Here is a 230,686-nt window from a genome sequence, read left to right as displayed (position 1 = left end):
CAAGTTGTCATCAGTATGGATGACTCAGCAAGGCTCGTGTCAGCAATCGAGCAGCTGCCGCCCAAATACAAGGATGTCATTATCGTTTTCCATTTTGGCGAAATGTCTCTGGAGGAAACAGGTGTTATTTTAAACCTTCCGATTAACACAGTAAAGACAAGATTGAGAAGGGCAAGACAAATGCTAGGGATATCTTTACAGGGGGGAGAGGAACCATATGGATCCGATTCGTAAGGCAATGGGGGAAGTATACGGAGAAGGGCATTTTTCTAAACATAGGAAACAGGAGATTATGAAAGCCGCCAGAAGAATAAGAGGCAGGAAAAGGCCGTTTGCTGTAGCTATCGCAGTGACAATAATGGCGGTAATCTTGCTGTCTTCTTTAGTACAACCGTCTAATCAACATATTTCCGTCAGTACAGAGAAGGCACCTGAAACAGTAGAGACGGCGTATATGGAAAGATTTGCGGCTGCTATGGTGATGGACGATGAAAAAGCGATTATGGCGTATTTATCTGAGAGTGACTGGCTGCTGCAGCGAGCAATTGAAAGCGGGGAAAGCGCCTTTTATCGTTCTCCTGAGCTGACACCAAGGGAGCGGCGGGATCTATCAGCACTTCTGTATTACATGTATTTATGGAGAATAGAAGTGCAAGGAGCGGAGCCCCCTATTCCTAACATAACAAGCTTTGATGAGATCCGCAGGCAATCTGCTTCGCTTGTACAGACCTATGAAGAATTTTTTCCTGATAAGCCCTTTATCTCCAGCAATCAAGAACAAAGCTGGCTTTTAAATACCTATTTTGGCTCGATGTCGAAACACAATCAATCAGTTTTAATATGGATTATCATCGGATTCGGTGCTCTCTTTATTCTCAATGTACGGATGAAAAGCAATTGGTTCTTCAAGGCAATTCCGCTGCTGATTATTCTAATGTGTGTAGTACCTTTTTTAATGCCAGCTGCGGAAAAATACGCATATGATGAAACCTCTATCATAGCTGCTGTACTAGAGGAAGAAGAACTTGAAGGGCCACGTCTAACAGATGCAGCTACCTTCGGAAATCATCGTTATGCATTAATTACGACGGCAGAAGGGTTAAATTATTTTGCTCATTTCCTGAAAAACGAGAATGGCTATGTCTTATGGGACGTGAAGACAGGTAAAGAACATGTTATGGATGCTTTACAATCTCAGTGGAGACGTCAAGTCATTGCTGTTCATGAAGGACATGCAATTGCCGCAATTAATCTGGTAGGGGAATATGAGAATGAAGGTACGGTCATACCGGTGGAAATAGAAGAGGGGAAACCAGCTATTCGCGCCATCATAAAGCCGGAAAACTTCAATTCTTTTCATTACGAGTACTATAATAGCGAAGGAGAAAAGGTATATTAAGAAGAGACTGGAGCATAAGTACAAACCGCAAGAAAATTCGCATCAATGTCCAATAAGAATTTGATGTTCTCGAAAATGATTGAAGTGTAGGGTCGAGTGCATCTGCCGCTAAGCTTTCGATGCAGAGTAAAGCTTCCTGCAGGAATAGCACGATGGCTGATATTAGAGGCTCGCGCTATGCCCGAGGAAGGTGCACTCGTAACCGAAACTAATTTTTATCATACCAAAAAACACCATTTTTCCATTCGAGAAAAATGGTGTTTTTAAGTTTTGTCCCAGCCTCTTTTCAGATATAGCTATAGGATGTCTAGCAGCTGGCCCCAGCGCTCATGCCGGCAATGCGCCCTGTCACAAGAGCAGAAGTGATATTATAACCGCCTGTATAACCGTGGATATCAAGTATTTCTCCGCAGAAGTACAGGCCATCTTTCATTTTGGAAGCCATCGTTTTCGGGTCGATTTCCTTTACTGATACACCTCCACCTGTCACGAATGCTTTTTCAATAGACTGTGTCCCGTGCACCTCCATTGTAAAACTAACTAATTCTCGTGCGAATGCACGAAGCTTTTCCTGGGAAAGCTCGATGCCTGTCAAGGAGGCGTCAATTCCGGCACGATCTAATAGGAAGAGCAGCCAGCGTTCCGGAACAAGGGATTTCCAAAGATTCTTTACAGCTTTTTTAGGCTCTGCTTTAATTGATTTATTCAGCATTTGCAGGCACGTCTCTTCATTGTGATCGATGAGTGATTGAATACGTACTTGGACGGGAGCGCCATTTTTCTTTTTTTCCTTCACAATAAACTGGCTGCAGCGTAAAATAGCAGGGCCGCTCAAGCCAAAGTGTGTAAACAACATGTCCATTTGATGGGTAATGATCGGCTTGCCTTTTTTGTTCAACACAGATACAGCAACATCTCGTAGTGCTAGTCCCTGTAACTCTCGTGATTGAATAAAGGGCTCCTTTGAAGTAACGGGCACCTCTGTAGGATATAATTCTGTGACCGTATGGCCGGCACGTTCAGCCCAAGGATAACCGTCGCCTGTGGAACCAGTCTGTGGTACAGCTTTTCCACCCACTGCTACTACGACAGCCTTTGCCCGTATTTCCGAACCATCTTCTAAACGAACACCATAGATTTTTTCTTCATCCATCAAGATTTTCGTAACAGGGGTATGAAGACGTACTTCTACCTTTAATCGTTTCATTTCCTGAATCAAGGCATCTACAACATCCTGCGCTCGGTTTGATACTGGAAACATGCGGCCGTGATCTTCTTCTTTTAGTTTCACGCCGAGTCCTTCGAAGAAAGAAATGATATCTTCGTTATTATAGATGGTGAACGGGCTATATAAGAAGCGTCCATTTCCAGGGATGTGCTTAACGATTTCTTCAACTGGCAGGCGGTTCGTGACATTACATCTGCCTCCACCTGAAATCGCTAATTTTTTTCCGACTTTTCCGCCCTTTTCCAGAAGCATTACTTTTTTATTTTGCTCGGCAGCAGCTATGGCGGCCATTAAACCAGATGGTCCTCCGCCGATTACAATTACATCTATCATAAATATGACTCACTTTCTTTGTCGATTTGTGTAATTATTATTATACACGAATAGAAGAAATGAATTGAGTAAATGTGTTCATACATGTAAACTAACAGGTGGATTGTTTTTTACAAAATGGTATCTCCATATAGATTGGAAGGGTTTTATGTCCTCATTGATGAAAGGCACGGCGATTTTAACAATCGGCCTATTTTTATCTAAAGTATTGGGCCTTATTTATATTTTTCCGTTTTACGCTATTGTAGGAGAGGAAAATATAGGGCTGTACCAATATGCGTATATTCCATATAACATTATGCTATCGATTGCTATTTCGGGGTTGCCGCTTGCGGTATCGAAATTTGTTTCAAAGTACAATGCATTGGGTGATTATGAGACAGGAAGAAGACTGCTTCGTTCCAGTACGAAGTTAATGATTCTAAGCGGAATCGGCGGATTCCTATTGTTAAATCTTTTATCATCTCCAATTGCCCATATCGTTATTAATGATGATGAGCAAATATATAGTGTTGGAGAAGTTGCAGACGTTATCCAGTGGGTAAGCTTTGCCTTACTTGTCGTTCCATTTATGAGTTTAGTCCGAGGTTTTTTTCAAGGGTACGGACATTATATGCCTACCTCCGTTTCCCAGCTCGTTGAACAGATTGCACGCATTATCATCCTGCTTGGCGGTGCCTTTATCGTCATTGTCCTATTGGATGGTACACCAGCGGCAGCCATTAACTTTGCTGTCTTTGCGGCTTTCATTGGAGCTATAGCCAGCCTTTTTATACTGTTCCGTTTCTGGAAAAAACATAAGCTGGAATTTGATGAAAAACTAGCGGTGAGTACTACATCAGAGGAAAAAGTACCGCTATCGAGCTTATATAGAGAATTATTGAAATATTCGATTCCTATCGTTTTCGTGGGTCTAGCTAACCCTTTATTTCAGCTAGTTGATATGCTTACGTTTAACAGTGCAATGACGTCGATCGGTTTAGCAAAGGTGACGGATACATACTTCACGATGCTGAATTTCTTGACGCATAAAATTGTCATGATCCCCGTTATGTTGGCGACAGGCTTTTCAATGGCATTAATTCCGACAATTACAGAATATTATACGCTTGGAAAATTAGGCTCCCTGCGAAATGCAATGGATAAGACGTATCAGGTGCTATTGTTTATTACCGTTCCGGCTACCGTTGGAATTGTGATTTTAGCTCCTTATATCTACCATATTCTATATGAGCAAAGTGAGATGGGGACGCTTGTTCTTGCTCATTATGCTCCAATTGCGATATTGTTTGCATTATTTACAGTGACAGCAGCGCTTTTACAGGGGATTGATTACCAAAAATGGATTGTATTCAGTTTATTGACAGGTGTTCTAGTTAAGCTTGTTTTAAATATTCCTTTAATTAAATGGCTGGAAGTGGATGGTGCCATATTAGCAACGGGTCTTGGCTACGGGGCAACAATTATAATTAATATCGTCGTTATTCATAAAGCTCTAAATTATAAATCAGCCATGGTAAAACGCCGTATTTTGCTTATTTTTATTTTATCGGGCATTATGGCTGCAAGTGTTGCGGGTGTAACTGCTCTGCTGAATACATTCCTTGCAGATGACTCTAAAATGACGGCCCTTATTTACTGTATCGCGGGGGCAGGAGTTGGAGCAGCTATCTATGGCTTTATATCACTGCGGATAGGGCTTGCACAAAAATTACTTGGAGCAAAGGTAACAAAAATTGCAAATAAATTAGGGTTCAAATAGGAGGACGCGGTATGCGTTTAGATAAATTATTAGCAAATATGGGCTATGGTTCGCGGAAAGAAGTGAAACAGCTTTTAAAAGAGAAAGCTGTGACAATTGATGGGATCGTTGTAAAGGATGCTGCAATGAAGGTAGATCCCGACCAGCAGGATGTCTCGGTATATGGTGAGCGTGTCATCTATACCGAGTTCATTTACCTCATGATGAATAAGCCGCCAGGTGTCATCTCGGCAACAGAGGATCGTTATGATGAAACGGTTATAGACCTGCTCGATCCACTGGCACAACATTTCAAGCCGTTTCCTGTGGGACGCCTTGATAAGGATACGGAAGGTCTGTTGCTCATCACGAATGACGGCAACTTATCCCACAACCTTCTCTCCCCAAAAAAGCATGTGCCGAAAACGTACTATGCAACGGTAGAAGGTGTTGTAACAGAGGCAGATATCGCAGCGTTCCGTCAGGGTGTAGAATTAGATGACGGCTACGTAACGAAGCCGGGGGAATTGGTCATTTTAAAATCGGACGATGTGTCAGAAATTGAATTAACGATTCAGGAAGGGAAATTTCATCAGGTAAAAAGGATGTTTGAGGCTGTTGGTAAAAAGGTGACATATTTAAAACGTCTTTCCATGGGACCGCTTGTGCTTGATGAGATGCTTGAACTCGGTGATTACCGGGAGTTAACAGAAGAAGAGCTGGCTGCTTTAACAACACATAGAGAATCATAGCAAAAAGAATGCTCCCCGACGAAAGGAGCATTCTTTTCTTTATCTCATTGTTGTCTTTTCTTATGAAGTTAACTTTACTTTTTTATTCGTCGTTGTCCATTTGCCTCGACTCGGGCTCATTACCAAGTCATTAAAGGCTAACACATTCAAATCTCTTTGAATGGTGCGAGGAGTGATGTTGAACTCTTCGACTAAATCCTGTGTAGACACTTCTCCTTTAGTAAGAATGAACATGTACACGTCTTTAATACGATTAAGCATTCTGTCAGTAGTTGGTTTCATCATTAATGAACCACTCCTTCATCTTAGTTCTCATGGCAAAGACTAGCGGACGACAAGTTGCGTTTGGGTACGCAAAGGCTTTAGATTTCTGCCTTAGACAGCCCCTTTTCATATAGATTATTTCAGAACAAATATTCTGATATCATTATTATAGCGAAAAATCAATGAAATTTCTATATATAGTATGTAAAGATTAAGAATTTTCGTTTGACAACACAAGTCTACAACCGCTATTTAATAAGCCTAATGTTTTATACATATTAGAGGATAGAGGTTGTAATTTCGCTCAATAGGAGTAAAATAGCGATATTAGTAAGAGAGGTGTTCAAAATGGATTGGTACAAATTAGCGAAAAATAGAGAAGAAGAGCTGATTGGGGAACTGCGGGAACTACTGCAGATCGAAAGTGTTCTGGAGGAAGAAAAAGCAACGCCAGACGCACCATTTGGCCCTGGTCCTCTAGCCGCCCTGCAGTTTATGCTGGAAAAGGGCCGTGAGCAAAACATGACGGTAAAAAATATTGATAATATGGCCGGTCACATTGAAATGGGGCAGGGAGAAGAACTGCTTGGGATCTTATGTCATGTTGACGTAGTACCAGCAGGAGACCCTTCTACTTGGACGTATCCACCATTCAAAGGCGAAATCGTTGACGGCAAACTGTACGCACGTGGTGCCATTGATGATAAAGGCCCGACAATGGCTGCATGGCTTGCGATGAAGCTAGTGAAAGAGGCCGGTATTCAACTAAATAAACGAGTACGGCTGATTGTAGGTTCTGATGAAGAAAGCGGCTTCCGCTGTGTAGACCGTTATTTCGAAAAAGAGGAGATGCCGACAATCGGCTTTGCACCTGATGCTGATTTCCCGCTTATTAACGCTGAAAAGGGGATTGCTCATCTAGTCTTTTCCCAAAAACAAGCACCGGAAGAAGAAAATTTATTTTCTTTTACGGCAGGTAAACGTATTAATATGGTTCCTGAAACAGCAATTGCAGTACTTAACCGAGCATCTGAAAATATCGGTTTGAAATTTCAGAATTTTTTATCAGAAAATAATGCGGTAGGTACTTTAAATTTAGAAGGTGACCGCTATATAATAACTGTTAAAGGAAAATCAGCCCATGCCATGGAGCCCGAAAAAGGGTGTAATGCTGCAGTACTTTTGGCTAAGTTTTTAACAACAGAGCTGAAGGTTGGCGCAGGTGCGCAATTTGTACAGTTCGTTACGGATGTATTTTACGGAGACCATACAGGAAAAGCATTAGGCTTTAATTATTTTGATGCTATGTCTGGGGAAACGACATTAAACCCGGGGCTGGTATCTTTTGGAGAAAAAGGCGGCGTCATTGAAGTAAGCATGCGTTATTCTGTGACTTATCCTTTCGAAGAAAAGATGACGGACATCCAGCAGCTGATGACTACCAAGCCTTTTGTTCTTGATGTAGCAGGCGACTCCAAGCCGCATTACGTTCCGGAAGATGATGAACTGGTACAAACGCTGCTTTCTGTATACCAAAAGCATACAAAGGATTTTTCAAAAGTTCTATCAACAGGTGGAGGTACATATGCCCGAGTGATGAAAAAAGGCGTGGCATTCGGCATGTTGTATCCAGGTGAGCCAGATGTTGCACATCAGGCAGATGAATATGTTGTTATAGAAAATCTAATAAAGGCAGCTGCAATTTATGCAGAAGCAATTGTGAAATTAGCTAGCAAATAAATACGAAGAGAAAAGGATGAATACAGGTGGGCTATAGTTTATGGAATGACCGCATCGTAGCGGACAAAGAAGTTGCGGTAGACAAAGAAGATCGCGGCTATCAGTTTGGTGATGGCGTATATGAAGTTGTTAAGGTATATAATGGTCAGTTATTCACAATGGAAGAACACGTAGACCGTTTCTACGCGAGTGCAGAGAAAATTAAAATTACGATTCCATATACAAAGGATAAATTATATACATTGCTTCATCAGCTAGTAGAGGCAAACGAAATCAATACAGGTCATATTTATTTCCAAATTACGCGCGGTGCCTGCCCGCGTAATCACATCTTCCCTTGTGATGATGTGCAGCCAGTCCTAACAGGCAATGCAAAAGAGAACCCACGCCCAGTGGCTAACTTTGAAAATGGTGTGAGAGCAACATTTGTAGAGGATATTCGCTGGCTTCGCTGCGATATCAAGTCACTTAATCTATTAGGTGCGGTGCTTGCAAAACAGGAAGCTCATGAAAAAGGCTGCTATGAGGCAATCCTGCACCGTGGTGAAACAGTAACAGAAGGTTCCTCTTCGAATATTTATGGTGTAAAGGATGGCGTTTTATATACACATCCGGCTGATAACTTAATTTTGAATGGAATTACACGCCAAGTTATCATAAAATGTGCCGAGGAAATTGGTCTGCCAGTAAAAGAAGAGGCATTTACGAAAGAACAATTATTGGCGATGGATGAAGTAATCGTATCTTCTACTACTTCAGAAGTAACGCCAATCATCGATATTGACGGTCAGGAAATTAGCGGCGGCAAACCGGGTGAATGGACTCGCAAACTGCAAGCACAGTTCGATACGAAAATCCCACAATCAATCAATGCGTAATAAATAGGGGGCGGCTATGCTGGCTGCCCTTATTTTTTTCTGTAGTTATAGATTGAAAGTTTCTAATTTACATAGACAAGTGTAAATGATTCATATTATTTTCGTGCGAGCTTTGTTTTTCTAATGTACAATAAAGCTCAATAACAACTAGAAAAAAATGGAGAGTGTGTATATGGCTCAATTAGTGAAGCTTCAGGATTATATTTCACGCTATCAAATTGACCTGGCTCGTTATCCGACCCAATTTGTCCGCTTAAAGAAAAATCAATGGGAACGTGTCAAGCATCAATGGGAGACAGGAGAAGAAATACAACGCTGGGAACATATCGAGACAGAAGTAGCAGAGGAGACGATCGGAAAACCGCGCTTTTCCTTTTTAAAAAAGTTCCTGCCGAACCAGCGGCAGCAAGAAGAAGAGGAACAGGATGTAGAAACGGTAGATGTCTCCAACGAGCTGGACGAAGACTATATTCATGACGAAGAAACAATGCTTCATTTTGAACCAAACATCGTCTACAATCCAAAGACGCTGGAAGAATTAAAACGCATGTTTATTGATCAGTTTTTCCATTTTCAATTAAAATGGGCGAGCTCTACAGTCCGTGAGAAATCGTATGTAGATCCTAAGTTCATGAGGGACTCACTGTTACGTACAATGCTGCAGGGACTGCCGGACAGCTATCTTGTATTCTATTTGCCGATTTTACGAATAAAAAAGGCGCCAATTGAGCTGGATATTCTTATTTTAACACCGACAGACTGCTATATTGTGAAGGTGCTGGAAGAAGAAAACCATGCCGTGTATGTAGGAAGCGGCGAACGCTTCTGGACGAAAAAGATAGGGAAGAACGAGAAGAAGACGCTTAGTCCTATGATTGATTTAGCTCGAACAGAATCCATTGTGTCCCAGTTGTTCCAACAGGAAGGGATTGACATGCCGGTCCGAAAGGTGATTTTGTCACGTAACGGTTATATTGATTATCCTGGTTCTGTATACGGGGTTCAGTTTGTTGATAAGCGCAAGTTCTCTGAATGGATGCAGCAGCTGAAGCGCTCTGTTTCTCCAATGAAGCACATGCAAATTCGTGCTGCCCAGTCCATTTTGAAATCGGCAGAAACCACATCATTTAATCGTGATATTTGGAGTGTGGAGGAATCAAAAGAAAAGTGAGACTGGTGTTCATCATTAACGAGTTTGCGGGCAATGGAAGGGGCAGGCGCGTATGGCAGAGGTTAAGGGATAACCTGACAGTATCGTATGATATGCATGTAACAGGTTATCCTGAACATGCGTATAGGCTGGCCTATGAGCTGGCTGAAAAAGCAGCAAAAGAAAAGTGCAGTATTTTGCTTGTTGTAATAGGTGGAGACGGAACAATCCATGAAGTCATCAATGGGTGCGCAGGCAGTGAATATATCTTGCTTGGAAATATACCTGCCGGGTCCGGGAATGATTTTGCCCGTGGATTCCGAGCATTTTATCATGCATCAGAAATTGAAGCCTATCTGCAAAATTCCAGGATGCAATATGTAGATTTAGGGATGGCCGAATATACAGGTAAGCAGTTCTTTGTCAATAATTGTGGAGTGGGCTTTGATGCATTTGTTGGGCTGGAAGCAAATCGTTCAGAGATGAAAAAGCGTTTCAATCAAATCGGGGTTGGGAAACTTGCCTATGTATATTATGTCGTTTTGGGTTTGGCAAGGTTCAAACCTTTTTCCTTATCAGTCAATTGCGACGGGGATATCTATACGTTTGATAGGGTGTGGTTTGCTACTGTAAGTAATCAGCCTTACTTTGGAGGCGGTATGAAGATTTCCCCGAAATCCTCAATAAATGACGGAAAATTAGAAGCAACAATTGTACATAATTTATCACGAATAAAATTCCTTCTTATGTTCCTGAGTGTGTTTTTCGGGGCTCATACGCGAATAAATGGGGTCGAGCAGATAACGGGAGAATGCTTTACACTCCGCTATAACCGGACTTTGCCATGCCATGCAGACGGTGAAGACCTCTACAATCATACTTTACAGCTGCATGTAACAACAAAGAAGGCGGCATTGAAAATAGCAAAAATAGTGTCATCCTAAAGCAAATTAGAGAGAATTACGCTATAATGACGTATATATGTATTTTATAGAAATGAGGAACATGAAGTGAGATTAAGAAATAAACCTTGGGCTGCGGAGTATATAGAGGCACATCCAGATGTCATCATTCCAAACCCTGAGGATTATAAAGGCAAATGGCATGAAGTTTTCGGTAATGACAATCCTGTTCATATTGAAGTAGGCACAGGAAAAGGCCAATTCGTTTTAGGTATGGCGAAGCAAAATCCTGACATTAACTATATCGGAATTGAATTATTCGATAGTGTGATCGTATGTGCATTGGAGCGGGTTGTTGAAGCAGAAAAGCCAGCAAACTTACGCCTGTTAAAAGTAAATGGGGCGAAGTTACAGGAGTACTTTACAAAGGGCGATGTAAGTCGCGTATATTTGAATTTCTCGGATCCTTGGCCGAAAAAACGACATGCAAAACGTCGTTTGACGCATGAAGGTTTCCTGAAATTATATGAGTCGCTTTTAATCGAGAATGGAGAAATCCATTTCAAGACGGATAACCGCGGGCTTTTCGAGTATTCATTAGTGAGCATGAATCATTATGGCATGCGTCTAAACTATGTATCACTGGACCTGCATGCGGAAATGCCTGAAGATAACATTATGACGGAATATGAAGAAAAGTTTTCCGCGAAGGGGCAGCCGATCTATCGGCTGGAAAGTCAGTTTCTGACAAAACAAGAACTTTAAAAAGTTACTTTGTTATTTTATGTCGAAATCCTGATGCAGAACCAGTCAATCGGTTAAAATCGCAGCTTGATACTAACTGAAGAGTAGGGGGATTTTAGGATGGATGAACTTTTATTTCACAACATGAAACTTACGTGGCTCAACGGGGGTGTAACGGCTTTAGACGGAGGTGCCATGTTTGGCGTCGTACCAAAGGCGTTATGGTCACGTAAGTACCCAGTAAACGAAAAGAATCAGATTGAATTGGCATGTGAACCAATTTTGGTCCAGTATGAAGGCAAGAATTATTTAATCGATTCAGGTGTCGGCTTCGGCAAACTGAATGAAAAGCAGCTTCGTAATTTTGGTGTATCTGAAGAATCGACAATTTTTGAAAGCTTGAAAGAAGTTGGTCTTTCAGTTGAAGACATTGATGCTGTGCTGATGACTCATCTGCATTTTGACCATGCAGGCGGATTGACATATTGGGAGGGAGAACAGCTCGTGCCTACTTTCCCCAATGCTGATATCTACGTGACGCAGATTGAATGGGACGAAATGCGTAACCCGAATATCCGTTCACGCAACACATATTGGAAAGAAAACTGGGAGCCTGTACAGCATCTCGTAAAGCCTTTTGAGAACGAGTTAGAAGTGGCGCCTGGAATTAAAATGATTCATACAGGCGGTCATAGCGAGGGGCATGCTATCATTAAGCTAGAACAAAATGGTGAAGTACTTGTACACATGGCAGATATCATGCCTACACATGCCCATCAAAACCCGCTGTGGGTGCTTGCCTATGATGATTATCCGATGACAAGCGTATTTGCCAAAGAGCGTATCATGAAAGAAGCACTTGAAAACGGCTATAAATTCATTTTCTACCATGATGCTTATTATCGTATGGTTCAGTGGGATGCAAGCGGAAAGGAAATAGTCGACAGCGTGAAGCGCTCGAATGAGGCATTAATCCAATTTAGTTAAAAAAAAGCGTTCCCGTGAAGGGAGCGCTTTTTTAATAAGTCTGCCTTTGTGAAGCGGCAGGCAGTTTACATATTAGCTCACTAATTGTAAGTCCACAACAGCGCCAGTTCTTGCATCTGCTGCAAATTCATATGTTTCCATTTCGCCATTATTTAGACGGGAAATGCCCCCACGGTAAACAGGGACTTCTGTAAAGCCATTTGAAAAGTTTTCGATCTTCATATAGATCCAGGAGCCGTCGATTGGCGAATCCTTTTTAAAGTCCGCTTTAATATTTTCTAAGATTTCGTTTGCGGATTTGTAAGGTGACACTTTTTCTGTTACTTCTTTAATGATGACTGCTGCAGCCAATCCTGTTACTACACCCAACATAAAATCACGTAATTTCATCGTAAGTCCCTCCTTTATTTCTCTTATTTACTTTATCATACATAAAAAAACTTGTAAAAAGTGAGGGGCGTTCCTCAACTTCCTTACTTAACAATAAAGAATCTTTTTCGAAATACGAAATATTCTGGAATCATGCTATAATAAAAAAGCCATATTACCAATAAGGAGTTGGGGATTGATGAATCAAGAGACATTGCAGTTATTTCAAACGCTGACAGAGCTACCGGGAGCACCCGGCAATGAACGAGCAGTACGTAATTTTATGCGCACAGAGCTGGAAAAGTATTCAGATGAAATTATTCAGGATAATTTAGGCGGTATTTTTGGAGTCCGCTATGCAGAGGATGAAAATGCACCGAAAATTTTAGTGGCAGGGCATATGGATGAAGTAGCATTTATGGTTACTTCTATTACAGAAAATGGGATGCTTCGATTCCAGACACTAGGCGGCTGGTGGAACCAAGTAATGCTTGCTCAACGTGTTACTGTGTATGCAGGGGAAAGGGAAATTCCGGGGGTAATTGCTTCTATTCCTCCGCACCTTTTAACAGATGCAGAGCGTTCAAAACCAATGGATATTAAAAACATGCTGATTGATATTGGAGCAGATGATAAAGAAGACGCAATGAAGATGGGTGTTCGACCAGGGCATTCCGTTATTCCGGTCTGTCCATTCACACCAATGGCTAATCCAAAGAAAATTATGGCGAAAGCCTGGGATAACCGTTATGGATGCGGACTTGCCATTGAACTGCTAAAGGAATTAAAGGATGAAAAAGTAGCAAGTCATCTTTATTCGGGAGCAAATGTAATGGAGGAGGTAGGCCTTCGAGGGGCACAAGTTTCTGCCAATATGATTCAGCCGGATTTATTTTTTGCACTAGACGCTTCTCCGGCAAATGATACATCTGGAGATAAAAATCAATTTGGGCAGTTAGGAAAAGGGCCGCTCCTGCGTATTTTTGACCGAACGATGGTGACACATCGAGGTATGCGCGAGTTCATCCTGGATACAGCGGAATCGAGTAATATCCCGTATCAATATTTTGTTTCCCCTGGAGGAACAGATGCAGGACGTGTTCATACAGCAAACGATGGTATTCCTTCAGCGGTAATTGGCATCTGCTCACGTTATATTCATACAGCTGCTTCTATTATCCATATAGATGATTATGCAGCAGCAAAAGAATTGCTCGTGAAGCTGGTACAAACTGCGGATAAATCTACAATTGATTCAATCCGCGCTAACGTATAAGTAGGTAAAGGTGCTCAATAAGGGCACCTTTTTCTATTTCACACGTCCTATAAAAGGTGATATAATTTAAAATTGGATAAAATTTATTTTTTTTGCAGCATTCTATTATCTTATTGAGTGCGGTATGAAAGAGTATGTAGGTGCCTTATGAGCAGAGTATACGGCCTGGAGAAAGAAAGTAAAACTTTTGGATGTAATGATGCTGAGGCGTAATGGATGGGAGTTGAATATATTGCTGATTGCAATAGGAACAAAAAACAAAGCAAAAACCGCAGCGGTAGAAGAAGTCGCTAAAAAATACTTTGAAAATATAGACGTTGAATATATTAGCGTACCTTCCGGTGTATCGGATCAGCCATTTTCCGATGCAGAAACACGCCAGGGAGCCATCAATCGTGCTGTCAATGCGAGAAAAGCAACAAATGCGGATTTAAGCTTTGGGCTTGAGGGCGGCGTTTATGAATTGGATGGAGAAATTTACTGCTGCAACTGGGGGGCTGTTGCTATTAAGGATGGTCCGGTTATTTCAAGTTCCGGCGCATCCTTTGTTTTACCGGAAGAAATAGCTGGGCAGCTTCATGCTGGAAAAGAGCTTGGACCTGTCATGGATATATTTACAGAAACAAAGGATATTCGCCAGCACTCGGGAGCGATCGGCATCTTTACAGATGGATTGGTAGACCGTAAGGAAATGTTTGAACATATCGTGACATTGCTGATAGGACAAGTACGCTATCAGATGAAACAATAAAGTAAATACTATATCAAGGTATCCAAGAGCACCTCAAATGAACTATCCCTCCCCTGTACAGGAGATAGTTAGAAAAGTTCCTGCGGGTGCTGTAAGAAAGACTAGAAAGAAAGTGAGGAAATGACATGAATCGGAAATGGATTCATTTAGTCCTGATGGCAGTAGTAGCAATTATGCTGGCAGGATGCGGCAAAACAATTGAAGAGCAGATTACAGAGGGAGTTGCATCAGCAGCTACTACATTTGAATCGAAAGCACCAGCCCCAACAACAGAAATCGGCAAAATTAATGTATATGTACCACCAGCCTATAAAGTAGAAGAAGGGGCAAATGAAATGAACTACATCTTCACAAAGGGGAGAGACTCGTTTATTTTATTTGTCAACACGATAGAAGCGGAAGATAGCCGTCTGCATTATGACAATCTTGTAAATGATACAAGTTTAAATATTGTAGAAAAAGAGACGTTTGAATTTGAAGAGGCATTTGGATTCACGGCAGTGATTGAACACGGAGAAAAAGATTATGAGCTGATCGTATCCAGTGGCGGTGTCAAGATGACAACGATGGCCGAAGGGAAGAAAATTGACGAGAAATTGGCTGAAATGATGGAAATTGTACGATCAGTACAAGTGCAAAAATAATACAAGACGGCAGTTTTTTGATACAATACTTTTAAACACAACGGTTCACAGTAGTGAACCGTTATTTCTATGTAAGGAAGTGATCTCAATGAAATCACCACAGCTAGTAGAAGAGCTGAAAAAAAGACTCGGAGAAGACCGGTTTGATTGGACATTTGATAAAGAAAAGGACAAAGTGCGTCTTGAACATAAGACACTAGAACGAGGAATGGATATTTCATTACCTGAAATTCTGGCAAAATATACACAGAAAAAAGAAGCAGCGATTGAAGAGGTCGTCTACACAATCGAGCAGACATTCCAAGCGATGGAGCGTGAACAGCAGGAAGGGTTTGGCGGTCTCGCTCAGGTTTATCCTATCATCCGCTCCACTTCTTTCGCACAGACTTCTAAAGAGGGGCACACGTTTGTAACGACAGACCATACTGCGGAAACACGTATTTTTTATGCGTTAGATCTAGGTACGACATACCGCTTGATCGATGAGTCTATGCTGCCGAAATTAAATGTAACAGCAGAGCAGGTACGAGAAGCGGCACGTTTCTCCGTAAAAAAGCTGCCAACAGAATATAAGAAGGATGAAGTAGCAGGCAGCATCTTCTATTTTATCAATCATAATGACGGCTATGATGCAAGCCGTATTTTGAACGAGGGTTTCCTGAAAGAGATGAGTGCTAAAATTGAGGGCGATATGACTGTATCTGTACCTCATCAGGATGTGCTGATTATAGGTGATATTCGCTCAGAAGTAGGTTATGATGTATTAGCACAGCTTACGATGCATTATTTTGCAGTAGGTACTGTGCCGATCACGTCGCTGTCCTTTGTATATGAGGACGGAGAGCTTGAACCAATTTTTATCTTAGCGAAAAACAAAGTGTCAAAGGAGCAAGAAAAAAAATGAACTTAGCGTATAACAGAGAGCATGTTGGAGATGTATTATTAGTCCAGTTATCAAATGAAGCAATCGAAAAAACAGTTGTAGAGAAAGAAGGAGACTTTGCCCTGCTGAAAGAAGAAGCAACAGGCGAAGTGAAAGGGTTCAATCTATTTAATGCAAGCAAATATGTGAAACTTGATGTACAAGGAAATGTCGAAGTAACGCCTGAATTAGTAGAGCAGTTAACAGCGGCATTGAATGAAAATAATGTAGAACTAACGTTGAATGTAGACTTTTCTCCAAAGTTCGTGATTGGACAAGTAGAAGAAAAAGAAAAGCATCCAAACGCAGATAAATTAAGTATTTGTAAAGTAAACGTCGGCAGCGAGACATTACAAATTGTTTGTGGTGCTCCGAATGTCGAGGCCGGTCAAAAAGTAGTAGTAGCAAAAATCGGGGCAGTAATGCCTTCAGGATTGTTAATTAAAGAAGGAAATTTACGTGGGGTTGATTCATTCGGAATGCTTTGCTCAGCTCGTGAATTAGCTATTCCGGATGCTCCGCAGGAAAAGGGAATTCTTGTACTGGAAGATAACGCTGAAGTAGGTGCAGCCTTCCAGGTTCCAGCACAATAACAAGGTCAAACCAGCAGGAGAACTTTACCTCCATGCTGGTTTTTTTAATATCTCCAAGGTATGATATTCTTCTGATTACAAAATTTGTTTAAATTATATGTGAATTGGATTAAGCAATACTATGTATTTTTTCGTAAACGCAGTTTTTATGAGGTGTGAACGTGAAATTTATTTTATAATAAAAGAGCTATGCCTTTAAGTAGAAAGAAGTGATACGAAATGAACTGGTTTAAAAAGAAAATTAATGAATTATTTCATAATGATAATGAACAATATGATGAATATGAAGAATACGTAGAAGAAGATTTTGAGGAGTATCAGGAAGAGCAGCCAAAGGAGAAAAAATCTTCCTTCCGCTTTCCATTAATTGCAGATGAGGAAATTATTCCCCATGCACCAAAGCAGACCCATAAAACACAGGCTGCACATACATCATCATCCGGTGAGGAAAAGCCGCTTGAGCTACCAAAGCATTTACAGCACGCCAACTCCAAAGTATATGATGTAGAGGTTCAAGGTATCCGGGACCTACTGGAACGTAGACAGCAGCGTACGGGCCATTCGAATGTGATTCGCAGCCAGCCGAGAGGGGCCCGAAAGCTTTCGATAAAGAAAGAGGAGAGAGCGCTTGCCACAAAGAAAGAAAAGCGGGAGCTGCCACCGAAAAAACCTATACTGGATGAAAAAGAGGTCAATCGGGAATTTATAAATCCATTAGAAAATCGTAAGCGTTTTGTTCCGACGGAAGTTCCATCCCCGGTTCATGGTTTTCAAAAACCAAAGCTGATTGAACAGCTCATGGCAGAAAAACAGGCGGAAACAGGAGAAACTGCAGAAGAAAGAACTATAATGCCTGTTGAAATGAATATGGCGGAAATGGATCAGCCATTGCATATTAGAGAATTTAGTGAATTCTTCAGCAATGAAGAGGAGCAGAACGAAAAACTATCTGCAACAGCAGATTTGTACGTGGAAGAAATTGCAGAGAAAGAGCCAGTTGAAGCCGCAGCGGCGATGCTGGATGAGCCATATACAAAAACAATTGATTTAACAATAGAAGGAATAGAAGAAAATGAAAAGCCAGTCGAAGTAGATCCGGCTCTTTATGAGGAAAACGATTCCTTGATTGTCATTGAAACAGTAGAGGAAGCTGTAAATCAAGTATCAGAAGAAAAAATGGTCCATGGGTCAATCCCTGAAGCTAAAAAACAAGAGCCGCAAGAGTCCTCTGATGCATTATCAGATGTACAAGTAAAGCATGTTAAGATCGAAAACTCTACAATTCATATCGGTCAATTAAATGTAGAGCAAGCACAGCAAAATGAATTTGTACAAGTCAAACCGGAAGAGCCAAAGCCCGCTTCAGCGGGGAGCCGCCTTCCTTTCAATGTACTCATGCTAAACTCAGATAAGAAAAAAATGCTTGCAAAAGAAATTTTGCAAGAGCAGCTGCGAAAAAAAAGGCAAGAAGAACAAGAAACAAAAAACGAGACGTCTGAACCATTCCGAGAAGACGTTCACTCGGAGCAAGATACTGTATTGTCTATCCCGGCTAACGATATGGACAAGGCAATCGCTATGGAGTCAGCTTCTAATGCAGTAGCCGTTTTGGAAAGAGAAGAGACAGCTGCTGAAGTGGAGCATATTGTAGAATTAACTGAAAAAGAAGAGTCTGCAAGTATGCAATTGGTTGAGGAACAAGAAGAGGTAAGTCAAAACACACCAAAACCGTTACCGATTGTTCTTTTAGAAGAAGAGGAAGCAGAAAATACTAGAAGTGTACTGCCGCAGGGTGATGAAGTGGAACGTCTGCTGCACGCTGCAGCAGAAGAGCAAGAGGCTGAAGATAAACCTATGCAGGTACCTCCTGTAAACCTTCCAGGCCATGAGATAGAACAACAGACAGCAGCGACGGTGGAAGTGCAAGAAGAGCAGACAGAGCTGAAATTTAGCCGTCATTATGAAAAACCACCGTTATCATTCCTAGCACCTCCTGAAGAAAAAACAGAGGATTGGGCATGGATGGATGAGCAGGGAGAACGGCTAATCATGGCTCTTTCTTATTTCCATATTGACGCAGAAATCGTATCTATTGTCCAGGGACCGGCTGTTACTCAATTTGAAATTACAGTGGCCCATGGTACAAAAGTGAGCAAGGTACGCGGCTTGGCAGATGATATCAAGCTGGCCCTTGCAGCAAGGGATATTCGGATTGATGCGCCGATACCTGGTAAGCATTCCATCGGGATAGAAATCCCAAATCGTGTAGCACGTGCTGTGCGTTTATCGGAAGTGACGGATAGTGATGGATTCCAGGAATCTGAATCGCCGCTTGAGGCGGCGCTAGGTCTTGATTTAACAGGACAGCCAGTTACAATCGACCTTCGGAAAATGCCGCATGGTTTGATAGCGGGAGCGACAGGTTCAGGAAAGTCAGTATGTATCAATTCAATTCTTGTCAGCCTTCTTTACAAAGCAGATCCGCATGAGCTAAAGCTGATGCTTATTGATCCGAAAATGGTAGAGCTGGCGCCATTCAATCATATTCCGCACCTTGTCAGCCCAGTTATTACAGATGTAAAAGCTGCGACTGCTGCACTGAAGTGGGCCGTTGAGGAAATGGAAAGACGCTATCAGCTTTTCATGCACGCAGGAGTAAGAGATATTACACGTTTCAATCAGCAGGCAGAAAAGGCTGGGCAGTACGCACAAAAGATGCCATATATTTTAATTGTCATTGATGAATTAGCAGATCTTATGATGATGTCACCTGCTGATGTAGAGGAGGCTATCTGCCGTATTGCCCAAAAGGCGCGTGCATGCGGTATCCATCTGATTGTAGCGACACAGCGGCCATCTGTTGATGTCATAACGGGCTTGATTAAGTCGAATATCCCGACGCGTATTGCGTTTGCGGTATCATCTGCTGTCGATTCGCGTACAATTTTAGATATGCAGGGTGCAGAAAGATTACTTGGACGGGGAGATATGCTTTACTTAGGCAATGGTATGCCGGCACCGGTCCGTTTGCAGGGAACGTTTGTGACTGATGATGAAATCGAGGATATTATCGCTTATGTACGCGACCAGGGTGAGCCGGAATACATGTTTGAGCATGATGAGTTATTAAAAAAAGCGGAAGTTGTGGAGGAGCAGGATGAATTATTTGAAGAAGTATGCCGTTATGTGTTCGAGCAAGGCACGGCTTCGACTTCATCTATCCAGCGTCGATATAAAATCGGTTACAACCGGGCAGCAAGACTTGTCGATATGTTAGAGCGGCACGGTTTCGTCTCTGAACAGAAGGGCAGCAAGCCGCGAGATGTATTTATTACGGAATCCGATATTATTTCGATGTTTGAATAGGGGGATTCAGAAAAGTTAGAAAAGTCCCTCAAGTAGCGTTCCTCTTAAGAAATGCTATAATAGAACAGTCATTTTAATAAACAGGAAATAAAAAAATTCAATCGGGGCAAGGTGTGTAGATTTATACGTTTCGGGGTATTGAATAGACGGCTAGTCGGCAGGGCTGATTCTTCGTTTGGTCAACTATCACTTGAACAGGCGTAGATTTCTCCACTTACTTCCCTAATATTTAACGGGAGCATTAGACTCCTAGGAGGTTTCAACATGACACTTTACCATTTTACAGGTATTAAAGGCTCAGGTATGAGTCCATTGGCACAGATTTTATTTGATGCTGGAGAGCAGGTCCAGGGTTCTGATGTGGAGACATATTATTTCACTGAACAGCCGTTGCGTGAGCGAAATATAACAATTAAACCATTTGATGAAAATAATATTAAACCAGGCATGACAGTAATTGCGGGGAATGCTTTTCCAGATGACCATCCGGAATTAGTGAAGGCACGTGAACTAGGTGTCGAAGTCATCCGCTATCATAAGTTTTTAGGGGATTACATTGGCAAATATACATCAATCGCTATCACAGGAGCGCATGGAAAAACATCAACAACGGGCTTGATGAGCCATATTATCGGCGGCCATATGCCTACCTCCTTCCTAATTGGGGACGGTACGGGTTCAGGAAAAAAGGATGCCTCTTATTTTGTGATGGAGGCGTGCGAATATCGCCGTCATTTCCTAGCGTATCATCCTGATTATGCGGTAATGACAAATATCGATTTTGACCATCCGGATTATTTTAAAAATATCGAGGATGTGTACAATGCATTTGAAGAGCTTGCTCTTCAAGTGAAGAAAGCAATTATTGCTTGCGGTGATGATGAGTATTTGCAGCGTATTCAAGCAAATGTTCCTGTAGTTTACTACGGTTTAGGAGCAGAAAACGACTTTGCTGCGCGTAATGTAGTGAAGACGACTGAAGGAACGGAATTTGAAGTGTATGTACGCAATGAGTTCTACCACAAATTTTTCATCCCGCTGTATGGTGATCATGCGGTGTTGAATTCGCTTGCAGTTATTTCGTTATGTCATTATGAAGGAATTCCAGCAGAGCTTGTACAAGAGCGTTTAAAGACGTATGGCGGCGTAAAAAGACGTTTTACTGAAACAAGAATTGGGAACAATGTATTGGTAGATGACTATGCACATCATCCAACAGAAATTTCGGCAACATTACAGGCAGCTCGTCAAAAGTATCCGGACAGAGAGATTGTTGCTGTTTTCCAACCGCATACATTCTCCCGTACACAGGCATTTCTGCAAAATTTTGCAGCTAGTCTTTCAAAGGCAGATGCAGTTTATTTATGCGATATTTTTGGTTCCGCACGCGAGAAGGCTGGTGAGCTGACGATCAATGATTTAGCGGCCCTAATTGAGGGAAGCGCAATCCTGAAAACAGATGCCATTGCTGCATTGCAGAAGCATAAAGACGCAGTATTCTTATTTATGGGCGCAGGCGACGTACATAAATTCCAGGATGCGTTTGAGCAGCTTTTACAAGGGTGAAACAAAATATAGATGTTGTGCATAACTGATCAAGCTGTTTGAAATGTCTCACAGTAAGGGAAGTATGTAACAAACAGCTTGAACAGCTTATTCTTTATTGGAGGATGAGCTGTTTTTTCATAAGGGATGCAGGATTTTTTTATATTTTGTCGAACATAAAAGATAACTATGTATAGGAGGTCTTCACATGGAAGTAGTATTGTATATCGCAGCTTTGGTTGCTGCAATCGGTTTTTTAGTGTTATGTATCAGCGTTGGTATGACACTATTCTCACTAAAGAATACTTTAAACAACATCGCATCAACAGTAGCCGGCATTGAAGGGCAAATGGAAGGAATTACACGTGAGACAACCACTCTTTTAACAAAAACAAATTCCTTAGCGGATGACATTTCACAAAAATCCGAGAAGTTAAATTCAGTAGTCCAAGCCGTTAAAGGAATCGGTGATTCTGTAAACGGATTAAATACTTCTGTACAACGTGTTACGTCAGCTGTATCTAAAGAAGTGGGACGTAATGAAGAAAAAATTGCACAGGTTGTGCAGTGGAGCAATGTCGCAATGGGGATTGCAGATAAGTGGAAACAGCGTAAAACAATTAATCAGGATATAACGGTAGTGGATACAATGCCTCCCGTTGAAGAAAAACAAAAATAAAAACAAAGAGGGTGTAAGGAATGACAAATAAAGGCACATCAAACAATTTACCGCAAGTATATTATGTGGATAGTAACAGAACGATTTACGGTGAAGAAGAAACTTTGAATATCAAGGATTTCGTAATTGGTGCATTAGTGGGAGGCATCGTTGGGGCAGCAGCTGGATTATTGCTGGCACCAAAAGCAGGTCGTGAACTACGTGGTGATGTAGCAACGCAAGCTGTCAATTTAAAGGACAAGAGTGTAGAGTTTTCTTCAACAGCAAAAGAGAAAACAACACAATTATCACAGCAATTGAAAGAGCAATCAACTCAATTAGTTGATAAGGTGAAATCAAAATCATCAAAAACACCAACAGTATTTGATGATGGCACTGTATCTTCGGAAGGGGAAGAGCCGCTTGATGAGATAGCTGTAGGAGGTATGACAGACGGGATAGAAGCAGCAGCTGTGAACCGTCATACAGAGGAAGGGTTATTAGAGGATGCCCTTGAAGGCAACGATATCTCAAACTCTGCACGTCCATCTTCAATTTAATTTTCTACTTGTGCTAAAAAGAAAGCTTCCGAACACAATGTTGCAGAGGCATAGGCGAACAAATAGAAGGCTGGTTTGATGAATCATCGTCAAACCAGCCTTTTTATTAGAGTTCAATATTTTGTTCAACGAGCTTAATTTCTAGCTGGTCACCGCCGAAAATTTCTGCATCAAAGCTCGAAGGTTCCCCGTTGCGCAGTATAGTAAAATGTCCCTTGAAATTAATTGGCAGCTGCCAATTTGAAAAGCGGAATACATCCTGATAAATCCATTTGCTTAGATCCTGAGTTTTAAAATGAATAGCTGCGCCATTTGGGACGGCGGCATCAGGCTGTGCTGGAGTACCGTTAACAAGTATCTCTCGCATGCTCTTCGAAAGTTCGACTTGCTCGTGCTGGAAGGAAACAACAATCCGATCCTCGAGGGTCATATTCAATGAATTTGCCACTTGCTGTGCAGTTGGCAGCGTTGCCTGCTTAAAGCCGATAGAGTCTTCATTCTGAACCGGATAATGCAGCTTAGCCGGTTTCCCGTTTAGCGTAAGTGTAGATGAATATTCAGGCAGCATTGTTGGTTTTCCATCTGCGTGTAGGATAAACGAACCGAACTTATCCAAGTATTCAATATTGTTAGTATAAAGGAACACATCTTCAATGGTTTCTGCTATCTCGAATGTAAGAATATCTCGATCCTCTAAGAGTTTATCCAATGAAGCGGGCTGCCCATTTACGAGGACTTTTGGTTCGATCTGATAAGATATACCTTGGATCGTTACCGCTAGAGTTGATACATTATCAATAATATCCCGCACAGTGGCAATAGCAGGTTCACCATCTTTCCCTTCTGCAAGCTCGATCCGGTCACCGTTTTTAATAACGGTCTTTGTAGAGGCAGGGGCTCCGTTTACGAAAATATTCGCCGGTTCGCCATGTCCTCCTGGAATGAAAATATCTTGCCCGTTCACAGTGATGGACAGGCCGTGCCCAGGCTTTCCATAAAGCTGTCTAGCACGGATATTTGCTGCCAGAAAGGCATCGGCTACCGTCATTTCCTTTAGCTCAAATAAACGAACAACCTGCTCATTTACCGTTAGTGACATATATTGAATAGGGGCTTTTTTTGCCGCTATAGCAATACCGATCGGTGTCACTAACTCAGGGGTAACAGGAATCGATTCTTCCCTCGTCAAATTTTGAATAGCATCAATACCACGGACTGCTACACGATTAGCAGGTAAATTCAAGACTTTACATAGCTCTTCTGGTAAGTTTGGAGTCAAACTGCCGCCGCCAACAAGCATTACAGCTTTCGGAGCTGCGTTATTGTTTAGCCGCAATATTTCTTCCCCGATAGCCTTTGCCAGGTTTTCGATTGCCGGCATGATGGCGGCAAGTACTTGTTCACGTGGATGAAATTCATCGAATCCTAAAATATCCTTAATAGCAATTTGCTCTGCTTCATGTAATTGTCGTTTTGCTATTTCAGCAACTGGAAAATCTAGAAGATAATGATCACTCAATGCCTCCGTAATCTCATCTCCGGCTGTGGGTACCATTCCATAGGCAATCACAGTGCTTTTATCCGTAATGGCGATATCGGATGTACCGGCCCCGATATCGACAAGCGCTACATTCAACCTGCGCATTGTGGGTGGGATAAGGACATTGATTGCCGCAATTGGCTCCAATGTCAGTGCCTCCATTTCCAAATCGGCTCTTTTTAGTGCAGCAAGCAGGGATTCTACGACAACGCGGGGTAGGAATGTTGCAATTACTTCCACTGTTGCCTCGTCACCTTGCTGGTCTACCAGACTACCAATTTCTTCGCCATCTAAACGATAGAAGAGAACGGAGTAGCCTACACAATAATAGTGGCTTGTTTTGCTATCTTCTTTCTGCTGCAAAAGCTGTGCCTGCGCCTGCTGAACGGCTTGCAGTTCAAGCCGGGCGATATCTTCTTCAGTGAAAATAGGCCGGTTTTTTATATTAATCGTCATGCTTGCCTGTTCTGTTTTCAATGCTCGTCCAGCCGCTGCTACATTTACTTTTTGAAGAGGACCATGTGCCTCTTCCAGTTCTGCCTTTATTTTGCTGATTAAATCTGCTACATATAGGACATTATGTATTTGACCATCTACCATTGCGCGTTCTTTATGTTCTTTTACTAAAATATCTGCTACGTGAAATCGGTCTTGTTCAGCCTCTAATATAATGCCGACAACTGAACGGGTACCAATATCTAGTGCAAAAAGTTTTTCTGACAATGTAACCGCTTCCTTCCCTATTATAATCCATATTACTTTAGTGAGTTGAAGCGCTAAATTAAAAAGACGTGACATTCTCACATTTGTTGATTATAATAGTGTTATTATTTTAAAATGTATCATACATTTCAGCGTTCTGAAAGAGCAGGGTACAGGGGAGAGGAGAACAAATATGAGTCATAACGAGTTAGAAGGTTTACGTAGTCGCATTGATGATTTAAACCTTGAAATTTTACGTTTAATTAATGAACGTGCAGAAGTAGTCAATGAAATCGGCAAGATTAAAGAAAAGCAGGGTGTGAACCGTTATGATCCTCTACGCGAACGCCACATGCTTGACCTGATTAAAAAACATAATACTGGTCCATTAAATCAAATGACAGTAGATTATATTTTCAAACAAATCTTCAAGACGGCGCTGAAGCAGTTAGAAGCAGAGAAGAAAAAAGAATTGCTTGTTTCGCGAAAGGAAAAGTCAGAAGATACTGTTATTAATGTAAATGGTGAACTAATTGGTACAGGGGCTCCGTCCTTTGTGTTCGGTCCATGTGCTGTTGAATCATACGAGCAGGTTGCTGCAGTAGCAGCTTCCATTCAAGAAAAAGGATTAAAGCTAATCCGTGGTGGAGCGTACAAGCCACGTACATCTCCATATGATTTCCAAGGTCTTGGCCTGGAAGGGTTGAAAATCTTAAAACAAGTCTCAAATGAATACGGACTTGGTGTTATTACGGAAATTGTTACACCAGCAGATTTAGATACAGCACTTGACTATATCGATGTAATTCAGATTGGTGCACGTAACATGCAAAACTTTGAACTGTTAAAAGCAGCAGGAGCTACAAATAAGCCTGTTCTCCTAAAACGTGGCTTGGCTGCAACAATTGATGAATTCATCCATGCAGCGGAGTATATCATGTCTAAAGGGAATGAAAATATCATTCTATGTGAACGCGGTATTCGTACGTATGAAAAGGCAACTCGCAATACGCTCGATATTTCAGCTGTCCCAATCCTGAAGCAGGAAACACATTTGCCGGTTATGGTAGATGTAACACATTCAACAGGACGTCGTGATTTACTATTGCCATGTGCAAAAGCGGCAATTGCTATCGGTGCAGATGGTGTCATGGCGGAGGTCCATCCGGATCCATCCATTGCCTTGTCTGACCAACAGCAGCAAATGGATATTCCAACATTTAATGCGTTCTATGAGGAAGTATTAAAATTCATGAAACAGTATGAAGTAAGAGCATAATATCAAGGCTCGTTTCGCTTAACAGCGGGGCGGGCTGTTATTTTTTCATAAAAACCTAGTGAAATACTTATTATTTAATCGAAAGCTTTCTTTTTATTGAAAATAGAAGGAAAATTATCGTATGATGGACATAAAAAGAGTTTTAAAGGGGGCAAATGCATTGACTGTTACTATTTATGATGTAGCACGGGAAGCAAATGTATCGATGGCAACTGTATCCCGTGTTGTGAACGGCAATCAAAATGTCAAACCGGCGACACGTAAAAAGGTGCTTGAAGTAATTGAGCGGCTGGAATACAGGCCAAATGCGGTAGCTCGTGGTTTGGCGAGTAAAAAAACAACGACAGTAGGGGTAATTATTCCCGACATTTCAAACAATTTATATGCAGAGTTAGCGCGTGGGATTGAAGATATCGCTACAATGTACCGCTATAACATCATTCTGGCAAATTCTGATCAAAACGAGGGGAAGGAACTGACACTTTTAGACACGATGCTTGGTAAACAAGTGGATGGAATCGTCATGATGACTGATAAAGTGACAGAAAAGATTCAGGCTTCGATGGATCATTCTCCTGTACCTATCGTTTTAGCAGGCTCAGTCGATGAATCAAACGAAATTGCCTCCGTTAATATCGATTACTTTAAAGCGGCATATGAAGCTGTCAAGGTGCTGATAGGTAATGGACACAAGAAAATTGCGTTTGTTTCGGGTCCAGATACGCATACAGTCAATCAATATAAACTAGATGCTTATAAAAAGGCATTAGAGGAAGAGGGACTTGGGGTAGATGAGTCACTGATTGTGTCCGAGGAGGATACATATGATAGCGGCATTTCAGCATATGAAGAGCTAAGCGCTCTAGAGGAAGGGCCTACTGCATTTTTTGCGGGAAGTGATGAATTAGCTATTGGTATTATTCATGGCGCACAGGATACAGGAAAACGTGTGCCGGATGATATTGAAGTGATTAGCTTTGAAAACTCAAAATTAGCCCGTATGGTAAGACCTCAACTATCAAGTGTTGTACTTCCATTATATGACATTGGAGCAGTTGCAATGCGTCTGCTTACAAAGCTGATGAATAAGGAAACGGTAGAGCAGCGGAGTGTTATTTTACCCCACCGCATAGAAATGCGTGATTCGGTCAAGCATTAACAGACGACTGCAATATGGTGAGTATCTATAGATTGTAATAAAATTTCTAATATTTAAAGGCTGCCGGTGAAGTCTCTTCAATCAGGCAGCCTTTTTAACGTATAAAGAAAAGTTTTTTTGTTAATAGTAGTAAAAATACAGCCCTTTCTGTTGTGATGAAAGGGCTGTGTCTATTTAACGATATGTGTGACTATTCAGTTCGGATATTATTTTACTAAAAGGCAGGAACAATCTACGTTTTTCATTACATAAGAACTAACACTGCCAAATACCATCTCCTGCATAGATGTTAATCCGCGGCAGCCGATAACGACTAGGTCTGCTTTGCTGTCATTTACAAATTTGGCGATTGTCTTTCCAGGTTCTCCATGCTCAATTATTACTTTATATGGAATGCCTGAAACTTTCAAAACTTCTTCTTCACGGGCAACTCTTTTACGGCTTTCTGCATTGAACTCATCCAATGTACCAGCTTCCAAAATTTTCGAGGCAATATGTTCGGTAGAGGCGATATATAAAACCTCGATTTGCGATCCTGCCGACGCAATTTTAATAGCGTCTTCCATGGCACGTAATGAGTTATCTGAACCATCTACTGCAACTATAATATGCTTGTACATAAAATCTACCTCCTATCCTGTGTATAACAAAATGGTACCATATTTATATATTGATAATGGACATAAAAGTGACCACTTTATGAATATCCAAAGTGGTCACCTTGTCAGCAGCTAGGAAATTTACTATATTATCTTTTTTCGTTGCGAATCATATGTAATGCCTTCGCGAGCATCTGAGCATTCTTCTCTTCAATTTCTGCTTTTCGAGGGATAGGCTCATATAAAGGGCTTGGATCCTCCCATGTTGGAATAAAAGGAACAGGAGCTTCAGGCTGCCAGCGATCAAGCCATTCCTGAGGAAGAGGCCCCATAGGATGCTGCTGATCTGTCATCTCCGTCCAGATATAAGACCAGGCGCGTGGTACAACCCGCCAAATGTCGTATCCGCCGCCGCCAACAGCAATCCAGCGGCCATCACAGTATTCATGTGCTAGTTTATGCGCCAGTTTTGGAATTTCCCTATAAATCTTCATTGTTCCATATAGATGTGTTAAAGGATCAAAGTAATGGGCATCTGCACCATTTTGTGTTAGAACCACATCGGGCTTGAAAAACTCGAATACTTCTCTCATAGAAGCTTCATAGATTTTTAGAAAACTATCATCTTCTGTAAACGCGTCGATCGGGAAGTTGAAGGAAGTCCCGTAGCCTTTTCCGTTTCCCCGCTCCGTAATATTACCCGTCCCCGGGAAAAGATAGCGTCCTGTTTCATGGATGGATAAGGTACAAACATTTGGATCATCATAAAAGGCCCACTGTACACCGTCTCCATGATGGGCATCGGTATCTACGTATAGAACACGAAGCCCATACTTTTCCTGCATATAGCGAATCGCGACGCTGCTGTCATTATAAATGCAAAAACCGGATGCCCGGCCTCGGAAACCATGATGCAGCCCGCCTCCTAGATTAAGAGCGTGGCGCGATTTCCCTTGGAGGACCTGATCAACCGCCTGTAATGTACCGCCTACGAGAAGGGCGCTTGCTTCGTGCATATTTGTAAATATTGGCGTATCTTCTGTGCCGATTCCATAAGATTCACCCTGCTGAGGTGTCAGTTCACCATGCCCTGCTTTTTTAACGATATCGATGTATTGCGGATCATGAGCTAGAGCGATTTCTTCATCAGTTGCCATTCGGGCTGGTACAATATCTTCCTCTGAGAGTGCACCAATTGTTTTTAGCAAATCCATCGTAAGTGTTAAGCGTTTATGATTAAATGGATGCGAATCTGAAAATTTATAGCCAAGCTGATCTGGTGAGTAAATAAAAACTGCATTTTTCATAGCTTGATCCCAGGAAGGTTTGGCCATAGTACGTCAAACCCTTCGTTTCGTAAGTCTTCAATAATTGCCAGCGGATTCATTACCTGCAGGCGAATACTTAAAATGCGGCTATTTTCATTTTCAGAATCAGGGTAGACAAGTACGCTAAGCACATTTACTTTATGCTGTTGGAAAATTCGTGTAATGTCATGCAGGATACCAGGCTTGTTTGTTACACGGATATCCAGTTTAGATGAAGGACGGTTGGCACCTGTCAGCTCGATATAACGATATAATACATCAGTCGTCGTCACAATTCCTGCCAGTTTCCCCTTTGATACAATCGGCAGGCAGCTGATTCTGTTTTCGTAAAGTGTAACAGCTACCTCCTCTACAAAATCAAGAGGATGGCCGATAATTGGGTTTCTGACCATGATCTGTTCAATAGGTGCATCATATATTGCGGAATTTGATTCCTCACGCAGGCAGGAAGGGAGCGCGTTTTTAAGGTCATGCCCAGTCACAATACCTACGACTTCAGTGTTTTCGTTAATAATCGGAAGATGCCGGACTTTCTTTTCGCGCATGAGACGTACCGCGTCACCTACAGTGGCGGTTGGCTCCAGTGTATATACATCAGTCTGCATAATTTCTTCAACAATCATATACCATTCCCCTTTGTATAAATGTTGTGAATAGACTTAATACTCTCTATCTATTTATTATAGAGGACATTCCTTATCATTCCCAATCAATTAGAGAAAAAAGTAGAATCAACCATTCTCTTTATATATGAAAAAGGATAGGTCATAGCGTTCCTAATACATAAAGCGATTTCTGAAGCGAAGTCTGTCGAACCGTTCCATAGTATCGCCGCCCACCCGTTTTCCGACACGTGCCATTAAACAATTGGCAGGGTGAGAAGTAATTTCCGGATCATCCGTTGCATAGTATTCAAAATTAACGACACTCATCATATTTTCCATCATCTTTCGGTAGTCCCATACATTCAAACCGGTCCCTTTTAAATCCCAATGCCAATAATATTCAGTTGTAATTACGAGATAATCTTCCATTGCATCGTCCATAAATGACACTTCTAATAATTTTTTCCCAACACCTGTCCCACGATAATCTGGAATGACTTCTATCGCCCCCAGCTCAATCATGTTGTCGATCCGATCCTCTGACCACCGTTCAAGTGGATCGGGATATAGATATGTAACATAACCGACGACAACCTCACCGCTCCGCACAATAATAATGCGGCCTTCATCAAGTTTCGCAATATTAACAAGTGCTTCATGCTGTTGTTTAGGGGGCCTGAAAGCTGTCAGGCGTTCGTGCAAGGTATAGGAGGCAAGCTGCTCGGACGGAATTGGGCCTTCCACAATCACCGCACCATGGCTTGTTTCCTTTTCCACGCTGTAAAATGTTTTTATATGCTCCATTTTCACACCACCAAATTATGATAAGACCATTATAACTTATTTTATGCAAAATAACGCTGCAATTTACGAAAAATATCTAACTAATAAAAATATTATAAATATTTTGCCAATTAACATTCCTATATTGTAAAATATAATTATGTTCTCGAAGAAAGGGGTAGTTTTCATGGGGATGAAAATGATAGAGAAACTAGCGGCAATTCCAGGGGATCATCGCTTAATAAGCTATGAGGAAACAGCTGCAACACATGATTGGAAGGAAACAGAGAAAGCTTTCAGCTGGTATGAAACAGGGAAAGTAAATATGGCGTACGAGGCAATCGATCGTCATACGGAAACATACCGCAAAAACAAGGTAGCACTTTACTACAATGACGGTGTCCGTAAAGAAGCTTATTCGTTTAATGAAATGAAGCTGCTGACAAACAAAGCTGCCAACGTGCTGAAAGAAGCTGCTGGCTTGAAGAAGGGAGATCGACTGTTTATCTTTATGCCGCGGTCACCAGAGCTGTATTTTTCGCTTCTAGGAGCTTTAAAAACGGGTGCAATCGTCGGTCCTTTATTTGAAGCATTCATGGAAGGAGCGGTATACGATCGGCTTGCTGATAGTGAAGCTTCAGCACTGGTGACAACACCAGCCTTGCTTTCACGCGTACCGGTAGAAAAACTGCCGCATTTAAAGACGATTTTCCTTGTAGGAGAAAATATTGAAGAAACCGATAAGGTTGTGGACTTTAATAAACAGATGACGACAGCATCGAATAAATTTGATATTGAGTGGGTTGATAAAGAAGACGGAATGGTTCTTCACTATACTTCCGGTTCTACTGGAGCGCCAAAAGGAGTGCTCCACGTTCATTATGCTATGGTGCAGCAATACCAGACAACACAGTGGGTACTGGATTTGAATGATCAGGATGTTTATTGGTGTACAGCCGACCCAGGATGGGTGACTGGAACGGCCTACGGGATTTTTGGTCCGTGGCTAAATGGTGCAACAAGCTTGATATTGGGCGGCCGCTTTAGCCCCCAGGCATGGTATAGCGCTATCCAGAATTACGGGGTAACGGTATGGTATAGTGCACCAACAGCATTCCGTATGCTTGCAGGGGCAGGTAAAGGTGTATTGGAACAGTATGACCTCTCATCACTTCGACATGTTTTATCGGTTGGGGAGCCGTTAAATCCGGAAGTGATCCGTTGGGGTATTGATGAGTTAGGACACCGTATTCATGATACATGGTGGATGACTGAGACGGGCGGTCATATGATCTGCAATTATCCAGGTATGGATATTAAGCCAGGCTCCATGGGGAAACCGATTCCAGGCGTCTATGCGACAATAGTAGATGATGACGGAAATGAAGTACCGCCATTTACAATGGGTAATTTGGCAATCAGAAAGGACTGGCCGAGTATGATGCGCCAAATCTGGAATAACCCAGAAAAATATGATTCTTACTTCTTGAAGGGAGAATGGTATGTATCGGGTGATTCGGCCTATATGGACGATGATGGTTATTTCTGGTTCCAGGGACGTGTAGATGATGTCATCATGACAGCCGGGGAGCGTGTTGGCCCGTTCGAAGTAGAGAGTAAATTGCTTGAGCACCCTGATATTGTAGAAGCTGGCGTCATTGGTAAGCCGGACCCGGTGCGTGGTGAGATTATCAAGGCATTTGTAGCACTTCGGGAAGGTGTAAAAGCTTCTGAGGAACTTGAGTCAGACATTAAGGAGTTTGTAAAACGCGGGCTTTCAGCACATGCAGCGCCTCGAGAAATTGAATTTAAGGATAAATTACCAAAGACACGAAGCGGTAAAATTATGCGCCGTGTATTAAAAGCCTGGGAACTTGACTTACCGACAGGCGACCTTTCAACAATGGAAGATTAATTATTCTAGACTAGATAAAAATATGTGAAGTAATGAGCAATAAATTATTGTAGAGTGTCTAATTTTTATACAAACATTTGTATAGAGGGACTCTTGTATAGAAGGGGTATTTCGAATATCAATCGAGATACTCCTTCTTTAATTAAAAATGAGCATAAAGTACATAGCATTAAAATATAATTTTCGGAATAGTATAAGTTTATATAAAAATACAGTTGACTAAATATTTATACATGACTATACTTATTTTTATCTTAGGAATTAAGAAAGTGAGAAATTCTTGAATCACAATAAATGGTGCCAGCCGCCGCTTATCGGAGTGCGCCTTTTAAATCGTGGGAGGAAGAAGATGAAAGTTGGAATTATCGGTGCCACTGGTTACGGTGGTTTGGAATTAATCCGTTTTTTATACACTCATAAAGAAGTAGAAAAGGTTGAATTATTTACATCATCTGAGGAAGGGGCTTTATTCTCTTCAAAGTTCCCTCATTTGGTAGATTTATATAATCAACCGTTGCAGAAAATAGACTACGATGTTTTAAGTCAATTTGATGTTGTATTTGCAAGTACACCATCGGGGGTTTCAAGCAACCTTTTCCCTCCATTGCTGGATCGCGGGCCGAAACTTATTGACCTATCAGGTGATTTTAGATTAAAGAATTTAGCGGGCTATGAAAAATGGTACAAAAAGACACCGGCCCCACAAGAAGTAGTGGATGCAAGTGTCTATGGGCTAACAGAATGGAATGAGAAGGCAATTCAGGAGGCGAAATTAATCGCGAACCCAGGATGCTACCCAACGGCTGTTTTATTATCTCTTCTTCCATTGATTAAAGAAAAGTGTATCGATCCGAGTTTCCTGGTCATTGACGCGAAAAGCGGTATATCGGGAGCAGGCAATAAGCCTTCTCAAACAACACATTATAGCGAAGCAAACGAATCCTTTTCCATCTATAAAATTAATGAACACCAGCATATCCCGGAAATTGAACAGGCAATCAGCATGTTTGCCGGGGTGGAAACGAACATTTCATTCAACACTCATCTTGTCCCGATGACAAGAGGTATTTTGGCGACATCCTATGCAAAGGTGCAGCCGGGTATTACGCAGGAACATCTTACAAACTGTTTAAAAGAAACCTATAAAAACGACCCATTTGTGCGAGTTATTGAGAATGCGTCATCAGTAGGAACAAATCGTGTGAAAGGCTCGAACTACTGTGATATGTTTGCCAAACTGGATGAGCGGACAGGGCGTGTGACAGTTGTAGGTGTAATCGATAATCTTGTAAAGGGTGCAGCAGGCCAGGCAATTCAAAATATGAATGTACAGATGAATTTACCGCAGACAACCGGTCTACAGGTTGTGCCGTTATTCATGTAAGGAGGGAACTTATGGCAACGATTGAAATGAAACAATTATCAAGCAAGAATATTGTGTCGCCAAAAGGCTTTACAGCTGCTGGTGTTCATTGTGGCATTAAACAGGAGAAAAAAGACTTGGCCATTTTGATAAGCGAAGTGCCTGCTTCAGTAGCAGGTGTTTTCACAACGAATACAGTTCAAGCAGCTCCGTTAAAAGTAACAAAGGAAGTCGTATATAATGTTGGAAAAATGCAGGCGATTATTGTAAACTCCGGGAATGCAAATGCATGTACAGGAAAGCAAGGAATAGCAGATGCCTATGAAATGCAGGCGTTAGCTGCTGAGAAGCTTGGAATTGAGCCGTTTCTTGTAGGAGTAGCCTCTACGGGTGTTATCGGTGAAATCATGAAAATGGACCCTGTGAAAAAAGGAATAGAGATGTTGGCTCCGAATATGGAGTCGCAGAGTGGTATTGACTTCGCACAAGCTATTTTAACAACAGATACAGTAATGAAAAATACCTCCTATGCCACAATAGTTGACGGCAGGGAAGTAATTATATCCGGGACGGCAAAGGGCTCCGGCATGATCGAGCCCAATATGGCAACGATGCTCGGTTTTATTACGACTGATGCTAATATTGAATCAGCAGAACTGCAAAAGGCGCTGTCTGAAATTACAAATGTAACATTCAATGCTATTACAGTAGATGGTGATACATCTACAAATGATATGGTTGTAGTCATGGCAAACGGCTTGGCAGGTAATAACCCATTATCACCGGCACATCCGGATTGGGAAAACTTTTATACAGCGCTGCGCCTTGTAGCGGAAGACCTCGCAAAATCAATTGCCCGGGATGGCGAAGGCGCAACAAAGCTAATAGAGGTTGAGGTAGAAGGATCGGTTTCTGATGAAGAAGCACGTAAAATTGCTAAAACGGTCGTAGGTTCTCCATTAGTTAAGACGGCTGTATTCGGCTGTGATGCTAACTGGGGTCGTATTATTGCCGCAGTAGGATACAGTGGTGCAACAGTAAATCCTGACAAAATTACGATTAAAATTGGCGGGGCAGTAATGGTGGAAAATGGTGAACCTATTTCATTCTCGGAAGAACAATTGATTGAAATTTTGAAGCAGCCGGAAGTTAAAATTTTCGTGTCACTAGGAGTAGGGGAAGGACACGGCTTTGCATGGGGGTGCGATTTAACATATGACTACGTCCAAATCAATGCATCATACCGATCGTAAGGTAGTAGTGAAACTTGGAGGAAGTACGCTGGAAGGCTTGAATGAAGCCTTCTTTCGTAATTTCAAGGCCCTCCAAGATGAAGGGTATAAAGTAATTATTACACATGGCGGCGGACCAGCCATCAACCGGGAATTGAAAAAAGAAAATATTGAGTCACATACGGTTAATGGGCTGCGTGTCACTAGTGAAGAAATGATAGATATTGTACAATCAACATTAATCGGTAAAGTTAACCCGGCACTTGTTCAACAATTAAATGCAGCAGGCATTACAGCAATTGGATTGAATGGCTTTGATGGAGCTCTATTAGAAAGTACATATTTAGATCAGAATCTATACGGTTTTGTCGGAGAGGTTGTGAAAGTAAATACACAGCTGCTCGAAGCATTAACAGCGGCAGGGATTGTACCGGTAGTCGCATGTATAGGTGCTACAAAGGAAGGCTTAGCACTAAATATCAATGGAGATACGGTGGCTAGTGAAATAGCTCTCGCAGTAAATGCAGAGAGTCTCTTGCTTGTGACAGATGTGGCAGGAATCCGTATTAAGGATGAATATCAAACAACCGTAACAGAAACAGATATTGCTAGCTGGATAGAAGAGGGGAACATTTACGGAGGCATGATTCCAAAGGTGCAGGGGGCAGTTGCATGCCTGCATGCGGGAATACCAACTGTACAAATTGTGAACGATGCATTGCAGGGGACAATAATTAAAAAAGAAGGGTAAGTGAAGAGAACGATGGGTGCATTATTTCAAAACTATGCAAGACGACCAATTGCCATTGTAGAGGGAAAAGGAACGGAAGTATTCGATTCGACTGGCAAGCGTTATTTAGATTTTACAAGCGGTATTGCCGTATGTGCTTTAGGTCATGCGCATCCTGTATTAGTGAAAGCAATTCAGGAGCAAAGCGAGAAATTATGGCATATTAGTAACCTGTTTCAAAGTCCCGGCCAAGAAAAGCTCGCAGAAACATTAGTAGAAGACCTTCACTTATCCCATGCATTCTTCTGTAATAGTGGAGCTGAAGCAAATGAAGCTGCGATAAAACTGGCACGAAAACATACTGGAAAACATAAAATTATCGTCTTCCAGCAGTCATTCCATGGACGTACATTTGGCGCAATGAGCGCCACAGGCCAGGATAAGGTCCGCAATGGATTCGGCCCCCTTGTAAGTGAGTTTGTTACTTTGCCGTTCAACGATGTTGAAGCTTTGAAGGCAGCAGTTGATGGAGAGACGGCGGCAATTATGCTTGAGCTGATTCAAGGGGAAGGCGGCGTAAATCCAGTAACTGATGAATTTGCGGCAGCAATCAGTGAAATTCATCAATCGACAGATGTGTTATTGATCGTAGACGAAGTACAGACTGGAGTTGGACGTACTGGTACACGTTTTGCATTCGAACAGACGGTATTAAAGCCGGATATCGTATCGATGGCGAAAGGGCTTGGAGGAGGATTCCCTATTGGTGGTATTTTAGGTACAGCGGAATTGTTCGACACATTCAGTGCTGGTACGCACGGTACTACTTTCGGAGGGAACCCGCTAGGAGTGGCAGTAGCGCAGGCAGTACTGGGAGAAGTATTCAACGATGAATTCCTGGAAACTGTAAAAGAAAAATCTGCCTACTTCGTCAACAAGCTGAAAGAGGAGTTACCACATGTAAAGGTAAATGGTAAAGGATTAATGCTTGGTGTAGGCTGGGGAGAAGAAGTAGCTCCTTATGTAGCGGCCTTAGACGAGGCAGGGCTGCTGACAGTTGCAGCAGGGCCACATGTAATCCGTCTGCTTCCACCGCTGACTGTCTCGAAAGAGGAAATTGATGAAGCTGTAAAAATTTTAAAATCAGTAATAGTTAAATAAGCAAAAGCGTCGGCCCTTTAAAGGGCCGACGCTTTCTTGTTTGTTTTAGGAGATATAAAAACGCCGGACAGTTGTAATCCTGTCCGGCATTTTTTAACCGTTCGTTTGTGGTGGTGTATTTCCATCCCCATTGTCACTATCGACATCAGAGTCGGTTGATTCACCCTCACCATTTCCATCCCCATTATCTGGGGTATTGCCGTTGTTTTCGCCATTTCCATTCGGATTTTCCCCGCTTGGATCTGTATAGTCAGGGACAGATGGTTCTGCCGGTTCAGGAGGTTCTGGTGCTTCCCCTGCTATTACATTTGATGCTCCAGATTCCAAACCGGTAATATCTACAGCTACTACCACGTAAGAAGTACCCGGCGTAACAGTAATACTGCGACCGCCTGAGCTGCGAACAGAAGTCACAAGTGAACGTGAGCCGCCTGTCACATTATATACCCGGTAACCTACTACATCATTTGAACCTGACTTTGACCAGCTTAACGTACTGCCGTTTAACGAAGCAGATACAGCAGCAGGTGGAGCACCGTCTGCATTAAATGCAGCTCCGCTTAAAGCTGTTGCACTTAACGAGGAGTTGTTTGGTAATAATTTAGAAGGATCACCGCCCAGACGTCCTAGCATACGTTTAGCAAAGTCAGCATTTAATCCAAATCCGCTTCCTGTAATGAATTCAGAAGGCGTAGAGGACAGGGCCCGATAGTACTTGCCGTCGATTTCAACAACTGGAGAGCCAGATGAGAAGCTATCATCAGCACCACCCGGTAAGAATGCCCGATTGAACAAATCAGAGCGTACAAGTCCTGCATTTGAACAAGCAGCAGACGGAGCCCGCCCTGAAATGCCGCAGAAGGAAGCATTCACGACACCAGCAGGTTTTTGGAACTGTTCCTGTGTACCGACAAGCTCTCTATTAACATCGTAGGCTGCGTTCATTAATGTTGCCCACATCATATTAACACGTGTACTTGGCTGGAAGTATGTGCTGTTGAATGTATTCAATGTTCGTTGTTTATCATAGCCCATCCATACACCAAGCGTCACATTAGGATTATAGCCAACAAGCCATACATCACGGTATTCTTGTGAAGTACCAGTTTTTCCGGCAAAATCTCCGGAGAATTTCAGCATACTCTTCGCGCGTGTACCCGTACCATATTCAAAAACATCCCGCATCATATCAGTAATCATATAAGATGTTTCTTCGCTAAATACAGGTGTTGCTTCCACTTTATGTTCATAAATAACATTGCCATCTAGATCGACAATTTTATCAATCATATAGGCATCGATGAACTGGCCGCTATTCGCAAAGGCAGCGTATGCGTTTGTATTTTCTTCAACTGTTGTACCATTTTCAAGACCACCGATGGAAGTGGCTAAGTTGACATAGTCTCCTTGCGTCAGACTGGAGAAGCCTAGCTTTTCAAGGAATGTAGCAGGCTTTTTATCAATGATAGAATCATACAGACGTAAGGCCGTCAAGTTTTGCGAGTGTGCTAGCGCCTCACGTGCTGGGATAATGCCTCTCTCTTCATTCTCGTTATAGTTAGAAGGTTTATAGCCGTCAGATTTTCGGGTGAATTTCACATCGACTACAGGGCTTCCGGCCCCAATAACTCCGTATTCTAGAGCTGGTCCGTATGCAAGTAACGGCTTCATCGTAGAACCATTGGAACGTTTCGCCTGCGTCGCATAGTTCCAGTCTTTAAGTTCGAAGTCACGGCCTCCAACAAAGCTTATAATTCGTCCAGTGGAATTCTCCATTAAGACACTGCCGACTTGAACAGGCATCTGAACTTCTACTTCTTCGCCTTCTTCGTTTGTCGTCATTTCTGTATACGTATGGCCGTAATACTTAAAGTTTCTCGCAGCTTCATTCATCTTGTCATACATTTCTTTATCGATTGTTGAATAGATTCTGTAGCCAGAAGAACGAATATCGCGGTCTGCTAAAATTAGATACTTATTTTTTAATTTATCTTCTTCATCAAGACGTTCTGGGTCAATGCCGTCTCGTTCAGCCAATATTTTTGCCATAATCTCTTTGGCGCGGCTTTCAATTTCGGCTGTAATCCAAGGGTACATCTCATTAGCCCGAGGTACAGGGTCACGGAAATCCTGTGTAATATCATAATTCATCGCTTCATTGTACTGAGCTTCTGTAATGTAACCGACTTCTTTCATTCGGTATAGCACAATCTTCATTCGGTCGATTCCTGGCTTAAGGCCTGCCTCGTCCTTTAGCTCACCTGTTTGTTTGAATGGTGTATATGTGAAAGGCGCCTGTGGAATCCCCGCAATATAGGCAGCTTGTGCTAAATTTAACTCTTCTGGTTTTACCCCGAATATCCCTTCAGCAGCAGTGGCAATTCCTGCAATATTATTACCTGATGAGTTACGGCCATAAGGGATGATGTTCAAATACGCTTCTAAAATCTCTTCCTTTGTCATGAAATGTTCGATGCGCATAGCGAGCAGAATTTCCTTTGCTTTCCGCTCATAAGAAACTTCATTTGTTAAAATCTGATTTTTAATCAACTGCTGCGTTAATGTCGAACCCCCTGTTTGTGTTGAAGAGTTCGTCATATCCTGCATAAGTCCGCGGAGGACCGCTTTTGGCACAATGCCATTATGCTCCCGGAAATATTCATCTTCTGTTGCTAATACCGCATTCACAACAAGCGGTGATACAGCAGAAAGAGAAGTTTCGCGGCGCTCTAAATCTGTGCGAAGCTTTCCTATGTAGATTTCATTCGCAAAATAGATTTCACTGGTTTCCTCATAATTAAATATTTCTTCGCGCATTTCAGCACTTGAACGCAGAGGCTCTTCTTTTATTAGTGAGGCAAAATAGCCTGCACCGACTGAGACAGCAAATATTCCTGCTGTCACTAAAAAGATAATGAATAATAAAGCTAAATTCCAAAAGACGCCACCAGTTATGCGCAAACGACGGCCCCATTCAGAATTAGCGAAAGTCTCAATTCGTTCATTTAATTGTTCGATCCATTCCTTCACTTAATCGACCTCCTAAATCTAAATTATTATAGCATATTTCCGAAATAGTGGCGCGATATATTGACAATGCCAAAAGATTGGGTAGAATAGTCTGTATAGTTTTCAAGCATTGAAGAGATTGCAGTAGTGTAACATGTTCCCTGTTGTAGAGAGCTGGCGGTTGGTGGAAGCTAGTCAAAGCATGTACATGAATTACGTTCTTGGAGTTTGAACGTGTCCGTCGCGTTAAGGCGGTTTGAGTGGAAGATAATTTCTTCAAGCCGGGTGGTACCGCGTTATGTATAAACGTCCCTGCATGCAAATTTGCGTGCAGGGCTTTTTTGGGTCCAGGAAAGTATATGATTTATGAATGCCAGCACAAGAAAAGGCAGCATACCAGCTTATTTTGGCCGATATGTGCCCTTCAAATCACTTGCTTAGATGAGAAGCCATTTTACAGTGTAAATAGAGTAAATATGCTCTCAGCTTATTTCATCTTTCTAAATAAATCTAACCAACCAAAGAAATACTACTAAACTATACCCGGTTATAAAGTCAATAAAACGTATAGTAGGAGGAGAAGAAATGACGAACGAATTATTACAAGACTTAGAATGGCGTGGACTTCTATATCAGCAAACAGATGCTGAAGGTATGGAAAAGCTGTTAAATGAAGAGAAAGTATCATTATATGTTGGAGTAGACCCTACTGCCGATTCCATGCATATCGGACATATCGTTCCATTATTGACATTGCGTCGTTTCCAGCAGGCAGGTCATACGCCTGTATTATTAGTTGGCGGTGCAACAGGAATGGTAGGAGATCCATCCGGCCGTTCTGAAGAGCGTCAGCTGCAAACAGTGGAGCAAATCGATAAAAACGTACAGGGCTTAAAGAAGCAATTAGAGCGTCTATTCGACTTTAACTCAGATTCTAACAATGCAGCTACGCTTGTGAACAACTACGATTGGATCGGGAAAATGAGTACGATTGAGTTCCTTCGTGATTATGGAAAGTTAATTAATGTTAACTACATGCTCGGAAAAGATACAATCGCTTCCCGACTTGATTCAGGGATTTCCTTCACAGAATTTGCCTATACAATCATCCAAGGAATTGACTTCAATCATTTATATGACAACCACAATGTACGTATTCAAGTAGGGGGGTCAGACCAGTGGGGCAATATTACGACAGGTCTTGAAGTGATCCGTAAAACGCACGATGAACATGCAAAAGCGTTTGGAATTACAATTCCGCTTGTTACAAAGGCTGACGGTACAAAATTCGGAAAAACTGCAGGCGGGGCAGTTTGGTTGGATGCTGAGAAGACATCTCCTTATGAATTCTATCAATTCTGGATCAATGCTGCGGATGCAGATGTTGTGAAATACTTGAAAATCTTCACTTTCTTATCACGTGCAGAAATTGAAGAGCTAGAGGTTTCAGTGCAGGAAGAGCCGCACTTGCGCAAGGCACAAAAAGCGCTTGCAGCTGAAATGACAAAGTTAATTCACGGGGAAGAGGGCCTGGCGACTGCAGAGCGTATTACAGCTGCTCTATTTTCAGGAGATTTAAAAGCATTATCTGTAGAGGAAATGAAAACAGCGTTTGCAGGTGTCCCTTCCGTTGAAGTGGTGAAGGAAGATAAAAATATCGTTGAATTAATTGTAGAAGCAGGCATTTCATCTTCTAAACGACAGGCACGTGAAGATGTAACAAACGGTGCGATTTCCATTAACGGTGAAAAAGTACAGGATTTAGAGTACATGGTTGATGGGAAAGACCGGTTAGAGGATGCATTCGCCATCATTCGTCGAGGCAAGAAAAAATATCATATGGTGAAGTTTAACTAACAGTAAGGGTGCAGGTGTTTTTAAGGAAACACCTTCACCCTTTTTTGCGTTATTATGGTAAAGAAGGAGTGGTAGAAAATGGCAGATAAAATTTTTGCATTCACGTTAGGGACAGTAGCGCTGTTATTTATAGGTGTACCGCTTGGATTACTCGCCCTCATAGGTCTCATGCCGGTATACAGCTATTTTATTTTCTCTTTAGTTGCCATACTATACGTCATCATCACAATGATCAGTTTTGGCTTCTTTAAGACGAAGAGGAGGAAGCAGATTACCAGTATAGTGGCATTGGGGATATTATCTGTAACAGGTATCCCTGTTGTAATGCAGCTGTACGAAGACAACATAGGAACTGTCGCGGCCGACATCAACATTCATGAATATGCACCATTTGTTGAAGGCAGTACGGTGACGATATTAGATGAAGAAGCGACACTGGCTTTGAAAGAGGATTTGCCGGTGTTAGATGGTGCAACAGCAATGTATCCGCTCTATTCGGCTTTTGTCCAGGCTGTCTATCCGGAAAATCCAGCATATTTTGAAGAGGAGGTAGTGATGGTAAGCACTACACCTTATGCCTATGAAAATTTATTTAATGGAAGAGCGGATATTATTTTTGCTGCTGCCCCATCAGAACAGCAGATGAAATGGGCTGAAAGCAAAGGAATTAAATTGGAGCTGACACCAATTGGCCGTGAAGCATTCGTCTTCTTTGTGAATAAGAAAAATCCAATTGACAGCCTAACGATCGAACAAATTCGTGCTATTTATTCCGGTAAAGTGACAAATTGGGCAGAAGTCGGAGGGGAAAGAGTTGATATTCGTGCCTTCCAACGCCCACAAGATAGCGGGTCCCAGACGGCCTTGCAAAATTTAATGGGGAATGTGCCGCTGATGGAGGCACCGACGGAGGATGTTGTATCTGGCATGGGCGGCATCATTAGTGAAGTAGCGGAATATAAAAATTATAAAAATGCCATTGGCTATACCTTCCGCTATTACTCTACAGAGATGGTAAAGAATAAGGAGATTAAGCTTCTGCCGATTGATGGAATTGTTCCTTCAACGGAGAATATCCGGAATGGGACATATCCTATTGCTTCAGAGTTTTATGCGGTTACGGCTGGTACAGACAATCCAAACGTCCAGAAGCTACTAGACTGGATTTTGTCACCACAAGGGCAAGCGCTTGTTGAAAAAGCAGGCTATGTATCAGTAAAGGAGTAAAAGTGCGTGAACGTTTACGCAGAAGAGAAATTATTAGTATAATAGTTTCATACATAGCTTTAGGAGGACAAATTTTGACTGCTCAACAACATCTATCAACCGAAGACCGTCTGCCAATTCTATCGATTGTGACAAATCCGCGTGAAACAATTCGCTATACGCTCAATCATAAGAGTTTTTCTTATGCACTCTATGTGGGAGCTATTGGAGGCTTTGCTAGTGGACTTACTTCCTTAGCAGGTACACCATATCAGCCGGAATTTGCACTTTGGGAGATGGTGTATTCTTCCTTCATTACTGGGATCTTGTACTTTATGATCACAAATTTGATTGTAGCGTTTTTGCTTTCAGCGGTTGGCTCTGTACTAAAAGGGAATGGGACATTTAAATCTTTGTTTCAGGCAATGTGTCTAACGATCATTCCATATATTTGGATTTTACCAATCATGCTTTTCTGGATGCAGCTATCACCTTCTACTTTCTTTATCATTGAGGGTGGGACAGGAACGTTAGGAGAGGCTGTTTTATCCTATGTCGGACTGTTTATTATATTACTAGCGACTATATGGACTTTCGTGTTGACGATTATTGCCATCTCAGAGACACATGGCTTTTCGAAGTGGAGAGCATTCTTCACATTCCTTCTTGCCAGTCTTGTTAGTGGTATTATCGGTGGAGCTGCGATAGTATTTTTACTATAAAACAGAGCCCGGGATTCCTCCTGGGCTCTGTTTTATTTCACTTACCAACCATTGTCTATAGAAAAAATGCATGAATGAATGGTATCTCGTCTGATAAAGAGATGCAGAGAGTATTGGTGTCATAATGGACTTAGATGGTATCACCTGCCGGGGTTTCATGCCGGTTTTATTGAAGAAGCCAAAAATTTTGCCGGATACGTTTACAGTTTTAGCTGCAAATGAATGGATAGAAGAGGTTGCTCAAATCTCTTCTATCCATTTTTGTATATACAGGTATAGAAAGTCTTTATTTTTCTTTTTAATAAAGCCTATCTTTCAATTATGTTTTACAGCAGTAAAAAGATCAGTTCCTTCTAGCAGGCAATGAAATAAAGGAATATTTGAAAGAAAGGGATAAAGAGTGAAATAGACATTTAACCAGTGACATAGAGATGTTCATGCATAAGATAGGTATATGCTCACCTACATGTAAGTGAGCGTTAGAACGATAAATATTCCTTTTTAATAGACTCTGGAGGTTAAAAATAAAGTTTATGAAAAAGTGAGGGAAGAATATGAGAATGAACTGGCAACTGAGATTGAAAAATCCTTATTTCTATATTGCGTTATTTATGTCTATTTTCACACCGATCGCAGTATATTTTGGTATTAATAATGAAGAACTGACATCTTGGGTAAAAGTACTAGAAGTAGCAAAAGAAGCAGTTCTAAATCCTTACTTGCTTGTTACGGTTATTATGTCTGTGGCCAGCTTTTTAATTGATCCCACTACTAAAGGAGTCGGTGATAGTGAGGAAGTTATGCAATATGACAGACCAAAGGGTGATCTTCAATGAGTGTAACCCAAACTATTAGAGACCTGTCTGAGCTGCTTCCTGTAGCGCAGCAAGCTTGCCGCCTGCTATTCCAGGAATGCTATAAGGCAGGTATTCAAAATATTTTCGTAACGGAGACCTATAGACCGCAGGCACGCCAAAACTATTTGTATGAGCAAGGAAGAACACGAAGTGGACCAATTGTAACCTGGACCAAAGCAAGCCGCCATACAAGCCGGTTGGCATGGGATATAGCATGCAGCAGCCCGGCTGACCTATATGACGCAGCGCTGCTAAGTAGGGTAGGTGCCATTGCACGAAAATTAGGCATTACATGGGGAGGGGACTGGGAAAATAATATTGACCGCCCCCATTTTGAAGTGAAAAATACATGGACGATACCAAATGGATATAAATTAGAGGGGCAGGTAATTGTGCCATCTAACAGTAAATTGAGAGTGCAGCTGATAGTAGAGGACAATACGGAGGAGGAAGGACTAATGGACAAAGGAGCCCTATTTAATCCAGGATCTTCAACATTACGGGAAAGCGCGGAAACTTACTTGGCACAGGCTGTAACAGAAGGGATAATCCAAGATTCTCATTTGAAGGATTTTCAAAATAACTTAATGACAGGAGATCGCTTATTCGGCTTGTTCTTAACAATTGAACAGCGGCGCAGCGCAAGAGATTCAAATACGCTTACTGTGACAGGTAAGGCTGAACTTGCTGCTTTATTTAAAAGGGCTTATGAACAGGGAGTTTTCAAAATTGACCATTCTGGTAACATCAATACAATGACAGATGGGGAGATTAATAGTCTCCTGGCTGCTTATGTAAACCGAAAAGTATAACAAAGTGTCTTTAGTGAAAAACAAAAAATCCTCATCTTGCCATATTGATGGTAAGGCTGATGGGGATTTTTGGCTGTTTTAAATATGGAGATATTTATTAAAGTGTGCAATGTTCAGCTTATAAATTACAGGGCTTGTTACTTACTGGATGAAATAATCATATGTATTTTTACAAAGCAAGACGAGAGTGACGATGATAAACAATTTCCGGACGAACCCGCTTCCTTTTCTTATAGCAAATTGTGAACCGACAACGGCGCCGGCAATTTGTGCGACCCCCATTATTAAGCCATAAGCAAATTGGACCTGTCCTAAATAAATAAACATCAGTAATGCAGCAATATTACTTCCAAAGTTGAGTAATTTGGCATTTCCAGCAGCTTTTAAGAAATCAAAGCCGAATAATAAAAAGGCAAAAATTAAAAATGAGCCGGTGCCTGGACCTAAAAATCCATCATAAAATCCGATCATAAAAATAATTAGAATAAATAGAGTGAGCTTAGCAGGTGTTAATTTTGTGACGGTTGAAATGCTTCCCCAATCTTTTTTATATAATGTATAAAGTAATACAGCAGCGAGCATGACAAGCATAAGGGGTTTTAATATAGCAGGATCTATTAATGTAACAACCCAAGCGCCTACCATAGCTCCTATGAATGTAAGGGGGAAAAATTTACCGATTTGCTTTAAATCAATTGTGCCGGAACGATAAAAGGAAATCGTTGATGTTAAGGAACCGAAAGTACCGGCAAGTTTGTTGGTAGCTACAGCAGCTGTCGGGCTAAGGCCTGTAAATAGAAGAGCTGGCAGCGAGATTAACCCTCCTCCTCCTACTACAGAATCAATAAATGCGGCTAAAAAACCAAATAAAATTAAAACAAAAATAATTTGAGGGTCTAATTCAAACGGCATAGCTATCCTTCTTTCTTGGTTACTACTATAATAGTAACTATAAAACCATATCATGTAAAGAACAGGAAGTGAAATTGATGGAAATTATCATGCAATTAAAGAAGCTAGGTTATACAGAATATGAATCAAAGGCATACATCGCCCTTGTACAACAACAACATGCCACAGCTTATCAAGTCAGTAAACATTCTGGAGTTCCGCGTGCACGTATATATGATACATTGGACTCTCTAGCTGAAAAAGGGCTTGTGATGAAAGAAGAGGTAGCAAATCAAATTACATATCGTCCAATTCCAATCGATATTTTTTTACAGAAAACAACAGATTCATGGCAGCAAAATATGTCTTTCCTTACTGCTGAACTGACAAAGTTAGAACAGCAGCAAAAGCAAGTAGAAAAAAAATTGCTAGTATTAAAAAATGAAGAGATGATAGTAAGTTATTGTCGTAAATTATTGAAAAAAGCAAAGAAACGTATCGTACTTTCCATGTGGGACTCGATGTATGAATTGTTGCGTGAAGATATTGAACAAGCAGCACAAGATGTCCGAATTCAAGGTATGACATTACATGTGAAAGCCCCATTAGAAACACTCGATCAGCATCGTTTAACCTATTTCACTGAGAATAAAAATTCGAAACAATGGTTTATTTTATCGGTAGATGGGGAGGAAATGGTTTATGGTGCTTCACTGGATGCAGAGCCGTCAGCTTTTTACACAGATGATGCTGCTCATATTTATTTACTAGAAGATTATATATGGCATGATGTTTTGGTGAACCGCTTAGTACAAAGGAATAACGATAATTTAGAAGATTGGGTAGCGGCAGAAAGAGCAAAATTTTTTAGTCAGATAAAAGAAGCGAAGGACCGAGAAAATTAATACCTGTTAGTAAAATGGATATTTAACTATTGAATGACACTGACTACCTGAATATAATAAAAAACCTCCAAGCTATTGAGAGCAATAGCTTGGAGGTTTTTGTTTGGAATCCCGTAACGATTAACGAGAGTAGAACTCTACGATTAATTGTTCGCTGATTTCAGCTGATAATTCAGAACGCTCTGGCAGACGTACGAAAGTACCTACTTTGTTGTCTGCATCAAATGAAAGGTATTCTGGTACGAAGTTGTTTACTTCGATTGCTTCACCTACAACAGAAAGGTTTTGAGATTTTTCACGAAGAGAAATCGTTTGACCTGGTTTCACTGAGTAAGATGGAATGTTAACGCGTTTGCCATCAACCATTACGTGGCCGTGGTTAACTAATTGACGAGCAGCACGACGAGTGCGAGCTAAACCTAAACGGTAAACTAGGTTGTCAAGGCGAGTTTCAAGAAGGATCATGAAGTTTTCACCGTGTAGACCTTGTAATTTACCAGCTTTGTTGTAAAGGTTTTTGAATTGACGCTCAGTCATACCATACATGTGACGAAGCTTTTGCTTCTCTTGTAATTGTAGACCGTACTCTGATAATTTTTTGCGTTGGTTCGGGCCGTGTTGACCTGGTGCGTAAGGGCGTTTTTCTAATTCTTTACCTGTGCCGCTTAGAGAAATACCAAGACGACGAGAAAGTTTCCAAGATGGACCTGTATAACGAGACATTCTAGTCTCCTCCTTCAAATTTGGTTTTTTTGTTGTATAAAACAAAAACCAGTTATACCCGAAACTCATCTGCATTTTATTTTCACGTATGTTCGCCTTAGCAGCCGATAAGGTTACTTATACACCATCCAACTTTTGGAGGAATAAAATACAAAACAAGGTTGTACAACTGCTGCGTTTATTTTACACAGAGGCTATTGTATCTTTTTTTAGAGAAGGCGTCAAGAAAGAAGTGAGTTTCTTACCTTATAAAGGGAATCACTGGAAGAAAAGAAGGTAGGACCATTGAAATTATTCGATTTTCAAGCTTCACAAGTCCTTTTTAGAAAAAAAATCCATAAATTTCATAGTCAAATAGACATAATCGGTGTATACTTAGGTATAAGTTAATAGTATTGATTCGTTAAGTTGAAAGAAAAGGTGATTTAATGAATGAACATCAACAGATGATAACGAATATTAAATCTGATATATTGAGCCTTTACGTTAATTCGATGGATAAGTGTATGATGCTTGATCAATATTTTGAGGTGCTTTCAGCAATATTGCATCGACACTTCAATATTCATCAATGCTGCGTTTTAGTATATGAAGCTGAGATGCTAAAGCCATTGACGATTGATACAGCAAAAGATGCAGGTATTCCATGGGCACTATTTGATACTTACTTTGCTTCCAAGAAAGTAACGGAGCTACCGTACTTCCTACATGAGCAAAAGCGTTATGGCGAAATGTCGCATATGATGCTGTTGAAAGTAGACAAAAAGCCGCCTTATGGAATTTTATTATTTAAAGCAACGGAAAAGTGGAGATCTTTTGTAAATGATGAATTTACTGAAGATTTAGTGAATGTTTTTGCGGGGCTAACGGCTATTACAAAGGAAGCGATCGATATTCGCTTAAAAGAAAATCAGTACCGTAAGCTATATAATATGACTGATCTATTTCATTCAACGATGGATATCGATAAAATACTGCAAAATGTTCTTGTTACGATCAAAGATAATTTCCCGGATTTAGGAGTCGAACTGATTTTATCAAATGATCAGGACCGGCAAACAACCATTAATATTAAACCTTTCGATTACTTATCAGAGCGTCCTTCTACAATTGAAGCTTTTGTGTCAGGGGAAGTGACTACGGAACTGGCTACAGATTTAGGATGTCGATTATTAAATGCGCCTATTAAGGGGAGACAGGCCATTTACGGAATCCTTCAAGTCAGCGCACCAACAACCTATGACTTTTCATTAGCTCAGAAGGATTTCATTCGTATGCTTGCACAGGCATCCGGCAATGCACTGGAAAATGCGAAGCTCTACCATCAGTCTCACCGGTTAATCAGTGATTTACAGCTTATTAATGAAACATCACATCGTTTGAATATGAAATTGGACATTCAGGAAATGCTGCTATTTTTGCAAAAGCAGCTGATGAAGTCATTCCAGCCGATGGAAATTTGTTTCTTGTTTAAGGATGAAAAAGGTCTGGAGATAACGGAAGCGAGTACACCACTTTTTTCTGCCCCTCAAGGACAAGTGTATATCGATTATGTACAAAAACATTTTGAAAATACACAGGACCCTCTGTTTATAGCGGATTTTAGCCGACTGATCGCTGAGAATGTAAAATATAAGTCCATCATGGCTATCCCTCTCATTATGGAGGAGCGTATCACTGGGTTTAGCATTGTCCTCCATCGGGATCCTTATTTTTTCTCTTTTGATAGCTTTAAACTGATGCAATCGCTCATTCACCATTCTTCATTGGCTATTTCTAATTCGATATTGCGTAATCAATTGCAGGATATGGTAGACCGCGATCATTTAACCAACTTATTCGCTCGCAGTTATTTAGATACTTTTGTAGAAAAATCATTAATAAATGATGACTCAGGTATGTTTATGCTGATTGATATAGACAACTTCAAGCGTGTAAATGATACGTATGGACATCAAGTTGGTGATGAGGTGCTGGTTCAAATTGGAACACAGCTTAAGAAGATGATTGGTACACGAGGGATTTGTGCAAGGTGGGGCGGTGAGGAATTGTCGGTATATGTACCGAATATTTTAAATCATGAAGCCCTCTATATGGCACAGCAAATCGTAGGAGCTATTCCGGAATCGACAAATCCTCACGTTACTATTTCTGCTGGTTTAATTACGTGGAATAAGGCTGCAAGACCGGACTTCCAATCTGTTTTCTTATATGCAGATACTGCCTTATACAATGCAAAAAATAATGGAAAAAACCAAGTTTGTATGTTCGATGAAACAATGCAGATGCAATTATAAAAGCTGTCCCTTAGGCCTTATACAGCCAGGGGACAGCTTTTGTTGTTACATATGTTTGAGAAGAACTGTAACAAATTGCTCTAGACCCTGTTTGTCTTCTTCTGAAAAACGATTTTTAATAGGGCTGTCAATATCAAGTACACCGATTACTTCATCGTTTTTGATTAGTGGAATGACAATTTCTGAGTTAGATGCTGCATCACAAGCAATATGTCCTGGAAAGGCGTGTACATCCTCTACAACAATTGTTTCTTTAGTTGCGGCAGCTGTTCCGCAAACTCCACGCCCTACAGGGATACGTACACATGCCGGTAATCCCTGGAACGGGCCAAGTACAAGCTCATCGTCCTTCATTAGGTAAAATCCAACCCAATTGATATCAGATAAAAATACATTTAATAGGGCAGATGCATTGCTCAAATGCGCAATTTGGTCTGTTTCTCCAGTTAAAAGTGCATCCAATTGTTTAGATAGCATAGTATATTGCTCGATAACCGAGCCTTCATATTGAATTTTTGTAAACATAGAAACCTCCAAAAGTTAATCTGTAAAGATTGTATCATAATATTGATGTAAATCCTTTACGGTATGTGCATCGGATCCAAAAGTATAGCGAAGACCAATCGATTTGGCATAGTCGAATAAGTGATATGCAGGATAAGGTTCCTGGCAAAATGGCTTACTTAACCCCGCGCTATTAAAATCGAGCTCATAATCGTGCTGCTTCATTAATCGCAAAATTTCTTTCACTTGCTCATCATCGTTAATCTGCTCATTATGTGCAAGCTGGAATTTATGGATAAGCGTCGGATGACCGATACGTTTTGGTTTGTATTCACCCAAATCAGTGAGGATGGAATCTTTTACCGTGGCATAATACAAATCATATAATGCCTGGATACCTCCTACTTTTTCAGCAAAACGTAAGTACTCTTCTTTAGAAAAATCGACGCAGCAGTACTCACCTTTATAGTAAAGGAAATGAACTGAAAGAATTGCATCATCCAACTGAGGGCCGTAAATTTGCAGGAAATTGGAAATTTCTTTCTCATAGCCGCTAATATAATCAATTTCTAAACCGATATTAATGTGTATCTTATTTTTGTAATGTAACTTTAATTGTTGGAGCTGTTTTATGTATTCCTGTAATTGTTCTACCTTCATACCGCTATCTTTATCAGGCGTCGTATCGTCAAATAAGATTGGAAGCGGCGCGTGTTCTGTAAAGGAAATATGGGTAAAGTGATGCTGGATTGCTTTTTCAATATATTCTTCAAATAAATCGGGGGTGCCGTGTGGACAAAAAGGTGTATGAATATGTCCATCTTTTTTCATAATGATCTGCCTCCTTTATTTCCTGATAATTAGTTTAAACAAAAACTTAAAAACATGATATTATTATAGATACATTAGCCAATTCAGACACTTTGGAATAGGGGGCTTACAATGATAAAGTATATCATCATTGTTGCAGTCGTTCTATTAGCATTATTAGCATACGGTCTATTCGTCCGACGAAAGCATAATGCCATAATAGCCCGGCTGGAAAAGGAAAAATTAGAGGTCCAGCATTATCCAATCTACGAAGAGCTTACGAAAGTAAAAACATTGAACATGAACGGTCAGACAGAGGAGCTTTTTGAAAATTGGCGTAATGCCTGGGTCGAGGTGACAGATGTTCATGTCATTAAAATCGATGCACTGCTTTTTGACGCGGAGGAATACATAGACCGATTCAAATTTAAAAAGGCAACAGAAATCGAACAGGAAATCGAAAAGAAAATCGAGGAATGTGAAAATACACGCCTCAAAATCTTGCTTGAATTGGAAGAACTGATAGGAAGCGAAGAAAAAAATCGTATTGAAATGGAACAGTTAAAGGAATATTATCGTTCGGCTCGAAAAACGGTTCTAGCTCATCAACATTCATTCGGATCGGCGCTTGGCCAGTTGGAGAAGCGTCTTGAAATGTTTACACCCAAGTTCGAGGAGTTTGATGTATTAACGGAGGAAGGCAACTACCTGCGGGCGCGTGAAATTGTTTTATCGCTGAATGCGGAAGCACAGGCGATTTTTGAGTTGTTAAGCGAGATTCCTACGTTACTATCGGAAGTCCAAACGAAAATTCCAACTGCTATCCACGAGTTAAGGAACGGGCAGCGCGAAATGGAAGAGCAGAAGTACTATTTGCGTCATTTAGAAATGACAGAATATCTAGAAGCTCTCGAAAAAGAATTGGAAATGTTGAAGCAGACAATTGCGGAACTCGACATTGAAAAGGTACGGCCGCGTATCGATCAGATCAATGAAGAAATTGATCAATTCTATGATCTGCTGGAAAAAGAAGTAGTAGCAAAAAGGTATGTAGATCTCCACTGCTTCCCTGTTCGTGAAAAGCTTGATAAGCTAACGGGCATCACCCGGGAAATAAACGATGAAGCAACGTATGTCCAGCGAACATACCGTTTGCCTGATAAGGAAGCAGAAATCCCTCGTAATTGCCTGAAACAGCTGGAAGTGCTGCATAAACGATATGATCTTCTATCAATGCGAGTCCAGGAGGAAAAATCAGCTTATTCAAGCTTGAAAGAAGAGCTTGAAGAAATTAGCGAAGAAATTGGACGGATTAATGAAGAGCAGGAGAGCTTTGCTCTACGTCTAAAAAATCTGCGCATTGATGAAAATACAGCACGCCGTCAACTTGATTCATTGAGCAAGCTTCTGCAGACAACAGAGCGCATGCTGACAAAAGCAAATATCCCAGGTATTCCTGAAGAAATGGATGCTCGTCTTGAGGAAGCAGAAGAACAGTTATTCATTGTAATGCAAAGTTTGCAGGAAACACCTCTCAATATGGAACAGGTGAACAGTAATTTAAATAATGCTCAAAAATGTATAGCAGATGTGAAAGCCCGCGCTGAAGAAATGGTAGAGAACGTGATTATGATCGAGCGTATCATTCAGTACGGCAATCGTTACAGAGCCTCTAACCCAGAGATGCATGCACAGCTGCTGGAGGCGGAAAAAGCCTTCCATCAATTCCGCTATATGAAAGCACTTGAAGACGCAGCAGCAGCGGTAGAGATGGTAGAGCCAGGTGCGATTAAAAAGATTGAAGTGCTTGTACAGGAAGATTTATCTGCAAAAATATAAGCATTACTAGTACCATCATGGACCATTTACAGTTATAATAGAAATATTGTAGAAGCCACCGCACATCCTGTGTTGGTGGTTTTGTTTTGAACAAGAACAGCAGCTTATTTTTTTGGTAGGTGTGCACCGCGAGAAATAAGGAGATCGGTTTTTCTCAAAGGTATACAGTAGAATAAGCTGTAATTCATATAATAAAGAAGGGCGAATGCAATGATTTATTTAGACAATAAATCAGCATACGCCCTCAAATGTTGATATATAAGGTTTTCAGGTGAGTCACATATCGGTAAGCGACCAAAAAGTGACCATTTATAAGATTTCATCAAATAAGTCGCTCGCTTTCTTTTTATCACGATCAGTTAAGTGACTATATACATTAAGTGTAGTTTTTATATCAGAGTGACCAAGTTGCTCTTGAATGATTTTAAAGTTAACGCCTTTGCTAACCATATAACTTGCATAGCTATGGCGTAAATCGTGAAATGTGATTTTAGGCAATTTGTATTTATTCACTAATCTTGTCCAAACAGTAGCCATTGATCGAGGATGATTTGGGTAACCTTCTTCATTTGTGAAAAGGAAATTAATAGGCTGACCATCATCATCTAACATAGGTTTCCAAGCTGGACCCATTTTTATTTTTTGTTTCTTTTGCTCTTTAGAATAACTTTCTAACTCTCGCATGAATGCAGCAGGTATATGCACGGTGCGAGTTTTTTTGTTTTTTGTTAATGCTAATATTAATTCCTTTTTTTCATCGTCAAAATACAATGCTTTATCGATTAAAATAGTGTTATTTTTAAAGTTCAAGTTCTCCAGTCGAATCCCACAGATTTCTCCTATTCTTAATCCGGCTAACACAGCCAATTTAATCTTTAATTTATGCACAACATTTATTTCTTCAATAACTCTAAATAAATATTTTAACTGTGGTTCATCATAGAATCCTTTTTTCTTTCTTTGGACCCTAGGAGATTTTATACCTTGCATAGGGTTTTCATTAATTAACTTCCATTCCATAGCTTTAGTGAAGATACTTTTTAACACCGTGTGTTTTCCACTGCTGGTACTGCCATTGCCATCATTTTCTTTCCACTTTTTAAAGCACTCCACAATATGAAAAGTTTTAATTTTCGATAGCTTATAACTCCCTAATTCATCAAGTATGCCGTGTTTTAAATGATATTTGTAAATGTCCCTTGTCTTAACAGCAAGGTCTACCTCTACATAATTTTCTAACCACTTAGCGACAAATTGTTCAAATGTAATAGTGTCGATGTTTTTTGTTACTTCCATATTTGCTACTTCGATTTCGAAATCAGTAAATGTTCTCGATTTGGGACATCTGCCAGAATATGCGCATCTTGCTACTCTAGAACTTGGTGATACTGTACAAGTTGTTGAGCCATTATTAGACATTAATATAAATTTACGCGTCTTATCGTATGAACGTGATCCATTTCAAAAGGTTACTTCGAGGATTCAGGTTGGTAGGGTCATCTTTGACTTCTTTAACTATGAACGAACTAAAGAAGCAGAAGAGGAAAAAGAAGCTCAAGAAGTAAAAACCAAAGTTAATATAAATAGCTTCGCATCTGTGGACGTCACACTGAGCACCGACACTGGTTCAGGGATGAATAAAGGAAATGTGTGGACGGAATGGACTACTGTTCCGTTTGCTTCTATTGTAACAATAAACTTTAGTCAAAAATACAGAACTATTCCTACAGTAAATGCACAGGTGTATGGTGGTATTGGCAATCCAAGCATCAATATGCTATCAACGAATGAAAATGGTGTTGAGCTATATACAGGTGTACAAATACAATGCAGCGGTACTGGCAGTCAAATATCAATGCATGCAATTGGGAGGACTTAATTCATGTCAAACTATCAAAGATTCCATCCTGATTTATTTACAACACTGTTCAATTATGAAGCAATTGGTGTAGTTACAAGCTTGGCAGACGACGCTTTACAAGTAACAGGACATTTTCGTACTATCGGCGATTATATAGGTTTAAGATTTAGTAGTGAAGATTTTTGGGCGCATGATTACGTAAAATAGAAAACAGATAAAAACTACACAGGTAGCACGTTTAAGTTTGTGCCATCGTTTGTCAACGCCGTACCTTATGATGACATTAAACACCAACCAGCTGCTATTATCCGTTACGGCAATGGTGATTCCCTCAAATACGTCACACTAGGTTTTTTTCGAAAAAAAGAAAAGGCATCAGATAGTTTCATTTTTGATGGTAAAAAAACACTATCAAAAAAATGGATAACCCCTAAACGTTATACAGTAAGTTGGGAAAAAACTGAGTATGAATACAGTTATGAGTGGGATGCAGAAAATGAAGTAACAATCGAAATTAAGACTCCAATTTATTTGAGTGGTACAGGTCAAGTAGGTATAGATTTTGATATGGATTTTGTGAAAGGTGAAGTCTACACTGCGGAAAGTGGCATTCCGTATGCTGCGACTGTCTACATTGACTATGAGTACAACGAAAGCGATGAATACACATTAGACTTTGATAAACTTTTTGAGGGCACACACATAGCTAACTTAGAGCCTTTAATGCCTAACGATATACACAGTATTACATTTCCATGTATACCAGAAGGCTTCAAATCTGACACACTTGAATGTACTGGTATAAGCACGCCATTTTCTATTACTTTTAGAGGTATGCGATCAACAGGCGGCGATCTAGGTAGCATACCGCCACCAATGCAAGCTAATCCATACCGAATAGCGGAGGGTTTTGATGATGAATACAACAAAAATCCAAAACGATTGATTGAAATGATGAAATTGCTTGGATATAGTGGCATGATTAATCTATATATCGGTGCTTCCCACTTTTATGATAAAAAAGGCTCTGCCGGTTTTATTAATCAAGGGCACACAACAATGTACCTTGACCCCGACGCAGGCATAAATACGGCATTTAAAACGTGGCTGCATAGCTATCTAAAACATATGAAATTAAATGGTTTTAATGAATTTGTTACATCTGTATCAATGGAATGCCTGCAAATGCCTGAAGAATGGAAACAGCGCATGAGTGATGGTTATCCAGGACAGACAGGATGGCAACCGCCTACATCCTTCTGCAGTCCAAATAATGATGATGTGAAAAAGTATATTGATAAAATCACCTGTGAAACACTTGATATTTCAGTAGAAGAGGGATTTCAGCCCATTTTACAGGTGGGCGAATCCTGGTATTGGTGGCAAGAGTTTGCGCCGGGGGATGTCAATAAGCCATTTCCTGGACGACCTCCTTGTTTCTATGATTCGGGCACAGTAGAACGATTTAAACGAGAAATGGGTTATGATTTGCCCGTTCACCCTACATCGGACATACCAATGACAGAACAAAATATTGAAGTGGCATTAAAGTTGCAACAGTATTTGGGCGAGTATACGGATTTCATGAGAACAATTGCGAATAAATATCCCAATTGTTTATTTACAACGTTATTCTTCCCTCCATCGGTCATCGATGTAGAGCGTGTGCCGGAGTTTTTAAGGATTGTAAACTTTCCAAAAGACTACTGGAAACGCCCTAACTTAGATTTTATACAAATAGAAGATTATGACTGGGTGACAAGAGAAGTCAAACAACATGAGGAAGTATTTACACAACCTTGGTATGATATGGATTATGACTATAGCCAGCAGCATTATTTTGCAGGCTTTGTATTGCTACATGAAAACGCTTGGAAAGAATGGCCCTTGATTGAAAGAGCAGCACAACAAGCATTAGGGAGAGGTTACGCTGAGGTATTTATTTGGGCAGGAACACAAATAAGGCGTGATAGTTGGGTGCCAAAATTAAACACATACGTATCAGATTGTGCATTATACTCAACCGTTAATATGCCAGTGGAAAATGAATAATCCTATGGGTTTGAGAACTCGCCTTCCACATATTGATTGTGGAGGGCTTTTATATTGCCAAAGGATTAAGGGGGAATGAGGATTCCAACGGAAGGAAGTGCATCAATGTATAAAACGATGGAGGAACATAAGGGTATCCTGGAAGATCATGAAGACCGACTGAAGAAATTAGAAGACCAGTCATTAAAGTTAGAAAATACAATCCTTACCGAAAATCGTGACACTCGTAACACTATGAAGGAACAAACAGAAAAGCTATTTAACATTGTAGAAAGCGCGATGGGTTACCAAACCAATAAATCTACACAGGACCATGAGTTGAAAATGCTTAAATGGAATACATTTTCGACGGTATTTTTAAAAGTCAGCGGTGGTTTAGGGGCTTTATTTTCAGCAGGTGGGTTGATTTATTATCTTATCACTAAATTTTTATAGGAGGAAATCACATGAACATCAATTGGAAAGTACGTTTACAACACAAACAATTCTGGGTGGCATTAATCGCCTTACTCATTGTGCTCGCTAATCAGGTAGCGGGCATTTTTCATGTCGATATTACAATTTACAATGAGCAGGTTAAAGCGATTACAGAGACAGTATTGAGCATCCTAGCGCTACTAGGTATTATCATTGATCCAACTACCGACGGAATTAGTGACAGCAATCGAGTCATGCGATATGACAAGCCTAGAAAGGATGACGGCAAATGGTAAGCATTACAGAAACATGTAGAGATTTATCGGAGCTAACGGCAGATGCACAATTAGCCTGCCGTCTTTTATTTCAGGAATGTGCCAAAGAAGGTATAGACGATATCTTTTTAACCGAAACATACCGACCACAAGGCAGACAAAACTATTTATATGAGCAGGGACGTACCCGGCTATTCGATGCTGCTGGAAAAAAGTTATCGAAAGTGACTTGGACAAAGTTGAGTAACCATACATCGCGCCGAGCATGGGATATCGCTGTAGCTCCACCAAAGCAATTGTATGACCTTAATACCCTAAAAAGAGTCGGCGCTATTGCCAAGAAGCTGGGAATCACTTGGGGAGGTTACTGGCCGGCGAGCCAATATGATGCACCTCATTTCGAAATCCCGGTGAATTGGAAAGCACCAGCTGGCTACAAATTAGAGGGGACTGTTTTTGTTCCTTCGAATAGTAAGCTACGTGTACAGCTTATTGTTAATGATAAAGGGCAGGCAGTGGTAGGTGTAAACGATGGCAAGCTTTACCGAGTCCAATCCGGTACATTTGCGACACAGGCGCAGGCTAATGCTGCAAAAGCGGCTCTTGGGAAACATAATATCGCAAATCCAGACTACGTCCGAGTAATGCAAGCAGGGGACAAATGGCGATTCATAACAGGAACGTATCAAACACAAGCAGTAGCAAACAATGCAATTTTAGCAATGAAACAGCGTAGCATTTTAACCTATGCTGAGCCAATACCTGCATAGCATAATAACAGCCCGTTACCTTAATTGGTAGCGGGCTTTTTGGTGTTTATATAATTACACAAAGGCAGAACGAGTTGTCAAGGCTCATTCTATAGGTTAACGGTTTGTTGTAATGAATCGTAATTATAGCAAAGAGAATAAGGATACTCTTATAATTTGCCATCTTCGTTCTAGTAAGCACCATATTTTCTATTATATGAGATAGCATAAAGAATCTTAAGAGAAGATGACTTTTTTCATTTATAATTCTTGAGGGGAGTTAAAAAACAAACGCCATACTCAGAGGAAAAAATTTTATTTGTCCTCTGACTTAAATAAAAAATCCAATTTAAGAATGGCTTTTATTACACAACCTTTAACCCACCATAAACACTACCGTCCACTGTGCAACCAACCATTGCTTCGAGCAAGGCATCTTTAATAGTCCATTGAGCCCATTGAATACCAATACCTGATTGAGATCTTAAACGTGAATAAACTTCAGCATATCGATATCCTTCTAAAACAACTGTTCTTGTTCTTGGCATTACTGTATCAGGTATAAGATTTAGAGTACCACCAGCAGCGTACCTTTTATAATTCCCATCTAGATTTTGTGATGCTACACTTGAACCATTATATTTAAAGCTTGCTTCTGCCCAAAGATCAAACATTTTAAGTCCTACAGCATTATAAGCTATACCAGTTGTTCTTTTGACTGGAGTAGTTTGTTGGGTATATAATGGTTGGATTGCCTGACTTTGCCCAACAGTTTTAAATTCTACTAAAGAAATATCGCCTGTCTTACCTAGATAAACATCAATATAATCTGAATCTGAGTTATCATGTTTAAAGGTGAAGACAGTCCCTAATTCGTTAGTTTCTTTTTGTGAATTAATAAAAACTCCTAAATTACCTTTACTTTCTTCATAAGCTTTATTATTTTCTTCTGTTAACTCTGGATATATATCTTGAATATCAAGTGAATTAGACTTCAACATAACTTCGGGAGCAGGATTTGCTTCATAATGTGAATCAATTAAATTTTGAATTTCCTCTAAAGTAACATTCTGATGTGATTTTAACTCATTAAATTTGTAATGTAATTCAGCGACAGAATTTTCTATATAGTTTTTAATATTTTTAATTTCATCCTCTTGATTTATAGTTGCAGCAGATATACTTTCAGAATAAAATGCAAATGATAAAATTAACGTTAATAAAAATAATATTTTTTTAGCAGTTTTCATAGTATAATTCTCCTTCTTCAGTTATACGAAATATTTTGGATTGCGATCATAATTAAAATGAAACAGCTAATTATAATACCAAGGCGAATGATTGAAATTAATGGACGTAGAGTCGGATCATATTTTTTAAAATATAATCGCAAGCTAATCAAAAATAAGCTTAGAGAAAGTAAAATTAAAAATAATGGGAAAAATAATATATTGTTGCTAAGTACCATACAAAAGAACAATAAAATCAAGATAATAGTGGATGGCAGTTGTATTTTTTTTATCGTAGTCTCAGTCAAAAAGATTTCCCTCCTTTTATGTCACCCAAGTAATATAAAATATACCAAATTTTTATAATACTATCTAGCTAATTTATTTGTTTTGATTACAAACTACTAGCCGTTTGCGACTTTATTACTTATTAGGCGAGCAAAGATGTCAACAAAGAGTAAACAAGACTTACAATGAATGTTTAGTACCTTTTTGTAATTGGTTAAATAAGCAGAATTGTCTTCGAACGCTCTATTTTGTAGGTAAACATAGTTAGTAGATATAGATGCTTTTGAAAATATGAGAATAAGTAATAGCCGCTTCATGAGGAGAGGAATAAAATAAATCAAGCATCTGCCTTATATTCATAATATGATAATATGCCATTACTAGGGGAACCAGCCCTTTCATCGGAAACAGCTAGCTTACTGTACATGAACAAAAGTATTTATTAGCTTATATAGGACTCATCTTATATAGAAGTAGTTAAAGTATAATAAATTATTTTTCTTTGAATTTTATGCCAAATTTAAATTTTGGACCCTATAGAAGGATTAACTTTGCCTCCCTCGAATTATGTCGGCAAGGAGGTGATGACAATTGTGTTTTATTTCGAATATTTAGTTCTGTCATGACTTCTTTAATGGATTTACCTGCTAAACGCATTTCAATCGCTTTCATTTTAACTTCATATGGATAGCTAACTCTTGTACCGATAGAAAAAACACCTCCAACTAGAATTTTAGGTATCTATACCCGAATTCTTGTTAAAGGTGTTTTTTAACTGTCCCAATCAATGGGGTCAGTTCTAACCAATCATTTAGCTCTTTTAATCTTTCCAAAACAAGCTCTTTACAAGAAATATATAATAATACCCACACGGAAAAGGAAGCTCATATGGAATATATGAATGAATGGCAAAGGATGCTTTACGATTTCATGTACTCGCTGCCACTCGCTGATCAATTGAAAGATGAACTACATAAATGCATAGTGGCTACAAAGATGAACGATGTACGCGATTTTGTGAACGCTAAAGACATTTTGACTAACATTTTCCGTGATATTGCGAACGGTACGTTAACAATTACAAGTACATTAAGAGCTATCTTTACTGGCGCTTATGGCAAGGATAAAGAGCGTATAAAACGTCCTGCTGCCACTTCTGCTATTGTGGAAGACAATGTGCAGAAAGAGCGCCCAGTACCGTTTTACGATTGGTTAATTGAACGTGAAAGTTCTTAGGAAATAAACGACTATACGCAAATAGAGAATGGGCTGGAATGGTAGGAGGATAAATATGACGCATTTTGAACATATGGAATCAATCGGCCAGATGAATATATTTGAGTTTTTAGAAGTACCACTGTCACTAGGTAGAAACAACGCGTTTATAACGGCTGATAAAGTGAGGATCCGTTTCTATATCGATGAGCTGTCTTATATAGAACACTGTCACCCACAGTTATTAGGGAGAGGTTCACGTATACCTTTATAAAAATTGCAATTACACGCTTACAATTATCCACTTTAAAGATAATCGATTTTTAGTCATCTGCATTGACGTTAGGGGAGGGTCATAGAGGAATTAAGAATACTGGTTTATAATTGGAATAAAGTATCGATTTTCTTTAACAAGGTGTGATATTTAAAATAAAGATTGTTTGTTTTAAAGCATTATTTTTCTTAAGGAGGTGTAATACATGCATGACCATATATGCTTGTAAGGTAGACAAATAATAAAAGTAAAATAGAGGATTGATTAAAAAGTTTAAGGAGATGAGTAGGGTAATGGAAAATTATGATTTAATTAATGTAAAAATCAATAAAGTATACGAAGCAGTGGAACATGTTGGATTTGATGTTGCTTTAAATTGGAAAGAGGAATTAAGCTATCCGTACTACGAAGGCTTTAATAATAGTGATATTTCTATTAGAAAGGGTTCTCTTTTTTCATTTCTAGGTATGTTGATAAATCATTATTATAGATCTTCACTAGCTTTTGGTCCGGAAAAAAATGAGGATAAGACTAATGGGGAAAAAAAAATTCATGATATAACCGTTTTTATAAGAAATTTCTTAGAAAACTACAATCATTTAAAAAGTGATTTTCCTATTACTGTATTTTTTGTGATTAAATTTCTTTACTTATTAGATAAGGAATTACCTTTTGAAGAAAGGTTTGAGGGTTTACTATATCCTGATAGTTTTGTTAATATTAGAGAGTATTTTTTCGAGACAGTAGATTTAGAAAAATATAAATATTATTCTGCTGTTAAGGAAGAATTAGGATTCCCCAAAAAATACTTTTAGAAGGAAAAGGTGATGAAAATCAAACGTTTATCCAATCGTATTAGTTTTATGGTTCTTTTAGCCATAGTTGTTTTATTATCTTCAAGTAAAGCACATGCTAGTTATCCTGATATGGGTATAGAAATTCAAGCAACACCAGAAGAAGTCCAAGCATTCGAGAGAGAGATAGATAATATGGGAATCCCTTCTTATGAAGAAATGGAAGAGATTTTACTAAGCCAAAAAAAAGAAGATCTTGAAAATATGCAGATTAGTACTTTTAATTACATATCTACGCCTTGGTCAGAAGTTCCTTACAATCAATTAAAGATGGTAATAAATGAACAATGTGGACCTTATACACAAGCTAGATATATTTTAGGTACCGACTTTAATACTATTCATGGAAGTAAAATTATGATGCCTTCAGGTAAAGGTTGGGAAAATTATGGGTATTGTCATATTTATAAGGGGCATATGCAAAATAATATCTTAGCTAAAAAGATGTACACTTTTAACGGGAAAAGCCAATTCCAAGCAGTATATAACCCTCATGCTACTATAGATATAATGAAAAATGTAGTCGATTATGATCGTTATTATGTCAGAGTAGACGATTATAAAATTTATAAACAAAGAGATAACGCTAGAGAGGGTCAGACTGTCAGAGTTGTTCTATATGATCCAAAAGGGTGGTCTACTAGAGAATTTGATCAATATGATTATATTGTAATAACGGCTTATCCTGTATTTTTCCCTAAATAATTTAAAGGTGAGACGATTCTTAAGTTATTGATAATCGTATGAATTAATTAAAAAGTAAAGTACATCACATGATAATAAGATGCCCGAAAAGTTAGAGTTGAAAACTAACTTTTTGGGTATTTTTTATATGCCAAAGTAGAATGAAGAATTTATAGTCTAACTTTATTGCAAGTCAACACAACTACACACGACAAAAAAATTACGCTCCATATTAAGTGCCAGACGAAACTAGATGCCGTTAATTATTGCATCGAGAGAGCTAGAAGAGAGCCTGCTGACGTTTATAGACGAAGATGAGATAAGCAGCATAGCCAAGGCCAGGAAGGTTACTGATAAAGAAACAATATCGATCAATGGGTGCATTAGTAACAATTAGAATTATGTATTCAGGTATCTACAGGCTGAGTTCAACCTAAATCAGCGGCAGCTGCTATACATTTTAATAGGTAGAATTGCTGGGAGAAGTGGTTTTGGAATGGAAAAGATCTCGCCATAAATGGAAAAGCCTTTAGTATCTTTTAACAATGAAGAAAATATTATTGTATATTGAATTAATTAGATATTGGAAAGATGATGTCGATTGGTATTAAGAAAAAATTGCTTTAAAGTGGATAGGTTACACTAAGTTGGACAGATAATATAAGGGCTTGTAAACTTAGACTATCAATTAAAGGGAGCGTGCTATTATGACACGTCGGGCGTCGAACATTTACACCCGAATTTAAACTGCAATTAGTGAAACTTTATGAAAACGGCAAGTCTCGTGCGGACATTGCCCGAGAATATGATATTACGCCTTCTGCGTTAGATCGCTGGATTAAAAATCATAAGGAAACAGGATCATTCACAGCGAAAGATAATCGAACAGAAGAAGAAAATGAACTTGCTCGATTACGCAAAGAAAACCAACGTTTACTAATGGAGAACGATATTTTAAAGCAAGCAGCGCTGATTATGGGACGAAAATAAATGTGATTCGTAATAATGCTCACAAATATTCGGTATCAGCAATGTGTGCCGTCCTCCACTTACCAAAAAGTACGTATTATTATCACGCTGATCTATCCAATAAGCGTGCACAAAAGACCGAAGATATAGCAATTTCTAAAGAAATCGCCCGTATTTTCAAAGAAAGCAGAAACAATTATGGTACACGTAAAATCAAAAAGGAATTAGCTAAATTGCCGAAGCCAATGCTGGTTTCACGTCGTCGAATTGGACGTCTCATGAAGGAACAAGGGCTTGTTTCGAACTATACAATCGCACAATTCAAGCTTCATCAATCAATGTGCAATGAAGCCCCTGTAAAAAATGAATTACAACGACAATTTAAACAAAAAGAGCCGTTGGCTGTTATTGTGAGTGATTTAACGTACGTCCGAGTCGGAACAAAATGGCATTATGTATGCTTATTTGTTGACCTTTTCAATCGTGAAATCATTGGCCATAGCGCTGGTGCAAGTAAGAGCGCAGAGCTTGTCTATCAGGCCTTATCAGGCATTAAAGGAAACTTGAACGACGTTCAATTATTTCATACAGATCGAGGGAAAGAGTTTGATAATCAACTAATTTCAGAAGCTCTTGGAGCCTTCGGAATCCAGCGGTCACTAAGTATGAAAGGCTGCCCTTATGACAATGCAGTGGCCGAAGCGATGTTTAAGGTATTTAAAACGGAATTCGCTAACGGAGCCCATTTCTCTTCCCTTGAACAGCTCGCTCTTGAACTTGGTGATTATGTTCATTGGTTCAATAACATTCGAATTCATGGAACACTGGGCTATTTAACACCTATGGAATTCAAGCAACAGCTCCTATAATTTTTGTCCAGTTTAGTGTTGACATTCCAAAGATTTTGGCCTGATTTAAAGAAAAGGACTTCTCTATTTAAAGAGAAATCCTTTTAAATGCTTACTTCCACTTATAATTAGAGAAAAATTGCTTGAAAAGTTTATTGTGATTCTAAATCCTTAGATTCTAACTGTAACTCGTCAATAGGTGTAATGCTAGTTGGTAACATAATAGGTCCCTTAGAACCGTAACTTTTAGTAGGGAACATAGTATATACAGACTTTAATCCCTGATAATTCTCCCACACAACCCTTACATCTTGGTTTAAAGTGGCTACGTAAGCTTCAGATACGTATCTGCCAGCATAACTAGGTTGAGCTGTTGAATCTCTAATAACTATTGCTGCTACGCTTGCCATCCCAGTTCGATCAAAAGCAAAAGAAAATTGAGACTTTTTTACACCATCTACATACCAACTATTAGCACCTGGATTGGCCATATGAAGGCGTTGAATATGACATGCTCCACGAAGTGAATTCCCGTTATACACAACAACCTTTTTATCATCGCTTTTACTACTATTGTTTACCGAACTATTGCAATAATCTGTAGCATTTGCTACTAAAGAAGATGATGCAAATAAAGCTAGACATAAAACTAATAATAATGGAATTTTTTTTAGTATGTTCATTAATCCTATTCCTCCTCCAAATTATGTATTATATTACAATAAATATAAATAAATGTAAATAACTAAATATCTTTATTTGTAATAATTAACAATTTATTTTAGTATAGAATGTGAGGGAGTGAAAAATAAATATATGAATAATTTTAAAGCATATTCTTTTTCAAGATTAATTGCACATTCAGAAATGGAGTTTTTTTTTATCCTTGGTCTAATTAATCCGGATGATTTTGATGAAAATTGGAATGGAACAGGACATACAGTTGTAGGCTATTTAGTAATGTATAAAAATCATAAATTAGGGAAGATAGAAAATATTGTTTATTTTTTATCTGATTACAAAAATGCTTTTTCCGATATTAAAAGATATACTCATCACTTCGCTGATTTAATGACTTCGGCAGAACTGTTATCTTATGATATAAAATTTATATTTAAAGAAACTGGAGTAAGAGGAGATTCAGTGGGATCACCGTATATAGATTTTGTGAAATCTATCGTTGGTAGTGATATCTCTAATATAGTCTTAAATGATATAAAAGTATAAAGCGTATTTATAGTTTATATTTAACAACTGTAAATTATGCTTAAGTATTACGTAAAATGGAAAAAGGAGATACGAACTAAATCATTAATATAAAAGACCACTCTATAATGGGTGGTCTTTTATATTTTCAGGTGACCAAAAAGCGACCAATTGGCGACTAATCTTGATTGCCAAGAAAAGTTTATGGTCATTCACGGCATATTGCGTTATGATAAATACCGTTAAATCAATGTTTTGAAAGAGTGAGACTCATAATGAAAGACAACATAATTTATTTAGACAATAGTGCGACAACAAAGCCGCATAAAGAAGTGCTGGATACATTTGTTCAAGTGAATGAGCTGTACTATGCAAATCCAGCTTCTATTCATGAAGCAGGTGTCACAGCCCATACGCTTCTAACACGGGCACGCGAACAAGTTGCGCAGATTTTAAATACAGAGTCAAAAGAAGTGATTTTTACGGCTGGTGGAACAGAGTCAAATAATTTTGCCGTTTTTGGCACAGCCCAAGTTAGCACTCATAAGGGAAAGCATATTCTAACAACCGAAATCGAGCATCCATCTGTTTTGGAAGCTGTAAAGCGGCTAGCTGAAGAGGGATTTGAAGTCGAGTACCTGGGCGTTGATTCACATGGTGTTATTTCTTTGGAGGAACTAAAACAAAAGGTTCGCAAGGATACCATTTTGGTCAGCATCATGCATGTAAATAATGAAATGGGCGCTATTCAGCCGATTAAAGAAGCAGCAAGCATTATTCATTCACAAAGCCGTGCGATGTTTCATGTGGATGCGGTGCAGAGCTTTGGCAAGCTGCCGATTTCGTTCGATGGGGAAGCAGGACCCGACATCCTAACAATTTCGGGTCATAAAATTCATGCATTAAAAGGTTCTGGCGTCATTGCTTTCCGGAAAGCTTTCAAAATCGCTCCGTATATTGTAGGCGGCGGTCAGGAATTCGGCCTGCGAAGCGGAACGGTAGCAGTACCACAAGCAGTCGCGTTTGCGAAAGCGGCAAGGCTTGCTGTAGAAAATATGGATATCCAGTATAAAAAATATGTAGTATGGCAGACAGAACTCCGCACATACCTACAACATTTCGGAAATGAGATTCATTTATTATCTACAGAATTAGGAGCACCATACATTTTATCGTTTAGTGTACGTGGGCTAAAAGGGGAAATTTTGATTAATGCCTTGCAAAAAGCGGGCGTGATTGTTTCCACATCGAGCGCATGTTCATCAAAGCAAACAAAAACAAGTCATGTTGTAGAGGCATTACAGGTGGAGCAGGTCTTTAAAAAAGGTGTGCTGCGTCTAAGTTTCGGCATGCAAACAACAGAAGCCGATATTGCTGCCTTTAAGGAAGTATTCGAGCAAGTGATGAAGCAATTAAAAGGAGAAGTAGTAGTATGATTTGGAAAGAGATTTTAATTCGTTATGGCGAGCTTTCAACGAAAGGCCGCAATAAAAATGATTTTATCAACCGTCTGCGAGAAAATGTACGTTATTCCTTCAACGATTTGATGCCCTTAAAAATTCGGGCCGAACGAGACCGGATGTTTATAGAGATAGAAAATGAAGAAAGAATGAATACATTGATGGAGCGCTTGCCTGAGGTGTTCGGCATTCAATCATTTAGCCCTGTCGCTTCATGTGGCAAAGATATGGATGAGATAAAAGCTTTAGCTATTCAAATCATGGAGCTTTATCAAAATCAGGACATTACATTCAAGGTAGAGGTTCGCCGTACAGATAAAAATTTCCCGCTTGATTCACATGCAATCCAGCGAGAAATTGGTGGGACGGTGCTTCGAAAATATCAAAATTTATCTGTGAAGGTGAAAAAACCGGATGTAGAATTACGTATTGAAGTGCGTTTAGATGCTGTTTATATGATGGCACAAGTCATTCCAGGTGCTGGCGGCATGCCGGTTGGTTCGAATGGCAAATCGCTGTTAATGCTATCAGGCGGAATCGACAGTCCAGTTGCCGGTTATTTGATGATGAAGCGGGGCGTACGTCTAGAGGCGATTCATTTTTACAGTCCTCCCTATACAAGCCAAAATTCATTGCAAAAAGTTAAAGATTTGGCAAATGAATTAACAAAATTCGGTGCGAAAATTCGTCTGCACATTATCCCGTTTACGGAATTGCAAGTATTAATAAAAGAAAGCGTTCCGGAAAATATGACGATGACAACGACTCGCCGTATGATGCTGCGCATCGCTGATAAAGTGCGGGAAGAAATCGGCGCATTAGCGATCGTTACGGGAGAAAGTTTAGGGCAAGTGGCTTCTCAAACACTTGAAAGTCTTACAGCCATTAATGCTGTCACAAGTACACCAATCCTTCGTCCGCTTGTTGCTTCGGATAAATTAGATATTATCGAAATTGCAGAGCGTATCGGTACGTACGAAACATCGATTCTGCCATATGAGGATTGCTGTACAATTTTTACACCAGCAAGTCCAAAAACAAAACCGAAACTAGAAAAGGTAATGCACTATGAAAGCTTTACGGAATTTGATGAATATATTGAACGCGCCGTAAAGAATCGAGAAGTGCATATCCTGCCTGAGAAAAAAGTACAGGAAGACAAATTTGCCGATTTACTATAAATTCCTGTTTGAAGAATAAATTACCGTAAAATATTTGTGTATGAAATTCTCCTCCTGGCACATTCTATATGCACAAGGAGGTGAAACACGATGTCAAACAACAATCGTAGCTCAAACAAACTTCGCGTACCAGGTGCGCAACAAGCTCTTGATCAAATGAAATATGAAATCGCTCAAGAGTTCGGCGTACAATTAGGAGCAGAAGCTTCTTCACGCGCTAACGGTTCAGTAGGTGGAGAGATCACAAAACGTCTTGTCCAAATGGCTGAATCTCAATTAAAAGGTACAAACCAATAATTAATTAAAACAACAGAGCTGTTGTATAAGCGTAAAGCTTATACAGCAGTTCTTTGTTTTGTAAAGAAACAAAAAAATAACACGGCTTGCTTCATTAAAAAATTCATCAATACCCCTTTATCTTTGGATAGTATAAACAGAAAAAAGTACTATAAGCAAAATATTTTTTCTAAATATATGGATTTTTTTGAAAAATCAAACACGTCAAAGTATAATATACTTTGTAAGGCAAAGGGGATAAGGGGGAGTTATTAATGAACCGAGAACAGTTATTAGCACCTGAAATGTATAACATTGTGGATGAAATTGAAAAGCATGCTGCACAGGGGGATAAAAAAGCATTGCTTATTCGTCATGAAAATGATGTCATCGAAGAAGTTACATACGCGGAGCTCATCAAAAAAGCAAGTCAGGTAGCAAACGTTTTTAAAAATGAAGGACTGCAAAAAGGAGACGTATTACTTGTTATGGTACCGCGTTCCCTGGAGGCATACGTAACATATATCGGGGCTTTAAAAGCAGGTCTTACAATCATTCCAAGTTCCGAATTGCTGCGAGCAAAGGATATCGACTATCGTATTGTTCATGCAGAGGCGAAAGGAATTGTAGCATACGAACAGTTTCTTGGGGAATTCGATGAGGTTGAGCAGCTGAATGGCCTGCAATTGTTTGTAGTAGGAAATGCTGTTGAGCCATGGAAGCCGTTATTAGAGAAAGCAAAAAATGAACCGACGACGTTTGATGGTGTACAAACGCAAGCAGAGGATACAGCTTTTCTTGCCTATACAAGCGGGACAACTGGAAACCCAAAAGGAGCTATCCATACACACGCATGGGGATATGCACATCTGCGTACGACTGCAAGCAGCTGGCTAGGTGTAGAAGACGGAGACATTGTATGGGCTACAGCAGCCCCTGGTTGGCAAAAGTGGATCTGGAGCCCGTTCTTAGCCTCGCTTGGCAGCGGTGCAACAGCATTTGTTTATAAAGGGAAATTCGATCCAGTGAAATATTTGGAACTGTTGCAGGAGCATAAGATTAATGTCCTGTGCTGTACACCGACAGAATATCGTTTAATGGCGAAAGCAGATAACTTGAGCAGCTATAATCTATCAGCTCTTCGAAGTGCTGTATCAGCGGGGGAGCCGCTGAACCGGGGAGTAATTGAAACGTTTATACATGAATTTGATGTCCAGGTACGTGATGGATATGGTCAGACGGAAAATACATTGCTTGTCGGTACACTAATGGGAATGGAGCCTCGTCCAGGTTCAATGGGGCAGCCTACTCCAGGGAATATTGTCGATATTATCGATGATGAAGGAAATGTCCTGCCTGCTGGGGAAATAGGAGATATTGCCGTCCATAAATCCTCACCTGCTTTGTTCCGTGGGTACTTGAAGGATCCAGAGCGCACAAGCATGCAATTCCGCGGAGAATGGTATATTACCGGGGATCGTGCACGCAAAGATGAAGAAGGATATTTCTGGTTTGAGGGACGAGGAGACGATATTATTATTTCTTCTGGATATACAATTGGGCCATTCGAGGTTGAAGATGCGCTGGTAAAGCACCCTGCCGTACAAGAATGTGCTGTTGTTGCGAGCCCGGACGAGATTCGAGGCAGCATAGTAAAAGCATTCGTTGTCCTGCGTGATCATACATTAAAAGATAGTCCAACAATCATTCAAGAGCTGCAGGATCATGTTAAAGAACTGACGGCGCCATATAAATATCCGCGTAAAATTGAATTTTTGGAAGAGTTGCCGAAAACGGTATCCGGTAAAATTCGTCGAGTGGAATTACGAAATGCTGAGTATAGCAAACAGCATAGTTAATAAATAGTAATGCCTTGTTTGAAAGCCGCATTGAAAGGGAAATCCTGCAATGCGGCTTTTTTAATGGTAAATAAATGGTAGTGCAGGGAGGTATGGAGCTCCAACAGAAAGGTGTTGGTCATGCTCAGTCGGCTGCTCGAGATCGCTTCGAAATTCTCTTCTCGTATTTGTCGTGCTTCGAGTCTTTCTCCAGCGTTGGTCACAGCTCAACAGGCATAGATGCATTTTTGTTTTTCTTGGAAATAGTATTTTTGAATTTCCGAAACATTTCAGGAACTGATTCGTATACACTATAGTAGGGAGGCGATTGAATGAATACAAAAAGATGGATTGCTCTAATCGCAGCAGCAGTCTTACTCGTATTTTCTTTAGGCTTGAATTCCATTATCGCGTTGTTTAAAACAGATTTTTTCTCAAGCTTTGAAAGTGCATTTGGAGAAACAGATACAACAGTATACGAACTGCCGCTTGAAGCAGGCGATCTTGATAGCCGAATTGCGCTGCTGACAGTAAAAGGAACAATCCTGGATACGGGCTCCAGCTCGATCTGGGAAGAGGTGGAATATGATCATCAAGGATTCTTGAGCCAGTTAGAGTCAATTAGGAATGATGAAACGGTTAAAGGAGTCGTATTGCATGTTGATTCTCCAGGGGGAGGCGTATTAGAATCAGCAGAAATCTATGAGAAGCTGATTCAAGTAAAGGAAGAGAGACAAATTCCGATTTATGTATCCATGGGTACATATGCTGCTTCGGGCGGTTATTATATTGCCGCGCCGGCAGATAAAATCTTTGCTCAAAAAGAGACGATTACTGGATCAATCGGTGTGATTATGCAAGCATTCAATTATGAAAAACTGGCTGAAAAGGTCGGAATTGAATTTGAAACAATCAAATCGGGGGCTCATAAGGATATGTTTGGCGGTGCCCGAGCTTCAACAGAAGAAGAAAAGGCAATGCTGCAGGAAATCATTAATGAGTCCTATGAGGATTTCGTGGACGTAGTAGAGCAAGGCCGTGGTATGACGGAAGCAGAAGTAAAACAGGTAGCTGATGGCCGCATTTTAGGTGGAACACAAGCAATGCGTGCTGGGCTCGTAGATGAAATCGGTGATGTCGAAGATACGGTAGCTGCATTACGCTCAGATTTTGATTTGAAAGATGCGGAGCTGTTTGAATATTCATCGGCAAATGATAGTCTGGGCAGCTTGCTTGGTATGAAAGTAAGTGCATTCTTTGGCCCATCGGAAGAAGAGAAATTGATGCAGAAGATTTTATCTACTAGCAATTCGCCGCGTATGATGTATCTCTACGGGGACTATTAAGAAAGGAGTGATTATGTATGTTTGAAAAAGAAGAAACTACGGTCATTCCTAAAGAGCGAATTGTAAAAGAAGTTGAAGTATATGAGGAGAAGGCGGCAGGCTTTTGGATACGCTTTTGGGCATTTTTGATTGATACCCTTGTTATTTCAGCGATTATTGGCATTGTAGTCAATCCGATCTTCCACTTAATGGATTGGAGCTTCGATGAGTCAGTATGGTATCGGCCAATCGTTATTCTGTCTGCAATAGTCTATTATGCATACTTTATTCTATTGACGAAACTTTGGAGCCAAACGGTCGGCAAAATGATCTTTGGCCTGCGGGTCAAAAAAGACAATGGCAAGCCAATGGATTGGTTATCTGTTCTCTTCAGGGAAGGTATTGGCCGATTTATCAGCAACACGTTTTTTAAATTACCATATTTAATTGTTGTGTTTACACCAAATCATAAAGCTATTCAGGACTTTGTAGCAGATACAACAGTAGTGCATGAAGAGGTATTTTCGAAGAAAAAGGTTTTAACACAGGAAATATCGGATACTAATATAGTATCGACACCTTCAATTTGACGATGAAGAGAGCGCCTGAAAATTTATTTTTAGGCGCTCTCTTTACGATGTGGGTGGTAGGGTATTTTACTGAATTAGAAAGCATGCTTCATTAATAGATATGTATCAAGAATAATAGAGCTGTCTAGAACGGACAGCATCTTTTCCTTTTCTATGAAGCGTTGGAAGTTGCATTCTTTCTGTTAAATCTAGTAAGATAAAATACATATAGTAAGGAGGCGTTTTCATTGGTTCAAACTACATTCAAACAAAGTCCGGTAACGTTAATCGGCAGTGAAGTAAAAGTAGGAGACACAGCACCTGATTTTAAAGTGCTGGCAAATGATCTATCAGAAGTAACATTGAAAGATTCAGCAGGGAAAATTCGCTTGTTCAGTGTTGTCCCTTCCTTGGACACAGGAGTATGTGATGCTCAAACAAGAAAATTCAATGAAGCTGCTGCTGAATTCGGCGATCAAGTAATCGTTTATACAGTATCGATGGATTTGCCATTTGCTCAAAAGCGCTGGTGCGGTGCTGCAGGTATCGACAATGTCGTAACTGTATCTGACCACCGTGATGGCTCTTTTGGTGAAGCATACGGTGTGCTCATTCAAGAACTACGCCTATTAACTCGTTCTGTATTTGTAGTAGACGCACAAGGAAAAGTAACATATGTTGAATATGTTCCAGAGGCGACTGATCATCCAGATTATGATGCAGCAATCGAAGCTGTAAAAGCATTGACTAAATAATATTCTTTTTCGTACTTTTATAGTAAAGTGTAAAAGGACAAACTCGGACTCACTCGACAGGGTGAGTTCTTTCATTTACGGAAAGTAATTTATTTTATAAAGTTGTGAAGGATGAGGCACATCTTCGTCATTGAGACAGAAATGTGTTTTTAGGAAAGGAAGTTTTGGATGGAAAAGTTTGAACAGATTTTTACGATTGTGAATGAGCAGGCGGAGAAATTCGAGAAACAGGATATGACGTATTTGGATGGGGTTCTTGCAACGCTTGAAGGAACCCTTGACGGGAAATTTACATGGCAGGTAGAGGGCGCTGCGAAAGAAGACATGCGTAAAGCAATCCAAATTGCCATTTTAAAGGGAATGCGGAAGAATACACAGCCTAACCATCAAATGACGCCGGATACATTAGGACTGCTTGTAAGCTATTTTGTAGAGCAGTTTTATGAGGAAGAACTGAAAAAAGGAGCGATTTCTGTAGCAGATTTAGCCGTTGGAACAGGCAACTTGATGTTTACTGTGATGAACGCACTTGAAGGAAAGGTAATGGCAACAGGTGTCGAAGTAGATGAGTTATTGATTCGTTTAGCTGCAGCCACAGCCGAGTTGATCGAGCAGCCGATTTCTTTGTATCGACAGGATTCTCTGGAAGCTCTCCTGGTAGATCCGGTTGATGCAGTTGTGTGTGACTTGCCGGTCGGCTATTACCCAAATGAAGAGGTAGCACTTGATTACGAATTATGTGCAGCTGAAGGGATGAGCTACTCACATCACCTATTTATCGAGCAATCATTGAAGCATACGAAAGAAGGCGGCTACCTGTTCTTCCTTATTCCAGCAACATTATTTGAATCTGAGCAGGCGAAAGAGCTGCATCAATTTATTAAAAAGCATGCATGGATTCAGGCCGTTATCCAGCTGCCAGAGGGAATGTTTACCTCACGTGCACATGAGAAGAGTATCCTGATCTTGCAAAAACAAGGGGTAGAACTGAAAGCCCCACGAGAAGTGCTGCTTGCTAAGGTGCCGAACATGGGCAATAAAGAGGCGTTAGCCATGTTCTTCGAAAAAGTACAGATGTGGAAAGAAAGTAAATAAGCGAGGACCGTCTCTTGAGAGGCGGTTTTTATTTTTCTCACCAGAGGCTTACCAATTTTATAATGGAGAGGTGAAGAGCAGGGTTGAATCCTTTGCAGAGTTCTGCCTATTCGCTAAAAAATAAGCCCCTTCAGCGAGTCACCTGATTTGGAAAAGATTCTTAAAGGAGAAATGAATCTAGGTTTATCACACTTTAACCAGAATGTGCCCTTAAAAATAATAAAATAGAATAATCAAAAAGAGCTTCCCGTAAAGAAGCTCTTTTTGGTTAAGCGTTTTTAATTTTAGTAGGAATTAAAAATCACTCGGGAGTACGGATGACAAGTACGTCACATTTAGCTGAGCGTACGATTGCTTCCGATACGGAACCGATTAGGAAACGTTCTACAGCATTAAGACCAGTAGCACCACAGACGATTAAGTCGGCATCTACAAGGTTTGATAAGTCTTTCGTAATAATGTTTTTTGGAGAACCGTATTCAATAATCACTTTTACGCTTTCAACACCTTCAGCTTCAGCTTCAGCTTTGTATCCATTTAATAACTCTTCAGCGTGTTGTTGAGCACGTTCAGCAATGGAACGGTCATATGCTTCAATTGCAGCAAATGAACGAGTATCGATTACATTCACCAAGTTTAAAGTACACCCTGTATTACGTTTGGCTACATCGATTGATTTACGAAATGCATATTCTGCCTCTTTAGAGCCGTCTACAGCAACTACAATGCTTTTATAATGGTTTGCCATCTTCCATTTCCTCCTTTATTTGTATATGCTGATTGTATCAAAAGCAGTAAATATAAAATAGCCAATAAGTAAAAAATGACAACTTGTTCACATGAATTCTGTAGTTTATGTGAATTTTTTGGCTTTTACTTGTATATTCCTTAATAGATAAACAATTAAACGAGAAAGAAAAAGAAATTGTTTTCAAAGTTCGGAATTATCCACTTACTAAATTTGTATAAAATGATACAATGGATTTGACAATTTAACTGTCATTCAACAGGGGAGGGCAAATGTATGAAAATTGGAGTTCCAAAGGAAATTAAAAACAATGAATACCGTGTAGCAATGACACCTGCTGGAGTCATGACGCTTACGGGTGTAGGACATGAAGTAGTCATCGAAGCAGGAGCGGGAGCAGGGTCTTCCTTTACAGATGAAGATTACAAGCGTGCTGGCGCAACGATTGTCAGTACAGCAGCGGAAGCTTGGGATGCTGATATGGTAATGAAGGTGAAGGAGCCTTTAGAAAGCGAATTTGCTTACTTCCGTGAAGGGCTTATTTTATTCACTTACTTGCACTTAGCTCCAGAGCCGCAGTTAACAAAGGCATTGCTTGAAAAGAAAGTAGTAGGCATCGCCTATGAAACTGTACAGTTAGCGAACCGCTCGTTGCCATTGCTGACACCGATGAGTGAAGTTGCAGGGAAAATGGCGACACAAATTGGTGCCCAATATTTAGAGAAACTTGAAGGCGGGAAAGGAATCCTGCTTGGCGGTGTACCTGGTGTACCACGAGCGAAAGTAACAGTTATCGGCGGAGGTATTGCTGGAACAAACGCTGCAAAAATTGCAGTAGGGATGGGTGCAGATGTTACAATTATCGATTTAAGTGCAGAACGACTTCGTCAGCTTGATGACCTTTTCGGTAACGATGTACAGACGTTAATGTCGAACCCATTCAATATTGCTGAAAGCGTGCGTACATCCGATCTTGTCATCGGTGCCGTATTGATTCCGGGAGCAAAAGCACCGAAGCTTGTTACGGAAGAAATGATTCAATCTATGCAGCCTGGCTCAGTTGTCGTGGATATCGCCATCGATCAAGGCGGTATTTTTGAAACAAGTGACCGTGTAACAACACATGATGATCCAGTATATGTAAGGCACGGGGTTGTTCATTATGCAGTAGCGAATATGCCGGGAGCTGTTCCGCGTACTTCCACGATTGCTTTAACAAATAATACAGTACCATATGCGCTTGAAATTGCTAATAAGGGCTTTATTCGTGCATGCACACAAAACCCGGCACTGCAGCTTGGATTAAACACAGTAGATGGAGAACTTGTATATGAAGCTGTTGCTGATGCGCAAGCATTGACTTATACACCAGCAATGGACGTTATCAATCGCTTGGCTGGATTATCCTAATGATCCGAATGGAAAATCTTCTCCTTTATCGAAACGGGAAAACAATTTTACGAGATGTTTCCTGGGAAGTGCAGGACGGAGAGCATTGGGCTATTCTTGGGCTCAATGGCAGTGGCAAGACGACGCTGCTGAAGGTGATCAATGGCTACCTTTGGCCAAATGAAGGGTCGGTACAAGTACTTGGAGAAACTTTCGGAAAAACCGATATCAGGGAAATCCGCAAATCGATTGGATGGGTCAGTGCAGCGATGGTTGAAGAGTTTGACCGTCGTGACCCTGCTATAGAGGTTGTTCTGAGCGGGAAATATGGTGCCATTCGTTTATTTGAGTCAGTCACCGAAGAGGAAATTGCAGAAGGTGTCCGCCTGATGATGCGTTTCGGAATCTCACACCTTGCGAACAGTGCATTTGAATACTTATCGCAGGGAGAACGGCAACGGGTACAAATCGCACGTGCTATGATGGCAAAGCCGAAACTGCTTATTTTAGATGAGCCGTGTACAGGATTGGATTTAGTGGAGCGAGAGCATTTACTGAATACGATTAGTGAGCTGGCGGAGGAAGGAAACGTAACTATCCTTTATGTTACCCATCATGTAGAGGAGGTCCTGCCTTGCTTCACTCACACATTATTGATGCGCGACGGTCAGGTTTTTGCACAAGGTGAAAGTGCTTTGCTCCTGAACGAAGACACCTTATCTTCATTTTTTAATCATGACATTGCAGTTCGGTTAGAAAAGGGGAGAGCCTGGGTAGCAGTGAAATAGCAGAGTAAATGGAAAAACGAGTGGAGGCTGTATGAGCTCTCCACTCGTTTTTTAGGTAAGGAATTATAAAATTGCAGAATATAGGAATGTTTAAGTATCTGCGCTGCCTCTTTATGGCCGCTTTACCTTTCACTATGTGTAATAAGCACACAGGAGGGGTGCTCCTAGGGCTCATTACAGCATAAAAGGTTGTCTTATCGATTGATAATCGTTAATTCTTTAGGGAATTTTGTTAGTATCTCGACACCGTCTTTTGTAACAACTACATCATCTTCAATCCGCACACCTGTTACATCTGATTTATAGATTCCCGGTTCGATTGTAAAGACCATTCCTTCTTCCATAAGCATTTCATTTACTCCTGTAATAGAAGGAAATTCATGAACAGAAATACCAAGTCCATGTCCTAGACGGTGTGGGAAATATTCGCCGTATCCTGCATCTGCGATGACATCACGTGCTATTTTGTCTAAATCCATCGCACGTACTCCTGGTTTCACTGCTGCGATGGCATCTTCATTGGCTTTTAAAACAGTATGATAGATGGCGCGCTGGGCATCGTTAACTTCTCCAAAGGCCACTGTTCGTGTAATGTCTGAGCAATATCCTTCGTAAATGACACCAAGGTCAAATAAAACCATATCTCCACGTTTGATTTTACGGTTGCCTGGTACGCCGTGCGGGGAAGCAGATTTTTCTCCTGCAAGTACCATTGTATCAAAGCTCATTGCATAGCCTTTTGCTTTTACAGCCGATTCAATTTCATTTAAAACTTCTAATTCAGTTTTACTTTCTGCAAGTGCATCACAGCCGACTTGTACAGCGTAATCTGCCAGTTCGGCTGCCTTGCGCATCTTGTCTAATTCCTCGTTAGATTTAATCACTCGCATTGCATTGATTTGGTCATCCAGGCGTTCGAATTTTGCATCGGGGTAGTGGGCAATCAGTTCCTCTAAACGTTCTACTGTTAAATGTGCTTTTTCAATTGCAAGAGATCTTACTGTTACACCGCGTTTTGCTACAGCTTGTGCCACTTTATCCCAGGCATTCTCCGTATCCAAATGGCCGATTGCCTCAAAAGACCAGCCTGCTGCTACGGCATCTGGTACTTCCATTTGCGGGCAGATTAAAAATGGCTCTGCTTCTTGAAATACCATAACACCAAGCAATCTTTCATGGGGTTCGCTCATGAAACCTGAGAAATAGAATACATTGTCAGGTGTTGTGATGAAGGCAGCTTCTATATGTTTCTCCTTTAAATAATCTTGTAGTTGTTGTAGTTTCATAAAAATAAAGCCTCCTAGCAATTATTTGTGAATTGCAATAAAAAGCATATCAGAAAAAAGGACTTTCTGCATTATTGTCGAAGTAAAGTGAGTGAGAAATAGTTTGAAGGAGGGTTTTGATGAAAATTTCGTATCATGGTCATTCTGTTGTGAAAATTGAAACAGAAGGAAAAACGATTTTAATTGACCCATTCATCAATGGAAACGATTTAACAGATTTAAAAGTAGAGGAGCAAAAACCGGATGTCATTTTATTGACGCACGGCCACAATGACCATGTGGGAGACACTGTGGAAATTGCAAAGGCAAGTGATGCCCTCGTGGTAGCCCCTAACGAATTGGCAGTTTATCTTGGCTGGCAAGGACTAAATACACACCCGATGCATATCGGGGGAGCGCGCCAATTTGATTTTGGTAAGGTGAAGTTCACACAAGCATTCCATGGATCATCTTATACAACTGCTGATAATGAAATTATTTATACAGGCATGCCGGCAGGAATTCTATTCACAGCAGAAGGAAAAACAATTTATCATGCTGGCGATACAGCGTTGTTTTCTGATATGAAGCTGATTGGCGAACGACACCCCGTTGATGTTTTGTTTATTCCAATCGGTGATAATTTTACAATGGGACCTGAAGATGCAGCGTATGCCGTGTCTTTGATTAAGCCGAAAATTGTGGTACCAGTTCATTATAATACGTTCCCGCCAATCGAAGTGGACCCACAGAAATTTGCTGATTTAGTCGAAGGAGCAGATGTCCAGATTCTACAAGCCGGGGAATTTGTTACATTCGAATAAGATTTTATCGTCCATCTTGCTCAAAAGCGCAGGGAAGGCCAACATACAGGCTTTTCCTGCGCTTTTTATCATAAGAAGAACAAGAAAAAGCAATCTTAAAGAAATTGAAGCGGCAACTCTAAATTTTCGTAACAAAATGTAGAAATATGGTACACTAATGGCAGGAATGAATGATGAGGAATAGGTGATATTGTGTCAACAAAACATGAAAAGATTTTGCAATATATTGAATCGTTACCGGTAGGGGATAAGATTTCGGTACGCCAGATTGCAAAGGAAATGCAAGTGAGTGAGGGAACGGCTTACCGTGCGATAAAGGAAGCGGAGAACCGAAGACTGGTAAGCTCTATTGAACGAGTTGGAACGATTCGTATTGAAAAGAAAAAAAAGGAGAACATCGAGCGTCTGACATTTGCGGAAATCGTCAATATCGTAGATGGACAAGTATTAGGCGGGAAAGATGGCCTACATAAAACGTTGACGAAATTCGTCATTGGTGCGATGAAGCTGGAAGATATGATGCGTTATACGGACGCAGGAAGTTTATTAATTGTAGGTAACCGTACGCAGGCACATGAGCATGCTTTGACGGCGGGAGCAGCGGTACTTATTACAGGTGGCTTTGATACGACCGATGAAAACAAGCGCCTGGCAGATAAGTTGGAATTGCCGATAATATCGACGAGCTATGATACGTTTTCAGTAGCTACTATGATAAATCGTGCCATTTATGACCAGTTGATCAAAAAGGATATTTTGTTAATTGAGGATATTTATATCCCAATTGAAAATACCGCAGTGCTGCGTAATGATCAGACAATTATGCATTTCCGAAAAAAAAATGCATCGACGACCCATGGTGCATTTCCTGTAGTGACAGCTCAGAATAAACTGGTTGGGATGGTTACTTCGAAGGATGTCATCGGTAGAGAGGATGACGAGGCGATTGAAAAGGTAATGACAAAAAATCCAATTGCTGCTTCCATGAAAACGAGCGTTGCTTCAGCAGGCCACCGTATGATCTGGGAAGGAATCGATCTTATTCCAGTAGTAAATGATGATGGTGTTTTAAAAGGAGTTATCAGCCGTCAAGATGTGCTGAAGGCAATTCAAACAGCACAGCGTCAGCCGCAGCATGGAGAAACAATTGATGATTTAGTAAAAAATGAAATGAAAGTAATGGGTGATGAGGAGGTTATGGTGGAATTTACCGTAACCCCGCAGATGACAAATCAGTTTGGGGCGCTCTCTTATGGGGCATTTACAACTTTGCTGGCAGAGGTAGGATCGTTTGCATTAAAACGCCGAAAGCGCGGTGATGCTGTAGCAGAGAACATGACGGTTTACTTCATTAAACCGGTTCAGATGGAAAGTGTGCTGACAGTAAAACCGCGGATTTTGGATATGAGCCGTAAATTCGTGAAAATGGATTTTGAAGTATTTAATGGCACGATTCTTGTAGGGAAGGCAATGATGATGTTCCAGCTATTAGAGCGATAAGTGGACAAACCCATTCTTATAGATGGCTGTGCCGCTGCTTCAGGGTAGAAAGCCTAGTTTTCTCAGCCAAATAAAAAAGAGGCGGCAAATAGCCGCCTCTTCTTTCAAAATTCCTGATTCAATCTATATTCCTCTTCAACAAATTGCCCTTCATGACGTGCACGCTTATAGTTATTAAATGCCAGTCCGGCGCCCATAATAACAAAGACAACAGCGACGCCATAGCCTACGAAGGTTGGATAGATAATCGTCACATTCAAGCCGAAGAAAATCATAAAAATGCCAAGAGCTGTACCAGCTTTTGCTGTATACCATTTTTTTCGGATTGGGAGTGTTGAACGGAACTGTTTCGTTTTATAATAGAAATAAGCAACGAAAGATAGGATAATACCTGCAACAAATAAATAATTTAATATACTCATAGTGAACCTCCAATTAAAAGCAAAGCTGCTATTATTGTAACGACTTTGTGGAAAAATTGCGAACGGAATTCACTGCATAGTAGGAGGAATCGTCTTGAAACGACAAATCATTGACACAATTGAGAAATATGATCATATCATTATTCATCGACATGTAAGACCCGATCCTGATGCATACGGATCACAGTTTGGACTATCGGAAGTGATTAAACATAATTATCCGGAAAAAGTCGTCCATACAGTCGGAGAGCATGATGAGTCGTTGACATTTTTGCGCACGCCCGACCGTATTGAAGATGAGGAATTTCAGCATGCGCTCGTCATTGTAACGGATACAGCAAACACAGAACGCATCGATGATCAGCGCTACACAAAAGGTGATTTTCTAATTAAAATCGACCATCACCCGAATGATGATCAATACGGGGATCTATTATGGGTAGACACAAACGCAAGCTCCTGTTCTGAAATGATCTATGACTTGTATGAAGAAGGAAGAGATTATAAAGGATGGTCGCTTTCGGATGAAGCAGCACGTCTATTATTTGCGGGGATTGTCGGAGATACGGGGCGTTTCTTGTTCCCAAGCGCTACATTGAAGACATTTGAAACGGCGGGTCATCTTATTCAATATAATTTTGATCGCAACGCTGTCTATGACGGCATGTATGAAATGGACCGCAAGCTGCTGAATTTACAGGGCTATATTTATCAAAACTTTGTAATTGACGAGCAGGGAGCAGCTTATATAAAAGTGACAAAGGACGTGCTGAAGGAGTTTGATGTGACCCCTTCGGAAACTTCATTACTTGTCGGATCACTTGGGAATGTTAAAGGAATCTGTGCATGGGTTTTCTTCATTGAAGAAGAAGGATCGATTCGCGTGCGCCTTCGTTCGAAGGGACCGATCATCAATCAGTTGGCTAAAAAATATAACGGCGGCGGCCATCCGCTGGCATCAGGCGCTTCTGTTACGACATGGGAACAGGCAGACGCTGTCATTTCCGATTTAGCAGAAATTTGCCGCAATCACCAATAATTTTCAAGGAGGGATGAAATGGTGGTACCAATTGTTTATCCACAAATACGGACAAGTGCCGATCTATTAAAGAGTACTATTCGTATGGAATCCCTCATTCCTTTTTTACAACAGCAAAAGGCAGAAGCTTGTGCAATCGTAAATTCTAAATTGTACGGGCTTTTGCCTTTTTGGCATGCAACAAAAGGGGCGGGGATTCATGCAGTCATTGGACTGTCAGTACGTGTTCAATTTACGGAGGAAATCGTGCTTCCGCTTGTCCTGTATGCAAAAAATAATGCGGGCTACAAAAGCTTATTGAAAATCAGCAGCTCCGTAGCCATTCGTTCGGATGAATTGCTTCCCTGGCGATGGCTTGCGGGGTACGCAAATGGATGTGCTGCGGTTATTCCGTCTCTGGATGATCAGGGAAGCTGGCTGCGCTTGGAGGCAGGAGAATTTGTAAGAGAGCTAAAGCAGCTGTTTCAATCTAACTTATATATGGGAATATCCCGCAAAAATCAGCCTTCTCGGGAAGAGCTGGTTGCTGTTCAGACAGCCCAGGAGTTAAACTGCAGCATAATTGTGCTTCATGAAAGTACATTCCTGCGGCCTGAGGATCATTTTGCTTATGAGGTGGCCCGTGCTATTGAGACCGGGGTAAAACTAGGTGAATCCTTACAGGGGAACAAAACGAAGCATCAATTTGTACCGACAGCAGAAGAGTTGACAACCCTTTTTGCAGACCGGGAAGAATGGCTGAATAATACAAGAGAGCTGCTGCTAAGTTGTCAGGTAGATTTAACTTTTGGACAGACATTTATGCCGAAATTTCCTGTAGAGGAAGAAAAGACGGCGGAACAGCTGCTTTATGAGCATGTTATATATGGTCTGAAGGAGCGTCTGCAGACAGCTGAAATTCCCTCTCCGTATGTAGAAAGACTGCAATATGAACTGCAGACAATCAATTCGATGGGGTATGCAGATTACTTTTTAATAGTAGAAGACTTCATGCGCTTTGCAAGAGAAGCTCAGATTCTTACAGGACCGGGAAGAGGTTCTTCTGCTAGTTCGCTTGTAGCCTATGCCCTGCAGATTACACAGGTAAATCCATTGCAGTATGATCTATTGTTTGAACGGTTTTTAAATCCAGAACGTGTTTCGTTACCAGATATTGATATTGATTTTGTCGATACAAGGCGTCAGGAAGTAATTGATTATGTAGCAAAGAAATACGGGAAGCAGCATGTAGCGCAAATTATCACGTTCGGTACATTATCAGCGAAGGCTGTAGCTCGTGATGTTGCTCGTATGTTTAATTTTGAAACCGAAACGCTGGAAATGATTTCGAAACTGATCCCTAATCGTCATGGGATTACGCTTACCCAGGCGTATGCTGATTCACAGGCGCTTCGAGATTGGATCGGGCAGCAGGAGATTCGTATGCAGTGGTTTACTACTGCCCAGGCATTAGAAGGTTTACCTCGGAATGCATCCACTCATGCAGCTGGAGTTGTCCTGAGTCCTGTTCCGCTCGTTGATGTGATTCCGATAGAAGAAGGGCATGAAGGTGTATATTTGACACAGTGGCCGATGCAAGAAGTGGAAAAGAGCGGCCTATTGAAGATGGACTTTTTAGGGCTTCGCAATTTGACGATTCTTGAGCAGATTTGTCGATCGATCTCTTATACACACGGGATTACGATTGATTTGAATCGTTTGCCGATGAATGATGAAAAAACTTTTCGGCTGCTTGCCGCTGGAGATACATCGGGCATCTTCCAGCTGGAGTCAGAAGGGATGCGGGGAGCGCTGCGTGAAATCAAGCCGACGCATTTCTTGGACATTGTCGCTGTAAATGCACTTTACAGGCCGGGTCCAATGGATTTCATCCCTATTTATGCAAGACGTAAGCATGGACTGGAGCCGGTAGAGATGCCTCATCCGATTCTTGAGCCAATTTTACGCGAGACTTATGGGGTCATTGTGTATCAGGAGCAGATTATGCGTATTGCCCATCTTTTTGCGGGCTTTACAATAGGGGAGGCTGATTTGCTGCGACGGGCTGTCAGTAAAAAAAATAGGGAGATACTTGAGCAGCAGCGGGCTCATTTTGTAGAAGGAGCTCTCCGGCAAGGACATGATGCCCGAACGGCAGAAAGCATTTATGCATTGATTGTACGCTTTGCAGATTATGGGTTCCCGAAGAGCCATGCTGTTGCCTATAGTGTTATTTCCTATCAGCTTGCGTATCTAAAAGCAAATTATCCCGTAAATTTTTATGCGTCATTGCTAACGAATGCTACAGGAAATCAGGAGAAGCTAGCACAAATTCTGCTTGAGGCAAAGCAGAGGGGGATTGATGTGCTGCCGCCATCTATTCACAAGTCAGCCCGCCATTTCAAGGTGGAGAATGGCCGTATCCGCTTTAGTTTATCCGCCATAAAGGGTGTGCCGCAGCCATTCTTACAAAAGCTGCTCGCTGTGAGAAAAGAGAGGCAGCAGCCATTTGAAGACCTATTTGATTTAGCTGTATCATTAAGTGCGGCTACGTTTAACCGGAAAGTCATTGAACCACTGATTAAGGCTGGAGCACTTGATGAATTTGGGCGTGACCGTGCTGTACTGCTCGCTACGATTGAAGGGGCAGTAAAGCAGGCAGAACTTGTTCGCCCAAACGAGGGAGAGGACTTATTCTCAGATTCTTTCTTAGCGTTTGGAAAGCCAAAACATGTGCAGGTCGAACCAATTCCTGAAAAGAATAAGCTTCAATTTGAAAAGGAAGTACTAGGTTTCTATTTATCCGAGCATCCGGTGACAAAGCTTCGCCAGCAAGTTCCCCAAGTAAACGCGACAATGCAGACATTACGTTCGATGAAGACAAACAGTTATATGAAATGTATCGGGATGATTACGGATGTGCGCCAGCTGCGTACAAAAAAAGGAGAGCTGATGGCGTTTGCGCAATTAGAGGATGAGTTTGGCGCTGTGTCATTAACACTTTTTCCAAAGGAATACAATCAGGTAATGGGTAGGTTAAACGAGGACGTATTTGTTTTTGTAGAAGGCATCCTTGAATATCGATTCAATAAACCGCAACTGAAGGTAAAAAAGATAGAAATTAAGTTTTAAGCGTATATAGAGAGAAAAATCGTACAGGTTACTGTGCGATTTTTTCTTTACATTCGGGTGAACTTTTTGTATGCTGAAAATAGCTAACTGGTCAGACCACTTTTTGCGGATGATATTGAGGTGATGACATTGGAGCAAAAGCCAGCGAAAAAAATGTTTCTGCAGGTGGTAAAGCAGCTAAGGGAGCTGATTGTAGATCAGCGAATACAACCAGGTGATAAACTGCCCTCTGAACGTGTGCTCTGTGAAAAACTAAACACTTCGAGATCTTCTGTGCGAGAGGCGCTTCGAAGTTTAGAGCTGCTCGGGCTAATTGAGTCGAGGCACGGAGGCGGAACATTTTTAGCAGATGTAGGCGGGCATCAGCTCGTTGAAATTTTATCTTCTTTTATCCTGCGGGAGGAGAAATCCCAAGAGGATGTACATGCAACGAGAGAAATGCATGAAAGAGAGGCAATCCGCATTATATGTGCAGATCAAGAATTAAGAAGTCTGCCTATTTGGGATAGTCTGTTTGCACAAATTGAGCTGCAGCAAGAAATAAAAAGAGATGCTATTTTACGAGAGTGTGTCATTGCTGCAGGGAACCGATTAAGTCTTAAAATATGGATACAGCTCCATGCATATAGTATGACAGCATTAAAAGAACGGGTGACAGTGTCGGAAAAACAGGCACTGCAAATCTTGATAAAATCCATGCAAATGGGCTACATTGAGGAAGCAATTGAAGCTTATAACGAATGGATGGGCCAGATATAAAGGGGGAAGATTTATGGCAATTCGTGGTTTATTTTCAAAAACGAAAAAACGGGCGGTAGTAATTCAGCCAAAGGAAGAGAAGGTGTTTCCTGAGGGATTGATGATGAAATGTCCGGAATGTCGTAAAATTCATTTGACAAAAGAAATTCAGCAAAATCAAAAGGTTTGTCCAAGTTGTCAGCATCATTTAAAAATGACGGCAAATGAACGAATCGCCATCTTTTTAGATGAAGGAACATTTGAAAGTTTCGATAATCACCTTCAAACGACAAATCCTCTTAATTTTCCATCATATGTTGATAAGGTGCAAATTGATATGAAAAAGACTGGACTCAATGAAGCCGTTCTAACAGGAAAAGGGCAGTTGAAGGGACAGGATGTCATCGTTGCCGTAATGGATTCGCATTTCCGAATGGGATCAATGGGTTCTGTTGTAGGAGAAAAAATTACACGGGCAATCGAACGAGCGACAGAGGAACGTCTGCCATTTATCATCTTTACTGCAAGCGGCGGTGCCCGAATGCAGGAAGGCGTATTGTCGCTTATGCAGATGGCAAAGACGAGCGTTGCATTAAAACGGCATAGTGAGGAAGGCCTCTTATATATTTCTATTCTGACACATCCAACAACAGGCGGTGTATCAGCAAGTTTTGCGTCCATTGGGGACTATAATATTGCTGAACCACAGGCATTAATTGGTTTTGCCGGACGCCGTGTTATTGAACAAACAGTGCGGGAGAAGCTGCCGGAAGACTTCCAGACAGCTGAATTCCTGCTCGAACATGGGCAGCTTGACGCTATTTTCCACCGTCATGAAATGAAGGAAAAAGTAGCGATGCTTGTAAAGCTGCATGTGAAGGAGGATGTTTCCCATGTCTAAAACAATGGCATTTGAAGAACCCGTCATCAAACTGCGGGAAAAAATTGAAGAACTAAAACAAATTGCTGAGACGGCTGATGTAGATATGAACGGGGAAATCAGCAAACTTGAGGACCGTCTGTTCCAGCTAGAGCAAAATTTATATAGTAATATGGAGCCATGGGATCGAGTGCAGGTTGCAAGACATCCAGAACGTCCTACAACTTCGGAATATATTCAACTGCTGTTCGAAAACTTTATCGAACTGCATGGGGATCGCGTCTATGGAGATGATGCAGCCATTGTAGGAGGTATCGCTTCATTTAATGGTCAGCCGATCACGATCATTGGCCATCAGCGCGGCAAATCAACGAAAGAAAATATTCGGCGGAATTTTGGGATGCCGCATCCGGAAGGATATAGAAAGGCTCTCCGTCTGATGAAACAGGCAGAAAAATTCAATCGTCCAATTATTTGCTTTATCGATACAAAGGGAGCATATCCTGGAAAAGCTGCAGAAGAGCGTGGACAGAGTGAAGCAATAGCCAGAAACCTGTTTGAAATGGCGGGTTTACGGGTACCGATCATTAGCATTGTGATTGGTGAAGGTGGAAGTGGAGGCGCTCTTGCACTAGGGGTTGCGAATAAAATACTCATGCTGGAAAACTCTACTTATTCGGTCATTTCGCCGGAAGGAGCAGCATCAATTTTATGGAAAGATGCCGCATTAGCAAAGCAAGCAGCCGAAGCTATGAAAATTACTGCAATGGATTTAAAAGAAATGGGTATTATTGACGGAATTATTCCGGAAGTAGCAGGCGGTGCGCATCGCAACATTCCAAAACAGGCACTTACAATGCAGGAATGCATATCTGATACGTTGGCTGAATTGAATAAACTTTCGCCAGAACAGCTAGTTGAAGCAAGATATGAAAAGTTTAAGCAAATCGGACAGTATGAAGAAATATAGATTCATCATGTAACACCTGTATAAATTAGTGTGATTTGGAAAAGGTAATAGTAACTAAAGGATGTGAATACGCATCCTTTATTCTTTTTTATTTGGATGAGAAAGCCTCCTTTTTTGTCTTCATAGGTAAAGTCATCGACTCGCGCGTATAGCGCGAGTCATGTTTTTCTAATTTATTTGTAAAAGGAACGTATATTGTTGTGCCTGATACTTACATAGATTGTTCATTCATGTTAATGTTTTACTAGCAAATCATTCTGACAGGAGGATACAGTTGATGAAAAAAATTGCCGTTTTGACAAGTGGTGGCGATGCACCTGGAATGAATGCCGCCATTCGTGCCGTTGTCCGGAAAGCACGCTTTCATGGTGTGGAAGTAGTCGGTGTCTACCACGGCTATGAAGGCTTATATAAAGGAATCTTTGAACCACTGGATTTAGGGGCTGTGGGAGGTATTATTCAACGAGGCGGAACAAAGTTATATTCAGCTCGTTTTCCAGAGTTCAAGGAAGATGTATATCAAATAAAAGCGATTGAAAATATGCGCGAGCAAGGCATTGAAGGGTTAGTTGTCATTGGTGGCGATGGCTCATACCGCGGGGCCATGCAGTTGACGGAAAAAGGGTTTCCTTGTGTAGGGATTCCGGGTACAATCGATAATGACATTGCAGGAACTGAATATACAATTGGTTTTGATACTGCTCTCAATACTGTTATTGAAGCAATCGATAAAATTCGCGATACGGCAACAAGCCATGAAAACACATTTATTGTAGAAGTTATGGGGCGTGCTGCAGGGGATATAGCCTTATGGGCAGGGCTGGCAGCCGGTGCTGAATCAGTTTTAATACCAGAAGAAGAATATAATCTGGAGGAAGTCGTTTCTCGTCTTGAGCGCGGGGCAGCCCGCAGCAAAAGACATAGCATTATAATAGTGGCAGAGGGTGTAATGCCTGGACATAAGTTAGCTAAAATTCTTGAGGAAAAAACAGGTGTTCAAATACGTGTTTCAGTGCTTGGGCACATTCAGCGCGGCGGCGCACCGTCAGCACAGGACAGGGTTCTTGCTGGACGCCTTGGAGCAAAAGCGGTGGAAGTCTTGTTAGAAGGACGTAGTGGACGGGCTGTCGGTATTAGAAACCATACAGTAGTTGATTATGAGTTGAGGGAAGCATATGAGGGTAATCATAAGGCAGACCTGAGTTTATATACATTATCAAAAGAATTGTCTATCTAAGATGAAAACGGAGCGGATGTTATATGAGAAAAACAAAAATTGTTTGTACTATTGGACCAGCTAGTGAATCACCAGAAATACTTGAACAGCTGATTGAAGCAGGAATGAATGTAGCGCGCCTGAATTTTTCACATGGCTCGCATGAAGAGCATGCTATTCGGATTGCTGCCATTCGTGATGCAGCAGAGAAGGTAGGAAAACCAGTAGGGATTCTGTTAGATACAAAGGGGCCGGAAATCCGTACGCATACAATGGAAAATGGGGAGCTTCATCTTGTCACAGGACAAGTAATCGATATTTCTATGACAGAAGTAGTCGGTAATGAAAATGTATTTTCGGTAACATATGAGCAATTAATTGAAGATGTAGACCAAAACAATATCATTTTACTGGATGACGGATTAATCGAGCTTCGTGTACTAGCAAAAGATTTAGATCGTGGACTTATCCATACGATTGTAGAAAATGCAGGCGTTTTGAAAAATAAAAAAGGTGTAAATGTGCCGGGTGTTTCGATTAAGTTACCAGGTATTACTGAAAAGGATGCACAGGATATCCTCTTTGGTATTGACCAAGGGGTTGATTTTATTGCGGCATCATTCGTTCGTACGGCGAAGGATGTATTGGAAATCCGTGAATTATTAGAACAAAATAATGGTTCGCATATTCAGATCATCCCAAAAATCGAGAACCAAGAAGGTGTAGACAATATTGATGCGATCATTGAGGTATCTGATGGCTTGATGGTAGCAAGGGGCGATCTTGGAGTGGAAATTCCGGCAGAAGAAGTACCGCTTGTGCAAAAATCCTTAATTAAAAAATGTAATCAAGTAGGTAAGCCGGTTATTACGGCAACTCAAATGCTGGATTCTATGCAGCGTAATCCTCGCCCGACGCGTGCAGAAGCATCGGACGTAGCGAATGCTATTATGGATGGTACGGATGCTATCATGCTTTCTGGAGAGACAGCAGCAGGCCTTTATCCGCTTGAATCTGTTCAGACAATGTATAAAATTGCTGAGCGCACAGAGCAGGCTTTGGATTATCGCCAAATTGTATCCCAACGCAGCCGTGAAAAAGAAGCGAATATGACGGAAGCTATTTCACAAGCTGTAGCATATACTTCCATCAACTTGAATGTAAAAGCAGTCCTTGCACCGACTGAAAGTGGCAACACAGCGAAAATGATTGCAAAATATCGCCCAGGCGTACCGATTGTAGCAGTTACAGGTTCGGTAAACACAGCTCAAATGCTAACGCTAGTATGGGGTGTTCAACCAATCGTATGCAACCGTGTACAGACAACAGATGAAATTTTAGAGCTTGCTGTAGACGAGTCATTGAAGCACGAATATGTGAACCATGGTGATGTAGTTGTCATCACGGCAGGAGTACCTGTTGGCGAGGCAGGTACGACGAATCTGATGAAAGTTCATGTTATAGGCGATCTTCTAGCTCGCGGGCAAGGCGTTGGCAAAGCATCGGTTGTAGGACATGCTGTAGTAGCAAAAAATGCGGGTGAAGCATTGGCTTATGAAACAGAAGGCTGTATTTTAGTAACAGTAGGTTCGGATCGAGAGATGATGCCAGCGATTGAAAAATGTGCGGGGATTATCGCAGAAGAAGGCGGATTGACAAGTCATGCAGCTGTCGTAGGCTTGAGTCTAGGCATTCCGGTGATTGTTGGAGTAAAGGAAGCTACAACACTTATCCGCCACGGACAAGAAATTACGATGGATGCAGAAACAGGTGTCATCTATAAAGGACACGCTAGCGTTCTATAAGCGAGCAGAAGGACAAAATCACAACAAGTAGATTTTGTCCTTTTTGCTTATATTCATTTATAGAAGTGAAAGGCAGAAGTTTTCAGGCATGGAGCTGGAGTGTTTGTTTATCATGAAACTTTTTAACTGTTGGCTCGTATATAGTAGGGGGTGAAGAAAATGAGAAATCTCTTTTTAATGTTCATTGCTTTTATATTAGCGGAAATTACAGCAATAATTTTGGTAGGGAATTGGCTTGGTGTATTCCCGACATTGCTGCTGCTGATCGCTACAAGCGCACTCGGCGTGTACTTGCTAAAAAAACGAGGCACCCAATCTTTGAAGGAAATTCAGTCTTCAATTGCTAACGGACAACCCCCTGGTGTTGCGCTTATGGAAGCATTTATGATGTTCGTAGGGGCTGTCCTGCTTATACTGCCTGGTTTTTTATCAGATGTTTTCGGATTGTTGATGTTTACATCTGCAACACGTAGCCTCTTTAAACCATTAATTTTTATGTGGCTGCGCAAAAAAATGAAAAACCAACAAACGATTATCGTGCAAAGATAGATTTTTCCTTGAGCTTTACGGCAAGCAATAGCAAGAATGGGCTAAGTAGAATGCCATAAAAGCCGAATAATAAAACAGAGGCAGCGCTGATGAAGAATGTATGGATTGTCCGCACATGGAATGTGGACGCCCATAGATACGATTCGGTTAGCTGTCTTGTTGTTTGAATAAAGATATACAAAATGATAATCGCGATACATAATATGATTTCCTCAACTACATAGAAATAAATAGCTAACGGAATAAGTACCAAACCGATACCGAAGAACGGCAGGCAATCTGCCAGCGCAATGAAAAATGCCTTTTGCCACGGGTAAGTGAAACCGAGCAGCCAAAAGCCAAGTACGAGCAGGAGGAATGTTACCAGCAGCAGCCGAAGCTCTACATATAAAAAAGTAGTGAATAGGTGCATAGCACGCTCGAAATAGCTTTTCCAAGTTTTTCGCACCGATTTCGGTGTATAGATGAAAAACCAGTAGCGGTCTCTTTTACTTTCAAACAAGGAAAAGTAAAAGGCCATAATAAAAATAATCACTTCAAACAAATAGCTGAAAAGTTCTTTTGTTAAATTAATGCCAACAGAAGCTATTTGATCCACAGCTGATAGAGCAGCTTCCATCATTGCCTGTAAAATAGGATGTGAAAAAATGTCGCTATTCACAAGCTCCCGAATTTGCGGAAATACAACCATAAAACTATCGATGATAAAGTGAATAAATAAATATGAAGCGTAGAAAAAAGAGATAGTTGTTAAAAATACTACAAGGAAATATGGTATTCGTAACTTTTTATAAAAGAAGAGAAGGAATGGATGGAATAAAGTAGCGAAAAATATACCGAGTGTGATAGGAGAAACGATGATCATGAGTAATAAGTATAACAAAAGAAGTGCAACTTTCTTAGTACTTTCGTAGGAAAAATTGAATAAATTATTCATTTGAAAACGGCTCACCCCTATTTTATGCAATGTATATCTCGTTTGAATCTCGATTTTCTCTATAAAGCACTATTTTTATATGTCATGCGCGATTTTCTTAAATTCGTCGCTTTTCATTCACAAAGCCGTCAAAATTGATTATAATGGTACATGTAAGCGATTTACTTATAGGTTCATTGAGCAGAACTATAGGTGCTTTTATCTTATAAAAAAAGAAAGCACTTACAAAACAACTATATCATGAAGGAGCGATTTACTATGTCAACAACTAAAGGCTTAGAGGGCATCGTAGCAGCGGAGTCAAAAATCAGTTCAATCATCGATGACACACTTACATATGTAGGTTACAACATCGACGATTTAACAAACAACGCATCTTTTGAAGAAATTATCTACTTATTATGGCATACTCGTTTACCAAAAGAGGACGAGCTTGCTGAGTTAAAACAACAATTAGCAGATAATATGGAAGTGCCGGCTGCGATTTATGACCTATTCAAATCTATGCCGCTTAACACAGTACATCCAATGGCTGCATTGCGTACGGCTGTATCAATGCTTGGTACATTTGATGAAGAAGCTGATGTTATGGAACCAGAAGCAAACTACCGTAAAGCAATTCGTTTACAAGCGAAAATTGCTGCTGTAGTAACTGCTTTCGCTCGTATCCGTAAAGGCTTAGAACCAATAGCTCCAAAACCAGAATTAGGTTATGCAGCTAATTTCCTATACATGTTATCTGGTGAAGAGCCAGAAGCAATCGCAATTGAAGCATTCGATAAAGCGTTAATTTTACACGCTGACCACGAATTAAACGCTTCTACATTTACAGCTCGTGTATGTGTAGCAACATTATCTGACGTATACTCTGGCGTAACTGCTGCAATTGGCGCATTAAAAGGTCCATTACACGGCGGTGCCAACGAGCAAGTTATGAAGATGTTATCAGAAATCGGTTCAATCGATAACGTAGAATCTTACATCCAAGGTAAACTTGATAACAAAGAGAAAATCATGGGATTCGGTCACCGCGTATACCGCAAAGGCGACCCACGTGCACCACACTTACGTGAAATGTCTCAAAAATTGACTGCTTTAACTGGTAAACCAGAACTATACGAAATGTCAGTGAAAATCCACGACATGATCGTAGAACAAAAAGGTCTTCCAGCGAACGTAGACTTCTTCTCAGCATCAGTTTATGATTCTTTAGGTATTGAACATGACTTATTCACACCAATCTTCGCAGTATCTCGTACTTCAGGTTGGGTAGCACATATCCTTGAGCAATATGCTAATAACCGCTTGATCCGTCCACGTGCAGAATATGTTGGACCAGGAATGCAAAAATACGTTCCAATCAACGAGCGCTAATTTAGAAAATATGCTAAACTAATCTAGGACTGTGTGCTTTACGCAGTCCTAGATTTTCGAATATAGGAGGCAAATATTCATGACGAACAAAATCGTAGTAGAAAACGGCGTTTTAAACGTGCCAAACAATCCTGTGATCCCTTTCATCGAGGGTGACGGTATTGGTCCAGATATCTGGGCAGCAGCTTCTCGTGTTATCGATTCAGCTGTAGAAAAAGCTTACAATGGTGAAAAGAAAATCGAATGGTTAGAAGTTTTAGCTGGTGAAAAAGCATTCAACCAAACTGGTGAATGGTTACCACAAGAAACTTTAGATAAAATCAACGAATACTTAATCGCAATTAAAGGTCCTTTAACAACTCCAATCGGTGGCGGTATCCGTTCCCTAAACGTAGCATTACGTCAAGAACTTGACCTATATGTATGCTTACGTCCAGTACGTCACTTTGACGGTGTACCTTCTCCAGTTAAACGTCCAGAAGATGTTGAAATGGTTATCTTCCGTGAAAACACAGAAGATATCTATGCAGGTATCGAATACAAAGCTGGTTCAGATGAGCAAAAGAAATTATTAAATTTCTTACAAACTGAGCTTGGCGTTAACAAAATCCGTTTCCCAGAAACTTCTGGTTTAGGTATTAAACCAGTATCTCAAGAAGGTACTGAGCGCTTAGTTCGTGCTGCAATTGAGTACGCAATCAAGCACAACAAACCAACTGTTACTTTAGTACACAAAGGTAACATCATGAAGTTCACAGAAGGCGGCTTCAAAACTTGGGGTTACGATTTAGCTGAAAAAGAATTCGGCGACAAAGTATTCACTTGGAACCAATACGATGCAATCAAAGCTGAGCAAGGCGAAGCTGCTGCTAACGAAGCACAATCAAAAGCTGTTGCAGAAGGCAAAATCATCGTAAAAGATTCTATCGCTGATATCTTCTTACAACAAATCTTAACTCGTCCAACTGAGTTCGATGTAGTAGCTACAATGAACTTAAACGGTGACTACATTTCTGATGCATTAGCTGCACAAGTTGGTGGTATCGGTATCGCTCCAGGTGCTAACATTAACTACGTAACTGGTCATGCGATCTTCGAAGCTACTCACGGTACAGCTCCAAAATATGCAGGTCAAGATAAAGTAAACCCATCTTCAGTTTTACTTTCAGGCGTATTAATGCTTGAGCACCTTGGCTGGCAAGAAGCTGCTGACATGATCACTAAATCTGTAGAGAAAACAATCTCTTCTAAGTATGTAACTTATGACTTCGCTCGTTTAATGGACGGCGCTACAGAAGTGAAATGTTCAGAGTTCGCTAACAAATTAATCGAAAACCTGTAATTCATTGATTTTCCATGTAATTACATGTGAATTTCATCACAAATTACTTAATTTTGGATAATTATTGATGAATCTATTCATATAGACAGCAAGGCCTGTCTATAAAGGATAGAAAATATCAAAGCATTATAAAAAGAGGGAAGAGACTAGTCTCTTCCCTCTTTTTTGTGGGATAAGAAGTATAGATTTGCTAAGGTAGAGAGATTTGAACATGTACATCAACATCCTTAGTGCGATGAAAGCATCGTTGACATCCGTAAAGTTCATGCTTTAGGAAAAGAGATGTTAGTCAGGAAGACGTAATTGATGACGTAATGATTTCAGTCTTCGGTCGGCAAATATCTTGATAGTCGGTTCCAGCGTTTTCCTGCCAGAAAATGTGGCGAATATTGGTAGAGTAAAGGCCAAGTATTGAATCAATTGAATGAATGCACTACACTAAAGGCAGAAGTTGTTCTTTGAAAAAGAAGAGGCGGGATTCTAGTAGAAAGCTTTCTACATAAAAAAAACCTTCTCTTTTTTCACACGATTCGTAAGCGTAAAAATGAGTAGAATAAAACGTGTGACGGATCAATGTTCAAGATTACGATGCAAGAGGCCTAAAGCAGCTGGCTGTTCTGCTAGCCGTCATTATGACGGGCTGACCTATTAAGAAGCTGGTAAATATACTGGTCTTCACAGGAACCACCCGCTTTAATGGTTGAGTAGAGAATAAAGCGGGAAAGTGTAAAACCTATACCTTAAATAAAGGAGCGTATTCAAATGGCTTTGAAACGTAAAAAGATCTCTGTAATTGGTGGAGGGTTCACTGGAGCTACTGCTGCTTTTCTGGCGGCACAAAAAGAACTTGGTGATGTAGTATTGGTCGATATACCGACAGCTGAAAATCCGACAAAAGGTAAAGCGTTGGATATGTGGGAAGCTGCTCCAGTACAAGGATATGATTCGTATGTGAAAGGTACGTCTGATTATGCCGACACGGCCGATTCTGACGTTGTCATCATTACAGCTGGAGTTGCAAGAAAGCCGGGTATGAGCCGTGATGATTTAGTTCAGATCAACCAAAAAGTAATGATTTCTGTATCTGAGCAGATTGCGAAATATTCGCCTAATGCAATCATCCTAGTCCTAACAAATCCGGTCGATGCAATGACTTACACTGTTTATAAGACTACAGGATTTCCTAAAAACCGCGTAATTGGACAATCTGGTGTCCTAGATACAGCCCGTTTCCGCGCATTCGTTGCTGAAGAGCTGAATATCTCTGTAAAAGACATCACGGGATTCGTATTAGGCGGCCATGGTGATACAATGGTTCCACTCACTCGCTATTCATTTGCTGGCGGTATTCCATTGGAAACATTAATTCCTGCCGATCGGTTAGCTGAAATTGTAGACCGGACACGTAACGGCGGGGCTGAAATCGTTAACCTGCTAGGTAATGGTTCAGCATACTATGCTCCTGCCGCAGCATTAATTGAAATGACTGAAGCAATTATTAAAGATCAAAAACGTATATTACCTTCCATTGCTTATTTAGAAGGTGAATATGGCTATAACAATCTGTATTTAGGAGTACCAACTTTACTAGGTGCTGATGGCATCGAAAAAATCTTTGAACTTGAGTTAAGTGAAAAGGAAAAGGCAGCGTTAGATGTATCTGCGGAAGCAGTGCGGAATGTCATGAAAGTCTTAACTTAAATTTTCTACTGGGAAAAGAGCTGTTTAACAAGCCGTTTTTAAGGGGCTTTGTTGACAGCTTTTTCTTTTAAAATAAGCAGATTTCCATTTTATTTTTAAAAATCAATGGATGATTCATTTGGCTAATTGTACTTTTTTCTAAAACTTGTTACTATGAAAGTAATCTCAGTAGATGAAGGGGTTGCGTAATGTTTGCTGCAAAAGAAAAGCAGGTTAGGAAAAAGGATTGATGAAATACTTGTTGGTGAAAAACTGCATTTGACAGAAACGATTGAGGATAAAGATCTTCTTTTGTATTTAGGACTAACAAATGATAGCAACCCGCTTTATATTCAGCATGAATATGCGGCTGATACACCATTTAAAGCACCAATTGTACCAGCAATCATGTTGAATGGTATTATTACATCTGCCATTTCAAAGCATATGCCGGGCCCTGGCTCACATATCCTGGAACAGCAGCTCACTTTTTTAAAGCCGGCATATCATTACGAGACAATTGATTTTACTCTACAAGTGAATGGCGTAGATGTGGTGAATCACGTAGTGGACGTTGGGGTAAAAGCATTCAACGCAAATAGAGATCCTATTATCGAGGGTGTTGTGAAGGTTAATCCTCCATATTAAAGGGTTTGAAATGGGGGTTTCAGATCATTTTTGGAGGCGTAGTAAATGGCAAAAACAATTTTAGTAGTGGAAGATGAAGTATCGATTGCAACGTTGTTAAAATATAATTTAGAGCAAGCAGGATTTCATGTGCTTCTTGCGCATGATGGGAAAATTGGATTGCAAATGGCAATGAAGGAATCACCGGATTTATTGATCCTTGATTTAATGCTTCCTACATTAGATGGTATGGAAGTGTGTAAGGAGCTGCGTAGTGAAAGAAAGAATATACCGATTATTATGCTGACGGCACGGGATGATGAATTCGATAAAGTGCTGGGCCTGGAGCTTGGGGCAGATGACTACATGACGAAGCCTTTTAGTCCCCGTGAGGTTATTGCACGCGTGAAGGCTGTTCTCCGTAGATTTACACCGTCTCCATTAGAAGAAGAGACTGAAAAATCAGAAGTATCATATGAGTATGGTGATCTAAAGGTATATCCCGACCGATTTGAGGCTTTCCTTGGCGAAGAAACGCTTGAATTTACGCCAAAGGAATTTGAACTGCTTGTGTACTTACTGGAAAATAAGAATCGGGTATTGACTCGTGATCAGCTGCTTAGTGCTGTATGGAACTATGATTTTGCCGGTGATACACGAATTGTAGATGTGCATATTAGTCATCTGCGTGAAAAAATTGAAGAAAATAGCCGAAAACCTATCTTCATTAAAACAATACGAGGGCTAGGCTATAAATTCGAGGAGCCGAAAAAATGAAAAAATCGATGAGCAATGGCTTGTTTTTTTCATTTGTTTGTTTAGTAGGTATCATATTAGCTGTCCTAGGCTTTGTAATAGGTCAGCTTTTTCCTTTTTATGCCGAATCTTATATTAATGAAAATACAGAGCAGGCCCAGCAGCGGATGCTGGACGTAATTGAAGAACGGGAAATTGACATCTCTTATTCGCAGGAGCAGGCGCTATTAAAAACACATGGCTTGCAGATCGAAGGCAACTTTATTACGGAAATGAAAGCAAGATTAGCGATTGTATTATTATTTATATTGGCTATTTCATTTTTACTGATCAGCATCGTCACAAAAAAGATGATTCAGAATTTTGTAGAACCAATTGAAAATGTGACAAGGACAGCGCATGAGCTCGCTGTAGGCAATTATCGCGCCAGAGCATTCGCAAATGGCCCCAAAACAGTAGTAGAGCTTCGAAACTCTATCAATATTTTGGCCCGCAACTTGCAGGACATTACAAAAACCCGTGAGATAGAGGAAGAGCGTTTAAAAACATTAATTGAAAATATGGGCAGTGCACTGCTGATGATCGATCGCGGGGGGCACGTATCAATCGTTAATAAAGTATTTTTAGAACGATTTGGCTACCGCTATGATGACGTGCAGGAGAAAAGCTTCCTGTCCCTTAATTTACCCCCTGAGCTGGAATCGTTTATTGATCATGTGTTCCTAACGGAGATGCCGTATCGTAAACAGCTTGAAATGGAAGTACTTCAAGAGATTACTTACAAGCTTGCATATGGGGCCCCTGTAGTAGGGGAGCATGGCCGTTGGTTAGGTGTCGTGATCGTCATGCATGATGTTTCTGAGCTTGTAAGGCTTGAGCAAATTCGAAAAGATTTTGTAGCGAACGTTTCTCACGAGCTGCGAACGCCGATTACTTCTATCAAAGGCTTTTCTGAAACCTTGCTGGACGGTGCATATAAAGATGAAGGAATGGCATTGTCCTTCTTGGAAATTATTCATCAAGAGAGCAATCGCCTGCAGATCCTCATCCAGGATTTATTAGAGCTTTCTAAAATAGAGCAGCATGGCTTCTCTGTAGATATCATTCCTACTCCATTGCAGGAAGTGCTTGTTAGAGCAGCAGATTTAACGGCCCAACGCCTGGAACAGAAGAATATGCAGTTCCGTGTTGATTTTACGAAAGAGATAGTAGTAGAAGGGGATGCCAATCGTCTTATCCAAATTTTCACTAACCTCATCTTTAATGCGATCATGTATTCTTTCGAAGAGACAACCGTTACGATCAGGTTATTCGAAAAGGACAAATGGGGTGTAGTAGAAATTATTGATGAAGGCATTGGTATCAAGAAAAGTGAAATTCCACGAGTATTTGAACGTTTTTATCGGGTAGACCGTGCCCGCAGCCGAGACTCTGGCGGCACTGGCCTTGGCCTTGCGATTGTGAAACACCTTGTAGAAGCTCATCATGGAAAAATACAAGTAGAGAGTGAAGTAGGGAAAGGAACAACAATGCGTGTAATGCTCCCTCTCCATACACCTTAACAAGAAATTTACAATATCGAAACGCTGCATTAAAAGTGAGGGTTTATAGTAATGATTAGAAACCCCCATGTTTCGAATAAATGAAAGTCCTGTGAGTAATCGGGGCTTTTCCCTTCACCCCCCCAAAAAGCATCTTAATACAATGCTTTTTTCTATAGAGCTATTCGGAAAGTGTAAGTTTCCTGAATAGCTCTATTTTTCTTAGACGCGCTCAATAAGAAGTAAGCCGCCGTAATTGTTTTTTCAAACCTCCTTAGTAATAGAGCAGTGTTTTGAAATGTTTTTGCATATTTCCTTTTTTTGATATTTTCGAAACTTTCTCCTAGGAAAGCCCGTATATGTACTATACATAGAAAAAGGGGGTTTCAAAATGAGTGTAAAACGAACACTAATGTGGATCGGGCTGACGCTTTTTGCCGTCCTGGCCATTCTTGCTGTCACTACTTCATGGTATACAGTCGATGAGTCGGAACAGGCGGTTGTCATTACATTCGGCCAGGCGAATGATGTTATTACAGAGCCAGGATTGCATTTCAAACTGCCTTGGCCAATTCAAAAAGCAGAGGTTTTATCTAAGGAAACATATAGCTTAAAGTTTGGATATGAAGAAAAAGAAGATGGGTCTCTCAATACAGTAGGCTCTGATGCGAAAATGATTACGGGAGATGAAAATATCGTCCTGACCGATTTAGTTGTTCAATGGCGTATTGTTGAACCGAAAAAATATTTGTTTAATTCTCAGGATCCGGAAGAAATCTTGCATAGTGCAACTTCGAGCGCTATCCGTTCGGTCATCGGCAGCTCGACAATTGACGACGCCTTAACAGATGGGAAAGCGGATATCGAGGCGCATACGCGAGACTTATTAGTAGATTTACTTAAAAAATATGATATTGGTATTAGCATACTTGGCGTAAAGCTGCAGGATGTAGAGCTGCCAAATAAAGAAGTACGAGCGGCCTTCACTGCCGTAACAGATGCACGTGAAACGAAGAATACAAAGACAAATGAAGCAGAAAAATACCAAAATCAAAAAGAAAGTGAAGCAGAAGGGGAAAAGGCTGCCATCAATTCCCGGGCAGAAGGGGAAAAAACGGCCCGTATTGAACAAGCAAGAGGAGAAGTAGCCGTCTTCAACAAGCTTTACGAACAATATAGAGGAAATCAGGAAATTACGCGTGATCGTCTTGTCATTGAAACGCTTGAAGCAGTATTGCCAAACGCTCAAATTTACATTATGAATGATGACGGGGAGACGCTGAAGTATTTGCCGATTCAGCCGGCCCAAACACAGCCTAAGACAGAAGGGAGCGATACGAATGAGCAATAAAAACCTGGATGAGTTTGTACGTAATCTATTCGGCAGTAAAAATCAGAAACCGCATAATCGAATGGATGATAATGAACAGCAAAATTCAAAGCCAGCTGATCAGCAGACTGTTCCTAAATCTAAAAAGCCGCGGAATGTAAAACAATTGACTACATCTATCGTGGCTGGAGCAGTGATTGTACTTGCGCTTATTATCGCTATCACGAATATCTATGTCGTCAAGGAAAACGAATATAAGGTTGTCCGTCAATTTGGTGAAGTAGTGAAATATCAAAATAAACCAGGCATTCATATGAAAATACCTTTTATTCAGCGCATTGAAACACTACCGAAAAACCTTATGACGTATGATATGACAGAAGAAGAGATTAACACGAAGGATAAAAAACGAATCATTATTGATAATTATGCTGTTTGGCGTGTAGTAGATCCAAAAGCGTTGATTTCCAATGCGCGGACATTACCAAATGCAGAGCGTCGAATGGAAGAGTTTATTTACTCTATTTTACGGACAGAACTAGGTCAATTGGATTATGAGGCCATTATTAATGATGAAAATCCATCTCGTGGTTCTATTAACGATAAGGTAACAGAGCGAGTAAACGAGTTGCTGAAAAATGATAATTACGGGATAGAAGTAGTAGATGTGAGAATTCGACGTACCGACCTTCCTGCAGAAAATGAGCAATCGGTCTATACGCGTATGATTTCCGAACGTGAATCGATTGCCCAGCGTTATTTGTCTGAAGGGGACGCCGATAAAAATCGTATTATGGCTGAGACAGATCAAAAGGTGAAGTCACTGCTGGCAACAGCGAAAAAGGATGCAGCTCTTATTACAGCAGAAGGAGAATCCGAAGCGGCAAAAATTTATAATGAAGCCTTCTCGAAAGATCCAGAATTTTATTCATTATATAGGACGTTAGAATCCTATAAAAAAACAATTGGAGAGGATACGGTCATTATCCTCCCATCTGACTCCCCTTATGCCCGTCTTCTCTCGGGTTATATGGAATAGTTAGCGGTACATGTTAAGGAGACCAAGCGGGTGGACTCGCTTGGTCTTCTTTTTTCTTTAATAATCTGAATAATAGAAAATATCCTGATTTACCTATTTTTATGTATAATATTTGTTGGACTAATAGACATAAAACTGGTAGAAAAAGTGGTTCTATTATACTGAATAGGAGGAATTTTTATATGATATTTTTAGATACTCGGTATGTATCGCCGCTGCTGACTAAAGCACTATCCACAGTCGAGGAAACAATTTTCGATGTGACACATGGCTGTTTTTTATCAGCTGCCCCTAATTTCAAGAAAATGGATGTATGCACGGGGATAATCATGAATGCAGAAATTGGAATGGAAGCCTTGAATGAATTTTTACCAGACCATCACGTAACAAGGATGGCTAACATATTTAAAAATAAAATGGCTTTCCGAAAATTAATTGCCTCAAAATATCCGGATTTTTTCTATCAATCATGCACCTTCCCGGAACTACAGGAAATGAATGCAAAGGAACTGCCATTTCCAATCGTACTAAAGCCAATTGTAGGCTATGGTAGTGAGGGCGTATACAAGCTTAACGACAGCGAGTCATTGGAGCAATTTATACATACATATGAAACGATGGATGCTGCAGAAAATATGCAGTTCATCTTAGAACAATACATTGATGGGAAAGAGTTCGCCGTAGATTTTTATTTTGATGAAAAGGGCGAACCGGTCATTCTGAATATTTTCGCAAGGAAGTTTAAGGATAGCAATGATGTAGGGGATCGGATTTACTATACGAGTAAGGATGTTCTAGCTACATACATGAATCCATTCACTCAGTATTTAAAAGACTTTGGAGAAAGTTTTCATTTGAAAATGATGCCCCTCCATATCGAACTCCGAGTGAATACTGCACAGAAAATTATCCCGATTGAAGTGAATCCGTTACGCTTTGCTGGTGAAGGAACAACTGAGCTGGGTTACTTTGCCTACGGTGTTAACCCATATGAACATTATTTCAATCGAAGCAAGCCTGCTTGGGACAAAATTATCGAAGCGATGGATGATGCTGTCTATAACTTTACATGTGCTGAAATGGATAAAGGGGTTGAACCAGCACAAATAGAAGCAATTGACCATCACTCCCTAAAAAAGGAGTTCAAGGAAATATTGGATTACCGCATGCTTCCGTTGGACGGCCGGGCTACTTTTGCTGTTGTCTTTTTCAAGAGTGAAAGTGAAGAAGAGCATGATCATATCTTAAGCTTGGATTTCATGAAATTCATTACCCATAAACAATATCAATTACAGTAAGGGGAAAAGATTATGAAGAAAATTAAATCTATCCGAGTAAAAATTTTAGCAGGTGTCATTATTCCGCTTGTGTTAGCCAGTATTGTATTCGGAATAGTCTTAACCTATATTACAACAACGCTTATTCAAGACCATGTAGTCCCTCAATATGAGAAGAGCTTAGAGTTAATGCTTGAAAAATATAGCTCTCTTGTAGATGAAGATTTAGTAGAAGATGCAAAAGAAGAGGAAAGTGCTTATGAAGAGCTGAAGCTGATTACAGATGAGTTCCAACAGGAATTTGATCTGGAAAATGTATATATCATGAGTAAAGTTGATGGAGAGGAAGTCATTCTTGTGCTAGGAGGAGCAGATGAACATTTAGCACCTCTTGCATTTACGAAGGATCAGGCTGATGCACTGACTACAGAAGAAATGATTACGAGTGAAATTTACGAGGATGATTACGGCAATCATCTATCTGCATTCATTCAAGTACCAGGTACAGATTCAGTACTGGGCCTTGACGCAGATGCGGATTTTATTCTTAGCCTTAAAGGGAAAATGATGATGATGATGATGGCCATATTAGCAGGAGCTATCCTTATCGGAGTAGTAATTGCTATTATGGTTTCGCGGAATATTAATACACCGCTTAATCGACTGCTGAAGCATACACAGAAAATTGCACAAGGCGATTTGACGGAAGAATTCACAGTGAATAGTGAAGATGAAATCGGCAAGCTGAGCATGAGCTTCCGAAATATGCAAGTTCAATTAAAAGAAACATTATCACATGTTTCCACAACTTCAGAACATGTACAGCTAGGTGCAACGAACTTATCCGAAAGTCTTGAACAGTTAACGGTTACATCTAATCAAGTGTCTGACAAAATAACAGAGATTGCGGCTTCTACAGAATTCATCTCTTCAGGGGCAAATCAAAACCAAAGCGCAATCGTAAATATTTCAGAGCAGATTAATGAAATTTCTACAGCAACAAATCATGTATCCGAAAAGGCTTATGAAGCAACGAAGGCAGCATCTATTGGAAATGAGGCAATCCAGCAGTCAGTAACAGGAATTCGTACAATTGATGAATCGGCTAGAGCTTCACTTGTCATTACGGAGAAAATGAACAACAAGTCAATGGAAGTAAGTGAAATAACAAAAATCATTTCAAACATCGCGGGACAAATCAATCTGCTTGCCTTAAACGCAGCAATCGAGGCAGCTCGTGCTGGGGAGTATGGAAAAGGGTTTGCTGTTGTGGCAGACGAAATCCGTTCTCTTGCTGAACAGTCCTCAAAATCAGCGAGCGATATTTCTAAGTTGATTACAGAAATGCGCGTAGACTCAGATGAATCATTAGAGGCCATTTCGAATGTTGTGGAAAAGATTGATGGTGAAAGTGATACAATTTATTCGGCTGGAGAGACCTTTACACAAATTGTCGGGTTGATTGAAAATATGAATGATGAAATTCAATCCATTACTGCAACAGTTGAAGAGATTGCAGCAAGCTCCAGTGAAGTGATTCATACAACAAATATGACAGTGAATCACTTGCAGGATTCATCTGAACATGCACAGGGAATCGTTGCATCTGTAGAGGAGCAAACGGCTTCTACAGAGGAAATGTTTAGTATTGCCACGCAATTAAATGAAATGGCTAATACGCTAAACGAGCAAATGACGAAGTTTAAATTATAAATATAAAACTAGTTTTCAAAATATATAGCAATATGTTACAGAGAAAACAACGAGAGTACGGGGGATTTCCCTGTACTCTCATTTTTTTCCTTCAATAAATAGACAAATTTCCTCTTAAAATATCAGAAAAATCTTGTTATACTAGATTGCAGAGATGAAATTGGGGGAATAAACGTTGAGCAAGATTTTTCAAAACATATTGCTGTCGTTCGCCATGGCCGCTTCAGTCAGTGCTTGGTATAGTCAAGCTGACTTTAGCATAATGAATATCAAGATTTTTGCTGTCCCGGTATTCTTTATTGTCGTATTTGGTTTAAGTCTCGTGATTGCGGAGGATGTGCGAAATTCCTTCAAAAAGGTATTATGGTTTGAAAAAAGAAAAGACAAGCGTCCAATCTGGCAAGTAGGAATTGGAATGATTTTCTTCTTTACACAAATCGGTTTTGTTGAAACATTTGCCCGTGGATTGATGCCGTTTGATTTAGGCGGTATGCCTTTATATATCGTATTTTCATTTATGAATGCTTTCTTGTTAACGGTCATCTATGAAGAAGTTTTCTATGTAGAAGAGCAGAAAGCAGCCGAGCAGTATAAATTTAAAAAATTAAAGTAAGATGTTTGCCTTCGAGCACACATCTTTTTTTATTTTTAAAAACCGTACATATGTTTTACAATAGAGAAGAGATGAATTAACGGAGGAGATACGATGACAAAGGAGAAAGTACTTCTTTTAGACGGCAACAGTTTAGCATACCGTGCCTTTTTTGCCTTGCCGCCTCTAACGAGTGAACAGGGCGTCCACACGAATGCAACATATGGCTTTACAATGATGCTTCAAAAAATTGTGGAGGAGGAAAAGCCGACAAAAATGCTTGTAGCATTTGATGCAGGAAAAACAACTTTCCGGCATGAATCATATGGTGAGTATAAAGGAGGGCGCCAAAAAACGCCTCCTGAATTGTCGGAGCAGTTTCCATACATTCGCAAGCTGATTGATGCATATAACATTAAGCGGTATGAATTGCCGATGTATGAAGCAGATGACATCATCGGAACGCTTGCTAAGCAGGCTGTACAGGATGAAATGGACGTCGTGATCGTATCTGGAGATAAAGACTTGACGCAGCTTGCGGATCATCATATTACCGTCTATGTGACACGCAAGGGAATTACGGATATTGAGAAATACACACCGGCACATATCGAAGAAAAGTACGGACTTGCACCTCATCAAATTATCGATATGAAAGGGTTGATGGGTGATTCTTCTGATAACATTCCAGGTGTTCCAGGTGTCGGAGAAAAGACGGCAATCAAGCTATTAAAGGAATACGGTTCCGTAGAAGCGCTGTATGAAGCAATTGATAATATGAAGGCTTCAAAAATGAAGGAGAAGCTTGTTGCAAATGAAGAGCAGGCGCATATGTCTAAAAAGCTGGCAACGATTTATACTGAGGCGCCAATCGACATTCACCTTGGGGACATTTCCTATTCAGGTCCGAATGAAGAAGAGCTCCTGTCGCTTTGGCGTGAACTAGGCTTCAAGTCACTAATTGAAAAAAGTGATTTTACTGAGGCAGCAAAAGAGCAAGAAGCGATTGAGGTGGAGATTGTTGAAGAAGTAATGCCACACATGCTTGCTGATAAAATGGCTGTCCATGTAGAACTTGAAAATGATCATTATCATGATTGTGAAGCGATTGGCATAGCGCTGACAGATGGCGCACGGACAATATATATACCGGGCAGTCATGCATTTACGAATGAAGTGCTGAAATCATGGCTGGAAGATGAGACAAAGCAAAAACTAATGGCAGACAGCAAAGCGGCGCAGGCAATGCTGCAACGCAAGGGAATCGAACTGCAGGGCGTCACGTTTGATCTGGGTCTTGCTGGTTATATTGCAGATCCTTCTATTTCGGGAGACGATGTACAAGCATTGGCGAAGGAGTTCGGTTATACAGATGTGCAGTCGAACGATGCAGTGTACGGAAAAGGGGCAAAATGGACACGGCCTGATGAAAAGGATATTGCTGACCATGTGGCACGAAAAGCCCTGGCTGTTTTTGCTCTGGAACCTGTGCTTGAAGAAAAGCTGAAGGAAAATGAACAGTTCGAGCTATATAAAAATCTAGAGCTGCCGCTTGCCCGTATTCTTGGGAAAATGGAGTCAGAAGGAATAACTGTTCATATCGATGCACTGGAAGAAATGGGCAATGAGCTGACACAGAAACTGGATATTATCGAAACTACGATTTATGATCTTGCAGGAGAGAAATTTAATATTAATTCTCCGAAACAATTAGGGGTTATCCTGTTTGAAAAGTTAGGCTTGCCGGCCATTAAAAAGACGAAGACGGGTTATTCAACAGCGGCAGATGTATTGGAAAAATTACAGTCCAAGCATGTTGTCGTCAAGCATATTTTGGATTACCGTATGCTGTCGAAGCTAAAATCAACGTATATCGACGGGCTAATTAAAGTCGTGCACGATGATGACTCTAAAGTGCATACACGGTACCAGCAGGCCCTTACCGCAACGGGCCGTTTAAGTTCAACGGACCCGAACCTGCAAAACATCCCAATCCGGCTGGAGGAGGGACGGAAAATCCGAAAAGCATTTGTCCCATCGAAACCAGACTGGATTTTATTTGCAGCCGATTATTCACAAATCGAACTTCGTGTATTAGCTCATATGTGCGGCGATGAGGTCCTTGTAGAAGCGTTCCGTGAAGGAATGGATATTCATACACGTACAGCGATGAATGTGTTTGGGGTCGAATCACCGGAAGAAGTCACATCGAACATGCGCCGTACAGCGAAAGCAGTTAATTTTGGTATCGTGTATGGCATCAGTGATTACGGTTTATCGCAAAGTCTTGATATTACTCGAAAAGAGGCTGCTACATTTATTGAAAATTATTTGGCAAGCTTCCCAGGGGTTAAGGGTTATATGGACTCTATTATAAAAGAGGCGAAGAAGCAGGGATATGTGACAACGATTTTGAATCGTCGACGCTACCTTCCTGAGATTAACAGTTCAAACTTCAATCTGCGCAGTTTTGCTGAGCGTACAGCTATGAATACACCAATTCAGGGAAGTGCTGCAGATATTATAAAAAAGGCTATGATTGATATGGATGCACGTTTAAAAGCGGAAGGCCTGCAGACGAAACTATTGTTACAGGTACATGATGAATTGATTTTTGAAGCACCACAGGAAGAAGTGGAAATATTAGAACGCATTGTACCGGAAGTGATGGAAAATGCAATTGAGTTAAAAGTCCCGCTGAAAGTGGACTTTTCCTACGGTCCGACTTGGTACGATGCAAAGTAAGGAGTAGCTATGCCAGAATTACCAGAAGTTGAAGGTGTCGTAAGAGATTTGAAGCCTCTTGTAGAAGGAAAAACGATTGACAGTGTAATGTTGTCGGAGATCGTTTATAACGGAGCAGCACAAGGGAAGCAGTGTATTGTGAAAAATGGCAACCCCTCCGACTTTGAACTTGTTGTATCGGGAATGAAAATTACACAGATTACACGTCGGTCAAAATATATTTTCTTCCATCTTGAAAAAGGCGGCGAAGAATTTTTGCTGGTCAGCCATCTCGGTATGTCAGGTGCTTGGTTTGTCGTAAAAGAGATAGAGGAAATTACCGAACCGAAGTTCCGCAAGCATGTGCATGCAATCTTCACTTTGAATACAGGTGAATTGCTTGTTTATTCGGACATACGCCGGTTCGGTGAGCTTCGTTTTTTAAAAGAAGCAGCCGATCATCCACCGTTGCTGCAGATGGCGCCGGAGCCTTTTGATGACGGAGCATGCGAGCATTTCCTGGAAAAGAGCGAGCTGCCAAAATATGCAAACAAGCCAATTAAAGAAGTGATAATGGATGGTCATGTCATTTCCGGCTGCGGAAATATTTATGCAACGGAAAGTTTATTTGCTATGCAGATCCGGCCAACTAGAAAAACAAGCCAAATCAGCAAAAAACGAAAAATTGAGCTGTTTGAGGCGATCTGCGAGGTACTGAGAGAGAGCATTGAAAATGGCGGGTCGACCATTTCAGATTACAGAAGTGTTAATGGTGGCGCAGGAAGTATGCAGGACCGTTTAAAAATGTACAGTAAAAAAGTCTGTCCGGCTTGTCAGGCGGCTACCAAGGCAGTTGTTATCGCAGGGCGTACATCAACGTACTGTCCAAGTTGTCAAAAATAAGAGGTGTCACACGATGATTATTGGATTAACAGGAAGTATTGCAAGTGGAAAAAGCACCGTATCAAAGATGTTGGAAGGTTATCACCTTCCAATTGTTGATGCGGATATGGTTGCGCGCCAAGTCGTAGAACCAGGAACAGAAACACTTGTAAAAATTGCTGAGGCATTTGGCAAGGATGTCATTAAGAAGGATGGCACAATGGACAGGGAAAAGGTAGGGGCGATTATTTTCCATGAACCGGCAAAACGGAAGATGCTGAATGATATTATCCACCCTGCTATCCGTGTAGAAATGATTCGACAGCGGGAGGAACACCTTGAACAAGGTGCCTCTCATGTTGTAATGGATATCCCTTTATTATTTGAAAGCAAGCTGCAGCATTTTGTAGATAAAATTCTTGTTGTATCAGTTAAAGAGGAAGTTCAGTTGGAACGGTTGATGAAACGAAATAATTTATCAGAAGAGGAAGCAAGAGCACGTATTGCATCTCAGCTTCCTATGTCGGTGAAAGAGCAGGGCGCTGATGCTATCATTTATAATAATGGAGACATTGAGACAACAGCTCATCAATTAGAAGCAATTTTAAAAAACTGGACAATTATCTAATTGGACTGACCTATTAAAAAGAAGACGTGGCCGACCTTATGTTCGGTCATGTCTTTTTCTTGCTTAAAAGAATGACAATTTTGTAGATTGTACAAAATGCTGTTTAGTGCTCCAAAATTTTGGTTATTTAGAAAGTAGCTTGTTGTCAGAAAATAAGAACTTTAAAATGTTGAGCGAATAATGTTCAACTTTTTGTACAATGTGTTATACTAATGACATATATAACAAATAAAATGATAACCTAATTACAGGAGGCTTTTTTTATTATGACAGTTTCTATCGCAATTAACGGATTTGGCCGAATTGGTCGTATGGTATTCCGCCAAGCTATCGTTCAAAACGACTTAAATTTAGTAGCAATCAATGCCAGCTACCCTGCTGAAACGTTGGCTCATTTAATTAAGTATGACACAAATCACGGGCCATTCAACGGAACTGTGGAAACAGAGGAAAATGCTTTAATCGTAAACGGCAAGCGAGTGGCAATTGTTTCTGAACGTGACCCGAAGTTACTGCCTTGGAAAGAAATGGGCGTAGAATTAGTAATTGAAGCAACTGGTAAATTCAATGATCGTGAAAAAGCGGCTATGCATTTAGAAGCTGGCGCTAAAAAGGTCATTTTAACTGCTCCAGGAAAGAATGAAGACATTACTGTAGTACTAGGTGTAAATGATGAGCTGTTAGATATTACAAAACACGACGTTATCTCAAATGCTTCTTGTACGACAAACTGCCTGGCTCCTGTAGCAAAAGTATTAAATGACGCATTTGGCATCGAAAATGGATTAATGACTACTGTTCATGCCTATACAAACGACCAAAACAATTTAGATAACCCACACAAAGACCTGCGACGCGCACGTAACTGCGGTTCCTCAATTATTCCTACTTCTACAGGTGCTGCAAAAGCATTAGCTTTAGTATTACCAGAGTTAAAAGGAAAACTACATGGTATGGCGCTGCGCGTTCCTACACCAAATGTGTCACTAGTTGACCTAGTAGTAGATTTGAAGAAAGATGTAACAGTCGAAGAAGTAAATGCTGCATTTAAAGCAGCTGCTGAAGGATCAATGAAAGGTATCCTGAACATTTCTATGGATCCGCTTGTGTCTTCTGACTACAATACAACTACTTATTCTTCAACAATCGATGGTTTAACGACAATGGTAATGGGCGATCGTAAAGTTAAAGTGTTAGCTTGGTATGACAATGAGTGGGGCTATTCAGCACGTGTTGTTGATTTAGCGAAAAAAGTAGTAAAAGAACTAGCTGCAGTTCAAGCGTAATCTTTTAAAATAGGAAGAGACTGATCACCATGCGGGTGGTTAGTCTTTTTTATTTTTGAAAGATATTATAATTTTGGTATGTGAATAGCGTCTAGGCTAAAGCGCTTTTGTTTTAGAAAAAGGAATTGTTATTCGTCATCTGCGAGATATTTGCTATAATAGGTTTACAAATTGAAAAGAATCAGGGGAAATGTGTATGAGATGTCCATCTTGTCAGTACAACGGGACACGCGTTGTCGATTCAAGACCGGTAGATGATAATAAGGAAATTAGACGCCGTCGTGAATGCGAGTCATGCGGCTTCCGCTTTACAACATTTGAAAAAATAGAAGAAACACCCCTAGTCGTCGTAAAGAAGGAGGGCTCACGTGAAGAGTTCAGCCGTGAAAAGGTACTGCGAGGGCTGATTCGAGCATGTGAGAAACGTCCAGTGGCGCTTGATGTTCTAGAAGACCTTGTAATGGGGATTGAAAAGGATCTGCGCCGTATCGGCAATTCAGAAGTCCGCTCTGAAGACGTAGGGGAAATGGTGATGGATCGTTTGGCCAAAATTGACGAGGTTGCTTACGTGCGTTTTGCATCCGTCTACCGCCAATTTAAAGATATCAATGTCTTTATTGATGAATTGAAGGATTTACTGCAAAAACAGACAACTGACAAATAATAAAATGAGGAGGGATTGAAGTGGTTCAAATGTATAAGGAATTGCTCGCGACGGATCATTTTGAAATAACGCTCCCTCAAGCTTTATCAACTAATGAACGGCAACTATTAACCTTATTTTATCAGCCATTAACAGGGTCGGACCCAGTTAGTCTATATTTAACACTTTGGGCTGAAGGCGAAGATTATACCACAGGAAAAATGACACACTATTATTTAATGAACGTGCTCGGCATGTCGGTACGCGAGGTTTTCGAGGCCCGCATCGCTCTTGAAGCAATAGGATTGCTTCGGACGTGGCGCAAGGATGAAGAAGACAGCCGTACCTTTATTTATGAAGTAGTGAGACCGCTTGAAGCAAGGGAATTTTTTGCAGACCCGTTGTTGTCTATGTTTTTGTTTAGCAAAATAGGAGAACAAGCATACCGTAAGCTTCGAAACCGCTTTTGCAAACAGATCGATAAACAAGATTATAATGAAGTAACTCGCACATTTACCGATGTATACAAGCCAATCCATATGCAAGTGCCGCAGGATATGCTTGAGGAGCGAAAAGTAGAAAGAGGCTATCCGTTCTATTATGTGCAATTTGATTTTGATTTGTTAAGGGCAGGGCTTTCCGAACAGCTTGTGCCTTCTGCGGCCTTAACGGCTGAGGCACGTTTAATGATCGCTAAACTTGCTTTTTTATATAAACTTTCTCCGCTTGAAATGCAGAAGGTTATTATTATGGCTTTGGATGATTCGATGAAGCTGCCGATTGAACGGCTAAAAAAAGCGGCTGCGGACTATTATAAAATCACAATTTCAAAAGAGGCACCAAAACTGGCGAAAACTTTTGAAAAACCTGTAGATACATCTTCAGAAACAAAGCGGACAAAGGAACAAGAGCTGCTGGACTATTTGGAGACAACACCGCCAATTCAGGTGCTGCGTGATATTAACAAAGGTAAAGAACCATTATCTGCTTCTGTTCAATTAGCAGAGGATTTGATTATGAAGCACGATATGCCTGTTGGTGTCGTGAATGTATTGCTGGAGTATGTCATGCTGACAACAGATATGCGTCTTCCTAAAAATTATGTGGAGAGAATTGCTGACCACTGGATTCGTAAAAATTTAAAAACAGCAAAAGAGGCAATGGAATTAGCACGCCGGGAGCGCGATAAGTATGCAAAATGGAAGGCGGAGAATGAATCGAAAACCAATTCACCTCAAAAACAAAACTATAAAAAGTCTAGCGGACGGGAAGAAAAGGTGCCGGATTGGTTTTATAAGCGGGATGCAGAGCCTGCCCCAGCATCGTCTAATGTTTCCATGATGGACTTTGAGGCGGAACGGCAAAAAATATTACAAAAACTAGGACAAGATGGGCAGGTGAACTAACATCGAACCGATTAATCGATCTTTAAACAGAATTAAAATTCCATCATTTCAAGAGCGCTACGAAGCAACGAAGCGTGAAATTTTAGGGAACGAGCAGGTACAGAGATTTCTAGCAGAAAATGCCGGAGCAGTAACTAATGAAATGGTCGAACGGAGTTTACCAAAGCTGGACGAATTTATCTCCCAGTCAACTACTTGCTGCAAGGCTGATTCGACTGCCTGCTGCACCAATTACTTAGGAGGCTTTATACCAAAGCTATACATTTTACGTGATAATATTGAAATAAAATATGAGCGCTGTGAGCAGAAATTGCTAGAGGATGAGCATCGTGAAACGGCTAAGATGATTTCGAGCATGCATATGCCAAAGGATGTATTAAAAGCTACCTTGAAGGATTTAATGATTGACGACAAGTCACGGGTAATGATTGCCCATAAGGCTGCTGATTTCGTCGCTCAGTACAAGAAGACTGGCGAGCTTCCAGCAAAAGGGTTTTATCTATGCGGGCAGTTTGGTGTAGGGAAATCCTTTGTGCTTGGTGCGATTGCCAATGAACTTGCAGCTTTGAAGGTAAGGTCTGTTGTTGTTTTTGTTCCTGAATTTTTACGTGAAATGAAAAATTCGATTCAGGATCAGACATTAAATGAAAAAATTGATTATGTAAAGAAAGCACCTGTATTGATGCTTGATGACATCGGTGCAGAGACAATGACTGCGTGGACACGCGATGAAATTCTTGGTACTATTCTTCATTACCGCATGAGTGAGCAGCTGCCAACATTCATCACATCGAACTTCGACTATGCTGGACTTGAACATCATTTATCTCAATCACAGCGAGGCGATGTAGAGGTTGTCAAAGCAGCCCGGATTATGGAACGTATCAAGGCAGTTACGATACCAATTCAAATGGACGGTATTAACCGTCGAAATTCGTAACATTTTAGCAGTTGCTTTTTTCGACCTGCAGGCGTATACTTTCCTAAGTAATTACACATTGAAAAGCTTTGAAAAGGATATGGGATATGTGAACCGACTTTTAGAGAGGGGAGCCTTGGCTGGAAGCTTCCTAGCACGACACACATTCTACTACCTTGGAGCAGTGGCGGGGTCAATCTGCCAACGTCTATCAGTACGTTAACTGACCTAGAGCTTCGTTCGAGTTTACTCGGAAGGAAGAAGGGTGGAACCACGAGCATACGCGTCGTCCCTTTCCAGGGACGGCGCTTTTTTGTTTGGATTCGCTGGTATTTCCTAGAAATTCGCCGGTATTTGCCGCGAAACCGCTGGTAACCGACCAAAAATCGCCGGTAAATCGAGGCTCACTATATAAGAAAGAGGAGGACATCCACATGTCAGAAATGATCAAATTAACTTTCCCAGATGGTAATGTCAAGGAGTTCGAAAAGGGCATCTCGACTTTAGATGTTGCAGGCTCCATCAGCCCAGGACTAAAAAAGAGTGCATTAGCTGGTAAAATCAACGGCACATTAATCGATGCAAAAACACCTATCGAAGAAGATGCAAAGATCGAAATTATTACAAACAAATCACCAGAAGCACTGGAAATCCTTCGTCACTCAACGGCGCACTTAACAGCACAGGCAGTAAAACGCCTATTCCCAGATGTAAAACTAGGAATTGGGCCTGTGATTGAATCAGGCTTCTATTACGATATCGATTCACCAACACCAATCACAATGGAAGACCTGCCTGCAATCGAAAAAGAAATGAAAAAAATTATCGCAGAGAATATTGAAATCGATCGTAAAAATGTTTCTCGTGAAGATGCAAAAGCTATCTATACAGAAGTAGACGATGAATACAAACTGGAGCTTCTTGAAGCGATTCCTGAAGGCGAGCAAGTTTCAATTTACTATCAAGGTGACTTCTTCGACCTTTGCCGCGGCGTACACGTACCGTCAACAGGAAAGTTAAAAGAGTTCAAGCTGTTATCATTAGCAGGTGCTTACTGGCGCGGTAACTCTGACAACAAGATGCTGCAGCGTATTTATGGTACAGCGTTCTTTACAAAAGACGAGTTGAAACACCACCTGCAAATGCTTGAAGAAGCAAAAGAGCGTGACCACCGTAAAATTGGGAAAGAGCTTGATCTATTCATGACAAGCCAAACTGTTGGTCAAGGTTTACCATTATGGCTGCCGAACGGTGCAACAATCCGCCGTACGATCGAGCGCTATATTGTAGATAAAGAAATTTCTCTAGGCTACAAACATGTATACACACCAGTACTTGGTTCAAAAACACTTTATGAAACTTCAGGTCACTGGGATCACTATCAGGACGGAATGTTCCCTCCAATGGAAATGGATAATGAAACACTGGTTCTTCGTCCAATGAACTGTCCGCACCACATGATGGTATTCAAAAATGGTCTGCATTCATACCGTCACTTGCCAATCCGTATTGCAGAGCTTGGTACAATGCACCGTTACGAAATGTCGGGTGCAGTTTCTGGTCTGCAGCGTGTCCGGGGGATGACTTTAAATGATGCACATATTTTCGTACGTCCAGACCAAATCAAAGCGGAATTCAAAAAAGTAGTAGAGCTTATTTTGGCAGTATATAAAGACTTCGATTTAACAGACTACTCATTCCGCCTGTCTTATCGTGATCCAGAAGATAAAGAGAAGTACTTCGATGACGATGAAATGTGGGAAAAAGCACAATCCATGTTGAAAGAAGCAATGGATGAGCTTGGTTTGGATTACTATGAAGCGGAAGGTGAAGCGGCATTCTATGGTCCAAAGCTTGACGTTCAAGTAAAAACAGCGATCGGTAAAGAAGAAACGTTATCAACAGCACAGCTTGACTTCTTGTTACCACAACGCTTCGATCTTTCTTACATCGGAGAAGATGGTCAGCCGCAGCGTCCGGTTGTTATTCACCGTGGTGTTGTATCGACAATGGAGCGCTTCGTTGCATTCTTGATTGAAGAATACAAAGGTGCATTCCCAACATGGCTGGCGCCAGTTCAAGCGACAATCATTCCTGTATCAAACACAGTTCACTATGAATACGCGCGTGATATTCAAGAGAAACTTCAAGCAGCAGGTATTCGTGTTGAGATGGATGATCGTGAAGAGAAGCTTGGCTACAAGATTCGTGAATCACAAATGAAGAAAATTCCATACATGCTTGTAATCGGGGATAAAGAAGTAGAAGCAGGCGGCGTAAACATTCGCCGTTATGGCTCGAAAGATTCTGAAACAATCAGCTTCGATGAGTTCCTAGCAAACATTAAAGCAGAAGTAACAAAATAATAAAGAAGAATGCGTCCGGGTATCATTTTCCGGGCGCTTTCTTATTTTACAGGATGCCAGCAAGTGAGGAATTTAAAAATAGATAATTTTAAAAGCACATTTAAGGAAAAAGCATATAGTAGGGGGTAGAAGGAGTGAAGATGTGTTTTATCATATAAAGGAATTGCAATATGAAGCGAAGCCCTGCAAGCCTGATCCAGTCATGGCGCGCAAAATGCAGGAAATATTAGGCGGCCAGTTTGGCGAAATGTCGGTAGCTCTGCAGTATTTATTCCAAGGATGGAATACGCGCGGTAATGAAAAGTACCGTGATTTGCTAATGGATACAGGAACAGAGGAATTGGCTCATATCGAGATGATCTGTACAATGATCGCAAGGCTGCTTGACGGTGTATGCCCGACCACGCTTGATGAGGCGGCGCAGGATCCTTTTATAGCTGCTATTTTAGGCGGAAGCAATCCGCAGCATCTCATCGTCTCTGGACTAGGAGCAATGCCTTCTGATATTAACGGTAACCGTTGGACAGCTGATTATATTATCGCAAGTGGTAACTTGCTGGCGGATTTCAGGGCAAATTTAAGTGCAGAGTCACAGGGACGCCTTCAAGTTGCCCGGTTATATTACGAAACAGAGGACCCGGGCGTACGTGATATGTTTGCGTGGCTGCTTGCACGGGATACAATGCATCAAAACCAGTGGATTGCAGCAATAAAAGAACTTGAGGCACAGGAGAATATTGTTGTACCAAGCACATTCCCAAGAGAACTGGAAAAACGCGAAGTTTCTCATACATTGTTTAACTTCTCCCGCGGAAATGAAAGTGCACAGGGAAGATGGGCACACGGACCAAGCATGGATGGGGAAGGTGTGTTCAACTATGTAGAACAACCGGTTCCTTTTGCTCCAGCCCCTGTTCTGCCACCTGCTCCGCCAACTGCTTTTGATACACCGCCATTAAAATGAGTGGAAGTCTTTCATTCCTTATTGTGCTGTAAGACGAACTAGCGATCTATCATATTAACGCAGGCTTTTCCAAGCAGACGGAGAAGCCTGTTTCTTACAGTAATCAGCTTTGTAGCCACTGACTGTTTTTACAGTCAGTGATTTCTAATAATCTCAGCGGTTTATAGACTTGGACGTCGTGATCGTTCAGCTCCAAGCGAAAAGAAGGTACAACAACAAATTTTTCATCCGGATAGTTTCCCTTTTGAACAGCTACTACCTATTCTCACTCATCTTCCTTACATATAATTCTCTTGGATAATTAAGCAATGATTCCTCCTGGAGATAATCATTTTCTACATACCGAAAATTGATTTTTGCTGGGACAAAGAGCATAAACTAAAAAATATGTTTAAACTGCTTGACGCCTTACTATAAGCGTGATAAGATTATTTAGGTTATGAATACAAGTTTGAAGTAGAGGCTGCCCGCTTCTCACCTGAACGAACGCTTCTGAGGCTGTTTACAGGTATGATACGTTGAATTGTTTTTACGTTAATATACGTATGCACATATAGTGGGCGGACATCTTCTAAAAATGTCCGCCCTTTTTTTATGGACATATCGGAAGTGTACCGTTCAACTTAGGGGCATCTCAAGCCCAAACCATGTATTCGCGCATATTATGGAGGTGGATTATTATTAGCAAAGACATGTATGTAAACGAAGGCATTCGCGCACGTGAACTTCGTGTAATCGACCATAACGGTGAACAGCTAGGAGTCAAAACACGAAATGAAGCACTAGAGATTGCCGGTCGTGTTAACTTGGATCTTGTCCTTGTGGCCCCTCAAGCCAAACCGCCGGTCGCACGTATCATGGACTATGGTAAATTTAAGTTTGAACAGCAAAAGAAAGACCGTGAAATTCGTAAGAATCAAAAAGTTATCAATATGAAAGAGGTTCGTCTGAGCCCGACAATTGATGAACATGATTTCCAAACGAAGCTACGTAACGCTATCAAATTCCTTGAAAAAGGCGATAAAGTAAAATGTAGCATCCGTTTCAAAGGTCGTGCTATCACACACAAAGAAATCGGTCAACGTGTATTAGATCGCTTTGCTGAAGCCTGCGCTGAAGTATCAACGGTTGAACAAAAACCGAAGATGGAAGGCCGCAGCATGTTCCTAGTTCTTAACCCTAAGAACGAAAAGTAAGTATGAATTGAACAGTTTAGGAGGAAAAACGACATGCCAAAAATGAAAACTCACCGTGGCGCTGCTAAGCGTTTCAAAAAAACAGGTACTGGTAAATTAAAATTTGACCGTGCTTATGGTAGCCACTTATTCGCTAACAAATCTACTAAAGCGAAACGTCAACTTCGTAAAGCGAAAATCGCTACATCTGGCGATTTCAAACGCATCCGTACTTTATTAACTTACATGAAGTAATCTCTGAACATACAGGTTCAACATTAAAATAACTATTCGAAAGAATTAGCAGGAGGTAATTACTATGCCACGCGTAAAAGGCGGAACAGTAACACGCGCTCGTCGCAAAAAGGTTTTAAAATTAGCTAAAGGTTACTTTGGTTCAAAACACACTCTATATAAAGTAGCTAACCAAGCAGTAATGAAGTCAGGTCAATATGCATACCGTGACCGTCGTCAAAAGAAACGTGATTTCCGTAAATTATGGATCACTCGTATCAACGCAGCTGCTCGTATGAACGGTCTTTCTTACAGCCGTTTAATGCACGGTTTAAAATTAGCAGGTATCGAAGTTAACCGTAAAATGTTAGCTGACCTAGCTGTAACTGATTCAGCAGCATTCGCTCAATTAGCAGAAGCTGCAAAAAGCGCTCAAGCGAAATAAGACATAGATACTTATTCTAATACTTACAAGCTTTAGTTAAATAAATTTTAAGTAAATGAGGCTGATAGGAACCCCTATCAGCCTTTTTTTAGCACGTGAGGGACTCATACAATAAATTGATCTCTCAATTAGTAGGTTGTTGCGGCAATAGAGGAGTGGAAGTATGGATCTGGCGATTTATTCCTACTTTGGAATATTATCTTTTGTTTTACTTTTCCTTATGTATACCGATAAGCAAAAGGCAATCAAAAAGGAATGGCGTATTGCAGAGAAAACATTGTTTACATTGGCCATCACAGGGGGAGCAATCGGGGGTGTCCTCGGTATGTATCTGTTTCGTCATAAAACGAAGCATAATGCTTTTGCCTTCGGATTTCCTCTTCTAGCAGCTATTCAAGTCTATATCATTGTGAAGCTGGTATCATTATAGATAGAGGAAGAAAAGTACAATATACGAAAGAGGTTCGGCTGCTATTTGCACGAACCTCTTCTTTCTATCTCAGCCTGTTGACAAACGCTCTCATCCATCGTTGCTTGTCTGGCAAGCGTTTTCAAGGCAGGTTGAGTAAATCTTTTCTTTCTATTTTTCCTTCATCAGCTTTTCAATCGGATTTTTCCAGCTGATTGTTGCGTTAGGGTAGTTCAGGAGAATTTCCTTTTCCAAAAAGAGGAAGTCGTCCTTCGTAAAGCCTTGCAGCTTCATTGGATCATGAACGAAAACGAAAATAGATACTACCTCAAATGCATTTTCTGTTGTCCCTAAGTATTTTTCTCCTTCAAAAAGAGCATTTTTGTAGGAGATAAAGAAATTCTTCCGGACATTTTTAACATCGTCATAAAAATAATAGTCGCCTTTTTCATACGCCTCATCCAGCTTTCGCTTCGGGTCCAGCAAGTAACGGACGCCTCTATAAAATATGTATAATATTAATACAATAATTACAAGTCGAAGAAGTAGAGCCATGAAAATTCCCCCTTGTCACACGAGTTTCCCTTCTATACGATTGAAAGAGGGAAAGGTTTCAATTTTTTAAGAAAATGGAGAGAAAAAAATGAAGTTTAAACAATTATTCGAAATGCAGCGCGAACTCGATACATTTATTGAAGAAACGCAAAATATTACATATGATGTTTTTCAAGAGAAAGGTCTGGCATTACTTGTTGAGCTGTCAGAGCTGGCGAATGAAACACGCTGTTTCAAATTCTGGAGTACGAAGGGTCCTTCCGAGCGCTCTGTTATTTTGGAGGAGTTTGTAGATTCTATTCACTTTATACTATCTCTTGGCAATATGCGTGGTTTTACAATGGAAGCATGGCCGGAAGTAAAAGAGAAAGCAGAATTGACACCGTTATTCATAGAAACAACAGTAGCCGCTACAACATTTATTGGCGCACCGGCCAAAGAAACCTATCATGAGCTATGGCATTTGTACGGAAAGCTTGCCTATAATCTCGGTTTTGCATTTGAAGATATTTTGGATGCATATTTAGCCAAAAACGAGAAAAACTATGAGCGCCAACGTTCAGGCTATTAATTACTTTGAAAACCGAAATAATCAAGTTATAATCGAGAAGACACATAGTGAGGAGGCCGAGAGTATGACACAATTAGATCCGACATTGCAAATGCTGAAAGAATTAACGGATGCCAATGGGATTCCAGGAAATGAACGGGCACCAAGGGAAGTAATGAGAAAGTATATCGAGCCGTTCGCAGATGAAATTGAAATGGATAACCTGGGCAGTCTGATCGCTAAAAAGGTCGGGAATGAAAATGGACCGAAAATTATGGTGGCGGGCCATTTGGACGAGATTGGGTTCATGGTAACGCAAATCGATGATAAGGGTTTCTTAAAATTCCAGACAGTAGGCGGCTGGTGGGAGCAGGTTATGCTTGCGCAGCGTGTAACAGTTACAACGCGAAAAGGTGAAGAGATCATTGGGGTTATCGGTTCTAAGCCACCTCATATCATTCCAGCAGATGCTCGTAAAAAGTCTGTAGATGTAAAAGATATGTTCATCGATATCGGTGCAGCATCGAAAGAGGAAGCGATGAAGTGGGGCGTATCACCTGGTGACATGGTGACACCATATTTTGAATTCAACGTAATGAAAAATAAAAAGCACCTTCTTGCAAAAGCGTGGGATAACCGTATTGGCTGTGCTATTGCCATTGATGTCCTTCGTGCATTAAAGGATGAACAACATCCTAATATCGTGTATGGTGTAGGGAACGTACAAGAGGAAGTCGGTCTTCGCGGAGCAAAGACATCTACCTTTAAAATCCGGCCGGACATCGGCTTTTCGGTAGACGTTGGCGTTGCTGGAGATACACCAGGTATTACGCCTAAGGAGTCTACATCTAAAATGGGAGCGGGTCCTCAGATTGTGATATTTGACGCTTCTATGGTTGCTCATACGGGGCTGCGTAATTTTGTTTTAGAGGTAGCTGAGGAAAACAATATCCCGTACCAATTTGAGTCGCTTGCAGGCGGTGGTACTGATGCTGGGTCCATCCATTTGACAGCGAATGGTGTACCGGCTCTTGCAATCGGTGTGGCTACACGATATATCCACTCTCATGCAGGTATCTTGAATCGTGATGATTACGAAAACACAGTGAAGCTGATCGTTGAAATCGTCAAGAAATTAGACCGTGAGACGGTTAATCAAATTATCCGCGATTAGTTTTAAAAAAGGCATTGGAAGAATATCCTTTCAATGTCTTTTCTTTTAGTAAAAAGAAATGAGGTGCCCTTTCTTTTATAGGAAAAAAATAACCGCCTGCTTTGTAAGCAAGACGGTCATTCTATTATCCCTGTTTATTTATTTCCACAATCTTGGCAGCAATAGCATTCGTCAATTCGGTAGTAGTCTTTGGAACAAAGCTTGCCAAAACCTGATTGATGATGGATGCCATCATTCCTTTTGCGGTAATATCAAGGTGCCCGCTCATCTTTGTGCGGTTTTGATCGATTGCTTCCGCCAAGAAGTAGCCGCCTCCAATAAAATTATCGGAAATCCCTGTTAAATTGAACGTCACTTGAGTTGGTTCTTTCCATTCCTTAATATCGACCTTTAGGTTTACTAACTTCTTCATGAAACCTAAGTCCCCATTAAATGACCATGTCGATTGTCTCTCATTTAAAATTTTATGATCAATATATCCGGGGACAAGAGGCGCCCACTTATTCATATCCTGCACAAAATCCCAAACCGTTTCAATATTTACCGGCAGTTCAACAGTATGCGTTCCTTGCGGCATAAAGGTCACGTCCTTTTTTATAAAGTGAAATTCTATTCGAGCTTTCGGTTGTTTGATATTCACTGGCCAAAAACCAGATCATATCTATGTGGAGTATTCCGCCTATATAGGGATAAAGCTTCTTGTTTCACTCTTACCCGCCAGAGACTCAAATAACCCCTTTACATGTTCAAAATATAGTGTCCGGTGTTTTCTGTTCTGCTTCTTCCGGTGATTGAACAGGTATTTTTCCGCGAAGCATAAAGAATGCTCGGCATTTTATATTATTTGAAAATTTCTATCCCTTTAAACGATATTTCCGCTTTTTCTCTTTAGGGGCAAATAGTATGCCTATTTGTTGAATAATTATGCGAATTAAAAAAAGATGAATAAATTATAATAATTCACTTGATTTTATAATTATGCACATATATAATGATGTTAACATAAAGGTATGCAAGGAGCGTTCGATATGAAATTGTTAGAGGAAGTGCAGTTGAAGCCAGTAGCGAGCCTTAAGGGGAAGGACCTGCTGACATTACTGGATTACACGTCACAAGAAGTGCAAGACCTTATTTCACTTGCTACACATCTGAAAAAAGTGACAAAGGAAGGCAAGTGCCCAAGACTGCTTGAAGGCAAGACGCTAGGGATGATTTTTGAAAAGAGTTCCACGCGTACACGAGTTTCTTTTGAGGTTGGTATGCAACAATTAGGTGGATATGGAATGTATATGAATGCACGTGATATGCAAATTGGACGTGGTGAACCGATTTCTGATACTGGTCATGTTTTATCAGGCTATCTGGATGCTATCATGATCCGGGCGAATTCCCACGAAATGGTAAAAGAGCTGGCAGAACATGCATCGATTCCGGTTATCAATGGACTAACGGACATTTATCATCCTTGCCAGGCATTGGCTGATCTCGAGACAATCGTTGAAAATAAAGGAAGCTTTGACGGGTTAAAGGTTGCTTATATAGGAGATGGCAACAATGTTGCCCATTCTTTAGTAATCGCCTGTGCTCATGTTGGGATGGATGTGGCAGTGGCTGCACCAGCCGGTTATGAATGTGACCCGGACATCATTGAAAAAGCAAAAGGCATTGCTGCGCGTAACGGCAGTACTGTAGTAACTACAACAAATCCTGTGGAAGCAGTAGAAAATGCGGATGTTGTATATGCAGATGTTTGGACGTCTATGGGGCAGGAAGAGGAGACGCAGCAGCGATTAATCGACTTCGAAGGCTACCAGATCAATGATGAGCTTGTGGCACATGCCAAGCCTGACTATATGTTCTTGCACTGTTTGCCTGCACACAGGGAGGAAGAGGTCTCTGCATCAATCATTGATGGACCGAACTCTTACATTTACGAACAAGCAGAAAACAGACTGCATGCACAGAAGGCGGTACTTGTATCGCTGATGGCTTAATTTAGGTATCAACTGGATTTGCTGTTCGCAGGTGGCGGACGTAATCCTTTATTGAATACAATCGAAACCTTTTATGAGGCAGGAAGGGCGGAGTAAAAGGGTAGGGAGTTAAACGGATATGCGGGAGACGCTGCTGCCGCTTAACAAGCTGCATTCGATGTGATGTATGTTTTCTAGAAGGAAAACGCATCACTACATAGGAAAACAACCCGGGAGACGCTGGGTTGTTTTTTTGTGTAGTTTGTGAAAATCCTGTCTACACTATGAATATTCTTAATGTAGCCAGGGAGGAACATATATGAAAATTAAAGCAGCAGTAACAAAAGGACAAGGTCAGCCATTTAGCATCGAGGAAGTGGAACTTGCGGCACCGAAGGCAAATGAAATTCTTGTGAAAATAGTGGCTACCGGAGTGTGCCATACAGATGCAGTAGCCCGGGATATGGCAATAGCACCTCTTCCAGCAGTATTAGGACATGAAGGCGCAGGCATTGTAGAGCAGGTCGGAGAGGGAGTAAAGGACATTGAACAGGGAGACCATGTTGTTTTGTCATTTGCGCATTGCGGTGTATGCTCTAATTGTTTGACAGGTCATCCAACTGTATGCGAAACATTTAATGATTTAAATTTCGGCGGTGTGCAGGACGATTATACGACACGTTTAAGCAAAGAAAATGAAAAACTTTCTACCTTCTTCGGTCAGTCATCTTTTGGTACCTATGCAATTGCCCATGAACGAAATGTTGTCAAGGTGGATAAGGATGTAGACTTAACACTGTTAGGTCCTTTAGGATGTGGTATTCAAACAGGGTCAGGGACAGTACTCAATAGACTTAAGCCTGAATTTGGCTCATCTATTGTCATCTATGGCTGTGGGGCTGTCGGTTTATCAGCCGTGATGGCTGCCAAAATTGTTGGCTGCCAGCATATTATCGCGGTGGATGTGCATGATAATCGCCTTTCTTTGGCAAAAGAATTAGGTGCTACACATGTATTAAATGGACGTCATGTCGATGTAGTAGCAGAAGTAAAAGCTATTACAAATGGGGGTTCCCATTATGCTGTAGAAACTACGGGTGTACCGCCTGTTGTCAAACAGAGTCTGAATGCATTACGACCATTGGGTGCTTGTGCCATTGTAGGTGTGACACCGGAGATGCCAATTGACGTTCATAACGATCTGATGGCAGAAGGGAAGACAATGATGGGTGTGATTGAAGGGGATGCAGTACCACGCGTATTTATCCCTCAGTTAATCAGCTATTACAAGAACGGGCAATTTCCGTTTGATAAGCTGGTTAAGTTCTATGATTTCGAACAGATTAATGAAGCGTTTGAGGATTCGAAAAATGGTGGAGCAATTAAGCCAATACTAAAAATGAAAGCATAAAAAGCTGCTACATGCTGATATAGTCCGTTGAGGGTGGTAATTCTCAGGAGATACTGGTCAAGAAACATAGAGCCGTCCAGAAGAGTGAAACTTTCTGAGCGGCTCTATGTTTATAATAAAGCCGGATGCAAAAGGAGTGTCGCTTTTATTTTATCAGGCACGTGCAAGCATACGCTCTAATGACAGGATCGCTTCTTTTGTCGTGTTTGCATCAACTTGAATCACATTGCCTTTTTCACCGTTTTCAATCATTTCTAACGCCCATAATAGATGGGGCAAATCAATGCGGTTCATCGTCAGACACGGGCACATATTTTCATTTAAAGAAATAATGTGTTTCTCAGGGTATTTTGCAATCAGCCGTTTAACTAGATTCATCTCCGTACCGATTGCCCAGCTTGAACCAGCAGGGGCATTTTCGATAACATCACAAATATATTTGGTGGAGCCGTTGTCATCTGAAAGGGCCACTACTTCACGTGAACATTCTGGATGTACGATAATCTTCATATCAGGATAGTTTTTACGCACTTCACGGACGTTATAAACGGTAAAGCCCTCATGGACAGAACAATGTCCCTTCCATAAGATTACCTTCACATTCTCCACATTTCCTTCATATTCAAGCTGCCCTTTTATTGGATTCCAAATGGCCATCTGATCTAATCGAATACCAAGATCATACGTTGTATTGCGTCCTAAATGCTGATCTGGCAGGAAGAATAGGCGCTGCTTTTGAGTAAATGCCCATTCCACCATTATTTTAACATTAGAGCTTGTGACACAAGCACCCCCATTACGTCCAGTAAATGCTTTAATCGCTGCTGTTGAGTTAACATATGTCAGTGGCAGTAGTGTATCGCCAAATAGCTGCTGTAAGACAATCCATGCTTCTTCCGTCTGATAGATATTCGCCATATCAGCCATCGAGCACCCCGCACGCATGTCGGGTAAATAGACAATCTGCTCATCATCAGTGAGCATGTCTGCAGTCTCCGCCATAAAGTGTACTCCGCAGAATACGATATGCTTCGCCTTTTTATTAGCCGCAGCCATTTGTGCAAGCTGCAGGGAATCACCTGTTGTATCAGCAAATTGAACGACCTCATCTCGCTGATAATGATGGGCGGGAATAAATAATTCATCACCTAATTTGCTTTTGATTTCACAGATGCGGTTTTCCATTTCCTCAAAAGTCATAGACTTATATTTTTCGGGAAGCATGGACCCTACCATAAATTTAGTGAGTACCACTAGCTATCACTCCTTTCAGTTGTACGAGCGCACTAATATCAAATGCTTTTACAGAGTGTGTTAACGTACCAAGTGAAATCCATTGCACACCGGATTCAGCATAGCTGCGAAGGTTCTCTAGTGTGATACCGCCCGATGCTTCTGTTGCCATATGGTCGGGAATAAAAGGCAGCCAAGAGCGGATCTCGTCAGGTGTACGGTTATCAAACATGATGATATCCGCCCCGGCTTCTACCGCTTCAATCAGCTGATCTTTCGTTTCAATTTCCACCTCAATTTTTACGGTATGACCAATTTTGGCACGGGCGGATGTTACGGCTTTTGTAATGCTGCCAGCAAAGGCTATATGGTTATCCTTCAGCATAATTGCATCATAGAGCCCGCTGCGATGATTATAGGCACCGCCAGTGCGAACGGCATATTTATCGAGCATGCGAAGACCTGGCATTGTTTTTCGGGTATCGCATATATTCGCGTTTGTTCCTTTTACAAGCTGAACGGCTTCATAAGCACTTGTTGCAATCCCGCTCATTCGTTGAATTAAGTTAAGGATGACGCGCTCTCCTGCAAGAAGACTACGAATCGGTCCTTCAATCATGGCAAGCTGCTCACCTTCACTGATCCATTGCCCATCCTCCTTTAATACACGAACATGCAGATGATCATCCAGCAACGGAAAACCAATTTCGATAATTTGTCTTCCGCAAAAGATGCCGGATTCTTTCGCATAAAATATAAAAGAACCTTGGTCAGAAGTACTGAAAATGGTTTCGCTGGATAGATCGCCATCCCCGATATCCTCATTAAAGTATTGGAGAAGCATGCTCTTTAATTTGATTGTGTTCATATAAATCGTTCCTCACTTTCATGATTCCTTTTTGGAAAACAATCCATCGTTGCTCCCAGTCCTGTTTCTTTTCGCTGATATCTAGACGAATATGTGCACCTCTTGACTCAGGACGAGAAAGGGCTGCATTCGTAATTAGCGCAGCTGTAATATGCATAAAGGCCAGCTCAATCTCTTTTCTGCTTTTGCATGAAAAGTCAGGGTGTAGAGTGAGGGATGGAAGCTTTGACAGCAGTTTAGATAGGCCATGTTCGGAACGGACAATCCCGACATGGGCAGACATCTCTCGCTGCAATTCCTCCTTTGTTAGGCACGGCTGAAATGATTCCTTCTTTGAAACAGAGGCCGGAATAAAGTCAGACTGGGCAGTGCCGCTTTTTAAAAGATGCACTGCCAGGGATTCACCGAAAACAATCCCTTCCAATAGTGAATTACTCGCCAGACGATTTGCCCCATGAACACCTGTGCAGGCTACCTCACCGACTGCCAAAAGCCGGGGGATAGTCGTTTCTCCAAATGAATTGGCAATGACGCCTCCCATAAGAAAATGACTTCCCGGAGCAATTGGAATTCTTCCTTCGGAAAGGTTGACACCGTGGTTTCTACAAAGCTCGGCGATTGTCGGAAATTGATCATTGAAGTTTTTGACAGAAGTAATATCGATAAAGACGGATTTTCCTTGATCCCTCATTTTGTACATTTCATATGCTGTTATATGTCTTGGGGCCAAATCACCTAGGGGATGTTTGCCAGACATGACAGCATGACCATCCTCATCAATAAATTTTCCACCTGCGCCCCTCACTGCTTCAGAGATGAGTCCGTGCACCCTGTCTACGTAAAGCAGGCTCGGATGAAACTGAATGAACTCCATATCCGTAATAGCGGCACCTGCTAAATAGGCTAATGCAATCCCATCCCCGTAACTGTCGGGGCAATTTGAGGTGTAATCATACAGGGCACCTGCGCCACCGGTTGCTAAAATAACATAGGAGGCGAAGTATGTTTTTTCGCCTGCTTTTGTTTTGACGCGTGCACCACAGCATTCTCCTGCACAATTCAATAACAGTTCATAGGCAAATTCATAAGTGTGAATATGTACATTTTTTGGTAAAGCATTTACATAGTAGTCTACCAAATTTTTGCCAGTAGCATCTCCACCTGCGTGAACGATTCGGTGATGGCTGTGTGCCCCTTCAAGACCGAGAGAAATTTCGCCTTGAAGGGAATGATCAGCAGGGAAGCCTTCTTTTAACAGCTTCCTTACAGCAGTAGAGCCGTATTCGACTAAACACTTTACATTTTCTTCATGGTGATGATATTCACCGGCCGTAAGGGTATCCTGTATATGTAATGAAGTATGGTCCGAGGCAGCGATGACTGCTGCGATACCACCTTGCGCCTTGTAGGAACTACTTGCGGTCAAATCTGCTTTTGTAATGATATGGACTTCAAAGCGCCTGCTTAATCGGCGAGCTGCTTGCAGTGCAGCAATCCCGCCGCCGAGAATTAGGATGTCCGTTTGCATCTTCACATTCATACCTTCTTTACAGTTGTCTTGTCACATATCTTTACATAAAATGGTGAAATAAACAAGTACTTATTATGAACAGGAAAAGAGGAGAAGAAATGACTTATTTAGACTACGCAGCATCTTCACCGATGTTGGAAAGAGCAATCAATGTATATAGTGAAGTTGCCGGTAAAATGTATGCCAATGCTTCCAGTTTGCATGATGCAGGAGGACAAGCAGCATATGCAATCACTTGGGCAAGAAAAGTGATCGCCCAGAAACTAGGCGTTCATTCAGACGGCGTCATTTTTACTGGAGGAGGAACGGAAGGGAATATTTTAGCCATTTTATCTCTTGCTCGTTCGGAGAAAAAGGGGAGACATATCATCACGTCGATGGCAGAGCATACCTCTGTACATGCAGCGATGAACACGCTGGAACAGGAAGGTTTTGAAGTCACACGCCTTCCGTTGACAGAAAGAGGTGTAGTAGATGTGAAGACAGTAGAGGAGGCAATTAGACCCGATACAACACTTATCTCCATTCAGCATGTAAATGCTGAAATTGGTACGATTCAGCCTATAGGTAAGATAGCAAAGGTAGCCAAAGAGCATGGAATTTTCTGTCATGTAGACTGTGTACAGTCTTTTTGTAAACTGAACATAGCTGGATTTTCTAGCCAAGTAGATGCTATTACAGTTTCCGGTCATAAAATTGGAGGGCCCAAAGGATGCGGTGCTATTTATTTCAACCCTTATGTAAGAGCGACCCCTGTTTTTCCCGGAGTAACGCATGAACGTGGCCTGCGTGGGGGAACACTTAATACACCGGCTATTGTCGCGATGGCAGTGGCGGTAGAAGACTATTACTACGATTTAAAGGAACAATGGCAATTACGAGAAAAACTTGTGAAATCGTTGCATCATAAGAAGTTTCAAATAATTGAAGGGATATGGACCGAACAGCTGCCAAATATTTGCGGCATCTGTATGAAAGGCGTGGAGGGACAGCTGGTTATGCTGAAGCTGAATGAGCAGGAGATGTACATATCAACAGGCAGTGCTTGTGATAGTAATAGCGCTTCCGGTACGAAGGCCATTTTAGCAATGGGCCGATCATACGAGGAAGCGCGGCAGTTCTTTCGTATTTCATTTGGGACACAAACAACAGCCCAAGAGATTGACCGGTGCGCCCGTGCATTATCAAAGCTGTAATTTACGATACGAAAATTTTTTCAAGCTTTGAAGTAAAGGCAGTTCTTTCATTTTCAGATGCATCTTTCCACCATGCTTCCAAAAATACACCTAAACCTGGCAGGAGATGCTCCTCGCCGCGAGCAATTGCATCATTGATTGTTTCATCAAATGCTGCAGATGAGTCGCCTTTAACGTTTGTAGTGATTGCTTCTCGAATTTGAAAATCCATAGTTGACACTCCTTTCTCTTCCTTAGTATTTCAAGGTAGAAAAAAAGTATACGTAAGGTAGAAGGGAATTGTTTGATTCCGTCTCCTTTGCTATAAAAACAGGTGAGCGGAATTCTATATCCTGGAACTCGTTTCTATGTTATAATGCGGGATTGAAACTACTTAAAAGGACGGATACGATGAAGCGAATTGAATCAACTCAAAATGCACTCGTGAAGCATTGGAAAAAGCTTGTGACGCTCCGTAAAGAACGGGAAAAATCAAGTGAATTCATCATTGAAGGCTTCCATCTTGTAGAGGAAGCCTTAAAGAATAAAGAGCAGATACTCCAAATTATCGTTCGTGATGATGTGGACTTGCCCTTGCTTTGGCAGACAGACGATGTCCAAATGGTACAGGTAAATGAAGCGGTAGCAAAGGAAATTGCCGAAACAGAGAAATCCCAAGGTGTATTTGCACATTGTAAAGTGAGTGAGCCGACGGAAATCGAGATGGCTGGATGGAAAAAGGTTCTTCTCATTGATGCGGTGCAAGACCCGGGCAATATTGGGACGATGATTCGTACAGCAGACGCAGCAGGGATTGATGCTGTGGTACTTGGAAAAGGATGTGCAGATGCATATAATCCCAAAGTTATGCGTTCAGCACAGGGCTCACACTTCCATATTCCAGTCGTTCGAGGCGAGTTGAACGATTGGATTGATCGGCTGCAGGATGATGGCGTAAAAGTATTCGGTACATCGCTTGAAGAAGCTATTTCATACCGGGACATTAATGTAACAGAAGACTTTGCAGTTATTGTGGGAAATGAGGGTGCTGGTATCAGCCCGCAGCTTCTGGCGAAAACAGACCAGAATGTGATCATTCCGATTTTAGGCGGTGCAGAGTCACTAAACGTAGCGGTAGCAACGGGTATATTATTATACGCGTTTGTGAAATAACTTGAAGAAGTTCACATAATCTTGTACTATTGAATACGTATAAAATGTAAATGCAACGACCGAGAAGAGTAGTTGTGACACACATGGAGCAGGGAATGATAGCCTTTGACTGGAAGCTATCTGCATGATGACACGATGAAGTTCACCTCGCGAGCAGCACAGAAGAAAATCTGTGCCGGTGACAAGCCGTTATTTGAATTGAGTGATTGCTTCAGGCAATAACTAGGGTGGTACCACGAATATCCTCGTCCCTTTTTAGGGGCGGGGTTTTTTTATTTGTAATTGAAAATTGCAGGTAAGTGTGCAAAATTCGCTTAGTATGATGAGAAAGCGCTGGTATCGCCCTTAATGACTGAACCTACTCGACCATAATATTTAAATAGGAGGATTTATCAATGGAACAGCAATTAAAGCAGCTGGAGCAGGAAGCTCTGGCGAAAATTGAAGCTGCCTCGTCATTAAAAGAGTTAAATGACGTGCGTGTTGCTTATCTAGGTAAAAAAGGACCTATCACTGACCTGCTAAAAGGTATGGGTAAGCTATCAGCTGAAGAACGTCCGAAAATGGGGGCTTTAGTTAATACAGTTCGTGAAAGCTTAACAGAAGTATTGACAGCAAAGTCGACTGCTTTAGAGGAAGCGGCTATTCAAGAGCAATTGGAAAAAGAATCAATCGATGTGACTTTACCGGGCGCTAAGGTGCAGATCGGTAACCGCCACCCACTGACACGTGTCATTGAGGAAATTGAAGATTTATTCGTTTCAATGGGATATGAAATTGCTGAAGGGCCGGAAGTCGAAAAAGATTACTACAACTTCGAGGCATTAAACCTGCCAAAAGGACATCCAGCGCGTGATATGCAGGATTCATTCTATATTTCTGAGGATATCTTGCTGCGCACACATACATCTCCGGTACAGGCTCGTACAATGGAAGCCAAAAAAGGGGAACCAATCCGTATTATTTGTCCTGGGAAAGTATTCCGTCGAGATACAGATGACGCAACGCACTCCCACCAATTTATGCAAATTGAAGGACTTGTAATTGGCGACAACATTCGTATGAGTGACTTAAAAGGAACACTTGATGCGTTAGCGAAGAAAATGTTCGGTGCTGAGCGTGAAATCCGTCTTCGTCCTTCCTTCTTCCCATTCACAGAGCCGTCAGTAGAGGTGGATGTATCTTGCCATAAATGCGGCGGTGACGGCTGTAACGTATGTAAGAAAACAGGCTGGATTGAAATTTTGGGTGCAGGTATGGTACACCCGAATGTTCTTGAAATGGCCGGCTATGATTCGAAAAAAGTATCAGGCTTTGCGTTCGGAATCGGTGCAGAACGTATCGCGATGTTAAAATACGGGGTGGATGATATCCGTCACTTCTATACGAATGACGTACGCTTCTTATCACAATTCCACCGCAGTGAAGGGTAAGGAGGAAGTAAAATGTTAGTATCATTGAAATGGTTATCACAGTATGTAGATATTGAAGGTCTTGCACCGGAGGAATTAGCAGAAAAAATTACGCGCTCAGGTATTGAGGTAGACGCAGTAATCGACCGTGCGCTAGGGATGACAAACGTGGTCGTTGGTCATGTTGTTTCAAAGGAGAAGCACCCTGAAGCGGATAAATTAAATGTCTGTCAAGTGGACGTCGGTGAGGAAAGCTTACAGCAAATCGTTTGTGGCGCACCGAATGTGGATGCAGGGCAGAAAGTGATCGTTGCACGTCCGGGTGCAAGATTACCAGGCGGCATTAAAATAAAAAAGGCAAAGCTCCGCGGACAGGAATCAAACGGTATGATCTGTTCTCTACAAGAGCTGGGTATCGAAGGACGACTAGTACCGAAGGCATATGCAGAAGGAATTTATGTATTGCCGGAAGACAGCGCGCCGGGTACAGATGCGCTAGAATTATTAGGTTTGCGTGATACAGTATTAGAGCTTGGTCTGACACCAAACCGCTCGGATGCATTATCAATGCTTGGCGTAGCTTATGAGGTAGCAGCAATTCTTTCAAAAGATGTGAAGCTTCCTGAAGTCAGCTACACTGCGTCAGCTGAAAAGGCACAAGATCACTTAAGCTTGCGTGTTGAAGATACAACGGTGAACCCTCTGTATGCAGCGAAAGTTATAAAGAACGTAAAAGTAGCAGAATCTCCATTATGGCTGCAACATTATTTAATGGCAGCTGGTGTACGCCCTCACAATAATGTAGTCGATATTACAAACTACATTTTAATGGAATATGGCCAACCGTTGCATGCATTCGATTACGATAAGCTGGGTACGGGTGAAATCGTGACTCGTCATGCGGCAGAAGGTGAAAAAATTACAACATTAGATGATCAGGAACGTACATTGCAGGCGCATAACTTTGTCATCACAAACGGCAAGGAACCTGTAGCTGTAGCTGGTGTAATGGGAGGCGCAAATTCAGAAGTCTCCGATGAAACAACAACAGTTGTTATTGAATCTGCTTATTTCGCAGGACAGTCCGTACGCCGTACATCAAAAGATTTAGGATTACGTTCAGATTCATCAGCACGTTTTGAAAAAGGCGTGGATCCAAACCGTGTCATCCCTGCAGCAGAGCGTGCTGCACAGCTGCTTTCAGAGCTTGCTGGCGGTGAAGTATTAGAAGGGACAGTGCTTGTAGATGAGTTAGATAAGACACCTGTCCGTGTCGTTGTTTCTCCTGATTTCATCAATACACGTCTTGGTATGAAGATTTCGCTAGAAGATATGCTGTCCATTTTAGAGCGCCTGCAATTTGAAGTAGAGGCAGCAAACGGTTTATTAATCATCGATGCACCTACACGTCGCCAAGATATTAAAATTGAAGAGGACATCGTAGAAGAGGTTGCTCGTATGTTCGGCTATGATGAAATTCCAACTACGCTTCCTGAATCAGGAGAGCAAGTAGGCGGTTTGACGGCTTACCAGGAAAAACGCCGCGTAGTGCGTAACGTGATGGAAGGCGCTGGTCTTTTCCAAGCGGTTACTTACTCACTTACATCAGCTGCAGCTTCTCAAAAATATGCATTAAAAGCTGAAGAAACAACAAAGCTTCTTATGCCGATGTCAGAAGAGCGTTCTACGTTGCGTCAAAGCTTGATTCCACATCTAGTAGAGGCTGCTGCCTATAATGTGGCGCGTCAAATCGACTCTGTTGCATTATACGAAATTGGTTCTGTATTTTTAGGCCAAACAGCAGAGGGACTGCCGTTTGAGGAAGAGCACTTGGCATTGGTATTGACAGGTAAATGGACTGATAACGCATGGCAGGGAGAAAAGAAGAATGTTGATTTCTTCGTTGCAAAAGGCATCGTAGAAGCAATATTTGTAAAGCTTGGCTTAGCAGAACGTGTTTCTTATGTAAAAGCTTCTATAGACGGCTTACACCCTGGCCGTACAGCACACGTTTTACTGGATGGTGAAGTGGTAGGCTTAATTGGTCAGCTGCACCCGGCTGAGCAAAAACAAGCAGGCGTAAAAGAAACATATGTAGCAGAATTGAACTTGCTTTCAATTTTAAGTGCTTCAACAGAAGAGCTTGTCTACACGCCAGTACCACGTTTCCCGGCGATGACGCGTGATATCGCACTTGAGCTTGATCGCACAACAACTGCCGGTGAGATCGCAGGAATCATTAACGGAGCAGGTACGAAACTTCTGAAAGATGTTAAAGTCTTTGACGTCTATGAAGGAGAAAAAATGACTGCTGGCAAAAAATCTGTTGCTTTCTCATTAACGTATTTTGATCCAGAACGTACGTTGACAGATGAAGAGGTTGTAGCAGCACATAATAAAGTGTTAAAAGCATTGGAAGATGCCGGAGCAGAAATCCGCTGATTATAAAATAGGCTCTTTAAAATAGGGGCACGTGAGGCTGTGTTAAGAGTCATTTTGACGTTTAACACAGCCTTTCTCATATATATATATGCTATAAAATATTGCTCATGTGCTGAGTTTATCCAAAAGTCGCTGGCCTCCTCGGAAAGGAAGTGTCGTAGAAACGATTCTCGGACATGCCAGTTGTTTAGATTTTTTAGAAAAAGTGCAATAATGTTTATAGGAGGTGATGGATATCGTATTGCCTGAATTAGAAATTAATAATGCATATTTTACATTTATCTTTCCTTTCAACTTTCGGCAATTGAAACGGGACGAATTGATTGAAGAGCTTAAAAAGAATGATTTTGCACTATTTGATATAGAAAATGAACAGCTGCAGGATAAATATTATCCTGACGACGTCAAGATTTCTCATAAAGAGCTGGGTCAATTTTTCTATCCATTTATAGAAGATAAACTATTTCCGAAAAGTAAAAGTAAACATGGGTTCTTCCGGTATTCCAAAGAAATGAAGGTAAAGGGTGAATTACATACTCCAGTTGTAACGACTTCATTTGCCATCCACAGCCTGGATGTATGGTTATGTCCTGCAAATATCGGGATGATTGCGATACGGGTAGAGCTGAAAGGAAAACGGGAAGTTAGCGAGGCCATCAATTTTGCACACTTTTTCCGTGTCCTTGAACCTCAATTAGAGGAGGAGATGGGAGCAGCTATTACTGTCGATGGAGAAATGTATGATACCTCCTACTTGCTAATAAAGGAGCATTTGCTTCCTTTCTTTGAACGTTATTTAGTGGAATACAAGGAAGTTGTGCAGTATGGGGGGAGTGTACCCTTCATTGAGGATGAGCGAATGTATACGACAGGATTTCTTATAACAGATGACGGTGAGGTAGACCCCACGCTCCTGTACCGGCTTGGTCAAATGGACGGCTACGGATCAGATGGCAGACCCTTTATTTCTACTACGAATGAAGAATATGTCGGGCGCTATATCGATGATCATGTGCTTGATCGATGGGCACCGAATGCTTATACTATTACCTCTAACCAGGCGCATATGCAAATTACCAGTCAAGTGCATGCCAAACAATTAAACTCTCTCCAAGCTTTTTATAGCACACACTACTATACCGTTATTATTTATTATTTTTATAAAATTATTTTGTTAAAGCTATCCTTTGAACATAGCGAAATAGAATGGGAACAGGATAAGGTGATAGTAGATGAATTGATTGAGGAAATTATGAAATTTTCCTCCCAATATTACTTTGATGAAGTTGCCGTCCGTTCAGAGGGAAGAGAAATTTCAACGATGCTGCGAAAACAGTTTCGCATTACCGCCCAGTACCGGGAAATTAAGGAGACACTTAATGAATTGTACCGGATTTTAGAGGATCAGGCAGACGAACGCCTCAATGACCTGTTATTTATTCTAACAATCTTTACCGTGATTTCCGGTATTTACGGAATGAATCTTGTCATCGAAGAATGGAAGGGCAATATTGACTGGTCCCAGGTAGCTGATTATTCAATATTTGAATGGATATCGTTTGCTGTAGCCTTATTTGGTATTGGGCTATCTTTCTTCCTCGTTGGCAATTTAGCGTATCGTACAATCAGCAGAAAAATTAAAAAACGGATACGGCAAAAACAATTATAAAGAGATGCCCCTAATTTGGGGTGTCTTTTTTGTTTTGAAAATCAAAATAGAGGATGGTGCCGTCTAAACGGTAATGATAACATCCTAAATCCCTTATGGCAGTTATGCCAAAGGTCTTAGGTGCTCAATCTGGGTAAGGATGCTTTTGTTCTTTCTGGTAAGTATTGTATATAATAATAGGAAACAACATAAAGAGGGGTAGACAAAAAGATGGCCTTATGGCTGATAGGCGGTTGTTTAATTTTCTTGTTGGCTGCGGCATTCACGCTGATGATTGTGGCGCTCTTCTTCCTAGGTGAGGATTCTCTCCTTGCTGAAGAGGCGGTTTCTGAGACGATTTCACAAGAAAATGTTTGTTTTGAAGGAGAAATTTATAATGAAGAAGAGCAAATTTGTATACTTGAGGTAAAGTGCGATTCTTCAGAAGACTGCGCAGCCTGGGGGGACCAGTTAATTGTAGAGCTTGAAGGCGTATATGGGCCTCTGGACGATTATACCGTCATGGATGATGTGTTAATACCTGAAGAAATTATCTACATGTACGAAATTGATAATAATGTAGTGCGTGAAAATGTAGAGGAAGACTATTTATGGCAGTGGTACAGCTTTGATTGGATGACTCCCGATGAGATGACAACAATGATAGATGCGGTCGAGATTTTTGAAGGCAATGAGACGAATGCTTATGTCAAGGTAGCAGGGGGTACCAGTGCAACGCTCGGACTGAACGCAGAGCCTTTCATGCCGTCCGAAACTATTCAAAATAATCTGCACGAACTGGCACACCTGTTATCTCTAACGCCGGAAGAAGTAGATTATAGCCTACCTGAAAGATATTGCTGGACGAATTATACAGAAGAGGGCGGCTGCTTCTATGAAGATTCGTACCTCTATCAATTTTATGGACGATTTTGGCTCCTGGATTATGAGGAGACGAGCGAGTATTTTTTAAGTGAATATGCAACAACCCATGAGCAGGAGGATTTTGCCGAATCCTTTATGTATTTTGTCCTATATCCTAAACCGGAAGGAAGTACGGTAGCAGATCAAAAAATCCTATTCTTTTATGAATTTGAAGAGATGGTAATGCTGCGTGCAGAGCTATTAGCAAGGATTGCTACATGGCTTCCACGTACAGGATAAAATAACTAAATTTTTGAAATCACCTTGCGGGGATTTTTTGTTTCAGATATGATAAAGCCATTACAACTTAATAGTAACCACAGGAGGGGCCGAGCGAGTCGGCTGAGATTGTGCACGGATGCTGCACTGACTCTTAGAACCTGTAAGTTAGCACTTGCGTAGGGATGTGGATAGAAACCGACTTCAAAACGATGTCAGGCTCTGTCCTGATGTCGTTTTTTTTCGTTCTATTCCTTCTCTCGTTACTCTATGAGAGAAAGGAGAGGAAATATGGAGAAAAGAAAATTGAGGATGTGGATTGAAATAGCGCTGTTTGCCAGTATCGGTGTTATTTTCGATATGCTGACCATCAACTTTATGCCCCAAGGAGGCGGAATTTCCTTACAGATGATTCCGATTCTTCTGATTGCAATAAGATGGGGGCTGCTCGCAGGTGTTTCAACCGGCATGCTGATCGGATTTATTGACATTGCTACTGGAGTACCTGTCTATCACTGGGCCCAGGTGTTTTTGGATCATTGCCTCGCTACTGCAGCAGTTGGAATGGCTGCTCTTTTGAACAAGCCAATTCATGACGCTTTGCACAATGGCCGTAAACAGAAGCTGATACTATTTTTGACAGCAGCAATCTGTATGGCAGGATTTTTTAAATTCTGGGTTCACGTTATTTCAGGAGTGATATTTTTCTATATGTTTGCGGATGGTCAGAATGTGTGGCTCTATTCCATCATTTATAATGCTACACCAATGGTCCCAACAATTGGGGTGACGATTATTTGCACGATCCTGTTACTCACTTCGTCACCAAGACTTGTCATACCAAAATTAGCATAAAGGAGAGGTAACGATGTCATTTTGTCAAGCTGTTCGAAAAGAAACAAACCGTTATTTTGAAGAAAGCTTCAAGCACCCATTTGTGAAAGGATTGGTCAACGGTACATTGCCGATTGAAAAGTTCGCCTATTATATGCTGCAGGATGCCTACTATTTGAAACATTACTCTAAAGTTTTGGCATTGACTGCTGTGAAAGCAGAAAAGGAAGCAGATATGAAATTCTTTTTAGAAAAGGCGCAATTTGTTCAGCAATCGGAACTGCTGCTGCATACAACTGTTTTTCAGGAGCTGGGTATTACGGAAGAACAAATTGCCGGCTTCATGCCGGCACCTGCTGCCTATAACTATGTAAGCCACATGTATCAAGCAGTATACAATGGCGATGCTGCAGAAAGCTTTGCAGCAATGCTGCCGTGCCCTTGGCTGTATCAGGAGATAGGAGAGCATTACCGCGATGCAAAGCCCGGGGTAAAAGTGTATGAAGATTGGATCAATATGTACAGCGATATTGCATTTAAACAATCCATTGAGGAGCAGATTGAAATGATGGACCGCTATGCACATGAAAATCCTCATAAAAACGAGATATTAAAGCAGCATTTTATTCGAAGCTGTTATTATGAATGGCAATTTTGGGAGATGTCTTGGACGATACAGGACTGGGAAGGAGAGGTAAAGAAATATGAGCTTATCGAACATTTATAAAAAAAAGCCGCTTGTACATTGTATTACAAACACCGTAGCAGCTAATTTCACGGCAAATGGCCTGCTGGCAATTGGTGCATCACCAATTATGGCCGATGAGGCATTAGAAGCAGAAGAAATGGTACGTATTGCAGATGCCTTGCTTCTTAATATCGGTACTTTACACGAAACTACGGCTAGAACGATGCTTATTGCGGGAAAAGCAGCAAACGAAAAAGGCATTCCAGTTGTGCTGGATCCGGTGGCGGTCGGTGCCTCTCTTTACCGCCAACAAATCGCAAAAGAAATCCTCGGGCAGATTCGGATTGATTGTATTCGCTGTAATGTTGGGGAGCTTGCTGTCGTTGCCGGCGTTCCTTGGGAATCAAGAGGCGTCGATAGTGGGGAAGGGCAGATCGATATTATTGAGACAGCAAAGCTTGTTGCTAATACGTACAATACCCTTGTGTTTGTGACAGGAAGTACAGACATTGTAACAAATGGAAAGGAAACTTTTCAGATTCAGGGAGGAAATGAGCGGATTACCCATGTAACAGCTACTGGCTGTCTACTTAGCGCTATTTGTGCAGCAGGGCTAGCGTCCAATGATAGAAAAGTGGAGACATTACAGGACATTTCATCCAATTACAAGAAGGCAGCTGAATTAGCAGGTGAACAGCACTATATTGGCAGCTTTCAAATCAGTTTGTTAAATGCGCTCGAACGTCTCGCACAGGGGGAAAAAGAATGGACATTGTTATGACGGTAGCAGGCTCGGATTCGGGCGGAGGAGCAGGTATCCAGGCAGATTTAAAAACGTTTCAGGAGATTGGTGTATTCGGTACAACGGCCATTACGGCATTAACTGCACAGAATACATGGGGAGTTGAAGGGATTTTTCCGGTAGAGAAAGATTTTGTTGAACAGCAAATGCTAACTGTTTTTCAGGACATGCCGGTTCGAGCTCTTAAAACGGGTATGCTCTTTTCCTCTGAAATCATTGAGACCGTTGCACAAGTGCTAGCTGAAAAAAATATGTTCGTTGTTATTGATCCGGTCATGATTGCAAAGGGAGGAGCTGCATTACTTCAAAGAAGTGCTATTGATGCGATGAAAAAGCATCTCCTGCCTATGGCAACAGTGATTACACCGAATATACCGGAGGCTGCTGAATTAAGTGGTATAACGATTGTTTCAGAAGCAGACGTTGAAAAGGCAGCTCAAATCTTATTGCAATCTGGAGTGAAATGTGTGGTGATGAAGGGTGGACATTTGGAAGGAGATAAGGCGACCGATAGTGTCTACTTTGCAGATGGCACTTCATTCCTGATGGAGAGCAGAAGAATTCAAACAAACCAAACTCATGGAACAGGCTGTACATTTTCTGCGGCACTGACAGCATTTTTAGGTAAAGGATTTGAAATAAAAGAGGCCATTATTGAGGCGAAAAAATTTGTCCAGCTGGCCATCAGCCATCCGTTACATATAGGAGGCGGGCATGGACCGACAAACCATTTCGCTTATAAACAATATAAAGATGAGGTAGAGGTGATGGTAATTGAAGCGTGAGCAGCTGGCAGTTTATTTTATTATGGGAACACAGAATGTGAAGGATCGAAAGGCGCTTGAAGTACTGGAGGAAGCACTGAAGGCAGGGGTTACAATCTTTCAGTTTCGTGAAAAGGGCACAGGTGCATTAGAAGGAAATGAATATGAGCAATTTGCCCGTCAGTGCCAAACTTTGTGTAAAGCATATAATGTCCCGTTTATCGTGAACGATGACGTAGAGCTGGCAGTTGCATTGCAGGCAGATGGTGTGCATATTGGGCAAGATGATGAAAAGGCGCGAAAAGTGAGGGAGAAAATAGGAAACGGTATCCTCGGTATATCGGCCCATACACTTGAGGAGGTAAACGAAGCTGTTAAAAATGGGGCGGATTATGTAGGAGTCGGTCCTGTTTTTCCAACAAAGTCAAAGGCTGATGCAAAGTCACCGGTAGGGCTGGAATTCTTGGAGCAGGTCGTTAGTCATTTTCCTGATTTGCCTAAAGTTGCAATTGGAGGTATTACGGAAGAGCGAGCTCCCCAAGTACTAAAAACAGGGGTCGATGGGGTAGCTGCCATTTCAGTTATTTGTGAAAGTGAGCAAATCCAAACAACTGTAAAGCAACTAAAAAAGTGAATGCTGTAATAAAAGCGACAAATTTGTCGCTTTTTCTTTTGTGCTTTGTAGACTTTCGTGATTTATTTCCTATAAAATAGTAGACAGTGAAAAGAATTTTAAAGGGGGAGGGGCTATGTCGTTCCATCCGATTTCCATTTTGCGTGCAACGGGTATTGTAGACGGTGTATCACTGCTTGTACTGCTATGCATTGCGATGCCGCTTAAATATATGGCGGATTTACCGATGGCAGTGACAATTGTCGGTGCCTTGCATGGAGGAATTTTCATTGCCTATCTGCTTTCTATTTTATATGCCCAGCTGCGGGTACAGTGGAATGTAGGATTGTCTATTTTAGCAGTGCTCGTCGCCTTTATACCATTAGGCAACTTTGCATTCGATTACTTTTTGAAGAAGCGGAAGGCGTCTTTTGTCATTAAGCGATTCCGCAAATCGTGGATTGTGTACATGATTGTATTCTTTACATTTATTGATTTATTTACACAGCTGCCCATCATGAGTACGTTTGCCACATCGGTTGGCGCCAGTGCAATGGTTGCAGGGTTTGTTGTGGGGATCTATTCTTTAACGAATACATTCGGTAATGTGCTATCGGGTATTTTTACGGATCGTTACGGTGCATTTTATATTCTTGTGCTCGGTCTCATTGCTACGAGCTTGTCATTGATTCTCTATAATTTTGTGGACAACCCAACGACGCTCATCCTTGTACGCTTTATCCACGGATTTTTAGGTGGTTTGATTGTCCCGGCAGCATTTACACTGCTTGCCAATACGACGAGGGACGAAAAGCAGGGAAGTCAAAGTGCCGTCACTGGTGCATTTGTCGGAGTAGCAGCAATTGTCGGTCCGGCATACAGCGGGATTATGGCAAGCCGTGCTTCTGCGCCCTTTGTTTTTACGACAGTGGCAGCTGCTGGTGTAGTACTTGTTATTATTACTATCCTGTTTTTGAAAATGTCTGCTGCCCATCTGGAAAAAGAGGTGGAGGAGAGAGAAGCATTTCATTTCAATAAAGGTATTGTGCAGGCATATGCAGGTGCTTTTTTCCTTATGTTCTCACAAGGAGCGCTTGCGTATTTGCTGCCGTTGCATGTCGAGAGCTTAGGTCACAGTTCCCGCTTGAGTGGTACGCTCATGAGCATGTTCGGGATTGTTGCTGTACTTATTTTTATACTGCCGACAAATCGATTATTCGATAAAATCCTGCCTGCTTATAGTCTTGTTGCAGGACTGGCATGCATAGGATGCAGCCAATTGTTGATTGGACAGGTGGCAAATACCATAACACTTTATGGAGTCCTTGCGCTATACGGAGTCGGTTTCGCCTTCCTATTCCCAGCGATCAATACATTACTTGTCCGTTCAACAACTGCTGGTATTCGAGGGAAAGCCTACGGATATTTCTACGCATTTTTCTCTCTTGGGGTTGTAGCAGGCTCCTCCGGGTTAGGGATTTTGCCCCTTTCCTTAACCGGCAGCTTTACATTTACAGGTATTGTGCTACTTGTATTAGCGAGTATTATTTTGATCAGTGCCTTGCGTACAAAATTTAGTTCGAAGGCATTGAAATCGGCATAAAAAAGGACGGGGTTACTCCCCGTCCGTTCAGAGTGAAGACAAAGTCGGTTTTTGACTTTGTCTTTATATTTTTTTGATAGTTTTTTTAGCAAAATTTTACCCAGCCTGTCTTGAAAACGCTTGTCAGACAAGGCGCGCTGATGAGCGAAGACACGAATAGAACCTAAGTTCATGAGTGGACGAGCGAGGCAAGTAACGCTGGATGAAAGCGATTGTCAACAGGCTGAAGGACGGGGTTACTCCCTGTCCATTTTATTTTGTTGTTTCTGTGGCTTAATTATGCCAAAAATCGCACCAGTCACTGCGCTTAGAGTATGTATAAAAGCAAAGGTATAAAAATTGATAAATATTTTATTTGTGTACTCATTTAACATAGGAAAGCCGTAGATGATTGAGCCTTTTTCTTTTGTTGTACCGCCAAGAGATGAATACACATCCTTTTGATATTCAAGCGCATAGTAGAAAAGCGCCGCTGCAAGTGCAAAACCGCCGATCAACAAGCAATTCCGTAAAATTCTATCTCTCGTTTGACGGGAAAGTTCTGTAAAGTAACGGAAAGTAATAAATAAGCTTAATAAAATAAAGGGCAGAACAAGCGCGAGTCCTACAGCTCCTAAATTACCATTAGCCGTTCCGCTTTCATCTGCTGTAATAGTAAAAAAATGTTCGATTAATAACACACCAAAAAGCGATATTCCTATACTAATCAACCAACTGAGACGTAACATATGCAAATCCTCCTTACCTGTCCACTATACAATGGTTTGGCATGCCATTCAATCAATAATAAGGAAAAGCAAATCTTTAACGTTGTAAGAAGGGCCATTATCAATTTTAGTTGTAAACCGTTCTCTAAAAAGAAACACTTCCATGATTTTTTGAATACGATGTATTAATTGTCCATTTTAGAAAATCCTTAAAGATAGAGGTAAAACAACATGAAGAAATTGATAATTATAATGGTATTTTTAACTGTAGGACTTGCAGGTTGTCAAGGGAAATCGGATAAAGAAAGGCAGCTCGAGGAACAAATTAAAGAGCTCGAACAGCAATTAGAAGAATCACAGCAGCAAGTGTCGTATGAAGAGTCCCCCGCAGACACCAGCGAAGAAGAGCCGGTCCTCAAACTGATCGACCCGATTACATCAAAGGTAGTGCGAACATTTTCGCCGATTGAACTCGGATATGAAATGGATATTAACGCCTATATAAAAGAAATTGAAGAGTTGGCGAAGGAACTGGCAAGGGGAACCGACTCGGTGCATGGCTATGATAAGAAAATGGTACTTGATCGTATTGATGAAAATGGTCAGTTAATGAAGGGCAGTCCAATGGTGATTTTAAGGGAAGATGAACTCGTAGAAAAAATGATTGCGGCATCTGATACCGGCGGTGAAATTCTTTTACCGTTATATGAAACCGAAAGCGGCTATGAGGAGCAAGATATCGCTGTATTAGATGAAGTAAAGATTGCTTCTTTTACAACGTACTTCAATGCAAATGAAAAGGGAAGAAATAAAAATATTGAGCTGTCAGCTAAGTCATTAAATAATGTCATTGTAGGAAGCGGAGATCACTTTTCCTTTAATACCATGGTTGGACGACGGTCAGAGGAAAGAGGTTATCAGCCGGCAAAGGAAATCATTAATGGGGAATTAGTGATGGGAATAGGGGGAGGAATCTGTCAAACATCCTCTACTTTGTTTAACGCGGTAGATAAATTACCGATAACTATAGTGGAAAGGCATCACCATTCTTTGGATATAGGTTATGTGCCAAAAGGCAGAGATGCAACAGTTTCGTATGGATCACTTGATTTCCGATTCCAAAATACAAGCGGTGTTCCTTTTATACTCAAAACAGTTTATTTTGATGGTGTGCTGACGGTGGAAGCATGGACGTCAAAAGAATATGAAATACTACTGGAAGCACTTCAATAGTAAAAAGAGATTGCCTGAAAAGGGCAGTCTTTTTTTAAGAAGTGCGAAGGTATATATCTACCTATTAAAGATATTTCCACACCTGTAATCCAGGTTTGCCCTTCTAAGAGTAAATAGATGAAAGAAAATAGACTTCTATTTTATAATGAAGAAAGGACAAAGGGGGAATCGTCGTGTTGACAAAAGATGATACAGTTTTAGTATTAATTGATATTCAAGGAAAGCTGGCACAAATTGTAGATAGAAGTGAATCAGTTATCGGAAATATTGTCCGCGTAGTAAAAGGAGCTAAAGTGCTGGAGCTGCCAATTTTATGGATGGAGCAGTATCCAAAGGGTCTGGGACCGACTGTACAGGAGATTGCAGATGAAGTCGGTGGTACGCCGATTGAGAAGATCACATTCAGCGCCTATGATACAGAAGAGTTTGTCCAAAAACTAGAGGCAACTGGCCGCAAGAAAGTGCTATTGGCCGGAATTGAAACGCATATTTGTGTATACCAAACAGCTGCCCACCTGTTAGCGAAAGGCTACGAGGTGGAAGTATTGGCTGATTGTACATCTTCCCGTACAAATGCTAATCATGAAGTCGGAATGAAGAAGATGCTGCAACTCGGTGCACAAATTACAAGTGTTGAAATGGCATTATTTGAAATGCAGGTCGTAGCAAAAGGCGATGCTTTCAAGGAAATCAGCAAGATTGTAAAATAAACATAGAAGAAGAGGAGTCCCCAATGAATAGAGGACTTCTCTTTTTTTATTGATCTATTTTAGGATGAACGTGAATGATGAGAGCGCGCAATAGCAATCATAGGTTTTAGAAAAAGGCCACAAACTATGACGTCGATTCAGAAGTTACTTTATTGCTCAATATCTCAATCTTTGCACTTAATTTTTGTCATGTATGATATGAAATTGGGGAAGGATTGGATATATAAAATATAAACTACTTGTTCATTTCCGAGGTTATTTAAATGAACTATTAATAAATTTTGGATCTGACCCTAAATGAAAGAGAGGGAAGAATTTTCTGCGTAGGCAAAAGTAACGCAGAAGATAGAAGCAAATGGCACTTCATCTTAACTGAAATGCCATCAAACTGATGTCCAACCTCTCTTATTTTCACGAGAGCTTTTCTTTTTTTACTCCGGGCCGCTCCCGGGGAGTGATGTTAACAATATAGTAGCTGATGATTAAAACCAAAATAACAAGAGAGAAAATGAGCGTGTCCATTGCATGCTCGTGCTCTACAATAATTAGTCGAACCATAGCTGTAATTCCTATATACAAAAAATAACGAAGGGGGAAGTGATAGTCCTCTTTAAAATATTTCACAATCATTGTAATGAATTCAAAGTACAGAAAAAAAACGAGGATATTCGCTAAGAAGTATTTGTAATCGCGCTTTTCTGAGGAAAAGACCATTTGTATAAACTCTACAAGCTCAATGATCATCATAATGCTCAAAACAACACCGAGCACCGTTAAGCTTATATTCAGAATGATTTGCAGCATTTGGGGGATAATCGTTTTTATGCTATTGACTTTAGCGAATTTATTTTCCATACACATCCTCCATTCCTGTAAAAGATATGTTTATTATCGCATAAAGTATCGGAAAATTTAGATATTTAACAAAATCGTCATAATGAAACCGTTTGCTAGCTATCTTTCGTGTATAATAGCTCTGATATAGGAGGAGAACGATGCAAAATTTTACACAATTTCAATTAAGTGAGCCGATTGAACAGGCTCTTGCAAAATTGGGCTATACAAGTCCAACAGAGGTGCAGCAAAAGGTATTACCTGCTGCTCTTTCCAATCTTGATTTACTTGTTAAATCCCAGACGGGAAGCGGCAAGACGGCTGCCTTTGCTATCCCGATCTGTGAACAGGTAGAATGGCTTGAAAACAAACCGCAGGCATTGATTTTGACCCCTACGAGAGAACTGGCTGTCCAGGTGGCAGAGGAATTTACAAATATAGGGCGCTATAAACGTATTAAGGCTGTCCCCCTTTATGGGAAGCAGCCCTTCCACTATCAGCAAACAGAGTTGAAGCAAAAAACACATATTGCTGTAGGTACACCGGGCAGGGTACTGGACCATATCGAAAAAGGGACATTAAAGCTTGAGAAAATACGATATGTCGTCATTGATGAAGCAGATGAGATGCTGAATATGGGCTTTATTGAGCAGGTAGAGGCGATTCTTGGCTATATGCCAAAAAACAGAGTAACAATGCTTTTCTCAGCAACGTTGCCTGAAGCAGTAAAAGAACTGGCGTCACGGCATCTTATTGCACCAGCTGATATTGAAATACAGAAAGAGGTAGTAACGAAAACGATTGAGCATTATCTAGTAGAGGCAGCAGAAGAAGATAAGCTTCAGGTGCTTCAGGACATCACCATTGTGGAAAATCCGGATAGCTGTATTATTTTTTGCCGTACAAAGGATCGAGTTGATGAGGTACATGATGAATTATATGATCTGGACTATAGTGTCGATAAACTGCACGGAGGAATGGACCAATCAACGCGCCTCCTGGTCATGAACGATTTCAAAGAAGGAGCATTTCGTTATTTAGTCGCTACTGATGTGGCAGCCCGCGGCATTGATGTTGATCACATTACCCACGTTATTAATTATGATCTGCCTCTTGAAAAGGAAGCATATGTGCATCGGACAGGCCGAACAGGAAGGGCAGGATTGAGCGGTACAGCCATTACATTTGTTACGCCATATGAAGACGAGTTCCTAAAAGGAATAGAAGAATACATTGGATTTACTATTCCAAAGCGTGAACGTCCAGACGGGGAACAGGTAGTCAAAATGGAGATACTGTTTGAACAAAAGATGAATCGTACACCTAAGAAGAAGCGAGTGAAAAAAGAGCTTGTAAACGAAGGGATTATGAAGCTCTATTTTAATGGCGGGAAGAAGAAAAAGCTTCGAGCAGTTGACTTTGTCGGTACAATTGCTAAAATACCCGGGATAAGTGCCGAAGATATCGGAATCATCACGATACTTGATACTTCTACCTTTGTAGAAATTCTAAATGGCAAAGGCCCGCTTGTACTAAAAGCAATGAAGGATACTCCGGTTAAAGGGAAAAAGTTAAAAGTACATGAGGCGAAAAGTAAATAAAAAGGGGTTTAAAAATTTGAACTCTTTCTCTTTTGTAACGAGGGTAGTGGTTATTTGATGCCATTACCGAGAAGAAAATTACTAGTAGATGTTTAATAAGTAGGAGAAGGGCTGTCCGATCATTGGACAGCCCTCTTTGGCTATTAGATATGTGTGCTTTCCAGCTTTTCAATGTAATAAAATTTACCTGCTGGTTTATTCGGAATGAGCGAATCCGTCGGAACAAGTATTGTTTGTTCTACTGTTACTTCATTACCGAGAGCTGTGCTTAATTCCTGCTGAATCGCAGCAATGTTTACTTCTTCCTCGTATTGAGCAAGGAAGTAAAGTTCTGTATCTCTTTGCTGGAGCTTCCAAATGAATGGAACAGATGATAGAGAGTAGACGATTTCATGTATATCATATAAGCTTTTTTCTTGTCCATCGATGTTCAATAAATCATCTTTTCGGCCGTAGTGCATTAATACAGGGGATGAACAGCCGCAAGAACAGGAATCAGCTGGCTTTATTTCTATATAATCTTCGTTAAAATAACGTAATAACGGCATCCCTTCACGTGCTGTTGAAATAACACAGCTTCCGGCAACATTTTCTCCTGCTGGTTGTCCTTTCTCATCAACTACTTCTACAGTAATTTTTGGATGAGTTAGGTGGAAATGACCTTCTTCACATGAGACAAAAATACCGCCAGTTTCTGTACTACCATAAAATAAATAGACGGGTACTCCCCAGCATTTCTCCATATATCGTTTTCTTGCCGGTGTCACAAGTTCACCGGCTACGACAATGGCACGCAATCTTTCAGTAGGTAAGGGTTTGTTCAGTTTCTTCGCTACATAATACAAATTCATTAATTCTGTCGGCCCGACTGTGAGGACAGTCGGTTTTGTTTTTTCCATAATGTCTAGCACACGAGGGATTGGTGCAACCTCGTTCCATTGGTCTGCACTGATAAAGCCGGCGCGGACTTTTTGGGCAGCCCAGTAAACAAGAAATGCAGGCAGTGCAACGGCAAATGGGAAACGATTTAGTATAAGGTCGTTTTCTGTAAAGGCAAGTGCAGAAGTGTTTAATACGGCTGCCTCTACCTCGATATCGCTGTAGCTGAACCAACTAGATGAAGGTTTACCCGTTGTTCCACTCGTTTCATGATATGTCACTACATTTGAAAGGGATGTACCGAGTAATTCATAAGGGTCTGCCTCGCGAAGCTGTTGTTTTGTCGTAAATGGAATCTCATTCCAGTCAGTCTGCACACCGCTTGAGAAGAGATGTTTATAAAAAGAAGACTTCTTCGCTGCTTCTACATAAATATTGTTTTCCATTTGCTGGCCCTTCTTTCCGTAAATTAGTTGTTATATTGCTGTGCTGCTAATTTCAACTCTGTTAAGTAATTTTCCAGCTGGACGTTCAGATTTTGAATCATTTCTACTCCCGAAATCTGTACTTGTTTTGTGAAATCGGCATTCTGTGTGATTTCCTCTGAACCTGCTGATAGTTCCTGTACTGCTGCAGAGACTTCTGTAATCTGTTGTGAGACTTCATTGATCTTCTGCTGAATCAGATCGAATATTTCGTTCACCTGCCCAGCTACAGCCATACCTGTAGTGACCTGTGATTTACCTTCTTCCATATAGTTGACTGATTTATCAACATTCTGTTGAATGGAAGATACGATTTCGGCAATCTGATTAGATGAAGTTTTTACCTCTTCAGATAGCTTACGAACTTCATCTGCTACGATAGCAAAACCTTTGCCGTGCTCTCCTGCACGCGCCGCTTCAATAGCTGCATTTAAAGCGAGTAAATTCGTTTGGTTAGAAATATCCGTAATAGACTGAACGATTTTTCCGATATCAGTGGAATAGACGGCTAATTCATTTAACACGATGTTAAGGTGATCGACAGAAGTGTTGATTGCACCCATTTGTTTTTCAATGATAGCTACTGATTTTGCTCCTTCAACCGCCGTATCATTAGCTTCTTGAGAAGTAAAGGACACAGTTTGTGCATTTGTCGCTATATGTATGATCGCACCAGAAATATTTTCCATAGCTGTCGTACTTTTTGCTACATTATCAGATTGCAGTAAAGCGCCCCCTTCTACTTCCTTGGCCAGGCTATTGATTTGCTCTAGTGTTTGAATGTACCCCTCTAAATTAGCAGGAGCGGCTTCATCAGCAGATACCGAAACAGCTATTTCAGGACTAGTCGGAACTTCAGTTACTTTTATACTTTCATTAATCTCTAAAGGCACATTTGGTTGGCGGATAGAGAAGTAAGTATAAGCGGATGTAATTAAAAGAAGAATGTTCAATGAAAGAGTCAGCCATTTACTTAGTTCCAATGTAATGGAAAAGCATGAGATAATAATAACGATGAAGCTGATAAGTAAAGTGACTTTTGTACTTTTTGGGATTTTCATAATAGATATTTTTCCTTTCTTGTTTTTATTGAATATTACAACTTATTTCATAATACAATAACTTGGATGAAATTGGATAGATAATTGGGCGAAATAGTATAAATGGTATAAAGTATCTATTTTTAGAAACATTAAAAAGAGGGATGAGGATAAAAAAGCTACCGGATCGCCGGTAGCTTAAGGGGTATCGATTCAAAAGTTAAAAGTACGTGTATAAAGAAGCAGTTGAAAGGGGGATTTTATCTAGGGCTTAATACTCTGTACTGCAAGTATAGGAAACTGTGCTGCGCTTTCTTTTTCAGTTTAGTTAGCCCTCGAAAAAAAGATTGTTATACAGGTCAATAGTTGCGGTTTTCTCCTGAAAAATGAATAGGCTGTTATTTATTAATTAGTCTTTCTTTTTTTTATGCAGAAGAGTTTTTGCTTTTTCCGTATTAGCAAAGTGCCATTTTGTTATAGATTTCAATACTGCTTCACCGTGTTTGGCTAAAATGCGAGCCGCCATTTCATCTACCTTTCCACTGGCTCCTTTTTGCAATGGGAAGCCGATTGTACCAGCTAATCGATCCATCTCCTTTAAAAAAGCATATCTAGCAAGTATGGAAGCCGTGGCAACTGCTACATGAAGATTTTCAGCTTTTGTAGAAAACAGGACATTTTCACGTACAATTTCTTTTTCGTTTTTTATGTGATTGTAGTAGATACCACGTTCTGCAAACTGGTCGATTAAAATATAATCAGGGCGCTCAGGCGAAAGTTTGTGAAGCACATGCTTCAGTGCCTGATTATGCATCATTGCTTTGATCTTTCCTTGTGAATAGCCTTTCGCCTGTAGTGTATTGTATTTATCATTCCGAAGCGTTAAAATGCTATGCATACAGACCTTCATCAAATCGGGTGCAATTTTCCTCATATAATCATCGGTCAGCTGTTTCGAATCCTTAACGCCGAGCTCTCTCACTAATTCTACCTTATCCGCTGGGACATATACCGCCGCCACTGTAACTGGTCCAAAATAGTCTCCGGTCCCTGTTTCATCCGAACCAATCACCGAGAGGTTAGCGAAGTTTTCAGGAAGTGCGTCACCCTTTGCGGCGCTGACAGACTTTGCAGCGGAGTTTCCTGTTCCGAAGCGTGCTGATTCACGAGCAGCCCCGGCTCCCTGAAACATTACTTTTCCTGATTTGTAAACTGTGATTGCTGTATCTGCTAATTTCGCGGCAAATATTACGCCGGGAGCATTCCGTTCTACGCGGTCAGAAGCATAATAGCTCTGCACTTTTGCCATTTCCTCTGCTGAAAGCTGTAATACAATGTTCGTCATTCGATTTCATCCTTATTTTTTCAATTTATTTAAGTGTACAGGTGGGACAGGGGTACTGTCTAATGCAAAAGGTTGTGAGCTATTTAAACTAGGAGCGACAAGAATTTTTCACAAACAATCCAGACATTGGCTATAATGTTAGATTACTTAAGAAAAAATTACTCTACTTAACGGAAAATCAGTTACAATGAGAGATGGAGAAAGGCAGGAAATACCATAGTCCTCTCGATTATCCAACTTCGAGACAGCAACCAACTAATTCATAAAATTGTGAGGACATCACATAGTAAGGAGTGAATGTTTAGATGCAGGTAGGCGACAAGCTACGACAATTAAGAATTTATAAAGGGTTGTCCCAAGCCGAACTGGCAGAAGGCATTTGTTCGACAGCATACTTAAGCAAGGTGGAGAACTGCAAAACTTCACCATCATCTAAATTTATTGAGAAGATTACTAAAAAACTTGAAGTGGAACCATCCGTTTTCAGTACGGATAAATCCATTTATTATACGAAGCTAATCCGCCAGCTTGAAGAGAAGGTAAAGCGGCAGGAGGAATTGAATGAAAAAAATGTTTCTACATTATATTTAGCTTTATATGAAACGTTATCAATGGATTTGCATGTAAAGGTATTTAATTTGTTGATGAAACATTACATAAAGAATAACTATTATACAGAAGCACAAAAGTTGTATGAACTGTGTGAAAAAATGATTCCTATGGAAACTGAATTATCATTAGAAGATACCCATGATGTCTTTTTGTTTTACAATTTATTAGGGAATTACTTTTATACGCAACAACAGTTTCACTCGGCAGATTACTATTATACAAAAGCTAAAGATTATGGAAGTAAAAGTCAATTAGAACTTGCTAAAACCTTTTATAACTTAAGTTTGACAAAACAACGTATTTTTGATGATATGCATATTAGCCTTATTTATGCGAAACAGGCATATGATCTATTTGAGCAAGAAGGAGCTCACACTGAGATAATCAATGTCTTAATTTCAATGATTGTTCAGTATATCTATAATCAAAATTTTGAAGCAGCTAGCCATGCATTACAAGCAGCTTATGATAAACTTGAGCAAAATCCGGAGGAAAAAAATAACACAACCATATTTATGTTGGAATACTATAACGGTAGATTACATGAGGTTATGGGGGATGAAGAAGCAGCTCTCAAAAAGTATATGGAATTAATGGAGGCAAAAGAGGAACACTCTTCACTAGTATATGTTTATCAAAGTATGGTAAATATATACTTTAATCAAAAGCAATGGATGAAGGTACAGATGTACTGCGATAAAGCAATGTTATTAGCAGAAAAATATCAACTTAATTATATTTATATTCAATTAATAGAAGTGCGAGCAAAACTCTTTCTTATTAGACAGGATGAAGTAGGATACATGAAGGAGATGAAAAAAGCGTTAATTTTGGCAAGAGAAGCATCATTGGGAAAATTAATAAAAGAAATTGCTCAGACACTGGGAGATTACTATATGAGTCAGCGCTTTTATAAGAAGGCAAGTGAATATTATAAAGAAGCTTTACAAGCTCCTAAATAATAAAAGTGGAAGAGTCCTAATGAATATTTAGACTATATACTACTTTTTGTGGTTAATTTTTAGTAGATAAAACAGCAATAAATAGAGTGAAATTTTACGTGATTTTACAACTAGTTATTAACTAAATATGTCCTATATACTTTAGATAACCAAAAAAAGGAGGTTATTTCTATGAAGAAAAAGCTATTATTCGTAACGGCAGCTATTTTATTCATCTGGGGTGGCACGTTAGCTGTAACAAGTACAACTGAACAAGCACATGATGCTTTGCAGCCTGGTCCAATGCTGACAAAATCTGTGGGAAAGATTTTCGTTGATTAAAGAAACCCTAACAAAAGTATATGGGGGTCCGACTTATTTAACGATACCGTGCTCGATTCGATCGGCAGCTTCCATCATACCGTATCAGCAGCCAATTCTACATAAAAACGTACTTGCGCAAATGCTGCAGCAAAGCCTTCATGATGTAAATAAAGAAGGATCCGGAGTCGATATGGTCCCAATTATTTTATGTCCGAAAGCTTTCTTGATTGACGGACTTGATGCAAAGGGATGCTATGTATATGACTTTATACAGCATCAGATGGTTTACGGCGCTCTCCACGTAGAGTATGAGTTCGAGAAACCCTATACAATTGTGGTTGGCTATATGGCAACGCAGCGCCAACCGAAGTTTGATGATCGATTTACGCACTTTTCTTCGCTGCTTGAAGATATACAGATCGACAGCATCAATCAAGAATTAACAATGCAGCTTTATGATGAGCCGCAGCAAGTTCACTTAACACACCTTATCTCTAGAAGGTAGCGGTTAATACCACTGCTTTACGTTGAATGGAATACAACGACACTTAACTAATAATTCGCTTAAACAATAATTCACTTAAACAATAATTCACTCAAGGCACTTCCTTCCAGGGAAGTGTTTTTTATATGTAGATAAGAAGCTCAGGAATGGTGATGAAACATTTTAAAACGGTGTGATGTACCTTACACTAAGAGCAGGTTTTTACTGATGATTTGTTATTGAGGCTTCATAAAAAATAAGTACTGAGGATGAGGAAGCTGTGACATGTATATTACAGGACAGACTGAGCAGAGGTTACGTGATCAAGACACAACGGAAAAAACAGGCTCCCGGTAGTCATTCGTACCGAGAAAGAAGGAGCGGTAGTAGTAATCCGGATATTGAAGGATTTTTCGTATAAGAAGACGAAGATTATACTATACGCAGACAGGGGCAATAATGGCGTCTCCGGCTTTATGATCGCAGCACCGTACGACCCGTCTAATTTGTAATCGGCTTTCAAAAAATTTGAGGTTTATCTTCATGATTCCCTGGCTGGGAAAACGCTAAAGGGCTATAGATTGCAGAAGCTAACAGTTGAAACAGGGAATAAGTTGCTATGTCTAAATGGTAAATGGTATGATATATATTATGATTTTATACATAATCGAGGCAGATATCTGCCCTTTAAGCAAGAAGCCGAAACAGAGTTAGCGGGCTTAGGTGCTTAGGTTGTTATTGCTTATGCTGGTGGGGGGGTTCACTTTGGCTGAACAAGAAAAAAACCGGATTTCAGTAGAAATATACGGGCAGACGTATAAGGTTGTCGGTCCTGAGTCTACGGGCCATATGAGATTAGTCGCTTCAATCGTAGATGATAAAATGCGTGAAATTAGCGTCCATAATCCAACATTGGATAATGCAAAGCTCGCTGTATTAACAGCTGTGAATACCGTTCATGAATACCTAAAGCTGAAAGAGCAAGTAGAGGCGCTTGAGGAGCAACTGAAAAAGTTAAAGGATTGAAGTAAATGCTGGATTTATTAATATTGCTTATTTTTATTGCGGGAATTATTGTGGGAGCGAGACGCGGGCTTGTAGTACAGGCAATTCATATGTTTGGATTTCTACTAGCCGTCGTTGTTGCACTCATTTATTATAAGCCGCTTGCGCAGAAGTTTTTACTGTGGATTCCCTATCCGGGGTTTGCAGAAAGTGCAACTTCTACATTGGAGCTTGTCGGCATCGATGCAGACCGCACGTTTTATCGGGTCATTGCGTTTGCACTGATTTTCTTTGCAGTCAAGATTCTTTTACAGATTCTTGGATCAATGCTTGATTTCTTGAAATACTTGCCGGTACTCGGCAGCATTAATCGCCTGCTTGGAGCAGTGCTTGGTTTTGTAGAGGTATATTTCCTATTATTTATCCTCTTATATGTATTGGCACTTCTGCCGCTAGAAGGTATACAGGCCCGGCTCGATGGGTCGATTATCACCGGACTGATGCTGGAGCATACGCCGTTCATTTCGTCTATGTTCCAGAAATGGTGGTATATTTACTCAAAATAATGACAAAACGTAAATACTTCTCTCGGTTAGGGAGAAGTATTTTTGCGATTATCAGAGGAGGCAACTTCATTGAATAAAAAAATCATTATCCGTACATTGGAGAAAATTGCATTATACATGGAATTACAGGGAGAGAATCCGTTCAAGGTTTCAGCATTCCGCAAAGCAGCAGCGGCACTGGAAACGGATGAGCGCAGCCTTAGTCAGATAGATGATATTACAGCGATTAAAGGAATTGGTAAAGGAACGGCTGCTGTTATTCATGAATTGATGGAAACAGGCAAGTCCAGTGTTCTTGAAGAGCTGGAGGCTGCCGTGCCGAAAGGGCTGGTACCACTTATGAAGCTGCCTGGACTTGGCGGAAAGAAATTGGCGAAGCTGTATCAAGAGCTGAATATTGTGGATGCAGCCTCGCTAAAGGCAGCATGTGAGGCTGGTCAAGTGAGGGCATTAGCTGGGTTTGGTGCAAAAACAGAGGAAAAGATCTTGAAGGAGCTTGAAAATTTCGGGGCACGTGTTGAACGTCTGCCGGTATGGGAACTAGAGCTTATTGTCTTTGAGATTAATGAACTGCTGGCAAGTTTGCCTGAAGTACAGAAGTTTTCTGTTGCAGGGAGTTTCCGTCGTGTGACAGAGACAAGTAAGGATATCGACTTTATTATTGCTACGGAAAATTATGAGACAGTTCGGGAAGCCATCTTATCCCGCCTGCCGGTGCAGGAGACGATTGCAGCCGGTGATACAAAGGTATCCGTCATATTGGATTTAGAAAATCCCGTAAGTGTGGATTTCCGTTTAGTAAAGCTGGATGAATTTGCGACAGCTCTGCATCACTTTACAGGTTCGAAAGATCATAATGTACGGATGCGCCAGCTGGCAAAGTCACAAGGAAAGAAAATTAGTGAGTACGGAGTCGAACAACCAGATGGATCACTCGTGACATTTGAAACGGAAGAAGCATTTTTTGCCCATTTCGACTTGCCATTCATTCCGCCGACTGTTCGAGAAAACGGACGTGAACTCGAACGGCTTGATGAGCTTGGAACACTTCCACAGCTTGAAGACATCGTTAGTGATCTTCATATGCATACGACATGGTCTGATGGAGCACATTCTGTAGCAGAGATGGGAGAAGCGTTAATTGCACGCGGCTACACATACGGGGTCATTACCGACCACTCGCAGTATTTAAAAGTAGCCAATGGATTGACGCCGGAACGATTGGACAAGCAAAAATTGGAGATTTTTGCATTCAATGAAGCCCATCCGGATTTCCGCCTGTACCGCGGAACAGAGATGGACATTTTACCGGATGGAAGTCTTGATTTCGAGGATGACGTAATGCGAGAACTCGACTTTGTTATTGCTTCTATCCATTCTAGCTTCTCGCAGCCTCAAGAGAAAATTATGGAACGGCTCCATACAGCAATGAGAAATCCGTATGTACATATGATTGCCCATCCAACTGGGCGTATCATTGGGCAGCGTACTGGATATGACCCGGATGTCCCGCAGTTAATTGATTGGGCTGCAGAGTATGGTAAAATTTTAGAATTAAATGCCAATCCTTATCGTCTCGATTTAGCTGCAGAATATTTGCAAATAGCAATGGAGAAAAACGTACCAATTGCGATTAATACAGATGCCCATGCGATTGATCAATTACGTTTCATGGATATTGGTGTAAAATATGCACAAAAGGCTTGGGTGAAAAAAGAGTTGATTGTTAACACATGGAATTTGAATCAATTTGAGGAGTTCATCCGTAAACATAAATAATTTGATTTTTGGAGGTGTCTTTCATGATTGCGGAGCGCGCATTGAAAACACTAGAATTTGATAAAGTACGTCAACAGGTTGCAAGCTTCTGCACCTCTTCCATTGGAAAAAGTGCCGTTGATGAGCTTGTGCCCGAAACAGATTTTGATACGGTAGTAGCCTTGCTAGAAGAGATGGATGAGGGGCTGTCTATCCTGCGAGTTAAAGGAAATGTTCCAATGGGTGGCATCTTTGATGTTAGACCGCATGCAAAGCGTGCCCAGATAGGCGGGATGCTGAGCCCGATGGAATTGATGGAAATCGCCAGCACGATTCGCGCAAGCCGCATCTTACGTAATTTCCTGGAAGACATTGAGTCGGAGGAAGCTGTTCAAATTCCTCACTTTTTAGAGCGTAAAGAGCAAATGCCGATCTTGACAGCGCTTCAGCATGAAATTAATGACTGCATCGATGAGAATGGCGGCGTGCTTGATTCTGCAAGTCCGGCGCTGCGCTCTATCCGCCAGTCCCTGCGTGCTGAGGAAGCAAAGGTTCGTCAAAAACTGGAGAGTCTGATTCGAGGAGCAAATGCGGCGAAAATGCTGTCGGATGCGATTATTACGATTCGTAACGATCGTTTTGTAATTCCCGTAAAGCAGGAATACCGTGGTCACTACGGAGGGATTGTGCATGATCAATCATCCTCTGGACAGACACTTTTTATCGAGCCGGATGCAGTCGTACAAGCAAACAATGAAGTACAGCGTCTAAAAGTAAAGGAGCAGGCGGAAATCGAGCGTATTTTGCTTGAGCTTTCAGCGAAAGTGCAGGAAGTAGCACATGATTTGTTTGTGCTTGTCGGTCTGCTTGGAGAAATAGATGTCGTGTTAGCAAAAGGCAAATATGGGCAGGCAAATAAATGCACGATGCCGAAAATGAATAATGAAGGCTATACAAAATTAGTTCGCGCAAGACATCCGCTGCTTCCGATTGAGGAAGCGGTTCCAAATACAATTGAATTCGGTCGTGAAATTACAGCAATTGTCATTACGGGTCCAAATACAGGTGGTAAAACAGTTACATTAAAAACAGTAGGGTTATGCACGATAATGGCTCAGTCTGGGCTGCCGGTACCGGCTTTGGATGGTTCGGAGCTTGCTGTGTTTGAGCAGATTTTTGCTGATATTGGTGATGAACAATCGATTGAACAAAGCTTATCGACGTTTTCTTCTCATATGGTAAACATCGTAGATATTTTATCGAAATTTGATGACCGCTCACTTGTGCTATTTGATGAACTTGGAGCGGGTACAGATCCGCAGGAAGGTGCAGCTCTTGCTATTTCCATCTTGGATGAGGTTGTTGGATACGGAGCGCGCGTTATGGCAACAACCCACTATCCGGAATTAAAGGCTTATGGCTACAACCGTCCTAGCGTTGTGAATGCTTCTGTAGAATTTGATGTAGAGACACTGAGTCCTACATATCGTCTATTGATTGGTGTTCCTGGACGTTCCAATGCCTTTGAGATTTCCAAGCGGCTGGGTCTTGGCGAGCATATTATCAGCCAGGCAAAAACCTTCACAGGAACAGATCGTCATGAAGTGGAATCGATGATTGCATCGCTGGAAGAAAGCCGTCTGCGTTCAGAAAAGGAAGCAGATGAAGCACATGAATTGCTAGAAGAAGCAGAACAATTAAAAGCTCAATTAGAAGAACGAATCCGTGTATATGATGAAAAGAAAGATAATCTTGAGAAGAAAGCCAAAGATAAAGCGCGTCGTATAGTGGATGATGCAAAGGCGGAAGCAGAAAAGATTATCTCTGAGCTGCGGGAAATGCAAAAAAACGCAAGCCGTGTTGTCAAAGAGCACGAACTGATTGATGCTAAAAAACGTTTGGAAGAAGCAGCACCGAAGGAAGAAAACAAAGTACTGAAAAAAGCGGTTGCAGAACGCGAGCGTGCGCAGAACCTCAAAGTTGGTGATGAGGTGAAGGTGCTTAGCTATGGACAAAAAGGTACGATTTTAGAAAAAGCGGGAGAGCAGGACTGGGTAGTACAAATCGGTATCTTGAAAATGAAGCTGAATGAATCTGACCTGCAGTACATTAAGCCTGAAAAGGAACAGCCGACACGCACGATGGCGAACGTCAAAAACCGCAGCGGCCATGTGAAGCTTGAATTGGATCTTCGAGGGGAACGTTACGAAGAAGCTCTTTTACGTACAGAGAAATATTTAGATGATGCACTATTAGCAAATTATCCGCGTGTATCAATTATTCACGGTAAAGGAACAGGGGCTCTGCGTCAAGGAATTCAACAATACTTGAAGACACATAAACGTGTGAAATCATTCCGCTATGGTGAGGCAGGAGAAGGCGGCTTCGGGGTAACCGTAGTCGAATTAAAATAAAAGGGGAGAAGAGAATGCTGGGTTCATCATTTTGGCAAAACCCTTTAGTAGAAACTGCAGGTTATTTCAGTGTAGTTGTCCTTTGTTTAGTAGTATCGATGGTCATTTTTGAAATCGTTACAAAATACAGAAACTGGGAAGAAATTAAAAAAGGTAATGTTGCCGTTGCACTTGCTACAGGTGGGAAAATATTAGGGGTGTGTAATATATTCCGCTATTCCATTGAACGCCATTCTACTTTAGGAGAAATGATTGGCTGGGGTTTATATGGATTCATGCTATTAATTTTCGCTTATATTTTATTTGAATTTTTAACACCTAAATTTAAGGTAGATGAAGAAATCGAGAATGATAACCGCTCTGTTGGATTTATATCCTTTACCATTTCAGTAGGTCTTTCATTCATTATTGGGGCAAGTATTTTATAGGAGTAAAGAGATGGAGAAATTATCTAAAATACTAATTGTCGTATGCATTATTTTTTTAGCGGTTGGCATATACTATTTGTCCACTGTATAAAATGGAAAGTAGCAGATGTAAAAAATACATTTGCTGCTTTTTTATATTAGAAAAATATATTTATAAAACAATGCAGGCATTTAATAGAAATAATTGGCTGTTAACGTTATTTGAGCCATAACATTAACAAGAAAAAACGTGCATATTCGAGCATAAAACGAAAAATAAAGTAAAAATCAATTGAATCCGCTTTCTTTTTTAATTATAATGTTGAATAATCAGAAAATTAAAAAGTATGAGGCGAAGGGGCGAGGTTCTATGACGGAAAAGGTATGGTTAAAGAAATATCCAGAGCAGATTCCGCATGAAGTTGAAATACCGGAAATACCGGTTTATCAATTTTTGACGGATGCTTACAAAGCAAGTCCAGGTAAAGTAGCAATTCACTTTTTAGGCAAGGATATTACGTATAGGGAAGTATACGAGTCTGCAATTAAATTTGCTAATTATCTGGGGAAGCTGGGTGTGGAAAAAGGTGATCGGGTAGCAATCATGCTGCCGAACTGTCCACAGGCAGTCATAGCTTACTACGGAATTTTGTATGCAGGAGGGATCGTTGTCCAAACGAACCCGCTTTATACAGAGCGCGAGCTGCAGTATCAGATGACTGATTCTGGAGCGAAAGTCATCTTAGGTCTCGACATTTTATACCCTCGTATTACAAAGGTATTGAAGGAAACTCAGATAGAACATGTCATCGTAGCAGCCATCAAGGATTATCTGCCATTCCCGAAAAACCTCGTCTATCCATTTATCCAGAAGAAGCAATATGGATTCACTGTCAAAGTGGAACATAGCGGCATGAATCATCTATTTACAGAAATCATGCGTTCTGCGCCGATCAAAGAGCTTGAAGTCCCATTTGATTTTGAAGAAGATTTGGCATTACTGCAATATACGGGAGGCACTACAGGGTTCCCGAAAGGAGTTATGCTAACGCATAAAAATTTGATTGCCAATACAACGGCATGTAGTCATTGGTTATATAAATGTGTAGACGGCGAGGAAACGATTCTGGGGCTCCTGCCATTCTTCCATGTATATGGAATGACGACTGTGTTGATTTTATCAGTTATGAAAAGAAGCAAGATGGTGCTGCTGCCAAAGTTTGATGTCGAGGATACATTAAAGACGATTGATAAACAAAAGCCGACATTATTCCCTGGAGCACCGACAATGTATATTGGCCTGCTGAACCATCCTGATTTAGGCAAGTATGATTTATCATCAATCAAAGCCTGTATAAGCGGTTCTGCTCCACTGCCGGTTGAAGTACAGGAAAAGTTTGAGGAAATTACAGGCGGTAAGCTGGTAGAAGGTTATGGTCTGACAGAGACTTCCCCTGTCACGCATGCCAATTTCATTTGGGACGATCGCGTAAATGGGTCAATCGGAGTACCATGGCCTAATACTGATGCTGTCATTTTACGCTCAGGCGATAGTGAAATAATGCCGCCAGGAGAAATAGGAGAGATTGCGATCAAAGGTCCACAGGTAATGAAGGGATATTGGAACCGCCCAGAGGATACGGCTATGACATTTGCAGATGGCTGGTTCCTTACCGGGGACCTAGGCTATATGGATGAAAACGGATACTTCTACGTAGTGGACCGCAAGAAAGATATGATCATTGCAGGGGGCTATAATATCTATCCACGAGAAGTCGAGGAAGTATTGTATGAGCATGATGCGATTCAAGAATGTGTAGTAGCAGGGATTCCTGATCCGTACCGTGGAGAGACAGTGAAAGCCTATATCGTTCTGAAGGAAGGACATACGGTAACGGATAAAGAATTAAATACTTATTGCCGTCAAAATCTGGCTTCCTATAAAGTACCTCGATTATATGAGTTCCGTAATGAGCTGCCGAAAACAGCTGTTGGGAAAATTCTGCGCCGTACACTGGTGGATGAAGAAAAAGCAAAAATGGCAGCAGAACAAGAAGCAAAATAGGCAGGCAACTATTGACAAAATCATGAACAACTTATAATATGGAGACATGAATGAATGGTCATTCATGTTTTCATATTTTTTTGGTGGTGAACAACTTGAAACGAAATAAACCCAAATATAAACAGATTATCGATGCAGCAGTAATAGCCATTGCAGAAAATGGCTATCATCAGGCACAAGTATCGAAAATCGCCAAGCAGGCTGGTGTCGCAGACGGAACGATCTATTTGTACTTCAAAAACAAGGAAGATATATTAATTTCTGTTTTTCAAGAAAAAATGGGGGTTTTCGTGGACAATTTACAAGATATAATAAAAAATGAAAGTAGTTCATCTGAAAAGTTAGCTCAGATGATCGAAAATCATTTCCAAGTTTTAGCGAAAGACCGTCATTTAGCGACCGTTACCCAGTTAGAGCTAAGGCAGTCGAACAAAGAAATTCGTCTGAAGATTAATGCTATTCTAAAAGAGTACCTTATGCTTTTGGATCAAATTTTGATCGATGGGATGCTTTCCGGCGAGTTCAATACTACGATGGATGTTCGTCTTGCCCGGCAAATGGTATTTGGTACTGTGGATGAAATAACGACAACATGGGTGATGAACGAATATCGTTATGATCTTGTAGCGTTGACGCCGAAAGTGACACAGCTAGTGCTAAATGGGTTAAAAGCTTAAAAGGGGTGTGGGAGAATGGAGTTTCTAAGTTGGAAAGTAGAAGATAGTGTAGCGGTTGTATCGATTAATCGACCACCGGCAAATGCATTATCGCAAGTTTTAATCAAAGAAGTAGACGAGCTGTTAGATGCAGTAGAACATGATGAAGCTGTTCGTGTCATTTTGTTGCATGGCGAAGGCCGCTTCTTCTCCGCTGGTGCTGACATCAAGGAATTTACAGGTATCCAGACAGGTGAAGAATTTTCAAAATTGGCACAAAACGGGCAAGTCGTATTCGAACGTTTAGAGACGTTCCCAAAACCAGTAATTGCCGCAATTCACGGCGCCGCTCTTGGAGGCGGACTGGAACTTGCTATGAGCTGTCATATGCGATTTGTTACTGAAACAGCAAAGCTTGGCTTACCAGAACTCCAGCTAGGGATTATTCCCGGGTTTGCAGGAACACAGCGTCTACCTCGCTATGTAGGGGTAGCAAAGGCGGCAGAGATGATGTTTACAAGTGATCCGATTTCAGGGGTGGAAGCGGTTCAGTGGGGATTAGCGAACCGTGCATATTCAGATGAGGACCTACTACCGAAAACATTAGAATTGGCGAAAAAGATTGCTAAGAAAAGTCCAATCGCATTAAAGGCAGCGATACATACGCTGCAATATTCTAAGCCTGCTTCCTTCTTCGAGGGAGTATCGGCAGAGGCGGAAAGTTTTGGTACGGTATTCGTGTCAGAGGACGCCAAAGAAGGTATTCAAGCATTTATTGAAAAACGCGAGCCGGTATTTAAAGGCAAATAAATCAGCTTTCTGGAGGTTAGTAAAATGAATATTTATGTATTAGTGAAACGTACGTTTGACACAGAGGAAAAAATCGTTGTATCAAATGGCAAAATCCAAGAAGACGGTGCTGAATTCATCATTAATCCATACGATGAGTATGCTATTGAAGAGGCGATTCAAAAACGTGATGCTTTCGGTGGTGAAGTGACGGTTGTAACAATCGGTGGCGAAGACGCAGAAAAGCAATTACGTACAGCGCTTGCGATGGGTGCCGACAAAGCAGTATTAATTAATACGGAAGACGATTTAGATGAGCAGGATCAATATACGACAGCTTATATTCTAGCTGAGTATTTAAAAGATAAAGAGGCTGACTTGATTTTAGCTGGTAACGTAGCAATCGACGGAGGCTCAGGCCAGGTTGCACCACGTGTAGCTGAATTATTAGGCATCAATTATGTAACAACAATTACGAGTCTTGAAATCGATGGTCAAACGGTAAAAATCGTACGTGACATCGAAGGGGATTCAGAAGTGCTGGAAACTTCTTTACCATTATTAGTAACGGCACAGCAAGGTTTGAACGAACCGCGCTATCCTTCTTTACCAGGAATTATGAAGGCGAAGAAAAAGCCGTTAGAAGAGCTTGAGCTTGATGATTTAGATATCGACGAGGACGATGTAGAAGTGAAGGTAGAAACAGTTGAAATCTATCTCCCACCTCAAAAAGCAGCTGGTCGTATTTTAGAAGGAGACTTACAGGATCAAGTGAAAGAACTTGTAAATCTACTTCACACAGAAGCAAAGGTAGTCTAATAAAGACGGTAACGGAGGGGTAACTTATGACAAAGAAAGTATTAGTTTTAGCTGAAACTCGTGAAGGCAGCCTACGTAATGTATCATTCGAGGCGATTGCTGCTGGTAAAAAAATCGCTGATGGCGGTGAAGTAGTTGGGGTATTAATCGGTGAGGGTGTTGCAGGAGTAGCAAACGAGCTGATTGCATATGGAGCAGACCGCGTTGTAACAGTGGAACATCCACATTTAAAAACATATACTTCTGATGGTTTCTCACAAGCATTTATGGCAGTGGTAGATCAAGAAGGTCCAGAAGCAATCGTATTTGGCCATACATCTCTTGGAAAAGATTTGTCTCCAAAAATTGCTTCGAAGCTGCAATCTGGTCTTATCTCTGATGTAACAGAAATTGAAGGCTCGGGTGATGAGGCTTTATTCATCCGTCCTATCTATTCAGGTAAAGCATTTGAAAAAGTGAAAGTGAAAGATGGCGTTGTATTTGTGACAATTCGTCCAAATAACATTGCTCCGCTTGAAAAAGACGGCGGCCGCTCTGGTGATGTTGCTGCAGTTTCAGTAGACATTACAAACCTGCGTACAATTATTAAAGAGGTTGTACGTAAATCTACAGAAGGTGTAGATTTATCCGAAGCGAAAGTAGTCGTAGCTGGTGGACGCGGCGTAAAATCTGAAGAAGGCTTTGAGCCATTAAAAGAGCTTGCTAATTTACTAGGCGGTGCGGTTGGAGCATCTCGAGGTGCCTGTGACGCTGAATACTGTGACTACTCGCTGCAAATCGGTCAAACAGGTAAAGTTGTAACACCTGATTTATACATTGCTGCAGGGATTTCAGGAGCAATCCAGCACTTGGCTGGTATGTCAAACTCTAAAGTTATCGTTGCAATCAATAAAGACCCAGAAGCGAACATCTTTAAAGTGGCGGACTACGGTATTGTTGGAGACTTATTCGAAGTTGTTCCAATGTTAATCGAAGAATTCAAAGCATTAAAAGTTAATGCATAATAAATAAATTCTTTCTGAAAAACTAGTTTTTCAGAAAGAGCAGGGTATGAATCTGATAGGATGTCAGATTCATGCCTTTTTTGTCATACAACGAAACGAAATCCCCTTCAACTTGCTGGATTTTCAAGCAGAAGGGGATTTTTGGGCTGCTCAAATATCATTATAGAGGTAGCAGTATTAGCTGTATTGTGATGATGAGAAGAAAACTCATCAAAAGTTATGCCTTCTTCTTGTATATACAGGCAAAGCTTCTTTACGTAATAATCCACCGTAGGAAATAAGTAAGTTGTCATACGCCGTGTTTCAGCATGTCTTCTATCAAAAAAGCAAGGTAGAGGTTAGTTTTTGTAAATGTATTGCTGAGATCCATATCGAGCAGCATCTCAAGTTTATTGACCTTATATAGGACGGTATTTCTATGGATAAAGGCACGCTGGCTAATTTTTATAGTGCTGCCGTTCTCCTCGAGAAATATACGTAGAAATGAAACGAAATCGGTACCTTGCAATTCATCATATCGATAGAGTCTGCCAAGCATATTTTGACGAAATTGCTCGATTACTCTTTGATTGTCGACATTCATGATGATTTGATAGGCGCCCATGTCTTTATACTTGTATAAGTAGCGATTATTGTGGAGCTGGGCAAGCCGGATAACAGTGAGAGCTTCCTCATAGCTTTTATGGATTTCCCCTGGAACGGAATAAAACCCACCCATCCCGATGGAAAGCCCGAGTTCCCCATATTTTTCTTCAACCTTTTGATAAATTCCTTCTACAGTAGTAGAGAATGGTATGGTAGCGGTTTTAACTCTAGTACGGTCAATCAGATAGATTAGCTGATTGCGGTATTGAAAATGGATGAACTGTTCATAGCGCTGCTGGAAAGCTAATAGAATCATAGCATTGTAGCGTTGAATACTGATGGAGTCGTCCCTAGCAGCGCAGACGATAATGCCATATTCCGTATTCTTTGGGAAGCCGAGCTGTTCTAATGTTTCTGCCAGGTGGGATTCATGCTGCTGATAGTTGAAAAGGAGTTGATGCATGACCTGCTCTTCGCTAGAACGTTCCTGCTGGTTGGCAGTGATGAACTGGAAGGTTGTTTTTAAGAGGTCTGTAACGCGATGCTTCCAATCCATTTGGAACAGTGGATACTCATGTTCGTTTGCAAAATGGATGAGACTGCTGGGTATATCCGAGATATAGGGCCCTGTATTGATGATGAAGCCGGCCGTGCGTTTTTCATAGGCCACTTTTACAAGCTGCTCGAGGAAGTCTTTGTCGTTTGCAATGTAGACGCCTGTCGTAACAATGAGTTCATTCGGCCGGCAAAATATAGTAAGCTCTTCTTTCTCAAGTATATTGATGCCGCTAATCTTGCGATAGAAGCCATTTTCGCCCGCTATCAACCTTAGTTGGGGAAAAAGTGAGGACTGTATCATATGTGAAATCGTAGACATAGACTCATCTCCCTTCTTTTATGTAATAAAATATACCATTATGCTTGGACGAATGCACAAAAAATTTTGATTATTCGAACATTTACATAGAAAATCCCAATATTTATAATCGTTTTAAGTAATTTACTACAAGACAATACATGAGAAGGGGAGTGCAAAGGATGTATAAATGCAATCAGATTCGCCTGCAGCAAACAATCGAATACTTCAGTCGATTTGGAGCCACGGAAAATGGCGGTGTAACAAGACTTTCCCTATCTGAGGAGGATTTAGCCGCAAGACAATATTTTAGGGAATGCTGTGAAGCGCTGGGAATGGAAGTGAAGGTGGATGACATGGCGAATATGTATGCTGTGCTTTCCGGTAAGTACGACTTGCCCCCCATTGTCATGGGCTCCCATTTAGATTCCGTCGTGAAAGGCGGACGATTTGATGGCGTCCTTGGCGTTCTCACTGCATTGGAGGCGGTAAGAACGATTGTTGATAACGATATTGAATTGGAAGCACCATTGATGATTGTAAACTTTACAAATGAAGAAGGCGCCCGGTTTGAGCCTGCCATGATGAGTTCAGGGGTCATCACTGGAAAGTTTGAAAAAGAAACAATGCTGAGGTCCGTTGATAGGGAAGGCGTAACATTCGCTGAGGCGCTTTCAAAAAGCGGCTATGAAGGGAAAGCAGAAAATCGTTTGAAGGAGGCGTATGCTTATCTCGAGCTGCATATTGAACAGGGACCTGTCCTTGAAGAAGAAGGGATCGAAATTGGCGTAGTAGAGGGCGTGATGGGGATGGTCTGCTATGAAATCTGCATCAAAGGGGAATCCAACCATGCCGGGACGACGCCTATGAAAATGCGCAAGGACCCGATGCTCCTCGCTGCCAAGCTGATCAGTTATTTAGACAAGGAGCTTGGTGATGTGGATGAAACGCTCGTCTATACATTTGGACGGATGCATACAATGCCAAACATCCCTACTGTTATCCCGAACGAAGTAATTTTTACGATCGATTCGCGCCATAAGGACCCAAACATAATGGAGCAGGTGGAGAGTATTCTGCTTAGTCTTCCAAAAGAAGACAGCGGATGCACGGTACATGCAAACAAGTTGTGGGGGCGTGATACGGTACATTTCACACCGGCCATTTGTGATGAAGTAGAGGTAGCCTGTCAGCGGTTCGGATATTCTTCCCGCCGGATTTACAGCGGGGCAGGACATGATGCGCAGTTCATTGCAGCTATTGTGCCATCTGTAATGATTTTTGTGCCAAGCGCAGGAGGCAAGAGCCATTGTGAGGAAGAAAAAACAAGCTATGAAGAATGTGCACGAGGAGCAGATGTGCTGCTAGAATCTATCCTCATGCTGCAGGCAAAGCAAAGTTTACATCAACCGATAACTACTAAATAGAAGGGTGAGAGGTTCATGAAAAAGGTCATTAAGGGCGGCAAGATTGCGACAGCAACGGATGTTTACGAAGCAGACATACTGATCGAGGATGGAGTCATTACGAAAATCGGCAAAAATTTGGAGGAAGAGGCAGAAATCATCGATGCAGCAGGCAAATATGTAATGCCGGGCGGAATCGATCCTCATACCCACTTGGATATGCCATTTAACAACACGGTGACGGATGATGACTGGGAGACGGGGACGATTGCAGCAGCATTTGGCGGGACGACGACGATTCTTGACTTCTGTCTGTCCGCTGGTGAAAGCAAGCTGTCCGATGCGGTGGAAAAATGGCATGCAAAGGCAAAAGATAAGGCGGTTATTGACTATGGCTTCCATTTAATGATCACAGACTTCACGCCAGAGACGGAAAAAGAGCTGCCGGTCATCTTGGAGAAGGAAGGCATTACATCTATGAAAGTGTTCATGGCATATGCTAGAGAATTCCAATCATCCGATCGTACCCTCTTCAAGGCATTCAAAATCGGAAAGGCTACAGACACCGTTGTCATGGTGCATTGTGAAAATGGTTCAGTCATCGATGAATTGGTGGAGGAGGCATTAGCAAACGGTAATACTGCGCCAATCTATCATGCACGGACTCGTCCATCTGTCCTAGAAGGGGAAGCGACAAAAAGAGCGATCGAGCTTGCGAATCTTGCAGGGGCGAAGTTATATGTCGTGCATGTGACATGTAAGGAGGCCGTTGACGAAATCATCAAGGCTCGCGAGAAGGGCTATGATGTGCTAGGCGAGACATGTCCGCCATACTTAACGCTGGATGAATCGATGCTTGCGCAACCTGGGTTTGAAGGAGCGAAATATGTGTGGTCCCCGCCGTTACGACCGGTTGAACATCAAGAGGTGCTATGGAGTGCACTTAAGGCAAAGCAGCTGCAGACAATCGGCTCAGACCAATGCTCGTTTAGCTTCAATGGCAAAAAACAGCTTGGGCTAAATGACTTCTCGAAAATTCCAAATGGCGGGCCATTCATCGAAGACCGCTTTGGCATTCTCTATTCAGAAGGAGTGGCGAAGGGGCGAATTACAATTAACGAATTTGTCGACATGATTTCTACAAGTGCTGCCAAGACATTTGGCCTGTTCCCGAAAAAAGGGACGATTGCGATCGGTTCAGATGCTGACATTGTGCTGTTTGACCCGGAAGTGAAGCGGGTTATTTCCGCGGAAACACATCATATGAATGTAGACTACAACCCATATGAGGGATGGGAAGTAGCAGGAGAGGTACAGACAGTGCTTGTGCGTGGAGAATATGTGGTTAAGGATAAGACGTTTGTTGGAGCACTCGGCAGCGGCCAATATCTAAAGCGCAAGCCTTCTTCACAGCTTGCAGTAGAACCGGCACTTAACTAGAAAGCGAGAAAGGGAGAAAGCAAAAACTGGAGAAAGGGAGGAAGAAAGGATGGGTATGATTCATGGCGGAATGATTGCAGAAAAATTGAAGGCTAACTTTATGGAGATGGAGCCCGCACTGACGAACTATGAGGCGATGGAAGAGGCAAATCGCTGTCTGTATTGCTACGATGCGGCCTGTATAAAAGCCTGCCCTACAAGTATCGATATTCCGAAGTTCATTAAGAAGATTGCCTCTGGGAATATGAAAGGCTCTGCCCGTACTATTCTTGAGGCTAATCCGCTGGGAGCAAGCTGTGCACGTGTGTGCCCTACGGAGGAGCTATGCGAGGGTGCGTGTGTACTAAACGACCAATCCAAGCCAATCGATATTGGCCGCCTGCAGCGCTATGCGACAGATTGGGCAATGGCATCGAGTGTACCTTTATTTAAAAAAGGATTGCCGCAGCAGAAGCGAATTGCCATCGTTGGATCTGGTCCGGCTGGTCTAGCAGCTGCACGTGAACTCGCCTGCTTTGGCTACGAAGTAACGATTTACGAAGCGCAGGAAAAGGCAGGAGGACTTGGGCGTTATGGGATCGTTGCCTTTCGTCTACCGAATGAGGTAGCAGAGTGGGAAGTAGAGCAAATAGAAAAGCTGGGCGTCGACATTCGTACAGGTATAACAGTGGGCAAGGATATTGCGGCCGGAGACTTGTTGAATGATTACGATGCTGTCGTACTGGCAGTCGGAATGGGGGAAGTACCTAATCTGCGGGTGGAAGGTGAAGAACTTGAAGGGGTCCATGATGCCATAGAGTTTGTCAAACGAACGAAGCTCGGTCATATTGATTCTTCTCTTGTAGGGAAAAAAGCTGTGGTCATTGGAGCTGGGAATACAGCGATCGATGGCGCTACAACAGCAGTCCGACTGGGCGCTTCCAATGTGAAAATTCTTTACCGGCGTACGGAGGCGGAAATGACCGCCTACGAATTCGAATATGAATTTGCTAAGCAGGAAGGGGTGCAATTTGAGTGGCTGACAGCTCCAGTAAAAATTCTTGGAGATGAAGCTGGGAAGGTTGTCGGCATAGAATGTATAAAAATGGAGCTGGGTGAACCAGATATAGACGGACGCCAAAAACCAGTACCAATAGCCGGATCAGAGCATGTGATAAAGGTTGATGCAGTCATTAAGGCGATTGGTCAGTCCCGTTATACAGAACTTATTGAGTCATTTGAGCTGGATCATCAGTGGGGTGTTGTAACTGTAAACGAAGAAACGATGCAGACATCGAATCCAAAAGTGTTTGCATGTGGAGACGTTATCTTCGGTAATGGGCAAGGTGAAGCGATGGTTGTAACAGCTGTACAGCAAGGAAAAGATGCCGCTTACAGCATTCATGAAACTTTTCAAGCTGCATCACAAAGTGCATAAGGTGTAATTAGGTGAAGGGGGGACAACATATGGCAGACTTACGTGTTAAATTAGCAGGAATTGAATCACCGAATCCTTTTTGGCTGGCCTCAGCGCCACCGACAAATACAGGCTACCAGGTGCAGCGTGCCTTTGAGGCAGGCTGGGGAGGCGCTGTATGGAAGACATTGGGCGATCCGATATTGAATGTTTCATCGCGCTTTGCAGCCGTAAACTTTAATGGTCAACGGGTAGCTGGATTCAATAATATTGAGCTTATTACCGACCGTCCGCTAGAAATAAATTTAAAGGAAATCTATGAGACGAAAAAGCGTTTCCCGAACCATACAATCATTGCCTCCTTGATGGTTGAGCCGAAACAAGAAAAATGGCATGAAATTGTCAAGCGTGTAGAGGATGTAGGGGTAGACGGGCTTGAGCTTAACTTTGGTTGCCCCCATGGGATGGCGGAAAGAGGCATGGGTGCTGCATCCGGACAGGTGCCTGAGCTTGTAGAGAAGCAGACATTTTGGGTAAAAGAGGTCGCCAAAACACCAGTCATCGTCAAGCTTACGCCTAATATTACAGATATCACTGTGACGGCAGAAGCCGCTGTGGCTGGTGGAGCGGATGCAATCAGTATGATCAATACGATCAATAGTCTAGCCGGGGTCGATCTAGATTCCTGGAATACAGTGCCAAATGTTGCGGGCAAGGGGGCGCATGGGGGCTATTGCGGCCCGGCTGTTAAGCCAATTGCGTTGAACATGGTGGCTGAGTGTGCACGGAGTCCTCATATTAATGTACCAATTTCCGGTATTGGAGGCATCTCCAACTGGCGTGATGCAGCCGAGTTCATGCTGATGGGCTCTAGCTGTGTGCAGATCTGTACAGCGGCTATGCACCACGGCTTCGGCATTGTAGAAGATATGATCGATGGTCTCAGCAATTACCTTGATGAAAAGGGGCTTGCCTCGGCGATGGATTTGGTCGGCCGCTCTGTACAGCGCTATTCCGACTGGGGAGACCTAGATCTGAACTATAAAGTTGTAGCTCAGATTAATAATGATGTATGTATTAACTGCAATAAATGCCATATCGCATGTGAGGATACGTCGCATCAATGTATCGATTTGTATACAGAAAGCGGCCGTCCTATGCTGAAAGTTCGGGAGGATGACTGTGTCGGCTGCAATCTTTGCTCGATCGTCTGTCCGGTAGACGGCGCCATCACGATGGTAGAGAAGAAAGGGCTGTCGCCGATGACTTGGAATGAACGGCAGGCATTAATGGGGCAGTACGCTCCAACGACCATCTTGAAATAGGGCACTATACAATTAAAGTGGAAGGGGAATCGTTTGTATGGAAAATAAGAAATCTTACTTGAAATCCCCTGATTTACTGCCTGTAACGCATGAACAGCGTAAAATTAGTGCGTTCGGTTTTTCTGTCATCTGGGTAGGCATGGCGATTGTACTGGCAGCATTTGCTATCGGTGGTGCAGGTATTATCAGCCTACCGCTGCCTTATGTCATCCTTGCAACGCTCGTAGGCTCCATGGCCATTGGAATCTTCATGACATTGATCGGGGATATTGGGGTAGAGCACGGGATATCCTTCCCGGTCTATATGCGTGCCCCGTTTGGAACATTAGGTACACACATTCCCTCAATCATGCGAGGATTCACGGCAGCATGCTGGTTCGGTATCAATTCGTATTTTGGTTCCACAGCCATTAACGGCATCTTAAACTTACTTTTTGGCTTCGACAATTGGATTGTGTGCTTCATTATTTTCGTCACACTGCAGCTGGTCAATACATCTCTAGGCATTAAATCAATAGAGCGCTTCGCCGATTTGGCGGCCCCGGTCATCATCTTAATTTCATGCTGGATGTATATTACATTGGCGGACAACGCTACATCACAAGGGAAGGATATTTGGAGCTGGGTCGAATCACCGGCTACAGGGGTGGCAGGATTCACAGCCTTCATGGTAGTGGTCATGGCCAATATGGGCTTTTGGGCAACGCTTGCCGCTGACATGCCATCGCTCTCCCGCTTTTTCAAAGCACCGAAGAACGAGCGTAACTGGTTCAAGCGGAACAAGACACAGCTTATGGGGTCGCTTGTAGTCATGCCGATTACGAATACCTTTATGGTTGTCATCGGGGCTGTCTGCTATATGGCTGTATCTACAGCTGATCCGATACAGGCGCTGCAAGCGAGTGCAAACGGTATTATCCTAGGCATCCTTTTATTGATGATCGTGCTGGCGCAATGGTCCACTAATACTTCTGCAAACGTCATTCCAGCAGCAACTATCTTTTCCAATGTAGGCGGTCCGAAAGTGCCCTTTTGGGTAGGGGTCGTTATTACAGGTATTGTCGGTTCAATCGTACAGCCTTGGAGCTTGTTTGATGTTCTCAATAGTCTCCTCTTGATTATCGGCGGTATACTAACGGCGATTGTCGGTATATTATTTGCGGACTATTATTTACTGCGGAAACGCCGAGTCAACGTTTTCGCGCTGTATGAACTCGAAGGGCAGTTCAAATATATAAAAGGCTTCAATCTGGCTGGACTGATTGCCTGGGTTATCGGCGGATCGATTGCTAATATCTTCCCGACCTATTCGTCATTGATCGGTTTCTTTGTAGGGGCAGGCGTTTATTATGTCCTGGCAAAATACTGGTGGTTCGTTAAGTATCCGCAGGCAGAAATTATAAATCCAAGTGACGAATTATATTTGGGCATTACAGCAGGCAAAGACTGGTACATCGGCGACACTCCATACGTAGAGGCAGAAACGGACTTAGTGACGGAACCGATAGAGCAGCCAGTCATTCAAAAATCATAGGGAGGAGGCAATTACATGTCAGCGTATGAAGAAGCTGTCTTAGAAATGAAGAATATTGATTCATTATTGGACCAGGGATATAACATCGTATATGTCCATGAAAATCTGAGCGGCATGTTCGTCGAATTGAAAAAGGAGGAGGAAAGAAAAAGTGTGCAGCTGCTGACAGCGGATGCACGCAAGTATCTCTCCATAAAGTTGAGCGAAAAAGCAGGCTGACGATAACTAGACGGATTAATGACTATACTAGAAACTTATAGATGCATGAAGGAGCGGTTCGATGATCAATCGGACGGCTTCTTTTTGTTAGAGTATATTACCCTATAGAACATAGTAAAAGCAGTGGGTATTCACCCTGCATGAAGATAAGTAGGAGAACATATTTCTAAAAAGAGTAGAAGTTTTAAAAGGGAGAGATACGGGGAAGTTTACACTATACAGGGAGAGCGTTCATCACTCCTGATCTGCCAGGCATTTTGCAAAAAAGCCCAAACACAGGCAGAATGATTCCAATTTCTAAAATGAACATGCTATACTACAAAAAGATGTAATATAAAGGAGGCTATTTATAATGGCAATTGTACAAGGTACAGATTCAAATTTCCAACAAGAAATCGCAAACGGCGTAGTATTAGTAGACTTCTGGGCTGCTTGGTGCGGACCATGTAAAATGATCGCTCCAGTACTTGAAGAGTTAGATACTGAAATCGGCAACGAAGTAAAAATCGTAAAAGTAGATGTTGATAACAACCAAGGTACTGCTGGCGAATACGGCATTATGTCGATTCCATCTTTACTTTTATTCGTAGATGGCGAATTAAAAGCAAAAACTGCAGGCTTCATGCCAAAAGAAGCGTTAGTCGATTTTATTAACGACAACAAATAATTTTTTACCCGATAAGGTGTAAACAGCTATGCTTGTTTACACCTTTTTATATTAGTGGAAAAGCCGAGTGCAAACACGTGCTCGGTTATTTTAATTGCCTTATAATAGATCTATATTAAAAAACGCAGGTGATCAGATGAATGATACGATTAAAAATAAATTAGCGATCCTGCCGGATGAGCCAGGCTGTTATTTGATGAAGGACCGTCAAGGCACAATCATTTATGTCGGTAAGGCAAAAGTTCTGAAAAACCGTGTGCGATCTTACTTTACAGGAAGCCATAACGGAAAAACAGCAAGACTTGTCAGTGAAATTGAGGATTTTGAATATATTATTACATCCAGTGATTTAGAAGCGCTTATTTTGGAGCTGAATCTTATTAAGCTCCATGACCCGAAATATAATGTCCTGTTAACGGACGATAAAACGTACCCATATATTAAAATAACGAATGAAAAGTATCCTCGTATTATTACGACACGTAAAATCAAAAAGGATAAGGCTCGTTATTTTGGACCTTATCCCAATGCGTTTGCTGCGAACGAAACGAGAAAAATGCTCGACCGCATTTATCCGCTTCGGAAATGTACGCATCTGCCGAATCAAGTATGTCTGTATTACCATATGGGACAATGTCTGGCACCTTGTGTGAAGGATGTCGAGAAGCAGGTCTATGATGATATGCTTGAGGAAATTGCTAAGTTTTTAAGCGGTGGTTATGAAGATGTGAAGAAGGATCTTGAGGCTAAAATGCTGGAAGCTGCCGAAAAGCTGGAGTTCGAGCGTGCAAAAGAGCTGCGTGATCAAATTGCCCATATCGAGACGGTTATGCAAAAGCAAAAAATCGTGACAGGTGATTTATCAAACCGTGATGTATTTGGCTATGCGGTAGAAAAAGGATGGATGTGTGTCCAGGTATTCTTTGTGCGTCAAGGTAAACTAATCGAACGTGATGTTTCCATCTTTCCGATTTACCGAGATCCGGAAGAAGAGTTTCTAACTTATGTGGGCCGTTTTTATGCTTCTCCTCAACACCTGAAGCCAAAGGAAATTTTCATCCCGAATAACATTGATGAAACATTGCTTGAAAAGTTACTCGATGTAAAAGTGGTGATTCCAAAACGCGGACAGAAGAGGGAGCTTGTAGAGATGGCCACAAAAAATGCCCAGATTGCTATTCATGAAAAGTTCCAGCTGATTGAGCGGCAGGAGGAACGGACAATCGGGGCATGCGAGGCACTCGGCGATGCATTGAATATTTCAACACCGTTTAGAATCGAAGCCTTTGATAATAGCCATATGCACGGAGCTGATCCAGTTTCGGCAATGGTTGTGTTTATCGATGGAAAGCCGGCGAAAAAGGAATACAGGAAATATAAAACCCGTGAAGCAGCCAAGCATGACGATTACGGAGCAATGGAGGAGGTTATCCGGAGACGTTACACAAGGGTGCTAAAGGACAATCTGCCTCTTCCTGATCTCATTATTATTGATGGAGGGAAAGGGCAGATGGAAGTGGCGAGAAGTGTACTGCAAAATGAGCTGGGGCTAGTGATTCCGATTGCAGGCCTGGCAAAGGATGAAAAGCACAACACGTCACAGCTGTTATTTGGTGAACCACCGATGCCGGTGGAAATGAAACGTACAAGTGATGGATTTTACCTCCTGCAGCGAATTCAGGATGAGGTCCACCGGTTCGCGATTACATTTTTACGTCAACAGCATCAAACAAATGCAATCCAGTCAGTGCTTGATCAAATAGAAGGGGTGGGACCGAAACGGAAGCAGCAATTATTAAAGCATTTCGGATCCGTGAAAAAGATACGCGAGGCAAGTGTTGACCAGCTCCTAGAGGCAGGTATCCCCCAGAAACAGGCATACAATATTCATCAATACTTTCAAAAAAATGGATTGAAAAACGAATAGGTGTGTGCTACGCTTACAACAGAATTTTATAGCGAATATAGATAGAGGTGCAGGTTTCAATAGTACCGCTTGTGAGGAGGAGCAACTCCAAGGAACGGGCGTGAAAGGGAAAACTGCCGAAGTGGATAATTGTTGTTCCAATTATTTGCTGGTTTTGCATTTAAGAAATGTAAGACTGTCAGAAAACGCCGGTAAGAGGCTTATTTTCTGGAGAGCTATCTCGACGAACAGATTATAACGTTTATTGAGGCGGCTCTCTACATATGTGGAGAGCCGCTTTTTATATGGGAAGTTGGGGGTCATTATTCGCTTGGCTCGATCGTAAATTGAGGTGCATTTTTTAAGGGGGAAGCAAAGGTGGAAAAAGATTTGATTGTACAAGGCGTGTCCTATGAGGCGGATATTATTCGCCTAACAATTGGCTATGATGCCTATGAGGAGTCAGTAGTAGCAGATATCGTGACAGTATTGGCCGAAAATGGGATCGATATTGATATGATTGTGCAGGTTTTAATGGATGACAGAACCTCGACTATTTCCTTCTCGATGGAGAAAGAAGCGTTTGCTAAAGCGCTTCGTTTACTGGAATCCAGTAAACTGTCCCTTGGCTTTAGTTTTGCGGACTTTGAAGTAGGTCTGGCAAAAGTATCACTTGCTGGATCGGCGATAGGTTCTAATCCAAGAATAAAGGCCCGGATGTTCACTCGTTTATCGAGAGAAGGGATTCAAGTGAAAATGATAAGCTCTTCAGAATACAAAATGTCGGTAGTTGTATCTCAGGGTGAGATGATGAGGGCAGCAAATGCATTGCATAATGAATTTCATGTCGGTTGTTAAAAAGCGAGAAAAAGATTACTTGGTTGAAATACCAGTAAAAACCTTATTTTTTATAGTATCTACAATAATATAGAAAAAAGAGCGCTTTTTAGAAAACTGGAGTGTTCCTAAGGCGCTCTTATTGTCATGTCCTGCTCAGCGGACAGGTTCTTTTAAATCCCATTTTACATTGAATTTAATCGTACCTTGCTTACTATTTTTTTCTTCATAGCATTCTGTTAGAAAGCCATTAATCTTCTGTGTCTGTTCTGCCAGGAAGCCGGCTTCGATTCGGAAGCAGCGTTCTTCGGCCTTCAATGTATCTGCATCACCACTTAGTATGTATATGATTTCATCTTTATCTTGCTTTTCAATCGACAAAATTCCCCATCCGGCTTGTTCAAAAAACATAGGTGCTTCATCAAGGGTGAATAAGGGGAATTTACGTGCTAGTTCCTTTCCGGCCCAGTAAAGTACCTCTTCTTCATGTTTACCAAGGACCGAACGAAGTATATTATCACGTATTAACTCGTAACCGAATGTTGGAATCGTTTTCATGTTATGATCTGGCATCTATAAAAAACTCCCCTCAATATTTTCGTATTTTTTAGACTAATTATTAAGTAAAACAAACTATCGAAGATAAAAAGCGTTTTAACCAGCAGAAATCCTCTTTTTTAGTGTAGATGAAATAATCCGCAGTGCCTTGACGCTAGTACTTTCTGAGAGTACAATGGACATGTCATAATATTGTACCATGATGAAATATGCAGTCAATGCCATTAAATTACAAAGTAATGACAATTGATTAGTATATTTCAAGTACTAAGGGGGGTAACAATCTTGTCGAAAGATCGTGAGTTTTTATGGCGCCGCTTACATTCCCTGCTTGGGGTGATCCCGGTAGGTCTGTTCTTGGTGTTCCACTTATCACTGAACTTCACTGCGGTTGGCGGTGAAGAAGTCTACAATAATTCAACCGGGGTAATGGAATTAGTCCCACATGCATTATTGGTAGCAATGGAATGGATTATTATTTATATTCCATTAATGTTCCACGCGTTTTACGGAATCTATATCGCATTTACTGCTAGACACAATGTGAAGCGCTTCAGTACATTCCGTAACTGGATGTTCGCTCTACAACGTTTTACAGGTATCTTCCTAGTAATCTTCGTTGCTTGGCATATTTTCCAAACACGTGTTCAAAAGGCACTTGGAGCTGAAGTTGACTTTAATATGATGGCTGAAATCGTGGATAACCCATGGATGCTAGGCTTCTACATTGTAGGTATTTTATCCGCTACATTCCACTTGGCGAACGGTATTTGGTCGTTCCTAGTAAGCTGGGGTATTACTCAGTCTCCGTCATCACAACGTGTTGCGACTTTCATCACAATGGCAATCTTCGTCATCCTATCTATTATGGGTGTAGTAGCAATCGTTTCGTTCGTATAATTTAGTTTAGTAGCTTACAATATAGATATGCTACACAGCACATGACTTTTAAAGCAATGTAAGAGGAGTGAGAATCAATCATGGCAAAGAGCAAAGTAATTGTTGTCGGTGGTGGCCTTGCAGGCTTAATGGCAACGATTAAAGCAGCCGAAGTTGGCACTGAAGTTGAATTATTCTCATTAGTTCCGGTAAAGCGCTCACACTCTGTATGTGCGCAGGGCGGAATTAATGGTGCAGTAAATACAAAAGGTGAAGGGGATTCTCCGTGGATCCACTTTGACGATACAGTATATGGCGGTGACTTCCTAGCGAACCAGCCACCAGTTAAAGGTATGTGTGACGCAGCACCTGGTATTATCCACTTGATGGACCGTATGGGTGTAATGTTTAACCGTACTCCAGAAGGTTTACTTGATTTCCGTCGTTTCGGTGGTACATTAATGCACCGTACAGCATTCTCAGGTGCAACGACTGGTCAACAGCTTTTATACGCGCTAGATGAGCAAGTTCGTTCACACGAAGTAGCTGGTCTTGTAACAAAATACGAGCACTGGGAATTCCTGGGTGCTGTACTTGATGACGAAGGTATTTGCCGCGGTATCGTAGCTCAAGATTTAAAAACAGAGGAAATCCGTGCATTCCGTGGTGACGCAGTTATCATGGCAACAGGTGGTCCTGGTATCATCTTCGGTAAAACAACGAACTCTGTAATCAACACTGGTTCAGCAGCATCAATCGTGTACCAACAAGGTGCTTCATATGCAAATGGTGAAATGATCCAAATTCACCCAACAGCGATTCCTGGAGACGACAAAAACCGTCTAATGTCAGAGTCTGCTCGTGGTGAAGGCGGTCGTATCTGGACATATAAAGATGGTAAACCTTGGTACTTCCTAGAAGAAAAATATCCAGCTTACGGTAACCTAGTACCTCGTGATATCGCAACTCGTGAAATCTTCGATGTATGTGTTAATCAAAAATTAGGTATCAACGGTGAGAACATGGTTTATCTAGATCTTTCTCACAAAGATCCGCACGAATTAGATATCAAACTTGGTGGTATCATCGAAATCTACGAAAAGTTCGTAGGGGACGACCCACGTAAGTTACCAATGAAAATCTTCCCAGCAGTTCACTACTCAATGGGTGGATTATGGGTTGATTATGACCAAATGACAGAAATCCCTGGCTTATTTGCTGCTGGTGAGTGTGACTTCTCACAACACGGTGCAAACCGCCTTGGTGCAAACTCATTATTATCAGCAATTTACGGTGGTATGGTTGCAGGACCAAACGCTGTTAAATATATTAAAGGCCTTAAAAAGCATGCGGAAGATCTTCCAGAATCAATTTTCGAAGCTCGCGTAAAAGAAGAAACTGAGAAGTGGGAGTCAATCCTGAAAATGGACGGCACTGAAAACGCATACTTATTACACAAAGAGCTTGGTGAGTGGATGACTGACAACATGACAGTAGTACGTCATAACGACCGTCTTGAAAAAACTTACGAAAAGCTTACAGAATTACAAGAGCGCTGGAACAACATCAACATCAATGATACACAACGTTGGTCTAACCAAGGTGCTCACTTCACACGTCAGCTAAAGAATATGTTATACCTTGCAAAAGTTATGACAAAAGGTGCTTTATTGCGTGATGAATCACGTGGTGCTCACTACAAACCTGAGTTCCCGGATCGTGATGATGAGAACTTCTTAAAAACAACTATGGCAAAATTTGATCCTGCTACAGGTGAGCCAATTATTACTTATGGAGAGGTAGACGTTTCGTTGATTCCACCACGTAAACGTGACTACTCAGCATAAGAGGAGGAGACTTAAACATGGAAACAACAGCTAACACTGGCAGAATGGTAGATGTTGAGATCCTTCGTCAAGATACTGAAAACGGTCAAAGCCGTTGGGAGAAATTCCGAGTGCCTTACCGTCATGGTATGAACGTAATCTCAATTTTAATGGAGATCCAAAGAAATCCAGTTACTGCAGACGGTAAAAAGACAAATCCTGTAACTTGGGATATGAACTGTCTTGAAGAGGTTTGTGGTGCATGTTCGATGGTAATCAACGGACGTCCACAACAATCTTGTTCTGCTTTAGTAGATAAATTAACTCAACCAATTCGTTTAGAACCAATGGCTACTTTCCCGGTAGTACGTGACTTACAGGTTGACCGCAGCCGTATGTTCAACGCACTTAAGAAAGTAAAAGCTTGGGTACCAATCGATGGTACGTATGATTTAGGTGAAGGTCCACGTATGCCGGAGCGCAAACGTCAATGGGCTTATGAATTATCTAAATGTATGACTTGTGGTGTATGTATGGAAGCATGTCCAAACGTATCTGAAGGCGCTTCATTTATCGGTCCAGCTCCATTATCACAAGTACGTCTATTCAACACACACCCAACTGGTGCTATGAACAAAGACGAGCGTTTAGCTGCAATTATGGGCGACGGTGGTCTTGCAAACTGTGGTAACTCACAAAACTGTGTTGCTGCATGTCCAAAAGGTATTCCTTTGACAACATCAATCGCAGCACTTAACCGTTCAACAACAGTTCAAATGTTCAAGAACTTCTTCGGTTCTGACCACATGGTAGACTAATCATAAAAATGAACCTGGAGGATATATATCCTCCAGGTTTTTTTGTTGAGATGATTCTTCAAAAACCTTTATTCAAATCATTGTCCTGCGGTTACAATTTATTTCCTCTATAGAATAGCTGCAGAGAGCTATAAAGCAGTAGCATCCTTTTAATCGAGCTATTTATAGCAGAATAATCAAGCCTTTTGAGTAGGGAGGAAGGGCGATATTCTTGTCCATAAAGCAATAAGAATTGTCCTTCTTTACTGGAATTAAAAGTATCTTCCTATAATGACTCCATGCTATAATGAATAGGTATTCATTCTTAGGGATGGAATGAAATGTAGTTAACAAGGGAGGATTTATAATGAAGGCAAAATATATTGAAGAACCACAGACTTGGGCAAGTGAATTTTCGTTTGCGGTTGAGGTGCAGGTCCGTTTTTCAGAGACGGATATGTTCGGGCACGTCAATAACACAGTAGTGTTTACATATTTGGAGCATGCACGTATTGAATATTTGAAGTCAATCGGACTGATGAGCAAAGAAGGAAATATTCCAGTAGTAGCTGATCTGCAATGCGACTATGTACGCCAGATGTATTTCGACGAAAAAATAAAGGTACATGTAAAAATTGCTCATGTAGGTAGTAGTTCAGTGGATATTCATTACATGGGAAAAAATGAAAAAGACGAAATTGTTTTCACTGCAAGAGGCACAATTGTTCAAATAAATGGTAAAAATGGAAGGCCGGTTCCCTTTACAGATGAAGAGAAAGAATTATTGCATGGGAAATAGTGAAAATGCCCTCACCTCACGCCAACTTTGACATAATGTACAAGGAAGAGGATGGGAGGTTGTTGCTAATATGAGTAGCCAGCAGTCAGGCTTTCTTCTAACTAAACGAGAGCGCGAAATATTCCAACTGCTGATTGAAGATTATTCAACAAAGGAAATTTCTGAAAAGCTACAAATTAGCGAGAAGACAGTGCGGAATCATATTTCCAATACGATTCAAAAGCTGGGTGTCTCGAGTCGAACGCAAGCACTTGTTGAATTACTACGACTGCAAGAATTGTCGTTAAACTGAATGCAGGCTTGCTATTTGCCCAAAAACACTTCAAAATAGACATATGAACATTTTGAGGAGTGAATGGGTTAGATGAAGGACAACAGTAAACACAGCTTTGAATCTGTAGCATCACTAGAAAAAGAGCTACGTTACATTTCACACTTAATTAAACAAAAAGGTCGTGAAATTCTAAGTAATTATACGATTACACCTCCGCAATTTGTGGCTTTGCAGTGGTTACATGAGTCTGGAGATATGACAATCGGGGATTTATCGAATAAGATGTACCTCGCATTCAGTACGACGACGGATCTCGTCGATCGTATGGAGAAGAGTGAGCTGGTACAGCGTGTTCGTGATGAACAGGATCGTCGTGTCGTTCGCATTCACTTACTAGCAGAAGGTGAGCGTATCATTCAAGAAGTGATTGAAAAACGCCAAGATTATCTTCGTGAACTATTGGATAATTTTGAAACGGATGAGGCGCGGGACTTACTACAACTACTACAAAAATTACATTTATTAATGAAATAGGATTGAGGCGGTAAATGTGAATGCCCCGATTGGTGTTATCGATTCAGGTGTTGGCGGCTTAACAGTAGCAAAAGCAATTATGGAGCTTTTGCCGAATGAAACAATTTATTATATTGGTGATACAGCGCGTTGCCCATACGGCCCCCGCTCAAAGCAGGAAGTGCGTACATTTACGTGGCAGATGGCAAAGGCGCTGGAGAAAATGAATGTAAAAATGCTGGTGATTGCGTGTAATACAGCAACTGCTGTAGCACTGGAAAGCCTGCAGAAACATATGCCGTTCCCGGTGCTCGGTGTGATTAATGCTGGAGCACGGGCGGCTATAAAGAAAACAAAGCGCAATGAAATTGTGGTTCTGGCAACAGAAGGCACAGTGAAAAGTGCTGCCTATGAACAGGCAATCTATTCATTGAGCACAAAAGCGAAAGTAATACCGCTTGCATGCCCTACATTCGTGCCGCTTGTAGAAAGCGGTGAGTATGAAGGGCAATTCTCTTATGACTTGGTGGCCAATGGGCTTAAGCCATTAGAGGAGGAGCGTTTTGATACGGTTATTTTGGGTTGTACGCATTATCCAATCCTGCAGAAGCAAATTGAAGCGGCTGTAGGGGAGGGGGTGCAAGTTCTTTCATCAGCGGAGGAAACAGCCCGCGATGCAGAGGCCATTCTAGCGTTTAACAATCAGCTGCGGAAAGATACGTCACCGCCCGAGCATAAGTTTTTTGCATCCGGGTCGGTGCCGATTTTCCGTTCTATTGCAGAGCGCTGGCTGGAACAGGAACATTTGGACATCCATCGTATAAAATTTTAAGGATAAGCCCGGCTGCATATGTGGTCGGGCTTTTTGCGATTGTATAGTTTATAGTAGGATTTTTAACGCATGATGTGCTATTTCGTTGATAATCTGGCGTTTTCGCCTTTTTCGGCCCTGAAAATTATGTTAAGATAAGGGGCAGAATTACGAGGAGGTCTACCATGACAAGACATGATAACCGAGCTGCAGGCGAATTACGCCCAGTTCATATTGAAAATAACTATTTAATGCATCCAGAAGGTTCTGTACTGATTACTGTTGGAAATACGAAGGTCATCTGTACAGCAACGGTCGAAGAAAGAGTACCAAGCTTCCTGCGCGGACAAGGCAAAGGTTGGATTACGGCTGAATATGCAATGCTCCCGAGAGCGACTGCGCAACGTACACAACGTGAATCTTCACGCGGCAAAGTAAACGGACGTACAATGGAAATACAGCGTCTAATCGGTCGTGCTTTACGGGCCGTTGTGGATTTAGAGGCATTAGGCGAAAAAACAGTATGGATTGACTGTGACGTTATTCAAGCGGACGGCGGTACACGTACCGCTTCCATTACAGGTGCATTCGTAGCCATGACACAGGCGATTGCTAAATTGGGGACTGAAAAGCCATTTACTAAATTCCCGATTGTTGATTACCTAGCTGCTACTAGCGTAGGAATCATTGAAGGAATGGGCCCTGTACTGGATTTAAACTATGTAGAAGATGTTGATGCAGCAGTTGATATGAATATCGTTATGACAGGAGAAGGCCGCTTTGTCGAGCTGCAAGGAACAGGCGAAGAAGCAACATTCTCACGTGAGGAGTTAAATGAGCTGTTAGGCCTTGGAGAAGCAGGGATCGCTCAATTGATCGATATACAGAAGGAAGCATTAGGTGAGCTAGCAGCCCTTGTCGGATCAAAGGAGGAAGCATAACATGAAACAAGTCGTGATTGCTACGAAAAATAAAGGAAAAGCAAAGGACTTTGAGGCATTGTTTACGCCGCTAGGCTACGAGGTCGTAACTATGTTTGATGTGGCCCCCGATATGGAAATAGAGGAAACAGGAACAACATTCGAAGAAAACGCCGTATTAAAGGCTGAAACGCTTTCCAAGGCGCTTGGTACAATTGTCATTGCAGATGATTCAGGATTGGCTGTAGATGCATTAGACGGTGCGCCAGGGGTTTATTCTGCACGTTATGCAGGCGATCATGATGATGAAGCAAACATTGTGAAAGTGCTCGAAAATCTAAAAGGGCTGCCGGAAGAAAAGCGTACAGCACGCTTTATGTGCGCTCTGGCTATTGCAGGGCCGGATTTAGAAACGACGACTGTGTTCGGATCCTGTGAAGGTGTCATTTTAGAGGGAAAACGAGGCACAAATGGCTTTGGCTATGACCCAATTTTCTTTGTACCGGCATTAGATCGTGCCATGGCGGAACTAACGCCGGAAGAAAAAGGCGCAATCTCTCACAGAGGAAATGCGATCCGTAAACTGGCAGACTTGCTGCCAACGTTACTAAACTAATAAGGGGGCATACGGTGATGAAACTATTAATCATGAGTGATACGCACGGAGATGCGGGAGTGATTGACAAGGTGCGAGGCTTCTATCCGGAAGCAGACGCCATAGTCCATTGTGGGGATAGCGAGTTGCCGTATGACCATCAGGCGCTGGAAGGAATCGAGCGCGTGCGCGGCAACTGCGACCGCGGTACAGACTTCCCGGAAGAAAAGGTATTCTCAGTAGGGGATGCGATCGTTTTCGCTACACACGGGCACCTATTTAACGTCAAGTCAACCATTCTGTCGCTCACATATCGCGCAAAGGAGCTAGGTGCCGATATTTGCTGCTTCGGCCACTCACATATTCTTGGTGCCGAAAAAATCAACGACACACTCTTCATCAATCCCGGCAGCCTGCTAAAACCACGCGGCCGCAAAGAGAAAACATTTGTCGTTGTCGACATCGAAAAAGACAGCTACGTAATGAACTGCTATACAGATGTCAATGAGCTGATTAAAACAATGCGATTTGAACGCTAATGAACCGGCCTTATTTCTAATAAGATGGAATAAGGCCGGTTGTTTTTTGCATACAATATAGGTATGTAGAAGTTGAATAATGGAATTATTTATAAGAGCGAATTTTTATCAAATAGTATATTGACTTTCGTTTACTTTCCGCATATAATAATAATTGTCTTTCCTATCATATTGTTGGAAAAACAACCTGTCTCAGTAGCTCAGCTGGATAGAGCAACGGCCTTTAAGTTAATAGGAGCCTTTATAGGGAAACAGAACCTATAAAGTGGACGACACCGTATCGGTGAAGCCTTAACAGATTATGCTGATGGTAATACCGAGGAAACTTACGATTTTCCGAAAGTAGTGAATCTTATGGATCATCACACAAAAACTAAGGGAGATTTAGGAGTCTTGAAGGCTCAAGTCGATTTATATACAAAGGGTTACATGATATATTGTGTTTATTGTCCTGATACAGATGAATGCTATTATTTCAACCCTAAGATGTCTAATAAATCATTAAGCTTGAGGGTAGAGACACCGAAGAATAATCAAATAGCTAATATTAAATATGCTAGTGATTATCGTGAGGTTCCGTAGAGACTAAACGTGTCGCACCTGAAATGGTGAAGTTATAGTCCAGACCAGCAAACTGCAAATGCAGGTAGTGAAAACTATAGTGGTAAGCTAAGCCGTCGGTCGGGGGTTCGAATCCCTCCTGGGACGTAATTAGGTTCAGATAGAACAAGTTTGAACCAACCAAAAAGCGCTTCAAATCCTTTAGTATCAAGGGTTTTGGAGTGTTTTTTTATTTTCGGAGAAAAAGAAAGAAAATGATGCTTTTTATACACAAACTTTACATAAGCTTTTACCCGCTATAAGTCAGTAAATCCTCAAAAATTGAAGCGGTTTTCGTAAAACCACGCTCACGTAATTCTTTTAGGAAATGTGCGTAAGTAGAAGTAGTAATATCAACCGAAGCATGACCAAGTCGTTCACTTATATATAGAACTGAAATTTCTTGATAAAGAAGAATGATAGCATGATTAGGACGCAATCCGTGTACCATAATAACAGGTTGTACTTTTCGTTTTTTATTGAAGATCGTAAAACATCAAGTAATGGAAGTGAACTGAGGTTCATCGAATTTTCGGTTGGGGTACAGTGGGGCATTGTTGGAATGATTACATAATACTATCAAATAAGTCGCCTATTACTAATGCTGAACTCCTTTAAACACAATTACTTATAAGTTTAAAAAGAGGTATTACATATAAAGTACCCAGCTACTCATGCCAGTAGCCGGGTATGTTAGAGTCTGAGGCGAAAAGTATCTTCAAATCAGAGTGCTCGACATTATTTTAGCTCTATATTTTCTATATACAGCTCAACCTCTTTCATCAACTGTTTGAATAATAGTCTATTTTTCTTTTTAATATTTATTCTTTCACTTTTCCTAGCAGCCTTTAAAGAGAATTCTTCATGAACAATAAAGCTTCTGAGATCCGCCAATACTTTAGTATTATTCTTAAAAGTTAAATAATTACCTAAATTTTCTTCTAAATCGAGAATTACATTAACATCGGATGTATTTCTGTATTTACCTTTACAAATAACTTTATAGATGTCTTTTAACAGTTGCTCAATTAAGGCATACAATTCAACCGTGAGCGTTGCATATTTCCTATCTTTGTGCCGTCCATAGAATTCTTCCAATTCATAATCACTTAATAGCTCCATCCATTTGTAAGTGCCGGATTTATCCGAAGTCTTTTTAACAATCTGGTGAAATTCCTTTTCAATTAAACAAAGATCTGCACATGCATAATCTTTTAGTTTTTTGATTTCCTTCTTTTTACTCAACTAAAACACTCCTTCTATCCATTGAATTTGACAATAAAGGGGAAAGTTCCCTGCGTATACGATAAAAGTTACTTCGGCCATGGCTCCCCTGTGCAACAGCTCTCTTTTATTTCTTACCCGAATTTTGTGTGAATTCACTATTTTCGATGGAGTAAGGATTTCTGGAAATAAGACAGAAAGCAACGGGATTTATAATATTTTTTCTATCTATAAAATGTCTAATTTTGAGCTGATGGAGTTGGACTCCAAATGGAACTATATCAAGCTGCGATTGGAGATATAGAAGGTGCTAAGGCTTATATAAACGAACGTTTAAGAATACAAGGATTCTGTGATCTTCGTGGTTAAAATCAAAAAATTATGCAGGTTGCTCCAGTTCACCTTCCAAATGGGCTGCCATCGCGACCATAAACATGCAGACACCACTGGGGATGCTTCAAACAACTATTTACCCAAGGCGAAGCGTTACCTTTATCATCTTTCACTCTTCTGCTTCTATAAACCGAAAAGCCAGTGGTTATCCGAGAATTATTAAGTAAATAAGAGCCAAGTAAAAAACGGTCCTCCACAGATTAGATTGTGGAAGACCGCTTTTTTAGTATATACATAGACACCGTTTATTGGTGCTTACGTATGATTCACGTAACTGTATACAAAAGAACGAAAGGATTTATTTACCCTTATGAAGCTTTACGCATTGATTTCATAATGAAGCTAACAATGAATACAAGTATAATTGCTCCAATTAAAGCAGGGAAGACGTAGAAATCAGAAACTTTAGGTCCCCAACTTCCAAGAAGCATACCTCCAATCCATGCACCGACAATACCAGCGACAATATTACCGATAATTCCACCTGGTACATCTTTTCCTAAAATCATACCTGCTAGCCAACCGATAATTCCACCAATTATTAAAAACCAAATGAAACTCATGCTACTCATCTCCTTATTATGTAGTTTAATATTTCGTTATAGTCTTATATAACCTTTATGAAGCTCTTCAAACATTAAGGAGAAAAATTAAGGGGGATTTCAAGGGAGTTAGCGGACAATGTAACCACTAGCATGTATTAAAAATGATGAAGTGCGCATCCATGACCAGTTGAAAGAAGAAGCTGATAGTATTGAGAGAGTGAAACGACATAAGGTTCCTCATAGACCTTGAGGACAAACCTGCAAAAAAAAAACATGGAATGGTGTGAATATGAACTAAAGAAGACAATGAAAAAATATAGATGGAATTCCAACCGAGATAAAATACAAAAGGGAAATTACATAAGAATGAATAAAATTAATTTTAGAAGCAGCAAACGTAATTTCCTAAAGTATATTAACGTCTACGAACAGCAGTCAAATCAGCCTTAAAAACGTCGTGTTGATGGAATGACAAAATAATATATGAAAGAAGGAGCCTATTAAGGCGTTCTTTTTAGTGGCTTGGAGCAGTCTTTTCCAAGGCAAATCTACTTCTCTTCAATAATCGGGCGCCATTCTGTAATTCGAATGGCACTTTTTTCATAGAAGGGCAAAGTTCTTAGCTGGACAACGTTTCACTTTTGGGGAACGTGGAAAAAACATTGCATAGGAGGAATGATGATGGATTATAATCTATTTGGCAATTTAGGTTTGAATGTTTCTAAATATGCTTTGGGCACGGTAATGTTCAGTACAAATGGTCTTGAAGAAGCGGGGGCCATGGATCAGGCAACTGCAAATTATATGGTGGATTACGCTCTGGATCAAGGCATCACCCAATTTGATACAGCAAATTTGTATGCGAAAGGTGATGCAGAGGTTATTTTCGGCAAAGCGATAAGAGATAAGCGTCATGATATGGTCATCAGCAGTAAAACAGGATTTCAGCTGATAGATAAACCAAATGATACGGGTGCTTTAATCAACGTTGATTCATCCATAGATGCGCTATTAAAAAGGCTTGGTACGGACTATATTGATATCTATTATGTACATTGTTGGGATGGTCAAGTACCGGTTAGCGAAACTGTCCAAGAGATGAATGACTTAATTAAGAAAGGGAAAATTCGTCATTGGGGGGTAGCCAATTACAGTGGCTGGGCGCTTGCCAAGACACATACATGGGCAGTAGAAAATAATATGATACCGCCAATTGCACAGCAAATCTATTACACACCGGAATCGCGTGAAGCAGAGTATGAAATTTTGCCGGCCGGTAAAGAATTAGGCATTGCTAATAGTATTAGATCTCCATTGGGTGAGGGGCTGCTCACTGGTAAAATTACAAGAAATAAAAAAGTGGAACTAGATACAAGACAAGGGAATGGTTGGCCGGAAACATATATTAAAGATCTGGATTTATTTTATAATCTCGTCGATTTATTGCAAGATGTGGCTTCTAAACATAAAGCGACAGTACCGCAAGTTGTTCTTGCATGGTTGCGTGATAGACCACATGTAGATTCAATCGTCCTAAATGCAAGAACGAAAGAACAGCTGCATGAAAATATCGCCTCATACAATTTAAAATTAACGGACGACGATATTTCACAAATTAACGACCTAACAGCACTTGAACCTATTTATCCATTCTGGCATCGTGCTAGGAATTCGATGGATAGATCTTCAAATGCAGAAAAGGTATATTTAGATGAATACAATAAGTTGATGGATAGTAAAAATCAAAATAGATAAAAGCAGAAGCAGGACATGTAACGAACACATAAAAACGAACAATCTCGAATTTCTTGATGAAATCTCTTGATTGTTCGTTTTTTTATCTACTAAAATTGTGGAAGCAACTGGGATAATCAATTTCGTCAGATGCTCAATCGTTTGAATCATTACTTTAGTGTGGGCATATCATTACATCCCGCTGTCCTTCAGGAGGCAGAAACATTAGTGAATAAACTTTACAACGGCCATGGTAGTGATGAACCTGCAAGACTAGGCGAACTGGCAGTGCAGTGGGTACTCAGCAATCGGGATCCTATTGCTCTGGATCAGCCTGTCTATAGGCGGTAGCTTATGCTCTGCTTCCTTTAAGAGGGTGAGGATTCATGAATATAATAAACAGGGTGAATATGATCTCATATATTTCAGAAATGAAATTTGAAGGCCTAAATAAGCTGTTCTAATTTCGAGATTTTTTCCAAAGAATAGACAAATTGATTAGCATAGGGAAAAAAGAGATTTCCTCAGTGTCCGATAGTTTTTCTGCAGGTTGTACCAAGGGAGAACATCACTTTTAATCGTGTTTTCGCATAGTAGTTATTTTCAGGCTAAAGGGGGATACAAATGAGTGACATAAACGCTCAAACATGCAATCTAAATATATGGTATTACCTTCCGGATGAAGTATGGGGTAAAGTAACGGATATATATAAGAGTATGCCGGGCTGGATAGGATATAAAAATGGAATTCCCTGTTGGTACGGGCAGGAAGATGATGATATTTTCATTGTAGCCTCAGTAGAACCAAGTGGACTATCATTTTATGGACAGATAAGTAATAGTGAGTGGAGTTCCTGGATAGAAAGATTTAAAGTGGAGGCTACAAAAGCACTAGGGTTTAATATTGGTGAACCTGAAGATGGATTTATCTGACTACTTTAAAATATTCTTAGAGAGAGTGTAACTTAGTCGTGAAAAGACGGAAAAACACTCTCTTTTTTTGAGAAAATAAGTTTTACATATTTCTGGAATTCAGACAAACTTTTAAGTATGTTGGCCAAGGAGATAGTTACCTTCATCGGGCGAGTTGCAGATTGCTCATTTGGTGGAAAGAATAGACTGTTAGTATTAGCAACTTTGCTATCCGCAGTACTTGAATGAACGGAATCCCTTTGCTGGCAAGGGCTTCAATTATGCCAAAAGTAAAGGGTTTATGTTCCAACCTATAACAAACAATCGTCAATAAATAAGAACCATCCAGCAATAATGGAAAGAATTTGCTTGACCTTCACATAATTTCTTGTTAACTTTGATAGTAACAAATTGTTATTAACAAAATGATACTAAGTTCGTTTTATGTTATTCGCTCTATAAATGAGTTGAAAATCGGAGGGATGCAAAATGAAGAAGGTAACGGGTGGTTGGAACCTGTTTGAAATTACGTGGCTGGTGCTGTTTACTTTGATTGCTGTCGGGTTTACAGTGATGTCAAAGGACTCTTTATTCGGATTTACGGTTTTTATTACCGGAGTGCTATGCGTAGTGCTTGCGGCAAAGGGTAACCTGATGAGCTATGTTTTTGGTATGTACAATACTGTTGGTTACGCTTATTTGGCCTATATTAACGGTTTGTTTGGAGAAGTAATGCTAAATCTGCTATTCTTCGTTCCTATGAATGTCATTGGCTTTTACATGTGGAAAAATAACCGTCAAGAAAACGGGAAGCTGGCTATGCGGCAGATGGATATAAGAGGGCTGCTCCTAGCTGGAATGGTCTCTGTGATTGGCTGTTTGCTGCTCGGGTTTGGACTTTCGTTCATTTCAGCACAGAACTCGCCCTACATCGATGCTGCTACGACGGTGCTGTCAATTGTGGCGACCTTCTTAATGGTACGAAGATTCAAGGAACAATGGCTGGTCTATATCGTGCTAAATCTCTTTACTGTGCTGTTGTGGGCGATTCGTATGCTGGAGGGCAGCGGCGAAGGCTTAATGATGATCGTGATGTGGAGTGCTTATTTGATTAACGCGGTTTACGGGTACTATATTTGGAATAAAGGGGCAAAGGAAGTGGCGGTATGAAAAAGCTTGGACTAACACTGGGGAAGTTTGCCCCGCTGCATAAAGGCCATCAGCTCATGATCGAAACGGCACTGCAAGAGGTCGATGAATTGATTGTGGTCATTTACGACACGACGGTCACTCCAATTCCGCTTCATGTCCGGGCAAATTGGATTCGCAGACTCTATCCGGAAGTCCGGGTAATCGAAGCTTGGGATGGTCCTGATGGATATTCAGATGATAGGGATCATGAGATTCGTGAAGAACAATATATACTCGGTTTGCTGAATGGAGAGCAAGTAACACATTTTTACTCGAGCGAGTTTTACGGCGGACATATGAGCCTTGCTTTAGGTGCAGTAGATCGACGGGTAGATGAAGCCCGCGAGCGGGTCCCAATCTCAGCAACGATGATCCGTTCCGATCCATATAAGTACAGGGAGTTCATAAGTGATATCGTGTACCGGGATCTGATTACGAAAGTGGTATTCGTTGGAGCAATGTCGACGGGGAAGTCGACAATCACCGAAGAGCTGGCACGACGGTATCACACGACGTTCGCAAGCGAATACGGACGCGATTATTGGACTGAGCATCAGGTGGACCGCCGAATCGGCCTGGAAGCGTTTGATGAAATCGCGGTCGGTCATATCGAGCGTGAAGAACAGGCAATACTTACAGCGAACCGGTTTATTTTCGTTGATACGAATGCGATTACGACGTATATGTTCGCTCTGGATTACCACGGCCGGGCCCCCGACCTGTTAACCCAAATTGCGCTGGAGAACGCACAGCGCTACGATTTGTTCTTCCTGTGCGATGATGATATTCCTTATGACGATACGTGGGATCGCAGCGGAGATCAGAAGCGGCATGTTTTTCATAAACAGATAATCGCGGATTTGAAGGAGCGGCGTATTCCCTATATTACGCTGCGGGGAAGCCTTGAGGAGCGTATACGCAAGGTTGACGAAGTGCTGGAGAAGTTCGCGCCCTATGAAAACTATTTCGGAGAACTGAATGGTTAAATCAAAAATAAAGGAGGCGAATCTAATTGGGTTTGTTGGATAAGGACGGACTTACGGAACATGAGTTTTTGGAGCAGTACCAAGCAGGGGATTACGAGCGGCCATCAGTGGCGACAGATATGGTTATTTTCACTGTGACGGAAGAGCAGGCTGACAGTTATCGCAAACTGCCGGAAAAAGAGCTGCGGGTCCTGCTTATTCGTCGGGGGGGACACCCCTTTCTGGATAAATGGGCGCTGCCTGGCGGCTTTGTCAGGCCGAATGAAACGACTGAGCAGGCAGCAGTAAGGGAACTAAGCGAGGAAACCGGCGTGGAAGATGTTTATTTGGAGCAGCTGTATACGTTTAGTGATATCGGGCGCGACCCGCGAACTTGGGTGATAAGCTGCAGCTATATGGCGCTGATCAACAGTGACAAGCTGGAGCTTAAGTCGGGAGATGATGCAGCAGATGCAGCCTGGTTCAAGGTATCTTACCGGCCGCTGCGGGAGCAAAAAGAGCTGATCAAGGACGGATTTATTAAAACGCAGGAGTACGAACTTCAGCTAAGCGGTGAAGAAGAACTTTCGGCGATCGTGACGAGGACCACAACAGCGAAGACTACATCGACAGGCACAGATTATGAGATCGTAACAAATGATGGGTTGGCTTTCGACCATGCGAAAATTATCGCATACGCTATTGAGCGGCTGCGGGGAAAAGTGAATTACACCGATATTGCACTGCACTTGATGCCGAAGTTCTTTACCTTAACGGAGCTGCAGCAGGTTTATGAGGTAGTTATGGATAAAGAGCTGTTGAAGGCGGCGTTCCGGCGTAAAGTTGCGGATCTTGTGACGGAGACAGATCTTTACACCGAAAATGCGGGGCATAGACCATCCCGTCTATATCGGAGAAATTTGGAGGAATAGCGATGATCTACAATATTGAGGAGTTAAGAAAAGCATATAATAAGGGAGAAAGGTTCAAATTCGTGTTTTTTTGGGGACATACCCCGTCTAAGGACGGCAGTGTCGACAAAAGCTGCTTCAGCCAATGGTGGATGTGCCCGTTCTCAGTAGAAGGAACGCAGTACTCCTGTGCCGAGCAATTTATGATGGCAGAGAAGGCAAGATTGTTCAATGATGAAGAAATGCTGGAGTCCATCCTTAAAGCTAAGCATCCTAAAGAGATGAAGGCTTTTGGACGTGCAGTACGAAACTTTGACAAAGATATTTGGGATAAGGAATGCTATGGAATCGTCAAAAGAGCGAGCTTGGCCAAATTTTCGCAGAATCCGGAGCTTGCCGATTATCTCAAACTGACGAAGAACCGCATACTCGTCGAGGCTAGCCCGCGGGATCGTATTTGGGGGATCGGTATGGGCCAGTCCAATCCAGATGTGGAGAATCCCGTGAAATGGCGGGGCAGAAATCTGCTGGGATTCGCGCTGATGGAAGCGCGGGACGAGTTGCTGCGGAGTTAGTTCTTTATGAGGGGACGCTGAAATGAGTCTTGATCCCCATTGCCAAAATGAAATCAGAACTTCAATAATATTCTCACATGAGATGGTCTGCTAGGAACATCCTGTTTTCTTATGACTAAAGACTATTTACAGGAACTATTCTTGTGAAATATCAAGTCTTACATTATTCTAGGTTCGTTAGGATTAATGAACGTGAGGAGAGCAAGGAAAGGGTGAGTGTGAGGTACACCCACCGTTTATACCCGCCTGAAAACAGGAAATAACAATCGGCAGGAAACTTTGGCGGCAATATTTATGCATATGAGATCCTCACATGGGAATCGACTAGATTACCAATAATAAGTAGTCGATCTGAATGATCGGCTTGCTTTTTTGTTGGAATCTGGCCGTTATTTTCACTGCGCGGGATAAGTACCTATACATGCTTATAATCCAAATTATTGAAAAAAATATATATTATAACTACTTTAAGGAGCAAAGGAAAGGAGGGAAGGAACATGCTGAAGCTCATTTACATGCTGGGTATACCAGGCAGCGGGAAAACTTATGCTGCTAAAAAAATCGCAAAGCAAGAACGCGCCGAAATCATTTCGACAGATGAAATTAGAAGAGAGCTTTTTGGCGATGATAGCAAACAAAAAAAGACTTTTCAAGTTTACCGTGAAGCATTTTCACGAATTGATAATGCCTTTGCGCAAGGAAAAAGTGCCATTTTAGATGCTACGAATATAGATCGGGATCTCCGGATGAAAGGAATCGCTCGTTTTGCAAACGTTATGAAAGAATGTTATTACGTCGATACACCATATGATGTTTGCCTGGCTCGCAATGCTTCACGCAAAAGGAAAGTAGAAGCAAAAGTAATGGAGAAAATGTACAAATTTTTTGATTTCCCCACTTATGGGGAAGGATGGTCTCAGATCCACATTGTTCATCATGAAAAGCCATACCCCATTTCTAAAGATTCATTTGTAAGCCTGCTTAATCAAAATCCTAATTATGATGATTTATTCAACTCTCTTAGTGTGATTGATTCATTCGCAGAAATGATCCAATACAATCAAGAAAACCCCCATCATACTCATCCTTTATGCATGCATACATATAAGGTATTTGAATATATCTTTCAAACTTACGAAGAAGATGATAAGTTAGCAATGCAAATTGCTGCATTGTTTCACGATATTGGAAAGCCATTTACCAAAGTAATCAAAAAAGGACGCGATTATGCATCCTATTTTCTTCACGAAAATGTAAGCACGCATATGGCAGTGCATTTTCTTAAGGAACTTGGATTTGAAGATGATTTTATTATAAAAACTGCAAACATTATTCAAATGCACATGAAGATTGTTTACGCAGATAATGCAGCTAGTGAAATCTATCATTTGTTAGATGATGAATATTTATGGAAATTATATTTCTTTGCTGAAGCCGATTCACTAGCTAAAAATTAATATAAGGAGAAACACCATGTATACTAAATATCCTCGTACCTTCCATCTGCCTTGGTCCAGAACGAAAACTGACGATGATAAAGTATTAAAATCAATAGATCATTTTAAGGGGAAAGAAGTGATTGTCACTGAAAAACTCGACGGGGAAAACACTTCATTATATACGAATTATCAACATGCCCGTTCAATTGATTCGAAAGATCATCCTTCCAGGCACTGGCTTAAACAATTCCATGCGACATTTGCATATGAAATTCCAGAAGATTGGCGGATTTGCGGTGAGTATGTTTATGCGAAGCACTCCATCTTTTATGAGGAATTAACGCATTATTTTTATCTGTTTTCCATCTGGAATGAAAAGAACCATTGTTTATCTTGGGACGAAACGATGGAGCGGGCAAAGCTTCTTCGATTAGAAACGGTACCCGTACTTTATCGAGGTATTTGGGATGAGGCTGCCATCAAAAAATGTTTTACTGGAAGTTCCATGTTTGGCGGTGCACAAGAAGGTTATATTGTACGTTTGGCAGAGGAATTCTCTTATGAAAATTTCTCAACATCCGTTGCCAAATTTGTTCGTGAAAATCATGTCCAGACCGATCAGCACTGGATGCAAAATGCAGTAGAACCAAACCAATTAACCAACAAAACATGCTGATTATAGAATGAGAATCCTCTGATGAGATGAAGGGAAATGAAGGAAATGTAAAAATACTACATAAGGAGAGAGGTACAGATGGGCAGGAAGAGAAAAACCTTACCGAAAAATTTCGATGAACTAATTGAAGCAGGCGACATATCGGCATTAAAAGAGGTGTTTACCCAGTGCGAATTGGATGCCCGGGGCGGTTACAGTAAATCGACAGCCTTAAGCTTTTTCAATATACCGAGTGAATTGGTTCGCTGGCTCGTAGAACAGGGTGCTGACATAAATGCTCAAGACAGTTACGGAAGAACGGCTTTACATAAACATGCTATAAGTTGGTCGGGCCATATTGAATTGCTGCTTGAGCTGGGTGCAGATATAGAAGCCGCTGATTATCAAAACGAGACACCGTTATTTGCTGCCGCAGGTTCATGTAAGCCGCATGCGGTTCACACGCTTGCTGCTAAAGGCGCAAATCTCAACGCAGAAAATAAGAGGAAGCAGACACCTTTAGCAAAAGCTTTAGCTATGTGTAGAAACATAGATATCGTCAATATGGCGGAAGTTGCCGCTATTTTGCTTGACGCCGGAGCAGCTGTAACGCTGGCAATGAAAGACTCGGTCAAACGGATCGGAAATGAATTTGAATTTCATAGAGAAGGCTTTAATAAAGAATATTTAAATCAAACGGATGAGGCTCTTTACCGTCTGTACGAGCTGTTTGAAGTTCCCCCTGTAGAAAAACGAAAGATTCACGACGGTACCTCGCCAATAACCGTATCAACAAAGGTATGGCAGGCGCAGCATGATGAACTTTGGAATTTATTAATCCCTTCAAAAGGGCATGCGAGCACCGTACAGGGTGAGGTAATCCGTATTACCGGGAAAGTATCATATGAAATTTTAGATAATGGCGGTATCAATTGGGATAACCAGTTTCGTCATATGCTCAATCGTTTGAACCATTACTTTAGCTTGGGTACACCATTACCTCCCGCTGCACTTGCGGAAGCCAAAACATTAGTGAATAAACTACATAACGGCCATGGTGATGATGAGCCTGCGAGACTATGCGAACTGGCAGTGCATTGGGTACTCAACAATCCAAATCCTATTACACTGGAACAGCCCGACTATAAGCGGTAACTTATGTACCGTTTATTCAGCGGATATAATACGCTTTTTTCATGCGCTTTACATATCCCTTTTCTACGCAGTTACCAGCTAAGAAGAGGGGTTATTATTTTCATTTCATTCAGAAATTCACATAAGAACGAAAAAATACTGAGGTGTAAAAAAGATGCAAAAAATTCGAAGAAAAAAGGTAATTGAAGGTACAACGGTACCAGGGATTATTCATAATGGAGACCAATATTTCTATATAAATGTTGATGTTTATGAAGATGGAACAGTTAACTGCTGGGAACTTGTAGATTTAGCAGGGCTAAAAGAAAAGATAGACATAGGCTGGTTGACGCCGATCGCTCCTCGGGGCAAGACACTTTCGATTCACGGGTTAGGAGCATATAAGATCGACTCGGCGAATTGGCTGCATGATAAGGATACATATTACGGATATGTGGTGAACAACGTAAAGAAACTCAATCCAGAATTCGAAAACATGTTTAAAATTACAACAGCTCAAAAAGAGTTAAATGAAACAAGAAAGGTTGTCTATTCACCTGCAGCTGTTGACTTCTATGTGGTGCGTGAAATGTTCTATGAGACAGTGGAAGGAAAAGGCTTTTTTATTTTCATGAAGGAAAATGAAAGAAACTATTTGGTGAATATGGTCGTATACGAGAACGGTCTTGTTGGAATTTATAATGCGAATTTCGAAAAATACTATCAGATGGATGAAATCGCTGAATTATTTAAGAATGGAATATTGTTTACAGCATTCTCTCATCCTTTAGAAGTTACGATTGCAGAATTGGGAGAAGTACGTTTTTCAGAAGCGCTGTATGCAGCAGATATAGAAGAAAAGCAAAAAGAACTGTCCGATATGTTTAGTAAATTAAAAGGAGAGAAAACGACTTTAGAAATCTGCAGGGAAGCTTACTATCATTATCTTGCTAACCCAAGTGACTTCACTAGAGCCAATTTAAAAGAAAAATACGAGCTCGTTCCCGAACATGAACGGATGTTCTTAGGTGATATGGATTCAAAGGACGGGGATTACCAGCGGATTATTTATAGTCCAAACGAGAAACGAGAAGTATAAGAATTTCAGGAAGAGGGGGACGGAGCTGCGGCTTTTTTGTATGAAAGTTGTAAGTTTTTGTCCGGAACTGAAGAGAAACCTAATATCTTTAATCGTGAAAATTAGGCATTTAGGGTAGGATGCCCGGAATTACCAAATAATGATATAGTGTAAAACGGTTAAGTAAGGAGTCGTTTATCAGAATGGGGGACATATATTGATAAAATATGAAATTCCTGAACTCTTGAAAGAACATGAAAACTTAATTAAAGAAACTTCTAGGTATAGTAATGAGATAAGTTTTAAGCGTGAAGAAACAAAACCCTGGGATAGTAAATTAGGTGGATGCCCCTATTTAAAAGATATTAGGGATTATCCAACCGATGAAGCAGGGGAACCTATGTTGTTTTTAGCACAGATCAATCTAGCAGACCTTGAAAATCTAGTTGAATTACCCAAAAAGGGATTACTGCAATTTTATGTTGCAAACGATGATCTGTTTGGTTTGGAAAATCCGATTCTAGTAAAATACATTGAATCCTATGAAGAAAATGAAGAACATTTAGTAAAGAAACATCCTTATGAAAATGAAGAATATAAACAGAATCTTCCTTTTTCACACAGCGGTAAAATGTATTTTAAAACAAGAGAAATGCCTATGTCTTCCTCATTAGATCTATTTCGGGAAACTTTTACGAATAAGCTGTCAGAAGCAGAATATGAGAAATTGAGTGAAGACTGCTATAGCAGCGATAGCAGAGTTGGCGGATACCCCTATTTTGTTCAAAATGATTATATTGGTTTTGATGATGACGATTTTCTTTTATTGCAGCTGGATATCGATGAAGAATGCGGCATTATGTTCGGGGATTCCGGGAACTGTGTTTTCTCCATCCCAAAGGATGCTTTGAAAAATAGGGATTTTTCAAAAGTCGTATATGATTGGCAATGCTGCTAGTGAGATACGAGGACGATGAGCTGTTCGAAAGTGTATAGTATGGGCTTTGCAATCGGGCACTTTTGAGCCGCTTCTATTTTCAATACAATGGCAAGTAACTGTAAAATTAACGAGTTGGAGGAGAAAAGATGACCGAAGAAGTGAATACGACAGGATGGAACGCAATTGAAGAGGAAATGACGAAGCTGTACGGGCAACAGGAGCCGAAGCATTATGGTACTGCAATTCCTTATATGCTCGGTGGTCAAGATCCATTAGACGGCCTTAGTGCTTATAAAGCGGAGTCACCTTTTCCACATTGGCATATTGTAACGTTTGGTTTCTCGGAGCTTTATGAGAAGGAATCGGAAAATCCTGATTATAGCGGCTATGGGTTTGAACTTACTTTCCGGGTCGCCCGCGGCCAGGATGAGGAGGAGCCACCAGCTTGGGCATTAAACTTACTTCAAAACATGGGACGATATGTATTTAACAGCGGCAATATATTCGCTTCCGGCGATTATTTGGATGCCAACGGGCCAATCTGCCTGGGAGCTGATACACAGCTGACTGCTCTTGCCTTTATACCAGATCAGGAACTGGAGACGCTGCATACGCCTAACGGACGCGTTGAATTTCTTCAAATGGTAGGGATTACGGAAGATGAGCTGGAGGCTATGAAAACTTGGAATACAAGAGGTTTACTTGAGGCTGGAAAAGCAGAACTGCCGGGTTATATTACGGACTTATCCCGCAATTCTATTCTGCAGGTCCCTGCTGTGAAGGAGAGTGTCCAAGTAGGAATAGACCGTGACGGTTCGAGCACCGGATTTTTATTTGTGGATCAGTTGTCCTGGGAACCCGGCAAGAATGGCCTATTCAGTAAAAAGCCGTCTGTACTTACGCTAGGAGCGAAGCAGGCTGGGACGGTTGCAATGCTGCTGCGCGGCCGGCTGCTTAAGGGAAAAGATTTGGTGTTAATGAGCAATGGGATAAGCGTAACATTGGAATCCGCTCCAACGACTGGAATCGAAACAGATGAGCAGAACATCCATTTAAAACTGGACGAAACGGTTGTTAACGAGCTTATGCACAAGCTTCTGCCTAAAGAAGGAGAAATTCATTTGTCTTCTTATAAAGAATTAAAACTTCAAGTCGTTAAAACATACATCAAGGATCAAGATGGGAATGTGGTTTCTACGATCGGATAGTAATTGTCTTTCCATGTATATAACAACGAATTTATGAGGTTTACATAATTTAAAGGGAGAAAAACAAGATGAAAATAATGCGAGCGGTATCTCTCGGGAATTTACTGTTTTTCATTCCAGTAATAGTGTTAAGTTATTTCCTATGGGGCGATTATAAGGAATATATAGACGAGTATCAACCATCCTTTGAGAAGGTCTATATGCTGGATGGGGGAAAGCAGCTCATTGGCTTAGCAAAACACCCGGTTGGAGAGCAATATGATGTTTATTTTTTTAATACCGATAAGGAAACCTTAATTGGTGATACGACTGTACATACCGATTTCATAGCCGGGTTGGGACCGGCGGCTTATCAGCAGGATGGAATCATTATCCCAACTTACGATGATTCTTATGGTCTGCAAATCAATTACTTCCACTCAACAGGCATGGTTGAAGAGCTGGCACAGGGAACGATGCACCTTAAATCCTCATGGAGCTCAAATGTTTATTCTTGGCGCGGAAGACTCATTGTAGCTGGGGAAACACCAGAAAATGCATTGTTTATAGCTCAGGTGAAGGACGGAAAGCTGGATAAAGTGAATTTAGGCGAACAGGATTTGCTTCCGGCAAGGCCTGTTCGGATAGATGAAGTGCATGGGAGCTTTGAGAACGACAAAGCAGTACCCTTATTTTCTGTAGCTTTAAAGGATGATAGAACAGCATTAGTCAGCGGGATATTAGATGGAAATGGTGCTGTATCTGTGCTGCTGCAAAATGATGATGAAGGTACATTTGCTGCAGAGGACCGGGCTGGGGCTCAATTTGCTAAAGTCTTCGGTTTCAACAATGGTAAGTTAGTTCGCGAGAATGGGAACTACCCTGAAGAAGCCTCATTTTATAACGCTAACGAGAATCATTGGGAAAATCCGGTTCCAACACCTAAGCCGGTTTACCAAGCTCGTGTATTCTTGCTGAATGACGAGGAGGTTCTGATCGCAGGATCTACTGCAGAAGATGAATTAGAAGGAACTGTGACCGGATATGTATTCAATGAGAAATCCGGAGAGTTTCAAGATGCCAATGCTCTTTTGGAGCAGCTGTCCTACGAGAACTTAAAAAATGACGAGACTGAATTTTATAAGCAATCAGGCAGTGACATCCTTTATTATCGCGGTGGAGACATTACGGCAGGATTTCTTGATATGGAAATTCAGCAGGCTAAGGTTCTTTCGAGCACTCTGGTCGAGGAATGGATGCTTACTGAAGCCGAAAATAAAGTGTCCATTCAAAGCTTTTGGAATTATATAAAGCAAGGTGGAGCGCTTGTAATTAATTGGGCGATTTGGGTCTTCATCACGCTAGTGTCATTCATAGGCCTCGCATTTGCTCCTCGCTTGTATGCGAATGCAAGTAAGAAAAAAATAAGAGATGGCCAGCATATTCAGGGCAGGATTAAGAATATGGAAGAGTCGGGTTTATATGTGAATGAAAGGCCGCAAGTACGGTTTACTGTTCAGTTTGAGGATGAAGGTCAAATGAAAGAGGTTGAAATCAAGCAAGTCATCTCCTATCTGAATCCTATTCAAATCGGTGATACCGTCATGATCAGCTATAACCGAAAGAAACATAAGGCTGTATTCATCACAGAAGAGGACTTTAAACATGCATCGCAGGAGTCTAAACCAGCACTTATTAAAGATGCAGTCCTTACCCGTATCGAACGTTATGGAAGTGTAAACCGGGGACAAGCTCTTCAGCTTCACTTCACAGCCGAGGGACGCGTTTATACAATACCGGTCGTCCAGTCTTTTGGATTTGAATATCGCACCGGGGAACGGGCGAACTTGATTTTGATTCAGGGAATGGCGAGAATTTTAAGCTACGGAACTATGAATATAGAAAAGGCATCGGATCAAATATCCCTGCAAGGTGAAGTGATCCACGTGCAGAAAATGCCGATAGTTATAGATAAGAAGCAGCTTATGCTTTTGGAAGTCATCATTTCTAGCGGTACGGACCGGATCCGTAAAGTGAATGGTCTCTTTGTACCTGAAAACATGACCGTGAATGTGGGTACAGTGATTCCGGTTGCTATGAAAAAAGAAGATTTGCAAAAGGAAACCCGATTACTTCAAGGTAAGCAGGGGGCGGCTAAAGTTCTCTCCGTTCATTTTAACGGGACGCATGGAGAACGCCCGGTAGCTGCTATTACCGTAGAAAAGGATGGAGTGACCTATCACATTAAACAGACAATCGAACCTGTGTATGGTGTAGCGGTGGGAGATGAATTGTGGATTGCTTACGACGAGGGTACGCAGGAAGCCATGATTATTAATTATTCTTCAAAGTAGTAAAATCACGTATAAACTAAAGTGATAATAGTGGCTGTGTTAAAAATCAAAATGACTTTTAACATAGCCTTTTTCCATCATAAATAGATACGTTAAATACTGCTCCTGCCGTTGCAGCAGCATGCCAACTAATACGTTACTGCTATTGAGGGTTGGCGACAGTATAAGATATGATAAAAAATGACTCAACACGCGGCAGGGTAGCGGAAGAGGAGAGATACATATGGATAAACAGACGTATGCACGGTATTTGCTTCAGCTTATGGAAGAAGAGGTAGACTCCGATGAATCAGATATTGAGGAAGCCCAGTTCTATGGGTATTTCCAAATGTATATGCCAGATGGAAAAGGGGTAGAGGCTACTTTTGAACCTCTTGAAGATGGACATGCTTATTTGCAGAGGATATTAAAGATCTATAAAATGCTGGAACCTGAGGATTTTAGCGGATCTGCAGTGCCAGGATATTTTACTAGTAAAGCTGTTAATGTAACAAATGAGATATTAATAAATTACGGCCGACAGTTTATTCAAGGTTTAAAGGATATAATACTGGAGTCCTCTGAGAAGGCAGATACGGTAGATTCAGTAGATTACTTGCTTGGCATTAAAGAGATTAAAATTATACCTTCTGGATCAATAGATGAAATCCGTCAGCAATACAATCCTGAAATATATGAGACGATTTTTGATATCATCAACGAACAGAAGGATTACGATGAACCGATTGAAATTTTGGACGAGGCGTATTACTCGATTGCCTGTGATTACTGGATTTCCTATTATCTTCAGTGGCACCGTTATAGATTGAACGGTGATCCGTTCGCAGCATACTTTGAGCTGTATAGACGTGGATATTCAGCGGTTTTCTCAGAAAATAAACTGTATATTGGGCCGTAATTAAGGAGGTTAATTGAAATGACGGAACGTTTACCATGTAAGATGGAAGGGTGCAGCGCGACGATCTTGCCGAGCACTGCGACCAAAACAGGCGGCATCTGCATGCCTTGCTACCAGGAGCAGGAACGAAAAAAACAGCAGGCTTATATAGAAAAGCATCGTAAAATGGTGAATCTGTATGAAAACTTAACGGGTCATGTAGAGATTCTCAAGGTGATGCATGCCCCAAAAAAGTATGATCCGCTAATCCAATATGTTTCTTATCCGTTAAGCATGGAGCAGATATACATATCATTATCTGATCAAGAAGCTGATAGTATGATGAAATATGCGTTGGAATTACTTGCTGTAAATAATGAAAGTGAAGCAGAAGACATTCTATTGTCTCTAGTATGCTACCGGGATGATAATGTTTCGGATGCTCTGCCGGAACTCATACAGCGCGGCTTGTTTTATCATCCCATTCTATTTAAAGATTCACCGCAGGACATTCGAGATCAGCTTCTGGAGCGGATAGCGTGGGATGACGACAACCGTAATCATCTTCTCCTTGTACTCGGGTGGATCGGTGATTCAGCAGTTATAGACCAGTTTCAACAATGGCGAAAACAGCCGCCTGAATGGGCGGAGCAATTATTTGTTACTCCTGAAACGTATGCTCTTGATGGTGGTTGGGAGCTTACGCCCGAGGGAGAAAGGCGCAACCTTATTAACCATGTATGTTATCCGATCAGACAAGTAAACGAACAGAATAATGATGTAAATGATGGGCATCATGCGCGTTTTCTTGAGACAAGCAGCGCTGCATGTCCATGGTGTAAAAGAAAGTTAACGAAGCTGATGGATGTTGCTGTCTCTCACCCGGCTTTGCAATATCTGAACCTGTCTATGGAAAACCTCCAAGTAGTAACCTGCGAAGCTTGCGGATGCTTCAGTACAATTTATATGGAGCTGGATAACAGGGGGATGCCGGTATGGAGTCAATTTAATCAGAAACCGGATTATCTTCCGGATTTTGAAGACGTAAACAGCAGTACTGAACCCCCGCCTTGTCTAAATCTTGCACATGTGCCGCAATCCCCATATTATGCTGCTGTTTGGACCATGTCACAATTAGATTCACAGATCGGCGGCCATCCAAGCTGGGTCCAGGATGCCGAGTATCCGGTATGCCCTTGTTGTGAACGAAGAATGCAGTATATAGGGCAGATTGATTATGCTGATTTCGACGAATATGGTGAAGGCATTTTTTATATGTTTATATGTCCAAACGACAAGATTACAGCAACGGTATATCAGCAAAGCTGAATAGGTTCTTTTTTAAGTTAGATGGATATTACTGAATGGAGAAAAGTAGTTCGGATGAACTGCTGGACTCGGAAGAGAAGGGACACTTTAGAGTACTTGCTGTTGCGCTGAATGAAAGATTGGGGCGGAACCGCCGCTGAAATAATGATTGATGAAAATCCAACGAAAATTACAAGAGGAGCCCGCTTTGAAAGCGAGCTCCTTTCATTATTAGGCATGAACCTGAACTGGAATTGACCAGTGATTGATTAGGCTTCTTTAACTTATTAATTACTTCCTCTGCATAGGTATTATCTTCTATATTTTTTGATTTTTAGCATGTTTCCAAAGAAAGTTGCTATTATATCTTGACTAAAGATAAATATTCCTAGCGCTCTCATTGAAAAAATCTGTTATATTTTTGTACTTTGTTATGTCAATACGATTTTGCCGTATAATCTTCTGAATAAAGATGGCATCGGTAAAGATCGAATTGATGATCTTTTCGCACCATAACGGAGTATTGCTGAAGTAATCCACTAGCTCATTCAGTTCATCAAAGTTAAAGTAAAGGATATACGTGACATAATTTTGCAGCAACATTCTGAAGCAGTGATCTCGATAAGGGCCTGAACGCTCAATAGTGAGACACTCCGCCATTACTTTAAAAATCTCTGATTTATTTTCTATGTTCTTATGTAACAAAAGATCAACATTATTGATAAGCTGTAGTAGATCCTCCAAACCTTCCTCCGGTGGCATGACCAGCTTGGATTTACCCTCGATTGTCCTTAACAGCTCCTCCGTTAAATTTTTGCATATATCGATTTCATCGGAGGATATACCTATCTGATCCATATAATTGCCGAGATGGTCTCGGTAGTAATCATGATATTTAGAAAGGTAGTGTCCTACTCTAATCCCTGTTCTAGTATGAACTAAGTCTTGCCCGCGGAATGAAAAGGAGTGGAGAGTTTCCTCGTTAACAGGATGCGTATAGAGATAGAAAAAGAAGAAAAAATCTCTAAGCTCGGCTTGCTGTTTTTCATTTAATGCGGTGACACTAGGCAATTGGGATAACTGAAAAAAAGAATAACCCTTCATGAAATCATTCATACCATTGTACGCATTAATCTTAATAATTGAGGTTGTCGCGTTAATCGTAAACAAAAGGTAGTAAAAGATTAACTCATCGTATACGTTTAACTGTGGAAAGTTCTTCGAAAGTACGGGATTCCAGTTAGGTTTTGCCGTGTAATTAGGGTCCCTCGGCTGTAATTCAGAGATCCATGCGCTGAATGTTTCGTCCTCGTAACCATTGAAGAATAGTTCCGAACTTTCATCTTCACATAATACATACTTAAAGCTGTCCGTTTGAACGGTTGTTAAATTTCTATTGAATTTTATATTTAAATAATCATCATACAGCGACTGAAGTTTCATCGGTCTGATCCCTCAATTCATTGGTGGTGTAGTTTAAAGCAATAATAAAAGAGCACGCAATTGAAATTATACATGAGTTAAGAGAAGAGTTTCTTATCATAACATGGCATAAAATATATTTCCTGCTTCGTTTTGAAAGAGATTCATTTTCACTCTCATAACTTCTAAAGCGAGTGATGGTCCCTTAAGGTTTGTATCTAAAGCGTTAGGGACTGATGTAAGTAGTGATTAAACGACTCAAACAATGTAAATAAAAAGTAAGATGGGCTTTGGGGAAGATATGTAGAATCAAAACCTTCATTATAGATGTTTTTCGCTTGAGATCGCTGTATGCGCATCTACGATTTGCTGATGATCATCTTCCTCATGCCACTGGTTCAGTTGTTCAATAAGTGTTTGTTTCATTTTACCCTCTACATAATCATTAGGAATAATGATCGTTCTTCAGGAAAATCATGGTCTTACATAAAGCCCAGCCATGTAATCCCACCGCCCGCAATGCTCAATACAGAACCGCTAGCGATGACCCACTTATGCTTAGTATCTAATTTTAGTCCCCCAATAAACTGGGGCAGAAGCCATTTAAATGCTGTAAGAGAGAAGACTCCCTGAATAAACCCTAACAGCACCATCTTCTTAGCTTGAAATAAATCTAGTCGTGAGAATGCGAGTGTGCCCGCTGTTCGAATATTCGCATATGTAATGAACGAGAATATAATCAGGGTCAATAATGTGAATAGGATGGTCAGTACGAATTTGATCGTGTCCATCGAAAACCAATTGTTTTTGGAATTGGATTGTGGCAGTCCGATTAGGGAAAAAACAAGGCCTATAACAACACCACCACCCGTAAATATACAAAGAATGGTATTCACAGCAATTCCCGCTATGAGAAGTACAAAAGTCATTGCTTCCTCCCGTTTATTTGATAATTAAGATGTTACTGTTCTGAAAATATGAACATCATTAATAGATAATACCATTACATTTCCATATGTTACAATTACGTAGTGTTAAATATTGCAGACCATAATCTCGTCGTATTTTTGTATTTTATATAGGGAAGGTGAAGCAATTGCTAAGTAGTAACAATCATAATAAGCTCGAACGAATTGTTCGCGAAAATCAGTTCGAACATGCGGTGGATTATTTGAAAGAGTCCGTACGTCAAGGTATTCGCTTGTCTAAGAAAAAGATCGAAACATACAATGAGATAGGCTCATCCCGTATAGGAGGCGATCCGGATCTTCCTGCCAGCGTAGAGTGGCCGGTGGATTCTGGTGGAACGCCCATGACATTTTTAGCCCAGCTTCGTTTAAGTGAATTGACACATCAAGATGAAGAAGCACTGCTGCCTGTGAAAGGCATATTGTACTTTTTCGTAGGAGTAGATGAACCTGCATATGGTATCGAGCACAAGGTAATCTATCTACCGGAGGACAAGCTTCAGGAAGCTAAACGTCTCCGTTCGCCTGAAGTGACTGCTCTTGAGGGTGAGTTTACAGGATACCGGGTAAGTGCTAGATCAACGATGGAACCTCCGAATTATGGCTATGTAGATTATGAAATGGTAGAAGACGATGAGCATGACTATGAACAATATGAGAAGCTATGCTTCGAATTGAACGATGGGAACTCAAATGATCTGGCAGTAATGTTCGGTTATCCTTCAACCCAGCATGGAGACTGCGAATATGAAGCAGCTCTGCATCTGTTGACGGGCAAACAGTATAACTACTCAACGGATTCAGCATTGGAGCAGATTACTGATCATTTTAAAGGTGATTCCGATCGAGCGAAGCAGGAAGTGGAAGATACATTATTACTGCTCGCGCTGGATTCTGATCAGGAGGTCGGATTCTGCTGGTGGGACGCTGGAGAATTGCAGTTCTATATTCGAAAGGAAGATTTGCTCGCAGGGAACTTCGCAAACACATATTGCTCCCTATATTCGAGCTGATTCATTTATCTCTCTGCGAGTATAACGGCAATGATGTTGAGCTAGAGCAAATTACAAGAAGAAGAACCCGCATCTAAAGCGGGTTCTTGCATGAATGAAATCTGCGATTAGGCTTCTTTTAACTTAGTGATGACTTCCTCTGCATACGAATTGGTAAACCGGATAACCCCATCGTCCTGTACGATCCGCCCTTCCTTGATGCGGGTATCAAGCCAATCGGTAATAAAGGCAGGAGCATAGCCGCCTTGTCCGAATTCCCCGCCAAACGCAATTATGTTCTCATAGGCTGTCAAATATTGCTCGCGGCTGGTGTTTGGATATGACTTCGTATATAACCAAAACTGCACATCATACATGACATACGATAATTCATCTGCATGAAAAGAAAAATGGCCCTTTTCTTCAACAATCCGTGTACATATGCTGCGGATTTTCTGTTCAACCTGTTCCACTTCTGTTACCCGCGAGCACAGCCTCTCCAGCAGCGGCGAAAATTTGCCATGCGCGACTTTATCCAGAGCTTCTTTTTTATCTTCTTCAGACGTATCATATTGTTCTTCATTCACCAAGCCTTTGATAAATTCTTCAAAATTATCAGCTAGAAAGGTAATCTCGTAATCATCTTCTTGATCGACATGAATGACCTCGGGTTCGCCATCTTTGCCGCATGCCCGGTAGTCCAGCATGATGACATCATGACCGGCTGAAGGACAATCACAAATCACTACGCCAATGTCAGGATATCCCCATTCCTCAATCATAAATTGGCTGCCCCCATCCCCGCACAGTGAGTAGCTTTTCTCGCGGCCAATCCCCATAATCCCTGTAATGGCAATATGATCCTCTGCCCAGGAAGTCGGTTCCTGTGTTGGAAAGTTAGTGTTCTTCGGTACACCGCCGTTTTGATGCTTCATCAGCTGAATATAAGAGGAGGGAAGCTTGTAACCAAGCTCTTGTTCAATTGAATTAATCAGTTCATCCGTAGGTGGCTCGGATTGATAATCTTCTTTTGCATACTCGCTGTCCTCCCAGAAATCAGCTAAAAATATATCAGAAAAAAGTGCTTTATCCGTTACTGAACTGCTGTGTTCCAAGGAAGCTTTCTTGTTGGCAAGACGGAGTTCTTCTCTTTTCTGTTTCTCCGCCTTTTGAATACTATGACTTAAAAAATACGCTGTACTTTGATTATCGGGCTCTAATTGGTCAGATTTGCGGAACGCCTGAACCGCTTCCTCATAGTGTTTTAAATAATAAAGAGCAAAACCTACCCGGTAATGCCAGAGAGGATCCTGTTTGCCGGCCTCGGAAATTTTATCAAATTGAGAGAGCCCTTCCTCGTAAAGCCCCAAATTATTATAGGCTCTAGCAAGACGGCTAACCGTTTCATAATCTTGTTCTTCATCGGGGATAGCTATCAGCAAATCCACAATTTTCTGATGCTCGTCTTCTTCATGCCACTTGTTCAGCTGTTCAAATAGTGTGTGATTCATTTCTACCTCCAAAATGATTAGTAAGACACCAGCTTCATTCATGCTTGGCAGCCTCTGCCTTTAAAATAGGAATCGCTATAAATAGAGGATACTATAACTCTTTCATAAAGCGTAACCAAAGAATGGCAAGTATTCTGAATATAGGATTTTAGATATAGATAACCATACAGACGAAAAATTTAGTTCAGGGTGTAAGAGACGTTTTTAGACAGTAGACCAGGTTCGTAAGTATTGTGCCGTAATGAACTTAACGCATCTCACTTAAGTGAACAGGTATGCCAGTTTATAAGAGAATTGGTATAATAAAGTAAATATACAAGTTAAGGATCCGAGAGTCCATTAAACAGATATCATTTACGTTGACGGCGATTCCAAGGAATATTTGAGATGGAATTCGGAGATAGGGAGAGAGTTATGATGGATTCTAAGGCAAAGAAAATATTAACAAGCACTTTTTGGTCAGCCGGCGGTTGGAAACAGGGCGGGCTGGCAAACTGCAGCACAGAAGATTTTGAGTACGCGAAGAATAAAGGTCTGATGTTTGATCCTCTGACCATCACACATGATGAATGTATCAGCAGATTGCGGCAGGTTCACGAAGACGAAATGAACCGGGAGAAAGTGATTAAAGCTTTTCTACACAGCCTAACAACCAGAAAAGTCTATTTACGGAGCGCTTTATCAAGCTGGGCGTTGACCCATGAACTTTGTCTGCATGCATACCATGACAAACAGGCAGAGGAACCGATGTATAGTTTATGTGCTTATTGCAACGACAATTGTCTAATGTCTGATGAACAATATATCCATTATGATCTGAACGTGCTTCAATTCGAGAGGGTGAAATGGGGAGGCGTTCGACACAACCATCTCATCTATTGCCTAATGGATATGGAAATGGTAAGCAAGGAACCTGAGCTAGTAGTAACAAAAGATGATGTGAACGTTCTGAAAGAAATGATACGAGCCATAAATGAATGCGATAAGCAGGATGCAGCACGCGGCCTTGAGAAACGATGGAAAGACGTCTTTCCATCGAATAAGCACGAAAGAGATTCGGTGCTTGAAATTTGGGGGTATGCCGGACTGCTTGTTGCTGGAAGTGATTTCCGTAAAGAGAGGGGACGAGGGACAGATTTTATGTCTGTAGCAACCTGGCGCGGGGAAGATGGTTATTCCCATGAACGGATGGAATATCTGTTCGGAATGTATCTTTAGCATAAAGAGGAGGAGCAGTAATGGACGCAGCAGTACGGAGGTTTTTAGATGATGTGTGGGACAAGCTGATGACTATATACAGCAAAGAGAGCAAAAGAATAGATGAATTCGTATCCCATCGACCGCTCCAGGCAGGAGTAATGGATTATTTACAGGTCGCTTGGCGTGGCGGGAAAATACATATTGATATTGATGAACCGCTTGATTGGACTGACAGCTCCTATAAAATCGAAGCAGGTCCTTATATTGCTGAGCTCACAGAAGAACGAATTAGAACTGAGCTTTATCCGTCATTACGCAAGGAAGTGGAGGAGCTCTTTTTATCGGATAAACTTGGAGCTCGTTTTTTTGATTATCGATTCCAAATTATACTTTCCGTTGAGATGAAAGAAGAAGACATACAGATTTGCGGTCAGCTCGTAAATAATGAGAAGCTGAACCAGCTCCGCCAATCATTACAGGAGTTTATAAATTCCAAAATTATACCTGATCTTCCAATATTGCCGAGCGGGGATGATCAGTTTTTCTTTTCTCGTCATTTGATAAATCCGGATCTAATCAAGCAGAAAGAAGATACAGTTGATCCCTTAATCCAGCGTTTATCCGACAAACTAAGAAGTAACAAAGAACGCTTAAACGAATGGATTGGCCAATATACTTCAGCTTTAGATGATTGGATACAGAATGTTTATCTTCCTTGCTATTTTAACCGTGCAGACAGCTATGCGATAGACTGGATACCTAAAGAGAATATAGATCTTATAAATATGGATGCAAAGCAACTCTCATTCTTTGTATATGCTGCTCTGCAAATAGGAAGGAAAAGAACGGGTGCTCGCGAGCAATATTTGAAACTTGCAGTCCAGCTTGGGTCAAAACAGGCTGAAGATTATATTCGGCGAGGGAGTGGGAAATTCGCTCCAGTATATAAAGGGACCTATGCAGAAATTCATAATAATGATGTAACTCAGACCATTGAAGTCAGGATTTTGGCCGAGGAGGAAGCCGCTTATGGGGAAGTATTGGATCATATTACGGAATTGCTGCAAAAAGGATTTCCGAAAGAATATAGCATGAAGCTTAAAAGCAAACAAAAGAACTATCTTCCTCTAAAAAGGATGGCTAAATCGGAACTGCATCAGTTTTTTGCAGCGGCACTTACCTATCCTGCCCTTTATCCAAAACTGGAAGTGTATGCGAACATCGCTATGGAACCCTATGCGTGGTATAAGGATACAGAACCGAGTGAGAAGTCGGTCATGCCTGGCACCTATGCGGTACTCGGATTAGGATTGTACAGCAGGGACTATTTCCCACTCGTCTCTCGTTATATGGAGGTGATAGATACGGAACACCAGATGATACAGGATGGCTATGCGCAAGTCTTTATTGACACGCATGGCTTGGAACCGGAGCTGATGCCGGTTCTAATAGACATTCTGCTTGCAGGGAATGACGAAGCAAGACCTATGAAAAACTTTTTCATTGATCGGATTGAGCTGGCAGAAGCGCTTCTTCAAGAGCTGTTATCTAAAGAAATATATGAACGAGAATTGGTTTTATACCGGATATTCGGCAGCCTTGAAAAGCTGAAAAAGGCCGCGAAGTCAAAGCAAACAAAGCCGGAGCTTAAGGCTGTTTATGGGGAACTGCTTGCTCTTGTATGGTGATTGAGGCTGAATCAATCCCGACCAGCGACAAAAACTGTTCCATCCCGATAGGTCAACAGGATTTTTGGGGGAGAGAGGAGTAATAAATGACAACTCTATTAAAAGCCTTATTCGTTTATTTTGGGATAGAGGATGAGACATTGTTAATTGGATTTGCAGATAATGAATTTGAGACGAAAGAATACGTATTATTTCAAAAATCATTATGTATTGAAGACATCCCCATTTTAAATAAGGTTCATATTACGATTAATAGTCAGGATAGATCTGAGTACGGGGGAATAGTAAGAATCATAATTAGTCGAAAATTAATGTCCATCTTTTTATCGGAAGAGACCGCAAGATCACTTGGCATAAATGATTCAATAGATATTGAATATGATATAGACGAAAAAAGATATCATACCTTAATAAGTCAGTTTAATAAGCTGAATGTTGATCAAGAGATCATAATTGAGGTGAAGTAGTACTGTGCCCTTGGTTCGTAGATGCAATGACATTCTTTAAAAATCCCGCTGAATTGGAAGAACATAATGAAAGCGGCTATAGGATAAAAGGCGGAAAGAGAGGTTGCCGTGATATACAAATTTACCGAAGTGCTGAATGACCTTATAGACTATTTTATTCTCGGGGATATTTTGCTGCTGGAAAGCTGGAAACAGTCCAATAGTCTTTCAGATAATTTAGCAATCGAATTTACAACAAACGAGAGCGGCGATAACGTTGTGAATGATGGGATCATTCTTCCAATGGCAGGGATTGAAAACTATCCCTATACGATCATTTTCAATCTTTCTGGTGATATACCGGAACTGCTGAAAACAGATAGCCGGTTACAATTCAGACGTAGGGGCTATTCTCTGAAAGTTGAAAACAATATCTTCATGCTGTTTACTTGGCGGATACTAGAACAATTCACGAGCGAAAGAGTCAACGCTTTGCTTAATCATTACAAGCAATATAAAAAGCCGATCATTGAAATTGAAAACGGCTGGTACAGCATAGAAATATTGGGTGGGGAAACGTTGCAGGATTCAGATTATGAGCCTACATTTGAGTTTGTTTTACGGAAGGCAGAAAAGAAGGGGACTGCGGAATTTGATATTAATACAGATTTTAAGATTGAGAGTTCTACTTACTAAAATAGAAATTTACAAGCCTTCGCCGCTCTCCCTTTTACAGAGCCATCATTCATAATAGCAGCCAAATTTTTTACAACTACATATAGACGAATAAGACAGCAAGAAGTAACTTTTCATCCGATTGGAGTGACTGTTTTGAAATATGTAAAAGATATTCAGGAGCCGGGGATGGGGGCCTGGTATTTTGAAATTGATAACGTCGGTGTGGCATATAGACAGATCGTTTATTATGATGATGGCACGTGTATCACATCGAATCGAAAGCATGATTTCTATCATTTCATGCTGGCAGAACATCCACTGGACGCACAGGAATCCTATTACAGAGAGATCAGTCAGGCGGAGTTCGAGAAACTGTGGCACGAACAGCTTCAACTCCGTTTGGAAGACTGGCATCGAATCCAGCGTCTGTTTCCTGTCGGGATACAGGTAGAAGGATATATAGAAGCTTTTTTCCCTCAAGGTACATTGATTAACCTATTGGAACCTCATGCGGTAGGTATAATGGACACGTCCGTTTTGAAATCTAAAACCCCTGCTGAATGGATGTACCCTCGTTATCAAGTGACCGCCGAAGTATCCGGATACGATGAAGTTAATCAATGGGTACTTCTTACCCGTGCTGAAGTTATCGGAAGCCAGAAGTAACCGACGATATGATGGTGACGCTCTGTACAGCGGGTGGGTTACTGGAAAATAAGATAAGGTTACTATGACTGGTCAATGAGAGGAGTATTGATGGCCATAAGTTACCCTAATGATATCAGCCTGAAGACAGACAGATACCAATCTGTAGAAAAGTTTGAGGGAAGTGGAACTGGGTACGTCGCTGCTTCTTGATATTTAACCATGAAATTGAATAAAAAATAATAGGAATTACACTAAATAGCTGAAATTCTCAGCAGCCGCCTTTTTTTCTAATATTTAAAACTATAAAAACGCCAAGATACCGTAATTTGCAGTAGAATTATATTCTATATAAAATTAACATATTTTACATATATAGTTAAAATAACATGTAAAATAGAATCACGGATAGATATTCAGCGTAATATCTATTGAATAGCTACAGAAAATTTGATAAGTAATCAAAATACAATTTTGGGGAGGAGCGTTAGATTTGCTTCAACTAACAGCGTCATATATCGATTCACTTGCTCCGAATGCATCCGCGGCCAAAAATGGACGGGGACTGGTGCAGAAGGACAAGTTAATTAAACTTTACGTATCCGAGGAAGAAGATTTATTATTCGGGGAATGCCTAGGCAGCGGCAAATCCAATTATGTCTGCTCTGTTGATTTTATCGCGCCGGACAATCCTGTCACACGCTGCAGCTGCCCGAGCCGGCAATTTCCGTGCAAGCATGCACTTGGTTTGATGTACGCCTATGCAGATGGCCTGGACTTCAAGAAAAGTGCTGTGCCGGAGGACATTGTGTCTAAGCGGAATAAAGCAGAAAAACGGGAGGAAAGCAAGGCGAAACGAGAAAGCGGTGAACTGCCCGACAAGCCGAAGAAAGTCAACAAGAGTGCCCTTAAGAAGAAAATTGCCCGGCAGCTCGAAGCGCTGGATGAACTAGAGAAGCTGGTGCTATTGCTGGTGCGCGGGGGGCTGGGAACAACGGATACCCAGACTGTTAAGAGTATAAACAAGCACGCCAAGTCGCTAGGCAGCAGCTATTTGACTGGAGCGGAAAATGAATTAAGACGGCTCGCCCTGCTTCTGGAAGGTCAAGACCGCGAAAGCAGTTATACATACGCGGCCGAGCAGTTAACGCTGCTGCACGCTTTTATCAAGAAGGGCAGGATTTATTTGCAAGCCAAACAGGAAGACCCGGATCTAAAGCCGGATACAGAGTCGACGATTGAGGAATGGCTGGGACATGCCTGGCAATTGGCAGAATTAAAGGAGGCAGGACGGGTAACGGAGAATGTCGAGTTACTTCAACTAGCCTTCTATAGCTGCAGGGATGAAGCACGCCGTGAGTTCGTGGATACCGGGTTCTGGCTGGAACTGGGCAGCGACCGGATCCACCGAACTGTGCAGTACCGGCCGTTCAAGGCGGTAAAGTTTATGAAGGAGGAAGACAGCTTCTTCGACGTTGCGAAAATTGCTGAGCTCTATCGGTATCCGGGCGGTATCAATGCCCGGGTACGCTTTGAAGGCATTTTACCTCGCAAGACGGAAAGCGCTGACTTGGAAGCAGCATGCGCTGCGGCTTGGCCTTCGATTCCTGAAGCGGTCAAGGCTGTTAAAAATCAGCTGAAAGACCCGCTTGCCGACCGTTCGCCGGTCGTGCTGCTAAAGGCATCCCGTATCGCTTCCACGGAAAATGGTGAATTCGTGCTTATGGACCCTGCGGGGAATTCACTGAGGCTCGGTGACGTATTTCGTCTGGCGCAGGGATCGACACAGCTTCTGTCGCTGGTTGATTCGTCGCTGATGGTCGATTGCTGCGTGCTGGCGATGTTTGAGCACCGAATGGATACAGGCCGGCTAATCGCCCAGCCGCTGACGATTCTTCAAGGGGGCAGGGTGGCACGGCTGCTGTACTAATCACCGCCTGCCATCTAAGCCTTGTAATTAACGGAAAACGGGAAACCGGGAGGAGAAACGAATGAGCACGACTTTATTGCAGGAACTTCAAGGCGAACTGCGCCGACTATATATTGCAGGCAGTGACCTGGCGGCAGAAGATTTCCGCCTAAAAAGGCTGGAGCCGAAGCTGGCACAGCTAGGGGAGCGGGCACCGGTATTTAAAAGGCTGGCCGAAGGAGTGGCTGCGCTGGCAGGTCCTGCGGATCCGGAAGTGAGAGCTGTCCGGCTTCAAGATGTATCGCTGTTGTTAAATTCGGTGCTTTCGACGCAAGGAGTCACAGCAGCAGAAGGACAGGTTCGGATAGAAAAGGAAAGAGATAGCGAAATGCCAGAGCTGATGACGATTTACTCCTATCGTCAGTTGACGGAAGTACAGAACGCGTTGTCCGAATCTGGGGGAGGCCGGTATGAAATTGTAACGTCGGCGTATGAGCAGGGGCTGTTTCGTGATTTACGGCTGTTCCCTTTTGCTATGAAGGCTCTCGGAGATTCCTATTCAGAGATTGCGGACTTTGCCGCACGGAACATTCTGCCGAGCTACGGCCGCGCCATTGTACCATACCTGCTGTCTGAGCTGGATATGCAGGGAGGACGTGAAGAAGAACGGCGCCTGCAGGTCGTAAGAGAGCTTGGCGTCGATCCGGAAGATAATCGGTCACTGGAACTGCTTGTACGTGCGGCCGAAGAAGGGACTGATAAGATAAGATCTGCAGCAATCGCCTGCATAGGCCCGTATCCGGGTTATGAGACACGGCTGCTGGAGTGGTCGCAAGACAAGAAAAAGGCGGTCCGGGAAGGTGCATACAGAGCATTAGCGGTCTGTAATTCGGAAGCGGCGCGACAGCGGCTGTACGATTCTTTCAAGGGAAAGAATGCTATGCTGGCGGCCGAAGCGATCGGCCATGCTCCGGCTACAGAAATGATCGATATGCTTCTGCCGCTTTTTGAAGAGCGGCTCCGGAAGGAAGGCACAGGAGAAGTGGATAAGAAGGGTAAGGAAAAGCAATGGAACGAGCTGGAGCCTTTCCTAATCGCTTTCAAAAATGCCCATCATTCTAAACTGGGACAGCTGTATTTGGACCTAGCCGGAAACCCATTGGAATACCCCGCCCTGGGCCGACTCTCTGAATGGGAGCGTAGACGTGTTTTGATACAGGCTGCAGCTTACCTAGAGAATATGGATACGGACGAAGCGCTGGCTGTGCTTAAGCACCTGGAAGAACAGAACCCGATTTATTTGCAATACGCATTCCGAGCGACAAAGCGCAGACTGACGCCTGCTGAACTGTACGATCAGTACGTCGGTTCGGGCTGGGGACGCCTTAAGACTCTTGTAACGAAGAAGTCCCAAGAAGCGCAGATGGCGCTGCTTGATACGCTTAAGGAAGAGCTGTATGTCTATAAAGGGTATATACGCAGCCGGCTGCCACAGGAAAGAATTGAAGTGGAATGGGATCCGCGCTGGCTCGATTGGCTAATTGAGCGAGATAATCTGCAGCTAGTATCTGCACTGGCTGCACCCGGGAATCCGAAGCTGCTGCCTTATATTGAGCAAGCAGTAGAGAATGCGAACAATCATGATGGGCCGTATATTTTCGCTGCGCTTGATGCCGGCGGCTTCGATGTGGAAATAAAATATAATCTCCTCTTGAAATGGATGGAGAAAAAAGATTGGAAACGCACATACAGTATGTATTACGAGGAGAGCGAACGGCTGCTCCAAGCTCCTGACCATATGGCTGCAGAGATCGCGGACCGTTTAGAGGCACTGCTTAAGGACATTAAGTATGACGGCCTGAAGGTAAATCTTGAAGAAATCATTCATACGCTTCGCCGCCGAGCTGCTTCGATATAATTCCAAGAAAACTAAAATCGAGAGGAGAACGTGATATGTCCATAGCAAACAAGCAGTCGCAGGATGCCATGCGCCTTCCAGCGGAGCTGCTCTATTACGATGAAATTGAGGCACTGAAAAAGGAAGACAAGGGAGCGGTTCCACCGGGTTGGCAGATGTCGCCCCGTGCCGTACTGAAGTATATTACTGGAGGCAAAGCCGGGAAATTGGATATCACGCCAAAATACATCGGAAATAAACGGCTGGTTGAGATGGCCATCGCAACGCTCGTTACGGACCGCGCGCTGCTTCTGATCGGCGAGCCGGGCACGGCCAAATCGTGGTTGTCCGAGAATCTGTCGGCCGCGGTCTGCGGCAAATCAGGACTTGTCGTACAAGGCACGGCAGGCACGAGCGAAGAGCAGGTCCGTTATTCATGGAACTACGCCATGCTGCTCGCGAACGGCCCGACGCCGGAGGCATTGGTGCGCAGCCCGATTATGCGTGCAATGGAAGAAGGCAGCATCGCACGCTTCGAGGAAATTTCGCGCTGCGCATCAGAGGTTCAAGATGCGCTGATCTCCATTTTATCCGAAAAGACCGTCTCGGTCCCCGAACTTGGCAGCGAGACAATTGCCCGCAAAGGTTTCTCAATCATCGCAACGGCGAACACAAGGGACCGCGGCGTTAACGAGATGTCCGCCGCTCTCAAAAGGCGATTTAATATCATTGTGCTGCCGTCTCCTTCCGATCTTGAGACGGAACTCTCCATCGTCAAAAAACGTGTAGGCGAGATTGCTGCTTCATATCAGCTGCAGTCAGCTCCTCCAGCGGACGAAGCACTGCTAAAAGTCGTGACTATCTTCCGAGAGCTGCGCAGTGGGATGACGCTCGACCGTAAGGAGAAACTGAAATCCCCCGGGGGCGTTATCTCCACTGCCGAAGCAATATCTCTTCTGACGAACAGCATGGCACTGGCAGCGAGCTTTGGAAGCGGTGAACTGACGGACGAAGATCTGGCCGCCGGTCTGCAGGGCGCAATCGTGAAGGATGATGATAAGGACAAATTAGTATGGAAGGAATATCTTAATAACGTTATGAAGAAACGGGGATCGGAGTGGCGCGGATTGTATCAGGCGTGCAGGGAGCTGAACGAGTGATGTTTGCCACGGAAGATATCCGGGTCCCTGTCTTTGGCGTTCGGCACCTCTCCCCTGGAGGTGCCCGCCATCTCTTGGAATATCTGAACCGCATCCGCCCAACGGCTGTTTTGATTGAAGGACCATCGGACGCAACGGACCGGATCGAAGATCTGATTCATCCGATGACCGTGCCGCCCGTGGCAGTGCTGGCCTTTACGGATGAAATGCCTGTGCGGACAGCGCTTTGGCCATTCGCCATTTATTCGCCGGAACTGCAGGCGATGCGATGGGCTTCCGAGAACGGCTCAGACTGCAAATTGATCGACCTGCCGTCAGGTGTGGCGATAACACTGGAGGATTTGCGGCGACGCAAAGAGGAAGGACGCCACCCACAAAAGAACATCGCATTAGAAGAGATGGCGAAAGAGGCGTCGTTAACTCAGAAATTGCCGGTGCCTGGACCGCAGCAAATTTCTAGAACGTCTTCGATTGGAGGGGAGACCTTCTCATCGGAACCCTCGGTTTATGAACGGATTGCTGAACTGGCCGGCGAGCACGATTACGAAACCTACTGGGAACGTCATTTTGAGCATAATGCCAACACGGACGCTTACCGGGAAGCCATACTTGCCTACTCCGACGAGATAAGGAGCCTTGGTGAAGAGCGAGAGCGAGCCGAGCAGCCGGAAGAGCATGCATATAACCAGGTGCGTGAAGCTTATATGCGGCGGCAAATTATGAAAGTGATTGAATCGGGTCATGATCCGGCGAAGGTGGTTGTCGTTTGCGGCGCATACCATGCCGCTGCACTAGAATATCCTTCTATTGGCGCAATGAGCGATGAAGAGATGGCCACGATGCCTTCCCGCCGGACCAAGTTGACGCTGATGCCATATTCGTATTATCGGCTGTCCAGCCTTTCGGGCTACGGGGCGGGTAACGCTGCCCCGCACTACTACCAGATGATGTGGGAAGCGATGGAGAGCGGCCGGCCGGAGGAACTGTCAAGACTGTACCTTTCCAGTGCAGCCCGTCTGCTGCGGGCATCCGGCACTTACCGCTCCACCGCCGAGGTCATAGAAGCGGTGCGGTTAGCCGAAGGGCTCGCTTCACTGCACGGAGGTAGTGCGCCGACACTGATGGAGCTGCGAGACGCGGCGCAAACGCTGCTTGGCCGCGGCGAGCTGTCGGTGGTAGCCGAGGCATTGGCCCGCGTTGATGTCGGCACGGAAATCGGCTCCCTAGCCGAAGGGGTTAGCCAAACGCCGCTCCAGGATGACTTGAACCGCGAATTGAAGCGGCTCAAGCTGACCAAATACAAGACCGCCGTCGCAACGGATTTGTCCCTTGACCTGAGGGAAAATCGCCGGGTTTCGTCACAGGAATCCGCCTTTCTCGACCTGAACCGCTCTTTCCTGTTTCGTCGTCTGGAGCTTTTGGAGATCCCGTTTGTGAGCTCTCGTCCAGCTGGAGCAGACCGTGCTGTTTGGGCCGAGGACTGGGTTATTCAATGGACCCCAGAGGCCGAAATCAGGGTCATTGAGTCTACGCTGCTAGGCGAAACGATTGAGATTGCCAGCGCACATCGATTGAGAGAGAAGCTGGAAAACTGTACTTCCATTGCGGAGGCATCCGATTTGATCGGCGTCTCCGTCCGCTGCGGTATGACTGCCCAAATGGAAGATGGGCGCCGTGTGCTGCAGTCTTTAGCGGCTGACAGTCGAGATGTGGTCCAAATCGCAGCAGCCGCAGCCGAGCTGTCGCGCATCATTGCCTTCGGCGATATTCGCCGTGTGGATACTGTCGCACTTGTGCCGTTGCTGGAGCAGTTGTTCTACCGCGGCTGCCTGTACTTGACTGATGCAGCTAATTGTAATGATGAAGCGGCGTACAGTATGGTTGCTGCCATGAGTGACTTGAACCGCATTGCCCAGGAGCATGACGACATTGTCGACGTGCCGCTTTGGTTGGCTGGACTGAACGAGTTGTCCGAGCGGGACGATCGGAACCCGAAGCTTTCCGGCTTCGCCTGCGCTTTGCTGCTGGAACGAGGAGAGATGGATGCGAACCAGTGTGCTGCGGAAGTGTCGCGCCGACTGTCGCCGGGCATACCATCCGACCTTGGGGCAGGCTGGTTTGAAGGACTCTCTATGCGCAACCGATACGCCCTGCTGTCTCGAATGAGCCTATGGGAGCAGTTAAACGATTACATCCTTTCGCTGGACGATGATCAATTCAGGCGGGCACTCGTATTTCTTCGCCGGGCATTCAGTTCTTTCTCGCCGCAAGAAAAAACGATGATTGCCGAAACACTGGGTGAGTTATGGGGGGTTCATGCGGAGCAGGTAGCTGAAATTTTGACCGGAGATCTGAAGGAGGAAGAGAACAAAATGGTTGATGAATTAAATGAATTTGATTTTGAGGATTTTTAAAATGACGGATCAAACGAACGGAAAACTGGAACACTCTGTATCTCGCTGGCGATTAATCTTAGGCGAAGCCGCACAGAGTAAGCTTGAAGAATTGACCGGAAGCGACGCAGTGCAGTTGACGGAAGAAGAAGCAATCATGGATGCCGCGCTGGCAGCTATATATGACGAGACGGACGACAGCTTGTCTAGCGGCACTTCTGGACGGAGCGTAGGAAACGTCTCCGGCCGCGGTGCGGGTGGAGGAAGAGGAGCGGTAAACCTGTCCCGCTGGCTCGGTGATGTACGTAGCCTGTTTGCGGAGGATGTTGTCTCTATCATCCAGAACGATGCGATTGAGCGCAAGGGATGGAAGCAGCTTCTATTCGAGCCGGAACTATTGGCATCGGTAAAGCCGGATATCCAGATGGTCGGTATGTTGATGGCGCTCAAGGGAAAAATTCCCGAGAAGACGAAAGAGACCGCCCGCCTCCTCGTCAAGGCTGTTGTTGACGACCTGATGGCTCGCTTAAAGGAAGACATGCAACGTGCTGTGACCGGGGCGCTGAACAAACGGCAGCATACACCGCTGCCTTCGCTCAGTGGACTGGACTGGAAGCGGACGATCCAGCGTAATCTGAAGCATTATGATCAGGAGCGGAACATCCTCATACCCGAAAAATTCTATTATTTCGACCGGGCCCGGCGTAATAAAGAATGGACTGTCATTCTCGACATCGACCAAAGCGGATCGATGGCAGAGTCGGTCATCTGGGCTTCGGTAACGGGCGCGGTCTTCGCCAGCATGCCGGCGCTGAATACCCGCGTTGTTGTGTTCGACACAGAGGTCGTTGATCTTACGGAGCAGTGCGCGGATGATCCTGTCGACATGCTGTTCGGCGTCCAACTTGGTGGGGGAACGGACATTAACAAGTCGGTTGCGTACTGTGAGTCGTTTATCGAAGAACCGAAAAAGACACTGTTTATTCTCATAACCGACCTATACGAGGGCGGCAACCGATCAGCACTGGTGCGCCGCATGCGAGAAATGCGTGAATCGGGCGTGCAGACGCTGTGCCTTCTGTCGTTGTCGGATAGCGGACGTCCGTTTTACGATGAACGGCTGGCTAGACAACTCTCCCGCGATGGTACACCTTGCTTCGCCTGTACACCAGGCATGCTGCCGGAGCTTGTGGCAGGCGCGCTGCAGGGCCGCGACTTGAATGAACTAGTGAACGGACTGAACATACAGCAATGACGAAATGAATTCAAAAAGTACAATATGGATATCCAAGACTTTAAATATCTTTGAGAACAGTGAATGCTAAGGAGAGGCTCTTCTAAATTTAGGAGGGGCTCTTTTTTCTAAAACTTGGGTTTGCTAATAAGATAAGGTATGAACGGCCCTGCCTCCTAATAAATAGGATACAAGACTTGAGTTAAAGTAATCCAATGAGGACTTAGTTATGAAAAACAGTTAAGAATATCCTGACAAAATTATTTTGAATGGAATTAAAAAAATAGATTTTTAATTAGATTTTCCATAAGAAGGAGGAACATATGAAGATATCTACAACTCAAATAAGATTGGAAGAATTGAGTGAAATTAAATATGAAGTTCATATGGGTAAATCCAGCGAAGTAAATTATGTCGAAATCATGATACTGAAGTTTATTGGGGTGTATGGTTTTGGTTCAGCAGGCAATTCAGATGCCATTTTCATGAGAGCCATTGGTGAAGCCGTTTTAGAAGCTTGGGAACCAGGTGGATTGATCATAGATTTAAGTGAACTGTCTTATGAATGGGGAGATCAACTAGAAAGTGTATTTGCTGTTGGTAGCTACAGGTACAGAGATATGCCATTTCCCATTGCATTAATTGTTGGGGATAAATCTGAAGAAGCAATTAGAACCCTGATAGTAGGAGTAAGGGGTTCTGAAGGAATAAATGAAATTGGCTGGGTATTCAGGGAAGTATCAGATGCTTGGAATTACATTGAAACTAAATTAAAGGAATATGATTCACAGAAATTATTATAGAAGATAAGCAATCCTCATAGGAAGTGATTGTCTGGATTACAGGAGTCGCAATTAAATGAAAGGCTGAGTGATGACCTTGAGATACACCGAATATGTCCGCCTGAAAACAGGCAGGTACCAGTCTGTAGGAAAGTTTGGCGATACTATTTATGCGTATGAGGTGCTGACGGGAGTAACTGACTCCCCGGAGTACCATCAAATTTCTAAGGCGGAATTTGATTCGTTTGAAACTTGGACCCAAGAATATATATCGGATTTGAAGAAATTGTATGAAATCATTAACCGCCCTGTTATCTGCAGCGGTTATTTGGGGAAAGAGTATTTGGATACTTCGCTGCTTCGTGATATGTAGCCGTACAAACAATATGAATGATTGCTGTTATGAAAGGTTTAGGAAGGGTGGATGATGTTGTAGTTGACTCACAACATGAAATCTTCACACTCATCCACTACATAAACAAATCACTTATCGAACGGAGGTTTCAATATGGTACCAAATCAAAACAAAGCAAGAGTAATGAAGACCGTTGCTGAAAGAAATTTAGTTTCGGTCATGAATGATACAAAGTGGCGGGAACTCCAAGATGCGGTTATAAATACTTTATTATTTCCGCCGCCATACCAAGCTAAGTATTTGTTAGAGGGTCGGTTATACCCGGAAGAATTTGAAACGGATGTTTCATATTGGGGAGATTGGATAGAGGGTATTGTCCCATTTTACAGTGTCGAGTGGATTCGGGTAAGGCCAAGATATTTGAAACACCGTGGTCGTCTAGTATCACCGGAAGTAATTGATATTACAGATGAATTTGTCAAACTATTAAAGGAATTATCCATTCCATATCGATTAGAGAATGATACATATATTATTTATGGTTATGTAGCAAATACAAGCATATTAACGTTATGAAATCTTTCAGAATGGCAAATGCTAAAAAGTTAAAGGAAATCAGTGCTGAAGTACATTATGAAACCTAGTAAATAGACAGTATCCATTGTTCTTCTGAATGATGATTAAAATATATGACTATATAATGGTTTACTCTGATGAACAAAATGATAAAACAATACAATCGCTTGAGATTGAACGCTTCTATATTATCGAGTTAGGACAAAAACCTATTAGTAAGCGGAGATTTCATAACAATGAAGATGATGAAAAATTTATTTTTATAAAGATGCTTGCTATGCATTTGATATATTTCATCATGTAGAAGAAATAAAACTAATAGAAATACATATACCTGATAAATTGAATTCTGCAAAGGAGGAAATAGGCTGCTTATTTAAAGGTTCCCATAATCAGCAAAAGTATCTATAAGACTCAATGATAGCGCTTCTAGAAATTATCATTGCCCCGACAACCGCCGGCAATTAGGTAGTAGGGAAGTCATAAAATAGAGTAAATCAAAGGAGGATCATCTAACATGGTAAATGTCATTCTCACACGATCTACTGATACCTATTTGATGCTTTCTGAACGGGCAAACATTGCAAATAGAGCAGGAGTTGATTTATTTCTCTCTTTTCATGAAAATAGTGCGACCAATCAATCTGCTACGGGCTATGAGGATTATATTTCTGGAAATGCAGCATCAACGACGATAGCGGCACGCAGTGTGTTTCATAATGTAGTCGCTCAATTTTTAAATGAAAGAGGAATTCGTAACCGCGGTATGAAAACAGCGAGTTATCAGGTGCTTCGTCAGACAACGATGCCTGCCATCCTAGCAGAGCACCTTTTTATTTCTAATCCAGTAGATTTACAGCTACAGACCAATCCGCAATTTATCGAACAATCAGCTCAAATGTATGCTAGAGCAATCCGTGAAACATTAACGTCGTTAGGAAAGGCTAATGGCACCGTATGTCTAGATGCCGGTCATGGCGGTCATGATACCGGGGCAGTAAACGGACAGGAGCATGAAAAGAATCATGTTCTTCGTTTAGTTCTTCGGATTAAACAGGTGCTTGAAGGAGGCAATGCAGCGGGGAAGATTGAGTATCGTATTATGGATGGGGCCCAAGCCTTTAGAATTCAGTCCGGAAGATTTGAAACACAGGAAGCCATGGAAACTGCGATGAATAATTTACTGAGGGAAGGCTATTTGTTATACGCAGAACCTCAGCAGCTCAATAGCAGCGAGAATGGCTGGCGCTTTATAAGCGGCAGATATACTTTATTGCCTGCTGCTGTAGATGCTGCTACTAAAATCATTAATACCGGCAAGCTGGGGTACGTAACGATTATAGGAACAATTGATTAAACAAAGAAGAAACCCGTTACCGATAATGAAAGCGGGTTTTCTACAAATATTCTTCGATAAGCTAAATATAAAAAATGCCTATTGGTAGCTATGTAAAGCGCTATTTTAAAAATTTCATTGATTTTGTAGTGATTTTTCATTATCTATATACACATCTATTATTGCTTCAACACTATTTGCAAACGAAATAACACTGGGATGTAACCGCATTCCAGGTGTTTGTGCATCAAGAAATTTGTAATGAATGAAGAAAATACAAGTTAGATTATATTTCTTTCTATATTCGTTGATTAGTTCAACCTTTGATTGCAAAGATTCAATTAAGGATTCAAATAATTTTTCATCTTCATTATCTTCATAACGTAAAAAAACATCCCCAGTATCTATACTCCAGCAAGTTGCATATCTAGTAAGGTTTCTATCTCCGCGTTTAAAAATATCCCCTGTTTTATAAGCCTCGGTAGGTGTAACACCTATTTCTTCTGTAAACTTATCTATTGGCCATACTTCATCGTCTATCCCAATAAGAAATCTAATATAGGCCTGATCTCTATTGAAAAAAAATGTTACAGAATCTTTATTCATAAAATACCCCTTTTTCTGTTTTGACGTAAGCTGAATCTGTTCTCCCATCTCCATAGAGATCTTTAATAGATATCATTAGTAATTTCACCCAGTCAACAAATTATAAAAGTTAGGCATGATAGTTATGAGGAACATGATCTTATATACTGAGCAATTGCTTTTTTTGCATCAAATTCCTCTTGTGTGAGAATTCCTGCATCCAGCAATTCCTTCATAGTTAAAATTTCGAGGGAATTGATGGAGATTGACTGTGCGTAGCTGCATATCGTTTAGACTCGATTAATTCAATCATTTCAAGAGCTTTTTCTAATTCCTTTCTAGTGAAGGTAACAGTGTTGTCTTCCATTACAGCGAATGTAATGCCTCCTCGTGTTTCGGTTGCTCCATTAGTAGCAAATTGGACATATCCAGGCGTTATTTTCGGTTCAGTGAACTGGATTGCTGTAATGTCTTTAATTGGAATTGATTTTTCTCTCTTGTTTCCACCCTTATTTAGAAAGTTCATTATGCCTTTTGGGTGAATCTTTATATTGTAATCATCAACCATAACAAAAAATTTACCGTTTGATGTGAATTCAAATAATTTAGCCACGTTCCATCCCTCCTTTTTCATTTTATTGGAAAACAAAAAAGCAGACAACTTTATTTGTCGTCTGTCTCAGCCTTTGCTTCGGTTTTGGAAACTCCAAATCTTCTATTAGTTGAACAGTAGCCTTCAGTGGGAATTACTTTGCAATACATACGTCCAAGTACGCTTACAAAAGCATAATGAACCTGTTCAGCTGACACGACCTTAGAAAAATCGATTAAAATTAATCCTGTGTTGATATGCAGGTTTTTTTCTTGTCCCACACTCGGGCAATATTGTTTAGTAACCATCTACAGTAACATGGATGAGTATGTTAAGTTGGGAAAAAGTAAACTTCGAAAATTTTGTACTAATTATAAATGAAATTCCAGTTACATACAAAAAATCTAACATCCATCGAAACTCTTCTAGTAATATGAACGTATAGAAATACAGAAAGGAAGTGTCTATATGTTTTTTGATGATATGATGTTTACAATTACTCCTATATTTATCGGCATAATATTTATTATTGTTTTTGGTTTTATAATTTTTAGCATACTATCGAGCATTAAGCAGGGCATTAAAAATAACAATTCCCCCCTTCTTACGGTCCCAGCAGAAGTTGCCTCAAAGCGGATTCACGTTCAAGGTGACCATTCGCGCACTACATATTATGTAACGTTTGAAGTACAAAGTGGGGATCGAATGGAATTAGTTATTGAGGGCAAGGAGTATGGAATGCTAGTTGAGAAAGATCTGG

At 41.4% G+C, this 230,686-nt stretch carries 219 protein-coding genes, 1 pseudogene, 2 riboswitches and 2 other annotated features (2 of these 224 running past the window's edge); of the genes and pseudogenes, 176 read left to right on the top strand and 44 right to left on the bottom strand.

Features of this window, described 5'->3' with window-relative positions; genetic code table 11:
* Together AA0Y26_RS16470 and AA0Y26_RS16465 are read left to right on the top strand one after the other, a co-directional pair.
* Window positions 1–234, top strand: partial view of a sigma-70 family RNA polymerase sigma factor gene (locus AA0Y26_RS16470; protein WP_413363172.1) — the final stretch only. The gene continues 300 nt to the left of window position 1, outside the view; the window shows 234 of its 534 coding nt (coding positions 301–534); its start codon lies beyond the left edge, outside the window; the stop codon is at window positions 232–234.
* The gene (locus tag AA0Y26_RS16465; RefSeq protein WP_413363171.1) at window positions 218–1,399 is read left to right on the top strand and encodes a hypothetical protein; all 1,182 of its coding nucleotides are present in this window, start codon (window positions 218–220) and stop codon (window positions 1,397–1,399) included. The genes AA0Y26_RS16470 and AA0Y26_RS16465 overlap by 17 nt, the downstream gene beginning before the upstream one ends.
* A gap of 307 nt (window positions 1,400–1,706) precedes the next feature.
* Here AA0Y26_RS16465 and AA0Y26_RS16460 read toward each other — a convergent pair whose 3' ends face one another.
* Window positions 1,707–2,960, bottom strand: a complete 1,254-nt coding sequence (locus AA0Y26_RS16460; RefSeq protein WP_413363170.1) for an NAD(P)/FAD-dependent oxidoreductase — start codon at window positions 2,958–2,960, stop codon at window positions 1,707–1,709.
* Between the two features lie 148 nt (window positions 2,961–3,108).
* On the opposite strand from AA0Y26_RS16460, the gene AA0Y26_RS16455 reads away from it, so the two are divergent.
* Together AA0Y26_RS16455 and AA0Y26_RS16450 are read left to right on the top strand one after the other, a co-directional pair.
* A complete protein-coding gene (locus AA0Y26_RS16455) occupies window positions 3,109–4,722 on the top strand; it encodes a putative polysaccharide biosynthesis protein (protein WP_413363169.1) in 1,614 nt (537 codons plus the stop codon).
* An 11-nt stretch (window positions 4,723–4,733) separates the two neighbouring features.
* The gene (locus tag AA0Y26_RS16450; protein WP_413363168.1) at window positions 4,734–5,453 is read left to right on the top strand and encodes a pseudouridine synthase; all 720 of its coding nucleotides are present in this window, start codon (window positions 4,734–4,736) and stop codon (window positions 5,451–5,453) included.
* Window positions 5,454–5,513: 60 nt separating this feature from the next.
* Here AA0Y26_RS16450 and AA0Y26_RS16445 read toward each other — a convergent pair whose 3' ends face one another.
* Complete coding sequence (locus tag AA0Y26_RS16445; protein ID WP_036151116.1) at window positions 5,514–5,735, bottom strand: DeoR family transcriptional regulator; 222 nt, start codon at window positions 5,733–5,735, stop codon at window positions 5,514–5,516.
* 330 nt (window positions 5,736–6,065) lie between these two features.
* On the opposite strand from AA0Y26_RS16445, the gene pepV reads away from it, so the two are divergent.
* The 6 genes from pepV to AA0Y26_RS16415 all read left to right on the top strand — a co-directional run bounded on the left by pepV (window position 6,066) and on the right by AA0Y26_RS16415 (window position 12,118).
* The gene (gene pepV / locus AA0Y26_RS16440) at window positions 6,066–7,457 is read left to right on the top strand and encodes a dipeptidase PepV (protein ID WP_413363167.1); all 1,392 of its coding nucleotides are present in this window, start codon (window positions 6,066–6,068) and stop codon (window positions 7,455–7,457) included.
* A gap of 26 nt (window positions 7,458–7,483) precedes the next feature.
* Window positions 7,484–8,335, top strand: a complete 852-nt coding sequence (gene dat, locus AA0Y26_RS16435; protein ID WP_413363166.1) for a D-amino-acid transaminase — start codon at window positions 7,484–7,486, stop codon at window positions 8,333–8,335.
* A 172-nt stretch (window positions 8,336–8,507) separates the two neighbouring features.
* The gene (locus tag AA0Y26_RS16430; protein ID WP_413363165.1) at window positions 8,508–9,506 is read left to right on the top strand and encodes a nuclease-related domain-containing protein; all 999 of its coding nucleotides are present in this window, start codon (window positions 8,508–8,510) and stop codon (window positions 9,504–9,506) included.
* Window positions 9,503–10,429, top strand: coding sequence for a diacylglycerol/lipid kinase family protein (locus AA0Y26_RS16425; RefSeq protein ID WP_413363164.1), 927 nt, complete (start codon window positions 9,503–9,505; stop codon window positions 10,427–10,429). Before AA0Y26_RS16430 ends, AA0Y26_RS16425 begins: the two co-directional genes overlap by 4 nt.
* 66 nt (window positions 10,430–10,495) lie before the next feature.
* Complete coding sequence (gene trmB / locus AA0Y26_RS16420; protein WP_413363163.1) at window positions 10,496–11,152, top strand: tRNA (guanosine(46)-N7)-methyltransferase TrmB; 657 nt, start codon at window positions 10,496–10,498, stop codon at window positions 11,150–11,152.
* A gap of 99 nt (window positions 11,153–11,251) precedes the next feature.
* Window positions 11,252–12,118, top strand: coding sequence for a YtnP family quorum-quenching lactonase (locus AA0Y26_RS16415; protein WP_413363162.1), 867 nt, complete (start codon window positions 11,252–11,254; stop codon window positions 12,116–12,118).
* 72 nt (window positions 12,119–12,190) lie between these two features.
* On the opposite strand, the gene AA0Y26_RS16410 is transcribed toward AA0Y26_RS16415, so the two are convergent.
* A complete protein-coding gene (locus AA0Y26_RS16410) occupies window positions 12,191–12,508 on the bottom strand; it encodes a hypothetical protein (protein WP_413363161.1) in 318 nt (105 codons plus the stop codon).
* A 178-nt stretch (window positions 12,509–12,686) separates the two neighbouring features.
* On the opposite strand from AA0Y26_RS16410, the gene AA0Y26_RS16405 reads away from it, so the two are divergent.
* From AA0Y26_RS16405 to AA0Y26_RS16365, 9 genes are all read left to right on the top strand, one after another.
* A complete protein-coding gene (locus AA0Y26_RS16405) occupies window positions 12,687–13,763 on the top strand; it encodes a M42 family metallopeptidase (protein ID WP_413363160.1) in 1,077 nt (358 codons plus the stop codon).
* A 232-nt stretch (window positions 13,764–13,995) separates the two neighbouring features.
* A complete protein-coding gene (locus tag AA0Y26_RS16400) occupies window positions 13,996–14,514 on the top strand; it encodes a DUF84 family protein (protein ID WP_413363159.1) in 519 nt (172 codons plus the stop codon).
* Between the two features lie 125 nt (window positions 14,515–14,639).
* Window positions 14,640–15,158 (top strand): hypothetical protein, encoded by a 519-nt coding sequence (locus AA0Y26_RS16395; RefSeq protein WP_413363158.1) that lies wholly within the window; start codon window positions 14,640–14,642, stop codon window positions 15,156–15,158.
* Between the two features lie 88 nt (window positions 15,159–15,246).
* Entirely contained in the window at window positions 15,247–16,062 is an 816-nt protein-coding gene (locus AA0Y26_RS16390) for a DUF1444 domain-containing protein (RefSeq protein ID WP_413363157.1), read from the top strand.
* The gene (gene ytpR / locus AA0Y26_RS16385) at window positions 16,059–16,673 is read left to right on the top strand and encodes a YtpR family tRNA-binding protein (RefSeq protein WP_413363156.1); all 615 of its coding nucleotides are present in this window, start codon (window positions 16,059–16,061) and stop codon (window positions 16,671–16,673) included. Before AA0Y26_RS16390 ends, ytpR begins: the two co-directional genes overlap by 4 nt.
* 219 nt (window positions 16,674–16,892) lie before the next feature.
* Window positions 16,893–20,039, top strand: coding sequence for a DNA translocase FtsK (locus AA0Y26_RS16380; RefSeq protein ID WP_413363155.1), 3,147 nt, complete (start codon window positions 16,893–16,895; stop codon window positions 20,037–20,039).
* Between the two features lie 264 nt (window positions 20,040–20,303).
* Complete coding sequence (gene murC, locus AA0Y26_RS16375; protein ID WP_413363154.1) at window positions 20,304–21,605, top strand: UDP-N-acetylmuramate--L-alanine ligase; 1,302 nt, start codon at window positions 20,304–20,306, stop codon at window positions 21,603–21,605.
* Window positions 21,606–21,792: 187 nt separating this feature from the next.
* Complete coding sequence (locus tag AA0Y26_RS16370) at window positions 21,793–22,263, top strand: DUF948 domain-containing protein (protein WP_413363153.1); 471 nt, start codon at window positions 21,793–21,795, stop codon at window positions 22,261–22,263.
* 20 nt (window positions 22,264–22,283) lie between these two features.
* Window positions 22,284–22,802 (top strand): YtxH domain-containing protein, encoded by a 519-nt coding sequence (locus tag AA0Y26_RS16365; RefSeq protein ID WP_413363152.1) that lies wholly within the window; start codon window positions 22,284–22,286, stop codon window positions 22,800–22,802.
* Window positions 22,803–22,908: 106 nt separating this feature from the next.
* Here the strand turns inward: AA0Y26_RS16365 and AA0Y26_RS16360 are convergent, their stop codons facing one another.
* Complete coding sequence (locus tag AA0Y26_RS16360) at window positions 22,909–25,065, bottom strand: cell division FtsA domain-containing protein (RefSeq protein WP_413363151.1); 2,157 nt, start codon at window positions 25,063–25,065, stop codon at window positions 22,909–22,911.
* 172 nt (window positions 25,066–25,237) lie between these two features.
* Here AA0Y26_RS16360 and AA0Y26_RS16355 point away from each other — a divergent pair, with 172 nt between their 5' ends.
* On the top strand, window positions 25,238–26,323 hold the full coding sequence (locus AA0Y26_RS16355) for a bifunctional 3-deoxy-7-phosphoheptulonate synthase/chorismate mutase (protein WP_413363150.1): 1,086 nt from the start codon (window positions 25,238–25,240) through the stop codon (window positions 26,321–26,323).
* A gap of 160 nt (window positions 26,324–26,483) precedes the next feature.
* Window positions 26,484–27,482 carry a catabolite control protein A gene (gene ccpA / locus AA0Y26_RS16350; RefSeq protein WP_413363149.1) on the top strand — a complete coding sequence of 333 codons (999 nt, stop codon included), beginning with the start codon at window positions 26,484–26,486 and terminating at the stop codon, window positions 27,480–27,482.
* Window positions 27,483–27,688: 206 nt separating this feature from the next.
* Here the strand turns inward: ccpA and AA0Y26_RS16345 are convergent, their stop codons facing one another.
* From AA0Y26_RS16345 to AA0Y26_RS16330, 4 genes are all read right to left on the bottom strand, one after another.
* Window positions 27,689–28,102 carry a universal stress protein gene (locus tag AA0Y26_RS16345; RefSeq protein ID WP_413363148.1) on the bottom strand — a complete coding sequence of 138 codons (414 nt, stop codon included), beginning with the start codon at window positions 28,100–28,102 and terminating at the stop codon, window positions 27,689–27,691.
* Window positions 28,103–28,230: 128 nt separating this feature from the next.
* Entirely contained in the window at window positions 28,231–29,388 is a 1,158-nt protein-coding gene (locus tag AA0Y26_RS16340; RefSeq protein ID WP_413363146.1) for an acetoin utilization protein AcuC, read from the bottom strand.
* On the bottom strand, window positions 29,385–30,032 hold the full coding sequence (locus tag AA0Y26_RS16335) for an acetoin utilization AcuB family protein (protein ID WP_413363145.1): 648 nt from the start codon (window positions 30,030–30,032) through the stop codon (window positions 29,385–29,387). Before AA0Y26_RS16335 ends, AA0Y26_RS16340 begins: the two co-directional genes overlap by 4 nt.
* A gap of 153 nt (window positions 30,033–30,185) precedes the next feature.
* On the bottom strand, window positions 30,186–30,818 hold the full coding sequence (locus AA0Y26_RS16330; protein ID WP_413363144.1) for a GNAT family N-acetyltransferase: 633 nt from the start codon (window positions 30,816–30,818) through the stop codon (window positions 30,186–30,188).
* A gap of 166 nt (window positions 30,819–30,984) precedes the next feature.
* Here AA0Y26_RS16330 and acsA point away from each other — a divergent pair, with 166 nt between their 5' ends.
* From acsA to AA0Y26_RS16305, 5 genes are all read left to right on the top strand, one after another.
* Window positions 30,985–32,712: an acetate--CoA ligase gene (acsA, locus tag AA0Y26_RS16325; protein ID WP_413363143.1), complete on the top strand. Its 1,728-nt coding sequence runs from the start codon at window positions 30,985–30,987 to the stop codon at window positions 32,710–32,712.
* A gap of 349 nt (window positions 32,713–33,061) precedes the next feature.
* Window positions 33,062–34,096: an N-acetyl-gamma-glutamyl-phosphate reductase gene (gene argC, locus AA0Y26_RS16320; RefSeq protein ID WP_413363142.1), complete on the top strand. Its 1,035-nt coding sequence runs from the start codon at window positions 33,062–33,064 to the stop codon at window positions 34,094–34,096.
* A gap of 11 nt (window positions 34,097–34,107) precedes the next feature.
* The gene (gene argJ / locus AA0Y26_RS16315) at window positions 34,108–35,328 is read left to right on the top strand and encodes a bifunctional ornithine acetyltransferase/N-acetylglutamate synthase (RefSeq protein ID WP_413363141.1); all 1,221 of its coding nucleotides are present in this window, start codon (window positions 34,108–34,110) and stop codon (window positions 35,326–35,328) included.
* On the top strand, window positions 35,291–36,058 hold the full coding sequence (argB, locus tag AA0Y26_RS16310; protein WP_413363140.1) for an acetylglutamate kinase: 768 nt from the start codon (window positions 35,291–35,293) through the stop codon (window positions 36,056–36,058). The genes argJ and argB overlap by 38 nt, the downstream gene beginning before the upstream one ends.
* Window positions 36,059–36,070: 12 nt before the next feature.
* Entirely contained in the window at window positions 36,071–37,198 is a 1,128-nt protein-coding gene (locus AA0Y26_RS16305) for an acetylornithine transaminase (RefSeq protein WP_413368263.1), read from the top strand.
* Between the two features lie 93 nt (window positions 37,199–37,291).
* On the opposite strand, the gene AA0Y26_RS16300 is transcribed toward AA0Y26_RS16305, so the two are convergent.
* Window positions 37,292–40,228 carry a transglycosylase domain-containing protein gene (locus tag AA0Y26_RS16300; RefSeq protein ID WP_413363139.1) on the bottom strand — a complete coding sequence of 979 codons (2,937 nt, stop codon included), beginning with the start codon at window positions 40,226–40,228 and terminating at the stop codon, window positions 37,292–37,294.
* Window positions 40,229–40,792: 564 nt separating this feature from the next.
* Between AA0Y26_RS16300 and tyrS the strand changes: the two genes are divergently transcribed.
* The 6 genes from tyrS to AA0Y26_RS16270 all read left to right on the top strand — a co-directional run bounded on the left by tyrS (window position 40,793) and on the right by AA0Y26_RS16270 (window position 45,661).
* On the top strand, window positions 40,793–42,064 hold the full coding sequence (gene tyrS, locus AA0Y26_RS16295) for a tyrosine--tRNA ligase (protein ID WP_413363138.1): 1,272 nt from the start codon (window positions 40,793–40,795) through the stop codon (window positions 42,062–42,064).
* Window positions 42,065–42,142: 78 nt separating this feature from the next.
* Entirely contained in the window at window positions 42,143–43,291 is a 1,149-nt protein-coding gene (locus AA0Y26_RS16290; RefSeq protein ID WP_413363137.1) for a PstS family phosphate ABC transporter substrate-binding protein, read from the top strand.
* A gap of 74 nt (window positions 43,292–43,365) precedes the next feature.
* A complete protein-coding gene (locus AA0Y26_RS16285) occupies window positions 43,366–43,992 on the top strand; it encodes a YIP1 family protein (protein ID WP_413363136.1) in 627 nt (208 codons plus the stop codon).
* 124 nt (window positions 43,993–44,116) lie between these two features.
* Window positions 44,117–44,359: a hypothetical protein gene (locus AA0Y26_RS16280; RefSeq protein ID WP_413363134.1), complete on the top strand. Its 243-nt coding sequence runs from the start codon at window positions 44,117–44,119 to the stop codon at window positions 44,357–44,359.
* 193 nt (window positions 44,360–44,552) lie between these two features.
* Window positions 44,553–44,828, top strand: a complete 276-nt coding sequence (locus tag AA0Y26_RS16275) for a phage holin (RefSeq protein ID WP_413363132.1) — start codon at window positions 44,553–44,555, stop codon at window positions 44,826–44,828.
* On the top strand, window positions 44,825–45,661 hold the full coding sequence (locus AA0Y26_RS16270) for a M15 family metallopeptidase (RefSeq protein WP_413363130.1): 837 nt from the start codon (window positions 44,825–44,827) through the stop codon (window positions 45,659–45,661). The genes AA0Y26_RS16275 and AA0Y26_RS16270 overlap by 4 nt, the downstream gene beginning before the upstream one ends.
* A 141-nt stretch (window positions 45,662–45,802) precedes the next feature.
* On the opposite strand, the gene AA0Y26_RS16265 is transcribed toward AA0Y26_RS16270, so the two are convergent.
* Complete coding sequence (locus AA0Y26_RS16265) at window positions 45,803–46,573, bottom strand: TSUP family transporter (RefSeq protein ID WP_413363128.1); 771 nt, start codon at window positions 46,571–46,573, stop codon at window positions 45,803–45,805.
* A gap of 77 nt (window positions 46,574–46,650) precedes the next feature.
* On the opposite strand from AA0Y26_RS16265, the gene AA0Y26_RS16260 reads away from it, so the two are divergent.
* The gene (locus tag AA0Y26_RS16260) at window positions 46,651–47,457 is read left to right on the top strand and encodes a TrmB family transcriptional regulator (protein WP_413363126.1); all 807 of its coding nucleotides are present in this window, start codon (window positions 46,651–46,653) and stop codon (window positions 47,455–47,457) included.
* A gap of 120 nt (window positions 47,458–47,577) precedes the next feature.
* On the opposite strand, the gene rpsD is transcribed toward AA0Y26_RS16260, so the two are convergent.
* The gene (gene rpsD, locus AA0Y26_RS16255) at window positions 47,578–48,180 is read right to left on the bottom strand and encodes a 30S ribosomal protein S4 (protein WP_413368261.1); all 603 of its coding nucleotides are present in this window, start codon (window positions 48,178–48,180) and stop codon (window positions 47,578–47,580) included.
* A gap of 428 nt (window positions 48,181–48,608) precedes the next feature.
* Between rpsD and AA0Y26_RS16250 the strand changes: the two genes are divergently transcribed.
* A complete protein-coding gene (locus AA0Y26_RS16250) occupies window positions 48,609–50,477 on the top strand; it encodes a sensor domain-containing diguanylate cyclase (RefSeq protein WP_413363124.1) in 1,869 nt (622 codons plus the stop codon).
* Window positions 50,478–50,522: 45 nt separating this feature from the next.
* Here AA0Y26_RS16250 and AA0Y26_RS16245 read toward each other — a convergent pair whose 3' ends face one another.
* Both AA0Y26_RS16245 and hisJ read right to left on the bottom strand, forming a co-directional pair.
* A complete protein-coding gene (locus tag AA0Y26_RS16245) occupies window positions 50,523–51,002 on the bottom strand; it encodes a GAF domain-containing protein (protein WP_413363122.1) in 480 nt (159 codons plus the stop codon).
* Window positions 51,003–51,017: 15 nt separating this feature from the next.
* Window positions 51,018–51,812 carry a histidinol-phosphatase HisJ gene (hisJ, locus tag AA0Y26_RS16240; protein ID WP_413363120.1) on the bottom strand — a complete coding sequence of 265 codons (795 nt, stop codon included), beginning with the start codon at window positions 51,810–51,812 and terminating at the stop codon, window positions 51,018–51,020.
* 111 nt (window positions 51,813–51,923) lie between these two features.
* On the opposite strand from hisJ, the gene ezrA reads away from it, so the two are divergent.
* Window positions 51,924–53,630: a septation ring formation regulator EzrA gene (gene ezrA / locus AA0Y26_RS16235; RefSeq protein ID WP_413363118.1), complete on the top strand. Its 1,707-nt coding sequence runs from the start codon at window positions 51,924–51,926 to the stop codon at window positions 53,628–53,630.
* 309 nt (window positions 53,631–53,939) lie between these two features.
* On the opposite strand, the gene AA0Y26_RS16230 is transcribed toward ezrA, so the two are convergent.
* Window positions 53,940–54,926, bottom strand: coding sequence for a tyrosine-type recombinase/integrase (locus tag AA0Y26_RS16230; protein WP_413363117.1), 987 nt, complete (start codon window positions 54,924–54,926; stop codon window positions 53,940–53,942).
* On the opposite strand from AA0Y26_RS16230, the gene AA0Y26_RS16225 reads away from it, so the two are divergent.
* The 6 genes from AA0Y26_RS16225 (at window position 54,907) to AA0Y26_RS16200 (ending at window position 59,005) form a co-directional block, all read left to right on the top strand.
* Window positions 54,907–55,509, top strand: coding sequence for a hypothetical protein (locus AA0Y26_RS16225; RefSeq protein ID WP_413363116.1), 603 nt, complete (start codon window positions 54,907–54,909; stop codon window positions 55,507–55,509). The two genes, AA0Y26_RS16230 and AA0Y26_RS16225, sit on opposite strands and share 20 nt — an antisense overlap.
* Window positions 55,510–55,512: 3 nt before the next feature.
* Window positions 55,513–55,698 (top strand): hypothetical protein, encoded by a 186-nt coding sequence (locus AA0Y26_RS16220; protein ID WP_413363115.1) that lies wholly within the window; start codon window positions 55,513–55,515, stop codon window positions 55,696–55,698.
* Window positions 55,699–55,737: 39 nt separating this feature from the next.
* Window positions 55,738–57,543: a hypothetical protein gene (locus tag AA0Y26_RS16215; RefSeq protein WP_413363114.1), complete on the top strand. Its 1,806-nt coding sequence runs from the start codon at window positions 55,738–55,740 to the stop codon at window positions 57,541–57,543.
* Window positions 57,544–57,618: 75 nt separating this feature from the next.
* Complete coding sequence (locus AA0Y26_RS16210; protein ID WP_413363113.1) at window positions 57,619–57,978, top strand: hypothetical protein; 360 nt, start codon at window positions 57,619–57,621, stop codon at window positions 57,976–57,978.
* A gap of 11 nt (window positions 57,979–57,989) precedes the next feature.
* Window positions 57,990–58,256, top strand: a complete 267-nt coding sequence (locus AA0Y26_RS16205) for a phage holin (protein ID WP_413363112.1) — start codon at window positions 57,990–57,992, stop codon at window positions 58,254–58,256.
* Complete coding sequence (locus AA0Y26_RS16200; protein ID WP_413363111.1) at window positions 58,250–59,005, top strand: M15 family metallopeptidase; 756 nt, start codon at window positions 58,250–58,252, stop codon at window positions 59,003–59,005. The genes AA0Y26_RS16205 and AA0Y26_RS16200 overlap by 7 nt, the downstream gene beginning before the upstream one ends.
* 344 nt (window positions 59,006–59,349) lie before the next feature.
* On the opposite strand, the gene AA0Y26_RS16195 is transcribed toward AA0Y26_RS16200, so the two are convergent.
* The gene (locus tag AA0Y26_RS16195) at window positions 59,350–60,234 is read right to left on the bottom strand and encodes a hypothetical protein (RefSeq protein WP_413363110.1); all 885 of its coding nucleotides are present in this window, start codon (window positions 60,232–60,234) and stop codon (window positions 59,350–59,352) included.
* Window positions 60,235–61,083: 849 nt separating this feature from the next.
* Window positions 61,084–61,209: pseudogene (locus AA0Y26_RS16190) on the bottom strand (IS3 family transposase); the annotation flags it as partial.
* A 189-nt stretch (window positions 61,210–61,398) separates the two neighbouring features.
* On the opposite strand from AA0Y26_RS16190, the gene AA0Y26_RS16185 reads away from it, so the two are divergent.
* From AA0Y26_RS16185 to AA0Y26_RS16165, 5 genes are all read left to right on the top strand, one after another.
* Entirely contained in the window at window positions 61,399–61,737 is a 339-nt protein-coding gene (locus tag AA0Y26_RS16185) for a hypothetical protein (protein ID WP_413363109.1), read from the top strand.
* Window positions 61,738–61,792: 55 nt separating this feature from the next.
* Window positions 61,793–61,990, top strand: a complete 198-nt coding sequence (locus tag AA0Y26_RS16180; RefSeq protein ID WP_413363108.1) for a hypothetical protein — start codon at window positions 61,793–61,795, stop codon at window positions 61,988–61,990.
* Between the two features lie 293 nt (window positions 61,991–62,283).
* On the top strand, window positions 62,284–62,805 hold the full coding sequence (locus AA0Y26_RS16175) for a hypothetical protein (protein ID WP_413363107.1): 522 nt from the start codon (window positions 62,284–62,286) through the stop codon (window positions 62,803–62,805).
* A gap of 12 nt (window positions 62,806–62,817) precedes the next feature.
* On the top strand, window positions 62,818–63,549 hold the full coding sequence (locus AA0Y26_RS16170) for a hypothetical protein (RefSeq protein ID WP_413363106.1): 732 nt from the start codon (window positions 62,818–62,820) through the stop codon (window positions 63,547–63,549).
* 726 nt (window positions 63,550–64,275) lie between these two features.
* Window positions 64,276–65,366 (top strand): IS3 family transposase gene (locus AA0Y26_RS16165; protein ID WP_413368259.1). Its coding sequence is split into 2 segments (ribosomal slippage): window positions 64,276–64,516 and window positions 64,516–65,366, totalling 1,092 coding nucleotides; the frame shifts between segments, so codons are not numbered across the junction.
* Window positions 65,367–65,497: 131 nt separating this feature from the next.
* Here AA0Y26_RS16165 and AA0Y26_RS16160 read toward each other — a convergent pair.
* Window positions 65,498–66,028 (bottom strand): hypothetical protein, encoded by a 531-nt coding sequence (locus tag AA0Y26_RS16160; RefSeq protein WP_413363105.1) that lies wholly within the window; start codon window positions 66,026–66,028, stop codon window positions 65,498–65,500.
* 133 nt (window positions 66,029–66,161) lie between these two features.
* Here AA0Y26_RS16160 and AA0Y26_RS16155 point away from each other — a divergent pair, with 133 nt between their 5' ends.
* The 5 genes from AA0Y26_RS16155 to mbcS all read left to right on the top strand — a co-directional run bounded on the left by AA0Y26_RS16155 (window position 66,162) and on the right by mbcS (window position 71,327).
* Window positions 66,162–66,572 (top strand): hypothetical protein, encoded by a 411-nt coding sequence (locus AA0Y26_RS16155; protein WP_413363104.1) that lies wholly within the window; start codon window positions 66,162–66,164, stop codon window positions 66,570–66,572.
* A gap of 254 nt (window positions 66,573–66,826) precedes the next feature.
* Entirely contained in the window at window positions 66,827–67,987 is a 1,161-nt protein-coding gene (locus AA0Y26_RS16150) for a cysteine desulfurase family protein (protein ID WP_413363103.1), read from the top strand.
* Window positions 67,984–69,192 carry a tRNA uracil 4-sulfurtransferase ThiI gene (thiI, locus tag AA0Y26_RS16145; RefSeq protein ID WP_413363102.1) on the top strand — a complete coding sequence of 403 codons (1,209 nt, stop codon included), beginning with the start codon at window positions 67,984–67,986 and terminating at the stop codon, window positions 69,190–69,192. The genes AA0Y26_RS16150 and thiI overlap by 4 nt, the downstream gene beginning before the upstream one ends.
* 90 nt (window positions 69,193–69,282) lie before the next feature.
* A complete protein-coding gene (locus AA0Y26_RS16140) occupies window positions 69,283–69,489 on the top strand; it encodes an alpha/beta-type small acid-soluble spore protein (protein WP_036156212.1) in 207 nt (68 codons plus the stop codon).
* Window positions 69,490–69,743: 254 nt separating this feature from the next.
* Window positions 69,744–71,327, top strand: coding sequence for an acyl-CoA synthetase MbcS (mbcS, locus tag AA0Y26_RS16135; protein WP_413363101.1), 1,584 nt, complete (start codon window positions 69,744–69,746; stop codon window positions 71,325–71,327).
* Here mbcS and AA0Y26_RS16130 read toward each other — a convergent pair.
* Window positions 71,324–71,530 carry a hypothetical protein gene (locus AA0Y26_RS16130; RefSeq protein ID WP_413363100.1) on the bottom strand — a complete coding sequence of 69 codons (207 nt, stop codon included), beginning with the start codon at window positions 71,528–71,530 and terminating at the stop codon, window positions 71,324–71,326. The genes mbcS and AA0Y26_RS16130 overlap by 4 nt on opposite strands.
* 108 nt (window positions 71,531–71,638) lie before the next feature.
* Here AA0Y26_RS16130 and sppA point away from each other — a divergent pair, with 108 nt between their 5' ends.
* From sppA to AA0Y26_RS16110, 4 genes are all read left to right on the top strand, one after another.
* Window positions 71,639–72,652: a signal peptide peptidase SppA gene (gene sppA / locus AA0Y26_RS16125; protein WP_413363099.1), complete on the top strand. Its 1,014-nt coding sequence runs from the start codon at window positions 71,639–71,641 to the stop codon at window positions 72,650–72,652.
* A 17-nt stretch (window positions 72,653–72,669) separates the two neighbouring features.
* Window positions 72,670–73,221, top strand: a complete 552-nt coding sequence (locus AA0Y26_RS16120; RefSeq protein WP_413363098.1) for an RDD family protein — start codon at window positions 72,670–72,672, stop codon at window positions 73,219–73,221.
* A gap of 227 nt (window positions 73,222–73,448) precedes the next feature.
* Window positions 73,449–73,955: a thiol peroxidase gene (tpx, locus tag AA0Y26_RS16115; protein ID WP_413363096.1), complete on the top strand. Its 507-nt coding sequence runs from the start codon at window positions 73,449–73,451 to the stop codon at window positions 73,953–73,955.
* A 168-nt stretch (window positions 73,956–74,123) separates the two neighbouring features.
* Window positions 74,124–75,050, top strand: coding sequence for a class I SAM-dependent methyltransferase (locus AA0Y26_RS16110; RefSeq protein WP_413363095.1), 927 nt, complete (start codon window positions 74,124–74,126; stop codon window positions 75,048–75,050).
* 301 nt (window positions 75,051–75,351) lie between these two features.
* On the opposite strand, the gene AA0Y26_RS16105 is transcribed toward AA0Y26_RS16110, so the two are convergent.
* The gene (locus tag AA0Y26_RS16105) at window positions 75,352–75,798 is read right to left on the bottom strand and encodes a universal stress protein (protein WP_413363094.1); all 447 of its coding nucleotides are present in this window, start codon (window positions 75,796–75,798) and stop codon (window positions 75,352–75,354) included.
* A 276-nt stretch (window positions 75,799–76,074) separates the two neighbouring features.
* On the opposite strand from AA0Y26_RS16105, the gene ald reads away from it, so the two are divergent.
* Window positions 76,075–77,208 (top strand): alanine dehydrogenase, encoded by a 1,134-nt coding sequence (ald, locus tag AA0Y26_RS16100; RefSeq protein WP_413363093.1) that lies wholly within the window; start codon window positions 76,075–76,077, stop codon window positions 77,206–77,208.
* On the top strand, window positions 77,208–77,975 hold the full coding sequence (locus AA0Y26_RS16095) for an ABC transporter ATP-binding protein (protein ID WP_413363092.1): 768 nt from the start codon (window positions 77,208–77,210) through the stop codon (window positions 77,973–77,975). Before ald ends, AA0Y26_RS16095 begins: the two co-directional genes overlap by 1 nt.
* 194 nt (window positions 77,976–78,169) lie before the next feature.
* On the opposite strand, the gene AA0Y26_RS16090 is transcribed toward AA0Y26_RS16095, so the two are convergent.
* On the bottom strand, window positions 78,170–79,261 hold the full coding sequence (locus tag AA0Y26_RS16090; protein WP_413363091.1) for a M24 family metallopeptidase: 1,092 nt from the start codon (window positions 79,259–79,261) through the stop codon (window positions 78,170–78,172).
* Window positions 79,262–79,380: 119 nt separating this feature from the next.
* On the opposite strand from AA0Y26_RS16090, the gene AA0Y26_RS16085 reads away from it, so the two are divergent.
* Both AA0Y26_RS16085 and AA0Y26_RS16080 read left to right on the top strand, forming a co-directional pair.
* Window positions 79,381–80,064, top strand: coding sequence for a metal-dependent hydrolase (locus AA0Y26_RS16085; RefSeq protein WP_413363090.1), 684 nt, complete (start codon window positions 79,381–79,383; stop codon window positions 80,062–80,064).
* 192 nt (window positions 80,065–80,256) lie between these two features.
* On the top strand, window positions 80,257–81,564 hold the full coding sequence (locus AA0Y26_RS16080) for a DRTGG domain-containing protein (protein ID WP_413363089.1): 1,308 nt from the start codon (window positions 80,257–80,259) through the stop codon (window positions 81,562–81,564).
* A 104-nt stretch (window positions 81,565–81,668) separates the two neighbouring features.
* Here AA0Y26_RS16080 and AA0Y26_RS16075 read toward each other — a convergent pair whose 3' ends face one another.
* Window positions 81,669–81,986, bottom strand: coding sequence for a YtpI family protein (locus AA0Y26_RS16075; protein ID WP_413363088.1), 318 nt, complete (start codon window positions 81,984–81,986; stop codon window positions 81,669–81,671).
* Between the two features lie 94 nt (window positions 81,987–82,080).
* Between AA0Y26_RS16075 and AA0Y26_RS16070 the strand changes: the two genes are divergently transcribed.
* From AA0Y26_RS16070 to AA0Y26_RS16035, 8 genes are all read left to right on the top strand, one after another.
* Window positions 82,081–83,025: a DHH family phosphoesterase gene (locus AA0Y26_RS16070; protein WP_413363087.1), complete on the top strand. Its 945-nt coding sequence runs from the start codon at window positions 82,081–82,083 to the stop codon at window positions 83,023–83,025.
* An 18-nt stretch (window positions 83,026–83,043) separates the two neighbouring features.
* Complete coding sequence (gene dnaE, locus AA0Y26_RS16065; RefSeq protein ID WP_413363086.1) at window positions 83,044–86,136, top strand: DNA polymerase III subunit alpha; 3,093 nt, start codon at window positions 83,044–83,046, stop codon at window positions 86,134–86,136.
* Window positions 86,137–86,265: 129 nt separating this feature from the next.
* Entirely contained in the window at window positions 86,266–86,895 is a 630-nt protein-coding gene (locus AA0Y26_RS16060; RefSeq protein ID WP_413363085.1) for a FadR/GntR family transcriptional regulator, read from the top strand.
* Between the two features lie 13 nt (window positions 86,896–86,908).
* Window positions 86,909–87,775: an acetyl-CoA carboxylase, carboxyltransferase subunit beta gene (gene accD, locus AA0Y26_RS16055; RefSeq protein ID WP_413363084.1), complete on the top strand. Its 867-nt coding sequence runs from the start codon at window positions 86,909–86,911 to the stop codon at window positions 87,773–87,775.
* Complete coding sequence (locus AA0Y26_RS16050; RefSeq protein ID WP_413363083.1) at window positions 87,768–88,724, top strand: acetyl-CoA carboxylase carboxyltransferase subunit alpha; 957 nt, start codon at window positions 87,768–87,770, stop codon at window positions 88,722–88,724. Before accD ends, AA0Y26_RS16050 begins: the two co-directional genes overlap by 8 nt.
* A gap of 277 nt (window positions 88,725–89,001) precedes the next feature.
* The gene (pfkA, locus tag AA0Y26_RS16045; protein ID WP_413368257.1) at window positions 89,002–89,961 is read left to right on the top strand and encodes a 6-phosphofructokinase; all 960 of its coding nucleotides are present in this window, start codon (window positions 89,002–89,004) and stop codon (window positions 89,959–89,961) included.
* Window positions 89,962–89,984: 23 nt separating this feature from the next.
* Window positions 89,985–91,745 (top strand): pyruvate kinase, encoded by a 1,761-nt coding sequence (gene pyk, locus AA0Y26_RS16040; protein ID WP_413363082.1) that lies wholly within the window; start codon window positions 89,985–89,987, stop codon window positions 91,743–91,745.
* Between the two features lie 159 nt (window positions 91,746–91,904).
* On the top strand, window positions 91,905–92,294 hold the full coding sequence (locus AA0Y26_RS16035) for an FxsA family protein (RefSeq protein ID WP_413363081.1): 390 nt from the start codon (window positions 91,905–91,907) through the stop codon (window positions 92,292–92,294).
* Here AA0Y26_RS16035 and AA0Y26_RS16030 read toward each other — a convergent pair.
* On the bottom strand, window positions 92,278–93,177 hold the full coding sequence (locus tag AA0Y26_RS16030; RefSeq protein ID WP_413363080.1) for an AI-2E family transporter: 900 nt from the start codon (window positions 93,175–93,177) through the stop codon (window positions 92,278–92,280). The two genes, AA0Y26_RS16035 and AA0Y26_RS16030, sit on opposite strands and share 17 nt — an antisense overlap.
* 312 nt (window positions 93,178–93,489) lie before the next feature.
* Here AA0Y26_RS16030 and citZ point away from each other — a divergent pair, with 312 nt between their 5' ends.
* The 24 genes from citZ to AA0Y26_RS15910 all read left to right on the top strand — a co-directional run bounded on the left by citZ (window position 93,490) and on the right by AA0Y26_RS15910 (window position 120,604).
* Window positions 93,490–94,605 carry a citrate synthase gene (gene citZ / locus AA0Y26_RS16025; RefSeq protein WP_413363079.1) on the top strand — a complete coding sequence of 372 codons (1,116 nt, stop codon included), beginning with the start codon at window positions 93,490–93,492 and terminating at the stop codon, window positions 94,603–94,605.
* Window positions 94,606–94,684: 79 nt separating this feature from the next.
* Window positions 94,685–95,947 (top strand): NADP-dependent isocitrate dehydrogenase, encoded by a 1,263-nt coding sequence (gene icd / locus AA0Y26_RS16020; protein ID WP_413363078.1) that lies wholly within the window; start codon window positions 94,685–94,687, stop codon window positions 95,945–95,947.
* A 762-nt stretch (window positions 95,948–96,709) separates the two neighbouring features.
* Window positions 96,710–97,648, top strand: a complete 939-nt coding sequence (mdh, locus tag AA0Y26_RS16015; protein ID WP_413363077.1) for a malate dehydrogenase — start codon at window positions 96,710–96,712, stop codon at window positions 97,646–97,648.
* 192 nt (window positions 97,649–97,840) lie between these two features.
* The gene (locus AA0Y26_RS16010; protein ID WP_413363076.1) at window positions 97,841–98,275 is read left to right on the top strand and encodes a MaoC/PaaZ C-terminal domain-containing protein; all 435 of its coding nucleotides are present in this window, start codon (window positions 97,841–97,843) and stop codon (window positions 98,273–98,275) included.
* Window positions 98,276–98,320: 45 nt separating this feature from the next.
* Window positions 98,321–99,031 carry a response regulator transcription factor gene (locus AA0Y26_RS16005; protein ID WP_413363075.1) on the top strand — a complete coding sequence of 237 codons (711 nt, stop codon included), beginning with the start codon at window positions 98,321–98,323 and terminating at the stop codon, window positions 99,029–99,031.
* A complete protein-coding gene (gene pnpS / locus AA0Y26_RS16000) occupies window positions 99,028–100,572 on the top strand; it encodes a two-component system histidine kinase PnpS (protein WP_413363074.1) in 1,545 nt (514 codons plus the stop codon). Before AA0Y26_RS16005 ends, pnpS begins: the two co-directional genes overlap by 4 nt.
* A gap of 370 nt (window positions 100,573–100,942) precedes the next feature.
* Window positions 100,943–101,902 carry an FtsH protease activity modulator HflK gene (gene hflK, locus AA0Y26_RS15995; RefSeq protein WP_413363073.1) on the top strand — a complete coding sequence of 320 codons (960 nt, stop codon included), beginning with the start codon at window positions 100,943–100,945 and terminating at the stop codon, window positions 101,900–101,902.
* The gene (gene hflC / locus AA0Y26_RS15990; protein WP_413363072.1) at window positions 101,892–102,920 is read left to right on the top strand and encodes a protease modulator HflC; all 1,029 of its coding nucleotides are present in this window, start codon (window positions 101,892–101,894) and stop codon (window positions 102,918–102,920) included. The genes hflK and hflC overlap by 11 nt, the downstream gene beginning before the upstream one ends.
* Before the next feature lie 182 nt (window positions 102,921–103,102).
* A complete protein-coding gene (locus AA0Y26_RS15985) occupies window positions 103,103–104,218 on the top strand; it encodes an ATP-grasp domain-containing protein (protein WP_413363071.1) in 1,116 nt (371 codons plus the stop codon).
* 12 nt (window positions 104,219–104,230) lie between these two features.
* Window positions 104,231–105,910, top strand: a complete 1,680-nt coding sequence (locus AA0Y26_RS15980; protein ID WP_413363070.1) for a methyl-accepting chemotaxis protein — start codon at window positions 104,231–104,233, stop codon at window positions 105,908–105,910.
* Between the two features lie 175 nt (window positions 105,911–106,085).
* Window positions 106,086–106,523 (top strand): DNA polymerase I, encoded by a 438-nt coding sequence (locus AA0Y26_RS15975; protein ID WP_413363069.1) that lies wholly within the window; start codon window positions 106,086–106,088, stop codon window positions 106,521–106,523.
* 93 nt (window positions 106,524–106,616) lie between these two features.
* A complete protein-coding gene (gene polA, locus AA0Y26_RS15970; RefSeq protein ID WP_413363068.1) occupies window positions 106,617–109,247 on the top strand; it encodes a DNA polymerase I in 2,631 nt (876 codons plus the stop codon).
* Window positions 109,248–109,256: 9 nt separating this feature from the next.
* Window positions 109,257–110,129 carry a bifunctional DNA-formamidopyrimidine glycosylase/DNA-(apurinic or apyrimidinic site) lyase gene (mutM, locus tag AA0Y26_RS15965; protein ID WP_413363067.1) on the top strand — a complete coding sequence of 291 codons (873 nt, stop codon included), beginning with the start codon at window positions 109,257–109,259 and terminating at the stop codon, window positions 110,127–110,129.
* A 13-nt stretch (window positions 110,130–110,142) separates the two neighbouring features.
* The gene (gene coaE, locus AA0Y26_RS15960; RefSeq protein WP_413363066.1) at window positions 110,143–110,736 is read left to right on the top strand and encodes a dephospho-CoA kinase; all 594 of its coding nucleotides are present in this window, start codon (window positions 110,143–110,145) and stop codon (window positions 110,734–110,736) included.
* A 266-nt stretch (window positions 110,737–111,002) separates the two neighbouring features.
* On the top strand, window positions 111,003–112,022 hold the full coding sequence (locus tag AA0Y26_RS15955) for a glyceraldehyde-3-phosphate dehydrogenase (RefSeq protein ID WP_413363065.1): 1,020 nt from the start codon (window positions 111,003–111,005) through the stop codon (window positions 112,020–112,022).
* 196 nt (window positions 112,023–112,218) lie between these two features.
* Complete coding sequence (gene nrdR, locus AA0Y26_RS15950) at window positions 112,219–112,686, top strand: transcriptional regulator NrdR (protein ID WP_413363064.1); 468 nt, start codon at window positions 112,219–112,221, stop codon at window positions 112,684–112,686.
* 29 nt (window positions 112,687–112,715) lie between these two features.
* Window positions 112,716–114,071 carry a replication initiation and membrane attachment family protein gene (locus tag AA0Y26_RS15945; RefSeq protein ID WP_413368255.1) on the top strand — a complete coding sequence of 452 codons (1,356 nt, stop codon included), beginning with the start codon at window positions 112,716–112,718 and terminating at the stop codon, window positions 114,069–114,071.
* A gap of 10 nt (window positions 114,072–114,081) precedes the next feature.
* On the top strand, window positions 114,082–115,011 hold the full coding sequence (gene dnaI, locus AA0Y26_RS15940; RefSeq protein ID WP_413368253.1) for a primosomal protein DnaI: 930 nt from the start codon (window positions 114,082–114,084) through the stop codon (window positions 115,009–115,011).
* Between the two features lie 413 nt (window positions 115,012–115,424).
* Entirely contained in the window at window positions 115,425–117,356 is a 1,932-nt protein-coding gene (thrS, locus tag AA0Y26_RS15935; protein ID WP_413363063.1) for a threonine--tRNA ligase, read from the top strand.
* A gap of 142 nt (window positions 117,357–117,498) precedes the next feature.
* Window positions 117,499–118,320 carry a manganese catalase family protein gene (locus AA0Y26_RS15930; RefSeq protein ID WP_413363062.1) on the top strand — a complete coding sequence of 274 codons (822 nt, stop codon included), beginning with the start codon at window positions 117,499–117,501 and terminating at the stop codon, window positions 118,318–118,320.
* Between the two features lie 448 nt (window positions 118,321–118,768).
* Window positions 118,769–118,919, top strand: a sequence feature (ribosomal protein L20 leader region).
* 93 nt (window positions 118,920–119,012) lie between these two features.
* The gene (infC, locus tag AA0Y26_RS15925) at window positions 119,013–119,516 is read left to right on the top strand and encodes a translation initiation factor IF-3 (RefSeq protein WP_413363061.1); all 504 of its coding nucleotides are present in this window, start codon (window positions 119,013–119,015) and stop codon (window positions 119,514–119,516) included.
* A 33-nt stretch (window positions 119,517–119,549) separates the two neighbouring features.
* Window positions 119,550–119,750, top strand: a complete 201-nt coding sequence (gene rpmI, locus AA0Y26_RS15920; protein ID WP_413363060.1) for a 50S ribosomal protein L35 — start codon at window positions 119,550–119,552, stop codon at window positions 119,748–119,750.
* 64 nt (window positions 119,751–119,814) lie between these two features.
* Window positions 119,815–120,174 carry a 50S ribosomal protein L20 gene (gene rplT / locus AA0Y26_RS15915; protein WP_413363059.1) on the top strand — a complete coding sequence of 120 codons (360 nt, stop codon included), beginning with the start codon at window positions 119,815–119,817 and terminating at the stop codon, window positions 120,172–120,174.
* Between the two features lie 163 nt (window positions 120,175–120,337).
* Window positions 120,338–120,604, top strand: coding sequence for a DUF1294 domain-containing protein (locus AA0Y26_RS15910; protein ID WP_413363058.1), 267 nt, complete (start codon window positions 120,338–120,340; stop codon window positions 120,602–120,604).
* A gap of 150 nt (window positions 120,605–120,754) precedes the next feature.
* On the opposite strand, the gene AA0Y26_RS15905 is transcribed toward AA0Y26_RS15910, so the two are convergent.
* Window positions 120,755–121,138, bottom strand: a complete 384-nt coding sequence (locus tag AA0Y26_RS15905) for a sigma-w pathway protein ysdB (RefSeq protein ID WP_413363057.1) — start codon at window positions 121,136–121,138, stop codon at window positions 120,755–120,757.
* A gap of 88 nt (window positions 121,139–121,226) precedes the next feature.
* On the opposite strand from AA0Y26_RS15905, the gene AA0Y26_RS15900 reads away from it, so the two are divergent.
* Window positions 121,227–121,709: a dUTP diphosphatase gene (locus AA0Y26_RS15900; protein ID WP_413363056.1), complete on the top strand. Its 483-nt coding sequence runs from the start codon at window positions 121,227–121,229 to the stop codon at window positions 121,707–121,709.
* 64 nt (window positions 121,710–121,773) lie between these two features.
* Window positions 121,774–122,862: a M42 family metallopeptidase gene (locus AA0Y26_RS15895; protein WP_413363055.1), complete on the top strand. Its 1,089-nt coding sequence runs from the start codon at window positions 121,774–121,776 to the stop codon at window positions 122,860–122,862.
* A 124-nt stretch (window positions 122,863–122,986) separates the two neighbouring features.
* On the opposite strand, the gene AA0Y26_RS15890 is transcribed toward AA0Y26_RS15895, so the two are convergent.
* Window positions 122,987–123,439, bottom strand: coding sequence for a CoxG family protein (locus AA0Y26_RS15890; RefSeq protein ID WP_413368252.1), 453 nt, complete (start codon window positions 123,437–123,439; stop codon window positions 122,987–122,989).
* Between the two features lie 451 nt (window positions 123,440–123,890).
* On the opposite strand from AA0Y26_RS15890, the gene argF reads away from it, so the two are divergent.
* Window positions 123,891–124,856 (top strand): ornithine carbamoyltransferase, encoded by a 966-nt coding sequence (gene argF / locus AA0Y26_RS15885; protein ID WP_413363054.1) that lies wholly within the window; start codon window positions 123,891–123,893, stop codon window positions 124,854–124,856.
* 298 nt (window positions 124,857–125,154) lie between these two features.
* On the top strand, window positions 125,155–126,246 hold the full coding sequence (locus AA0Y26_RS15880) for an NAD(P)-dependent alcohol dehydrogenase (RefSeq protein WP_413363053.1): 1,092 nt from the start codon (window positions 125,155–125,157) through the stop codon (window positions 126,244–126,246).
* A 153-nt stretch (window positions 126,247–126,399) separates the two neighbouring features.
* Here the strand turns inward: AA0Y26_RS15880 and nadA are convergent, their stop codons facing one another.
* From nadA to nadB, 3 genes are read right to left on the bottom strand one after another with little or no spacing between them, the layout of a single operon-like run.
* On the bottom strand, window positions 126,400–127,482 hold the full coding sequence (nadA, locus tag AA0Y26_RS15875) for a quinolinate synthase NadA (protein ID WP_413368250.1): 1,083 nt from the start codon (window positions 127,480–127,482) through the stop codon (window positions 126,400–126,402).
* 4 nt (window positions 127,483–127,486) lie between these two features.
* Window positions 127,487–128,347: a carboxylating nicotinate-nucleotide diphosphorylase gene (gene nadC / locus AA0Y26_RS15870; RefSeq protein WP_413363052.1), complete on the bottom strand. Its 861-nt coding sequence runs from the start codon at window positions 128,345–128,347 to the stop codon at window positions 127,487–127,489.
* Window positions 128,304–129,875, bottom strand: coding sequence for an L-aspartate oxidase (gene nadB / locus AA0Y26_RS15865; protein WP_413368248.1), 1,572 nt, complete (start codon window positions 129,873–129,875; stop codon window positions 128,304–128,306). Before nadB ends, nadC begins: the two co-directional genes overlap by 44 nt.
* Window positions 129,876–129,976: 101 nt before the next feature.
* Here nadB and AA0Y26_RS15860 point away from each other — a divergent pair, with 101 nt between their 5' ends.
* Window positions 129,977–131,074: a cysteine desulfurase family protein gene (locus AA0Y26_RS15860; RefSeq protein ID WP_413363051.1), complete on the top strand. Its 1,098-nt coding sequence runs from the start codon at window positions 129,977–129,979 to the stop codon at window positions 131,072–131,074.
* Between the two features lies 1 nt (window position 131,075).
* Here AA0Y26_RS15860 and sspI read toward each other — a convergent pair whose 3' ends face one another.
* Window positions 131,076–131,285, bottom strand: a complete 210-nt coding sequence (gene sspI / locus AA0Y26_RS15855; protein ID WP_413363050.1) for a small acid-soluble spore protein SspI — start codon at window positions 131,283–131,285, stop codon at window positions 131,076–131,078.
* 179 nt (window positions 131,286–131,464) lie between these two features.
* Between sspI and AA0Y26_RS15850 the strand changes: the two genes are divergently transcribed.
* The 11 genes from AA0Y26_RS15850 (at window position 131,465) to AA0Y26_RS15800 (ending at window position 144,175) form a co-directional block, all read left to right on the top strand.
* The gene (locus tag AA0Y26_RS15850) at window positions 131,465–132,226 is read left to right on the top strand and encodes a TrmH family RNA methyltransferase (RefSeq protein WP_413363049.1); all 762 of its coding nucleotides are present in this window, start codon (window positions 131,465–131,467) and stop codon (window positions 132,224–132,226) included.
* A 46-nt stretch (window positions 132,227–132,272) separates the two neighbouring features.
* Window positions 132,273–132,482, top strand: a binding site (T-box leader).
* A gap of 139 nt (window positions 132,483–132,621) precedes the next feature.
* Window positions 132,622–133,659: a phenylalanine--tRNA ligase subunit alpha gene (pheS, locus tag AA0Y26_RS15845; RefSeq protein ID WP_413363048.1), complete on the top strand. Its 1,038-nt coding sequence runs from the start codon at window positions 132,622–132,624 to the stop codon at window positions 133,657–133,659.
* Between the two features lie 12 nt (window positions 133,660–133,671).
* The gene (pheT, locus tag AA0Y26_RS15840) at window positions 133,672–136,080 is read left to right on the top strand and encodes a phenylalanine--tRNA ligase subunit beta (protein WP_413363047.1); all 2,409 of its coding nucleotides are present in this window, start codon (window positions 133,672–133,674) and stop codon (window positions 136,078–136,080) included.
* A gap of 229 nt (window positions 136,081–136,309) precedes the next feature.
* Window positions 136,310–137,749 (top strand): hypothetical protein, encoded by a 1,440-nt coding sequence (locus AA0Y26_RS15835; protein ID WP_413363046.1) that lies wholly within the window; start codon window positions 136,310–136,312, stop codon window positions 137,747–137,749.
* A gap of 210 nt (window positions 137,750–137,959) precedes the next feature.
* On the top strand, window positions 137,960–138,892 hold the full coding sequence (locus tag AA0Y26_RS15830) for a hypothetical protein (RefSeq protein ID WP_413363045.1): 933 nt from the start codon (window positions 137,960–137,962) through the stop codon (window positions 138,890–138,892).
* A gap of 72 nt (window positions 138,893–138,964) precedes the next feature.
* Window positions 138,965–139,074: riboswitch (TPP riboswitch) on the top strand.
* A gap of 88 nt (window positions 139,075–139,162) precedes the next feature.
* Window positions 139,163–139,726, top strand: coding sequence for an energy-coupled thiamine transporter ThiT (gene thiT / locus AA0Y26_RS15825; RefSeq protein WP_413363044.1), 564 nt, complete (start codon window positions 139,163–139,165; stop codon window positions 139,724–139,726).
* Window positions 139,727–139,739: 13 nt separating this feature from the next.
* Window positions 139,740–140,432: a thiaminase II gene (gene tenA, locus AA0Y26_RS15820; protein ID WP_413363043.1), complete on the top strand. Its 693-nt coding sequence runs from the start codon at window positions 139,740–139,742 to the stop codon at window positions 140,430–140,432.
* On the top strand, window positions 140,410–141,174 hold the full coding sequence (thiM, locus tag AA0Y26_RS15815) for a hydroxyethylthiazole kinase (RefSeq protein WP_413363042.1): 765 nt from the start codon (window positions 140,410–140,412) through the stop codon (window positions 141,172–141,174). The genes tenA and thiM overlap by 23 nt, the downstream gene beginning before the upstream one ends.
* On the top strand, window positions 141,159–141,980 hold the full coding sequence (gene thiD, locus AA0Y26_RS15810) for a bifunctional hydroxymethylpyrimidine kinase/phosphomethylpyrimidine kinase (protein WP_413363041.1): 822 nt from the start codon (window positions 141,159–141,161) through the stop codon (window positions 141,978–141,980). Before thiM ends, thiD begins: the two co-directional genes overlap by 16 nt.
* Window positions 141,970–142,593 (top strand): thiamine phosphate synthase, encoded by a 624-nt coding sequence (thiE, locus tag AA0Y26_RS15805; protein WP_413363040.1) that lies wholly within the window; start codon window positions 141,970–141,972, stop codon window positions 142,591–142,593. Before thiD ends, thiE begins: the two co-directional genes overlap by 11 nt.
* Window positions 142,594–142,708: 115 nt before the next feature.
* Window positions 142,709–144,175 (top strand): MFS transporter, encoded by a 1,467-nt coding sequence (locus AA0Y26_RS15800; protein ID WP_413363039.1) that lies wholly within the window; start codon window positions 142,709–142,711, stop codon window positions 144,173–144,175.
* Window positions 144,176–144,411: 236 nt separating this feature from the next.
* On the opposite strand, the gene AA0Y26_RS15795 is transcribed toward AA0Y26_RS15800, so the two are convergent.
* The gene (locus AA0Y26_RS15795; RefSeq protein WP_413363038.1) at window positions 144,412–144,903 is read right to left on the bottom strand and encodes a nucleoside-diphosphate sugar epimerase; all 492 of its coding nucleotides are present in this window, start codon (window positions 144,901–144,903) and stop codon (window positions 144,412–144,414) included.
* 210 nt (window positions 144,904–145,113) lie between these two features.
* Between AA0Y26_RS15795 and AA0Y26_RS15790 the strand changes: the two genes are divergently transcribed.
* Both AA0Y26_RS15790 and AA0Y26_RS15785 read left to right on the top strand, forming a co-directional pair.
* The gene (locus AA0Y26_RS15790; protein WP_413363037.1) at window positions 145,114–146,115 is read left to right on the top strand and encodes a VanW family protein; all 1,002 of its coding nucleotides are present in this window, start codon (window positions 145,114–145,116) and stop codon (window positions 146,113–146,115) included.
* A 173-nt stretch (window positions 146,116–146,288) separates the two neighbouring features.
* Entirely contained in the window at window positions 146,289–146,825 is a 537-nt protein-coding gene (locus AA0Y26_RS15785; protein WP_413363036.1) for a hydrolase, read from the top strand.
* A gap of 411 nt (window positions 146,826–147,236) precedes the next feature.
* On the opposite strand, the gene psiE is transcribed toward AA0Y26_RS15785, so the two are convergent.
* On the bottom strand, window positions 147,237–147,680 hold the full coding sequence (gene psiE, locus AA0Y26_RS15780) for a phosphate-starvation-inducible protein PsiE (RefSeq protein WP_413363035.1): 444 nt from the start codon (window positions 147,678–147,680) through the stop codon (window positions 147,237–147,239).
* 140 nt (window positions 147,681–147,820) lie between these two features.
* Between psiE and AA0Y26_RS15775 the strand changes: the two genes are divergently transcribed.
* A complete protein-coding gene (locus AA0Y26_RS15775; RefSeq protein WP_413363034.1) occupies window positions 147,821–149,260 on the top strand; it encodes a DEAD/DEAH box helicase in 1,440 nt (479 codons plus the stop codon).
* A gap of 143 nt (window positions 149,261–149,403) precedes the next feature.
* On the opposite strand, the gene AA0Y26_RS15770 is transcribed toward AA0Y26_RS15775, so the two are convergent.
* The 3 genes from AA0Y26_RS15770 to rnhC form a co-directional block, all read right to left on the bottom strand.
* Window positions 149,404–150,585, bottom strand: a complete 1,182-nt coding sequence (locus AA0Y26_RS15770; RefSeq protein ID WP_413363033.1) for a phenylacetate--CoA ligase family protein — start codon at window positions 150,583–150,585, stop codon at window positions 149,404–149,406.
* Between the two features lie 23 nt (window positions 150,586–150,608).
* Entirely contained in the window at window positions 150,609–151,685 is a 1,077-nt protein-coding gene (locus AA0Y26_RS15765; RefSeq protein WP_413363032.1) for a methyl-accepting chemotaxis protein, read from the bottom strand.
* Between the two features lie 388 nt (window positions 151,686–152,073).
* On the bottom strand, window positions 152,074–153,009 hold the full coding sequence (rnhC, locus tag AA0Y26_RS15760) for a ribonuclease HIII (protein ID WP_413363031.1): 936 nt from the start codon (window positions 153,007–153,009) through the stop codon (window positions 152,074–152,076).
* Window positions 153,010–153,314: 305 nt separating this feature from the next.
* On the opposite strand from rnhC, the gene AA0Y26_RS15755 reads away from it, so the two are divergent.
* The 13 genes from AA0Y26_RS15755 (at window position 153,315) to AA0Y26_RS15695 (ending at window position 166,853) form a co-directional block, all read left to right on the top strand.
* A complete protein-coding gene (locus AA0Y26_RS15755; protein WP_413363030.1) occupies window positions 153,315–154,583 on the top strand; it encodes a helix-turn-helix domain-containing protein in 1,269 nt (422 codons plus the stop codon).
* 171 nt (window positions 154,584–154,754) lie between these two features.
* On the top strand, window positions 154,755–154,904 hold the full coding sequence (locus AA0Y26_RS15750; RefSeq protein WP_413363029.1) for a hypothetical protein: 150 nt from the start codon (window positions 154,755–154,757) through the stop codon (window positions 154,902–154,904).
* Window positions 154,897–155,391, top strand: coding sequence for a hypothetical protein (locus AA0Y26_RS15745; RefSeq protein WP_413363028.1), 495 nt, complete (start codon window positions 154,897–154,899; stop codon window positions 155,389–155,391). Before AA0Y26_RS15750 ends, AA0Y26_RS15745 begins: the two co-directional genes overlap by 8 nt.
* A 744-nt stretch (window positions 155,392–156,135) precedes the next feature.
* A complete protein-coding gene (gene zapA / locus AA0Y26_RS15740) occupies window positions 156,136–156,396 on the top strand; it encodes a cell division protein ZapA (protein ID WP_413363027.1) in 261 nt (86 codons plus the stop codon).
* 5 nt (window positions 156,397–156,401) lie between these two features.
* Window positions 156,402–156,941, top strand: coding sequence for a CvpA family protein (locus AA0Y26_RS15735; protein ID WP_413363026.1), 540 nt, complete (start codon window positions 156,402–156,404; stop codon window positions 156,939–156,941).
* A gap of 69 nt (window positions 156,942–157,010) precedes the next feature.
* Entirely contained in the window at window positions 157,011–158,720 is a 1,710-nt protein-coding gene (gene polX / locus AA0Y26_RS15730) for a DNA polymerase/3'-5' exonuclease PolX (RefSeq protein ID WP_413363025.1), read from the top strand.
* A gap of 23 nt (window positions 158,721–158,743) precedes the next feature.
* Window positions 158,744–161,113 carry an endonuclease MutS2 gene (locus tag AA0Y26_RS15725; RefSeq protein WP_413363024.1) on the top strand — a complete coding sequence of 790 codons (2,370 nt, stop codon included), beginning with the start codon at window positions 158,744–158,746 and terminating at the stop codon, window positions 161,111–161,113.
* A 14-nt stretch (window positions 161,114–161,127) separates the two neighbouring features.
* Window positions 161,128–161,541 (top strand): DUF350 domain-containing protein, encoded by a 414-nt coding sequence (locus AA0Y26_RS15720; RefSeq protein ID WP_413363023.1) that lies wholly within the window; start codon window positions 161,128–161,130, stop codon window positions 161,539–161,541.
* A gap of 349 nt (window positions 161,542–161,890) precedes the next feature.
* Window positions 161,891–163,585 (top strand): AMP-binding protein, encoded by a 1,695-nt coding sequence (locus AA0Y26_RS15715; protein ID WP_413363022.1) that lies wholly within the window; start codon window positions 161,891–161,893, stop codon window positions 163,583–163,585.
* Between the two features lie 95 nt (window positions 163,586–163,680).
* Window positions 163,681–164,262 carry a TetR/AcrR family transcriptional regulator gene (locus AA0Y26_RS15710; protein WP_413363021.1) on the top strand — a complete coding sequence of 194 codons (582 nt, stop codon included), beginning with the start codon at window positions 163,681–163,683 and terminating at the stop codon, window positions 164,260–164,262.
* 15 nt (window positions 164,263–164,277) lie between these two features.
* Window positions 164,278–165,051: an enoyl-CoA hydratase gene (locus tag AA0Y26_RS15705; protein ID WP_413363020.1), complete on the top strand. Its 774-nt coding sequence runs from the start codon at window positions 164,278–164,280 to the stop codon at window positions 165,049–165,051.
* A 24-nt stretch (window positions 165,052–165,075) separates the two neighbouring features.
* The gene (locus AA0Y26_RS15700; RefSeq protein ID WP_413363019.1) at window positions 165,076–165,849 is read left to right on the top strand and encodes an electron transfer flavoprotein subunit beta/FixA family protein; all 774 of its coding nucleotides are present in this window, start codon (window positions 165,076–165,078) and stop codon (window positions 165,847–165,849) included.
* Between the two features lie 26 nt (window positions 165,850–165,875).
* Complete coding sequence (locus tag AA0Y26_RS15695) at window positions 165,876–166,853, top strand: electron transfer flavoprotein subunit alpha/FixB family protein (RefSeq protein ID WP_413363018.1); 978 nt, start codon at window positions 165,876–165,878, stop codon at window positions 166,851–166,853.
* Window positions 166,854–167,142: 289 nt separating this feature from the next.
* On the opposite strand, the gene AA0Y26_RS15690 is transcribed toward AA0Y26_RS15695, so the two are convergent.
* Entirely contained in the window at window positions 167,143–168,315 is a 1,173-nt protein-coding gene (locus AA0Y26_RS15690) for a PucR family transcriptional regulator (RefSeq protein ID WP_413363017.1), read from the bottom strand.
* 161 nt (window positions 168,316–168,476) lie between these two features.
* Between AA0Y26_RS15690 and AA0Y26_RS15685 the strand changes: the two genes are divergently transcribed.
* The 9 genes from AA0Y26_RS15685 to AA0Y26_RS15645 all read left to right on the top strand — a co-directional run bounded on the left by AA0Y26_RS15685 (window position 168,477) and on the right by AA0Y26_RS15645 (window position 179,045).
* The gene (locus tag AA0Y26_RS15685) at window positions 168,477–169,721 is read left to right on the top strand and encodes a Zn-dependent hydrolase (RefSeq protein ID WP_413363016.1); all 1,245 of its coding nucleotides are present in this window, start codon (window positions 168,477–168,479) and stop codon (window positions 169,719–169,721) included.
* A gap of 15 nt (window positions 169,722–169,736) precedes the next feature.
* The gene (hydA, locus tag AA0Y26_RS15680) at window positions 169,737–171,140 is read left to right on the top strand and encodes a dihydropyrimidinase (protein WP_413363015.1); all 1,404 of its coding nucleotides are present in this window, start codon (window positions 169,737–169,739) and stop codon (window positions 171,138–171,140) included.
* A 49-nt stretch (window positions 171,141–171,189) separates the two neighbouring features.
* Window positions 171,190–172,557 carry an NAD(P)-dependent oxidoreductase gene (locus AA0Y26_RS15675; protein WP_413363014.1) on the top strand — a complete coding sequence of 456 codons (1,368 nt, stop codon included), beginning with the start codon at window positions 171,190–171,192 and terminating at the stop codon, window positions 172,555–172,557.
* A 29-nt stretch (window positions 172,558–172,586) separates the two neighbouring features.
* On the top strand, window positions 172,587–173,861 hold the full coding sequence (gene preA / locus AA0Y26_RS15670) for an NAD-dependent dihydropyrimidine dehydrogenase subunit PreA (RefSeq protein ID WP_413363013.1): 1,275 nt from the start codon (window positions 172,587–172,589) through the stop codon (window positions 173,859–173,861).
* 37 nt (window positions 173,862–173,898) lie between these two features.
* Window positions 173,899–175,395 carry an NCS1 family transporter gene (locus tag AA0Y26_RS15665; RefSeq protein WP_413363012.1) on the top strand — a complete coding sequence of 499 codons (1,497 nt, stop codon included), beginning with the start codon at window positions 173,899–173,901 and terminating at the stop codon, window positions 175,393–175,395.
* A gap of 15 nt (window positions 175,396–175,410) precedes the next feature.
* A complete protein-coding gene (locus AA0Y26_RS15660) occupies window positions 175,411–175,614 on the top strand; it encodes a hypothetical protein (protein ID WP_413363011.1) in 204 nt (67 codons plus the stop codon).
* 352 nt (window positions 175,615–175,966) lie between these two features.
* A complete protein-coding gene (gene trxA, locus AA0Y26_RS15655; RefSeq protein WP_413363010.1) occupies window positions 175,967–176,281 on the top strand; it encodes a thioredoxin in 315 nt (104 codons plus the stop codon).
* 136 nt (window positions 176,282–176,417) lie between these two features.
* The gene (uvrC, locus tag AA0Y26_RS15650; protein ID WP_413363009.1) at window positions 176,418–178,208 is read left to right on the top strand and encodes an excinuclease ABC subunit UvrC; all 1,791 of its coding nucleotides are present in this window, start codon (window positions 176,418–176,420) and stop codon (window positions 178,206–178,208) included.
* A 34-nt stretch (window positions 178,209–178,242) separates the two neighbouring features.
* A riboswitch (Lysine riboswitch) is annotated at window positions 178,243–178,434 on the top strand.
* A gap of 131 nt (window positions 178,435–178,565) precedes the next feature.
* Complete coding sequence (locus tag AA0Y26_RS15645) at window positions 178,566–179,045, top strand: ACT domain-containing protein (RefSeq protein ID WP_413363008.1); 480 nt, start codon at window positions 178,566–178,568, stop codon at window positions 179,043–179,045.
* Between the two features lie 135 nt (window positions 179,046–179,180).
* Here the strand turns inward: AA0Y26_RS15645 and AA0Y26_RS15640 are convergent, their stop codons facing one another.
* Complete coding sequence (locus tag AA0Y26_RS15640; RefSeq protein ID WP_413363007.1) at window positions 179,181–179,597, bottom strand: YslB family protein; 417 nt, start codon at window positions 179,595–179,597, stop codon at window positions 179,181–179,183.
* 270 nt (window positions 179,598–179,867) lie between these two features.
* Between AA0Y26_RS15640 and AA0Y26_RS15635 the strand changes: the two genes are divergently transcribed.
* From AA0Y26_RS15635 to AA0Y26_RS15585, 11 genes are all read left to right on the top strand, one after another.
* Entirely contained in the window at window positions 179,868–180,482 is a 615-nt protein-coding gene (locus tag AA0Y26_RS15635) for a succinate dehydrogenase cytochrome b558 subunit (protein WP_413363006.1), read from the top strand.
* Between the two features lie 80 nt (window positions 180,483–180,562).
* Entirely contained in the window at window positions 180,563–182,308 is a 1,746-nt protein-coding gene (gene sdhA, locus AA0Y26_RS15630) for a succinate dehydrogenase flavoprotein subunit (protein WP_413363005.1), read from the top strand.
* A gap of 17 nt (window positions 182,309–182,325) precedes the next feature.
* Window positions 182,326–183,105, top strand: coding sequence for a succinate dehydrogenase iron-sulfur subunit (sdhB, locus tag AA0Y26_RS15625; protein ID WP_413363004.1), 780 nt, complete (start codon window positions 182,326–182,328; stop codon window positions 183,103–183,105).
* A 346-nt stretch (window positions 183,106–183,451) separates the two neighbouring features.
* On the top strand, window positions 183,452–183,883 hold the full coding sequence (locus tag AA0Y26_RS15620) for an acyl-CoA thioesterase (RefSeq protein ID WP_413363003.1): 432 nt from the start codon (window positions 183,452–183,454) through the stop codon (window positions 183,881–183,883).
* A 70-nt stretch (window positions 183,884–183,953) separates the two neighbouring features.
* Window positions 183,954–184,175: a helix-turn-helix domain-containing protein gene (locus tag AA0Y26_RS15615; protein ID WP_036156400.1), complete on the top strand. Its 222-nt coding sequence runs from the start codon at window positions 183,954–183,956 to the stop codon at window positions 184,173–184,175.
* Window positions 184,176–184,247: 72 nt separating this feature from the next.
* Window positions 184,248–184,691, top strand: a complete 444-nt coding sequence (locus AA0Y26_RS15610; RefSeq protein ID WP_413363002.1) for a MarR family winged helix-turn-helix transcriptional regulator — start codon at window positions 184,248–184,250, stop codon at window positions 184,689–184,691.
* A gap of 16 nt (window positions 184,692–184,707) precedes the next feature.
* Window positions 184,708–185,502 (top strand): glutamate racemase, encoded by a 795-nt coding sequence (gene racE, locus AA0Y26_RS15605; RefSeq protein ID WP_413363001.1) that lies wholly within the window; start codon window positions 184,708–184,710, stop codon window positions 185,500–185,502.
* Between the two features lie 164 nt (window positions 185,503–185,666).
* On the top strand, window positions 185,667–186,422 hold the full coding sequence (gene rph / locus AA0Y26_RS15600; protein ID WP_413363000.1) for a ribonuclease PH: 756 nt from the start codon (window positions 185,667–185,669) through the stop codon (window positions 186,420–186,422).
* A 1-nt stretch (window position 186,423) separates the two neighbouring features.
* Entirely contained in the window at window positions 186,424–187,017 is a 594-nt protein-coding gene (locus AA0Y26_RS15595; protein WP_413362999.1) for an XTP/dITP diphosphatase, read from the top strand.
* 17 nt (window positions 187,018–187,034) lie between these two features.
* Window positions 187,035–187,535 carry a metallophosphoesterase gene (locus tag AA0Y26_RS15590; RefSeq protein ID WP_413368246.1) on the top strand — a complete coding sequence of 167 codons (501 nt, stop codon included), beginning with the start codon at window positions 187,035–187,037 and terminating at the stop codon, window positions 187,533–187,535.
* A gap of 354 nt (window positions 187,536–187,889) precedes the next feature.
* Window positions 187,890–188,117, top strand: a complete 228-nt coding sequence (locus AA0Y26_RS15585; protein WP_413362998.1) for a group I intron-associated PD-(D/E)XK endonuclease — start codon at window positions 187,890–187,892, stop codon at window positions 188,115–188,117.
* 268 nt (window positions 188,118–188,385) lie between these two features.
* Here AA0Y26_RS15585 and AA0Y26_RS15580 read toward each other — a convergent pair whose 3' ends face one another.
* The 3 genes from AA0Y26_RS15580 to AA0Y26_RS15570 all read right to left on the bottom strand — a co-directional run bounded on the left by AA0Y26_RS15580 (window position 188,386) and on the right by AA0Y26_RS15570 (window position 190,315).
* Window positions 188,386–188,586, bottom strand: a complete 201-nt coding sequence (locus AA0Y26_RS15580) for a hypothetical protein (protein ID WP_413362997.1) — start codon at window positions 188,584–188,586, stop codon at window positions 188,386–188,388.
* 287 nt (window positions 188,587–188,873) lie between these two features.
* Entirely contained in the window at window positions 188,874–189,380 is a 507-nt protein-coding gene (locus AA0Y26_RS15575; protein ID WP_413362996.1) for a nucleoside-diphosphate sugar epimerase, read from the bottom strand.
* A 680-nt stretch (window positions 189,381–190,060) separates the two neighbouring features.
* Window positions 190,061–190,315: a GlsB/YeaQ/YmgE family stress response membrane protein gene (locus tag AA0Y26_RS15570; RefSeq protein ID WP_413362995.1), complete on the bottom strand. Its 255-nt coding sequence runs from the start codon at window positions 190,313–190,315 to the stop codon at window positions 190,061–190,063.
* 663 nt (window positions 190,316–190,978) lie between these two features.
* Between AA0Y26_RS15570 and AA0Y26_RS15565 the strand changes: the two genes are divergently transcribed.
* The 17 genes from AA0Y26_RS15565 (at window position 190,979) to AA0Y26_RS15485 (ending at window position 207,815) form a co-directional block, all read left to right on the top strand.
* Window positions 190,979–192,052, top strand: coding sequence for an aldo/keto reductase (locus AA0Y26_RS15565; RefSeq protein WP_413368244.1), 1,074 nt, complete (start codon window positions 190,979–190,981; stop codon window positions 192,050–192,052).
* 207 nt (window positions 192,053–192,259) lie between these two features.
* Window positions 192,260–192,382, top strand: a complete 123-nt coding sequence (locus AA0Y26_RS15560; RefSeq protein ID WP_413362994.1) for a hypothetical protein — start codon at window positions 192,260–192,262, stop codon at window positions 192,380–192,382.
* A 273-nt stretch (window positions 192,383–192,655) separates the two neighbouring features.
* Window positions 192,656–192,964 carry a hypothetical protein gene (locus AA0Y26_RS15555; protein WP_413362993.1) on the top strand — a complete coding sequence of 103 codons (309 nt, stop codon included), beginning with the start codon at window positions 192,656–192,658 and terminating at the stop codon, window positions 192,962–192,964.
* A 468-nt stretch (window positions 192,965–193,432) separates the two neighbouring features.
* Window positions 193,433–194,113, top strand: coding sequence for a nicotinamide riboside transporter PnuC (pnuC, locus tag AA0Y26_RS15550; protein WP_413362992.1), 681 nt, complete (start codon window positions 193,433–193,435; stop codon window positions 194,111–194,113).
* The gene (locus tag AA0Y26_RS15545; protein ID WP_413362991.1) at window positions 194,110–195,120 is read left to right on the top strand and encodes an AAA family ATPase; all 1,011 of its coding nucleotides are present in this window, start codon (window positions 194,110–194,112) and stop codon (window positions 195,118–195,120) included. Before pnuC ends, AA0Y26_RS15545 begins: the two co-directional genes overlap by 4 nt.
* A 26-nt stretch (window positions 195,121–195,146) precedes the next feature.
* Window positions 195,147–196,031 (top strand): NUDIX hydrolase, encoded by an 885-nt coding sequence (locus AA0Y26_RS15540; protein WP_413362990.1) that lies wholly within the window; start codon window positions 195,147–195,149, stop codon window positions 196,029–196,031.
* A gap of 2 nt (window positions 196,032–196,033) precedes the next feature.
* Window positions 196,034–196,585 (top strand): NADAR family protein, encoded by a 552-nt coding sequence (locus tag AA0Y26_RS15535; protein WP_413362989.1) that lies wholly within the window; start codon window positions 196,034–196,036, stop codon window positions 196,583–196,585.
* Between the two features lie 497 nt (window positions 196,586–197,082).
* The gene (locus AA0Y26_RS15530; RefSeq protein WP_413362988.1) at window positions 197,083–198,042 is read left to right on the top strand and encodes an AAA family ATPase; all 960 of its coding nucleotides are present in this window, start codon (window positions 197,083–197,085) and stop codon (window positions 198,040–198,042) included.
* Between the two features lie 16 nt (window positions 198,043–198,058).
* Window positions 198,059–198,700 (top strand): RNA ligase family protein, encoded by a 642-nt coding sequence (locus AA0Y26_RS15525; RefSeq protein ID WP_413362987.1) that lies wholly within the window; start codon window positions 198,059–198,061, stop codon window positions 198,698–198,700.
* Window positions 198,701–198,778: 78 nt separating this feature from the next.
* The gene (locus AA0Y26_RS15520) at window positions 198,779–199,834 is read left to right on the top strand and encodes an ankyrin repeat domain-containing protein (RefSeq protein WP_413362986.1); all 1,056 of its coding nucleotides are present in this window, start codon (window positions 198,779–198,781) and stop codon (window positions 199,832–199,834) included.
* 154 nt (window positions 199,835–199,988) lie between these two features.
* The gene (locus tag AA0Y26_RS15515) at window positions 199,989–200,912 is read left to right on the top strand and encodes a hypothetical protein (protein ID WP_413362985.1); all 924 of its coding nucleotides are present in this window, start codon (window positions 199,989–199,991) and stop codon (window positions 200,910–200,912) included.
* A gap of 196 nt (window positions 200,913–201,108) precedes the next feature.
* Window positions 201,109–201,849: a YwqG family protein gene (locus tag AA0Y26_RS15510; RefSeq protein ID WP_413362984.1), complete on the top strand. Its 741-nt coding sequence runs from the start codon at window positions 201,109–201,111 to the stop codon at window positions 201,847–201,849.
* Between the two features lie 128 nt (window positions 201,850–201,977).
* Window positions 201,978–203,039 carry a suppressor of fused domain protein gene (locus AA0Y26_RS15505; protein ID WP_413362983.1) on the top strand — a complete coding sequence of 354 codons (1,062 nt, stop codon included), beginning with the start codon at window positions 201,978–201,980 and terminating at the stop codon, window positions 203,037–203,039.
* Between the two features lie 68 nt (window positions 203,040–203,107).
* Entirely contained in the window at window positions 203,108–205,372 is a 2,265-nt protein-coding gene (locus tag AA0Y26_RS15500; RefSeq protein WP_413362982.1) for a hypothetical protein, read from the top strand.
* A 223-nt stretch (window positions 205,373–205,595) separates the two neighbouring features.
* Window positions 205,596–206,270: a hypothetical protein gene (locus AA0Y26_RS15495; protein ID WP_413362981.1), complete on the top strand. Its 675-nt coding sequence runs from the start codon at window positions 205,596–205,598 to the stop codon at window positions 206,268–206,270.
* Window positions 206,271–206,288: 18 nt separating this feature from the next.
* The gene (locus AA0Y26_RS15490) at window positions 206,289–207,578 is read left to right on the top strand and encodes a DUF1963 domain-containing protein (protein ID WP_413362980.1); all 1,290 of its coding nucleotides are present in this window, start codon (window positions 206,289–206,291) and stop codon (window positions 207,576–207,578) included.
* 111 nt (window positions 207,579–207,689) lie between these two features.
* Complete coding sequence (locus AA0Y26_RS15485; RefSeq protein WP_413362979.1) at window positions 207,690–207,815, top strand: hypothetical protein; 126 nt, start codon at window positions 207,690–207,692, stop codon at window positions 207,813–207,815.
* A gap of 114 nt (window positions 207,816–207,929) precedes the next feature.
* Here AA0Y26_RS15485 and AA0Y26_RS15480 read toward each other — a convergent pair whose 3' ends face one another.
* Both AA0Y26_RS15480 and AA0Y26_RS15475 read right to left on the bottom strand, forming a co-directional pair.
* Window positions 207,930–209,000 carry a hypothetical protein gene (locus AA0Y26_RS15480; RefSeq protein WP_413362978.1) on the bottom strand — a complete coding sequence of 357 codons (1,071 nt, stop codon included), beginning with the start codon at window positions 208,998–209,000 and terminating at the stop codon, window positions 207,930–207,932.
* Between the two features lie 461 nt (window positions 209,001–209,461).
* Window positions 209,462–209,908 carry a hypothetical protein gene (locus AA0Y26_RS15475; protein ID WP_413362977.1) on the bottom strand — a complete coding sequence of 149 codons (447 nt, stop codon included), beginning with the start codon at window positions 209,906–209,908 and terminating at the stop codon, window positions 209,462–209,464.
* A 167-nt stretch (window positions 209,909–210,075) separates the two neighbouring features.
* Here AA0Y26_RS15475 and AA0Y26_RS15470 point away from each other — a divergent pair, with 167 nt between their 5' ends.
* Window positions 210,076–210,960, top strand: coding sequence for a YwqG family protein (locus tag AA0Y26_RS15470; RefSeq protein WP_413362976.1), 885 nt, complete (start codon window positions 210,076–210,078; stop codon window positions 210,958–210,960).
* 107 nt (window positions 210,961–211,067) lie between these two features.
* On the opposite strand, the gene AA0Y26_RS15465 is transcribed toward AA0Y26_RS15470, so the two are convergent.
* Complete coding sequence (locus AA0Y26_RS15465) at window positions 211,068–212,450, bottom strand: SMI1/KNR4 family protein (protein ID WP_413368243.1); 1,383 nt, start codon at window positions 212,448–212,450, stop codon at window positions 211,068–211,070.
* A gap of 417 nt (window positions 212,451–212,867) precedes the next feature.
* Between AA0Y26_RS15465 and AA0Y26_RS15460 the strand changes: the two genes are divergently transcribed.
* From AA0Y26_RS15460 to AA0Y26_RS15395, 14 genes are all read left to right on the top strand, one after another.
* Window positions 212,868–213,668 carry a hypothetical protein gene (locus AA0Y26_RS15460; protein ID WP_413368241.1) on the top strand — a complete coding sequence of 267 codons (801 nt, stop codon included), beginning with the start codon at window positions 212,868–212,870 and terminating at the stop codon, window positions 213,666–213,668.
* 20 nt (window positions 213,669–213,688) lie between these two features.
* A complete protein-coding gene (locus tag AA0Y26_RS15455; protein ID WP_413362975.1) occupies window positions 213,689–215,338 on the top strand; it encodes a DUF6138 family protein in 1,650 nt (549 codons plus the stop codon).
* Window positions 215,339–215,424: 86 nt separating this feature from the next.
* Window positions 215,425–215,805, top strand: a complete 381-nt coding sequence (locus tag AA0Y26_RS15450; protein ID WP_413362974.1) for an Imm10 family immunity protein — start codon at window positions 215,425–215,427, stop codon at window positions 215,803–215,805.
* Between the two features lie 108 nt (window positions 215,806–215,913).
* Window positions 215,914–216,480 carry a hypothetical protein gene (locus AA0Y26_RS15445; protein ID WP_413362973.1) on the top strand — a complete coding sequence of 189 codons (567 nt, stop codon included), beginning with the start codon at window positions 215,914–215,916 and terminating at the stop codon, window positions 216,478–216,480.
* 126 nt (window positions 216,481–216,606) lie between these two features.
* Window positions 216,607–217,128 (top strand): hypothetical protein, encoded by a 522-nt coding sequence (locus AA0Y26_RS15440; protein ID WP_413362972.1) that lies wholly within the window; start codon window positions 216,607–216,609, stop codon window positions 217,126–217,128.
* Between the two features lie 472 nt (window positions 217,129–217,600).
* A complete protein-coding gene (locus tag AA0Y26_RS15435; protein WP_413362971.1) occupies window positions 217,601–219,037 on the top strand; it encodes an SWIM zinc finger family protein in 1,437 nt (478 codons plus the stop codon).
* 61 nt (window positions 219,038–219,098) lie between these two features.
* Window positions 219,099–220,934: a HEAT repeat domain-containing protein gene (locus tag AA0Y26_RS15430; RefSeq protein WP_413362970.1), complete on the top strand. Its 1,836-nt coding sequence runs from the start codon at window positions 219,099–219,101 to the stop codon at window positions 220,932–220,934.
* Window positions 220,935–220,969: 35 nt separating this feature from the next.
* Window positions 220,970–222,073 carry an AAA family ATPase gene (locus AA0Y26_RS15425; protein ID WP_036155348.1) on the top strand — a complete coding sequence of 368 codons (1,104 nt, stop codon included), beginning with the start codon at window positions 220,970–220,972 and terminating at the stop codon, window positions 222,071–222,073.
* Entirely contained in the window at window positions 222,073–224,487 is a 2,415-nt protein-coding gene (locus tag AA0Y26_RS15420) for a DUF5682 family protein (protein ID WP_413368239.1), read from the top strand. Before AA0Y26_RS15425 ends, AA0Y26_RS15420 begins: the two co-directional genes overlap by 1 nt.
* Window positions 224,462–225,721, top strand: coding sequence for a VWA domain-containing protein (locus AA0Y26_RS15415; RefSeq protein ID WP_413362969.1), 1,260 nt, complete (start codon window positions 224,462–224,464; stop codon window positions 225,719–225,721). Before AA0Y26_RS15420 ends, AA0Y26_RS15415 begins: the two co-directional genes overlap by 26 nt.
* 302 nt (window positions 225,722–226,023) lie before the next feature.
* Window positions 226,024–226,503, top strand: a complete 480-nt coding sequence (locus AA0Y26_RS15410; RefSeq protein WP_413362968.1) for a hypothetical protein — start codon at window positions 226,024–226,026, stop codon at window positions 226,501–226,503.
* Between the two features lie 70 nt (window positions 226,504–226,573).
* The gene (locus AA0Y26_RS15405; protein WP_413362967.1) at window positions 226,574–226,855 is read left to right on the top strand and encodes a hypothetical protein; all 282 of its coding nucleotides are present in this window, start codon (window positions 226,574–226,576) and stop codon (window positions 226,853–226,855) included.
* A 135-nt stretch (window positions 226,856–226,990) separates the two neighbouring features.
* On the top strand, window positions 226,991–227,413 hold the full coding sequence (locus AA0Y26_RS15400; RefSeq protein WP_413362966.1) for a DUF6678 family protein: 423 nt from the start codon (window positions 226,991–226,993) through the stop codon (window positions 227,411–227,413).
* Window positions 227,414–227,930: 517 nt separating this feature from the next.
* Window positions 227,931–228,770, top strand: coding sequence for an N-acetylmuramoyl-L-alanine amidase (locus tag AA0Y26_RS15395; RefSeq protein WP_413362965.1), 840 nt, complete (start codon window positions 227,931–227,933; stop codon window positions 228,768–228,770).
* Window positions 228,771–228,884: 114 nt separating this feature from the next.
* Here the strand turns inward: AA0Y26_RS15395 and AA0Y26_RS15390 are convergent, their stop codons facing one another.
* The 3 genes from AA0Y26_RS15390 to AA0Y26_RS15380 all read right to left on the bottom strand — a co-directional run bounded on the left by AA0Y26_RS15390 (window position 228,885) and on the right by AA0Y26_RS15380 (window position 229,947).
* On the bottom strand, window positions 228,885–229,355 hold the full coding sequence (locus tag AA0Y26_RS15390) for a DUF4279 domain-containing protein (RefSeq protein WP_413362964.1): 471 nt from the start codon (window positions 229,353–229,355) through the stop codon (window positions 228,885–228,887).
* 122 nt (window positions 229,356–229,477) lie between these two features.
* On the bottom strand, window positions 229,478–229,570 hold the full coding sequence (locus AA0Y26_RS15385) for an SHOCT domain-containing protein (RefSeq protein WP_413362963.1): 93 nt from the start codon (window positions 229,568–229,570) through the stop codon (window positions 229,478–229,480).
* A gap of 2 nt (window positions 229,571–229,572) precedes the next feature.
* The gene (locus AA0Y26_RS15380) at window positions 229,573–229,947 is read right to left on the bottom strand and encodes a DUF4429 domain-containing protein (protein ID WP_413362962.1); all 375 of its coding nucleotides are present in this window, start codon (window positions 229,945–229,947) and stop codon (window positions 229,573–229,575) included.
* 447 nt (window positions 229,948–230,394) lie between these two features.
* Between AA0Y26_RS15380 and AA0Y26_RS15375 the strand changes: the two genes are divergently transcribed.
* Window positions 230,395–230,686: the 5' portion of a DUF2500 domain-containing protein gene (locus AA0Y26_RS15375; protein WP_413362961.1), read on the top strand. 53 nt of this gene lie beyond the right edge of the window; 292 of the gene's 345 nt are visible here — the first part of the coding sequence; the start codon lies at window positions 230,395–230,397; its stop codon lies beyond the right edge, outside the window.

It is taken from the genome of Lysinibacillus canaveralius (assembly GCF_047301505.1).
Lineage (GTDB): Bacteria > Bacillota > Bacilli > Bacillales_A > Planococcaceae > Lysinibacillus_B.
The sequence above is the reverse complement of the archived record's forward strand: the minus strand, read 5'-3'. Positions and strand labels throughout refer to the sequence as shown.

What these genes read in the sequence shown, in the direction of transcription:
- AA0Y26_RS15615 (WP_036156400.1), top strand. Translation starts at nt 183,954, where the DNA reads ATGAGTAGCCAGCAGTCAGGCTTTCTTCTAACTAAACGAGAGCGCGAA.
- AA0Y26_RS16175 (WP_413363107.1), top strand. Translation starts at nt 62,284, where the DNA reads ATGGAAAATTATGATTTAATTAATGTAAAAATCAATAAAGTATACGAA.
- AA0Y26_RS15705 (WP_413363020.1), top strand. Translation starts at nt 164,278, where the DNA reads ATGGAGTTTCTAAGTTGGAAAGTAGAAGATAGTGTAGCGGTTGTATCG.
- pheT (WP_413363047.1), top strand. Translation starts at nt 133,672, where the DNA reads ATGTTAGTATCATTGAAATGGTTATCACAGTATGTAGATATTGAAGGT.
- AA0Y26_RS15475 (WP_413362977.1), bottom strand. Translation starts at nt 209,908, where the DNA reads ATGACTTTTGTACTTCTCATAGCGGGAATTGCTGTGAATACCATTCTT.
- AA0Y26_RS15755 (WP_413363030.1), top strand. Translation starts at nt 153,315, where the DNA reads ATGCAGGTAGGCGACAAGCTACGACAATTAAGAATTTATAAAGGGTTG.
- AA0Y26_RS15580 (WP_413362997.1), bottom strand. Translation starts at nt 188,586, where the DNA reads ATGGTACACGGATTGCGTCCTAATCATGCTATCATTCTTCTTTATCAA.
- AA0Y26_RS16150 (WP_413363103.1), top strand. Translation starts at nt 66,827, where the DNA reads ATGAAAGACAACATAATTTATTTAGACAATAGTGCGACAACAAAGCCG.
- citZ (WP_413363079.1), top strand. Translation starts at nt 93,490, where the DNA reads ATGTCAACAACTAAAGGCTTAGAGGGCATCGTAGCAGCGGAGTCAAAA.
- AA0Y26_RS15465 (WP_413368243.1), bottom strand. Translation starts at nt 212,450, where the DNA reads ATGAATCACACACTATTTGAACAGCTGAACAAGTGGCATGAAGAAGAC.
- AA0Y26_RS16415 (WP_413363162.1), top strand. Translation starts at nt 11,252, where the DNA reads ATGGATGAACTTTTATTTCACAACATGAAACTTACGTGGCTCAACGGG.
- AA0Y26_RS16355 (WP_413363150.1), top strand. Translation starts at nt 25,238, where the DNA reads ATGAGTCATAACGAGTTAGAAGGTTTACGTAGTCGCATTGATGATTTA.
- thiM (WP_413363042.1), top strand. Translation starts at nt 140,410, where the DNA reads ATGAGCTTATCGAACATTTATAAAAAAAAGCCGCTTGTACATTGTATT.
- argF (WP_413363054.1), top strand. Translation starts at nt 123,891, where the DNA reads ATGAAATTGTTAGAGGAAGTGCAGTTGAAGCCAGTAGCGAGCCTTAAG.
- AA0Y26_RS15485 (WP_413362979.1), top strand. Translation starts at nt 207,690, where the DNA reads ATGAAAGATTGGGGCGGAACCGCCGCTGAAATAATGATTGATGAAAAT.
- ezrA (WP_413363118.1), top strand. Translation starts at nt 51,924, where the DNA reads ATGATAAAGTATATCATCATTGTTGCAGTCGTTCTATTAGCATTATTA.
- AA0Y26_RS15860 (WP_413363051.1), top strand. Translation starts at nt 129,977, where the DNA reads ATGACTTATTTAGACTACGCAGCATCTTCACCGATGTTGGAAAGAGCA.
- AA0Y26_RS15570 (WP_413362995.1), bottom strand. Translation starts at nt 190,315, where the DNA reads ATGAGTTTCATTTGGTTTTTAATAATTGGTGGAATTATCGGTTGGCTA.
- AA0Y26_RS15460 (WP_413368241.1), top strand. Translation starts at nt 212,868, where the DNA reads ATGGATTCTAAGGCAAAGAAAATATTAACAAGCACTTTTTGGTCAGCC.
- AA0Y26_RS16455 (WP_413363169.1), top strand. Translation starts at nt 3,109, where the DNA reads ATGTCCTCATTGATGAAAGGCACGGCGATTTTAACAATCGGCCTATTT.
- AA0Y26_RS16390 (WP_413363157.1), top strand. Translation starts at nt 15,247, where the DNA reads ATGAAATCACCACAGCTAGTAGAAGAGCTGAAAAAAAGACTCGGAGAA.
- AA0Y26_RS15585 (WP_413362998.1), top strand. Translation starts at nt 187,890, where the DNA reads ATGGATCATCACACAAAAACTAAGGGAGATTTAGGAGTCTTGAAGGCT.
- AA0Y26_RS15455 (WP_413362975.1), top strand. Translation starts at nt 213,689, where the DNA reads ATGGACGCAGCAGTACGGAGGTTTTTAGATGATGTGTGGGACAAGCTG.
- AA0Y26_RS15450 (WP_413362974.1), top strand. Translation starts at nt 215,425, where the DNA reads ATGACAACTCTATTAAAAGCCTTATTCGTTTATTTTGGGATAGAGGAT.
- AA0Y26_RS16200 (WP_413363111.1), top strand. Translation starts at nt 58,250, where the DNA reads ATGGTAAGCATTACAGAAACATGTAGAGATTTATCGGAGCTAACGGCA.
- AA0Y26_RS16185 (WP_413363109.1), top strand. Translation starts at nt 61,399, where the DNA reads ATGAATGAATGGCAAAGGATGCTTTACGATTTCATGTACTCGCTGCCA.
- pepV (WP_413363167.1), top strand. Translation starts at nt 6,066, where the DNA reads ATGGATTGGTACAAATTAGCGAAAAATAGAGAAGAAGAGCTGATTGGG.
- AA0Y26_RS16205 (WP_413363112.1), top strand. Translation starts at nt 57,990, where the DNA reads ATGAACATCAATTGGAAAGTACGTTTACAACACAAACAATTCTGGGTG.
- mdh (WP_413363077.1), top strand. Translation starts at nt 96,710, where the DNA reads ATGGCTTTGAAACGTAAAAAGATCTCTGTAATTGGTGGAGGGTTCACT.
- accD (WP_413363084.1), top strand. Translation starts at nt 86,909, where the DNA reads ATGGCAATTCGTGGTTTATTTTCAAAAACGAAAAAACGGGCGGTAGTA.
- AA0Y26_RS15880 (WP_413363053.1), top strand. Translation starts at nt 125,155, where the DNA reads ATGAAAATTAAAGCAGCAGTAACAAAAGGACAAGGTCAGCCATTTAGC.
- AA0Y26_RS16090 (WP_413363091.1), bottom strand. Translation starts at nt 79,261, where the DNA reads ATGAAACTACAACAACTACAAGATTATTTAAAGGAGAAACATATAGAA.
- AA0Y26_RS15750 (WP_413363029.1), top strand. Translation starts at nt 154,755, where the DNA reads ATGAAGAAAAAGCTATTATTCGTAACGGCAGCTATTTTATTCATCTGG.
- AA0Y26_RS16405 (WP_413363160.1), top strand. Translation starts at nt 12,687, where the DNA reads ATGAATCAAGAGACATTGCAGTTATTTCAAACGCTGACAGAGCTACCG.
- AA0Y26_RS16345 (WP_413363148.1), bottom strand. Translation starts at nt 28,102, where the DNA reads ATGTACAAGCATATTATAGTTGCAGTAGATGGTTCAGATAACTCATTA.
- AA0Y26_RS15850 (WP_413363049.1), top strand. Translation starts at nt 131,465, where the DNA reads ATGAAGCGAATTGAATCAACTCAAAATGCACTCGTGAAGCATTGGAAA.
- pnpS (WP_413363074.1), top strand. Translation starts at nt 99,028, where the DNA reads ATGAAAAAATCGATGAGCAATGGCTTGTTTTTTTCATTTGTTTGTTTA.
- AA0Y26_RS15945 (WP_413368255.1), top strand. Translation starts at nt 112,716, where the DNA reads ATGTATAAGGAATTGCTCGCGACGGATCATTTTGAAATAACGCTCCCT.
- AA0Y26_RS15425 (WP_036155348.1), top strand. Translation starts at nt 220,970, where the DNA reads ATGTCCATAGCAAACAAGCAGTCGCAGGATGCCATGCGCCTTCCAGCG.
- AA0Y26_RS15415 (WP_413362969.1), top strand. Translation starts at nt 224,462, where the DNA reads ATGAATTTGATTTTGAGGATTTTTAAAATGACGGATCAAACGAACGGA.
- dnaE (WP_413363086.1), top strand. Translation starts at nt 83,044, where the DNA reads ATGGTGGTACCAATTGTTTATCCACAAATACGGACAAGTGCCGATCTA.
- AA0Y26_RS16210 (WP_413363113.1), top strand. Translation starts at nt 57,619, where the DNA reads ATGAGGATTCCAACGGAAGGAAGTGCATCAATGTATAAAACGATGGAG.
- sppA (WP_413363099.1), top strand. Translation starts at nt 71,639, where the DNA reads ATGAATACAAAAAGATGGATTGCTCTAATCGCAGCAGCAGTCTTACTC.
- AA0Y26_RS15505 (WP_413362983.1), top strand. Translation starts at nt 201,978, where the DNA reads ATGACCGAAGAAGTGAATACGACAGGATGGAACGCAATTGAAGAGGAA.
- AA0Y26_RS16035 (WP_413363081.1), top strand. Translation starts at nt 91,905, where the DNA reads ATGAGAAATCTCTTTTTAATGTTCATTGCTTTTATATTAGCGGAAATT.
- argJ (WP_413363141.1), top strand. Translation starts at nt 34,108, where the DNA reads ATGGCAACGATTGAAATGAAACAATTATCAAGCAAGAATATTGTGTCG.
- AA0Y26_RS16230 (WP_413363117.1), bottom strand. Translation starts at nt 54,926, where the DNA reads ATGGAAGTAACAAAAAACATCGACACTATTACATTTGAACAATTTGTC.
- AA0Y26_RS15795 (WP_413363038.1), bottom strand. Translation starts at nt 144,903, where the DNA reads ATGTTACGTCTCAGTTGGTTGATTAGTATAGGAATATCGCTTTTTGGT.
- psiE (WP_413363035.1), bottom strand. Translation starts at nt 147,680, where the DNA reads ATGGAAAATAAATTCGCTAAAGTCAATAGCATAAAAACGATTATCCCC.
- nadC (WP_413363052.1), bottom strand. Translation starts at nt 128,347, where the DNA reads ATGAACACAATCAAATTAAAGAGCATGCTTCTCCAATACTTTAATGAG.
- trxA (WP_413363010.1), top strand. Translation starts at nt 175,967, where the DNA reads ATGGCAATTGTACAAGGTACAGATTCAAATTTCCAACAAGAAATCGCA.
- thrS (WP_413363063.1), top strand. Translation starts at nt 115,425, where the DNA reads ATGTCAGAAATGATCAAATTAACTTTCCCAGATGGTAATGTCAAGGAG.
- AA0Y26_RS15610 (WP_413363002.1), top strand. Translation starts at nt 184,248, where the DNA reads ATGAAGGACAACAGTAAACACAGCTTTGAATCTGTAGCATCACTAGAA.
- AA0Y26_RS15490 (WP_413362980.1), top strand. Translation starts at nt 206,289, where the DNA reads ATGACGGAACGTTTACCATGTAAGATGGAAGGGTGCAGCGCGACGATC.
- AA0Y26_RS15390 (WP_413362964.1), bottom strand. Translation starts at nt 229,355, where the DNA reads ATGAATAAAGATTCTGTAACATTTTTTTTCAATAGAGATCAGGCCTAT.
- AA0Y26_RS15420 (WP_413368239.1), top strand. Translation starts at nt 222,073, where the DNA reads ATGTTTGCCACGGAAGATATCCGGGTCCCTGTCTTTGGCGTTCGGCAC.
- AA0Y26_RS15660 (WP_413363011.1), top strand. Translation starts at nt 175,411, where the DNA reads ATGTCAGCGTATGAAGAAGCTGTCTTAGAAATGAAGAATATTGATTCA.
- thiT (WP_413363044.1), top strand. Translation starts at nt 139,163, where the DNA reads ATGGAGAAAAGAAAATTGAGGATGTGGATTGAAATAGCGCTGTTTGCC.
- AA0Y26_RS16225 (WP_413363116.1), top strand. Translation starts at nt 54,907, where the DNA reads ATGTTTTTTGTTACTTCCATATTTGCTACTTCGATTTCGAAATCAGTA.
- pnuC (WP_413362992.1), top strand. Translation starts at nt 193,433, where the DNA reads ATGAAGAAGGTAACGGGTGGTTGGAACCTGTTTGAAATTACGTGGCTG.
- AA0Y26_RS16410 (WP_413363161.1), bottom strand. Translation starts at nt 12,508, where the DNA reads ATGAAATTACGTGATTTTATGTTGGGTGTAGTAACAGGATTGGCTGCA.
- infC (WP_413363061.1), top strand. Translation starts at nt 119,013, where the DNA reads ATGTATGTAAACGAAGGCATTCGCGCACGTGAACTTCGTGTAATCGAC.
- AA0Y26_RS15385 (WP_413362963.1), bottom strand. Translation starts at nt 229,570, where the DNA reads ATGAAGGAATTGCTGGATGCAGGAATTCTCACACAAGAGGAATTTGAT.
- AA0Y26_RS15790 (WP_413363037.1), top strand. Translation starts at nt 145,114, where the DNA reads ATGAAGAAATTGATAATTATAATGGTATTTTTAACTGTAGGACTTGCA.
- AA0Y26_RS16140 (WP_036156212.1), top strand. Translation starts at nt 69,283, where the DNA reads ATGTCAAACAACAATCGTAGCTCAAACAAACTTCGCGTACCAGGTGCG.
- AA0Y26_RS15900 (WP_413363056.1), top strand. Translation starts at nt 121,227, where the DNA reads ATGAAGTTTAAACAATTATTCGAAATGCAGCGCGAACTCGATACATTT.
- AA0Y26_RS15480 (WP_413362978.1), bottom strand. Translation starts at nt 209,000, where the DNA reads ATGAAACTTCAGTCGCTGTATGATGATTATTTAAATATAAAATTCAAT.
- AA0Y26_RS16095 (WP_413363092.1), top strand. Translation starts at nt 77,208, where the DNA reads ATGATCCGAATGGAAAATCTTCTCCTTTATCGAAACGGGAAAACAATT.
- AA0Y26_RS16245 (WP_413363122.1), bottom strand. Translation starts at nt 51,002, where the DNA reads ATGTTTACAAAAATTCAATATGAAGGCTCGGTTATCGAGCAATATACT.
- AA0Y26_RS16430 (WP_413363165.1), top strand. Translation starts at nt 8,508, where the DNA reads ATGGCTCAATTAGTGAAGCTTCAGGATTATATTTCACGCTATCAAATT.
- AA0Y26_RS16155 (WP_413363104.1), top strand. Translation starts at nt 66,162, where the DNA reads ATGAATAATTTTAAAGCATATTCTTTTTCAAGATTAATTGCACATTCA.
- AA0Y26_RS16370 (WP_413363153.1), top strand. Translation starts at nt 21,793, where the DNA reads ATGGAAGTAGTATTGTATATCGCAGCTTTGGTTGCTGCAATCGGTTTT.
- AA0Y26_RS15535 (WP_413362989.1), top strand. Translation starts at nt 196,034, where the DNA reads ATGATCTACAATATTGAGGAGTTAAGAAAAGCATATAATAAGGGAGAA.
- argC (WP_413363142.1), top strand. Translation starts at nt 33,062, where the DNA reads ATGAAAGTTGGAATTATCGGTGCCACTGGTTACGGTGGTTTGGAATTA.
- pheS (WP_413363048.1), top strand. Translation starts at nt 132,622, where the DNA reads ATGGAACAGCAATTAAAGCAGCTGGAGCAGGAAGCTCTGGCGAAAATT.
- AA0Y26_RS15910 (WP_413363058.1), top strand. Translation starts at nt 120,338, where the DNA reads ATGGATCTGGCGATTTATTCCTACTTTGGAATATTATCTTTTGTTTTA.
- thiD (WP_413363041.1), top strand. Translation starts at nt 141,159, where the DNA reads ATGGACATTGTTATGACGGTAGCAGGCTCGGATTCGGGCGGAGGAGCA.
- rpsD (WP_413368261.1), bottom strand. Translation starts at nt 48,180, where the DNA reads ATGTCTCGTTATACAGGTCCATCTTGGAAACTTTCTCGTCGTCTTGGT.
- AA0Y26_RS15725 (WP_413363024.1), top strand. Translation starts at nt 158,744, where the DNA reads ATGATTGCGGAGCGCGCATTGAAAACACTAGAATTTGATAAAGTACGT.
- AA0Y26_RS16050 (WP_413363083.1), top strand. Translation starts at nt 87,768, where the DNA reads ATGTCTAAAACAATGGCATTTGAAGAACCCGTCATCAAACTGCGGGAA.
- rnhC (WP_413363031.1), bottom strand. Translation starts at nt 153,009, where the DNA reads ATGACGAACATTGTATTACAGCTTTCAGCAGAGGAAATGGCAAAAGTG.
- AA0Y26_RS16105 (WP_413363094.1), bottom strand. Translation starts at nt 75,798, where the DNA reads ATGGCAAACCATTATAAAAGCATTGTAGTTGCTGTAGACGGCTCTAAA.
- AA0Y26_RS15905 (WP_413363057.1), bottom strand. Translation starts at nt 121,138, where the DNA reads ATGGCTCTACTTCTTCGACTTGTAATTATTGTATTAATATTATACATA.
- AA0Y26_RS15555 (WP_413362993.1), top strand. Translation starts at nt 192,656, where the DNA reads ATGAGTGACATAAACGCTCAAACATGCAATCTAAATATATGGTATTAC.
- AA0Y26_RS16280 (WP_413363134.1), top strand. Translation starts at nt 44,117, where the DNA reads ATGGACTTAGATGGTATCACCTGCCGGGGTTTCATGCCGGTTTTATTG.
- tyrS (WP_413363138.1), top strand. Translation starts at nt 40,793, where the DNA reads ATGACGAACGAATTATTACAAGACTTAGAATGGCGTGGACTTCTATAT.
- AA0Y26_RS15800 (WP_413363039.1), top strand. Translation starts at nt 142,709, where the DNA reads ATGTCGTTCCATCCGATTTCCATTTTGCGTGCAACGGGTATTGTAGAC.
- AA0Y26_RS15545 (WP_413362991.1), top strand. Translation starts at nt 194,110, where the DNA reads ATGAAAAAGCTTGGACTAACACTGGGGAAGTTTGCCCCGCTGCATAAA.
- icd (WP_413363078.1), top strand. Translation starts at nt 94,685, where the DNA reads ATGACGAACAAAATCGTAGTAGAAAACGGCGTTTTAAACGTGCCAAAC.
- AA0Y26_RS15895 (WP_413363055.1), top strand. Translation starts at nt 121,774, where the DNA reads ATGACACAATTAGATCCGACATTGCAAATGCTGAAAGAATTAACGGAT.
- rph (WP_413363000.1), top strand. Translation starts at nt 185,667, where the DNA reads ATGACAAGACATGATAACCGAGCTGCAGGCGAATTACGCCCAGTTCAT.
- AA0Y26_RS15515 (WP_413362985.1), top strand. Translation starts at nt 199,989, where the DNA reads ATGCAAAAAATTCGAAGAAAAAAGGTAATTGAAGGTACAACGGTACCA.
- AA0Y26_RS16250 (WP_413363124.1), top strand. Translation starts at nt 48,609, where the DNA reads ATGAATGAACATCAACAGATGATAACGAATATTAAATCTGATATATTG.
- AA0Y26_RS16195 (WP_413363110.1), bottom strand. Translation starts at nt 60,234, where the DNA reads ATGAAAACTGCTAAAAAAATATTATTTTTATTAACGTTAATTTTATCA.
- AA0Y26_RS15690 (WP_413363017.1), bottom strand. Translation starts at nt 168,315, where the DNA reads ATGTCTACGATTTCACATATGATACAGTCCTCACTTTTTCCCCAACTA.
- pyk (WP_413363082.1), top strand. Translation starts at nt 89,985, where the DNA reads ATGAGAAAAACAAAAATTGTTTGTACTATTGGACCAGCTAGTGAATCA.
- AA0Y26_RS16290 (WP_413363137.1), top strand. Translation starts at nt 42,143, where the DNA reads ATGGCAGATAAAATTTTTGCATTCACGTTAGGGACAGTAGCGCTGTTA.
- nadA (WP_413368250.1), bottom strand. Translation starts at nt 127,482, where the DNA reads ATGGTAGGGTCCATGCTTCCCGAAAAATATAAGTCTATGACTTTTGAG.
- AA0Y26_RS16005 (WP_413363075.1), top strand. Translation starts at nt 98,321, where the DNA reads ATGGCAAAAACAATTTTAGTAGTGGAAGATGAAGTATCGATTGCAACG.
- AA0Y26_RS15695 (WP_413363018.1), top strand. Translation starts at nt 165,876, where the DNA reads ATGACAAAGAAAGTATTAGTTTTAGCTGAAACTCGTGAAGGCAGCCTA.
- hydA (WP_413363015.1), top strand. Translation starts at nt 169,737, where the DNA reads ATGAAAAAGGTCATTAAGGGCGGCAAGATTGCGACAGCAACGGATGTT.
- AA0Y26_RS15980 (WP_413363070.1), top strand. Translation starts at nt 104,231, where the DNA reads ATGAAGAAAATTAAATCTATCCGAGTAAAAATTTTAGCAGGTGTCATT.
- AA0Y26_RS16160 (WP_413363105.1), bottom strand. Translation starts at nt 66,028, where the DNA reads ATGAACATACTAAAAAAAATTCCATTATTATTAGTTTTATGTCTAGCT.
- sdhB (WP_413363004.1), top strand. Translation starts at nt 182,326, where the DNA reads ATGGAAACAACAGCTAACACTGGCAGAATGGTAGATGTTGAGATCCTT.
- AA0Y26_RS15735 (WP_413363026.1), top strand. Translation starts at nt 156,402, where the DNA reads ATGCTGGATTTATTAATATTGCTTATTTTTATTGCGGGAATTATTGTG.
- AA0Y26_RS16445 (WP_036151116.1), bottom strand. Translation starts at nt 5,735, where the DNA reads ATGAAACCAACTACTGACAGAATGCTTAATCGTATTAAAGACGTGTAC.
- hflC (WP_413363072.1), top strand. Translation starts at nt 101,892, where the DNA reads ATGAGCAATAAAAACCTGGATGAGTTTGTACGTAATCTATTCGGCAGT.
- AA0Y26_RS16450 (WP_413363168.1), top strand. Translation starts at nt 4,734, where the DNA reads ATGCGTTTAGATAAATTATTAGCAAATATGGGCTATGGTTCGCGGAAA.
- AA0Y26_RS15395 (WP_413362965.1), top strand. Translation starts at nt 227,931, where the DNA reads ATGGTAAATGTCATTCTCACACGATCTACTGATACCTATTTGATGCTT.
- AA0Y26_RS15715 (WP_413363022.1), top strand. Translation starts at nt 161,891, where the DNA reads ATGACGGAAAAGGTATGGTTAAAGAAATATCCAGAGCAGATTCCGCAT.
- AA0Y26_RS15500 (WP_413362982.1), top strand. Translation starts at nt 203,108, where the DNA reads ATGAAAATAATGCGAGCGGTATCTCTCGGGAATTTACTGTTTTTCATT.
- AA0Y26_RS16110 (WP_413363095.1), top strand. Translation starts at nt 74,124, where the DNA reads ATGGAAAAGTTTGAACAGATTTTTACGATTGTGAATGAGCAGGCGGAG.
- AA0Y26_RS16395 (WP_413363158.1), top strand. Translation starts at nt 14,640, where the DNA reads ATGAATCGGAAATGGATTCATTTAGTCCTGATGGCAGTAGTAGCAATT.
- sdhA (WP_413363005.1), top strand. Translation starts at nt 180,563, where the DNA reads ATGGCAAAGAGCAAAGTAATTGTTGTCGGTGGTGGCCTTGCAGGCTTA.
- mutM (WP_413363067.1), top strand. Translation starts at nt 109,257, where the DNA reads ATGCCAGAATTACCAGAAGTTGAAGGTGTCGTAAGAGATTTGAAGCCT.
- AA0Y26_RS15565 (WP_413368244.1), top strand. Translation starts at nt 190,979, where the DNA reads ATGGATTATAATCTATTTGGCAATTTAGGTTTGAATGTTTCTAAATAT.
- AA0Y26_RS15595 (WP_413362999.1), top strand. Translation starts at nt 186,424, where the DNA reads ATGAAACAAGTCGTGATTGCTACGAAAAATAAAGGAAAAGCAAAGGAC.
- hflK (WP_413363073.1), top strand. Translation starts at nt 100,943, where the DNA reads ATGAGTGTAAAACGAACACTAATGTGGATCGGGCTGACGCTTTTTGCC.
- mbcS (WP_413363101.1), top strand. Translation starts at nt 69,744, where the DNA reads ATGAACCGAGAACAGTTATTAGCACCTGAAATGTATAACATTGTGGAT.
- coaE (WP_413363066.1), top strand. Translation starts at nt 110,143, where the DNA reads ATGATTATTGGATTAACAGGAAGTATTGCAAGTGGAAAAAGCACCGTA.
- AA0Y26_RS15955 (WP_413363065.1), top strand. Translation starts at nt 111,003, where the DNA reads ATGACAGTTTCTATCGCAATTAACGGATTTGGCCGAATTGGTCGTATG.
- AA0Y26_RS16075 (WP_413363088.1), bottom strand. Translation starts at nt 81,986, where the DNA reads ATGAGTATATTAAATTATTTATTTGTTGCAGGTATTATCCTATCTTTC.
- sspI (WP_413363050.1), bottom strand. Translation starts at nt 131,285, where the DNA reads ATGGATTTTCAAATTCGAGAAGCAATCACTACAAACGTTAAAGGCGAC.
- murC (WP_413363154.1), top strand. Translation starts at nt 20,304, where the DNA reads ATGACACTTTACCATTTTACAGGTATTAAAGGCTCAGGTATGAGTCCA.
- AA0Y26_RS16265 (WP_413363128.1), bottom strand. Translation starts at nt 46,573, where the DNA reads ATGCCGTTTGAATTAGACCCTCAAATTATTTTTGTTTTAATTTTATTT.
- AA0Y26_RS16260 (WP_413363126.1), top strand. Translation starts at nt 46,651, where the DNA reads ATGGAAATTATCATGCAATTAAAGAAGCTAGGTTATACAGAATATGAA.
- AA0Y26_RS16270 (WP_413363130.1), top strand. Translation starts at nt 44,825, where the DNA reads ATGAGTGTAACCCAAACTATTAGAGACCTGTCTGAGCTGCTTCCTGTA.
- AA0Y26_RS16085 (WP_413363090.1), top strand. Translation starts at nt 79,381, where the DNA reads ATGAAAATTTCGTATCATGGTCATTCTGTTGTGAAAATTGAAACAGAA.
- argB (WP_413363140.1), top strand. Translation starts at nt 35,291, where the DNA reads ATGACTACGTCCAAATCAATGCATCATACCGATCGTAAGGTAGTAGTG.
- AA0Y26_RS15665 (WP_413363012.1), top strand. Translation starts at nt 173,899, where the DNA reads ATGGAAAATAAGAAATCTTACTTGAAATCCCCTGATTTACTGCCTGTA.
- AA0Y26_RS15530 (WP_413362988.1), top strand. Translation starts at nt 197,083, where the DNA reads ATGCTGAAGCTCATTTACATGCTGGGTATACCAGGCAGCGGGAAAACT.
- AA0Y26_RS16460 (WP_413363170.1), bottom strand. Translation starts at nt 2,960, where the DNA reads ATGATAGATGTAATTGTAATCGGCGGAGGACCATCTGGTTTAATGGCC.
- polA (WP_413363068.1), top strand. Translation starts at nt 106,617, where the DNA reads ATGACAAAGGAGAAAGTACTTCTTTTAGACGGCAACAGTTTAGCATAC.
- AA0Y26_RS15685 (WP_413363016.1), top strand. Translation starts at nt 168,477, where the DNA reads ATGTATAAATGCAATCAGATTCGCCTGCAGCAAACAATCGAATACTTC.
- AA0Y26_RS15590 (WP_413368246.1), top strand. Translation starts at nt 187,035, where the DNA reads ATGAAACTATTAATCATGAGTGATACGCACGGAGATGCGGGAGTGATT.
- ytpR (WP_413363156.1), top strand. Translation starts at nt 16,059, where the DNA reads ATGAACTTAGCGTATAACAGAGAGCATGTTGGAGATGTATTATTAGTC.
- AA0Y26_RS15410 (WP_413362968.1), top strand. Translation starts at nt 226,024, where the DNA reads ATGAAGATATCTACAACTCAAATAAGATTGGAAGAATTGAGTGAAATT.
- AA0Y26_RS15525 (WP_413362987.1), top strand. Translation starts at nt 198,059, where the DNA reads ATGTATACTAAATATCCTCGTACCTTCCATCTGCCTTGGTCCAGAACG.
- AA0Y26_RS15700 (WP_413363019.1), top strand. Translation starts at nt 165,076, where the DNA reads ATGAATATTTATGTATTAGTGAAACGTACGTTTGACACAGAGGAAAAA.
- ald (WP_413363093.1), top strand. Translation starts at nt 76,075, where the DNA reads ATGAAAATTGGAGTTCCAAAGGAAATTAAAAACAATGAATACCGTGTA.
- AA0Y26_RS16340 (WP_413363146.1), bottom strand. Translation starts at nt 29,388, where the DNA reads ATGAAAAATGCAGTTTTTATTTACTCACCAGATCAGCTTGGCTATAAA.
- AA0Y26_RS16465 (WP_413363171.1), top strand. Translation starts at nt 218, where the DNA reads ATGGATCCGATTCGTAAGGCAATGGGGGAAGTATACGGAGAAGGGCAT.
- AA0Y26_RS15495 (WP_413362981.1), top strand. Translation starts at nt 205,596, where the DNA reads ATGGATAAACAGACGTATGCACGGTATTTGCTTCAGCTTATGGAAGAA.
- thiI (WP_413363102.1), top strand. Translation starts at nt 67,984, where the DNA reads ATGATTTGGAAAGAGATTTTAATTCGTTATGGCGAGCTTTCAACGAAA.
- AA0Y26_RS16305 (WP_413368263.1), top strand. Translation starts at nt 36,071, where the DNA reads ATGGGTGCATTATTTCAAAACTATGCAAGACGACCAATTGCCATTGTA.
- tenA (WP_413363043.1), top strand. Translation starts at nt 139,740, where the DNA reads ATGTCATTTTGTCAAGCTGTTCGAAAAGAAACAAACCGTTATTTTGAA.
- uvrC (WP_413363009.1), top strand. Translation starts at nt 176,418, where the DNA reads ATGAATGATACGATTAAAAATAAATTAGCGATCCTGCCGGATGAGCCA.
- AA0Y26_RS15890 (WP_413368252.1), bottom strand. Translation starts at nt 123,439, where the DNA reads ATGCCGCAAGGAACGCATACTGTTGAACTGCCGGTAAATATTGAAACG.
- AA0Y26_RS16275 (WP_413363132.1), top strand. Translation starts at nt 44,553, where the DNA reads ATGAACTGGCAACTGAGATTGAAAAATCCTTATTTCTATATTGCGTTA.
- AA0Y26_RS15770 (WP_413363033.1), bottom strand. Translation starts at nt 150,585, where the DNA reads ATGGAAAACAATATTTATGTAGAAGCAGCGAAGAAGTCTTCTTTTTAT.
- AA0Y26_RS15775 (WP_413363034.1), top strand. Translation starts at nt 147,821, where the DNA reads ATGCAAAATTTTACACAATTTCAATTAAGTGAGCCGATTGAACAGGCT.
- AA0Y26_RS15430 (WP_413362970.1), top strand. Translation starts at nt 219,099, where the DNA reads ATGAGCACGACTTTATTGCAGGAACTTCAAGGCGAACTGCGCCGACTA.
- AA0Y26_RS15620 (WP_413363003.1), top strand. Translation starts at nt 183,452, where the DNA reads ATGAAGGCAAAATATATTGAAGAACCACAGACTTGGGCAAGTGAATTT.
- AA0Y26_RS15675 (WP_413363014.1), top strand. Translation starts at nt 171,190, where the DNA reads ATGGGTATGATTCATGGCGGAATGATTGCAGAAAAATTGAAGGCTAAC.
- preA (WP_413363013.1), top strand. Translation starts at nt 172,587, where the DNA reads ATGGCAGACTTACGTGTTAAATTAGCAGGAATTGAATCACCGAATCCT.
- AA0Y26_RS15400 (WP_413362966.1), top strand. Translation starts at nt 226,991, where the DNA reads ATGGTACCAAATCAAAACAAAGCAAGAGTAATGAAGACCGTTGCTGAA.
- AA0Y26_RS16170 (WP_413363106.1), top strand. Translation starts at nt 62,818, where the DNA reads ATGAAAATCAAACGTTTATCCAATCGTATTAGTTTTATGGTTCTTTTA.
- AA0Y26_RS16335 (WP_413363145.1), bottom strand. Translation starts at nt 30,032, where the DNA reads ATGATTGTTGAAGAAATTATGCAGACTGATGTATATACACTGGAGCCA.
- AA0Y26_RS15830 (WP_413363045.1), top strand. Translation starts at nt 137,960, where the DNA reads ATGGCCTTATGGCTGATAGGCGGTTGTTTAATTTTCTTGTTGGCTGCG.
- AA0Y26_RS16220 (WP_413363115.1), top strand. Translation starts at nt 55,513, where the DNA reads ATGTCAAACTATCAAAGATTCCATCCTGATTTATTTACAACACTGTTC.
- AA0Y26_RS15985 (WP_413363071.1), top strand. Translation starts at nt 103,103, where the DNA reads ATGATATTTTTAGATACTCGGTATGTATCGCCGCTGCTGACTAAAGCA.
- AA0Y26_RS16120 (WP_413363098.1), top strand. Translation starts at nt 72,670, where the DNA reads ATGTTTGAAAAAGAAGAAACTACGGTCATTCCTAAAGAGCGAATTGTA.
- AA0Y26_RS15405 (WP_413362967.1), top strand. Translation starts at nt 226,574, where the DNA reads ATGACCTTGAGATACACCGAATATGTCCGCCTGAAAACAGGCAGGTAC.
- AA0Y26_RS16180 (WP_413363108.1), top strand. Translation starts at nt 61,793, where the DNA reads ATGACGCATTTTGAACATATGGAATCAATCGGCCAGATGAATATATTT.
- AA0Y26_RS16330 (WP_413363144.1), bottom strand. Translation starts at nt 30,818, where the DNA reads ATGGAGCATATAAAAACATTTTACAGCGTGGAAAAGGAAACAAGCCAT.
- acsA (WP_413363143.1), top strand. Translation starts at nt 30,985, where the DNA reads ATGGGGATGAAAATGATAGAGAAACTAGCGGCAATTCCAGGGGATCAT.
- AA0Y26_RS16365 (WP_413363152.1), top strand. Translation starts at nt 22,284, where the DNA reads ATGACAAATAAAGGCACATCAAACAATTTACCGCAAGTATATTATGTG.
- nrdR (WP_413363064.1), top strand. Translation starts at nt 112,219, where the DNA reads ATGAGATGTCCATCTTGTCAGTACAACGGGACACGCGTTGTCGATTCA.
- AA0Y26_RS15720 (WP_413363023.1), top strand. Translation starts at nt 161,128, where the DNA reads ATGCTGGGTTCATCATTTTGGCAAAACCCTTTAGTAGAAACTGCAGGT.
- hisJ (WP_413363120.1), bottom strand. Translation starts at nt 51,812, where the DNA reads ATGAAAAAAGATGGACATATTCATACACCTTTTTGTCCACACGGCACC.
- nadB (WP_413368248.1), bottom strand. Translation starts at nt 129,875, where the DNA reads ATGCAAACGGACATCCTAATTCTCGGCGGCGGGATTGCTGCACTGCAA.
- AA0Y26_RS15640 (WP_413363007.1), bottom strand. Translation starts at nt 179,597, where the DNA reads ATGCCAGATCATAACATGAAAACGATTCCAACATTCGGTTACGAGTTA.
- AA0Y26_RS16380 (WP_413363155.1), top strand. Translation starts at nt 16,893, where the DNA reads ATGAACTGGTTTAAAAAGAAAATTAATGAATTATTTCATAATGATAAT.
- rplT (WP_413363059.1), top strand. Translation starts at nt 119,815, where the DNA reads ATGCCACGCGTAAAAGGCGGAACAGTAACACGCGCTCGTCGCAAAAAG.
- AA0Y26_RS15835 (WP_413363046.1), top strand. Translation starts at nt 136,310, where the DNA reads ATGGATATCGTATTGCCTGAATTAGAAATTAATAATGCATATTTTACA.
- pfkA (WP_413368257.1), top strand. Translation starts at nt 89,002, where the DNA reads ATGAAAAAAATTGCCGTTTTGACAAGTGGTGGCGATGCACCTGGAATG.
- AA0Y26_RS15765 (WP_413363032.1), bottom strand. Translation starts at nt 151,685, where the DNA reads ATGAAAATCCCAAAAAGTACAAAAGTCACTTTACTTATCAGCTTCATC.
- rpmI (WP_413363060.1), top strand. Translation starts at nt 119,550, where the DNA reads ATGCCAAAAATGAAAACTCACCGTGGCGCTGCTAAGCGTTTCAAAAAA.
- AA0Y26_RS15520 (WP_413362986.1), top strand. Translation starts at nt 198,779, where the DNA reads ATGGGCAGGAAGAGAAAAACCTTACCGAAAAATTTCGATGAACTAATT.